General features: G+C 55.6%; 197 protein-coding genes, 3 tRNA genes, 1 other RNA gene and 2 pseudogenes (2 of these 203 only partly in view). 62 read left to right on the forward strand and 141 right to left on the reverse strand.

All coding sequences use genetic code 11. The annotated features are described in order from the left end of the window. Positions 1-299, reverse strand: the 5' portion of a protein-coding gene (gene rnhA / locus FCS96_RS16515; RefSeq protein WP_138441481.1) for a ribonuclease HI. The gene continues 145 nt to the left of window position 1, outside the view; 299 of the gene's 444 nt are visible here — the first part of the coding sequence; the start codon lies at positions 297-299; its stop codon lies off the left edge, out of view. A gap of 15 nt (positions 300-314) precedes the next feature. After that, positions 315-1,109 (reverse strand): class I SAM-dependent methyltransferase, encoded by a 795-nt coding sequence (locus FCS96_RS16520; RefSeq protein ID WP_171040838.1) that lies wholly within the window; start codon positions 1,107-1,109, stop codon positions 315-317. A gap of 94 nt (positions 1,110-1,203) precedes the next feature. Here FCS96_RS16520 and gloB point away from each other — a divergent pair, with 94 nt between their 5' ends. The 7 genes from gloB to FCS96_RS16555 all read left to right on the forward strand — a co-directional run bounded on the left by gloB (position 1,204) and on the right by FCS96_RS16555 (position 10,481). Beyond that, on the forward strand, positions 1,204-1,998 hold the full coding sequence (gene gloB, locus FCS96_RS16525; protein ID WP_138441482.1) for a hydroxyacylglutathione hydrolase: 795 nt from the start codon (positions 1,204-1,206) through the stop codon (positions 1,996-1,998). A 157-nt stretch (positions 1,999-2,155) separates the two neighbouring features. Next, positions 2,156-3,910: a LysM peptidoglycan-binding domain-containing protein gene (locus FCS96_RS16530; RefSeq protein WP_138441483.1), complete on the forward strand. Its 1,755-nt coding sequence runs from the start codon at positions 2,156-2,158 to the stop codon at positions 3,908-3,910. A gap of 183 nt (positions 3,911-4,093) precedes the next feature. Next, positions 4,094-5,866, forward strand: coding sequence for an extracellular solute-binding protein (locus tag FCS96_RS16535; protein ID WP_228264140.1), 1,773 nt, complete (start codon positions 4,094-4,096; stop codon positions 5,864-5,866). A 46-nt stretch (positions 5,867-5,912) separates the two neighbouring features. After that, positions 5,913-6,998 carry a microcin C ABC transporter permease YejB gene (locus tag FCS96_RS16540; protein ID WP_138441485.1) on the forward strand — a complete coding sequence of 362 codons (1,086 nt, stop codon included), beginning with the start codon at positions 5,913-5,915 and terminating at the stop codon, positions 6,996-6,998. Beyond that, positions 6,995-8,023: an ABC transporter permease gene (locus tag FCS96_RS16545; RefSeq protein WP_138441486.1), complete on the forward strand. Its 1,029-nt coding sequence runs from the start codon at positions 6,995-6,997 to the stop codon at positions 8,021-8,023. Before FCS96_RS16540 ends, FCS96_RS16545 begins: the two co-directional genes overlap by 4 nt. 1 nt (position 8,024) lies before the next feature. Beyond that, entirely contained in the window at positions 8,025-9,629 is a 1,605-nt protein-coding gene (locus tag FCS96_RS16550; protein WP_138441487.1) for an ABC transporter ATP-binding protein, read from the forward strand. A 66-nt stretch (positions 9,630-9,695) separates the two neighbouring features. Beyond that, positions 9,696-10,481: an enoyl-ACP reductase FabI gene (locus FCS96_RS16555; RefSeq protein WP_138441488.1), complete on the forward strand. Its 786-nt coding sequence runs from the start codon at positions 9,696-9,698 to the stop codon at positions 10,479-10,481. Positions 10,482-10,542: 61 nt separating this feature from the next. Here FCS96_RS16555 and FCS96_RS16560 read toward each other — a convergent pair whose 3' ends face one another. Together FCS96_RS16560 and FCS96_RS16565 are read right to left on the reverse strand one after the other, a co-directional pair. Beyond that, on the reverse strand, positions 10,543-10,956 hold the full coding sequence (locus FCS96_RS16560; RefSeq protein WP_138441489.1) for a PilZ domain-containing protein: 414 nt from the start codon (positions 10,954-10,956) through the stop codon (positions 10,543-10,545). A 28-nt stretch (positions 10,957-10,984) separates the two neighbouring features. Further along, positions 10,985-12,808 (reverse strand): DUF1631 family protein, encoded by a 1,824-nt coding sequence (locus tag FCS96_RS16565; protein ID WP_138441490.1) that lies wholly within the window; start codon positions 12,806-12,808, stop codon positions 10,985-10,987. Between the two features lie 172 nt (positions 12,809-12,980). On the opposite strand from FCS96_RS16565, the gene FCS96_RS16570 reads away from it, so the two are divergent. After that, positions 12,981-14,057 (forward strand): 3-deoxy-7-phosphoheptulonate synthase, encoded by a 1,077-nt coding sequence (locus FCS96_RS16570; protein WP_138441491.1) that lies wholly within the window; start codon positions 12,981-12,983, stop codon positions 14,055-14,057. 91 nt (positions 14,058-14,148) lie between these two features. Here the strand turns inward: FCS96_RS16570 and cobA are convergent, their stop codons facing one another. The 21 genes and pseudogenes from cobA to leuC all read right to left on the reverse strand — a co-directional run bounded on the left by cobA (position 14,149) and on the right by leuC (position 39,238). Continuing rightward, on the reverse strand, positions 14,149-15,003 hold the full coding sequence (gene cobA, locus FCS96_RS16575; RefSeq protein ID WP_138441492.1) for a uroporphyrinogen-III C-methyltransferase: 855 nt from the start codon (positions 15,001-15,003) through the stop codon (positions 14,149-14,151). Further along, positions 15,000-16,274, reverse strand: coding sequence for a serine--tRNA ligase (gene serS / locus FCS96_RS16580; RefSeq protein ID WP_138441493.1), 1,275 nt, complete (start codon positions 16,272-16,274; stop codon positions 15,000-15,002). Before serS ends, cobA begins: the two co-directional genes overlap by 4 nt. A gap of 89 nt (positions 16,275-16,363) precedes the next feature. After that, positions 16,364-17,701: a replication-associated recombination protein A gene (locus FCS96_RS16585; RefSeq protein ID WP_138441494.1), complete on the reverse strand. Its 1,338-nt coding sequence runs from the start codon at positions 17,699-17,701 to the stop codon at positions 16,364-16,366. Then, on the reverse strand, positions 17,701-18,360 hold the full coding sequence (gene lolA, locus FCS96_RS16590) for an outer membrane lipoprotein chaperone LolA (protein ID WP_138441495.1): 660 nt from the start codon (positions 18,358-18,360) through the stop codon (positions 17,701-17,703). Before lolA ends, FCS96_RS16585 begins: the two co-directional genes overlap by 1 nt. A 12-nt stretch (positions 18,361-18,372) precedes the next feature. Then, positions 18,373-20,049 (reverse strand): annotated as a pseudogene (locus FCS96_RS16595) (DNA translocase FtsK); the annotation flags it as partial. A gap of 390 nt (positions 20,050-20,439) precedes the next feature. After that, positions 20,440-20,973, reverse strand: a pseudogene (locus FCS96_RS20380) (DNA translocase FtsK 4TM domain-containing protein); the annotation flags it as partial. Positions 20,974-20,979: 6 nt separating this feature from the next. Next, positions 20,980-22,221 (reverse strand): O-succinylhomoserine sulfhydrylase, encoded by a 1,242-nt coding sequence (locus tag FCS96_RS16600; RefSeq protein ID WP_138441497.1) that lies wholly within the window; start codon positions 22,219-22,221, stop codon positions 20,980-20,982. A gap of 30 nt (positions 22,222-22,251) precedes the next feature. Next, positions 22,252-23,778, reverse strand: coding sequence for an amidophosphoribosyltransferase (gene purF / locus FCS96_RS16605; RefSeq protein ID WP_138441498.1), 1,527 nt, complete (start codon positions 23,776-23,778; stop codon positions 22,252-22,254). A 34-nt stretch (positions 23,779-23,812) separates the two neighbouring features. After that, positions 23,813-24,382, reverse strand: coding sequence for a CvpA family protein (locus FCS96_RS16610; protein WP_138441499.1), 570 nt, complete (start codon positions 24,380-24,382; stop codon positions 23,813-23,815). Between the two features lie 92 nt (positions 24,383-24,474). Further along, the gene (locus FCS96_RS16615) at positions 24,475-25,164 is read right to left on the reverse strand and encodes an SPOR domain-containing protein (protein ID WP_138441500.1); all 690 of its coding nucleotides are present in this window, start codon (positions 25,162-25,164) and stop codon (positions 24,475-24,477) included. A gap of 140 nt (positions 25,165-25,304) precedes the next feature. After that, positions 25,305-26,639 carry a bifunctional tetrahydrofolate synthase/dihydrofolate synthase gene (gene folC, locus FCS96_RS16620; RefSeq protein WP_138441501.1) on the reverse strand — a complete coding sequence of 445 codons (1,335 nt, stop codon included), beginning with the start codon at positions 26,637-26,639 and terminating at the stop codon, positions 25,305-25,307. Continuing rightward, a complete protein-coding gene (gene accD / locus FCS96_RS16625; RefSeq protein ID WP_138441502.1) occupies positions 26,620-27,549 on the reverse strand; it encodes an acetyl-CoA carboxylase, carboxyltransferase subunit beta in 930 nt (309 codons plus the stop codon). The genes folC and accD overlap by 20 nt, the downstream gene beginning before the upstream one ends. 44 nt (positions 27,550-27,593) lie before the next feature. Next, entirely contained in the window at positions 27,594-28,406 is an 813-nt protein-coding gene (gene trpA / locus FCS96_RS16630; protein ID WP_138441503.1) for a tryptophan synthase subunit alpha, read from the reverse strand. A gap of 19 nt (positions 28,407-28,425) precedes the next feature. Further along, complete coding sequence (trpB, locus tag FCS96_RS16635) at positions 28,426-29,634, reverse strand: tryptophan synthase subunit beta (protein ID WP_407658122.1); 1,209 nt, start codon at positions 29,632-29,634, stop codon at positions 28,426-28,428. A gap of 4 nt (positions 29,635-29,638) precedes the next feature. Next, the gene (locus FCS96_RS16640) at positions 29,639-30,256 is read right to left on the reverse strand and encodes a phosphoribosylanthranilate isomerase (RefSeq protein WP_138441505.1); all 618 of its coding nucleotides are present in this window, start codon (positions 30,254-30,256) and stop codon (positions 29,639-29,641) included. Next, positions 30,253-31,161 carry a tRNA pseudouridine(38-40) synthase TruA gene (gene truA / locus FCS96_RS16645; protein WP_138441506.1) on the reverse strand — a complete coding sequence of 303 codons (909 nt, stop codon included), beginning with the start codon at positions 31,159-31,161 and terminating at the stop codon, positions 30,253-30,255. Before truA ends, FCS96_RS16640 begins: the two co-directional genes overlap by 4 nt. Positions 31,162-31,267: 106 nt before the next feature. Continuing rightward, positions 31,268-34,486 (reverse strand): FimV/HubP family polar landmark protein, encoded by a 3,219-nt coding sequence (locus FCS96_RS16650; protein ID WP_138441507.1) that lies wholly within the window; start codon positions 34,484-34,486, stop codon positions 31,268-31,270. A 313-nt stretch (positions 34,487-34,799) separates the two neighbouring features. Further along, positions 34,800-35,915 carry an aspartate-semialdehyde dehydrogenase gene (gene asd, locus FCS96_RS16655; RefSeq protein ID WP_138441508.1) on the reverse strand — a complete coding sequence of 372 codons (1,116 nt, stop codon included), beginning with the start codon at positions 35,913-35,915 and terminating at the stop codon, positions 34,800-34,802. Positions 35,916-36,041: 126 nt separating this feature from the next. Continuing rightward, complete coding sequence (gene leuB, locus FCS96_RS16660) at positions 36,042-37,115, reverse strand: 3-isopropylmalate dehydrogenase (protein ID WP_138441509.1); 1,074 nt, start codon at positions 37,113-37,115, stop codon at positions 36,042-36,044. Between the two features lie 39 nt (positions 37,116-37,154). Next, the gene (gene leuD / locus FCS96_RS16665) at positions 37,155-37,802 is read right to left on the reverse strand and encodes a 3-isopropylmalate dehydratase small subunit (RefSeq protein WP_138441510.1); all 648 of its coding nucleotides are present in this window, start codon (positions 37,800-37,802) and stop codon (positions 37,155-37,157) included. A 17-nt stretch (positions 37,803-37,819) separates the two neighbouring features. Then, on the reverse strand, positions 37,820-39,238 hold the full coding sequence (gene leuC / locus FCS96_RS16670) for a 3-isopropylmalate dehydratase large subunit (RefSeq protein WP_138441511.1): 1,419 nt from the start codon (positions 39,236-39,238) through the stop codon (positions 37,820-37,822). A 180-nt stretch (positions 39,239-39,418) separates the two neighbouring features. Here leuC and FCS96_RS16675 point away from each other — a divergent pair, with 180 nt between their 5' ends. Continuing rightward, entirely contained in the window at positions 39,419-40,318 is a 900-nt protein-coding gene (locus FCS96_RS16675; protein ID WP_138441512.1) for a LysR family transcriptional regulator, read from the forward strand. Between the two features lie 8 nt (positions 40,319-40,326). Here the strand turns inward: FCS96_RS16675 and FCS96_RS16680 are convergent, their stop codons facing one another. The 10 genes from FCS96_RS16680 to FCS96_RS16725 all read right to left on the reverse strand — a co-directional run bounded on the left by FCS96_RS16680 (position 40,327) and on the right by FCS96_RS16725 (position 51,271). Continuing rightward, positions 40,327-41,472, reverse strand: coding sequence for an MFS transporter (locus FCS96_RS16680; protein WP_138441513.1), 1,146 nt, complete (start codon positions 41,470-41,472; stop codon positions 40,327-40,329). Between the two features lie 27 nt (positions 41,473-41,499). Beyond that, positions 41,500-42,594: a chorismate synthase gene (gene aroC / locus FCS96_RS16685; RefSeq protein ID WP_138441514.1), complete on the reverse strand. Its 1,095-nt coding sequence runs from the start codon at positions 42,592-42,594 to the stop codon at positions 41,500-41,502. A gap of 37 nt (positions 42,595-42,631) precedes the next feature. Further along, positions 42,632-43,534 (reverse strand): 50S ribosomal protein L3 N(5)-glutamine methyltransferase, encoded by a 903-nt coding sequence (prmB, locus tag FCS96_RS16690; protein WP_138441515.1) that lies wholly within the window; start codon positions 43,532-43,534, stop codon positions 42,632-42,634. A 98-nt stretch (positions 43,535-43,632) separates the two neighbouring features. Further along, on the reverse strand, positions 43,633-44,841 hold the full coding sequence (locus FCS96_RS16695) for a patatin-like phospholipase family protein (protein WP_138441516.1): 1,209 nt from the start codon (positions 44,839-44,841) through the stop codon (positions 43,633-43,635). Positions 44,842-44,845: 4 nt separating this feature from the next. Beyond that, the gene (locus FCS96_RS16700; protein ID WP_228264142.1) at positions 44,846-45,661 is read right to left on the reverse strand and encodes a DUF4892 domain-containing protein; all 816 of its coding nucleotides are present in this window, start codon (positions 45,659-45,661) and stop codon (positions 44,846-44,848) included. An 88-nt stretch (positions 45,662-45,749) separates the two neighbouring features. Further along, positions 45,750-46,670 carry an alpha/beta fold hydrolase gene (locus FCS96_RS16705; RefSeq protein ID WP_138441518.1) on the reverse strand — a complete coding sequence of 307 codons (921 nt, stop codon included), beginning with the start codon at positions 46,668-46,670 and terminating at the stop codon, positions 45,750-45,752. A gap of 12 nt (positions 46,671-46,682) precedes the next feature. After that, positions 46,683-47,033, reverse strand: a complete 351-nt coding sequence (locus FCS96_RS16710) for a PilZ domain-containing protein (RefSeq protein ID WP_008171779.1) — start codon at positions 47,031-47,033, stop codon at positions 46,683-46,685. Positions 47,034-47,139: 106 nt separating this feature from the next. Continuing rightward, positions 47,140-48,171, reverse strand: coding sequence for a DNA polymerase III subunit delta' (holB, locus tag FCS96_RS16715; protein ID WP_138441519.1), 1,032 nt, complete (start codon positions 48,169-48,171; stop codon positions 47,140-47,142). Continuing rightward, positions 48,168-50,243, reverse strand: a complete 2,076-nt coding sequence (locus tag FCS96_RS16720) for a transglutaminase family protein (RefSeq protein ID WP_138441520.1) — start codon at positions 50,241-50,243, stop codon at positions 48,168-48,170. Before FCS96_RS16720 ends, holB begins: the two co-directional genes overlap by 4 nt. Next, positions 50,240-51,271: a DUF58 domain-containing protein gene (locus tag FCS96_RS16725; protein ID WP_138441521.1), complete on the reverse strand. Its 1,032-nt coding sequence runs from the start codon at positions 51,269-51,271 to the stop codon at positions 50,240-50,242. Before FCS96_RS16725 ends, FCS96_RS16720 begins: the two co-directional genes overlap by 4 nt. Before the next feature lie 231 nt (positions 51,272-51,502). Between FCS96_RS16725 and FCS96_RS16730 the strand changes: the two genes are divergently transcribed. Then, complete coding sequence (locus tag FCS96_RS16730; protein WP_138441522.1) at positions 51,503-52,120, forward strand: hypothetical protein; 618 nt, start codon at positions 51,503-51,505, stop codon at positions 52,118-52,120. 117 nt (positions 52,121-52,237) lie between these two features. Here the strand turns inward: FCS96_RS16730 and FCS96_RS16735 are convergent, their stop codons facing one another. The 3 genes from FCS96_RS16735 to FCS96_RS16745 all read right to left on the reverse strand — a co-directional run bounded on the left by FCS96_RS16735 (position 52,238) and on the right by FCS96_RS16745 (position 54,836). Further along, a complete protein-coding gene (locus FCS96_RS16735) occupies positions 52,238-53,029 on the reverse strand; it encodes a DUF6160 family protein (protein ID WP_138441523.1) in 792 nt (263 codons plus the stop codon). A gap of 118 nt (positions 53,030-53,147) precedes the next feature. Beyond that, the gene (locus FCS96_RS16740) at positions 53,148-54,047 is read right to left on the reverse strand and encodes a DUF6160 family protein (RefSeq protein ID WP_138441524.1); all 900 of its coding nucleotides are present in this window, start codon (positions 54,045-54,047) and stop codon (positions 53,148-53,150) included. A 162-nt stretch (positions 54,048-54,209) separates the two neighbouring features. Further along, on the reverse strand, positions 54,210-54,836 hold the full coding sequence (locus tag FCS96_RS16745) for a hypothetical protein (protein ID WP_138441525.1): 627 nt from the start codon (positions 54,834-54,836) through the stop codon (positions 54,210-54,212). A 170-nt stretch (positions 54,837-55,006) separates the two neighbouring features. Here FCS96_RS16745 and pabB point away from each other — a divergent pair, with 170 nt between their 5' ends. Next, a complete protein-coding gene (pabB, locus tag FCS96_RS16750; protein WP_138441526.1) occupies positions 55,007-56,347 on the forward strand; it encodes an aminodeoxychorismate synthase component I in 1,341 nt (446 codons plus the stop codon). Positions 56,348-56,414: 67 nt separating this feature from the next. On the opposite strand, the gene thrH is transcribed toward pabB, so the two are convergent. Continuing rightward, complete coding sequence (thrH, locus tag FCS96_RS16755; RefSeq protein WP_138441527.1) at positions 56,415-57,029, reverse strand: bifunctional phosphoserine phosphatase/homoserine phosphotransferase ThrH; 615 nt, start codon at positions 57,027-57,029, stop codon at positions 56,415-56,417. A 181-nt stretch (positions 57,030-57,210) separates the two neighbouring features. On the opposite strand from thrH, the gene FCS96_RS16760 reads away from it, so the two are divergent. Then, a complete protein-coding gene (locus FCS96_RS16760; protein WP_138441528.1) occupies positions 57,211-57,933 on the forward strand; it encodes a phosphoadenylyl-sulfate reductase in 723 nt (240 codons plus the stop codon). A 53-nt stretch (positions 57,934-57,986) separates the two neighbouring features. On the opposite strand, the gene cysB is transcribed toward FCS96_RS16760, so the two are convergent. Further along, positions 57,987-58,964: an HTH-type transcriptional regulator CysB gene (cysB, locus tag FCS96_RS16765; RefSeq protein WP_138441529.1), complete on the reverse strand. Its 978-nt coding sequence runs from the start codon at positions 58,962-58,964 to the stop codon at positions 57,987-57,989. Positions 58,965-59,207: 243 nt separating this feature from the next. On the opposite strand from cysB, the gene FCS96_RS16770 reads away from it, so the two are divergent. Next, complete coding sequence (locus FCS96_RS16770) at positions 59,208-61,949, forward strand: LuxR C-terminal-related transcriptional regulator (RefSeq protein WP_138441530.1); 2,742 nt, start codon at positions 59,208-59,210, stop codon at positions 61,947-61,949. Positions 61,950-62,195: 246 nt separating this feature from the next. Here the strand turns inward: FCS96_RS16770 and dinG are convergent, their stop codons facing one another. The 5 genes from dinG to FCS96_RS16795 all read right to left on the reverse strand — a co-directional run bounded on the left by dinG (position 62,196) and on the right by FCS96_RS16795 (position 69,249). Further along, positions 62,196-64,397, reverse strand: coding sequence for an ATP-dependent DNA helicase DinG (dinG, locus tag FCS96_RS16775; protein WP_138441531.1), 2,202 nt, complete (start codon positions 64,395-64,397; stop codon positions 62,196-62,198). Further along, positions 64,397-65,113 carry a general secretion pathway protein GspB gene (locus FCS96_RS16780; protein ID WP_138441532.1) on the reverse strand — a complete coding sequence of 239 codons (717 nt, stop codon included), beginning with the start codon at positions 65,111-65,113 and terminating at the stop codon, positions 64,397-64,399. Before FCS96_RS16780 ends, dinG begins: the two co-directional genes overlap by 1 nt. 2 nt (positions 65,114-65,115) lie before the next feature. Continuing rightward, on the reverse strand, positions 65,116-66,840 hold the full coding sequence (locus FCS96_RS16785; RefSeq protein WP_138441533.1) for an ExeA family protein: 1,725 nt from the start codon (positions 66,838-66,840) through the stop codon (positions 65,116-65,118). A gap of 100 nt (positions 66,841-66,940) precedes the next feature. Continuing rightward, positions 66,941-68,428 (reverse strand): DUF3336 domain-containing protein, encoded by a 1,488-nt coding sequence (locus FCS96_RS16790; RefSeq protein ID WP_138441534.1) that lies wholly within the window; start codon positions 68,426-68,428, stop codon positions 66,941-66,943. Positions 68,429-68,463: 35 nt separating this feature from the next. After that, positions 68,464-69,249 (reverse strand): MlaA family lipoprotein, encoded by a 786-nt coding sequence (locus FCS96_RS16795; RefSeq protein ID WP_138441535.1) that lies wholly within the window; start codon positions 69,247-69,249, stop codon positions 68,464-68,466. A gap of 106 nt (positions 69,250-69,355) precedes the next feature. Between FCS96_RS16795 and FCS96_RS16800 the strand changes: the two genes are divergently transcribed. Beyond that, positions 69,356-69,763, forward strand: a complete 408-nt coding sequence (locus FCS96_RS16800) for an acyl-CoA thioesterase (protein WP_138441536.1) — start codon at positions 69,356-69,358, stop codon at positions 69,761-69,763. A gap of 7 nt (positions 69,764-69,770) precedes the next feature. Here FCS96_RS16800 and FCS96_RS16805 read toward each other — a convergent pair whose 3' ends face one another. The 3 genes from FCS96_RS16805 to FCS96_RS16815 all read right to left on the reverse strand — a co-directional run bounded on the left by FCS96_RS16805 (position 69,771) and on the right by FCS96_RS16815 (position 76,799). Then, positions 69,771-70,892: a beta-ketoacyl-ACP synthase III gene (locus tag FCS96_RS16805; RefSeq protein ID WP_138441537.1), complete on the reverse strand. Its 1,122-nt coding sequence runs from the start codon at positions 70,890-70,892 to the stop codon at positions 69,771-69,773. A 135-nt stretch (positions 70,893-71,027) separates the two neighbouring features. Beyond that, positions 71,028-74,963 (reverse strand): ATP-dependent RNA helicase HrpA, encoded by a 3,936-nt coding sequence (gene hrpA, locus FCS96_RS16810; RefSeq protein WP_171040840.1) that lies wholly within the window; start codon positions 74,961-74,963, stop codon positions 71,028-71,030. A gap of 159 nt (positions 74,964-75,122) precedes the next feature. Further along, positions 75,123-76,799 carry an AMP-binding protein gene (locus tag FCS96_RS16815; protein WP_138441538.1) on the reverse strand — a complete coding sequence of 559 codons (1,677 nt, stop codon included), beginning with the start codon at positions 76,797-76,799 and terminating at the stop codon, positions 75,123-75,125. Positions 76,800-76,984: 185 nt separating this feature from the next. On the opposite strand from FCS96_RS16815, the gene FCS96_RS16820 reads away from it, so the two are divergent. Continuing rightward, positions 76,985-77,470 carry a MaoC/PaaZ C-terminal domain-containing protein gene (locus FCS96_RS16820; protein WP_138441539.1) on the forward strand — a complete coding sequence of 162 codons (486 nt, stop codon included), beginning with the start codon at positions 76,985-76,987 and terminating at the stop codon, positions 77,468-77,470. A gap of 8 nt (positions 77,471-77,478) precedes the next feature. On the opposite strand, the gene FCS96_RS16825 is transcribed toward FCS96_RS16820, so the two are convergent. From FCS96_RS16825 to FCS96_RS16925, 21 genes are all read right to left on the reverse strand, one after another. Next, positions 77,479-78,435, reverse strand: coding sequence for an AgmX/PglI C-terminal domain-containing protein (locus FCS96_RS16825; protein ID WP_138441540.1), 957 nt, complete (start codon positions 78,433-78,435; stop codon positions 77,479-77,481). After that, a complete protein-coding gene (locus FCS96_RS16830; RefSeq protein WP_138441541.1) occupies positions 78,428-78,916 on the reverse strand; it encodes an ExbD/TolR family protein in 489 nt (162 codons plus the stop codon). Before FCS96_RS16830 ends, FCS96_RS16825 begins: the two co-directional genes overlap by 8 nt. Beyond that, positions 78,913-79,443: an ExbD/TolR family protein gene (locus tag FCS96_RS16835; RefSeq protein ID WP_138441542.1), complete on the reverse strand. Its 531-nt coding sequence runs from the start codon at positions 79,441-79,443 to the stop codon at positions 78,913-78,915. Before FCS96_RS16835 ends, FCS96_RS16830 begins: the two co-directional genes overlap by 4 nt. 46 nt (positions 79,444-79,489) lie before the next feature. Next, complete coding sequence (locus FCS96_RS16840; RefSeq protein WP_138441543.1) at positions 79,490-80,137, reverse strand: MotA/TolQ/ExbB proton channel family protein; 648 nt, start codon at positions 80,135-80,137, stop codon at positions 79,490-79,492. Positions 80,138-80,163: 26 nt separating this feature from the next. Continuing rightward, the gene (locus FCS96_RS16845; protein ID WP_138441544.1) at positions 80,164-80,535 is read right to left on the reverse strand and encodes a hypothetical protein; all 372 of its coding nucleotides are present in this window, start codon (positions 80,533-80,535) and stop codon (positions 80,164-80,166) included. Next, a complete protein-coding gene (locus FCS96_RS16850) occupies positions 80,536-81,009 on the reverse strand; it encodes a tetratricopeptide repeat protein (protein ID WP_228264143.1) in 474 nt (157 codons plus the stop codon). After that, positions 81,006-83,810: a tetratricopeptide repeat protein gene (locus FCS96_RS16855; protein WP_228264144.1), complete on the reverse strand. Its 2,805-nt coding sequence runs from the start codon at positions 83,808-83,810 to the stop codon at positions 81,006-81,008. The genes FCS96_RS16850 and FCS96_RS16855 overlap by 4 nt, the downstream gene beginning before the upstream one ends. Then, positions 83,807-85,390, reverse strand: a complete 1,584-nt coding sequence (locus tag FCS96_RS16860) for a tetratricopeptide repeat protein (RefSeq protein ID WP_138441545.1) — start codon at positions 85,388-85,390, stop codon at positions 83,807-83,809. The genes FCS96_RS16855 and FCS96_RS16860 overlap by 4 nt, the downstream gene beginning before the upstream one ends. Before the next feature lie 75 nt (positions 85,391-85,465). Beyond that, positions 85,466-86,014, reverse strand: a complete 549-nt coding sequence (locus tag FCS96_RS16865; RefSeq protein WP_228264145.1) for an AraC family transcriptional regulator — start codon at positions 86,012-86,014, stop codon at positions 85,466-85,468. Positions 86,015-86,352: 338 nt separating this feature from the next. Beyond that, complete coding sequence (locus tag FCS96_RS16870) at positions 86,353-87,531, reverse strand: vWA domain-containing protein (RefSeq protein WP_138441546.1); 1,179 nt, start codon at positions 87,529-87,531, stop codon at positions 86,353-86,355. Between the two features lie 22 nt (positions 87,532-87,553). Further along, on the reverse strand, positions 87,554-88,396 hold the full coding sequence (locus FCS96_RS16875; protein ID WP_138441547.1) for an AAA family ATPase: 843 nt from the start codon (positions 88,394-88,396) through the stop codon (positions 87,554-87,556). A gap of 18 nt (positions 88,397-88,414) precedes the next feature. Then, positions 88,415-90,526 carry a VWA domain-containing protein gene (locus tag FCS96_RS16880; RefSeq protein ID WP_138441548.1) on the reverse strand — a complete coding sequence of 704 codons (2,112 nt, stop codon included), beginning with the start codon at positions 90,524-90,526 and terminating at the stop codon, positions 88,415-88,417. A 44-nt stretch (positions 90,527-90,570) separates the two neighbouring features. After that, positions 90,571-90,915 (reverse strand): hypothetical protein, encoded by a 345-nt coding sequence (locus tag FCS96_RS16885; RefSeq protein ID WP_138441549.1) that lies wholly within the window; start codon positions 90,913-90,915, stop codon positions 90,571-90,573. After that, positions 90,915-91,361, reverse strand: a complete 447-nt coding sequence (locus FCS96_RS16890; RefSeq protein ID WP_138441550.1) for a YcgN family cysteine cluster protein — start codon at positions 91,359-91,361, stop codon at positions 90,915-90,917. The genes FCS96_RS16885 and FCS96_RS16890 overlap by 1 nt, the downstream gene beginning before the upstream one ends. Beyond that, entirely contained in the window at positions 91,358-91,651 is a 294-nt protein-coding gene (locus tag FCS96_RS16895) for a YcgL domain-containing protein (RefSeq protein ID WP_138441551.1), read from the reverse strand. The genes FCS96_RS16890 and FCS96_RS16895 overlap by 4 nt, the downstream gene beginning before the upstream one ends. After that, a complete protein-coding gene (locus FCS96_RS16900; protein ID WP_138441552.1) occupies positions 91,648-92,796 on the reverse strand; it encodes a ribonuclease D in 1,149 nt (382 codons plus the stop codon). The genes FCS96_RS16895 and FCS96_RS16900 overlap by 4 nt, the downstream gene beginning before the upstream one ends. Positions 92,797-92,815: 19 nt before the next feature. Continuing rightward, entirely contained in the window at positions 92,816-93,418 is a 603-nt protein-coding gene (gene recR, locus FCS96_RS16905) for a recombination mediator RecR (protein ID WP_138441553.1), read from the reverse strand. A 38-nt stretch (positions 93,419-93,456) separates the two neighbouring features. Continuing rightward, on the reverse strand, positions 93,457-93,780 hold the full coding sequence (locus tag FCS96_RS16910; RefSeq protein ID WP_138441554.1) for a YbaB/EbfC family nucleoid-associated protein: 324 nt from the start codon (positions 93,778-93,780) through the stop codon (positions 93,457-93,459). A 4-nt stretch (positions 93,781-93,784) separates the two neighbouring features. Continuing rightward, positions 93,785-95,845 (reverse strand): DNA polymerase III subunit gamma/tau, encoded by a 2,061-nt coding sequence (gene dnaX, locus FCS96_RS16915; protein ID WP_138441555.1) that lies wholly within the window; start codon positions 95,843-95,845, stop codon positions 93,785-93,787. A 164-nt stretch (positions 95,846-96,009) separates the two neighbouring features. Continuing rightward, positions 96,010-96,106, reverse strand: an RNA gene (gene ffs / locus FCS96_RS16920) — signal recognition particle sRNA small type. A 111-nt stretch (positions 96,107-96,217) separates the two neighbouring features. Then, entirely contained in the window at positions 96,218-96,964 is a 747-nt protein-coding gene (locus FCS96_RS16925) for a 2OG-Fe(II) oxygenase (protein WP_138441556.1), read from the reverse strand. A gap of 116 nt (positions 96,965-97,080) precedes the next feature. Between FCS96_RS16925 and FCS96_RS16930 the strand changes: the two genes are divergently transcribed. The 7 genes from FCS96_RS16930 to FCS96_RS16960 all read left to right on the forward strand — a co-directional run bounded on the left by FCS96_RS16930 (position 97,081) and on the right by FCS96_RS16960 (position 108,443). Further along, positions 97,081-98,001 carry a D-hexose-6-phosphate mutarotase gene (locus tag FCS96_RS16930; protein WP_138441557.1) on the forward strand — a complete coding sequence of 307 codons (921 nt, stop codon included), beginning with the start codon at positions 97,081-97,083 and terminating at the stop codon, positions 97,999-98,001. 37 nt (positions 98,002-98,038) lie between these two features. Then, a complete protein-coding gene (locus FCS96_RS16935; RefSeq protein WP_138441558.1) occupies positions 98,039-98,854 on the forward strand; it encodes a lysophospholipid acyltransferase family protein in 816 nt (271 codons plus the stop codon). Then, entirely contained in the window at positions 98,854-99,801 is a 948-nt protein-coding gene (locus FCS96_RS16940; protein ID WP_138441559.1) for an SDR family oxidoreductase, read from the forward strand. Before FCS96_RS16935 ends, FCS96_RS16940 begins: the two co-directional genes overlap by 1 nt. Before the next feature lie 50 nt (positions 99,802-99,851). Further along, a complete protein-coding gene (gene prsK, locus FCS96_RS16945) occupies positions 99,852-101,987 on the forward strand; it encodes an XrtA/PEP-CTERM system histidine kinase PrsK (RefSeq protein WP_138441560.1) in 2,136 nt (711 codons plus the stop codon). A 133-nt stretch (positions 101,988-102,120) separates the two neighbouring features. Next, positions 102,121-103,494, forward strand: coding sequence for a PEP-CTERM-box response regulator transcription factor (prsR, locus tag FCS96_RS16950; RefSeq protein ID WP_138441561.1), 1,374 nt, complete (start codon positions 102,121-102,123; stop codon positions 103,492-103,494). 43 nt (positions 103,495-103,537) lie between these two features. Next, complete coding sequence (locus FCS96_RS16955) at positions 103,538-106,234, forward strand: tetratricopeptide repeat protein (RefSeq protein ID WP_138441562.1); 2,697 nt, start codon at positions 103,538-103,540, stop codon at positions 106,232-106,234. Between the two features lie 154 nt (positions 106,235-106,388). After that, on the forward strand, positions 106,389-108,443 hold the full coding sequence (locus tag FCS96_RS16960; protein ID WP_138441563.1) for a PA14 domain-containing protein: 2,055 nt from the start codon (positions 106,389-106,391) through the stop codon (positions 108,441-108,443). A gap of 43 nt (positions 108,444-108,486) precedes the next feature. Here FCS96_RS16960 and xrt read toward each other — a convergent pair whose 3' ends face one another. Continuing rightward, complete coding sequence (gene xrt / locus FCS96_RS16965) at positions 108,487-110,040, reverse strand: exosortase (protein ID WP_138441564.1); 1,554 nt, start codon at positions 110,038-110,040, stop codon at positions 108,487-108,489. Between the two features lie 2 nt (positions 110,041-110,042). Then, positions 110,043-111,014, reverse strand: a complete 972-nt coding sequence (locus FCS96_RS16970; protein ID WP_138441565.1) for a GNAT family N-acetyltransferase — start codon at positions 111,012-111,014, stop codon at positions 110,043-110,045. A 200-nt stretch (positions 111,015-111,214) separates the two neighbouring features. Between FCS96_RS16970 and FCS96_RS16975 the strand changes: the two genes are divergently transcribed. The 4 genes from FCS96_RS16975 to FCS96_RS16990 all read left to right on the forward strand — a co-directional run bounded on the left by FCS96_RS16975 (position 111,215) and on the right by FCS96_RS16990 (position 119,450). Next, positions 111,215-115,705, forward strand: a complete 4,491-nt coding sequence (locus FCS96_RS16975; RefSeq protein ID WP_171040841.1) for a Kelch repeat-containing protein — start codon at positions 111,215-111,217, stop codon at positions 115,703-115,705. A gap of 158 nt (positions 115,706-115,863) precedes the next feature. After that, positions 115,864-116,841: a glycosyltransferase family 2 protein gene (locus tag FCS96_RS16980; protein ID WP_171040843.1), complete on the forward strand. Its 978-nt coding sequence runs from the start codon at positions 115,864-115,866 to the stop codon at positions 116,839-116,841. A gap of 34 nt (positions 116,842-116,875) precedes the next feature. After that, entirely contained in the window at positions 116,876-118,366 is a 1,491-nt protein-coding gene (locus FCS96_RS16985) for a lipopolysaccharide biosynthesis protein (RefSeq protein ID WP_266094463.1), read from the forward strand. 121 nt (positions 118,367-118,487) lie between these two features. Further along, positions 118,488-119,450 (forward strand): glycosyltransferase family 2 protein, encoded by a 963-nt coding sequence (locus tag FCS96_RS16990; protein WP_138441569.1) that lies wholly within the window; start codon positions 118,488-118,490, stop codon positions 119,448-119,450. Positions 119,451-119,468: 18 nt separating this feature from the next. On the opposite strand, the gene FCS96_RS16995 is transcribed toward FCS96_RS16990, so the two are convergent. Then, positions 119,469-120,803, reverse strand: coding sequence for an O-antigen ligase family protein (locus tag FCS96_RS16995; protein ID WP_138441570.1), 1,335 nt, complete (start codon positions 120,801-120,803; stop codon positions 119,469-119,471). Between the two features lie 287 nt (positions 120,804-121,090). Between FCS96_RS16995 and FCS96_RS17000 the strand changes: the two genes are divergently transcribed. Continuing rightward, complete coding sequence (locus FCS96_RS17000) at positions 121,091-122,116, forward strand: hypothetical protein (RefSeq protein WP_138441571.1); 1,026 nt, start codon at positions 121,091-121,093, stop codon at positions 122,114-122,116. A gap of 2 nt (positions 122,117-122,118) precedes the next feature. Here the strand turns inward: FCS96_RS17000 and FCS96_RS17005 are convergent, their stop codons facing one another. The 16 genes from FCS96_RS17005 to prpD all read right to left on the reverse strand — a co-directional run bounded on the left by FCS96_RS17005 (position 122,119) and on the right by prpD (position 140,605). Next, a complete protein-coding gene (locus FCS96_RS17005) occupies positions 122,119-123,069 on the reverse strand; it encodes a glycosyltransferase (RefSeq protein WP_138441572.1) in 951 nt (316 codons plus the stop codon). A gap of 30 nt (positions 123,070-123,099) precedes the next feature. Continuing rightward, complete coding sequence (locus FCS96_RS17010; protein ID WP_138441573.1) at positions 123,100-124,485, reverse strand: phenylacetate--CoA ligase family protein; 1,386 nt, start codon at positions 124,483-124,485, stop codon at positions 123,100-123,102. Continuing rightward, positions 124,473-125,471 (reverse strand): polysaccharide deacetylase family protein, encoded by a 999-nt coding sequence (locus FCS96_RS17015; RefSeq protein WP_138441574.1) that lies wholly within the window; start codon positions 125,469-125,471, stop codon positions 124,473-124,475. Before FCS96_RS17015 ends, FCS96_RS17010 begins: the two co-directional genes overlap by 13 nt. Positions 125,472-125,493: 22 nt before the next feature. Further along, positions 125,494-126,396, reverse strand: coding sequence for a glycosyltransferase family 2 protein (locus FCS96_RS17020; protein WP_138441575.1), 903 nt, complete (start codon positions 126,394-126,396; stop codon positions 125,494-125,496). Beyond that, positions 126,384-127,724 (reverse strand): phenylacetate--CoA ligase family protein, encoded by a 1,341-nt coding sequence (locus FCS96_RS17025; protein ID WP_138441576.1) that lies wholly within the window; start codon positions 127,722-127,724, stop codon positions 126,384-126,386. The genes FCS96_RS17020 and FCS96_RS17025 overlap by 13 nt, the downstream gene beginning before the upstream one ends. After that, entirely contained in the window at positions 127,721-128,827 is a 1,107-nt protein-coding gene (locus FCS96_RS17030) for a glycosyltransferase (RefSeq protein ID WP_138441577.1), read from the reverse strand. Before FCS96_RS17030 ends, FCS96_RS17025 begins: the two co-directional genes overlap by 4 nt. Next, entirely contained in the window at positions 128,824-129,897 is a 1,074-nt protein-coding gene (locus tag FCS96_RS17035) for a glycosyltransferase (RefSeq protein WP_138441578.1), read from the reverse strand. Before FCS96_RS17035 ends, FCS96_RS17030 begins: the two co-directional genes overlap by 4 nt. Before the next feature lie 60 nt (positions 129,898-129,957). Continuing rightward, positions 129,958-131,115 carry a glycosyltransferase family 2 protein gene (locus FCS96_RS17040; RefSeq protein ID WP_138441579.1) on the reverse strand — a complete coding sequence of 386 codons (1,158 nt, stop codon included), beginning with the start codon at positions 131,113-131,115 and terminating at the stop codon, positions 129,958-129,960. 20 nt (positions 131,116-131,135) lie between these two features. Continuing rightward, positions 131,136-132,062 (reverse strand): XrtA system polysaccharide deacetylase, encoded by a 927-nt coding sequence (locus tag FCS96_RS17045; protein ID WP_138441580.1) that lies wholly within the window; start codon positions 132,060-132,062, stop codon positions 131,136-131,138. Positions 132,063-132,112: 50 nt separating this feature from the next. Continuing rightward, positions 132,113-133,399, reverse strand: coding sequence for a surface lipoprotein assembly modifier (locus FCS96_RS17050; protein ID WP_138441581.1), 1,287 nt, complete (start codon positions 133,397-133,399; stop codon positions 132,113-132,115). Beyond that, the gene (locus FCS96_RS17055) at positions 133,392-134,297 is read right to left on the reverse strand and encodes a P-loop NTPase family protein (protein WP_228264146.1); all 906 of its coding nucleotides are present in this window, start codon (positions 134,295-134,297) and stop codon (positions 133,392-133,394) included. Before FCS96_RS17055 ends, FCS96_RS17050 begins: the two co-directional genes overlap by 8 nt. Then, positions 134,297-135,817, reverse strand: coding sequence for an XrtA system polysaccharide chain length determinant (locus FCS96_RS17060; protein ID WP_138441582.1), 1,521 nt, complete (start codon positions 135,815-135,817; stop codon positions 134,297-134,299). Before FCS96_RS17060 ends, FCS96_RS17055 begins: the two co-directional genes overlap by 1 nt. A 41-nt stretch (positions 135,818-135,858) precedes the next feature. Next, entirely contained in the window at positions 135,859-136,563 is a 705-nt protein-coding gene (locus FCS96_RS17065; RefSeq protein WP_228264147.1) for an XrtA/PEP-CTERM system exopolysaccharide export protein, read from the reverse strand. 2 nt (positions 136,564-136,565) lie between these two features. Further along, on the reverse strand, positions 136,566-137,978 hold the full coding sequence (locus FCS96_RS17070; protein WP_138441583.1) for a TIGR03013 family XrtA/PEP-CTERM system glycosyltransferase: 1,413 nt from the start codon (positions 137,976-137,978) through the stop codon (positions 136,566-136,568). 201 nt (positions 137,979-138,179) lie between these two features. Continuing rightward, positions 138,180-138,935 carry a PEP-CTERM sorting domain-containing protein gene (locus tag FCS96_RS20250; protein WP_228264148.1) on the reverse strand — a complete coding sequence of 252 codons (756 nt, stop codon included), beginning with the start codon at positions 138,933-138,935 and terminating at the stop codon, positions 138,180-138,182. Between the two features lie 185 nt (positions 138,936-139,120). Then, the gene (prpD, locus tag FCS96_RS17080) at positions 139,121-140,605 is read right to left on the reverse strand and encodes a 2-methylcitrate dehydratase (RefSeq protein ID WP_138441584.1); all 1,485 of its coding nucleotides are present in this window, start codon (positions 140,603-140,605) and stop codon (positions 139,121-139,123) included. Positions 140,606-140,900: 295 nt separating this feature from the next. Between prpD and FCS96_RS17085 the strand changes: the two genes are divergently transcribed. After that, on the forward strand, positions 140,901-141,641 hold the full coding sequence (locus tag FCS96_RS17085; RefSeq protein WP_138441585.1) for a THxN family PEP-CTERM protein: 741 nt from the start codon (positions 140,901-140,903) through the stop codon (positions 141,639-141,641). 73 nt (positions 141,642-141,714) lie between these two features. Here FCS96_RS17085 and prpF read toward each other — a convergent pair whose 3' ends face one another. The 10 genes from prpF to FCS96_RS17135 form a co-directional block, all read right to left on the reverse strand. Beyond that, positions 141,715-142,893 carry a 2-methylaconitate cis-trans isomerase PrpF gene (gene prpF, locus FCS96_RS17090; protein ID WP_138441586.1) on the reverse strand — a complete coding sequence of 393 codons (1,179 nt, stop codon included), beginning with the start codon at positions 142,891-142,893 and terminating at the stop codon, positions 141,715-141,717. Further along, the gene (acnD, locus tag FCS96_RS17095) at positions 142,890-145,487 is read right to left on the reverse strand and encodes a Fe/S-dependent 2-methylisocitrate dehydratase AcnD (RefSeq protein WP_138441587.1); all 2,598 of its coding nucleotides are present in this window, start codon (positions 145,485-145,487) and stop codon (positions 142,890-142,892) included. Before acnD ends, prpF begins: the two co-directional genes overlap by 4 nt. A gap of 83 nt (positions 145,488-145,570) precedes the next feature. Beyond that, positions 145,571-146,701, reverse strand: coding sequence for a bifunctional 2-methylcitrate synthase/citrate synthase (gene prpC, locus FCS96_RS17100; RefSeq protein WP_138441588.1), 1,131 nt, complete (start codon positions 146,699-146,701; stop codon positions 145,571-145,573). A 45-nt stretch (positions 146,702-146,746) separates the two neighbouring features. Next, positions 146,747-147,634 (reverse strand): methylisocitrate lyase, encoded by an 888-nt coding sequence (prpB, locus tag FCS96_RS17105; protein WP_138441589.1) that lies wholly within the window; start codon positions 147,632-147,634, stop codon positions 146,747-146,749. 28 nt (positions 147,635-147,662) lie between these two features. Further along, positions 147,663-148,343 carry a GntR family transcriptional regulator gene (locus tag FCS96_RS17110; protein WP_138441590.1) on the reverse strand — a complete coding sequence of 227 codons (681 nt, stop codon included), beginning with the start codon at positions 148,341-148,343 and terminating at the stop codon, positions 147,663-147,665. A 110-nt stretch (positions 148,344-148,453) separates the two neighbouring features. Then, entirely contained in the window at positions 148,454-150,040 is a 1,587-nt protein-coding gene (locus tag FCS96_RS17115) for a glucan biosynthesis protein (RefSeq protein ID WP_138441591.1), read from the reverse strand. 60 nt (positions 150,041-150,100) lie between these two features. Beyond that, positions 150,101-152,197 (reverse strand): glucans biosynthesis glucosyltransferase MdoH, encoded by a 2,097-nt coding sequence (mdoH, locus tag FCS96_RS17120; RefSeq protein WP_266094462.1) that lies wholly within the window; start codon positions 152,195-152,197, stop codon positions 150,101-150,103. Then, positions 152,184-152,486 (reverse strand): hypothetical protein, encoded by a 303-nt coding sequence (locus FCS96_RS17125; RefSeq protein WP_138441593.1) that lies wholly within the window; start codon positions 152,484-152,486, stop codon positions 152,184-152,186. Before FCS96_RS17125 ends, mdoH begins: the two co-directional genes overlap by 14 nt. Before the next feature lie 22 nt (positions 152,487-152,508). Then, entirely contained in the window at positions 152,509-154,056 is a 1,548-nt protein-coding gene (locus FCS96_RS17130) for a glucan biosynthesis protein G (RefSeq protein ID WP_138441594.1), read from the reverse strand. Between the two features lie 116 nt (positions 154,057-154,172). Next, positions 154,173-155,237 carry a ShlB/FhaC/HecB family protein gene (locus tag FCS96_RS17135; RefSeq protein ID WP_138441595.1) on the reverse strand — a complete coding sequence of 355 codons (1,065 nt, stop codon included), beginning with the start codon at positions 155,235-155,237 and terminating at the stop codon, positions 154,173-154,175. 414 nt (positions 155,238-155,651) lie between these two features. Between FCS96_RS17135 and galU the strand changes: the two genes are divergently transcribed. Further along, positions 155,652-156,488, forward strand: coding sequence for a UTP--glucose-1-phosphate uridylyltransferase GalU (gene galU, locus FCS96_RS17140; RefSeq protein ID WP_138441596.1), 837 nt, complete (start codon positions 155,652-155,654; stop codon positions 156,486-156,488). Positions 156,489-156,503: 15 nt separating this feature from the next. On the opposite strand, the gene FCS96_RS17145 is transcribed toward galU, so the two are convergent. Beyond that, the gene (locus FCS96_RS17145; protein ID WP_138441597.1) at positions 156,504-156,920 is read right to left on the reverse strand and encodes a helix-turn-helix domain-containing protein; all 417 of its coding nucleotides are present in this window, start codon (positions 156,918-156,920) and stop codon (positions 156,504-156,506) included. A gap of 278 nt (positions 156,921-157,198) precedes the next feature. Here FCS96_RS17145 and FCS96_RS17150 point away from each other — a divergent pair, with 278 nt between their 5' ends. From FCS96_RS17150 to FCS96_RS17175, 6 genes are all read left to right on the forward strand, one after another. Beyond that, positions 157,199-158,266: a hypothetical protein gene (locus tag FCS96_RS17150; RefSeq protein WP_138441598.1), complete on the forward strand. Its 1,068-nt coding sequence runs from the start codon at positions 157,199-157,201 to the stop codon at positions 158,264-158,266. A 124-nt stretch (positions 158,267-158,390) separates the two neighbouring features. Beyond that, entirely contained in the window at positions 158,391-159,479 is a 1,089-nt protein-coding gene (locus tag FCS96_RS17155) for a hypothetical protein (protein WP_138441599.1), read from the forward strand. 149 nt (positions 159,480-159,628) lie between these two features. After that, complete coding sequence (locus FCS96_RS17160; RefSeq protein ID WP_138441600.1) at positions 159,629-160,579, forward strand: DMT family transporter; 951 nt, start codon at positions 159,629-159,631, stop codon at positions 160,577-160,579. A gap of 55 nt (positions 160,580-160,634) precedes the next feature. After that, positions 160,635-160,711, forward strand: a tRNA-Val gene (locus tag FCS96_RS17165). Between the two features lie 103 nt (positions 160,712-160,814). Next, positions 160,815-161,627 (forward strand): RluA family pseudouridine synthase, encoded by an 813-nt coding sequence (locus FCS96_RS17170; protein ID WP_138441601.1) that lies wholly within the window; start codon positions 160,815-160,817, stop codon positions 161,625-161,627. Between the two features lie 348 nt (positions 161,628-161,975). Continuing rightward, positions 161,976-163,658 (forward strand): methyl-accepting chemotaxis protein, encoded by a 1,683-nt coding sequence (locus tag FCS96_RS17175; protein WP_138441602.1) that lies wholly within the window; start codon positions 161,976-161,978, stop codon positions 163,656-163,658. A 68-nt stretch (positions 163,659-163,726) separates the two neighbouring features. Here the strand turns inward: FCS96_RS17175 and FCS96_RS17180 are convergent, their stop codons facing one another. The 7 genes from FCS96_RS17180 to FCS96_RS17210 form a co-directional block, all read right to left on the reverse strand. Further along, positions 163,727-164,734: an NAD-dependent epimerase gene (locus tag FCS96_RS17180; RefSeq protein WP_138441603.1), complete on the reverse strand. Its 1,008-nt coding sequence runs from the start codon at positions 164,732-164,734 to the stop codon at positions 163,727-163,729. Positions 164,735-164,746: 12 nt separating this feature from the next. Continuing rightward, entirely contained in the window at positions 164,747-165,487 is a 741-nt protein-coding gene (locus tag FCS96_RS17185; protein WP_138441604.1) for a TIGR04219 family outer membrane beta-barrel protein, read from the reverse strand. 30 nt (positions 165,488-165,517) lie between these two features. Next, positions 165,518-166,231, reverse strand: coding sequence for a phosphoribosylaminoimidazolesuccinocarboxamide synthase (purC, locus tag FCS96_RS17190; protein ID WP_138441605.1), 714 nt, complete (start codon positions 166,229-166,231; stop codon positions 165,518-165,520). A gap of 42 nt (positions 166,232-166,273) precedes the next feature. Further along, the gene (gene bamC / locus FCS96_RS17195; protein WP_138441606.1) at positions 166,274-167,371 is read right to left on the reverse strand and encodes an outer membrane protein assembly factor BamC; all 1,098 of its coding nucleotides are present in this window, start codon (positions 167,369-167,371) and stop codon (positions 166,274-166,276) included. Between the two features lie 35 nt (positions 167,372-167,406). After that, on the reverse strand, positions 167,407-168,285 hold the full coding sequence (gene dapA / locus FCS96_RS17200) for a 4-hydroxy-tetrahydrodipicolinate synthase (protein WP_138441607.1): 879 nt from the start codon (positions 168,283-168,285) through the stop codon (positions 167,407-167,409). Positions 168,286-168,452: 167 nt separating this feature from the next. After that, positions 168,453-169,532 (reverse strand): AI-2E family transporter, encoded by a 1,080-nt coding sequence (locus FCS96_RS17205; protein WP_138441608.1) that lies wholly within the window; start codon positions 169,530-169,532, stop codon positions 168,453-168,455. Between the two features lie 16 nt (positions 169,533-169,548). Then, positions 169,549-169,776 carry a sulfurtransferase TusA family protein gene (locus tag FCS96_RS17210; protein WP_138441609.1) on the reverse strand — a complete coding sequence of 76 codons (228 nt, stop codon included), beginning with the start codon at positions 169,774-169,776 and terminating at the stop codon, positions 169,549-169,551. Between the two features lie 164 nt (positions 169,777-169,940). Between FCS96_RS17210 and FCS96_RS17215 the strand changes: the two genes are divergently transcribed. Continuing rightward, positions 169,941-171,416, forward strand: a complete 1,476-nt coding sequence (locus FCS96_RS17215; protein ID WP_138441610.1) for a M48 family metalloprotease — start codon at positions 169,941-169,943, stop codon at positions 171,414-171,416. Between the two features lie 12 nt (positions 171,417-171,428). On the opposite strand, the gene nadA is transcribed toward FCS96_RS17215, so the two are convergent. The 14 genes from nadA to aspS all read right to left on the reverse strand — a co-directional run bounded on the left by nadA (position 171,429) and on the right by aspS (position 182,765). Then, positions 171,429-172,490, reverse strand: a complete 1,062-nt coding sequence (gene nadA / locus FCS96_RS17220) for a quinolinate synthase NadA (protein ID WP_138441611.1) — start codon at positions 172,488-172,490, stop codon at positions 171,429-171,431. A gap of 194 nt (positions 172,491-172,684) precedes the next feature. Next, positions 172,685-172,760, reverse strand: a tRNA-Lys gene (locus FCS96_RS17225). Positions 172,761-172,829: 69 nt separating this feature from the next. Continuing rightward, positions 172,830-172,905 (reverse strand) — tRNA-Lys (locus tag FCS96_RS17230). A gap of 85 nt (positions 172,906-172,990) precedes the next feature. Further along, positions 172,991-173,764 (reverse strand): tol-pal system protein YbgF, encoded by a 774-nt coding sequence (gene ybgF / locus FCS96_RS17235; protein WP_138441612.1) that lies wholly within the window; start codon positions 173,762-173,764, stop codon positions 172,991-172,993. Between the two features lie 24 nt (positions 173,765-173,788). Then, on the reverse strand, positions 173,789-174,358 hold the full coding sequence (gene pal, locus FCS96_RS17240) for a peptidoglycan-associated lipoprotein Pal (RefSeq protein WP_138441613.1): 570 nt from the start codon (positions 174,356-174,358) through the stop codon (positions 173,789-173,791). Between the two features lie 65 nt (positions 174,359-174,423). Then, entirely contained in the window at positions 174,424-175,716 is a 1,293-nt protein-coding gene (gene tolB, locus FCS96_RS17245) for a Tol-Pal system beta propeller repeat protein TolB (RefSeq protein ID WP_138441614.1), read from the reverse strand. Positions 175,717-175,752: 36 nt separating this feature from the next. Further along, a complete protein-coding gene (gene tolA, locus FCS96_RS17250; protein ID WP_228264149.1) occupies positions 175,753-176,787 on the reverse strand; it encodes a cell envelope integrity protein TolA in 1,035 nt (344 codons plus the stop codon). A 22-nt stretch (positions 176,788-176,809) separates the two neighbouring features. Then, the gene (gene tolR / locus FCS96_RS17255; protein ID WP_138441615.1) at positions 176,810-177,256 is read right to left on the reverse strand and encodes a protein TolR; all 447 of its coding nucleotides are present in this window, start codon (positions 177,254-177,256) and stop codon (positions 176,810-176,812) included. Positions 177,257-177,291: 35 nt separating this feature from the next. Continuing rightward, complete coding sequence (gene tolQ / locus FCS96_RS17260; RefSeq protein WP_138441616.1) at positions 177,292-177,981, reverse strand: protein TolQ; 690 nt, start codon at positions 177,979-177,981, stop codon at positions 177,292-177,294. A 14-nt stretch (positions 177,982-177,995) separates the two neighbouring features. Beyond that, positions 177,996-178,433, reverse strand: a complete 438-nt coding sequence (gene ybgC / locus FCS96_RS17265; protein WP_138441617.1) for a tol-pal system-associated acyl-CoA thioesterase — start codon at positions 178,431-178,433, stop codon at positions 177,996-177,998. Continuing rightward, on the reverse strand, positions 178,426-179,457 hold the full coding sequence (gene ruvB / locus FCS96_RS17270; protein WP_138441618.1) for a Holliday junction branch migration DNA helicase RuvB: 1,032 nt from the start codon (positions 179,455-179,457) through the stop codon (positions 178,426-178,428). The genes ybgC and ruvB overlap by 8 nt, the downstream gene beginning before the upstream one ends. A 152-nt stretch (positions 179,458-179,609) precedes the next feature. After that, positions 179,610-180,239, reverse strand: coding sequence for a Holliday junction branch migration protein RuvA (gene ruvA, locus FCS96_RS17275; protein WP_138441619.1), 630 nt, complete (start codon positions 180,237-180,239; stop codon positions 179,610-179,612). 30 nt (positions 180,240-180,269) lie between these two features. Next, positions 180,270-180,797, reverse strand: a complete 528-nt coding sequence (gene ruvC / locus FCS96_RS17280) for a crossover junction endodeoxyribonuclease RuvC (protein WP_138441620.1) — start codon at positions 180,795-180,797, stop codon at positions 180,270-180,272. Positions 180,798-180,941: 144 nt separating this feature from the next. After that, a complete protein-coding gene (gene aspS, locus FCS96_RS17290) occupies positions 180,942-182,765 on the reverse strand; it encodes an aspartate--tRNA ligase (RefSeq protein WP_138441621.1) in 1,824 nt (607 codons plus the stop codon). A 239-nt stretch (positions 182,766-183,004) separates the two neighbouring features. Between aspS and fabR the strand changes: the two genes are divergently transcribed. Further along, positions 183,005-183,634, forward strand: coding sequence for an HTH-type transcriptional repressor FabR (gene fabR / locus FCS96_RS17295; protein WP_138441622.1), 630 nt, complete (start codon positions 183,005-183,007; stop codon positions 183,632-183,634). A 139-nt stretch (positions 183,635-183,773) separates the two neighbouring features. On the opposite strand, the gene FCS96_RS17300 is transcribed toward fabR, so the two are convergent. The 6 genes from FCS96_RS17300 to guaB form a co-directional block, all read right to left on the reverse strand. Then, positions 183,774-184,199, reverse strand: coding sequence for an HIT domain-containing protein (locus tag FCS96_RS17300; RefSeq protein WP_138441623.1), 426 nt, complete (start codon positions 184,197-184,199; stop codon positions 183,774-183,776). Between the two features lie 2 nt (positions 184,200-184,201). Beyond that, positions 184,202-185,545 (reverse strand): UDP-glucose dehydrogenase family protein, encoded by a 1,344-nt coding sequence (locus FCS96_RS17305; RefSeq protein WP_138441624.1) that lies wholly within the window; start codon positions 185,543-185,545, stop codon positions 184,202-184,204. 42 nt (positions 185,546-185,587) lie between these two features. Further along, entirely contained in the window at positions 185,588-186,580 is a 993-nt protein-coding gene (gene galE, locus FCS96_RS17310) for a UDP-glucose 4-epimerase GalE (protein ID WP_138441625.1), read from the reverse strand. 25 nt (positions 186,581-186,605) lie between these two features. Continuing rightward, entirely contained in the window at positions 186,606-187,076 is a 471-nt protein-coding gene (gene tadA / locus FCS96_RS17315; RefSeq protein WP_138441827.1) for a tRNA adenosine(34) deaminase TadA, read from the reverse strand. A gap of 33 nt (positions 187,077-187,109) precedes the next feature. Next, complete coding sequence (guaA, locus tag FCS96_RS17320; RefSeq protein WP_138441626.1) at positions 187,110-188,687, reverse strand: glutamine-hydrolyzing GMP synthase; 1,578 nt, start codon at positions 188,685-188,687, stop codon at positions 187,110-187,112. 64 nt (positions 188,688-188,751) lie between these two features. Next, positions 188,752-190,215: an IMP dehydrogenase gene (guaB, locus tag FCS96_RS17325; protein ID WP_138441627.1), complete on the reverse strand. Its 1,464-nt coding sequence runs from the start codon at positions 190,213-190,215 to the stop codon at positions 188,752-188,754. 192 nt (positions 190,216-190,407) lie between these two features. Between guaB and xseA the strand changes: the two genes are divergently transcribed. The 3 genes from xseA (at position 190,408) to FCS96_RS17340 (ending at position 194,294) form a co-directional block, all read left to right on the forward strand. Beyond that, positions 190,408-191,787 carry an exodeoxyribonuclease VII large subunit gene (gene xseA / locus FCS96_RS17330; RefSeq protein ID WP_138441628.1) on the forward strand — a complete coding sequence of 460 codons (1,380 nt, stop codon included), beginning with the start codon at positions 190,408-190,410 and terminating at the stop codon, positions 191,785-191,787. Positions 191,788-191,896: 109 nt separating this feature from the next. Next, a complete protein-coding gene (locus FCS96_RS17335) occupies positions 191,897-193,771 on the forward strand; it encodes a propionyl-CoA synthetase (RefSeq protein ID WP_138441629.1) in 1,875 nt (624 codons plus the stop codon). A gap of 313 nt (positions 193,772-194,084) precedes the next feature. Next, complete coding sequence (locus FCS96_RS17340; RefSeq protein ID WP_008169155.1) at positions 194,085-194,294, forward strand: cold-shock protein; 210 nt, start codon at positions 194,085-194,087, stop codon at positions 194,292-194,294. Between the two features lie 117 nt (positions 194,295-194,411). Here FCS96_RS17340 and leuA read toward each other — a convergent pair whose 3' ends face one another. Then, positions 194,412-196,106 (reverse strand): 2-isopropylmalate synthase, encoded by a 1,695-nt coding sequence (gene leuA / locus FCS96_RS17345; protein WP_138441630.1) that lies wholly within the window; start codon positions 196,104-196,106, stop codon positions 194,412-194,414. Positions 196,107-196,252: 146 nt separating this feature from the next. Between leuA and FCS96_RS17350 the strand changes: the two genes are divergently transcribed. Then, complete coding sequence (locus FCS96_RS17350) at positions 196,253-196,750, forward strand: Lrp/AsnC family transcriptional regulator (RefSeq protein WP_138441631.1); 498 nt, start codon at positions 196,253-196,255, stop codon at positions 196,748-196,750. A gap of 215 nt (positions 196,751-196,965) precedes the next feature. Continuing rightward, positions 196,966-198,699 (forward strand): proline--tRNA ligase, encoded by a 1,734-nt coding sequence (locus tag FCS96_RS17355; protein ID WP_138441632.1) that lies wholly within the window; start codon positions 196,966-196,968, stop codon positions 198,697-198,699. A gap of 122 nt (positions 198,700-198,821) precedes the next feature. Here FCS96_RS17355 and murB read toward each other — a convergent pair whose 3' ends face one another. The 9 genes from murB to FCS96_RS17400 form a co-directional block, all read right to left on the reverse strand. Beyond that, entirely contained in the window at positions 198,822-199,841 is a 1,020-nt protein-coding gene (gene murB / locus FCS96_RS17360; protein WP_138441828.1) for a UDP-N-acetylmuramate dehydrogenase, read from the reverse strand. Between the two features lie 2 nt (positions 199,842-199,843). After that, positions 199,844-200,323: a low molecular weight protein-tyrosine-phosphatase gene (locus FCS96_RS17365; RefSeq protein WP_138441633.1), complete on the reverse strand. Its 480-nt coding sequence runs from the start codon at positions 200,321-200,323 to the stop codon at positions 199,844-199,846. Beyond that, a complete protein-coding gene (gene kdsB / locus FCS96_RS17370) occupies positions 200,323-201,108 on the reverse strand; it encodes a 3-deoxy-manno-octulosonate cytidylyltransferase (RefSeq protein WP_138441634.1) in 786 nt (261 codons plus the stop codon). Before kdsB ends, FCS96_RS17365 begins: the two co-directional genes overlap by 1 nt. 26 nt (positions 201,109-201,134) lie before the next feature. Continuing rightward, the gene (locus FCS96_RS17375; RefSeq protein WP_041338173.1) at positions 201,135-201,323 is read right to left on the reverse strand and encodes a Trm112 family protein; all 189 of its coding nucleotides are present in this window, start codon (positions 201,321-201,323) and stop codon (positions 201,135-201,137) included. A gap of 16 nt (positions 201,324-201,339) precedes the next feature. Further along, positions 201,340-202,368 (reverse strand): tetraacyldisaccharide 4'-kinase, encoded by a 1,029-nt coding sequence (gene lpxK / locus FCS96_RS17380; RefSeq protein WP_138441635.1) that lies wholly within the window; start codon positions 202,366-202,368, stop codon positions 201,340-201,342. Further along, positions 202,365-204,146 carry a lipid A export permease/ATP-binding protein MsbA gene (gene msbA, locus FCS96_RS17385; RefSeq protein WP_138441636.1) on the reverse strand — a complete coding sequence of 594 codons (1,782 nt, stop codon included), beginning with the start codon at positions 204,144-204,146 and terminating at the stop codon, positions 202,365-202,367. The genes lpxK and msbA overlap by 4 nt, the downstream gene beginning before the upstream one ends. Continuing rightward, positions 204,143-204,568, reverse strand: coding sequence for an ExbD/TolR family protein (locus FCS96_RS17390; protein ID WP_138441637.1), 426 nt, complete (start codon positions 204,566-204,568; stop codon positions 204,143-204,145). Before FCS96_RS17390 ends, msbA begins: the two co-directional genes overlap by 4 nt. 5 nt (positions 204,569-204,573) lie before the next feature. After that, positions 204,574-205,200, reverse strand: coding sequence for a MotA/TolQ/ExbB proton channel family protein (locus tag FCS96_RS17395; protein ID WP_138441638.1), 627 nt, complete (start codon positions 205,198-205,200; stop codon positions 204,574-204,576). Positions 205,201-205,272: 72 nt separating this feature from the next. Continuing rightward, on the reverse strand, positions 205,273-207,756 hold the full coding sequence (locus FCS96_RS17400) for a DNA internalization-related competence protein ComEC/Rec2 (RefSeq protein ID WP_138441639.1): 2,484 nt from the start codon (positions 207,754-207,756) through the stop codon (positions 205,273-205,275). Positions 207,757-207,800: 44 nt separating this feature from the next. On the opposite strand from FCS96_RS17400, the gene FCS96_RS17405 reads away from it, so the two are divergent. After that, positions 207,801-208,346, forward strand: coding sequence for a DUF2062 domain-containing protein (locus FCS96_RS17405; protein WP_138441640.1), 546 nt, complete (start codon positions 207,801-207,803; stop codon positions 208,344-208,346). On the opposite strand, the gene FCS96_RS17410 is transcribed toward FCS96_RS17405, so the two are convergent. Both FCS96_RS17410 and FCS96_RS17415 read right to left on the reverse strand, forming a co-directional pair. After that, positions 208,334-209,023 carry an ABC transporter ATP-binding protein gene (locus FCS96_RS17410; protein ID WP_138441829.1) on the reverse strand — a complete coding sequence of 230 codons (690 nt, stop codon included), beginning with the start codon at positions 209,021-209,023 and terminating at the stop codon, positions 208,334-208,336. The genes FCS96_RS17405 and FCS96_RS17410 overlap by 13 nt on opposite strands. 13 nt (positions 209,024-209,036) lie before the next feature. Further along, positions 209,037-210,278, reverse strand: a complete 1,242-nt coding sequence (locus FCS96_RS17415) for a lipoprotein-releasing ABC transporter permease subunit (RefSeq protein WP_138441641.1) — start codon at positions 210,276-210,278, stop codon at positions 209,037-209,039. A 142-nt stretch (positions 210,279-210,420) separates the two neighbouring features. On the opposite strand from FCS96_RS17415, the gene FCS96_RS17420 reads away from it, so the two are divergent. The 9 genes from FCS96_RS17420 (at position 210,421) to infA (ending at position 217,430) form a co-directional block, all read left to right on the forward strand. Continuing rightward, positions 210,421-211,008, forward strand: a complete 588-nt coding sequence (locus FCS96_RS17420; RefSeq protein WP_138441642.1) for a PilZ domain-containing protein — start codon at positions 210,421-210,423, stop codon at positions 211,006-211,008. Positions 211,009-211,116: 108 nt separating this feature from the next. Continuing rightward, positions 211,117-211,416: an outer membrane protein assembly factor BamE gene (locus FCS96_RS17425; RefSeq protein WP_138441643.1), complete on the forward strand. Its 300-nt coding sequence runs from the start codon at positions 211,117-211,119 to the stop codon at positions 211,414-211,416. A 132-nt stretch (positions 211,417-211,548) separates the two neighbouring features. Beyond that, a complete protein-coding gene (locus FCS96_RS17430; protein ID WP_138441830.1) occupies positions 211,549-212,583 on the forward strand; it encodes an agmatine deiminase family protein in 1,035 nt (344 codons plus the stop codon). Then, positions 212,580-213,503: a carbon-nitrogen hydrolase gene (locus tag FCS96_RS17435; RefSeq protein ID WP_138441644.1), complete on the forward strand. Its 924-nt coding sequence runs from the start codon at positions 212,580-212,582 to the stop codon at positions 213,501-213,503. Before FCS96_RS17430 ends, FCS96_RS17435 begins: the two co-directional genes overlap by 4 nt. A gap of 7 nt (positions 213,504-213,510) precedes the next feature. Next, a complete protein-coding gene (locus FCS96_RS17440; RefSeq protein WP_138441645.1) occupies positions 213,511-214,422 on the forward strand; it encodes an AAA family ATPase in 912 nt (303 codons plus the stop codon). A 137-nt stretch (positions 214,423-214,559) separates the two neighbouring features. After that, complete coding sequence (gene trxB, locus FCS96_RS17445) at positions 214,560-215,513, forward strand: thioredoxin-disulfide reductase (protein WP_138441646.1); 954 nt, start codon at positions 214,560-214,562, stop codon at positions 215,511-215,513. Positions 215,514-215,701: 188 nt separating this feature from the next. Continuing rightward, complete coding sequence (gene aat / locus FCS96_RS17450; protein WP_138441647.1) at positions 215,702-216,415, forward strand: leucyl/phenylalanyl-tRNA--protein transferase; 714 nt, start codon at positions 215,702-215,704, stop codon at positions 216,413-216,415. Continuing rightward, the gene (locus FCS96_RS17455; RefSeq protein ID WP_138441648.1) at positions 216,416-217,129 is read left to right on the forward strand and encodes an arginyltransferase; all 714 of its coding nucleotides are present in this window, start codon (positions 216,416-216,418) and stop codon (positions 217,127-217,129) included. Between the two features lie 82 nt (positions 217,130-217,211). Next, entirely contained in the window at positions 217,212-217,430 is a 219-nt protein-coding gene (gene infA / locus FCS96_RS17460; protein WP_014421226.1) for a translation initiation factor IF-1, read from the forward strand. A gap of 125 nt (positions 217,431-217,555) precedes the next feature. Here the strand turns inward: infA and clpA are convergent, their stop codons facing one another. Together clpA and clpS are read right to left on the reverse strand one after the other, a co-directional pair. Then, complete coding sequence (gene clpA / locus FCS96_RS17465) at positions 217,556-219,826, reverse strand: ATP-dependent Clp protease ATP-binding subunit ClpA (protein WP_138441649.1); 2,271 nt, start codon at positions 219,824-219,826, stop codon at positions 217,556-217,558. Between the two features lie 18 nt (positions 219,827-219,844). Next, positions 219,845-220,204 carry an ATP-dependent Clp protease adapter ClpS gene (clpS, locus tag FCS96_RS17470; RefSeq protein WP_138441831.1) on the reverse strand — a complete coding sequence of 120 codons (360 nt, stop codon included), beginning with the start codon at positions 220,202-220,204 and terminating at the stop codon, positions 219,845-219,847. Positions 220,205-220,548: 344 nt separating this feature from the next. Between clpS and FCS96_RS20320 the strand changes: the two genes are divergently transcribed. From FCS96_RS20320 to FCS96_RS17510, 8 genes are all read left to right on the forward strand, one after another. Next, on the forward strand, positions 220,549-220,860 hold the full coding sequence (locus tag FCS96_RS20320) for a cold shock domain-containing protein (protein WP_138441650.1): 312 nt from the start codon (positions 220,549-220,551) through the stop codon (positions 220,858-220,860). Between the two features lie 272 nt (positions 220,861-221,132). After that, positions 221,133-221,777, forward strand: coding sequence for a pseudouridine synthase (locus tag FCS96_RS17480; RefSeq protein WP_138441651.1), 645 nt, complete (start codon positions 221,133-221,135; stop codon positions 221,775-221,777). Then, positions 221,774-222,223 carry an NUDIX hydrolase gene (locus FCS96_RS17485; RefSeq protein WP_138441652.1) on the forward strand — a complete coding sequence of 150 codons (450 nt, stop codon included), beginning with the start codon at positions 221,774-221,776 and terminating at the stop codon, positions 222,221-222,223. The genes FCS96_RS17480 and FCS96_RS17485 overlap by 4 nt, the downstream gene beginning before the upstream one ends. A gap of 50 nt (positions 222,224-222,273) precedes the next feature. Then, entirely contained in the window at positions 222,274-223,452 is a 1,179-nt protein-coding gene (gene mnmA / locus FCS96_RS17490; protein WP_138441653.1) for a tRNA 2-thiouridine(34) synthase MnmA, read from the forward strand. Beyond that, entirely contained in the window at positions 223,449-224,087 is a 639-nt protein-coding gene (hflD, locus tag FCS96_RS17495; protein ID WP_138441654.1) for a high frequency lysogenization protein HflD, read from the forward strand. The genes mnmA and hflD overlap by 4 nt, the downstream gene beginning before the upstream one ends. A 108-nt stretch (positions 224,088-224,195) precedes the next feature. Next, complete coding sequence (purB, locus tag FCS96_RS17500; protein WP_138441655.1) at positions 224,196-225,563, forward strand: adenylosuccinate lyase; 1,368 nt, start codon at positions 224,196-224,198, stop codon at positions 225,561-225,563. A gap of 16 nt (positions 225,564-225,579) precedes the next feature. Continuing rightward, on the forward strand, positions 225,580-226,731 hold the full coding sequence (locus FCS96_RS17505) for a cupin domain-containing protein (RefSeq protein ID WP_138441656.1): 1,152 nt from the start codon (positions 225,580-225,582) through the stop codon (positions 226,729-226,731). 9 nt (positions 226,732-226,740) lie between these two features. Continuing rightward, the gene (locus FCS96_RS17510; protein WP_138441657.1) at positions 226,741-227,706 is read left to right on the forward strand and encodes a GNAT family N-acetyltransferase; all 966 of its coding nucleotides are present in this window, start codon (positions 226,741-226,743) and stop codon (positions 227,704-227,706) included. Here the strand turns inward: FCS96_RS17510 and FCS96_RS17515 are convergent. Further along, positions 227,695-228,705 carry a LysR family transcriptional regulator gene (locus FCS96_RS17515; RefSeq protein ID WP_041338144.1) on the reverse strand — a complete coding sequence of 337 codons (1,011 nt, stop codon included), beginning with the start codon at positions 228,703-228,705 and terminating at the stop codon, positions 227,695-227,697. The two genes, FCS96_RS17510 and FCS96_RS17515, sit on opposite strands and share 12 nt — an antisense overlap. A gap of 250 nt (positions 228,706-228,955) precedes the next feature. On the opposite strand from FCS96_RS17515, the gene FCS96_RS17520 reads away from it, so the two are divergent. Both FCS96_RS17520 and FCS96_RS17525 read left to right on the forward strand, forming a co-directional pair. Next, positions 228,956-229,729, forward strand: a complete 774-nt coding sequence (locus FCS96_RS17520; protein ID WP_138441658.1) for a hypothetical protein — start codon at positions 228,956-228,958, stop codon at positions 229,727-229,729. Between the two features lie 55 nt (positions 229,730-229,784). After that, positions 229,785-230,686 carry the start of a hybrid sensor histidine kinase/response regulator gene (locus FCS96_RS17525; protein ID WP_138441659.1) on the forward strand. Its footprint extends 1,435 nt past the window's final position, so only the first 902 of its 2,337 coding nucleotides appear in the window; its start codon is at positions 229,785-229,787; the stop codon falls past the right edge of the window.

The following is a 230,686-nucleotide window of genomic DNA, read 5'->3' on the forward strand; positions in this document are numbered from 1 at the left end:
TTCTTGACCGGTTTCTTCGCCGAGGTTTTCCAACCGTTACGCTTCCAACCTGCCATCCACTCTGTGATGCCCTTACGCACGTACTGGGAATCGGTGTATAGCTCCACCGCGCACGACCGTTTGAGTGCAGCCAGCCCGCGAATCGCCGCCATCAGCTCCATCCGGTTATTGGTGGTGTTCGCTTCGCCACCGTGCATCGTTTTGCTGGTATCGCCATAGCGCAGAACAACGCCCCAGCCTCCAGGCCCGGGATTTCCCTTACAGGCCCCGTCGGTATACAGGATTACCTTGCCCGACATCTTTTCTCCCATTGGTTAAACACTTTTTTCCGGTATGCATTGTCCCCTGGAGCACCCCCTGGACGCACCGACTGTTCTGTTTCCAGACAGCGCAATCACCTTGGCCTGGCGCCAGGCTGGCCGTCGGGAAATCTGGGCATAAACGCGTTTTTTGGCAAGGATACAGTAATACGCCCCCACCGGCAGGATTCTGTTGCCACCAAACTGCTCATCAATCCAGCTGTTCGATTTGCGACCACTGCGTTGCAGCGGCAATCGCAGGAAACGTGTCACCGACGCCTCAACATTGAAACCCAGCAGGTGCAGCCAGTCTTCCATGCGTCCGCGCATCAGAAAACGGCCTCCCCAGGGTCCCTCGCAATGCCGGGACATCAGGCGACGAAGCCCCCAGAGACTCAGAGGATTAAACCCGATCAGGGCCAAAGTACCTTCGCCCCGCAACACCCGGGCTGCTTCCCGAATCACTTCGTGGGGATAACAACTGAAATCGGCGCTGTGGTGCAAAATGACAAGATCCATGGAATCGGCGGAGAAAGGCAGCTCATGGGCATCGCAAACCGCAACCTGATCGGGTATCTGGGGATACCAGCGGGGTGTGGTCATAATGCGCTGCACAAAGTCGGTACCTGTGGCGAGTGGCAGTCGATGGCTCACGCCTACCTGTAGTTGGCGTGCCCCGGTAAATCGACTCAACTCCCGGTCGAGCATGCGCCTCTGATCCGCCAACAGAGCACGACCGAGCGGTGTCCCGAACCAGCGTTCGAAACTCTCGTGACGTGCAGGAAAATCAATCGCCCCCGACTCATTCACGCTGTGTCACTCCCGAAAACAGAACCCCCTGTTGGGGCTGTAGGTGTATTGCTCTATCATATCAGTCACACTCGTTTTGCACATGTGGGGCTTTATGTTGACCATCTCTGCCATCCCGGCCTTCAGCGACAACTATATCTGGTGCCTGTCGAACTCCGACAACCGCAAAGCCCTGATTGTAGACCCGGGCCAGGCAGCGCCGGTTTTAAAACACCTGGCCAGCCAGGATCTGGTTCTCGACGCCATCCTTATTACCCACCACCATCCCGATCACGTCGGTGGCGTCAGCGAACTAATGAAAGCCTTTCCGGACTGCGAGGTTACCGGGCCCGCTGAATCGCCGTTTAAAGGATGTACCACCAAAGTTCAGCCGGGCAATGAGGTGCAGTGGGAAAACCTGACGTTCCAGGTGCTGGGCGTGCCCGGCCACACCCTTGACCACATAGCTTTCTTTTCCGATTCCGAAGTAGATGGCCGCCCTGTCCTGTTTTGCGGCGACACTCTGTTCGTGTGCGGCTGCGGTCGTCTGTTCGAGGGCAAGCCTGAACAGATGCGTCATTCGCTGCAGACCCTGCGGGCGCTGCCCGACCGGACCGCGGTTTATTGTGCCCACGAATACACCCTGGCCAACCTCAAGTTCGCCCGCAGCTGGCTACCCCAGGATGAGGGTCTAAAAGCCTTCGAGGAACGCTGTATTCAGCGCCGTGACCAAGGTAAACCAACGGTACCCTCGGTGATGGCGGAGGAGAGACAACTGAACCCCTTCCTGCGCTGGGATGACCCGGTGGTGGTTGATGCCGCTCGTAACTACTGCGCCCGAAACGGTTTACCGGCGGATTCGGAAAACGCCATCTTTGCCGCCATTCGCCATGGCAAAGACAATTTTTGATCGGTTAACAAATCCTCTCACAGACGTAACGAGGGGATTCTTGACCACTTGAAATGGGCTCCCATAGAATCGTCCCAATTTTGCGTCTGTAACCCTTTAAACCTACCGGATTTTCGAAATAGGTAATCCGGTTTTTACCGTGAGCCGGAAGTATTTTATGTCGGTCAAACGATTGTCTTTGCTTTTTTTAACCGGTGCGCTGGCCTCCGGGTGCAGCCTGTCTGACACACCGGACAACAGCTGGGCCAGCCCCACCGCCTGGTTCAGCGACAGCGATTCCGGGGGCAGCGAGACCAATCCCCTTGAAACCAAACAGGTAACCGTCGCCACCGGCGACGAAGACCTTAAAAAGTCGGTCGAATCCGGAAACGGTGAAGACGCCACAGCGGACGCCGCGCTCGACGACGCCATTGCACCTGAGCTCAGGCCTACAGCCCGCGAAGCGCGCGAAAAGCTGGACGATCCCGAGCAGAAGATTGTTCAGGAAGCGCCGCAACCCAGCGACTTGTGGAACCGCCTTCGAAGCGGCTTTGCCCTCAATCACGATGTTGATAACGAGCGAGTCCGGGATCAATTGAACTGGTACGCCAGCCACCCAGGCTACATTGACCGGGTAGTCGAGCGCGGTAGCCGCTACCTGCATTACATCATCAACGAAACCGAGAAACGCGGCCTGCCGGCAGAATTCGCCCTGCTTCCGGTGGTTGAAAGCGCGTTCGACCCTTTTGCCTACTCCCATGGACGAGCGGCTGGCCTGTGGCAATTCATCCCATCGACCGGCAAATACTTCGGCCTGACCCAGAGCTGGTGGCACGATGACCGGCGCGATGTGGTGGAAGCAACCGACGCTGCCCTGACCTACCTCGATAGGCTGGCCAACCGCTTTGATGGCGATTACACCCTGGCCCTCGCCGCCTACAACAGCGGTGGTGGCACCGTATCCAGTGCAATGCGCAAGAACCGGAAGAAAAACGAGCCCCAGGATTTCTGGTCTCTGGATCTGCCCCGGGAAACGCGACACTACGTGCCAAAGCTGATCGCACTGGCCAAGATTTTCAACAAGCCAGAAGACTACGGCATTGAGCTGCCGACACTGGAGGACAAGCCCTATTTCGAAATCGTCGATACCGGCTCGCAAATGGATCTGGCCCAGGCCGCCGAACTGGCCAAGGTCGACGTGGATGAGATTTACCTGCTCAATCCCACCTACAACCGCTGGGCCACCAACCCCGATGGCCCCCATCGATTGCTGGTTCCAAGAGAGAATGCCGATATCTTTCGGGCAGCCCTGGCAGAGATTCCTCGCAGTAAACGGGTATCCTGGCGCAACTACAAGGTGCAATCCGGCGACAGCCTGAACACCATTGCCCGCAAGTTCTCGACCACACCGGCGGTTATCCAGCAGGTAAACAAACTCAATTCCGACCTCATTCGAATTGGCCAGCGTCTGATGATACCGTCCGCCAGTAAGGGCTCGGACACCTATGCCCTCAGCGCTTCCCAGCGACTGGAGCGGAAACAGGATCGCAAGCGCGACGGCAACAAAGTTCGCTACACCGTCCGGCGTGGTGATACTTTCTGGGATATTGCCCGAGAGCATCGGGTATCGGTGCGTCAGGTGGCTGCCTGGAATGGAATGGCGCCCGGCGATCCGCTGATCCCCGGCAAAGAGCTGGTGATCTGGTCCAAGACCTCCCAGCCGACCATGGTTGCCACCAACAATGCCCGGGGCAAGGCCATGGTGCGCAAGGTAGGTTACCGGGTGCGCAAGGGCGATTCGCTGTCGACCATAGCCAACCGGTTCTCGGTGAATGTGCGCGACATCGCAAGCTGGAACGATCTGAACACGTCACGTTATCTGCAACCGGGACAAAGTCTGGTACTCTACGTCGATATTCGGAACAGTCCCTGAACGGCTTGATCGCAGGTTCAGGAACTTTCCCTAACTACAAGAATCATAACGGTTCGATTAGGAGCCATGGGTGCGCCGACCTGGCAGAGGGTGCGCCCGCCTAACCCTCCGGAACGTGCGAGACCTATGACCAGCAAACGGACAGCCTCATACCTTACATCGCTCCTCTCCTCTTTCGCTTTCATGGCATTCAATGCCCCCGCATTCGCCGCTGGCGACAGCACCGGTTCCGTCGAAGCCCGACATGGCATTGCCATGCACGGCAGCCCCAAGTACCCACAGGGATTTGCCCACTTTGACTACGTGAACCCGGAAGCTCCCAAGGGCGGCACGCTGAAAATGGCGGTGGTGGCCAACGGCTTCGATTCCTTCAATCCATTTGATATCCGGGGCGTTGCGGCTGCCGGAATCAGCACCTATCTGTACGACACCCTGATGGTGTCTTCAGACGATGAGCCTTTTTCTGCCTACGGCCTGATTGCCAAGTCGATTGAGACACCGGAAGACCGCAGCTATGTGGTGTTCAACCTCCGTGACCAGGCCCGGTTCCACGACGGTGAGCCGATTACCGCCGAAGACGTGAAGTTTTCCTTCGAAATCCTGACCACAGAAGGCCATCCGTTCTTCCGTAATTACTACGCGGATGTGGCCAAGGTAACGGTGCAAAGCCCCAAGCGCATACGCTTTGACTTCAAAGCTACTACCAACCGCGAACTGCCGCTGATTCTGGGTCAGATGCCGATCCTGCCAGCCCACTACTGGTCCGAGCACGAATTTGGCGAGAATGGCCTAACGCCTCCCCTGGGTAGCGGCCCTTACCGGATCGGGAAATTTGAAGCTGGTCGTTCGGTCGCCTATGAAAGGGTTGAAGACTACTGGGCCGAAGATCTGGCCGTGCGACGGGGTCGTTTCAATTTCGACCGTATCCGCTACGACTACTACACTGACGATACCGTGGCACTGGAAGCGTTCAAAGCCGGCAGCTTCGATTTTCGACTTGAGACCTCGGCCAAGAACTGGGCCACGGCTTACGCTGGGGAGAAGTTCGAAAACGGCAAAATCGTTGCGGAAGCCGTCGATCATCAGCGCCCGACCGGCATGCAAGGCTTTGTCTTCAACACCCGCCGTGAAGTGTTCAGCGACCCGCGGGTTCGTGAAGCCCTCGCCTACGGATTCGATTTTGAATGGGCCAACAAGAACCTTTTCTATGGCCAGTACACCCGAACCAACAGCTATTTTGAGAACAGCGAGCTCGCCTCTTCCGGTCTGCCCCAGGGCCGGGAACTGGAGCTGCTGGAGCCGTTTCGCGAAGAGCTGCCAGCCGACGTCTTTGCCGAGGTATACCAACCGCCTGAAACCGACGGCCAGAAAGGGGTAAGAACCAACTTGCGCGCAGCACTGGAGCTGCTACGCGCCGCTGATTACACCATTAAAGAAGGCACCATGATTCACCAGGAGACCGGCGAACCCCTGAGGTTCGAGATCCTGCTGTTCCAAAAGAGCTTCGAGCGCGTGGTGCTGCCCTTCAAGAACAATCTCGCGAAACTAGGCATTGATGTATCTGTCCGGCTGGTCGATAGCAACCAGTACGTTCAGCGAGTCCGCGAGTTCGATTTCGACATGATCACCCAGGTGCTGCCGCAGTCGGATTCTCCCGGCAATGAGCAGCGCGAGTACTGGCACTCGGACAACGTTGAAGCGGTAGGCTCCCGCAACTACATGGGGGTAAGCCATCCGGTTGTCGATCAACTGGTCAGCCAGGTCATCCAGGCGCCGGACCGCAACGAGCTGGTGCACCGGACCCGGGCCCTGGATCGCGTGCTCCTGCACGGCCACTACGTGATACCTCACTGGCATCTGGCCAAGGATCGGGTTGCCTACTGGGGCCATCTGCAACGCCCAGCCGAAACACCCAAGAACGGAGTTGATCTCGATAACTGGTGGGTGCAGCCCTGAGCACGGGATTTTGACCCTCGCTGTAACGGAAGGAACGCTCCGCTAAATGGGCATCTATATACTTCGAAGGCTGGCGCTGATTATCCCGACGCTGATCGGGATCATGCTGTTGAACTTCGTGATCGTTCAGGCCGCCCCCGGCGGCCCGGTTGAGCAGCTGATTGCCGAAATGGAAGGCCACGGTGGCAGCGCCCTGGCCCGGGCCTCCGGCGGCGATTCCGGCGCCGAGGTATCCAGCGCCTCCGGTGACAGTCGCGGCTCCCGCGGCATTCCCGAAGAGTTGCTGAAAGAGATCGAAGTCATGTACGGCTTCGATAAACCAGCCCATGAACGCTTCCTGAAGATGCTGGGCGACTACGCCACCTTCAATTTCGGCGATTCCTTTTTTCGGGAAAAGAGCGTTACCGAGCTGATTCTCGACAAGATGCCGGTCTCCATCTCCCTGGGGCTCTGGTCGACACTGATCATCTATATCATTTCCATTCCCCTGGGTATTCGCAAGGCTGTCACGGACGGGTCGCGCTTTGATGTCTGGAGCAGCTCTGCCATCGTCATCGGCTATGCCATTCCCGGCTTCCTGTTCGCGATCCTGCTGATTGTCCTGTTTGCCGGTGGCAGCTACTTCGACTTCTTCCCGTTACGTGGGCTGACCTCCTCCAACTTTGACGAACTCAACTGGCTGCAGAAGATCGGGGATTACTTCTGGCACCTGGCCCTGCCGGTAACTGCCAACGTCATCGGTGGTTTCGCCACACTCACCCTGCTTACCAAGAACTCGTTCCTCGACGAAATCAGCAAACAATACGTGGTGACTGCCCGTGCCAAGGGCCTGGACGACAAACAGGTGCTATACGGCCATGTGTTCCGCAATGCCATGCTGATCGTGATCGCAAGCCTGCCGGGCGTTCTGGTGTCCCTGTTCTTCACCGGGTCCCTGCTCATTGAGGTGATCTTCTCGCTGGACGGTTTGGGCCTACTGGGCTTTGAGGCTGCCCTGAATCGCGACTACCCGGTGATTTTCGGCACCCTGTACATCTTCACCTTGATGGGGCTGATCCTGAAACTGATCAGTGACATAACCTATGTCCTGGTTGACCCCCGCATCGATTTTGAAAGCCGGGAGGGCGCATGAGCAAGCGCTCTCTGACCCCGATCCAACAGCGCCGGCTGCGTAACTTCCGGGCTAACCGACGCGGGTTCTGGTCGCTGTGGGTGTTCCTGGCACTGTTTGGCCTGTCACTGGCCGCAGAATTGATTGCCAACGACGCGCCGCTGATAGTCTCCTACCAGGGCACGCTCTATTTTCCTGTGGTGGAGTCGGTTCCCGAGGAAACCTTTGGTGGCTTCCTGCCCACCGAGGCAGATTACCGCGACCCCTTTATAGCCGACGCCATCGAAGCCGATGGCTGGATTGTGTGGCCCCCGATCCGATTCAGCTACAACACGATCAATTACGATCTGGAAGTGCCCTCGCCGGCGCCACCCAGCCTGGAGAACTGGCTGGGAACCGATGACCAGGGTCGCGATGTGGCTGCCCGGGTGATCTACGGCTTCCGCATTTCGGTGCTGTTCGGTCTCACCCTCACCATCGCCAGCTGCATTGTGGGCGTGGCCGTCGGTGCCATTCAGGGTTATTACGGCGGCAAAACCGATCTGCTCGGCCAGCGTTTTATAGAAGTCTGGTCCGGCTTGCCGGTTCTGTACCTGCTGATCATCCTGTCGAGTATCGTGCAGCCGAACTTCTGGTGGCTCCTGGGTATCATGTTGCTGTTCAGCTGGATGGGGCTGGTAGACGTGGTGCGTGCGGAATTCCTGCGAGCGCGAAACTTCGAGTACGTGAAAGCGGCTCGAGCCCTGGGCTTGGACAACCGCAAGATCATGTTCCGACATATCCTGCCCAACGCCATGGTCGCCACCCTGACCTTCCTGCCTTTCATTCTGACCGGCGCCATCACCGGACTGACCTCCCTGGATTTCCTGGGGTTTGGCCTGCCATCGGGCTCGCCCTCCCTGGGAGAACTGATCGCGCAGGGCAAGGCCAACCTGCATGCGCCCTGGCTGGGCATGTCTGCGTTCGTCTCGCTTTCAATCATGCTGACCTTGCTGGTGTTCGTCGGTGAAGCCGTGCGCGACGCTTTTGATCCGAGAAAGAGCTGATATGAACGAACTGCTGCGCATTTCCAATCTGTCTATCTGCTTCGACCGGGGGCCACGGGTGGTCGATTCCCTGTCACTGGCCATTCGCACGGGACAGACCCTGGCCCTGGTAGGCGAAAGCGGCTCGGGCAAGTCCATCTCCGCCCTGTCTGTGCTTCGCCTGCTGGATGAGCGCCATGTCCGGTACCCAACGGGAGAGATTCACTTCCAGGGTGAAGACATGCTCAAGGTCAGCGAAAAACGCCTGCGCCAGATCCGCGGGCGGAAGATAAGCATGATCTTCCAGGAACCGATGACCTCCCTGAACCCGCTGCACACAGTGGAGAAGCAGATTGGTGAAACCCTGGCGCTGCACAAGGGCCTGCGCAACTCGGCCGCCAGGAAGCGCTGCATCGAACTTCTGGAACTGGTTGGAATTCGGGATCCGGAAAGCCGGCTTTCAAGCTATCCCCATCAGTTGTCCGGTGGCCAGAAACAGCGGGTGATGATTGCCATGGCCCTGGCCAACGAGCCGGACCTGCTGATTGCCGATGAACCCACCACGGCCCTGGACGTGACCGTTCAGAAACAGGTCCTGGAATTGCTCCGGGACCTACAGGGCAAGCTCGGCATGGCCATCCTGATGATCACCCACGACCTCACCATTGTCCGCCGGTACGCGGACGAAGTGGCGGTAATGGAACAGGGTAAGCTGGTGGAGCATGCCGACACCGAAACCCTGTTCGCCAATCCGCAGCATCCATACACCTGCAAGCTGCTGGATGCGGAGCCACCCGACGCGCCCCTGGCGATCTCGGTCACCTCCGAGCCCTTGCTGAAGGTGTCGGATCTGGATGTTCGTTTTACCACCCAGAAATCCCTGTTCGGCAAGGTGAAAGACTCTTTTCACGCGGTCAAATCGACCAACTTCAGCCTGAATCGCGGTGAAACTCTCGGGATCGTGGGTGAAAGCGGCAGTGGCAAGACCACCATCGGCCACGCACTGCTAAAGTTGACCACGAGCTCTGGCGGCATACAGCTCGCGGGCGAGGAGCTGGGCTCCCTGACCCAGAAGCAGTTTCGGCCCTGGCGCAAGCGCATTCAGATCGTTTTTCAGGACCCGTTTGGCAGCCTGAGCCCACGCATGTCGATTGCCGAAATCGTTCGGGAAGGCCTGGAAATTCACGATCCGGATACTTCCGACGCCCACGAGCAACGAGTGATCCGGGCACTCCAGGACGTTGGGCTGGACCCCGACGCCCGTCACCGCTACCCCCATGAGTTTTCCGGCGGCCAACGCCAGCGGATTGCCATAGCCCGGGCACTGGTCCTGCAGCCGGACCTGATCATCCTGGACGAACCTACCTCGGCGCTCGACCGCACGGTCCAGAAGCAGGTTATTGAGTTGCTGCGGGATCTTCAGAGCCGCTATGGTCTAAGCTATATTTTTATCAGTCACGATCTGGCGGTGGTTCGAGCACTCAGTCACAAGCTGCTGGTGTTGCATCATGGTGAGATCGTGGAGTACGGCAGCGCTGAGGATATATTCCGGGCGCCGACCCAGCCCTATACTCAGGAGCTTCTGAGTGCTGCTTTCTTTTACCAGCAGACTTCTACGACCAATTGAGTGTTACCCGGAACCATAGTGTTCAGGGATAATGCCTTCAAATCAGGAACACAGGGAGATTTACCCATGGGAATACTCAGTGGCAAGAAAGCACTGATCGTTGGCGTTGCCAGTAAGCTGTCCATTGCCTATGGCATTGCCGAAGCCTTTGCCCGGGAAGGCGCCGAGCTGGCATTTACCTACCAGAACGAAAAGCTGCAGCCTCGGGTGGAGAAGTTCGCCGAACAATGGGGCAGCAAGCTGACCTTCCCCTGTGACGTTGCCAGTGACGAGGAAATCGAGCAGGTCTTTACCGAACTCAACAAGCACTGGGATCACATCGACATCATCGTCCACGCCGTTGGCTTCGCGCCGGGACACGAACTGGACGGCAACTACGTTGATGTAACCACCCGTGAAGGTTTCCGTATCGCCCACGACATCAGCTCATACAGCTTCGTGGCACTGGCAAAAGGCGCGCGCGGAATGATGCACGAAGGCAGCTCACTGATTACCTTGAGCTACCTGGGCGCCGAGCGGGTACTCCAGAATTACAACGTGATGGGCCTGGCCAAAGCCTCTCTTGAGGCCAACGTTCGCTACATGGCCGCCAGCCTGGGCCGCGACGGCATTCGGGTGAACGGTATTTCTGCGGGCCCGATCAAGACACTCGCGGCTTCCGGCATCAAGAGCTTCCGCAAGATGCTTGCGGAGAACGCGAAGCGGGCACCATTGCGCCGCAACGTCACCATCGAGGAAGTGGGTAATTCCGCAGCCTTCCTCGGCTCGGATATGGCCAGCGGTATTACGGGCGAGATCATGTACGTGGATGCCGGCTTCAATATTACCGGCATGGCGGAAATGGAAGACTAACGTCGGATACACCATCGACGCTCACAAAAAAGCCGGCTCAGTGCCGGCTTTTTTGTTATTGCTATTCGGCCGCCATCGCAATCGCTACCACCTCGACCCACTCAACGTAGGCGGTTTCGTCCGATTGTACGATCTGCGCTCCAACCAGAAACTCAGATTCGTAGGGCCGACACCAAACCACTTCCAGCATCAGGGAAAATTCCTGGTCGAGCTCACCCAGGGATACCCAAGCCGGTAACAGCGCCCCGAGGGACACCGGCTCCTTTGAGAACAGCGATATTCCCCGGGCTGAGATATCCCGAATCCGGCACACCAGCTGTCGCCCGCCAGAGTCCTCACCAGCGCCCGGACTGGGCAACGTAGATTCGAGCTCCAGGGTGGCACGGGCGGTTGCGGTGAGGCGGTAGTCCGCACGATTGTCCGGCACCTCTCTGCCATGCCCGGTGTTACCAAATTCGTAGTCTGCATCAGTCATTATTGTTATACCTTCCTGTTCGAAACGCCTAGTTTCGGCCGACCCGGATTCTACCGACGACACGACTCAGTGTGTCATCAAATTCTGCAGAACTGCCCAGCACCCGGATTTTTCCGGACACGATGCCTTCAACCAGTTGATCCTCGATAAACTCCCGGCGATTAAGACCGAGCCGATCGACGAAAACGAGTTTCCGCGACGCATTGATCCGTACCGCCAGTTTCAGACGAATCGGGTCGTTGTCCGCGTCGTCCGGATTGACGACGATCCAGCCACCCAACTTGATACCATCCGCTTGGGCCTGGGCCAACAGCGTCTGCTTGCGATCCAGACGCTCTTGCTCGGCACGTTGGTCATCAAGGCGTTGTTGCTCCACCGACTCACGCTGGCGCTGCAGCTCCGACGCTCTGGCCGCCTCCTGAACCAACCGCACCTGCTCAGCGGCCTCCCTTTCACGCCTGAGCGCCTCGGCACGTTCTCTAGCGTCTCGGGCCGCCTGCTCACGTTGCTTGCGTTGTTTTGCGCACACGTTCGCCAGCACAGTCACCGTGTCGGTCAACACCTGACCAAAGGGAGTCAGGGTTGGTAGCGGTCGAAGGTCGCTTTGAGTTCGAGCGGTTTCAAATTCTGCCCAGGGTTGCAGGCCAAGTTTCACCCCGGCACCGTTGGTCCAGAGGATTTCAGCGGTATCTTCCAGCAGTGCGAAGAAGAACCGCCGCTGCTCCCTGCGACCTTCGCCTTCAACAAACCAGCCTCCCTCAAGGCCTTCGGCGCGGCCGGGCTGTACCCCTGAAAATCCCAGCCAGCTGCTGTCCCAGGCAAACGACTTTAGTTTCGGTAACGCCTCCGCCAGCTCCGGTGTCTCTCCCCGAAGCCTGGAAACCATGACGTTTTCGATGCCTGCGAGCGCCCTGGCTTCGAGGGCCTGACCAAAGGTGCCATTCCAGACATCCATTAATCGGTCGCCTATCTGTTCACCAACGGTGTACAGCCGGTCCCGGTCCTTGTCAGAGAGCGAGGGATCGCCGACCCAAACCAGCCACTCGAGCAGTTTGGAGCCGTGGCGACAGCCCTCGCCTTCGACCCCCGATGTCCAGATCGCCTGTTTCAACAGCCGGTACCAATAATCCAGAATAAACTCGGTTATAGCTGGCGGCAGCATCCTCCCCTGCAGCGCTCTACCGATCAAAGCCCGGGCAGTCTGGTCCGCTCGGCGCTGCCGTGCGGCTCCCTGTTCGGTCTCCAGCAGCCGCTTCCTCAGCTTGCCAGTCTGGGCATTTCGCTTCTGTGCATCCTGTTGCCACTGCCGACAGAATTCCTCGACGGGCGTGGCCTCGCCCGACTTGAAACTGCTGGATACTGCGATCACCAGCGCATCCAGTTGATCAAGCAGCACGCGACTCGAGCGTCCGCCGGAGTCACTCCACCCCCGCCACTCCTGCAGGCTGTCGAGCCAGTCCGTCAGGGCGTCACAAAAGGCATTTGCGCCTTCAAGATTCATCCTCCAGGCCAGGTAAAAACGCAGCCGGGCAATGCGGCATGCCAGTTCCGGGTGCAGACCACTGGTTTTCAGGAACACGTCCATGATGCGATCGGCGACATAGGCGGCGTTGATCTGCATGGACGACCAGTCCAGATGAACGGAACGGATGACATGGGTGACGCGCTCGTCGCGCTGTTCAGCCCAGCAGGATGACAGCAGTGGGCGCCAGTCGCTGACAGCTTCCGGTGCAAGCTTACCGGCCGGGTACGGCAGGTCCGGGACACGAATACCCGAAAGGACGTCTCCGATTTGTCCGGAAACCGCCTGGCGACTCGCACTACCCTGCGGTTTCTGCCGGTTCTGTGACATCCGTTCCCCATACGTAAGAAGCGTTGAAAAGGCCTACCAAATAAAGCAGTATAACCACCTCCCCGGGGTTATTCACACTGGATTCCCGGGGCATTGGCACCAATCTGCAACTTCGTTGGCAATTGTTCGTCCAATGAAGATGCAACGATCAGAATCGGGGATATAGAACAACATGTCGGGCAAAAAACTAGAGAACCTGAACGTGGCCAGCCAGGAACCACTTATCACTCCTGAAGCACTCAAGCAGGAGATGCCACTCTCCGACGCCGCCGCCGAAACCGTGGCCAAGGGCCGCCAAGCCATCTACGATATCATGGACGGCAAGGACCATCGCCTGTTCGTCGTCATCGGTCCGTGCTCCATCCACGACGTTGAAGCCGCGCGCGACTACGCCCAACGCCTGAAAAAACTGTCGGACGAAGTCAGTGACACCCTTCTGATCGTAATGCGCGTCTATTTCGAAAAGCCGCGGACAACCGTCGGCTGGAAAGGTCTGATCAACGACCCGCACCTGAACGATACCTTCGACATTGAACAGGGGCTTCATATCGGTCGCCGCCTGTTGTTAGACATCAACGAACTGGGCCTGCCAGCCGCAACCGAAGCGCTGGATCCAATTTCGCCCCAGTACCTCCAGGACACCATCGCCTGGTCGGCCATCGGCGCCAGGACCACAGAATCCCAGACTCACCGCGAGATGAGCAGTGGGCTTTCTATGGCTATCGGTTTCAAGAACGGCACCGACGGCAGCCTGGATGTCGTTGTAAACGCCATGAAATCGGTATCGCACCCGCACAACTTCCTTGGCATTGACCAACAAGGCAAGGCTGCAATCATCCGAACCAAGGGCAACAACTATGGCCATGCAGTACTGCGTGGCGGTGGTGGCAAACCCAACTACGATTCAGTCAGCGTCGCGCTATGCGAACAGGCCCTGGAAAAAGCCAAGCTGCGCAAGTCAATCATGGTCGACTGCAGCCACGCCAACTCCAATAAGGATCCTGGCCTGCAACCCCTGGTCATGCAGGATGTCACCCATCAAATCCTCGAGGGTAACAACTCCATCCAGAGCCTGATGGTTGAAAGCAACATCAACTGGGGCAATCAGTCGATTCCGGACAACCTGGACGACCTGAAATACGGCGTATCGGTAACCGACGCCTGCATTGACTGGCCCACCACGGAGAAGGCTATCCGGGAAATGCGTGACAAGCTGAAAGACGTCCTGCCTGGCCGCAAGATCGGCTAACCGGACATTCGCAACATAAAAAAAGGGGAGCCAATTGGCTCCCCTTTTTTGTTCATGGTTGACGGTACTGATCCATCCCGCAACCCGCGATTCACTTGCGCTCTGGCAAGCCACCGACCCAATCCAGCCGATCGCGCAGCGCAACAACATGGCCGATGATGACCAGCGTCGGCGGCTGAACATCATCCGAGCCAACCCGGGCAACAATGGTTTCCAGAGTGCCCGTGATGACTTTCTGGTCGGGGGTGGTGCCCTTGGACACCAGCGCTACCGGCATGTCCGGAGGCATGCCATGACCGATCAGCTGCCGGCATATAATCGGGAGGCCGACCAACCCCATGTAGAACACCAGGGTCTGGTTGTTCTGCACGAAATCCTTCCAGGGCAGATTGCAGCTATCGTCTTTAAGGTGTCCGGTGACAAACCGCACCGACTGGGCATGATCCCGATGTGTCAGCGGGATACCGGCATAAGCCGCGCATCCCGATGCGGCAGTAATGCCGGGAACCACCTGGAAACGCACGCCCGCAGCCGCCAGGGTCTCAATTTCCTCACCGCCACGGCCGAAGATAAACGGATCACCACCTTTGAGCCGCACCACTTTGTGGCCCGCTCGTGCCAGATCCACCAGGCGCTGATTGATCTGATCTTGAGGCAAGGTGTGATTTGACCGCTGCTTGCCAACATGAATCCGTTCAGCGGTCTCTGGAATCAGCGCCAGAATCTCAGGCGATACCAGCCGGTCGTAAAGAACCACTTCGGCGGCGGTAATCAGACGCCAGGCCTTCAACGTCAACAACTCAGGATCTCCGGGGCCGGCACCCACGAGGGCGACTTCACCGGCGGAGCTGTTGGGATTGTCCGTTACCGGGTTCACCCGGTAACGAATTGGTGCAGGCGTCGCACCTATGCCCTTCCCTGGTGCATTTTCTGGCTGATCACTCATTGGATTCGGTCTAGACCTCCCATGTACGGCTTGAGTACGTCCGGAATCAGGATGCTGCCATCGGCCTGTTGGTAATTCTCCATAACGGCAATCAGGGCACGGCCTACCGCCAGGCCAGAACCGTTCAGGGTATGCACAGGCTCAGGCTTTCCAGTTTCCGGGTTACGCCATCTAGCATGCATGCGCCGTGCCTGAAAATCACGGGTGTTGGAGCAGGATGAGATTTCCCGGTATTTCTGCTGCCCCGGCAACCAGACTTCCAGATCAAAGGTCTTCGCCGCGGAGAAGCCCATATCGCCGCCACACAGAGTCATAACCCGGTACGGCAGTTCAAGCAACTGAAGCACTTTCTCGGCGTGACCCGTCAGCGCATCAAGTGCCTGATCCGAATCCTCCGGACGAACCACATGCACCAATTCAACTTTATCGAACTGATGCTGCCGGATCATGCCCCGGGTGTCACGGCCGTAGGAACCGGCTTCACTGCGGAAACACGGCGTGTGGCAAACCATCTGCAACGGCAGTTCGGTAGCGTCGAGAATACTGTCGGCAACGAGGTTCGTCGCGGGTACCTCTGCGGTCGGGATCAGGTACAGCGGATTGTCCCCTTCCATCTTGAAAAGGTCGTCCTCAAACTTGGGCAGCTGTCCGGTGCCATAGAGCGTTTCGGCATTGACCAAGTACGGAACGTAAGTTTCAGTGTAGCCGTGCTCGCCGGTGTGCAGGTTGAGCATAAACTGCGCAAGTGCCCGGTGCAGACGAGCCACAGGGCCACGCATGACTGCAAAACGGGAATGAGCGAGTCGGCTGGCAGTCTCAAAATCCAGTCCTTTGAGGCCTTCACCGAGCGCCACATGGTCTTTGGGCTCGAAATCCAACACTGCAGGCGTGCCCCAGCTGCGAATTTCAACGTTGTCGTCTTCGCTGTCACCGGCAGGTACGCCCTCGTCCGGAAGATTGGGAATACCATCCAGAAACGCGGTCAGCTCTTCCTGCAGCAACCGTAGCTCGTCTTCCGCTTCGGACTTTTGCTCTTTCAGGCTGTCAACCTGGTCCAGCAACGGCTGGATATCCTCACCAGCGGCCTTGGCCTTGCCAATCAACTTGGACTGTTTGTTCTGCTCGCCCTGAAGTGTCTCGGTACGCACTTGAATTGCGCGACGGCGTTCCTCAAGCTGCTCGAAGGTGGCGGTATCAAAGGTGAAATTCTTGATGGCCAACCGACGGGCGATCTCGTCAGTCTGAGTACGGACACGTTTTGGATCGAGCATGGTTATCCTGACTATTCCGGTTTGCGATGTGTGAGAAATGACGGAACATTATACCTGCACTGAGGCTCGTGGCTACCTTGCAGCCAGGCTCAGGAGTAGCGCTTTCGGGTGCTCTCGGCATTGCGCTGGTTCAGGCGCTCGCGCTTTTCCGCCAGTTTGATTTCGAGCCCACGATTAACCGGCTGGTAGTACCTGCGCTGATGGATCGCTTCGGGCAAATAGGATTCGCCGGCGGCAAAGGCCTCCGGTTCGTCATGGGCGTAGCGATAGGATTCGCCGTGGCCCATGGACTTGAGAAGTTTCGTGGGTGCGTTACGAAGGTGCACCGGCACCTCGTAATCCGGGTCCTGACGGATATCGGCCATGCAGCGGTTAAAGGCGTTGTAGACCGCGTTGCTCTTGGGGCATAGGGCCAGATAGGTAACCGCCTGCGCAAGCGCCAGCTCGCCCTCAGGCGAGCCCAGACGCTCCTGGGCGCCCCAGGCATCCAAACTTAGCTGTAGAGCCCTCGGATCGGCGTTTCCGATGTCCTCACTGGCAATCCGTACCAGACGTCTTGCTGCGTATAACGGATCGCAGCCGCCGTCGAGCATCCGGCACAGCCAGTACAACGCTCCGTCCGGGTCCGAGCCCCGAACTGACTTGTGCAGCGCAGAAATCTGATCGTAGAAGACGTCCCCACCCTTATCGAAGCGGCGCAGGCTGGTTTGCATCACCTGCTCAAGCTGGGCCTCGGTGACGGTGTCACGCCCCTCGGCATCCGGTTCAGCCAGGTCCGCCGCCACCTCAAGGATATTCAGCGCCCGGCGGGCATCGCCGCCGGCAGCCGTGGCCATCATTTCCAGGACCTCGAGGGGTACCGCCAGGCGTCCGGCAAAGCCGGTCTCGGAAACCAGGGCGCGTTCAAGCAATCGAAGGATATCGTCATCCTCAAGATTCTTGAGCACATAGACCCGGGTTCGGGACAACAGTGCGCTGTTCAATTCAAACGACGGGTTCTCGGTGGTGGCGCCAACAAAGATGAAGGTGCCATCTTCGATATGCGGCAGAAAGGCATCCTGCTGGCTCTTGTTAAAGCGATGCACTTCGTCCACGAACAGCAGCGTATCCCGGCTTTCCGAGCTCTTACGGTGACGGGCCCGGTCGACAACAGCGCGGATCTCTTTGACCCCGCTGAGTACCGCCGAGATGGTTTCAAAACTGAGGTCACTGAGGTTTGCGAGCAGCTGGGCGAAAGTGGTTTTACCCACCCCCGGCGGCCCCCAGAGAATCATGGAGTGCAGCTGGCCCTGTTCTACCGCCCGACGTAACGGCTTGCCAGGGCCAACCAGGTGCAACTGGCCGACGTATTCATCCAGTGAGGCTGGGCGCATGCGCGCCGCGAGCGGTCGGAATCCGGTCTGTTCTTCGAACAGGCTGTCCTGCATCAGGCCCCGTCCCGGATGATGTCCACGCCTTCCGGGTAGTCCAGGGAAAAGGCGCTATCGTCTACGCTCTGGTTCAGTCTAATGTCGTCGAAGCTCAGGATGCTGAGCTGGGCCAGGGAATCCTGCATGCGCATTTCCTGCAGCTCGCCCTTGAAGAAGGTCAGGCGGAGTGACACGAACAGGGAATCCGGGTTCCGGGGTTCCAATGTGTATTCCCGGGTGTTGTCGCCAATCGCCTTCAGGGACACCTTATAGGTTTCATCCAGATTGCCGACCTCACCGCTGAGCAGCAGTGCCGGTGTGGTTTGCACCCGCTCATCCAGCTTATGCACAGTGACCTGCTCGAGGTCGGGGTCATAGACTTCAACCGTTTCGCCATTGCTGACAATGAACTGCGACAGGGGCGCACTGGTTTCCCAGTAGAACAGCCCGGGGCGTTTTGCTTTCAGGGCACCGCGGGTTTCCTGTACCCGGTTGCCATTCTCATTGACCACGATCTGAATGAAGCTGGCCTGGTACGACTCGTAACTTTTGAGTACCGAGGCCAGTTTGCCGGCAGCGTCGTGAGATTTGGCCGAGTCATCGGCGGCATTTGCCGACAAGGCAAAGAGAGCGACCAGCGCCAGGGCAATGAGTTTAAAAAATGGGTGCTGTTGCATAGCAAACCGCTCCTAATCTCTTGGGGGTGGTGGGGCCAGCACTTCCCGGGCGCCATTGTGCCCGGCCGAGCTGACCACGCCAGACGCTTCCATGGCATCAACCAGGTTCGCAGCCCGGTTATACCCTATCTTGAATTTGCGCTGGACGGACGAAATTGACACCCGCCGTCCCTCGGTGACAAAGGCGACCGCCTCATCGAACAGAGCATCGCCCTCGCTGTCTCCGCCGCCTTCAGTGAGCGTCGGGACTCCGGGCAGGTTTTCACCCTCCGCACCGTTGAGGACATCGTCGACATAGACAGGCTCACCGCGGGCCTTCCAGGCGCTGACCACCCGATGGACTTCATCGTCGTCCACAAAGGCGCCATGAACCCGTACCGGCAATCCGGAGCCCGGTGGCAGGTAAAGCATGTCACCATGGCCGAGCAACTGCTCCGCGCCGCCCTGATCGAGCACCGTGCGGGAGTCGATCTTGGACGACACCTGGAACGACATCCGTGTAGGAATGTTGGCCTTGATCAGGCCGGTGATCACGTCCACGGACGGCCGCTGCGTGGCGAGAACCAGGTGAATACCGGCGGCACGGGCTTTCTGGGCAATCCGGGCAATCAGTTCTTCCACCTTCTTGCCAACGATCATCATCATGTCGGCGAATTCGTCGATGACCACGACAATGAACGGCAGAGTCTCCAGCTCCGGGCGCTCCTGCTCGTCGTTCGCCAGGTATTCGTCCGGCTTCCAGAGCGGGTCGAGCAAGGGCTCACCGGCCTCCCTGGCGTCTTTCACCTTGCGGTTGTAGCCGGCAATGTTCCGCACGCCCAGGTTGGCCATCAGCCTGTACCGGCGCTCCATTTCGGCCACACACCAGCGCAGGGCGTTGGCGGCCTCTTTCATGTCGGTGACCACCGGCGCCAGCAGATGCGGAATACCGTCGTAGATACTCAGTTCGAGCATCTTGGGGTCAACCATGATGAAGCGAACCTCATCCGGTGTCGCCTTGAGCAACATGCTCAACAGCATGGCGTTTACGCCAACGGACTTACCGGAACCCGTGGTACCCGCCACCAGCAAATGCGGCATCTTGGCCAGGTTAGCGACCATGGGGTTGCCGCCGATGTCATTACCCAATGCCATGGTTATGGGCGATGCGGACTCTGCGAAAACCCGCGCGCCAAGTACTTCGCTCAGGCGAACGATTTCCCGTTCCTCGTTGGGGATTTCGATACCCACAACAGACTTACCGGGAATGACCTCAACGACACGAACGCTTAGAACGGCCAGCGAACGAGCCAAATCCTTGGCGAGGTTAGAGATCTTGCTGACCTTAACTCCCGCCGCCGGCTTGATTTCAAAGCGGGTGATAACCGGCCCCGGATTGACCTCGACCACTTCCACGGACACGCCGAAGTCGGCCAGTTTCTCCTCAAGCATCCGGGACATGTGTTCCAGCGACTCTTCGGAGTAGCCTCTCTCTTTGTGCTCCTCCGGAGGATCGAGCAAGCTCAGCGGTGGTATCGGGCTCTCTACGTCTTCCAATAGAGACGCCTGTTTGTCTTTTGTCTTCCCCTGTGCCGGTGGCTGTTCGTTCTTCTTGAACGGCGAGATCTTCAGTGATCGCCCAGCTGGCTGCTGCGCTGGCGCCGATGGTTTAGCCGCACGCGATGGCTGAGGCTCCGCTTGGGTGTCACTGTCATCACGGGAACTGAAGCTCTCAAGTCTGGCTGGCTCGGAATCAAACTCAGCCGACAATCCCTCAAGACCCGGCTCCTTCCGCTCTTGCAGAGTCTCCCCCGACGGTTTTGCTTGAGTTTTGCCCGGACCAAAACCCGGTATGCGATGCCACCACTTGGGCCCGTGCTTATACGGTTTCTCCGCTTTGGGAGCCGGAATCCGATCTTTGACGAGTGGTGGTTCTGCCGATTTCTCAGGAGCCTTGGCCGGCTCTGGCTTGGCCTTCTTTTTCTCAGGATTCGGGCTGAACAGGTCTTTCAGTGCAAGGCCGAATCTCAGCGTCAGCCCACCGATCTGGTCCATCAGCCAGAACCAGGAAAGGCCGGTGGTGACCGTAAGTGCAAACAGGAAAATAGCAATCAGCAGCAGTGTAGTGGCCGGCAAATTGAAGAATCGCACCATCGCCTCAGAGACAGCGGTGCCCATGACGCCACCGGACGACACGCCGAGACCAAACACCGAGTAGAGCGACAGCAAGCTGGTAGCTGAAAGCAGAATGAGCAGGAAGCCGCCAAACCGCATCATGAACAGCGGCCAGTGCAAATCCATCGAATCGTTGCGGCGGCGGATCAGCATGATCGCGTAGCCCGCGATCATCACCGGGAACAGGTAGGCCACCTGCCCAAAGAAATCCATGAACAGACTGGCCAACCAGGCCCCGGTGCGTCCAGCGTAGTTCTGTACGCTGGTGTCGTGGCCAATGCTGGCCCAACCGGGATCGGAGGGGCTGAACGTCACCAGTGCCATCGCGAAGTAGATGCACAGGGCAATCAACGCGATCACCGCACCCTCACGGGCGCCCTGTGCCGCCAAATGGCGGAAGCGCAGCTGTTTTTCAGTCAGCTCCTGTGGTGCTTTCTTCGCTTTAGCGGATTCGGCCATGAATACTCAAACGTTTCCATTGCTTGGGTTCTGAAGTGCCTGAAAGCCGCGGGCAAGATCGGTTTTCAGGTCTTCGACTGCTTCTATCCCCACGGAGATCCGGACCAGATTCTCGGTGATCCCCGCGGCATGCTTGTCTTCGGGAGACAGGCGACCGTGGGTCGTAGTAGCCGGATGGGTAATCGTGGTTTTGACGTCACCCAGGTTGGCGGTGATCGAAATCATGCGCGTGGCATCGATAAACTGCCAGGCTTCAGTCCGATCGCCCTTCAGCCGGAACGACAGTACACCCCCAAATCCGGATTGCTGCTGTTTCGCCAACTCGTGCTGGGGGTGACTCTCAAGGCCAGCGTAGAACACTTCCGCCACAGCGGGTTGCTCCTCCAGCCACAGCGCCAACTGTAGCGCATTGTCGCAGTGAGCACGCATACGAATTGGTAAGGTTTCAAGGCCTTTCAGGAAGACCCAGGCGTTGAATGGACTCATGGTTGGCCCTGCGGAACGGAGGAAGCCATATACTTCCTCCATCAACGCATTCGGCCCTACGACAACTCCGCCAACACAGCGGCCCTGGCCGTCCAGGTATTTAGTCGCCGAATGAATGATGATATCGGCACCGTGCTCCAGTGGTCGCTGCAGTACGGGGGTACAGAAGCAATTGTCGACCACGAACAAGGCATCATTGTCATGAGCCAACGTCGCCAGTGCATTCATGTCCGCCACTTCACAGAGCGGGTTCGACGGGGTCTCGATGAACAGCATCCGAGTCTCGGGCCGAACCGCCTGTGCCCATTCATCCATGTTGGTCAGGCTGACGAATGACGTCTCGACACCAAATTTTGCCATGTATTTCTGGAACAACACGTTGGTGGTGCCGAATACGCCTCGGGAGCAGACGACATGATCGCCGACCTTGAGCAGCGCCATACAGGTGCTCAGGATGGCCGCCATGCCGGAGGCAGTCGCCACTGCACGTTCGCCGCCTTCCATCGCGGCAATCCGGCCCTCGAAGGCCTGGACCGTCGGATTGGTAAAACGCGAATAGATATTACCAGGCTCTTCGCCACCGAAGCGCGCCGCAGCCTGTGCCGCACTGCCATAAACAAAACTGGATGTCGGGAATATCGGATCACTGTGTTCCAGTTCACCGGTACGGATCTGCCCTGCCCTCACCGCCAGGGTGTCCACGGACATACCTTCAAGATCCGATTCCGGAATCCAGACATTCTCTTCACGACGTAACGTCATGAGCTACTCCTGATTGCACGCACAGCGTGATTAATCTTCGTCATTGTGCAGGTCGATGATGCCGTTATCGCCAGAGTCGCCGCCCTGTTGCTTGGAGCGGCTGTCATCATTGCGCGCACCTTCAAGGCGGTCCAGGTAAGCCTTGTCGACATCGCCGGTCACGTACTGCCCGGTGAAGACCGAGCACTCCCAGCCCTCAACATCCTCGTTGACGTCGTTGACGCAGGTGATGAGGTCGTCAAGATCCTGGTACAGCAGCCAGTCAGCGCCGATCAGGTCCCGAATTTCATCAACCGTACGGTCATGGGCAATCAGCTCACTGGCCGACGGCATGTCAATTCCGTAGACGTTGGGGTAACGCACCGGGGGCGCGGCCGAGGCAAAATACACCTTGCGCGCGCCAGCATCCCGGGCCATCTGGACGATTTCCTTGCAGGTGGTACCGCGAACGATGGAATCGTCCACCAGCATGACATTCTTGCCCCGGAACTCCAGATCAATTGGGTTCAGCTTCTGGCGCACCGATTTTTTCCGCATCTTCTGACCGGGCATGATAAAGGTGCGACCGATGTAACGATTCTTGATAAAGCCTTCACGGAACTTCACGCCCAGACGGTGAGCCATCTGCATGGCCGAGGTGCGGCTGGTGTCCGGAATCGGCATGACCACATCGATGTCGTGATCAGGACGCTCACGGAGTACCTTGTCAGCCAGGGTTTCACCCATGCGCAGGCGAGCCTTGTAAACCGACACTTTGTCGATGATTGAGTCCGGGCGGGCAAAATACACGTGCTCAAAGATGCACGGGTACAGATGGGGATCCTCCGCACACTGCTGGGTATAGAGCGTGCCGTCGGTTTCGATATACACCGCTTCGCCCGGTGCAATGTCCCGCACCAGGCTGAAACCGGCCGCGCTGAGCGCGACGCTTTCGGAGGCGATCATGTATTCGTTTCGGCCATCCTCGGCCGGACGGACGCCGTAACAGGCCGGACGAATCCCGTTCGGATCACGGAACCCGACAATGCCGTAGCCGGTAATCATCGCGATGACACCGTAGGCTCCACGGCAACGCTTGTGCACCGCCCGAACCGCGGCAAAGATATCGTCCTTGGTCGGGTTCAGCTTGCCGAGTTTCTGTAACTCGTGAGCAAAAACGTTCAACAGTACTTCGGAGTCTGAATTGGTATTGATGTGCCGAAGATCGGTCCGGAAAAGGTCCTCACTCAGATCATCAGCGTTGGTCAGATTACCGTTATGGGCGAGCGTGATGCCGTAGGGGCTGTTGACATAAAACGGCTGTGCCTCAGCTGAACTGGAACTGCCGGCCGTGGGGTAGCGAACGTGGCCGATGCCGACATTGCCGACCAAACGACGCATGTGGCGGGTATGGAAGACATCCCGAACCAGCCCGTTGTCCTTGCGCAGGTAAAAGCGCTCATCCTGAAAGGTAACAATGCCCGCCGCGTCCTGGCCCCGGTGCTGAAGTACAGTCAGCGCATCATAGAGCGACTGATTGACGTTGGAAGTACTGACGATGCCGACAATGCCACACATGGATAAGGTATTCTCCGAGTGTTAAAACTGAATGTTAGCTAGAGGTGGATGCGGGTGCCACGCCTTGCTGATGTTGACTGCTGTCTGATTCCCGGTAGCTGTCCGAAGCCGGTCCCAGGAAACGGGCGAATTCGTCACCCAGTGTACGCCGTGACCAGTCCTCGACCACCGCAAGCTTGTTGATCATAATCGACTCACGCCACCAGGTATCCTGCGCCAGCGGTGTGTAGCGGGTGAAGGCAATGGCGACGATAACGACCACCAGCCCGCGCAAGAGCCCAAATCCCATTCCCAGAACGCGATCCGTCGGGGACAGACCGGTAGCCCGAACAAGATGGCCGATCATGTTATTGATGATGGCGCCCACAATGAGTGTGCCAAAAAAGAGGATCGCAAAGGCGGCAATCAAGCGCACCAACGGCGTTTCAACCGTGCTCTCCAGAAGGGTTTGCATTTGCGGGTGGAAAGTTCTGGCAAGTATAAACGCGCCAACCCAGGTCACGAGAGACAAGGCCTCTCTAACGAAACCCCGCTTCAGGCTGATGAGTGTAGACACTGTAATCAGGGCAATGATGACCCAGTCAATCCAGATCAGCGCTTCCATGTAAAACCCGGTGGAAAAAAGGAAGCGCAAATTCTATCAGGAATCGGCCCGCCACCAAACTGCCGGAGCCTCGGAAACTCGAGAAAAGAGGCTCATTTGTCTCCGGTGGTCACCAGGCTATTGAGACTGAAGGATTCATCCAGGTCGCGCTTTGCCGCTTCGGCGTCGGATTTACTGCTGAACGGACCGCTGAAAACGCGGGTAAGCGTGGTGTCACCCCGTTCGACTTTCTGAAGATGAGAACCATAGCCCTTGTCACGCACCTGATCCCGCAAGCGACGGGCATTGTCGGCGTTGCCGAAGCTGCCTAACTGCACAACATAGGCGCCGTCCAGTGACCGGGTGTATTCAGCGGATTCTGATTCCTTGCTTTGCCCGCTGGCAGTGGGCTCCGGCTCCACGGCCACCTGTGCGGCAGGCTCTTCACTCTGGGCTTGGGCATTGATCTTGGCAGCCTGAGACTCTTGAGCTTTTTCCGACTCCTGCGCACCTTGAAAAGACTCCGCTTCGCCTTCCACCAGTCGGTAGTCTGGCGCCTCACCGGCGCCTTGCGATGCCGGCGACAACAGTTCTTCGGTGTCGGGGCGGGGCTCGGAGTATGCCGGTGGTTCTTCGCGGTCGGTCTCTGGTGCAATCACTTCAGGAAACGGGGGCTCCTCCGGGATCTTGATGGTTGTCGAAGTTCGCTCGGAATGCGGCTCATCAAATACCATTGGAACAAAGATAACCGCCAGGGATACCAGCACCAGCGCCCCGATTATTCTTTGTTTCAGTCCATCCACGATTCCAGGCTCCCGTTGGTTAGCGACGTACCATTTCGACGATAGCAGCAGATACTAACCGCCATCCTGACAGAACTCAAAGCAGCAAGGCCAGCCATGGAGAAAGTTTAAGGCACACGGCACGCCGTAGCTCATGAATGTTATTTGGAGCCGTCGTGGTCATTACCCGGCAATAACAGGCGGCGCGCCTCCGCGACCGTAAAGAAGGATCCGAACACGATGACCAGGTCCTCGGGGCGCGCGATGGCCCGGGCTGAAGAAATTGCCTGTGAGACGGTTTCTGCACACTCGCAATGATCAAGTTCCACGCTATGGGCCCTCTGGTAAAGAGCCTGGGCCGACAAGCCTCGCGGCACAGCGAGCCCAGCTAGCCACCAGCGGTCCACGACCGGCTTCATGGCCTCCAACACGCCATTGACGTCTTTATCACCGAGAGCCGCGTAGACCGCGATAACTCGGCTGCCGGCATTCTTTTCAGCCTCCAGGCGACCAGCCAACCACCGGGCGGCATGGGGGTTGTGCCCGACATCAACAAAGATATCGGGCTGCGCCAACATTCGCTCAAAACGACCAGCTACTTTGAGTTGCTGCAGCGCACGTTCCACTAGAGCATTATCCAGTCCCGGCTCCAGGGTGTGCATCGCAACAACCGCCGCCGCAACACTGGGTACAGGTAAAGGTCCCGACGGCAGCGAAACTTCCCGTCCCTGATGAGTCAGCACCAACCGAGCCAGCGTGCCATCCTGACCAGATTCTATCGACTGCACCTGGTAGTCCCGCCCTGCAAGCGCCAGATCCACCTTCTGCGCGGCCGCCTGTTGAAGCACCGAGCGTGGCGGCTCATTGTCAGCGCATACGGCTGGTATGCGGGGGCGCAAAACGCCAGCTTTCTCAAAACCGATGACTTCGCGATTGTCACCCAGGAAGGCCACATGATCGATATCCACCGAGGTGATAATCGCCAGATCCGCATCCATCACATTGACCGCATCCAATCGACCGCCCAAACCCACCTCAAGCAGCCAATCGTCCACACCCGCCTCCGCAAGCGCCACAAACGACGCCAGGGTCCCAAACTCAAAGTAAGTCAAGGAAACACCGCGGCGAGCTGCCTCAACCCGCTCAAAGGCGGATACGAGCGAAGCATCGTCGATATTTCGGCCGTTCAGGCGAATCCGCTCGTTGTAGACTTCAAGGTGCGGAGAGGTATAGGCGCCTGTCGTGCGGCCAGCGGCTTGCAGCAACGCCTCCAGAGAGGCGACCGCACTGCCTTTGCCATTAGTGCCGGCAACGGTGATGATCCGACCGGAGGGCTTGCGTCGAAACAGTCGCCGAAAAACCACAAGCACGCGATCCAGGCCAAGATCAATTTCGGTGGGATGGAGTGCTTCGAGATAGGACAGCCACTGATCGACAGTGGCGCCAGCCCCCGGGGCAACCGGGGGCTGGACGTTATTATTGCTCGGCGGGGGCATCAGCTTCCGGTTTTTCCGTTACTTCGAACTCGATGGGTGCTTCAGTCCCAGGACGCTCATGACCGGTGAACTTGGCCAGCACATGGGCAATACGTTCGCGCATCTGGTGGCGATGCAGGATCATGTCGATTGCACCATGCTCAAGCAGAAACTCACTGCGCTGGAAGCCCTCAGGCAGCTTTTCACGCACGGTCTGCTCGATCACTCGCGGACCAGCAAAACCAATCAGCGCGTTGGGCTCTGCGATATTAAGATCACCCAGCATCGCCAGACTCGCGGAAACGCCACCAAAAACAGGATCGGTCATCACTGAGATGTAAGGAATACCCTCCTGCTTCATGCGTTCAAGCACCGCTGCCGTCTTGGACATCTGCATCAGAGACAGTATCGCTTCCTGCATCCGGGCGCCGCCGCTGGCAGAGAAGCACACCAGCGGAATCCGCTCAGCCAGCGCAACATTGGCGGCCTGAACGAATTTTTCGCCAACAACCTGACCCATTGAGCCACCCAGGAAGTTGAACTCGAAGGCACAGGCAACCAGGGGAACGCCCAGTGTGGTGCCCTTCATAACCACCAGGGCATCTTTCTCGCCAGTTGTCTTCTGCGCGTGTGACAGCCGGTCTTTATAGCGCTTGCTGTCCTTGAACTTCAGGCGATCCCAGGGCTCCAGATCGGCTGCAATTTCGTGCCGATCTTCGGGATCAAGAAAAACATCGAGCCGACGGCGGGCGTGGACCCGAAGGTGATGATTACACTTGGGGCAGACGTCGAGATTCTTCTCAAGCTCCGGTTTGTACAAAAATGCACCACACTTGGGGCATTTCTTCCATAGTCCCTCAGGCACACCGGTTCGTTGCTTGGATTCCGAGCGAATCTTGCTCGGCATGATCTTGTCCAGCCAGTTACTCATGATTTCATCCTGTCCTTTGATGCCAGTCGGCCGGTCCCTCTAGTTCAGGAACTCAGGCCATCCAAAGCCTCACGCATCGGGTGGAGCAGATCCGTCAGCGCTCGCTTAAGCTGGTCGGTATCTGCCTGGTTTCTGGCTATTGTATCTACCAGGACGCTACCAACAATTACACCATCGGATACCCGTCCCACCGCAGCGGCTGTCGCAGCGTCCCGAATACCGAAACCTACCGCTACCGGAAGTGCCGTAAGTTTATGGATGTGATCCACGCGACTGGCGACCTCTTCGACGTTGATTTTCGAAGCCCCGGTCACGCCATTGAATGAAACATAGTACACATAGCCCGAGGAATGCTCGCTGATTGCGCGAATCCGATCATCGGTGGTGGTCGGCGACAGCAGGAAAATGGCATCCAGGTTGCGCTCTGTGAACAGTGGAGCAACCTCGTCCGCTTCCTCCGGCGGCAGGTCCACCGTCAGGATGCCGTCGACACCAGCATCAACCGCAGCATCGGCGAAAACTTCATAACCCATGGCTTCTACGGGGTTCAGATACCCCATCAAAACAATCGGCGTTTCACTGTCCTTGATACGGAATTCCTTGACCATGGCAATGACCTGGCGCAGCGACGTTCCGTGTTTCAGGGCGCGCTCACAGGCCAGCTGGATAACCGGGCCATCAGCCATGGGATCCGAAAACGGCACACCCAACTCGATGATGTCGGCACCTGCGGCCACCAGAGTGTGCATCAGACCTACCGTCGCATCGGGATGCGGGTCACCTGCGGTGATGTAGGGAATAAGTGCCTTGCGGCCTTGTCCTTTAAGGGCCTCGAGGGTCCTTTCAATTCGGCTCATGCCTGCTCCTGTAACTTCTTCAGATCTCGATGCCTTCAAGCTTGGCAACCGTGTTGATATCTTTATCGCCCCGACCGGACACGTTGATCACGACGGTTTGATCCTTGTCCATGGTAGCCGCAAGCTTGATGGCGTAGGCCACCGCGTGGGCTGTTTCCAGTGCCGGCATGATCCCTTCGACACGGGTCAGCTTACGGAACCCTTCCATCGCCTCATCGTCGGTCACGGACACATAGTTGGCACGACCAATGTCTTTTAACCAGCTGTGCTCAGGGCCTACGCCCGGGTAGTCAAGACCAGCACTAACTGAATGAGTGCCCGCAATCTGGCCATTCTCATCTTCCATCAAATAAGTACGGTTGCCATGGAGGACGCCGGGGCGGCCGGCGCACAGCGGTGCGGCATGCTTACCGGTTTCAATGCCCAGACCACCGGCTTCGACGCCATACAACTGAACAGATTCGTCAGACAGGAACGGATAGAACATACCGATAGCGTTGGAGCCACCACCCACGCACGCCACCAGGGCGTCCGGAAGCTTGCCGGTTTTCTCCAGCGCCTGGCGGCGGGTTTCGCGGCCGATGACTGACTGGAAGTCACGAACCAGCATCGGATACGGGTGCGGACCGGCGACCGTGCCAATGATGTAGAAGGTTTCGTCTACGTAAGACACCCAATCGCGCATGGCATCGTTCATGGCGTCCTTGAGCGTGCGAGTGCCACTTTCAACAGCATGCACCTCGGCACCGAGCAGCTTCATGCGAAACACGTTCAGCGACTGGCGCTGCACATCCTCTGCACCCATGAACACGTGACATTCCAGGCCGAGACGGGCGCAAACGGTTGCAGTTGCAACGCCGTGCTGACCCGCACCGGTTTCGGCAATGATCCGCTTTTTGCCAAGAAAACTCGCCAGCAGCGCCTGGCCAATGGTGTTGTTCACCTTGTGGGCGCCTGTGTGACACAGATCTTCACGCTTCAACCAGATCTGGGCACCACCGGTTTCCCGGGTCAGTCGTTCGGCGAAATACAGCGGAGTGGGCCGACCGACATAATCCGCCAACTCCTTGTCGAAGCGGGCCTGGAACTCCGGATCGTTCTTCAGCTTCTTGTACTCTTCCTCGAGCGTCATCAGGGAATCCATCAACGTCTCGGAAACAAACCGTCCACCAAAGGCACCAAAGTGCCCCCTTGCATCCGGCAGCGCGCTCAGCATTTCTTCAGTCAATTTCTCAGACACGGTGAACCTCTTTGATAAAGTCGGAAATTTTTTGGATATCCTTGATGCCTTTACTGCGCTCCACGCCCCCGCTGACATCAACGGCCCAGGGTTGCACCTGCTCTACAGCGCGAAACACGTTATCAGAAGACAAACCACCGGCCAATATAAGTGGCAGCGGCCTCTCTGACGGGATCAGATCCCAGTTAAAAGACTTTCCGGTCCCGCCGTAATGATCGGGATCCCAGGCATCCACGAGCAGCCCTGCGGCCTCGTGGTACTGGTTAAAAGCCTGTATTACCTGTTCGCGATTCTGGACCCGTACAGCCTTGATCCAGCGACGCTGAAATTGGCTGCAGAACTCAGGGCTTTCATCCCCGTGAAACTGGAGCAGATCCAGAGGCAGATGTTCAAGGACCTCTCTCACCTCCTGCTCTGTCGGATTCACGAACAGGCCTACAACGGACACAAAGGCCGGCACCGATCTAATCAACTGCTGGGCATCGGCAATACTGACGGCTCGCGGACTCGACTCATAAAAGACAAAGCCGAGCGCATCAGCACCGGATGCAACCGCGGATTCCACGTCTTCGGTGCGCGTCAGGCCACAAATCTTGACTCGCGTACTCATGCCTGTTGTACCGGTTGCTTCGGATGAATGTGGGTTGGCGGTATCGGTCGATTCTCTGATCGATCAAACCAGGGTCGCAAAAACCCCGGCCCGCACTCAGCCTGTGGGATACCGAAATGACCCGGGTAGCCGACATCAACAAGGTATAGGCCATGCGGCGGCGCCGTGACCCCTGCCATTGTCCTGTCTCTTGCCCCTAGTATGTCATGAATCCATCGAGCCGGCTTCTGCCCTGCGCCAACCGCCATAAGGGCGCCCGCGATGTTCCTCACCATATGATGGAGAAACGCGTTTGCCTGCACGTCTATTACGACAAAATTGCCCTTGCGGGTTACCGCAATCCGCTCCATATAACGGATTGGTGTACGGGACTGGCAGCCCGCCGCCTGGAACGACGAAAAATCATGCTCCCCCAGCAACGCCTGTGCGGCTTCATGCATGCGTTCAGCATCAAGAGGACGGAAGGTCCAGCTGACCTGACCGCGCTGGATGCCGGGTCGAACAGGGTGATTATAGATAACGTAGCGATAACGCCGATAGACGGCAGAGAAGCGGGCGTGGAAATCTTCAGCGCCATTACCGGCCCAATGAACAGAAATATCACTGGGCAAGGCAGTATTGATGCCCATGACCCAGGAGCGAAGGTTCCTGATCGACGGGGTTTCAAAGTGCGCAACCTGGTAGCTGGCATGGACGCCGGCATCGGTTCGTCCGGCACAAACCAGATTAACGGGATGATTCGCCACTTTTGCAACAGCCCCTGCCAGGTTCGCTTCTACAGAGCGCACCCCGGATTTCTGCTGCTGCCAGCCATGAAAGTCGCGCCCATCGTATTCGAACGCAATGGCGACCCGACCGTTACCAATTTCATTACCCGTGGTGAGTTGTTGAGGTTCGAAGAACAAGCGCCTATCCGAAAAAGGTCATACTGAAAAAAAACAAAGCGCCGACTTGTGTCGGTCAAGAACCCGACGGCCGGCGCTTTTACCTGAATGACTCGATTATAACGAATCAGGACAGATTTTTAAGGAGATCCTGTGCTTCGCCTTTCTGCTCATCGTCTCCTTCCAACGCAACTTCCTCAAGGATGTCACGGGCACCATCATTGTCGCCCATCTCGATGTAAGCACGGGCCAGATCCAGCTTGGTCGCCGCCTCATCAGTACCGGCCAGGAAATCAAAGTCGTCTTCGTCACCCAGCTCGCTTTCATCAATCTCAATGGCACCGAACTTAGAAGCATTTTCGTCCACGGTTTCCGAAGCGACCGGCACTTCAACGTCGTCGTCACCGCTCGGCAACTCAGGCTCACCCAAGTCATCCAAAGAACTCAACTCTTCCAGTTCCTCGGTGCCGGCGATTTCCTCTTCCGGACTGGCAGCTTCGGTCTCCCCAAGAACATCACCCTCGGCGAGCGTATCTTCAAGGCTCAATTCATCATCCAGCGCAGCTGTCTCTTCCTCCTGATGATTGGCCGAGTCTGCGGAATCCGAGAACTCCTCCATCAACGCCAGATCCTCATCTGAGACGTCCAGCTCTAGATCGTCGAGTGAAGACTCTTCCACTTCTTCACCTCCAAGCTCGCTGTCTTCGTCGGCTACCTTGTCTAACTCAGCATCAAGTTCATCCAGGAAGGACTCGTCGAGGGAGTCAACATCCGGCTCAGCACTTGAAACTTCTTCGGTTGCACCAACCTCAAGAGCATCCGCCTCAGGCTCGTCATCAAAAGCGCTTTCGAGTTCCAGCTCCAGATCGTCATCTTCATCGGTCTCGCTCAGCTCCAGCGAGCTCTCATCTTCAAAATCAATTTCCAGCGCCGAATATTCGTCATCACTCTCTGGCGAGGATTCCAGCGAAGCCTTCCGACCTGCCTCGCCCTCCTCTTCCGAGTCGAGAGAAATTCCCGACAGATCGTATTCGATCATGTCTTCGTCGTTCTTTTCTTCAGCGACCTCGTCCGTACCTTCTTCAACACTTTCTTCAGGAACCACTTCAGCAGGCTCACCTGAATCCGCTACTCCGGCATCAGCGGATTTCTCCGCAGACTCCACTTCACTGAGATCGAAATCCGCAAAGTCGGTATCCAGTTCTCCGAATTCGTTCTCAATCTGCTCTTCCTGCTCCGAATCATACTGATCAGCCAACAGCTCATCAGAAACCTGCATCTCGTCGTTATCAGATTCTGCAGTTTCAGAATCCAGCGGCTGAACGCTACCAAACGAATCAGACCTGAGCTGTGACTCAAGATCGTCGATGCTCGGCATTGCTTCAGCCTCGTCCAACTGGGTGCGAAGCGCTGTCGCAGAGGCCATTGCCTGATCGTCATCCAGCGCGGCGATCTCGCCAAACTGCTTTTCAAAAGAATCGCGATCCTGACTGTCGGCATAGACACCCAGAAGCTTCAGGCGCAGATCGGTGCGGCTTGGCTCACGGGAAATCGCGGTTTCCAGAGTTTGGGCTGCCTGGTCGTGGCGACCGTAGGCAATATAGGTGTCGGCTTCGGCCAGTGGATCTTCGGTTCCAGCTGAGCCTGGCTCCTCGTCATCCAGGCTCAGCTGGAACGAATCACTGGCATCCTCTGGTTCACCGTTCAGTTGCTCGTAAAACGCCTTTTCACGATTGGCATTTCTGCGGGCCAAGAGCAACAGAAGCAGCAGCAGAACAATCAGGCCACCACCAACTGCAATTTGGTAGATCGCGTTGCCGGTGATGGAATCAAAGATATTTCCCAGTAAACCTCTATCAGCTGCCGGCTGCTGATTGGACGGCTGCGGCACTGGTGCTGCTTCGTCGGTTACTGCTTCCGGAGCTACAGGCTCGGCCTCGACAACCTCTACCTGCTCGGGCTCCGCCATCGGCCCAGCGTCAACCGCAGAACCGTCATCTGCAGCGGCAGCGGCAGCGGCCTCGGCTTCAGCGACTTCACCTTCCGGCGCTGTGGCTGTGCCCTCAGTGGCATCAGAAGTTTCGACTTCAGCAGCCGGCTCGGCTTCACCTGCATCGGTAGCAGCCTGATCCTGTCCTGTAGCCTCGGAATCAGCTGCCACAGGTGTGCCTTCAACGTCAGCGGCACCTTCCGGCGCATCTGTTGCTGCGACTTCTTCCGAATCTCCGGCCATCTGCTGCATTTCTGCGAGCTGGCTATTCTTCAATTCGAGTAATCGCTGCAGTGTCTCGACCTGCTCCTGCAGATCACCAACACGGGTGTTCAGTTCTGCGTTTTCACGACGGGCACTTTCAAGCTGCTCCATCGCGACCGCATTCCCGGCGTCCACACCGCCGGCAAGCTGACCATCGCCACCGGCTGAACCGCCTTCAGTTGCTTCGCGGCTATCTTCTTCCGGGACCAGAAGCTTAAGCTCGTCACCCCCAGCCGTTGCCGGTTCCGGTGATGCCTGAGTCTGGCTTGCGGCCGTGGCATCGACGGTGCGTTTTGGAGTCTGGAAGTCACTATTCTGCTGGCTGACTGCGCGGATCGCCTGGGCTCGGGTGCGTGACTGGATCTGGTCCAGCGTCGGCACCCGCAGAATTTCACCGCGCTTCAAGCGATTGATATTGCCGCCAATAAAAGCATCAGGATTCAGATCCTGGAGGGCAAGCATCACTTGCTGCATTGATACCGAGTCATTGGGTCTAACTCGCGAGGCGATGGTCCAGAGGGTGTCAGATGACCGGGTTGGGCCCAGGGTACTACCCTGGAAGCTACGGCTCAGGGATTGTTGGGCCTGAGTCTGGCGACGAATGGATTCGCTACTTCGCTCGACTGACGGCTGCGACTGGACCGAGGTAACCGCTGGAACTCTAACCTGCTCCTGGACACCGGATTCTTCGGCGTATACCGGAGGATCTACCAGTACCGCGTATTCCCTCATCAACCTTCCGCTTGGCCAAGTCATCTCAAGCAAAAAGTTCAGATAGGGTTCACGCAAGGGCTCCCTGGACGACACATTGACCGCCAGCGATCCATCGTTCTGTGTAACAACCTGGAACCTGAGCTTACTCAGAAACTGGTTGCGGCTGAGTCCAACCCTTTCATAGGCAGATTCGGGAGCGACGTTCACAAACACGTCTCCAGGATCTACTCCCCGACTTTGGGGCAGATTTATCTCCGCATCCAAAGGCTCGTTCAGATAAGACTGAAGTTCAATTTCTCCCAGCCCCAGGGCTTGTGCGACGCTGGAACCAAGCCCTCCCGCCAGAGCCAGGGCAACCGCAAGCTTGCGTACCTTCATGCTTTTTCCTTTCCAGTCTCCGTTATTCGTTACTGCTTTAATAAAACAGAATCGGACGAGGTTGGATGACTTCCGTCTGGATAGTTCTAGTTATTATGTCGTTTTATTAACGTTTGGTCCGGCAAGTATTGTTGATAATATCCCTTTTATCAATCAATCAGCCGCATCCCTTGTACCATTTTTTTATCAATCGCGCGGAACTCCCTAGCGCTCTTGAAAATAACAGGGGCGAAGGCTGAAATCAGCCTTCGCCCCTCTTCCGGTTTTCAGAAACCGGACACAGTTGGCATTAATTGCCACCGCGTAACATTTCTTAACGTTCCTGCAGGATTCGCAGCATGCGCCTCAACGGCTCGGCTGCACCCCACAACAACTGATCCCCCACCGTGAAGGCAGAGATATATTCTGGCCCCATGGCGAGCTTTCGGATCCGGCCAATCGGAACGCTGAGGGTTCCTGTGACCTTAGCTGGCGTGAGTTCTTCCATGGTGGCATCACGATCGTTGGGAATCACCTTAACCCAATCGTTCGCTCTCGCCAGAATGGACTCAATTTCCGCTACCGGCAGGTCCTTTTTGAGTTTGATCGTCAAGGCCTGACTGTGGGAACGCATCGCGCCGATACGAACGCAAATACCGTCGATCGGAATCGGATTGTTGCTGCGACCCAGAATCTTGTTGGTCTCAACACCGGCCTTCCATTCTTCCTTGCTCATTCCGTTGTCGAGTTGCTTGTCGATAAACGGAATCAGACTGCCGGCCAGCGGAACACCAAAGTGCTCAGTCGGGAAGTCGCCAGAACGCATGGTTTCGGTAACCTTGCGATCAATCTCGAGAATGGCGGACGATGGATCCGCCAGCTCGGATTTCACGCTGCCATGCAGATCGCCCATTTGGTTGAGCAGCTCCCGCATGTTCTGGGCACCGGAACCGGAAGCGGCCTGATAGGTCATGGGAGAAACCCACTCGATCAGATCCTGCTCAAGCAGGCCGCCCAGGGCCAACATCATCAGACTGACAGTACAGTTACCACCGACGTAATCTTTAACACCTTCGGCCAGGGCTGAATCGATCACATTGCGGTTAACCGGGTCCAGCACGATAACTGAATGGTCCACCATGCGCAGAGTCGATGCGGCATCAATCCAATAGCCCTGCCAACCGGCATCGCGCAGCTTCTGGTAAACCGCCGAGGTGTAATCCCCACCCTGACAGGTGACGACAACATCAAGGGTTTTGAGAGTATCGATATCGAACGCGTCCTGGAGTGGAGGCACCCCTTCCTTGCCAACGTCCGGCGCCGGTTTGCCGGTCTGCGACGTTGAGAAAAATACCGGATCGATATCGGCGAAATCGTTTTCGTCACGCATGCGCTGCATGAGGACCGAGCCCACCATGCCACGCCAACCTACAAGTCCAACTCGCTTCATGTGCGACCTTTGAACCTCTTTTATGCCCGCCCTCAGCCCTTTTCGCTGGCTGGGACAGGATGGGTGATCCCGCGGCAGCCGCATCGTGGTGCCGTCGGGTCTTAATTAATCGGAAGAGGCGCCTGCTTACAGGGCAGCCAGTACGGCTTCGCCCATTTCACTGGTCGAGACCCGTTTGCCGTCATCGGACATGATGTCAGCTGTACGCAAACCCTGATCCAACACCTTGCTGACCGCTGTCTCAATAGCTTCCGCGGCTGTTTCCTCACCCAAGCTGTAGCGCAACAACATGGCAGCACTCAGGATGGTCGCCAGCGGGTTGGCAATGCCTTGACCGGCAATATCCGGGGCTGAACCGTGGCAAGGTTCATACATACCCTGCTTGTCGGAATTCAGAGATGCCGATGGCAACATGCCAATAGACCCGGTCAGCATAGCTGCTTCGTCAGAAAGAATATCACCAAACATGTTGCCAGTCACAATCACGTCGAATTGCTTGGGTGCGCGAACCAGTTGCATGGCGGCGTTATCCACATACATGTGAGACAGCTCGACATCCGGGTACTCGCGACACAGATCGTTCATGATCTCGCGCCAAAGCACGGTCACTTCCAGGACGTTGGCCTTATCCACGGAACACAGTTTCTTGCCCCGCTGCTGAGCCGCCTCAAAGGCTACACGGCCAATCCGACGAATCTCGGATTCGGTGTAGGCGTAGGTGTTATAACCCTGGCGCTCACCGCTCTCAAGTTCACGAACCCCGCGAGGCTGACCAAAGTAGATGCCGCCGGTCAGCTCTCGCACGATCATGATATCCAGACCAGACACCACCTCGGGCTTCAGTGACGAGGCCGAGGCCAACTGAGGATATAGGATGGCCGGCCGCAGGTTGGCAAACAGCTCCAGATTCGAACGCAGGCCCAACAGGCCCTTTTCCGGTCGCTTTACCATCGGGAGGCTGTCCCACTTCGGGCCGCCAACTGCACCCAACAGGATGGCATCAGCTTTTCTGGCGCTCTCCAGGGTTTCCGCTGGCAGCGGCGAATCGGTCGCATCGATGGCAGCACCACCGACCAGACCCGATTCAAAGCTGAGCCCCAACCCAAATTTTTCGTTTACTTTTTTCAGTACCTGTTCGGCTTCGGCAACGATTTCGGGACCGATACCATCGCCCGGCAGCATTAATACGGTTCTGGACATAATCCTTTCCTGTGTCAGATCTACTTCAATCAATAAGAATCAGTTTCCGGCGCCAAACAACCAGGGCGCGGTCTGTCGACGCTGCTCTTCGTAGGCCTTGATCACTTCGGCTTGCTCGAGGGTGACGCCGATATCGTCGAGGCCATTCAGCAGGCAGTGGCGACGGAAGTCATCAACCTCAAAATCGAAGGCCTCACCGGCAGGCGTGGTGACCGTCTTTGCCTCGAGATCAACCGCCAGTTGATAGCCCTCTTGAGCCTCAGCCTCATTGAAAAGCTGATCAACAATTTTTTCTTCTAAAACAATTGGTAACAACCCATTCTTAAAGCAGTTGTTGTAGAAAATATCGGCAAAGCTGGGAGCAATGATCACCCGAAAACCATAGTCTTCCAGCGCCCATGGGGCGTGCTCACGGCTCGAACCACAACCAAAGTTAGTGCGGGCAAGCAGCACACTGGCGTTTTTGTACCGATCCTGGTTAAGAACGAAATCCGGATTGATCGGACGCTCGGAGCAATCCTGATCCGGCTTGCCCTCATCCAGGTAACGCAGTTCATCAAACAGGTTCGGCCCAAACCCGGTCCGCTTGATAGACTTCAAAAACTGCTTGGGAATGATCATGTCCGTGTCCACATTGGAACGGTCCATGGGGGCCACCAGGCCCTGGTGTTGCTTTAATGCGCGCATGGTCTCTCTCCTGTGGCTCAATTCATCAATTCACGGACATCAACGAAATGGCCGGTAACCGCTGCGGCGGCGGCCATGGCTGGGCTGACGAGGTGAGTGCGACCACCAAAGCCCTGACGTCCTTCGAAGTTCCGGTTGGACGTGGACGCGCAATGCTCACCCTGCCCCAATTTGTCGGCATTCATGGCCAGGCACATGGAACAACCCGGATCACGCCATTCCAATCCAGCTTCAATGAAGATCTTGTCGAGCCCTTCCTGTTCGGCCTGGGCTTTCACCAAACCAGAGCCCGGGACCACCATGGCCTGCTTCAGACCAGCAGCGACCTTGCGCCCCTTGACCACTGCCGCCGCTTCGCGCAGATCCTCAATACGGCTGTTGGTGCAGGAACCGATAAATACCCGATCCAGGGCAATGCCCGTGATCGGCGTGTTAGGTTGAAGCCCCATATACTTCAGAGCCCGAACAATGCCTTCACGCTTGATGGGATCCTGCTCTTTGGCCGGATCCGGCACGAAGCCGTCGACCCCGGCAACCATTTCCGGTGACGTACCCCAGCTGACCTGCGGCTTGATCTCAGAGCCCTCAAGCTCAACTACTTTATCGAAGAAAGCATCGTCGTCGCTGTGCAGGGTGCGCCAGTAGTCCACCGCTGCATCCCACGTTTCACCGGTCGGTGCAAACGGACGGCCACGCACGTAGTCGATGGTGGTGTCATCCACGGCAACCATGCCCACCCGGGCACCCGCTTCAATCGACATGTTGCAGATTGTCATTCGGGCTTCCATGCTCAAACCACGAATGGCTTCACCGCCAAATTCGATGGCATGACCGGTACCGCCGGCGGTACCGATCTTGCCAATGATAGCCAGTACAACGTCTTTACCCGTCACTCCTGGCCCGAGCTTGCCATTTACCTTCACCAGCATGTTCTTCATTTTCTGCTGCACCAGGCACTGGGTCGCCAGTACGTGCTCAACCTCTGAGGTGCCAATGCCATGAGCCAGACACCCGAAGGCGCCGTGGGTGGAGGTATGGGAGTCGCCACAGACGATGCTCATACCGGGCAGCGTTGCACCCTGCTCAGGCCCGATAACGTGCACAATGCCCTGGCGTTGGTCCTTGATCTTGAATTCGAGGATGCCGAACTCGTCGCAGTTCTTGTCGAGGGTTTCCACCTGGGTGCGGGAGACCGGATCGACAATACCGTCGATACCCTTGTCTCGATCCGTCGTCGGAACGTTGTGATCAGGAGTGGCGATGTTCGCATCGATCCGCCAGGGCTTACGCCCGGCCAGCCGCAAGCCCTCAAACGCCTGAGGCGAAGTGACTTCGTGCAGCAGCTGACGGTCGATATAAATCAACGCAGAGCCGTCGTCCCGTTGCTTGACCAGATGGTCGTCCCACAGTTTGTCGTATAAGGTCTTGCCCGCCATGATTACTCTCTCGTTCGTAGGGGGTTCTTGTTCAATGAATGGGTCTATCTTACTCCCCCGCATCCGATAACCTCAATTCATGTTTTTTATTCTTTGCATTCCATATTGGCATAACTTATTTTTGGGGCTGTAGCGCCCACTGCATGCGCACCTATTACACCCACTGCCCCGGTGAAGCCCATGGACTCCAATTCCCTTCGCGCCTTTCTGACGATTATCGATCAGGGCTCTTTCTCAGAAGCTGCCGAGGTTCTGCACCTCACCCAGCCGGCCATCAGCAAACGGCTGGCGACACTGGAGCACCAACTGGGCACCACCTTGATTGACCGCAGTCATCGGCAAATCCGGCTGACAGAAGCCGGTACTCGCCTGCTCCCTCACGCACGCCTGATTCTGGACGAAATCCATAACGCACGAGTGTCGCTATCCCCAGATAATGAAGCCCTTGCCGGTGAGTTACAGATCATAGCCAGCCACCACATTGGCTTGCATCATTTGCCCAACTGGCTTCGACGCTTTACCGCCGACTACCCCGACGTGAAACTGAACCTGCAATTCATGGAATCGGATGCAGCCTACGCACAGATGCGCAAACGAAAGGCGGAACTGGCGTTTGTCACACTCAGTGACAGCATGGAAAGCCATTTCATGGTGTACGAGCAATGGGCTGACCCGATGGCCTTTGCCACTGGACCGGACCACGAACTCACCAGCCAAAACCCGGTAACCCTCAGCGACCTGGCTCGCTACCCGGCACTCCTGCCGGACACCACAACCGCGACCTATCGTACCGTCAGTCGCTTGTTCCTTGAGGCAAACCTGCCCTTACAGCAACAGATTCCAACCAACTATCTGGAAACCATAAAGATGATGACCAGTGTCGGGCTGGGCTGGAGCGTTCTACCCATCCGCATGCTGGACAACTCTGTTCACAGGCTGGATCTCGGCTTTTCGGTTTCCCGGGTACTGGGCGCAATTGGACTCTCAGGCCGTCGGCTTAGTCTGGCGGCCCAGGCCTTGCTGGCAATCGTACGGGAAGAAGAACTGAACAAAGACCCAGGCCCGAACCGGATTAATTAGCCAGTTATTTACGCTGCAGGTGCTGGAGGTGGTCTCAACCCCCGCCAGGTAATGACGATGGCAACCAGCATGGCGACAGCACCACCCCAAAAAGCAGCGGAGGTGCTGAAACCATCAACCAGGAACCCGGACAGCCAGGCCCCCAACGCACCACCTGCACCAAAGGTCAGGCCGCTGTAGAGTGCCTGACCCTGGCCATGATGATGCTTGCCAAAGAAACCCTGAATGTATTGCACGGAAAGCGCATGCAGCGCCCCATAAGAGGCCGCATGCAGGCACTGCGCGAAGATCAGCACTGCCAACACATCGGTCACCTCTGCGATTAGTACCCAGCGAATCATCGTCAACGTGAGCGCACCGATCGCAATCTGCCGGACACTGAACCGACGGGACAGCCGGTGCATGACCAGAAACAGACCTATTTCGGCAATCACCCCCAACGACCACAGCAAACCAATGGATAGCTTGCCATACCCGTGCTGCTCCAGATGTATACTGAAGAACGTGTAATAGGCGCCGTGAGACACCTGCAACAGGAAGTTCATCAGGAAAAACGCAACCACCGCAGGGTGCATCACAATCGCTTTCAAACTGCCTTTTGGCGCAGGCGGCTTGCGTTCGCCCTGCTCCGAGGGCACCAAAAACGCAGAGACTGCGATACCGGCGAACACCGGCAGCAGCAGCCAGGGGAGACTCTGGATGGGCACATACTCGAGAATGGCCCCGACGACACCGACGGCAACAATGAAACCTACTGAACCCCAGAGCCGGACCTTGCCGTACTTTTCTTTGCGCTGACCCAGTGTGCGGAGCGTGATGACTTCGTAAAGCGGGAGGATGGCATTCCAGAAAAAGGTGAACGCCAGCATGACCAGTAACAGGCCGTAAAACCCAGGCTCAAGAAACACACCCGCGAAAAACAGCGAGCCGGTGATTGCCCCGAAGCGAACCAACCGAACCCGCTGTCCGCTGCGATCGCCGAGCCAACCCCACACGCTGGGAGCAACGATTTTGGTCAGCTGAATGGTCGCCATCAACGTGGCGATCTGGAGATAGGTAAATCCCTGCCTTTCGAGATACAGGGACCAATACGGCAAAAGCCCTCCGAGGAGGGCAAAGAACCAGAAATAGAGGTTGGACAGTCGCCAGTAGATAGCCTGCGCTCCCGAGCCAGCTGCGACTTACAACTGGCTCAGTACCGGCGTGTCTACCGACACATCACCGTTTTGCCCCCGATGACGCAGGTAATGATCCATCAACACGATGGCCATCATCGCCTCGGCAATCGGTGTGGCGCGAATGCCAACGCACGGATCGTGACGTCCGGTGGTGATGATCTCGGCCGGGTTGCCATGAACATCAATGCCGCGCCCGGGCAGGCGCAGGCTGGAGGTCGGCTTCAGCGCAATACTTGCCGTGATCGGCTGGCCAGAGGAAATGCCACCCAGCACGCCGCCGGCGTTATTGGACAGGAAGCCCTCCGGCGTCATTTCATCCCGGTGCTCGGTGCCTTTCTGCTCGACACTGTCGAAGCCGGCACCAATCTCCACCGCCTTGACCGCATTAATGCTCATCAGGGCATGGGCCAGATCGGCGTCGAGACGATCAAATATTGGCTCGCCCAATCCGGGCGGAACACCCTCGGCTACCACGTTAATGCGGGCACCGATAGAATCGCCCTCCTTCCGGAGCGCGTCCATGTAGGCCTCCATTTCTGGCACCTTATCGGCATCCGGGCAGAAAAACGGATTCTGGTGGACCTGGTCCCAATCGATCTTTTCGATCTTGATCGGGCCGAGCTGAGACAGATAACCGCGAATGGTAATACCCAGGCGTTGTTCCAGGTACTTCCGGGCGACCGCGCCCGCGGCAACCCGCATGGCGGTCTCCCGAGCAGAAGAACGTCCGCCACCACGATAGTCACGCACACCGTATTTGTGCATGTAGGTGTAATCGGCGTGCGCCGGCCGGAACTGCTCGGCGATCTTGGAGTAATCCTTGGAGCGCTGATCGGTGTTCTCGATCAAAAGGCCGATCGGAGTGCCAGTCGTCTTGCCTTCAAACACGCCCGACAAAATCCGCACTTCATCCGCCTCCCGACGCTGGGTGGTGTGTCGGGAGGTGCCGGGTTTGCGAAGATCCAGATCGCGCTGCATGTCCGCTTCTGTTAGCTCCAGACCTGGAGGGCAACCATCAATAATGCAGCCCAGTGCAGCGCCGTGGCTTTCACCAAAAGAGGTGACCGTGAACAACTTTCCGAAGGTATTTCCCGACATGATTCAGCACTTTATTCAGTTTATATATGAAAAGGGTTTAAGCCTTTTTCTGCCATTCGCGAAGGGCTTCCGCAGTAACCAGGAACACCCCACTGCCACCATTCTCGAACTCCAGCCAGGTCAGCGGAAGCTCCGGATAGGCATCATCCATTGCACCCCAGCTGTTGCCAACTTCGACAATCAGCAGCCCGTCATCGGTCAGGTGCTCGGCAGCCTTTTCGAGAATCCGATGGGCAATATCCAGCCCATCAGAGCCAGCCGCCAATCCCAGTTCAGGCTCGTGATGGTATTCATCCGGCATGTCAGCAAGATCTTCCGCATCGACGTACGGCGGATTGCTCAGAATGACATCGTACCGGCCGATGATGTTGCTGAATACGTCCGACTGAATGCATTGGACCCGATCACCAAGCTCATGCAGATCAATGTTCGATTCGGCCACCTCCAGCGCATCAACCGAGATGTCGGCCAGATCAACCAGAGCATCTTCAAACATACTGGCGGCGCCGATGCCAATGCACCCACTGCCGGTACAAAGATCCAGCACACGGCTCACCGACTTGTCACCCAGCCAGGGCTGGAGACCGTTTTCGAGCAGCTCACCGATGGGTGAGCGCGGCACCAGAACGCGCTCGTCGACGTGAAACGGCATACCCATGAACCAGGCTTCACCCAGCAAATACGCCAGTGGAACTCGCTCGGTGATCCGGCGCTTGATGCGCTCGTGAATCAGCTGTCGCTCTTCACGGACCAGCCGCGCATCAAGAAACAGGGTGTTGTTCTCCAGCGGCAGGTTCAGGGACCGCATCACCAATTGCACCGCCTCGTCCCATACGTTGTCGGTGCCATGACCAAAATACAACCCAGAGGCCGCAAATTGCGTTGACGCGTATCGCAGATAGTCGCGAACGGTGTGTAGGTCATCAATAGGGCTGGTCACGGGCACGGTCCTGTAAGGCAAAATTAACAGCGCGGCATTATACGCCCTTTAATACCCACCCTGCAGCCTCTGCGACATCCGGTCTTGGCAGACACTGATTAAATCGCGAGTGGCCCGGAGCTGCTCCTGTTTTTCTCAAATCGGTCCAATGCTGCCGACATGCGTTCGCGACCAAGCTGAATTAACTCCGGTGCCTTATGATAGTCGTAGCTTCTGCTGGCGTTCTTGGGAATATTAACCAACAGATCCGGCGGATAACCGGCAAGCTTGTACTGCACAAGAGCACTCTGCATGGTTTCCACGGTCAGGTTCATGACATCGAACTTGCCAATTCCCAGCTTGTCCCAGTCGATGGTTTCGTGCTCTTCCTGAGCTTTTTTCTCGTTGCCGCTCTTTTCTTCCTTTTTCTGGGCACCTTTTTTCTTCATCTCCCGGGAGATCTTGTCCTCGGGGGTTTCGTCACTTTCCGCTTTTCGCGCAGCCAGGGACTTCAACGTATCCCAGTCAAACCAACGGGATGCTTTTTCACGGATGGTATCCACCCACTCGTCCATATCCGCACCTTCAGAATCCTGACTGAAAGCCGCATCTGGAATTCGCCGTCGCCGCTCATCCTCTCCACTAAGATTCACCGCTACAATCAGATCAGCGTGAGACGAGATCGTCGGAATGATGGGAAGCGGATTCAGCAGCGCGCCGTCCACCAGAACCCGGCCATTCAGTACCAACGGTGTTACGACACTAGGGATTGCCACGGAGGCACGTATCGCCTGGTCGAGTGGGCCCTCCTGGAACCAGATCTCCTTGTGGGCAAGCAAATCAGTAGCCACGGCGGTAAAGGCAATGGGCAGATCCTCAATTCGGGTGTCGCCCAACATCTCCCGAACCACTGAGAAAATTTTCTCACCGCGTATCGCGCCGACCGAATTGAAAGTGACATCGAGCAGCTTCAGGACATCGAACTGGCCCAAGCCGGTTACCCAGTCCTTGTACGCCTGCATTTTGCCCGCGGCATACATGCCGCCGACGAGTGCGCCCATGGAGCACCCAGACACCGCAATGATGTCGTAGCCGCGTTCCACCAAGACTTCGATTGCACCAATATGGGCGTAGCCTCGGGCGCCACCGCTGCCCAGCGTCAGCGCGACCGTTTGCCGTTTGGCAGCCGCCTTTGGCTTACTAGATGATGTCTCCGATGCGGCCGCGGATACAGTAGAGCTTTTTACAACCGCCGAAGCGCCACCCTCAGTTCCAGAAGTCACGGTCCTTTCAGGGTCGCCCCCCGGCTTGCTTGTGGAATCACCCATTTAACTACCTCGTGATAACCGTCACTTCCACCCGATCGCCCTGGCGATTGGGGTCGGCGATGGGAACGCCCGGACCAACAATGATGAGTTTCTGGCGCGCCGCCGGCACCCCGGTTTTAGACAGGACGTCTGACAACGACTCCGTTGCCTCGGTAGCGCGGGACATCGCGTCTTCTAACGTTTCATCGGCACCAAGAGCAGCAAAACCCGTGAGAATAACGGTAGCCGCATCGTCACTGGCCCACTCTGAAATCTGGCGCCGCTCTGTGGCCGACCAGTCGAAACGATAGGTGACCCCGCCTTTCCAGGGTACGACAACCGGCCCACGAATCCTGTTATTGACGCTGCCCAGGCCCGGAACCGTAGCGCCTGGCTCCACGGCCAGATGCTCAATCCACGCATATTCCCTGAGATTACCCCGGGTTACCGTGTAAACCAGCGTGAGCCATCGGCTGCCGTCGCTTTCGGTGGTCCCTGCAACCAAATAATCCTGAGTAGCATCTCGGCCATAAAGAACGCGCTGACCAAAGATCTGATTGGCCCAGACATTACTCCGCCCGCATCCAATCCCTGAACACTCGAACAGCACCTGGGCGCCCCGAGCCTGCAACAAGCGCCGGTAATGATCCCTGGCCTTTGCGCGACTGGAGTCACGGGCGATTTCGTACAGCCGACCTTCGCCCTGGACCGGAAGCCGGGCCATGGTTTCGGAGCGAATTTCATCATTCACTTCCCGAACCGGGCTGAAAAGCACCAGATGTCCGGGTGACCGGATGGTCGTCGTGGTCTCAAGCGAAGACTGGGGAAAAGGGTCAGGCATTACCTCGGGGGTGGCCGCCGTCGCCAAAGGCGCAACGCCGAATGCTGACAGCAGCAAGCACAGGGAGAACAGTTTTTTAGAAAAGATATTATTCATCGCTCAGAAAGTGTTTGATGGCCTCGGAAACCGGGCGCGTATCGCCATCCAGATGGCAATGATGTCCGCCCGGAACATGCGCAATCTTCAGGTTGGCAATGGCTTGACCCCGCTCATCAAGCCCGCCGTGATTGGCCAGCAGACCAGAGTCAGCGCGCACGAACAGGGTCGGCGTCGTAATCGCCCGCAGCGAGGCCATAACCTGATCTTCACTCATCATCAAAGGCGTTGGATGGCGCAGACGCGAATCGGTCCGCCAGACATATCCACCCTGCTCCTGCCTCATGTTGCGTGGGGTTAACGTAAGCGCAGCCTCCGGACTCAGCGGGCTAAGCCCCCCTTCCCTGGCTTTCGCAGCGGTTTCGATATCCGGGTAAATGGTTTGACGCCCTGAGCCCGCAAGTCGCTTCTGAATTGCGCGCCGAAGCTGAGGAATCGTCTGATCGACCGGGCGGCTGATTGCGCCAAGACTGTCGATCATCACCAGCTTCCGAACCCGCTCCGGGAACGCCGCTGCGTAAAGCGCGCAGACAATGCCACCGAGGGAATGACCGACCAGATCAACCCGCTCTTTTCCGCTCGCCAGCAGGTGATTTTCCACCAGTTCCGCCACGTCCGCGACGTAATCCATCAACAGATAGCTTTGCCCGACCGGGCGATGTCCGGATTTGCCATGGCCGGCCATATCAATGGCATACACCTCGGCCAGAGCGGCCAATGCAGGGGCCAACTTGATAAACGTCAGGCTGTTATCCAGCCAGCCATGTAGCATGAGCACCGGAACGTCGTTCGTGGTTTTGCGATCGGCATGCCAGTGCAAGCCTGCGACGTGAACATTCCTGAGCTGCCATTCCGCTTCCCGGAATTCGGTCAAGCTCTCAGATATCTCGGCAGACACGGCGGTATCATTCATACTTGGGTCGCCTTACATCGTGTGCGTGGGGCGATCAGAACTTAGCGACCCCGCCAGATAGGATTCAATTTTGGTACGGGCCGTCTCATCGTCACCATTGAACTGCACCCCGATGCCGGCCGCACGATTGCCTTGGGCACCTTTGGGGGTAATCCAGATCACTTTGCCCGCCACCGGAATTTTTTCGGGCTCATCCATGAGGTTCAAGAGCAGAAAAACCTCGTCTCCCAGTTGGTATTGCTTCTGGGTTGGGATAAATAACCCGCCCTGGCGAATGTAGGGCATATACGCGGCGTACAGAACCGCCTTGTCTTTAATGGTCAGGGTGAGAATGCCACTGCGTGCACCAAATCCGGGCCCCATAACTGACACCTTTTCTTGTCATCTCAATAGGTTGTTGCAGGAACAAAAATCCCTGTCTTTTCGCAATCATAGCAGTTGTTTGTCAGGAAGGCGCTATCACAGGTCATCAACCGGCTCGACGTTTTACAGGCATCAACTTCTGCCAGGCAATCAACAATCGACTCGCCTCCAGTTCGGGGTTGGCATTATAGACACCAGCCTCCCGAGCCTCCTTGACCATATCCAACAGCTTATGGGCGCGCCATGTTGGATTCGACCGCGCAAGGAAGCCAAGCATTTCTTCTGCTTCCGTATCGATCGCTGAGCCACCCAGGCTCAGCCTTGCCAGGTCAGCTGCCCAGCCTTCGAATAACCAGAGGCTGTCTTCCAGCCCCAGCGCCTTGAATGCCTTGGCCGCTTCCGCTACCGGCACGCGCCCCTTCATGAACTGCTTGAACTGATCAAACGCCTTATCACGCAATCCGATAAACTCACCCGTGGCATATTCCAATGCCAGCCTCGGCGCGTTGCCGGAGAGCATTAACGCTTTTGCCAGTACCTGAGCGGAGGGCCGGGCCGCCTCATCCAGGGCCTGAACCTCACCCACTAGCCAGTTGTTGGCTGCCTCCATGTCCGGCGTAGGTATGGTAACGGTCTGGCACCGCGAACGAATCGTCGGCAAAAGTGGCCGCCCGCTTTCCTGCAGGAGCAATAGGGTGACATCCGGCTGAGGCTCTTCCAGGGTTTTAAGCAGCGCATTGGCCGCGTTGATGTTGAGCTGGTCAGCACGATCAATAATCGCGACTTTTCGCTGGGCCACCTGGGGCGACGCCACCGCAAAAGACGACAACGCTCTCACCTGATCAACCTTTACCATCCGGGACTTCTCCGGTGCGTACGCACGGAGATCCGGGTGGGTGCTTGCTGCGAACAGTTCACACTGTTTACAGCGCCCACAGGCACCAGGCTCACCCGCCTCGCCGGTAGTTGGTGCATCACACAACAGTAATTCCGCCACTGCCTGGGCCCAAGCGCGTTTACCCACACCACGTTCACCCGTAATGATCAGGGCATGGGGCAACCGGCCTGCAGACCATTGGCTTCGAACCGTGGCCCAGGCCCGTGATTGCCAGGGCATATTGCGTGCGTTATCGGTCAAGAACGTTTTCCCATGGTTGAATGTCGGCGCCGAAGCTGTTTTTTCATGGTCTGCAACAGGCGCCGCAGACGTTTGAGCTCGCGATCGCGACCCGCAGACGAGCCAACGCTATAGTAATGGCTGTTAATGCTGTGGGCAAAAAGCCGGGCGGATTCGGCAACAGCAGGTTCAGCCTTTGCCAACCTCAAAGCCAACGTTGATGGTGTCTCGCCGACCCGTACCGGCACTCCGGCCTTTGCGCTCAAGTGGTGCCAGCCGCCGATGATGCGCAGGAAGGCATCGCGGGATCCGCCGCGACGCATCTGCCAGGCGGAAACCAGCCCGGCTATCAGTAAGCCCACACCGACGATACCGGCAGTCAGGTAACCGAGCTCCCGCATGCCAAAGCTGCCGGGAAGACGGGACATCAGATTCATCTGGGTTTGCCCCTGATACCCCACAATCCAGCGCTGCCACTGGTAATTGATCCGGTCCAGCTGGAGGCTGGCCCACTGAATCACAGCAATATCGGCATAGCGCTGAGGCGATGCCCAGTTGTTCTCAAGGAACGAGCCTTCATCCGCAACCGCATCCCGCAATCCCGATTCAATTCGGCTTGGGGCTATGGCGGCGGTCGGATCAATCCGGACCCACCCTCTGTCACCAACCCATGCCTCAACCCAGGCGTGGGCATCGTACTGGCGGACGATCAGGTAATCGCCACCGGCGCCAGGCGCCCCGCCCTGATACCCCACAACAACCCGCGCGGGAATGCCGGCAGAGCGCAGCAAGAACGTGGTGGCTCCTGCGTAGTGGGCACAGAAGCCGCGACGGGAATCGAACAACAAGTTATCGATGCCGTTGTCGCCCATGGTGGGCGGCCTGAGCGTGTAAAAGTAAGGTTGTTCCCGGAATCGGGTTAACAGTGCTTGAACCAACTCGATGTCACCATATTGGCTGCGCAGCTCACGAGCGAACTGTCGGGCGCGGGGATTGCCCGTCGCCGGCAGCTGGAGGTAGCGCCGCCGCTGCTCGTAGGTCAGGAATTTACGACCCTGATCACCTGGCTCTTCGCGAGCCAGGCGATACCGCACCGAGGTATCTGCCGGCCGTCTAAACCGAAAGAGATCTTCAGCCTCCTCAACGACATTGCTCGAGACTGCCCGCGAATCTTCCAACGCGAAGGCCCAACGCTGGTCGGTTGGCTCAAGAAGCACGTCGTACTGGCCGGACTCAAGCTCCCCGACACCGCCATCCAGGGCGACCCGTCCCGGATGCTGGAGTGGATCGCGGTCGCGCTGCCGCCAGGTTTCACCATCAAGATAGTCCAGGATCAGCCCTCGCCAATACCTATCCCGGTAAGCCGGCATCTGTCCGCCAAAGGTGGCTCGGAACGCGCGCTCACTGCTCTGAGCCAGATTTGAGATATCACCTGGCCGCATGGTGTCACTGATGCCCGTCCTGGCCTGGCCGGACACCAGGGGCACACTCCAAAGTGGCTCCATGCGCGGGAAAAACACAAACAGCAGAACGACAATGGGCAGGGTTTTCAGCAACATCAGGCCCAGCCTTTTCCAGCCTGCCTTCACGCTGCCAGGAAGATCCGGCGCGTTGATGATCTGCAAACCGACTAAGAGCAAGGCAACCGCGAGGATATTGACGAGGCTCCAATGGATTTCCTGATGAAACAGAAAATTCACGGTGCCCAGATAGGCAAGGATGAAGAACAGCACGTAGAAATCGCGCACGGTTCGGGTCTCAAGCCACTTCAGCCCCACCGCCAGCACGAAAAACGATGCTGCCGTATCCACGGTAAAGCGCCCCTCGACCGTGGTAATATAGACCGCAACCAACACCAACATAATGCCGGTTCGCAGCCACCGCCCTGGCAGACGAACATGGCCGAACTGTGCCGCCCCGCGCCATCCGGCCAGCACCAGGCAGGCGGCTATCAGCCAAATGGGCAGGCGATCCAGTTGCGGCGTGAGCAAAATTGCAAAACTGCCGAACAGCCACAACAAGGCCCGGGAAGGCAATCCGGTTTCGACACCATCTGCGGCCACCAACTCAGAACTATTACCAGAGACCTTCATGCACGCCTCCGCTGGGGGCCATCGGCCTCATCGGATTCAGACTGCCGGCTACCGTGTCGTTCTGTCATCGCATCCCTTGGGCGCTCCTCTCCCCACACCGCCAGCGCACGGAGACAGCGGCTTACATGGGATGAGCCAGAATCTGGTTCGATGACCTGTCCAGGCAAACTTAAACCAAAACGGGCACCGGTCCGTTCACGCTCGTTTACGAGCCACGCAAGGTAGCTAAGCCGAAGTTCGTAATCAGCGCCGGGAAAGGCATTGAAGTCCAGCCAATGAGGGCTGCCCCGTTCGCCCTCCCAATCGGCAACGACCATTTGGCCGCTCCTGGCGTAACGTTTCCACATTACCCGCTGGCTGGGGTCACCCTCACGCCATGGTCTCAAGTCCGCATGATCGTTGCCAGGCGCTGGGTTGGTCTGCTCGGTTTCATCGCCAGCTTCGATGGTACTGGCTACCTCTGGTGCCGCCAGTGGCCTCGGTGAAACAATGCCGGACGATACCGGCCTGATCCAGGACCAGGCCTTGAGAAGACCAAAGGGAAAGCGGGTTTCGACACGAATTCTCTCAGGCCGGAGGTAACCCCGGTATGCAGAGGGTACGGGCAAAGTCATGTCCTTCGACTGACCCGCCTTGATATGAGTAGCCCCCAGACTGAATTCCTCGCACGACAACATGATGGCAACAGCGTCATCACGCCCGGCCGTTGCACGAAACCGGAACGGCACTTCATCACCGGCTACGCCTTCGCCGGGTTGAACCAATGCCAGCTGAAGCCCCGACAGGTTGCGATGAGTCTGATGCATGGCACCGACAAAGACCGCGCCGAGCAGGAAGGTAACCAGGTAGATCAGGCTGTTCTGATAATTGATGCCGGTGATGAGCATGATCAGCAGTAAAATGCCGAACACCACACCGGCCCCGGTCGGCAAAATGAAAATATTCTTCTGACTGAATGTCTGAACGTCGGAACGGGGAAGTCTCCGATTCACCCAACGCTGCCAGCGTTCTGATACGTGGTTTTTCATGGTGCCCTTGAGGCGACAAAATGCATTAAAAGTTCCGACAACATCCTCTGGATCGTCGCTCCTCCCTAACAATACCCGATTTGAATCGAATCTGATCACAAAGCAACAAAAACCAACTTGAAAAGCTGTCGGACAAACCGAATACTGACTATGGAGCGGACGGTTTCTGTTGTGATGTCAGAAGCCTGCATTCGCAGCCTTCAATCCTGCAAGCCTAAAAAGGACCTGACTATGAGACGCTTGAATCTGCTTGCCGCCGCAGTTGCCGGGATCACTGCGTCCCTGCCTGCACTGGCGGGTGTCCAGGCCCTCACCTCAGATGAAATGGTAGAGACGTACGTCAAGGATTCTGCCGTTATCATTGTGCCCAAGAAACAGCAGAAATCGGAAGCAGACCGCAAGCGCGTCATCCGCGCACTGACCATTTCCCCCGGCGAGCCGGTTCTGACCGAGGCGGAGGAAGAGGCGTACCGGGAAGCCCTGCAGCGATACGTCGAAGAAGGCAGGAAGGACGCGTTGGCAAGTGCGGAAGAAGAATTCCTGAGACGAGCCCTATTGCTGCCCCAGGAAGAATTGGCAAGGGCCCAGCCGCCGGCTGAGTTCACGCCAACGATCCCGCCTATTATTTTTGGGCAGCAGGCGGAAATTCCCGATGAACCGTTCACCCAGACCTTTCTGAACGATCAGCTGGGCATTGGCTTTGACGGACAGAACCTGAACTTCTCAATCGGCAATCCGCCGGGTATCGATCGGATCCAGATCCCACAGGCCATAAACGAGGGGCCAATCAGCTTGACCCCGAGACCGGGTGGTGGGTTTGATCTTTCGATTGCGGTGCCGGATCAATAATTGGCATCGCGACTGCTGGCCCTAAATAGTCATGCTAAAAAGAGCTAGTCGCTAGGTGAAGTTCAAGATGCTGAAAGGGATGAAGATTTAAGACTGAAGACAACTAGGTGCGAGAAGTTAGTGGTTTAGCGTAATGGCCGTATCGGTCACCCGAACATTGTCCAAAGTGACTGCTCCAAGGCCCACGCCCCCTATCGACAGATTACTCATTCCAATGTCGGCCGCAAAGTTATGCACCTCTATGGTCACAGTGTCCCTGCCGATGCCTGACTGTGCAGCTGAAAGAGGTCGGAAGGTGGAATCCAGCACCGCAAATCCTGCCAGCTCCGTTCCCTTAACGTATCCACCCTCAATCCCAACGGTATTAGCGCTAGTGTCCGCTGTCAGATTCTCAATGGTGAATTCCGAGTAGGTACTGACGCCTTGTGATGAACCGTCAGCGGCAGGCGGATTTACTCTACGTCGAATTTCTTTCAGGAAACCCCACGCCTCGAAATGGGTGAACAGGGCAGTTTGTCTGGCATCGGAACTCTCCAGGGTCACACCATCTGCGCGGAAACCCCAGTCGATTTTGTCAGAGATTCCAGGCTGCCAGACCACGTCCAACACACCATCGGAATCAATATCCAAGGTCATTTTGGTGTCATCAAAATTTACGCCATACCCTTTGCTTAGGCCTGCCTGTGTAACACCCGCACCGCCCATGGTGATGCCATCCACCTGATAGGCGCCTGCATTTTCGAACCGGAATTGGCCGAGGGTGGTATGACCGGCGTACTCGACGGTGAGGCCCGCCTGAGCTACAACACCCGAAAGCTCGTCGTCAGCAACTGGTTTTAGATCTGCCAGTACGCCGCCAGATCCTGAAACCGCAGTGGCCAGAACGCCAAACCTTAAAAGTGAAACCATATCACCTCCGGAAAGACTGTAAGCAGGGTCGACAGAAACGCAAATTCAGAATCACGAGTGGAAAGCTAAAACGACGCCCTCACAAAGGGCGTCGTTGGTCTTCTCACTATGGCAAAACTTAGTGACCGTAGATGACCATGTCGGCGCGAACGGCCAGGTCGGTCATGTATACGTTACCGATGTTATCGGCACCACCTGTGTTGATGTTCAACAGGTCGAGGTCACCAGAGAAGTCCTGAACGTTCACACGTAGAGCATCGATAGTAGCTGCGCCGGTGTCATAAGCTTCAGCCACGCTTACGTCCACCTGAGCGTGCGCAAAGCTGGTACCCAGGCCAGCGACCTGAGAAGCACCACGGCTGTTGTGCAGCTCGAAGTCCAGGCTGGTGCCGATAAACGGCATGGTCAGGTTACCATCGGCATTGAAGTAAGCATTGATGTTCAGATTGTTGCTTTCTTCGTGGATCAAAACGTCGATCGGGCCCAACAAACCGTCGATGCTCAGATTGGAAACCAGAACGGTACCGGCGTCACCAGCGGAGTTCAGGTTGCCCACTGAGCCAGTGGATTTGGCCAGCGCAATTTCACCAATGCTCAGGTTGAAATCTACCGGAACGCCACTCTGCGAACGCAGGGCGATAACCAGGTCACCGTCAGTGATTGCCTGGGGAGTTTCAATTGTCGGATCGACGGTAAAGCCGGCACCGCCGAGGTAAGTGGCACCGAAGGCAGGTACGCCCAAGTCAGTACCGTCACCCGCCACATCGATGGTCAGGCGGATATCGTCAAGGTCAGTACCAGCCTGACCGGACAGGCTTACGCCGGAGAACGACAGAAAACCCTTGTCTTCGTAAGCGATCTCGCCGATCGACACGTTAGCAGTCAGGTCGATGGTCACACCTGCCTGACCTGTGACAGCACCCATGCTGGCGTCGTTGAGAGCTTGCATTTCCGCGTTGGCGGCAAACGGGGCGGCAGCAACGGCGGCTACCAGAGCGATTTTCTTCAGGCCTTTCATACTAGATCTCCTAGAATTTTATTTTTTTCTTCAACAGTCATTTCCTCTGACTGCGAGATCAGTCTGTCAGACCGTTACAACCCAAACTGCGAGGTGAAGCACATTTCAGTAACGGATTGTCACACAAACTTACGATCCGATAATTTTTGTGACGGACTCCGCTTACTGGGATGAACCGGTTCCGTTTTGACCAAAAACGATCGGCGCGTACTTCTTGACAGCACCCTCGTGGAAGGTCACGCCGTTGGAGGACACCGTGTACTCAGACGCCACAACCTCGGCATGCCCACCCAGATATTCCAGTTCAATATTGACCTGTTCGGTCGAGGAATCCTTGCTGGGCTTGTAGTCGTATACCACGGCCGAGCCCAAGATCCGCCCTTGCTGAGCTTGCATAGTTAGCGCCTTGCGGACGGAGTTCAGTACCAGTTGACCATTGACCCCGATCAGCGGTTCACCCGGAGGCACGGCCCAAACGTAACGAACGCTGCCATCTGGCATCAGTGCCGCCCCGAATGGTGCGAAATCGTCATGGTTTTCGATGATGCCTTTGGTTTTGTTAGTGACATGCTGCAACAGATACTGAGTATTCGCCCGGATTTCTGTGGCAATCTGCTCAGGGGTGGGTTGTTGGATCTCCTCCGCGCTTAAAGCCGGTTGACTGAGCCCAACAGCCATGGCTGTCACCCCAAGGGCAAAAGCACGCCGGAAACTTAACCGAGGTGTCAGAAGAGCCTGAGCCGATGAGTGCAGGCGGGATAAAACGGAGGACTGGAAGCCAAGCATCATAGTTCTTATTCCTTTTGCTGAGCGTAATAAATGCCTGAACCCTGCTCAGTGAAGTAAAATGCGCTTCAGAACGCAGGGTACGAGCACTATTAGATCAGCGTGACTTACCCGGAAACAACGTTCTAACTGTGCACGGCTTATCACTTCAGAGATTATTTAAGGAATTCATTTTGAGCTCGCCATCGTTAGCGACCCTGTCCCGAGAAGCCTATGAGCGCCTGTTGAGGCATGCCTCCCGCGCGGAGGACTTTGCTTACATCGGTAGCGAAGGCGCAGGGAATGCGCGGGGCAAGATGAGAGGTTTCACCGCTCTGGCGCAGCAACATCTTCAGTTAAATGATCTTGCCCAAGCACCCGTGGACTCAATCGCTTCTAAGATGACAGAGCCAATGGAGAAGTACGCCATTGCAGAGACCCGGAGCGGCAATTACTTGCTGGGAGGCTGGTACGGAGTGCTGGCCTATGAATTCGGTTTACAACGGGAATCAAAACTCAGCGGGCTGGGTAAGGAAATGGCTTTTCCGGTACTCTTCGCCGGCTTCTACCTGTGGGCGGCAAGCTACGATGCCGAATCAGACACCTGTTACCTCTGGATTCATCCGGACTGCCCGCAGCATACCCGCGACACACTTACCGACTGGATGTCCCGAGACGACGGCGACGAGCACCCCCGATGGCAAATTGTTAACCGGTTCACGCCCAGCCAGACCAAAGCCAGTTTCATAGACAATGTTGCCACGATTCATCGTTACATTCATGCGGGAGACTGCTATCAGGCCAATCTCTCTCAGGAATTTAGCGCACGCTACACCGGAGAGCCCTGGGCTGCATTTCAATCTCTAGCCGAAGCCTACGCTACGCCCTACAGCGCGTTCATCAGAGTTGGGCGTCACTCCGTCCTTTCTCTATCGCCCGAGCGTTTTTTTGAGATCCAGGGCCGCACCATTTCCACTAGCCCGATTAAAGGTACCCGCCCAAGAGGAGGAACCGAGGAGCAAGACAACGCGTACGCCGAGGAATTGCAGGCCTCAGAAAAAGATCGAGCCGAAAATCTGATGATTGTCGATCTGCTGAGGAATGACTTGAGCGTGAACGCCAAGGTGGGCAGCGTGCAGGTGGAAAAACTCTTCGCTCTCGAATCCTATCGCAATGTGCACCATCTGGTCAGCCACATTCGGGCCGATCTGGCTGACGATGTCTCCCCCATCAAAGCACTGATGGATGCCTTTCCGGGAGGCTCGATTACCGGAGCACCCAAAATCCGGGCTATGGAAATCATCGACGAACTTGAACCCCATTGGCGGGGCCCTTACTGCGGTTCGGTGTTCTATTGGGGACTGGATGGCTCACTGGACAGCAACATTGCCATCCGAACCATGCTGTGCGATGGCGAGGGCACCATTCGCTGCTGGGGTGGCGGTGGAATCGTTGCCGATTCCGACCCTGAGAGCGAGTACCAGGAAACCCTGACGAAGGTTAAGCCGTTGATGGACTTCCTGGAGAATCTCTAGGGGGCCGGTAAAAGCCCCCTAACCTTTCCTAATGCTCAACTCCTGAAGCTCAACTCCTTATGCACAACTAAACGCTGTGCACCGCACTCGCCTTCAAGAATTCCTGCCTCAAATCATCAAAGTTATGCACCGCGGGATACTGCGGGAACTCCTCGATGACATTCTGAGGGGCGTGAAACAGAATGCCTGCTTCAGCCTGGCCCAGCATGGTGGTGTCGTTGTAAGAATCACCGGCTGCAATTACCCGGTAGTTCAGCAACTGGAATGCCCGCACTGACTGGCGCTTGGGGTCGCGCTGGCGCAGCAGATAATCGGTAATCTGGCCGTTCTCAGCTACTTCGAGCTTGTGGCAGAGCAGCGCGGGGAAACCGAGCTTGGCCATTAACGGCATGGCGAACTCATAGAAAGTGTCGGAAAGAATCACCACCTGGAAGCGTTGACGCAGCCAGTCGAGGAATTCACGCGCACCCGGCAGCGGGTCCAGCTCCCCGATGACTTCCTGAATCTGCGGAAGGCCATAACCGTGTTGATCCAAAATCTTCAGGCGCTGGGTCATCAGTACGTCGTAATCAGGAATATCCCGTGTGGTCGCCTTGAGCTCTTCGATGCCGGTTTTTTCGGCGAAAGCGATCCAGATTTCCGGAATCAGTACTCCTTCAAGGTCAAGGCATGCAAGTTCCACAGTGGTCTCCCGATAAACAGTTGAATGCGCGGAAGCGGATGCTCCGGCTTGGATAGCGCCGTATGATAAAAAAAACAGCCGCGGAATGCATCGGGCATATCCATATAGATGCTCATTCCTTCAAGGTATGAGGCATTTAATGGTAGTCTTTTCACTCATTTAGATCAGGTACTGAAAAGCAATGACTGACATTCAGAAGCTCCGGGACGAACTTGAAGGCCAGAGCCCACGCGCCATTCTCAAGGCCGCGCTGAAAAAGTACGACAACATCGCTATCTCGTTCAGCGGGGCCGAAGACGTCATTCTGATTGAAATGGCGCACCGTTTGACCGACAACCTGCAGGTATTCACCCTGGACACCGGTCGTCTGCATCCGGAAACCTACGAATTCATTGAGCGTGTGCGCAAACACTACGGCATCAATATCGAGGTTCTGTTCCCCGATGCGGACGAAGTTCAGGATTTGGTGAACCGGAAAGGCCTCTTCAGCTTTTTCGAAGACGGGCACTCTGAGTGCTGTGGCATCCGCAAGGTCAATCCACTAAGGCGCAAGCTCGCCACCGTGGATGCGTGGATAACTGGCCAACGCAAAGACCAGAGCCCTGGGACCCGTAACGACGTACCCGTGGTTCAGGAAGACACCGCCTTCTCGACAGAATCCAAGACGCTGATCAAGTTCAACCCGTTGGCGAATTGGACGTCAAAGGAAGTCTGGGACTACATCCGGATGTCGGAAGCGCCCTACAACAAGCTGCACGAAAAAGGATTTGTCAGTATTGGCTGCCAGCCCTGCACGCGCCCAATCCTCCCAGGCCAGCACGAGCGAGAAGGACGCTGGTGGTGGGAGGAGGCGACCAAAAAGGAATGCGGGCTGCACGCCGGTAACCTGATCGCCAAGGAGTAGGCGGCCTTAATACCCTTCCACTGTTCCCAGCCTATCGATGCATGCCCACCTGACTAATAGGTGGGCAGCTCAATATCCTTGAACAGCTCTTCGATTTCCGACCGGCTGCCCTGATGGGCAACGGCTTCGTCGACCCGCTCCCGGGTCAGATGCGGCGCAAATCTTTCGATAAAGTCATACATATAGCCCCGCAGGAAAGTGCCTTTCCGGAAGCCTATGCGGGTTACGCTGGGGCGGAACAGCTTTCTGGCGTCCAGGGCAACCAGATCCGGATCGGCCTTTGGATCGAATGCCATGCTGGCAATGATACCCACACCAAGTCCCAAGCGAACATAAGTCTTGATCACATCGGCATCAGCCGCGGTGAACACCACTTTTGGCGTTAGTCCCTGGGACTGGAACGCCTCATCAAGTTTCGACCGCCCAGTGAACCCAAAGACATAGGTGACCAACGGATATTCAGCCAGCTCGGCCAAAGTAAGCTCATCCATTTTCGCCAACGGATGATCCTTCGGCACGATGACACTGCGGTTCCAGCGGTAGCAAGGCATCATGATCAGATCGTTAAACAGCTCCATGGCCTCGGTCGCGATGGCGAAGTCCACTGCGCCATTGGCCGCCATTTCAGAGATCTGCATCGGTGTGCCCTGGTGCATGTGCAATGACACGTCCGGGTAGGATTCAATAAAACCGCTGATGATTGGCGGCAGCGCGTATCTTGCCTGGGTATGGGTGGTGGCGATGCTCAGGTCGCCCTGGCGCTGGTTACTGAATTCCTGGGCAATTTTCTTGATGCCTTCGACCCGCCGGAGAATTTCACCGGCTTCCCGGATGATAATCTCACCACCCGGAGTAATTCGGGTCAGGTGCTTGCCGCTACGGGCAAACACTTCCAGGCCGAGCTCATCCTCAAGCAAACGTATTTGCTTGGAAATGCCCGGCTGGGAAGTAAAAAGACTTTGAGCGGTTGCGGACACATTCAGGTCGTGGTGAGCGACCTCCCAGATATATCGCAACTGTTGTAATTTCATTGAACCTGTTGCTCCTGAATTCCCGGTATTCGGCTGGTTGCGGACTCAACCCGCTTCGCCCAAGCGTACGCATAAAAAGTATATTTTTCATTCTTTTTTAGAATAGGCGATCTCTGCCTTTTAGTTTAGACCAAAATTGCATTACAACCGCCCCAGGCAAGGCCCTTCTGTGATTTCGACGCTTGACTTGGCTGTGGCAAAGCACACAATCCGTTATCGACACTTGTTGTTACCGGGAACCCCATGCTGTTGACCACCAAATTCCTTCGGCCAACGACCGACCGACGCGCGGTCCATCGCGATCGGTTGAGTTCATTGCTGAAGCCTGCGAGCCCCAAAAGGCTGAATCTGGTGATCGCCCCTGCCGGTTTCGGGAAAACTACCCTAGCAAGCCAGTGGTGCGCCGAAACGCCCTCCCCCACAGCTTGGCTGTCGCTGGACGAACATGACGACGAGCCCCGCCGGTTTTGGCAATATATTATCGGCGCTTTCGAATACGCTGGACTGGCTGGGTTGGCGGACTGCCGGAAACAACTCAGCCAAGTTGATGGAAATACCGCCTCTGGTGCAATAACCGGTCTGCTGAATCTACTGTCGGCGGATGCCAGTCCCTGGTTGCTGGTGTTGGATGACTTCCATTTTATCCGGAATACCCAGATTCTCAGGGATTTCGCTTACTTCGCCGACTACTTGCCACCCGAAATTACCGTCACCCTGGCCTCCCGAACCGAACCGGCGCTGCCGCTGTCACGCTGGCGGGTTCGGCGCTGGGTACAAGACGTTCATCCCGGATTGCTGGCGTTCTCAGAGGAGGAATGCCGTCGTTTCTTCCAGGACACCATGGGGCTCAGCCTGTCCGAAGCCGATGTCCGGTCCATTTGTCGAAAAACCGAAGGCTGGGTTGCGGCGATGCAGCTCACAGCCCTATCCGGCACCGGACAAAAGAGCCCCGAACTACCCGCATGGACAGGTTCCGGGTTACCGGAACCGCAACTGGATATCGACGAGAGTCAGATCAGCGATTACGTACTCACCGAGGTACTGGAACAGCAACCCGAGGAGTTGATCCAGTTTCTCCTGGATACAGCCTGTTGTCCTCGGCTGAGTGCATCCTTGTGCGATGCCATCCGGGCAACCACCAACAGCCAAAAGCTCCTGGAGACGTTGCTCAGCCAGAATCTCTTCCTGATCCCCCTGGACACCGACAATCAATGGTTCCGCTATCACGACCTGTTCCGGGACGCACTGCTCCAACGGCTAAAGCAAACTGATCCCAATCGGGCGCAGGCGCTCTGGCGCAGTACCATCGAGTGGCTTCTTGACCATGGCCATGTCCAGGACGGCATCAGCCAAATCGTCCATCAGGGCGACCGGCATTGGCTTGCGGCGGTTCTGGCGGAGCATGGCAACAACCTCATTCATGGCGGCTATCACCTTCCGGTACTGGATTGGCTCGACTTCCTGCCGGAGTCCCTGACCGAAGACAGCCCCCAACTGCAAATGCTCCGGATCTGGGGCCGGTTCTTCGCCAACCGGCTTGATACCCTGGACCCGCTTCTTGGCAGCCTTGAGGACTTACTTGATCGACGGGTTGCCGACTCTCATCCGGACGCCGAAGGTGCCCTCGGCCTGCAGAGTGAAATATCCCTGGTCCGCTCCTACCTGGCCCGCACTCGTAGTGACGATAAAAGCGCCAGCGATTTAACCCGGCAGGTCCTGGAGGACATCGATCACACCCGCATTCCGCTGAAATCCGTCACCTACTATGGCGTCGGGCTGGACTACTTCGGCAAAGGGCTGCTGATGGAGGCCGAGGATGCCCTGCAATCGGCCGTCCGTTATGGTCAGATCGAGCACAAGCCGAGCACGGTTCTGTCCAGCGGCGGCCTATTGGCGTGGATTCAGTACAACCGCGGCGACATTGAGCTGGCTCTGGGCAGCTGCACCGACATCCGCCGATGGGTGGACAAACATTACTCCGATCCAAGTCAACCTCGACTGATCTCATGCTGGCAAAACAGCGCCCTGGCCGAGATCTACCGGGAACGCAACCAGCATTCACTTGCGGCGACCCATCTTGCGCCCTTGCTGGAGCATGTACACCGTGGCACCGAGCCGGGGCAACACGTCATCATCCAGTACGTGCGCGGACACCTCGCGTTCAGTGAAGGTCGCTTTACGGATGCCATAGAAGCGCTGGAGGACGCGGCCCAGGTGGGACGCAAACGGCGGGAGCACATCGTCTTTGAACCACCCGCCAGTTCGGCCCTTTTAGCCAGATGTTACCTGGCCTTGGGCGACCTTGAACAAGCTGAGGCGTGTCTGGATGTGGCAGAGACGGAGCCGACGACTAACCCTCTGAACCGGGAACAGAACCTGATTAGTCTTGCTCGCCTGAAGGTGGCCCAGAAGCAGCCAGAGCGGGCCCAGGAAATTCTGAGTGCCCTGTTACCGGCGGCAGAGCGTAATGCCCACAACCGCCACCTTGTTGAGATCTTGCTGGTTTACGGCGAGGCACTCGATCTTCAGGACCGGGCGCAGGAAGCTTGTGAAATGCTAAATCGAGCTGTGCGGAAGGCATCAGAGGCGGGGTTCATGGGCCTGTTTATTGAAGAGAGCCCGCGCCTGCGTAACATGCTTCGGCAACTGACCTTACTCAAGACACCCGGAAGTTGGTTCCGGGAGCTTAGGCAAGTGCTCGACAGGCAGACTGACACGGCCCCTATTGAGGTTTCGCCGGAACCAAGAATAGCCCAGACACCCGGCAGCGCGGCAACCGTTTTGCCGGAACCCCTTAGCCAACGGGAGATGGAAGTCCTGGCTTTGATCCACGAAGGGCACGCCAACAAGCAGATTGCCGCTCGTATGGACGTCGCACCTGCCACCGTGAAAGCCCACATCCGCAATCTCTACGGTAAGCTCGGTGTGGGCCGGCGTACCGAGGCGCTGGCAAAAGCACGGGAGCTGGGCTTGCTTACAGGCTGACTAACGGAGCTGCTTTTGTGACGAGAATCACATTTTGGCCGGACATAGAACACCGACTACGCCCTTTGGACGATCCGTTTACGCCCCCTAAGCCCCTATTATGATTTTAACGGTGAGGGAAACCTTACCTGGAATTCTGAAACTTCAGGCCTTCAGACTTCTAGTTCCGCGTTGTTTCGACGCCCTGGGTTCGAAAGAACCCCTTTAATAAGAGCCACGCCCTATGGGATGGCTCTTTTTTTATGATCAGTATTCGATCACGCGGCGAAATGGGGGCAGCGCGTCCAGCAACAGCTGGCCATAGCGTCGTGCAATGATGCGGCGGTCGAGGATGGTGACGCGGCCAGTATCCTGCTCTGTTCTCAGCAGTCGGCCGACCGCCTGCACCAGTTTGATCGAGGCGTCGGGAACGGTAATTTCCATGAATGGATTGCCACCTCGCTGGGTCACCCACTCCGCCAGGCTCGCCTCGATCGGATCATCTGGCACCGAGAACGGCAGCCGGGTAATAACCACGTGGTGCAGGTACTTGCCCGGCAAGTCAATTCCCTCGGCAAAACTGGCCACACCAAACAGCACACTCGGGCGCCCCTCATCTACCCGACTGCAGTGCTGGCGCAGAACCTCGCCCTTGGCCATGTCATCCTGGGTGATGATCAGGTCCGGGTACTCGGGCGCCAGCGCATCGCGCACCTGCTGCATCTGCCGGCGCGAGGTGAACAGTACCAACGTCGCCTTCTCGCCAGCCCACAGATTCGGCAACCGCTCCACCAGCGCATCCGTGAAGGTATCATCGGTCGGCATGATCGACATGGCGGGAACTTCCACCGTGGCCATTTCTCCATAGCGGAATGAACTGGGTACCACCAGATAGCGGCTGGATTCGGGCAGTCCGGCACGGGCGCGCAGACGATCGAAGCGCCCCAGCGCCGTAAGCGTGGCACTGGTCAGAACCGAGCCGTAAGCTCTGGACCAAAGCCGGGAATACAGCAGGCTGTCCGCCAGCACTGGCGAACTGTAGAGGGTAATGTCCTCGGCGTGATCCCAACGCTGCCTGACCGCCCAGCGAGCCGGAGCCGGACTCTTGTAGCCGGTGCGCTTCTTGGCAGCACCCTCGGCTTCATCCGATTCCGTTTCGTTTTCAGTCGGCTTAGCGTCGCCCTGCTCGCACCAGGCGACCCAGAGCCGGAGCTGGTCCTCCGCCCGACTGTGAAATGACCCGATCACCGGATACCAGGCCTCGGCGGTATCCCGGTCAATCTCATGGTCTTTGCGTTCATCAAACGCGCCCTGAAGCTCATCGGCCAGGGCGCCGAGGTGGCGCACCAGATTGGCGGTGGCAATGCGGGCTTCGGCGGAAAGTTGGGCCAATGCCTCCGGCAATGCGCCTTCCGGATACCGCCACTGGGCGGTGCGGCGCTCTTCGTTGAATTCCCACCCGGTGTTTTGTTCGGCCTCGTCGTAAACCCGGGTCAATACCTGATCGACTTCACGCGACGCTCCGCTGATCCGGTCCAGGGTCTTGGTACCCTGGGTACCCGGCGCGAGGAACGGCTGCATTTTGGTCAGGGCCTGGGACAACTGCTTTAGCCACTGGCGAGTGGAGTTCAACGGAACCGACGCGGCAAAGTGATTCAGGGCCTTGTCCGGCAGATGGTGGGCCTCATCGAAAATGAACAGTGCGTTTTCCGGTTCAGGCAGGATGGCACCGCCACCCAGGGCCAGGTCCGCTAACACCAGGTCGTGATTGGCCACGACAATGTCGGCGTCATCGAGGTCCTTACGGGCGTCGAAAAAAGCGCAGCTGTCGAAATAACTGCAATGGCGGTTGGTACATTGGCGGTGATCGGTGGTTACCTGTCGCCAGACATCGTCCGGGATTTGCTCGGGCCAATGGTCGCGATCGCCGTCCCATTTTCGGGATCCGTAACTCGCCAGCATCTCTTCAAAAAAAGCCCGGGTACCAGGCTCCTCACCTTTGGGGCCGTCGAGCAGGAACAAGGGCATGGTATCGCTGTCGCCATTGCCCTCATCGTGAAGCCTCGCTTCCAGTCTCGACATACAAAGATAGCGACCCCGGCCCTTGGCCAGAGTCCAGCTGAAATTCATGTTGCTGTGCTTGCGCAGATCCGGCAGATCCTTGAGCACAATCTGGTCCTGCAGGGCTACGGTGGCCGTGGAAATCACCAGCGTCTTGCCCAGGGCTTTCGCCACGGGTATCGCAGCAATCAGGTACGCCAGGGTTTTTCCGGTACCGGTACCGGCCTCGACTACGCAAGCCGAGGCTGGCGAGGTGCGCTGGCCGTCGTTCTCGGTGATATCGCCCATGTACCGGGCAATCTCCGCGATCATCAGCCGCTGGCCATAGCGCGCCCGCACGTCCTTGCCTGCAAGAACGTCCCGGTAACCCTGCTGAATCTGCTGTTTAATTTCGTCGGTTAACGCCATCAGCGCGGGCTCACCCAGTCGCGGACGATCCCGACCCGGAAACGCTGACCCTGCTTGCTGAGCACCACGCCATCCTGGGTAATGCTTTCCACCCGAAGCCCTGAGAAGCTGTCACCCCGGCGCAGGTAGTTGCTGTTGATCATGACGCGACTGGCGAAAGGATCCGAGGCGTAGATGTGGCTGTTGAAGGTCAAGTCAGGAACACTCTTTTGGAAAGAAAGGGGAAGTTCAACCAGGTGCGGTACCCTGCCAGCCGGCGCCGGGGCTCGCAATACCGAATTGTCGCGAGTGGCTTCAGCAGCAGGCACGATGATCGTCGGCCGCTCTCGCGGGTCGGCGTTTGACGCAATACTGCCACTCTCTGCCAACGGCTCGTCCGCTTGCGCCTTGACGGGACTGGAGGCAGGTTCGGGCTCAGGCTCGGACACCTCCGCCTGAGCAGATTGCGTTTTAACGTCCGGCGGCGGCGCCTCATCGCTGACAACACTGGCAGCCTGCTCGGGCGCTGGCACTGCAACTACGGATTCCGCCTGAGGCCAGAAAAGCACGGCCAAAACTCCGGCATTTACAACCAGCGCCAGCGCAAGCCAGCCAATAGGCGATGTCTTCTTTTTCTTCGGGCGATGGATCAGTTGAACCTGATGTCCCAGATCGGGAATCTTGCCCTGCCGACGTTCTGTCTCAGACTTCCTGAGTGCGTCCAGTATGTACGACATGCTTATCGACCTTCCGACGGAGCTGGTGGCGTCAGACGGGGGAAAGCCCCACCCAGATCGTTGTTGATCTGGATAATGGTCATAGCGCCCGCGATGCCATCAACGGTCAGTCCCTTCAAACCCTGATACCAGCGAATCTGCTTTTCCGTTGGCATCCGGTTGATTCGACCCGTTTCGACACTCGAATCGCCGTGCTTGTCTGCAAGCTCCATCATGCGAGCTCCAATCCACAACTGCTCTTCGCGACTGCCGCTGTCCGCCGGTACGTCCAGAAAATCCGGTCGGCGCCACAGAATGCGGTAGTCACCGAACCAATACTGCTCGATACTGGCAAAAGTAACCTCTCGGGAGCCCTTTGGAGTCACAATCGCCGCCATGTCTCCATCAAGACTCCTAACCACCGCATAGCCACGTTTGCCAGATTGATCCCGAAGCTCGAGGATAGCCGGCCGGTCCAAGAATTCGAGGCTGCGACGATTGCCTTGCCGCTCAAGGCAGGCCATGCCTTCCGTTACGGCAAACTGACAGGCCGTTGGGAAGCTTTCCGGCCGGTAGTCGTACTGCCAGAGCTTAAACAGCGACCGGAATGCGTCCACCAGGTTGATGGAGTGCGAAGAGAACTCAAAAGACTCAGGTGCCGGATCCGAAGTCGACGCCATCCCGCCGGCTTGGTCCGAGTTATGAGAGCTGTGCGAGTTGGGAGTGTTAAGAGAGCCGGAAGAATTGTCAGCGTCGCTGCGCTCCACAACGCCTGCCTGCACCGATGAGGAAGACAGTCCGGCCTGGATGTCAGTCACTGTCACCGGCCAGCGATCCACCAGCCACACCGTTCCCACCACGGCCACCAGGAACGACGCCGTAAGCAGCAAATAACGGGACGATTTGCTAACACTGGCGGCCTGACCGGCCAGCATGGTGGACGCATCGCCCCGCACTTCACGAGCCGCGTTGCGAATGTGCGCAGTGGTGATTTCGTGCTCGCCTTCGGCGTAGGCGCCCAGTAGAGCGCGATCACTGATCAGGTTGATCAGACGGGGGATGCCCTGACTTTCCTTGTACAGCCTGGAAACTGCGCCGGCACTGAAAATATCTCCGCGCATACCGGCAACACTCAGACGGTAGCTCAAATAGTTGGGTAACTCTGCCCGGCCAATAGCATTGAGATGGTAGCGCGCGGTTACCCGTTGGTTCAGTTGTCGCAACTCAGGCATTGCCAGTATCTGCTGCAACTCCGGCTGACCGAGCAGCACAATTTGCAGCAGCTTCTTTTCGGCGGTCTCCAGGTTGGTCAGAAGCCGCAACTGTTCCAGCACATCAGCGGACAGGTTTTGGGCCTCGTCAATCATCAGGACCTTATGGCGCCCGGCAGCATGGGCCCTGAGCAGATCCTGGTTGATCAGATCGACCAACGCTTTAATGGTTGCATTTGCGGGGTGGGTCACGCCCATCTCATCGCAAATGGATGAGAGCAATTCACGAGCAGAGAGCCGTGGATTGAGAATAAGCGCGATATCGGCATTTTCGGGCGCGTTTTCAATGAAACACCGGGACACCGTGGTTTTTCCGGTACCCACCTCTCCGGTGATCACAATAAAGCCGCCCTGCCCCTTAACGCCGTACATCAGGTGCGCCAAGGCTTCCTTGTGGCGTTCACTGAGGTACAGGTAACGGGGATCAGGCGCAATGGAAAACGGCGGTTCCCGAAAGCCGAAGAAGTCGTAATACATGGGTATCCAGTCTGGTGCTCAGGCGCCGGGCCTGGCGGCGTTGCGCAAGCCCCGGCTCTCTTTCGCGGTATCATACCGCTGGCTTCGCGGGCCTGTCATCTCACGATTCGCCCGAACCTGAATTGCTGACCAGGCGCAGGTCGGTGGTTCGACGATTTTGCTCCTTTAGCCGCCGAACACAGCGCTCAAGAGTCTTGGAGATGCGGGCGTGGGACCGGATCATTGAAATTTTCGGCCAAGTGGCACGCTCGCCAGCCAGGATCATCTCTCTGACGTACTCTGGTTCTGGGTTCGCCAGCATCCGACGATAGTCCTTGAAAGAATAGGATGGCGCAATGGTGACATCACCGGAATAACGTTGCGCCATAATGGTATGAAGTTGGCCAGACATCTGCCTCAGCAACTCCGGTTTCAGCCGTTTACGCAAATAATCGAAAACACCCTCGCCATGAAACTGAATCTCAGATTTCAGCAGGTGCATTGGCAGGTTCGAAATTGAGAGTTTTTCATCGAGCCCACGGTCGTTGAGAAACGGCACCACATGCGGATTGGTTTGGCTGACGATGGTGAAATTGACATCGTAAAGATGCATCAAGCGTTCGATGGGAAGATCACTCACCACAGAACCGTCCACGAACTTCAATCTTGGCATGTACGGCAACGCGTTGCCGTGAATGTCCTTCTTCATCAGCGTGACCGGGGGAAATATACCGGGCACCGCGGCGCTGGCAAGGACAGCGCTCCAAACCAATAGATAAGGCGAAGTATAGCCACACAATAACCGTGCTTTCTGGTGCGCCTGGATCGGCGAAACACTTACGTTAATGGAGCGCCCGGTGCGCTGGTAGGCCTCTTCAAAGGTGTACTCACCAATATTGGCGCGCACACAGGACTTAAGCTGGTCCTGGTCCATCAGGCCATCGCCGCGTACGGCACTCAACAACCCGCGCCACTTCCAGGCCTTAAGGTTGTGATTCTCAGGCACCAGCATTTCCGGGATCTCGGCATCGGTATGGACACCCAGAATACCCGCGATAATAGCGCCGATACTGGAGCCAGCAATCACCTGGGGCAAGAGCCCCTTCTCCCACAACGCCTTGATCACACCAAAATGGAACATGCCAAGGGTCGCGCCGCCGCTGAGCAGGAGCGAAGGACGACCATAACTGGTCAGGGTGTCGCGGAAGAACTGCAGCTTTTCCGAAATGGGGAAACCGGGCACCGGGTGATCGCACAGGAAGTCCAGTGATTCACAGACCTGAGTAATGTACTCCTCAACCAGGTGTTTGGTGCCTACCCGTGAGTGGGTGTACAGGGCCGGGTTGCCCATGTTGCCAAGATCGTGGTGCAGGCCTTCGCGAAGTGCCCGCTTCAGGCGTTCAAAGTCGTTCTGCTGCCGATACTGTTTCAGGTTGCTGAGGCGGTCGTAGATCAGTTCATAGTGGTAGAAATCGGACGCAAAGTCCTCTTTCCACTCGGCACTGCCCTCAAGAAAATCAAGCTCCAGAGCCGCCGCCTTCCAGACCTCGTAATTCGGTGCCTCGGCAAGCATTTTGCGGAACTTCTTTATTCTTGGGTCCCTGATCACTGGAAACCTCCTGTTATTGACAGAAGCGTGCTGGCTCAGAAATCTTCAAGCATCACGTCTTCATCGTTACCGCTGGAAAAGGGATCTTCCACCATTTCACCATCCTTGATCAGGTATTCACGGCGCTGAAGAAATGCATTCCTGACAAAGATATAGCTGTCCCCGGAAATGAAACTCTCGGCCGGAATCAGATCGGCACGCTTGTCGACAATCTGAACGCCCCGGGCATACAGATCGGTCGGACTCTCAACCGCGTCCCACGCCGATGGCAATACGACGATATCAGTCACCATACCACCGAAATGACGCGGGCTCGACGGCCCCAGCAACGGCAGCATCAGGTATGGCCCGGATCCGGCGCCCCAGTAGCCAAGGGTTTGACCGAAGTCTTCAGGGCGTTCGGGAAGCTCAAACGCCGTCGCGACATCGAAAAAACCAGCCAGTCCAAACACCGTGTTATAGGTGAAACGGCCGGCGGCCACTACGGCCGATTCGCCCTTGAGCTGCAAGAGACTGTTGGCGAGGTTGCGAATTTCCTGGAGGTTATTGAAGAAGTTAGTGATGCCACGGTCGATGATAGTGGGGGTAACCGTGCGATAGGTTTGCGCGACCGGCTTCAAAAACCACCGATCAAGCGTTTCGTTGAATCGGAACACTTTGCGGTTCCAGCCCTCATAGGGATCCGACACTCGTACCTCGGCTGCCCCTTCCGGTGCTGGCTCCTGCATAGCCTGGGCCGATGCCAGGCCCACTGGCAGACCCATCAACAGCGCGATCGAGAGCAGAAAACCGTACCAGCGCCGAAAAAAAAGTTGTCTCATTGTGTGCTCTTGGCTTGTAAAAGGGGTTGTGAAAGTCGTTTCAATCCGTCAAAAATACCGGCGCTTTTATTACTTTTATTCTGCTCGTTGTTTCGGAGGAACTCTGATGTCAGTACCGGGAAACCACGTTGCCACTCTAACCGTGCCGCTCCGCTGGGGCGATATGGATGCATTTGGCCACGCAAACAATACGGTTTATTTCCGCTTTTTCGAAGAAGCTCGCATTGTCTGGCTCAGTTCCCTGAATCTCGGTGGCCCGGAAGAACCTACGGGTCCGGTCATTATAAAGACCAGCGCGACATTTCTGAAGGAACTGAATCACCCGGCAACCGTCGTGGTGGAAACATACGCAGACAAGGCGGGAAATACCAGCCTTGATACTTACCATGTGCTTACCGATGCCGAGACGGGCGATGTATACGCGGAGGGATATGCCAAGGTTGTCTGGTTTGACCGTAAGACGCGAACCTCAACTCGGCTGCCAGATACCCTGAGGGCTCTGGCAACCGAATAACGAGGGCTTATCGGCGGCGTACCACTACGCTGCCGATTGAGTAGCCGGCACCGAACGAGCAGATAACGCCGATGTCTCCGGACTCCAGGTCTGCCTTGTTCTTGTGGAACGCAATGATCGACCCGGCCGAGCTGGTGTTGGCATACTCGTCCAAGATAACCGGTGCTTCGTCCTCAGAAGCATCGCGACCAAGCACTTTACGGGCGATCAGCTGGTTCATGTTCAGGTTAGCCTGGTGCAGCCACATGCGACGCAGACCGTCCGGCGACAGAGACAGGTCCTGAAGCTGACTCTGAATCGTCTCAGCCACCAACGGAGAAACCTCCTTGAACACTTTCCGGCCCTGCTGGATGAACAGCTTGTCCGGCTTACCAACACCCGATTCATCGGCACGGTTCAGGAAACCGAAGTTGTTGCGGATATTGTTCGAAAACTGGGTCTTCAGACGAGTTCCGAGGATCTCGAATCCCTGACCCTCACGGGTGTCCTCTTCCCGCTCAACCAGAATGGCCGTGCACGCGTCACCGAAAATGAAGTGACTGTCGCGATCACGGAAGTTGAGATGGCCAGAACAAATCTCAGGACTGACGACCAGGACTGAACGGGCAGCACCGTTTTCGACCGAATTAACCGCCGCTTGAAGACCAAACGTCGCCGAACTGCAGGCCACGTTCATGTCATAAGCGAATCCATTAACGCCCAACGCCTGCTGAACCTCAATGGAAACCGCCGGGTAGGCCCGCTGCAGGTTGGAGCAGGCGACAATCACCGCATCCACGTCTGCAGCGGTTTTGCCAGCTTGCTCAAGGGCCTCATTACAGGCAGAGAGCGCCATTTCGCACTGAACTGAAAGCTCGTCGTTGCTGCGCTCGGGAATGGACGGTGTCATCCGATGCGGGTCAAGGATTCCGTCTTTGTTGATCACATGCCGACGCTTGATGCCGGACGCCTTCTCAATGAAGGCCGAGGAGGACGGCTGCAAGGGCGTCACGTCGCCACTGGCAATGGCGTCCGCATGTTCTGAATTGAAAATCTCAACATACTGGTTGAAGGCTTCAACCAGTTCGTCGTTGTCTATGGTCGCCGGCGGTGTATAGAGACCGGTTCCGCTAATGACGGCTTTAATCACGCTAACCCCACGTCTTGATTATTAAAACTGAAGACTTGTCTAATACGCTGCCGGAAATACTAACACAGTCTCCAGCATTTGCCCGTCAGCAAAAGCTGTCGTACGCACCGGAAGGGCGCGCGGGTTTAATTAGCCTTAAATGCGAGTCTGCTCCCACTGCCTCTCCAATCGCTTGACGGAAACCGTCATCACAGTGCCCAGTTGTTGTGCGAAGAAGGACACCCGAAATTCTTCCAGCATCCAGCGATAGACAATCAGCTCCGGATCCCGGACGCCCTGTCGCAGCAGTTCGTCCCGCTTGCTGGCGTAGCGCGACCATAGCGGCTCGATGGTGTGCAGAAATTCCCGTTCCCGACCCATTTCCCGGGGCATCTTTTCCAGCCGAACCAGGGCTGCCTCAAAGTACCGACCAAATTCGGCGAGCCACTCCGGGGGTGTCGCCACCAGAAAGCCGGGATACACCAGGTTCTCCAGCTGGAACTTAAGATCTGCCATGCTCGAGGCCAGGGCCAGGCTGATCTTGCCCTTCAGTTGCTTCGCCACTTTCTGATAGCCCGACATGGCCTGGTACAACCGCTGATCCGCTTCTTCCAGCGCCGGGATGAAATCACCACGGTGACGATCAAACAGGGCGTCGAAGGCCTCGGCTGTCCGTGGCACGCCGTCTCCGAGAAAGTGCTGCATTGCCGTGGCCAGCAACAGATCGTCGAGCAGTACGCTGGCCCGGCCAATCGGGGCAAACATGAGCGCAGACTGTTTGAACCTCGGCAACTTACGCTCCAGATCATCCAGGGTCTTGCCGAAGCGATTCAGAACCAGACGGGCCACGGCCTTACGGGTAGTGTCTTCCGCGGTCAATCGATCCAGGCAACGAATCTGGCGAACCGTTCTCCCCTGATCGTCAAGCGCAGGATAAACCGTTACCTGCATACCGCCTTTTTCGGTCTGCACCTGTTCGGGCAAAGTGCCGAATTGCCAGTCGGCATGCTCAGCCGTCGGCTCAGCAGTCTTGGACTCACTGGTGGCTGAGGCCAGCGCTTCCTCTGCCTTGCCCTCCAACTGGTCCTGCAACTGAAAGGTCTCTCGCCCCTCAGCCATGACTTTGCCACCATCCCCCATAACCCGCAGGTTCATCCGTAAATGCCGGGGCAATTCGGACTCAGGCCAGGCCTCGGGATCGATCCGAACTCCCGTCATGCGCCTCAGCTGCTCTCCCAGTTGCAGGGCAAGAGGTTCGTTCGAAGGCTGCATATTGGCCAGCGCCGCGTCGACAAAATCCGGGACCGGCACAAAGTTTCGCCGCAAGGACTTCGGCAGGCCCTTCACCAAAGCGACACATTTTTCCCGCAGCAGGCCAGGCACCAGCCATTCGAGTCGCCGGGAAGGAATCTGCTTAAGCGCCATCAGAGGGACCTGCAGGGTCACCCCGTCTCGCTCACTGGTGGGCTCGAACTCGTAGCTCAGCGGATAGCGCACGCCTTCCCACTCCAGGTAGTCGGGGTACAACTCACCGGCCTGAGCGTCTACCGGGCGTTGCAGAATGTCATCTTCCGTCAGCTCAAGATGCTTGAGCCCTTCCGCGGACAGACCTTTCCACCAGGTCTCGAAATGCCGGCCACTGACAATATCTGCCGGCAAGCGCTCGTCGTAGAAGGCCACCAGTGCCTCATCATCCACCAGCAGATCCCGACGCCGGGTCTTCTTCTCCAGGTTTTCAACGGTGTTTAGCATTTCCCGATTGCGGGCAATGAACGGCGCCCTCGAGCGATAATCGCCCTCCACCAGGGCGCGGCGGATAAACAGGTTCCGGCACTCGGCAGGATCAACTTTGCTGTAGGCAATCCGGCGCTTGGGTACAACATCCAGGCCGTAGAGGGTCACTTTTTCGTAGCCCATCACCTGGGCTCTTTTCTGCTCCCAGTGCGGCTCGAAATAGTTGTGCTTGACCACGTGTCCGGCCAGGGGCTCAATCCACTCAGGCTGGATGGCCGCGACCATACGCGCGAATACCCGACTGGTCTCGACGATTTCGGTTGCAACGATCCATTTCGGGCCGGTTTTGGACACCTTGGAGCCCGGAAAAATCAGCACTTTCCGGTTGCGCGTCGCCAGGTATTCCTTCTTTTCAACCTTAACCGCCACCTGCCCGAGCAAACCTGCCAGGATGGCCTGATGCAGTGCCTCGTAACTGGCAGCATCTTTATTGGACGCCAGCTTCTGCTCCCGACAAATCACGGTCAGCTGGCGATGGATGTCCCGCCATTCGCGCATACGCATCCAGCTCAGGAAACTCTTCTGACAGACCTTTTTCATCTGGTTCTGGGACAGCTCCTGGCGCTGTTCCTCGTAGAAGTTCCAGATGTTTAGCAGGGTAACGAAATCCGATTCCTTGTCGGTAAACGGCGCGTGCGCCTGGTCCGCGGCCTGCTGTTTCTCCTGGGGTCGCTCGCGAGGATCCTGCACGCTCAGTCCTGCGATAATAATCAGGGTTTCAGTAAGGCTGCCCTTGTCAGCCGCGGTAACCAGCATGCGGGCCAGCCGAGGATCCAGAGGCAGCCTGGCCATGGTGCGGCCGAGTTTGGTGACAGTGCGTTTGTCATCGACCGCACTCAGTTCTTCGAGCAGCTTGTAGCCATCATTAACCTGGCGGCGGTCAGGCGCCTCGAGGAATGGAAAGTTACGGATTTCGCCCAGGCCCGACGTCGCCATCTGCAGAATAACCGAGGCCAGATTTGTGCGCAGGATCTCCGGATCGGTGTATTCCGGGCGATTGATAAAGTCGGTTTCATCGTACAGCCGGAAACAAATGCCGGGTGCAACCCGCCCGCATCGCCCTGCCCTCTGGTTCGCACTGGCCTGGGAGATGGGCTCGATGGGCAGACGCTGGATCTTGGAGCGCACGCTATAGCGGCTGATCCTTGCGACACCGGTGTCTACCACGTAGCGAATACCCGGCACGGTCAGTGACGTTTCCGCCACGTTGGTAGACAGCACAATCCGGCGTCCCCGGTGCGACTGGAAAACCCGATTCTGCTCCTGGTTACTCAGGCGCGAGTACAGCGGAAGAACTTCAGTATGTTTCAGGTCTACGTGACGGAGCACCTTGCTGAGGTTCCGTATTTCCCGCTCACCCGGCAGGAATACCAAGACATCCCCGGGCGGCTGTTTTTCGGAGCGTTCGTGTTGCTCGATCTCATCCAGGGCGGAAATCACCCCGTCGGTCCAGCCCTGATCCCGATCGTCCTCGTCACCGGTCAGTGGCCGGTAACGAACATCCACCGGAAAGGTCCGGCCGCTGACTTCAATAACCGGCGCCTTGTTAAAGAATTCACTAAATCGATCAACCTCGATGGTCGCCGAGGTGATGATCACTTTGAGGTCCGGGCGTTTGGGCAGGAGTTGGCGCAGATATCCCAGGATAAAGTCGATGTTGAGACTGCGCTCGTGCGCCTCGTCGATGATCAGCGTGTCGTAACGGTCGAGAAAACGATCATGCTGTATTTCCGCCAGCAATATGCCGTCCGTCATTACCTTGACCCGGGACTGCTCCGAGGTCGTGTCGGTGAACCGGACCTGGTAACCAATCTGCTGGCCCGTCTGCTCGCCGAGCTCTTCCGAAATCCTGGCAGCAACGCTGCGGGCGGCGATACGCCGGGGTTGGGTATGACCAATCACACCTCGGATACCCCGGCCAGAGTTCATGCAGATCTTCGGAATCTGCGTGGTTTTACCAGAGCCGGTCTCACCTGCAATAATCACTACCTGATTGTTCTCGATGGCGTGCTGAATATCGTCTACCCGCTCCGACACCGGCAGGCCTTCCGGGAAACTGGCCGTTTTGTGCAACGCCTGACGCTGCTGAACCTTTTCAAGGCCTCGCTCCAGCCACCGCGCCATCTTCTCAAGGTCTTTCTGGCCCGGTTCCCCCTTGGTTCGGGCCACAGCTTTTCGGATCCGGGCAGCTTCCTGCTGATTGCAGATCTCCAGCTGGCTCATCATGGCTTTCACGGCCGCCTTACCATCTGGCGGCGGGTTGACGGCGCTGGTTCGATCAGTGGTGGTGTTTGTCATCGCAATAGGGAGTCGTTCTCAATCGGTATCGGTTACTGGCTTGGCGACAGTCTATCGGGAAAGCCATACGCTTAAAAATGGAAAACCCCGCCGAAGCGGGGTTTGTATGCGCGCCTGCCCCGTTAATCCGGGGCCAGACACCAGTGGCGCCGAGGCCCGTTAACTGGCGTTGGCTTCGTCACGCAATTCGCGACGCAGGATCTTGCCGACGTTAGTCTTGGGCAAGTCCTCGCGGAACTCAAAGTGCTTGGGCACCTTGTATGCCGTCAGACGCTCGCGACAGAATTCCTTCAGCTCATTCTCGCTGACACCTTCGGCCGTTGCGACCAGGTAAACCTTCACCGCCTCACCACTCTTAGGGTCGGGGATACCGACTGCCGCGCATTCAACGACTTTCGGGTGGCTGCTTACTACGTCCTCGATTTCGTTCGGGAACACGTTGAAGCCGGACACGATAATCATGTCCTTCTTACGGTCAACGATACGGATGTAGCCGTCTTCCTGGACCAGTGCAACGTCACCGGTTTTCAGGAACCCGTCTTCGGTGAACGACTTTTGGGTGTCTTCGGGGCGCTGCCAGTAGCCACGCATTACCTGCGGACCCTTGACGCAAAGTTCGCCCGGCTCCCCCACCGGTGTCTCGTTGCCGTCGTCATCAATGGTCTTGATCATGGTTGAAGGGATCGGCAGGCCAATGGTACCCAGTTGGATGGCTACGTGGGGGTTGAAGGTCACCACCGGTGAGGTTTCGGTCATACCGTAGCCTTCAGAGATCTCACAACCGGTAACCTTCTCCCACATCTTCGCGGTATCGCTGGTCAGGGCCATGCCGCCAGACGAGGTCAGTTTGAGGCTGCTGAAGTCCAGGTTCCGGAACTCCTCGTTATTGCACAGGGCTACGAACAGTGTGTTCAGGCCAAGGAAAGCAGAAAACTTGTGGTTCTTCAGCTCTTTAACAAAGCCAGGAATGTCACGCGGATTCGGGATCAGCACGTTGTGCGCACCGGCTTCCAGCATGATGCCGCAGTTCAGGGTGAAGGAATAGATGTGATAGAGCGGTAGCGGCGCTATCACTACTTCCTGACCTTCGACCACAATATCGCCCATCATCGGACGGGTCTGCAGCAAATTTGCCACCAGGTTGCCGTGAGTCAGCATTGCCCCTTTGGCGACACCAGTGGTACCACCGGTGTACTGCAGCACGGCGATGTCATCTTTCTTGCACTCAACCGGCGTAAATTTCTCACGGGCACCAGCGCTCAGAACCGCCGGCAATTTGTGGGCGCCGGGGATATTGAAAGGAGGCACCATCTTCTTCACGTGCTTGATTACGGCGTTCAGAAGTGTCCGCTTGATCGGCGAATGCATGTCCGCGATCTCGGTGACGATCACGTGTTCAATGCCGGTATGCGGCAGGACCTTCTCGGCGTTCTCAGCCATGTTGGCCAATACCACCAAAGCCTTGGCACCGGAATCGTTAAACTGGTGCTCCATTTCGCGGGTGGTGTACAGCGGATTGGTGTTCACCACAATCAGGCCGGCGCGCATGGCACCGAATACCACAACAGGATATTGACTAACGTTCGGCATCTGGACGGCAATACGGTCGCCCGGCTTCAGGTCCGTCTTGTTTTGCAGCCAAGCCGCAAAATTGCGGCTCTGGGTGTCCAGGTCACGGTAGGTGAGAGTCGCGCCAACAGCACTAAAGGCAGGACGGTCCGCGTGTTTCTTAACGGACTGGTCAAAGACATCAACCATGCTGTTGTATTTGTTCAGGTCGACCTCGCGGGGCACACCGGCAGGGTATTTATCCTGATAGAACTGCTCGAAATCCATCACCATCTCCTGTTTGGCGTTTTTGATTGTAATGATCCACCAATGCAACGCTGATCAAAATCAACCCTACAAAAGTATCAGAGGCAAAAAGTGGGGAGAGAATAGCAGTTTTGTGAACGATGAGGTAGTTTTCAGGGAAGGCGCCTAACCACCTGTACTCAAATCGAATTCGTCCGGAGCACACGATGAGCGATATTCTGGATACCCTGGAAAATATCACCTACAACGAGCTAAACGAAGGCGACAGCGCCACCTATGTACGAACCCTTTCTGAGGACGAATTGGTGTTGTTTGCAGCGGTAACCGGAGATTTAAATCCGGTCCACCTCGATTCCGAGTATGCCGCCGAATCCATGTTCAAGGAACGGGTCGCTCACGGAATGTGGAGTGGATCGCTGATTTCCGCGGCGCTGGCAACCGTTATGCCTGGCCCTGGTACCGTGTATCTGGAACAGAGCCTGTCGTTCAAACGCCCGGTCAAACTGGATGACACCCTCACCGTCACGCTCAGCGTGCTGCGAAAAGAGGCTAAAAATCGCGTCGTGTTCAAGTGCGACGTGCGTAACCAGAACAACCAGCGGGTGGTCACTGGGGAGGCCCGGGTGATTGCGCCCACGGAAAAGGTGTCCCTGAACAAACCTCGCCTGCCCAAAATCACCATTGAGGGCTAGTTGGCCGCCTACCCCGGAAGGAAATCGATGGGAAACCGAACTTTTCTGGTTGCCACATCATCGGTGCCAAAGTTAAACAACCTAACTCTCATGGCGATACGCTGCTCCAAAGGCGGGTTACCCAACTCCGAACTAACGACCTGGCAGGCCGACACCGAGCCATCGGGTTCGATGATCAACTCCAACAGGAGCTTGCCCTCAAGCGTAGGATCCTGACGCAGCTCCCGGCGATACAGGGCATAGAGTGCGGTTTTCTGGGCATCAAATACTTTGCGGATGTTGCTCATAGCCCGCTCGCCTACCGACGGTTCTTGCGGGGCCTGACTGGCCACCTTGGATACCGCCTTGGCCACAGTTTTAACCTCCTTCACCTGGTGTCCCTGCACCGCGACCTGCGCCTGGGGTGTCGCGGCATCCGTCACGCCACCACTGCCCTGCAGGACTTGTCGTTCAATGTTGACGTTCTGCCTTGCGACTTCGGCACTGGTGTTTGCTCGTAGCCCTTTAGGCTCGCTTGCCGCTGCCGCCCGTAGCGAGGCGAGCCGGTCTTTCATGGCAAGCAGCCCGGACCGGGACGCCTTTTCCCGTGCCTGCTCCGCCGTCTGGCGAGCAGGAGCGACCGGCTCAGGCTTGGGTGTCGGTTTGGGCGCAGGCTTGGCAACCATGGGTTGTGGCCGAGTTTCCGAGGCCGGTTCTTGTTTGGCGACGGGCTCTGGTTCAGGGGATTTGGGTTCAAGGCGTACCATCGGTTTCGGCCGTTCCACCAATCGCGCCAATTGTGGCGGGACCTGCTCAGCCTCTGAACGCTCAATCTCGGGAACGTGAAGGAATGGAACCCAGAGCGCAATGAGAAGGAATACAGCCGCGACCAGAGCGGCAATAATTGCAAACTGGCGGTCCTCTTTGGCGGCAGAACTCCAGGGCAGTTCGCCACTGGTTGCATTCCACTGGCGAAGATCAGCCATTGCGCACCTCCGCCTCGACGGCCAAGCGGACCTGCCGGAATTGCTGGTCAACACAGGTTTGCATGATCTTACGCAGCAGCCGGTAGTTGGTATCCCGGCCTGCCATGATGGTCACCTCGAAACCGGCTTCCGGCACCGCAGAGTGCCGCTGACGGCGATACGCGAGCTCGTCGGCCAGGCCTTCGATGTGCGTATCACCTACTTCTATCCCATCAAGCCGGGCAACCTCCCGACCCTGGACCAGGATCAGACCACTGGCCACCTGAACGATCAGGGAGTCAGCGGCCTCTTGCTCCGCCGTGGATTTAGGCAAAGCGACATCGGCCGTGTTCTGCATCACTTTGACGTCGGACGAATTAACCATCAGGAAAAAGACAAGAATGGTGAAGATATCCATCAGGGAAACCAGGTTCAGGCCCCCCGCCCGGTGCATTCGGCCATAATGACGCCGAATCCTTCCTGCTCTACGTGACGATTTCATACGCCCTCCTTGGCAGCGACGCTGCCATCGCTGGCGAGCTGTCGATCTGCCGGCGCATCCATCAGCGAGACATCGGGGAAGAGTTCACCTTCGACCACACTCGCGGCGACAACAGCCGGGTACGAACGCACCGTATCCATGGCATATACCAGTGTCTGGTAATCGATATTGGCTCCCACTTCCAGAATGACGTCGGTCTTATTGGGAACGCGGCGTTTTATTTCCCTTAATATCTGCCTCAATCCGTCGAAATCCTGCTCGTTCTTATCCGCGGCTAATGCCGCAATGACACCGCGTTCACTGTCCGCAATTTCAATCCCGGCCGGAATTAGCGTAATCACCAGCCTGAACTCCTCATGCTCTGGTGATCCCGCAATGTCCTGGCCAGGAAAGTTAAGTTCGATCATGCGCACCTGGCTGAAAACCATGCCCAGCAGCAAGACGGGGACCAGCACAATCATCAGATTCATGAACGGGGTGATGTCCAGATCCGGTGGAGCGGCCATTTTTCGATGTCGGCGTCTCATACACACTTACTCAAGAGGTGATGGCCATGTCAGAACCATTCCTGGATCAAGCCAGGGCGGTTTGGCTGCGTTGATCCGAGATAATATTCAACAGTTTGACGCCGGCCATTTCGAAGCTGTCGACGATCTCATTGGTTCGGGTTTGCAGCACCGCATGAAACATCAGCAGTGGAATGGCTGACATAAGGCCAAATGCCGTGGTGTTCATGGCAATCGAGATACTCTCTGACAACAGACTTGCCTTCTGGGAAGGATCGGCAGCTGCTACGGCGGTGAACGCAGCGATCAGGCCGATAATCGTGCCCAGCAGACCTAGCAAGGTGGCAATGTTCGCGAGCGTGGCCAGGTATTGGGTGCGTTTCTCCAGACGGGGCAGCACCTCCATCAGCCCTTCTTCCATGGCGTATTCGATATCCTCGCGCCGGCTGTGGTTCAGCAGGCGCGCAATGCCCGCGCCCATGATGGCGGCAATCGCGCTGTCGGAATTACTGGCGGCTTTCATCGCGCGCTGATAATCACGCTTTTGCAGCAGGGGTAAGATGCCCCGCTCAAAGGCCACCCGGTTTCCGCGCCGAACCGAGGCAAGGTAAAAAAAGCGCTCGAGGGTGATGGCGAGGCCAATGGCGAGTACCGCCGCGATGGGGTACATAAACGGGCCACCATCCTGAAAAAATCGAACCATCGTGTCCAGCATGTCTGCTCTCCGTATTTACTGCGTGGTTATTGAGTTGTTATTGCCGAGCCCTCGCTGGGGCTCAGGAGCGATGGATTGAGGGTGTCGCGAAACCGCCGATGGCCCTCAAAAATGACCGGATCCACAGGTTGCGTCAGTGTCGGAAACTGATCCTGTAGCTTTTCCCGTGGCCGGCGCGGCAAGGTCGGCGCCTGCCAGGGCAGAATGTAGAGCACGCGCGGATTATCTTCGCCAATGCTGGCAGACAACCCTTCCACATTAAGGCTCATACCCCCTACTTCCGCACTCTGGCCTGGCGCGGAAGCGAATGAAGCTTGAGCAGTAAGGCCGAAATAGACCGCGACCAGGCTACGCACCAATCGCCGAGCCGTTGCTGTCCTGCTTCCGAATTCAATCATTCAGTCAAGCCTCCGTTCGAGGTCAGCAATCCAGCCCGCCACTGCCTGATCCTCGGCTTCGGAAAACTCTCGATAACGCTGGTAATGCGCCAGTGCTTTCTGAAGATCGAGAAGATACAGTTCGGCAATCACCGCCAGGTTGTAATGAAGCTCCGCAACCCTGGGTGAATGCTCCAGCCCACGCTCCAGCAGTGACGTGGCTTCCACGAAGCTGCGATCCTCGACCAACAGCAACGCCAGATTATTCACCACCACAGGATCGGCGGGATTTAACTCCACTGCCTGCCGCCATGCTCTCTTGGCCGCCACGGCATTGCCCTGTTCCAACGCTTGCCTACCCTGCTCTGCCAGCGTCGCGGCCAGTGCTGGATCGACTTGAGCCTGCGGCTTTACCGCGGGGCCAGAGCACCCCGCGAACATGGCCAAGCACACACCAAACAACAGAGCATGAACCTCATTTCGGCTACCCATCATCCCGGCCCTCCACTGGACGGTTTATGGTCTTTCCGAGTCATCCACCGCACCGAACGGCTATAACGCCCAGGGTTGAGCTCAGCCAGAACGCCCAGGCTCTTGCCAATCCAGGCATCGTAACCGTGGTTTGCCAAGCGGCGGTGATTGTCGGAGTGCAGGCCAATCGCTTTCTCCTCGAATGGGAACGCCTCTTCCTCGAGCAACATTTGATACTGCATGGCCTCAAGTTCATTCAGGTCTAGCGGAACCGAAGACGTCATCAGATCCTGAGCCAAAACCCGGTAAAGTTCGGCACGACGGAACAGGGTCTCCGAGCGCACAGCCTCCCCTCCCAACTGCTCTGCCTCAAGAAATCGGGCGCGGGCGCTCTCAAGGGCGCGCTGTTTTCGATCCAGCGAGTCAGCCAGTGGCTGGCTCAGGGGAATCGAGGCAAAGGTCGCGGCATCCCTGGCACCGAGCACCAAGGCAGCCCGGGCTGACCAGGCCAGCGACTCATCTGAGTGCCACGGACTGGCCAGTTCACTTGCCACCATGGCCGATCGAAGATCCCCCGCCCCGTCACCGGATTTCACCAACCGATGCCGCATGGTTTGAAGTTGAAGGTGTTGTCCGGCGTCTTCAGCGCTCGGATTGGTCTTCAGGTAGCTCAAGTAGAGCCGGTCGCGGTTACCCTGATCTCCGGCTCCATGGAAAAGCTCGGCGGCTTTTAGTTGCAAAGGCCAAGGCTCGGCCGCGGTCGACGCTGCGCTGAGCAACTCGTTGGCGGCCAGAACAGGCTGATCCGAGGCAACGTAGGCATGGACCAGCTTGTCGCTGATTCCGGTGGCCAGTTCATGGTCGGAAAATCTGGTGCGGAAAAGTCGGAGTTGTTCGATGGCCAGCGCCCACTGGCCAGCTTTCAGCAGCGAGTTGGCGGCATCAAAGCGCCCTTTGACGGCAATTTCCGATCCTGGCAGAACTGCCTCTATCCGGGTGAAATGCTCGACCGCACCCGTAACATCTCCCCGTTCCGCGGCCGCTTCACCCTGGCGGTAGATTACCGTTGCCAGCTGTCGTTTTGCGTTCGACTCCGAATCGTTCTTGTCCTTTTCCGGCATCACCTGCAAGCTCTGCGTCCATGCCCGCTCAGCCAAGGCGTACTCGCCCTGGCTCTGGCGCACTTTGGCAATCACCAACCAGGCGGCATAGCGTTCCAGTGCGGAGGCCTTCGAGTTAGTGACCGTTTGACCTGCATAGTTCAGCGCCGATTCCGGATTACCAGACGCAAACCATCTCGAGGCCAGATCCGCCGTCAGCCCCGGAAGGCGGGAATCGTCAGGAAAACTTCGAGTAAAACGATCTAACTCGGCAGAGACCGTTGCCAGGTCCGGACGGAACTCGGCGGTACGACGGTCGCCCTCAAGACCATCACGAAGCAGGACCAGGGCCGCCCAACCGGCATCGACCGCCTCTGGGTAATTGTCAGATTGATAGGCCGCCTCCTGATAATCCAACAGCGCCCCGAGATATTCCCCCGCCTGCAGCCGCGCATCACCGGCAAGCCGGAGTATCTGACCGGCGGACTCGGTACGTGATGCCAGAGATTCATAGTAGGTGGCGGCCGCGGAAAAGGCGCCCTGGCCCACAGCCTCGTCGTTTTGGGCTAACGCCAAGGTTCCCTGGGTGTAGTGGAAATCGGCCAGCCTCCGGCTGAACGACCGCCATCTCGCCTGGTCCGATTCAGACAATGCCTGGTAACTCGGTGGGGCACCAAACATTGCAACATAATCTGCCTTGGCGGCACGGACTTTGTCAGGTTTACCGGCCTGCTCCCACACCGCGGCAATCTGGGCCATGAACGCAGGGTTCTTGGGGTGGTCCGGGTGATAACGAACAAACCTTTGGTTGGCAGAAACACTTGCCTCGTAATCGCCTTTGACCGCATAGAGATCGGCAAGCCGATCGAACAGCAGATAGGCCCAGTGCCGCGGTGTGTCGGCTTCAAGCCAGGCAACCAACGTATCCGGCCCCTCATTCCGTGCAGCCATCAGGGCCAGGGCCCGGAATGTGTCATCAATGGTGTCGACGGCAGATGTCTGTGGATTCTGAAGGCTTTGAGCGTCCGGCAAGAACTCGTCCAGCACGGACAGAAAAGTACGGCCCGCCCGCGCCCAGGCGGGTGCGCCCTGTTTGAACTGACTCCAGCCCAGCATGTATTGAGCTTTTGCCTTGAGAGCGCCGGCGTTGCCAGAGTTTATCAGGGCCCGGTAGCCGGACTCTGCCTCGGCAAATTGACCGGCGGAAAAGTCAGATTCGGCAATCCGGAAGCGCGCCTCGGGAACGAGTGGGGATTGGGGGTAAAGGCCCACCAGTTGTTTGAGCCGATCTATGGACTGTTCCGCCTGCCCGGTGAACGCATGGGCCTTGGCCATCTGGTACAGCAATTCATCGAGTCGCCCTCCAAATGAGCCTTTCCCCAGTATGGCTTCGTAACTGCTGAGTAATTCGCCATAGACACGCTCCTCTTCTTCGGGTGAAAAACCCAGGTCTTGACCAGTGCGATCTCGAATATTGGTTAAGCGGTTGAGCGCGTCAATCCGCACCGCTGGTTCATCGGACGACTGGAACAATTGCTGATACCGGCGGGCGACTTCAGCTGGGGAAATGGCCGGCATCGGCCTGGATTCGAATTTGAGGTACACCGGCCGCATATCGGCAATGGTCTCGCCGTCGCGACCGAGCTCGACCCGGAACGACTCCTGGGCCGCCGCCGATAACGGCATCAGAAATGAAGACACCAGCGCGCAAACGAACCCTCTCACTGTGCCGCCTCCGCAAGGTTTTCCAGCGCAAGGTATTCGTATAGATGGGCGATCTGTTGCGCGGTTTTGTCGATAGCATTAGCCATTTCATTGTCCTGCTCACTAACGTAATCCAGCGCCAATTGATCCAGGTGTTTCTCAGCCCGCTGCGCCAGGGATAGAGTCTGAGCTGACAGCCGCTCAGTCTGGTTGCTCAGTGTCCGGGTTTGATCGAGCTGCTTTCGAATTGTGGACGGTCGAGCGCTAACTCGGCCCTTGAGTTCTTGCAGGCTGTCGGCGGAGGCTGCGAGGGTTGCCGAGACACTGCGAAGCACGTCCGCCTGGCCAGCATCCAGGGATTTAGCGGATAGTTTCTCCAGATCCCGAACCAGTGTCATTTGACGCTCGCGAAGCTCAGTGGCCTCGCCGTCGTCCCGGGCATCAAGCAATACCAGCTGATCGGTCAAAGACTGAGAAAATATGCCGAGATCCCTTTGCTGCTGCGCCAGGCTCTGGCCCAAGGCCCGCAGCTCTGCCACCCGGCGAACCGCCCTTTGGGCCTCAGGCTGCGCGAGAAAATCCAGCAAATAGGCCATTCTTGGTTGTGTCAGCGTTCGGCTGTCAGCCAGGAACCACTCTAGGTCGGATGCCTGTGCATCTTCGACCAAGGACTTGTAGGCGCCCTGCTCCCGTATTCCGGTTGCCAGCTTGCGCAGGGTGACGCGCTCGCTCTCAAAGGCAGCATTTGCGGCAAGATAGGCCTCTCCCGCCTGCCCCAAATAGCCGGACAGATCGAATCCGCGACCCATGGCAATCCAGGCGTCCGCCACGCCGGAAAACGCCAGCGGAAATTTTTTGGCCCGATGCCAGCTTTGCATGGAGGCGCGATGGTTGCCTTTTTCAGCAAGCGCCAGCCCGTGCAGGTACAGTGCCTGGGGGGTGTTGTCGGACTCTAGAGACACTTTCTCCAGAAATCCGATTGCCTTGTCGGGTTCGCCATTCTGCAAGGCCAGGTAACCAGCCCGGACCCGAAGGCGGTTCAACAAATGGTCCTTTCGATCCGCATCCGAATCCCTTTCTGCCATGGCCATCGCGACTCGCAGAGCCACTAGCGCTCGGGTGGGATTCAGATCGGAGCGGGCGTATTCACTGGACAGATTCAAATACCCGTTGGCGGCCCAGAATCCTGCCTCCATCTTTGCCAGTACCTGCCCGGCTTTCTCGGATCTGCCTGATCTCAACTCCAGTTCGGCCAGCCGGTAGCCGGCCTCCTGCCGTGTTTCTCCAAAGCCAATGCGAATTGCATGTTCAAACCATTGCCTGGTTTCCGGGATCGAACCTTGAGCAGCCCAATAACGCCCCAGCAACAGTGCGGCTTCAGCCCGATGGTATTGGCCCTCAGCCACATGTTTCAGTGCCTCGACACCCTCAGCCGTTCTTCCCGTACCCATGAGCACCTGGGCTCGGAGAAACTCCGCAGACTCCCCCTTCAGCTGCTCAGACAGCCGCTCTACCGGTGAAAGCTCACCGGTCGCCAGGGCAAAACGAACCAAACCCTCTTTCAGCGCGTCCGGTACCTGACTCGTTGCTGACGCTGCCAAAGACGGGACAGTACATAAAATCAAAATCCAGGAAGCTAACGGGAGGGACGCGAACGCTCGGAACATCATGGGTACTTACTTCCACTCAAGAAAGGACACACGAGGTTCAAAATCCGGCGCTTTAGCATCCAGAGTCATCTGAAGCCGCAAACTCCCCGGACGCTTCTGAAAGCGATAGCTCGATTCCCGGCGCACAAAACGATCATTTGCAGACCGTGCGGTGACTACCGCTTTCAGGGAATGGCTACCGTTTGACAGGTTGCCAGTAAACAGCTGCTGAACCCCGCCTTCCTCCAGGGCACTCTGCTCTCGCTCGGAGTACAAATGAGACACCACCGGTTTGCCATCGACGAACAGCTCAACCGAATCAAGCCCCAAGGCATCTGGACTGCCCAACGTCAGAAAAACTGACAGACGGCTATCAGCCGGGTGCAAAAGCTGCTGTTCCAGCGCGAAAACTTGTGCAGAATGCTCAGAAACCTGGGCCCTGAGCTGATCAATGGCCTGGTCAATGTCTGACCCAAGCGCTGCCGAGGGCAGCAAAAGCAGGGAAAAATAGAAACCGAGAAGCAACCCAAGTGGTGGGTGTATCCGGCCCGGTATTATTGATTTTGTGCCGAACATAATGCCGTTTCGCCTCCTGCCTTCCTGGTAACGGGCCTTATCCTGTTACAAGCTGACAGAAAGCGTAACACTCGGTAACTCGCAAGAACGGTATCCAGATCACCAAATGGAAAAGTCCAAAAATGAAACTTGCGGTGTCGGAATTTTTGACAGCCGCAGGATCGGCAATCCTGGTGCTATGGAGAGCGGAGGCAGCCGGTTAGTATAGCCACCTGTTTAATGGCCATTTTTTGTTGGTGGCCCTTAATTTGCGTACAGAAAAAAAGCGGGGGCGCCTTTCAGGCACCCCCGCTTGATATGCCGAGCTTGGCCGATGCTCTCAACCGCATCGGCTTTTTTTATTTACTCAGGTGTTTCATGGCCGATTCGAGACCATCGATGGTCAGCGGATACATGTGATCATTTACCAGTTGCTTGGCCATACCCAGAGAACCACCATTGCCCCAGTAACTTTCCGGTAGCGGATTCAGCCAGACCACTTTGCGGAAATGTTCCGAGATGCGTTCGAACCAGGTGGCACCTGCCTCCTCATTCCAGTGTTCTATAGAGCCACCGGGGTGGGAGATTTCATAGGGCGCCATGGTTGCATCACCCACGAAGATCACCTTGTAGTCCGGCGAGTACTTATGAAGGATATCCCAGGTACTCGTCGTCTCATTCATCCGCCGGATGTTGTTGGTCCAGACACTCTCGTAGACGAAGTTATGGAAGTAGAAGTACTCCATGTGCTTGAACTCAAGCCGGGCCGCCGAGAACAGCTCTTCGCAAACCCGCACGTGCGGGTCCATGGAGCCACCAACATCGAAGAAGATCAGGACCTTCACAGAGTTGTGACGCTCCGGGACCATCTTCAGGTCTAGGTACCCTGCATTACGGGCGGTCGAACGAATGGTATCGTCCATATCGAGCTGGTCCGCAGCACCTTGGCGGGCAAACTTGCGCAGGCGACGCAACGCCACCTTGATGTTGCGAATGCCCAGGGTGATGCTGTCATCGAGATCCTTGAACGCGCGCTTTTCCCACACCTTTACGGCGCGGCCGTGGCGACCGTTCTTCTGGCCGATTCGGAACCCTTCAGGGTTGTAGCCATCGGCACCGAATGGAGAGGTTCCGCCGGTTCCAATCCACTTGTTACCGCCGGCGTGGCGTTCGTTCTGCTCTTCCATGCGTTTCTTGAAGGTTTCGATCAGCTCTTCAAGACCACCCAGGGTGTCAATTTTCGCCTTGTCTTCCTCGGACAGGTGCTTCTCGAATTCGGCACGCAACCAGTCGTCCGGAATCAGCATTTCCATCAGGTCTTCAAGGTTCTCGATACCCTCAAAGTAAGCCTTGAACGCGCGGTCGAACTTGTCGAAGTGGCGCTCGTCCTTTACCAGACACAAACGTGCCAGGTAATAGAACTCCTCCATGTCAGCGAACGCCAGACGATTCTGCAGCGCCTCCAGGAGGTCCAGAAACTCACGCAGGCTGGCGGGCACCTTTGCTCGCCGAACTTCGAGAAAAAAATCAATCAACATAAAACGAGACTCTTGCTGAGTATCAGCTGCGACGACGGGCCATAAAGGCCAGCTTCTGCAGCAGGTGAACATCCTGCTCGTTCTTGACCAGAGCACCGTACAACGGCGGCAACGCTGAACTGGTGTCTTTCTCTTGAAGCATTTTGGCAGACAATTCATCCGCCATCAGCAGTTTCAACCAATCGATCAGTTCCGACGTCGACGGCTTTTTCTTCAATCCAGGAACCTTGCGCACGTCGAAAAACACTTCCAGAGCATCACGGACAATTTGCTGCTGCAGGCCTGGGAAGTGAACATCCACGATGTCCTGCATGGTTTCGTGATCCGGGAAGCTGATGTAGTGGAAGAAGCACCGGCGCAGGAACGCATCGGGCAATTCCTTTTCGTTGTTGCTGGTGATCACCACGATCGGGCGCTGCTTGGCCTTTACGAACTGCTGGGTTTCGTAGACGTAGAACTCCATCCGATCCAGTTCCAGCAGGAGATCGTTGGGGAATTCGATGTCGGCCTTGTCAATTTCATCAATCAACAGCACGACCTGCTCACCCGCATCGAACGCTTCCCAGAGTTTGCCTTTGACAATGTAGTTGCTGATGTCCTTGACCTTTTCGTCACCAAGCTGGGAATCGCGCAGGCGGGACACTGCATCGTACTCATAAAGCCCCTGCTGGGCCTTTGTGGTCGATTTAATGTGCCAGGGAATCAGCGTCATGCCGAGTGCGGCTGCCATTTCCTCCGCCAGCAAGGTCTTGCCGGTTCCGGGCTCGCCTTTGATCAGCAGCGGACGCTGGAGCGAAATGGCCGCATTCACCGCCATTTGCAGGTCATCGGTGGCTACGTACTTGTCAGTACCGGTAAACTTCATCGCGTTAGTTCCTGTTGGTTACTTTTTCTGGTCCTGGTCATCGGCGTCAGGCTTCGGCTGGTCATCCGATTGATCAGAATCAATATCACTTTGGCCCGGAAGATCGTCAAACTCAGATAGATCAAAGTCATCCAGCCCAAATTCTTCCTCGTCGTTTTCGACATCCTGCAGGATCGGTTCTTCAACCGATTCATCACGTTCTTCTTCATCGCCGACTTCCTGCGGCACCACACGCTCGGCAACCGGAATCTCCTCCTCCTGCACCTCATCGACATCGGTCTCTGGGACGGCGGGATCGCTCGCAGTGTCCTGTTCTTCCGTTACTTCAGGAATGTCATCAGAGGCCTCTTCGTCTTCGGGCTCGCTCGCGTCGACCACTTCCGGTTTCTCTTCCGACGCCTCAGACTCTTCAGTCTGATCAGATTCCTCGGATTCCTCAGGCTGATCAGATTCCAGTGCCTCGGACGGGGGTTCGCTCGCCTCGGCAGAGTCAGAGTCAGAGTCCCCAGAATCTTTGGTCTGCCTCTTCCTCAACGCCAGCCAAGTCAGGGCCATCAGGCCAGCGCCGCCAGCACCAGCGCCGAACACCCACATAGGCATAGGTAACGCGCTCTGATCATTGTCAGCAGCATCCCCAATTTCTATCGGCTCGGCTTCCGTCTCCGGAGCTTCTGGAATCTCTGGCGTTTCAACCTCACTGACATCAATCGGACTGGTAATGTTATTAGCGCTTGCAGGCTCTACCAATGAATCCGGCTCAGACATTTTCTCGTTGGGTAGTGGCTCAGCATCAGACTCAGCCTCTGCTTCGTCCGTCACCGCAACTTCGGTTTCCTCCAGATCACCCGTAGGCTGATCCGGCCCAGGCGAGACTGCCGTGAACACGGTGGTTGTGCTGAATTTTCGGCCAAAGGTCTGGCCATCTGCGATCACCTCAATCTGGTAAACCCCATCCTCCGGCAGCCGACCAATGGTGTCACTAAACATTCCGTCTACCGGCGGCTCTGCCGACAAATTTTTGGTACCGCTGCGGCCATCCTCGGAGATGACACTGACCTTGATATCGAGAACCTTCAGAAAGTCCGGGTCGGTAATCCTTTCGCCTTCCTCGTAGAATGCAATGTTCAGATCAATAGGCGCTTCTTCAGAAAATTGTGCGGGTACCGGGCTCACCGCCATTCGCAGATCACTAACAACGGTTACCCGACTGCCCTCACCCAACTCACCTTCGATACGCCACCGGCCCGGCATCGGTTCTGTAATCGTCATCAGGTCATAACCGGATTCCCGGGTCCAGCGCACATTTTCCGGCAGGCTTGGGAGCGTCACGGAGCTACCGTCCGGCTTTATAAGTGTCAGTTTCCGAGTATCCGGGGTTTCCTGCTTACCCCAGAAAACCAGCGCGGTGAATTCGCTAACGCCTTCATCGACGCTAAAACCATCCCCTTCGATCGGAATCTGTTCCTGCGGAACTGCTGCGTTCAACGCTTCCAGAAAAGCCCGGCTGAGCGCCTGGGCGGTATCCGCAATCTGGAACCGGCCACCGGATTGAAGGGCCAATTGTCGCAGGAATTCGGCATCTGCTTCCGCGGAGAGCGCGATGGGGTGGAAGGTTGCGCCTTGTTCGGCCAGTTCGGGAACAAGAGTCTGGAGAATGCGACGCTCTTCCTGCTGATTCGTGCCGTTATCACTCGACACATCGACTTTGCCATCGGTGAGCAGAATAAAGTGAGTGTTCTCGAGAACACCACCGGTGTAGTAGCCGTCGCCAGCCACCTCGATGGCCTTGCCGAGGTTGGTTCTGAGGGCAACAGAATTGATCTGAGCTGACTTTTCCCTGGCCACGGCCCGCCACTGCTCTGTCACCTCGCGGTGAGGAACCAGCATGTTGACGTACTGCCCAAAGGTCCAGAGCCCTGCCGTCGAACCTGCGGGCAGCATCTGAGCGAGCAATCTGACCGCCGGCTGGCGCAGGTTGTCCGGGTCGTTACCTTTCATCGAACCCGAGATGTCCACGATGATGCGAACATCCGGTTTGTCAGCCAGAACCAGCTCCGGAGCCTGCTGAGCTTGCACCACAGACGGGAGCACCAAGGCAATGACGAACATCAATGTCTGAAATCTGGGCATAGTCGCACTCAAGGCATTATACGTTTTTGTTGTTTGCCCCTCCGCTAGCGTCGAACCAGACGGTAGCGAACGAGATCCAGTATCCAAACAAGTAGCATTACCAGGCCGGCAATGCCGAGATTGAACAGAGCCCGGCCAGCGGCCTCCGTTTCGCCAAGCACCAATTCATAGCCGCCGTACAGCCAAGCCGGAATCCACCAATCAGCCAGCTCTGGTGATTCCACCGGTGTTAGCAGCAATGCCACCAGCGCGGCCAACAGCAGGGTTCTCAAGCCGTAGAGAGGCAGATATCGGAACAGCTGCTTCATCATGTAGAAGAACACAACGAAGGCAATTGCGTAGGCAGACCAAAAAATTCCGTAAGCCACTTGGGCGTCAGTATCGATCATTACAGTATCCAGTGAATGATGTGTTCTTCCCATTGATCCTCAGGCACGTCTGCTTCCGAGACGACTTTGTCACGGATCGAAACTCCCGCCTGGTGAACCGTTGCCGGATCGCCGCTTCTCAATGGGTGCCAATCGGCAAGCGGCCTGCCTTCAGCCAGGGTGCGATAGGCGCAGGTCTGCGGCAGCCAATGGTAGTCGTTTACCGTAGCTGGTGTCAGCACGGTGCAGCCCGGAACTTTTTTCAGGCGCTCGGAGTAGACCGTGCAGCGACAGCTCCGCTGATCCATGTAACGACAAACCAGGTCGGTGTGATAGACCTCGTCAGTGTCTTCATCCTGGAGCTTATTGAGGCAACATTTGCCGCAGCCGTCACACAGGGATTCCCATTCCGCCAGGGTCATTTCGTCCAGGCGCTTTCGCTGCCAGAAGGGAATCTGGGCAATCATGAATCCCGAGGCTCTATCTTCTTCTTGAAGTCCACGACATAACCGTCCTGCTCTTCCGGCATCTGCAAGAAGAAGTCTTTCTCCTCCAGTGCTGCAAGCACCTGTTTACCCGTGGTCCGGGCCAGTTTTCGGTCTGGTGTCAGAATCAGGTCCATGGAGTGAACGGGTTGACCGAACACAGCTCGCAGGCTTTCCGGTAGCTCATTCCAGTCCTTGCCGCGGCGTACGAACAGATAGGTATCCCGCTTTTTGCTGCTGCGAAATACCGACACAAACTCTCTTTCAATCATGATCTCAGCAATTCCTCAATATCCGCCCGGACCGGCGCCAGGATCTGTTCTCGCCATCCCTGAAAAAACACGTGCCCAGACAAACTCCGTTGCTGGACAACTTTTTCAAGGCGCTTTCGTGGCGCCAGTAATTCAATTGGAATATCCGCAAGTTCTGCCGCACTTCTAAACAGACGTTTCAACAGCTTGAAGAACGCCTGCTGGTCTCTCGTTAGTGGCGGTGCAATGCGCTCAAGGTTGGAATTATCGGCGCTACGACCTGCTTCAACAAGTTGCAACAAAACCTCGCCATAGCGACGAACTGCGCCGGATGGCACACCCTGAATGTTCGACAACGCTGCGCGAGATTCCGGCATCTGTTCTGCCACTGCAATCAACAGGGCATCGGCAAAGACCCGATTCCGGGGCCGGTCCTGGCGCTGGCATTCCTGTTCGCGCCATTGAGCCAATTCGCGCAGAACGCCTTGCTGCTGGGGAGTTAAAGTCCAACCGCCTCGCAACTTGAGATAATGATTCTCGGGATCGTCCTGAGTGGCCAGCTCATCGGCGAACCGGGTAGACTCTTCGCTCAGGGCGTACACTAGGCCCCTTTCCTCCAGCCCCGCGAGCAGCCACTGATACATGGGCTCGAGGAACCGGATGTCGTCAACGGCGTAGCGCTGCTGGGCTTCGCTGAGGGGCCGGGCCAGCCAGTCGGAGCGAGTCACGGACTTGTCGAGCGTTTCGCCAAACAGGCTTTCCACCAGCCGCGCGTAGCCCAGGGAAAAGCCGACGCCAGCCAGAGCTGCACCAATCTGCAGATCAATCACACCCTTGGGCAGGATTCCCAGCCAGTGCCGGAAAAGCTCGAGATCTTCACTCATGGCGTACAGCAGCTTGGGTGTCTGTGGATCCGCCAGCAGCTCCTTGAACCTTACTGACGCTTCGGCTACATCAGGATCGACCAGGCAGAAATCACCGTTGTAACCGAGCTGTACCAGACCAGGGATCGGGTAGAAGGTGTTAACTCGCTCGAACTCGGTATCCAGGGCCAGCAGGCCATCCCCGAGACCACCCAGCCATTGGTCCAGTGCCGACGGTTCGGTAATCCAGTTAATCCTGTCTGGGGCTGGCGGGACTTCAACAGCCGGGCTTGGAGGTGTCATAAGGTAACCTGGTGATGGTTTATTCAGAGAGCGGCTTGCGACCGCGGAAGGCGTGAGTCAGCGTGAAACCGTCGACGTAACCCAGTTCGCCACCCACCGGTATACCGTGGGCCAAACGGGTGATCAGGATGTCGCGGCCATCCAGGCGATCGGCAATATAATGGGCTGTTGCCTCACCTTCCACCGTTGGATTGGTGGCAAGGATGAGTTCGGTGACCCCTTCCTGGTTTACACGTTCCAGCAGACGCTCAATACCGATCTCTTCAGGGCCAACGCCGTCGATGGGCGACAGGTGCCCCATGAGCACAAAATAGCCGCCGCGATAATCACCAGCCTGTTCGATGGCCAGCAGATCCGAGGGACTTTCAACGACACACAGAGTACCGGTGCGGCGAGCGCCGTTGTCACAGATTCCGCAGACTTCAGTGTCTGCAAAGTTCTGGCAGCTGTTGCACCGTCGGACGCCGGTCATGGCGTTGCTTAGGGCGTCAGAGAGCCGGGTGCCTCCGGAGCGCCCGCGCTCCAACAGGTGGAATGCCATACGCTGGGCGGTTTTCTGGCCTACGCCGGGCAAGCACCGGAGCGATTCGACTAACTCGTCAACCAGTGGGCTGAATGCCATGAAACGTCCTCAAATTCAGTTCAGGGGGGCGATCGGTATCAGAACGGCATCTTAAAGCCCGGAGGCATGCCCATACCTGACATCATCCCGGACATCTTCTCCTTTTGATTCGCTTCAACCCGACGCACCGCATCGTTAACGGCCGCTGCCAACAGGTCTTCCAGAATTTCTTTTTCTTCTGACATCAGCGAAGGGTCAATCTGCACCTGACGAACGTCGTGACGGCCATTCATGGTGACTTTAACCAGGCCGGCACCAGACTCGCCGGTTACTTCCGCCTTGGCGATTTCTTCCTGGGCCTTCTGCATTTCTTCCTGCATCTTCTGGGCTTTTTTCATCATGTCGCCCATATTGTTCATCATGTCGCTATCTCCTGCTTGACTCAATTGGCCGGATACTGTCTTCGACTACCCGCGCCTCAAATCGTTCAACGATGGACTTTACCGCCGGATCCTTACGGATTGCCTCTTCAGCCGCTTGCTGACGTGCCTTACGCTGGCGCTCTTCGTAGGCCGCCGGCGTATGTGGCCCGGGATTGCCCGGCTCCACTTTTAATTCAGTGGCATTGCCAAACCGACTTCTCAACCCGGCCAGGATTTTTTCTTCATGCCGGGCGTTCAGCAGACGCGCGTGGCCATCGTCGATGGTCAGTACCACGGTGTTACCGTCCCAGGCCAAAGCCCCGTGACTGGCAAGGTTCCCAGGCATACCGACTATTTCCAGCGAGCGAAAATCCCGTTCCCAGACGAACTCACCATCAGTGCCCGCTTCCGGAACCTGAACCGGCTCCGAGGCAACAGGCTCTGCCACGGGCACCTCAAGCGGTTCTGACCGCTGCTCGGGCTCTGACTGTAGCTCTGGTTCCGATACCGTCTCTGGGCCTGAGGCCGGCGGTTGCTCATACCGTGGTACCTGATCCACAGAGTCCATATCTGATGCTTGAGCGTCAAGGCTGGCCAACCAGGCATCATCGGCCGATTCAGGCTCAGGCGCTGGCCCTGCAAGCTGCTCCGAGCCAACCTCTGGGCGCGGCTCAGGCTCGGTTTCCTGATGGGTTTCTGGCTGCGGACGCTCAGGCTGGGATGGCTCGGGCTGAGGCGATGCCTCAGGTGCAGCCACCTGCTCTGCCGTCTGCTCTACCGAATCCGGCTGGGCAGCGGTCGGCTCGGGCGCGGACTCATTCGTGGCGTGACCAGCGGCACTGGTGTCTGGCACTGACTTTTGAGCAGCGTTCTCCTGCCCGGGACCAGCACCGGATGGTCGTGCGGGGTCAGGTTCGTCGTGGGATTCCGGAGAACCGGTCGGGGTAGAAGAGCTGACCGCTGGTGGCTCCCGGCGATCAGCGCCGGGACGAAATGCCAGCATTCTGAGCAGGGTCATTTCAAAGCCCATTCGGGCATCCGGAGTAATAGTCAGGTCCTTTCGACCTATCAGCGCAGCCTGGTAGAAAAGCTGAGCATCTTCCGCGCTTAACTGACGGGCAAGAGCCTGAACCTCGGCCGCGTCTCCCAGTGCGTTGTCAGCACTACCAGGAACCACCTGCTCCATGGTCACGCGGTGGAACAGCGACAGGAGGTCGGCGAGGATATTGCCGTAGTCCGGCGCAAAGTCCGAAATACGGCTTATTTCAGAAAGCAGACCCGGGCCATCGCTCTCAACCAGAGCGCGGACCAGTCGCTCTATATCACGCTGATCGATGGTCCCCAGCATGTTACTGACATCACTGGCGGCAAGCTTCTGGTTGCCAAAGGCAATCGCCTGATCGGTGAGACTCAGGGCGTCGCGCATACTGCCATCCGCTGCACGCGCAAGCAGCCACAGCGCTGGGTCTTCAAACGGAATCTGTTCCTGGCCCAGTACGTGTTTCAGATGACCGGCAATGTGCTCGGGTGTCATTCGCTTAAGATTGAACTGCAAGCAGCGCGACAGCACCGTCACCGGCAGCTTTTGCGGATCGGTGGTGGCCAGCAGGAACTTGACGTGTTCGGGGGGCTCTTCCAGCGTTTTCAGGAACGCGTTGAACGACTGGTTGGTGAGCATGTGGACCTCGTCAATGAGGTACACCTTGTAGCGGCCGCGAGTAGGCGCGTACTGAACGTTGTCGGTCAGTTCACGCATGTCATCGACACCGGTCCGGGAGGCGGCGTCGATTTCGATCAGGTCGACAAATCGACCCTCCTGAATCTCGGTGCAGCTCGAACACTCACCACAGGGTCGGGGTGTGATTCCGGTTTCACAATTCAGGCACCGGGCCAGCAACCGGCCGATGGTGGTTTTACCGACACCACGGGTTCCGGTAAACAGATAGGCGTGGTGCAGGCGCTGGCTCTCCAGCGCGTGGATTAACGCCTGCAGCACGTGTTCCTGGCCCACCATGTCTTCGAAGGTGCGTGGGCGCCATTTTCGGGCAAGTACCTGGTAGCTCATGTTCCGCCAACTGCTGTTAAAAACGGGCTTAACCTTAGCATGGACCCCACTTGAGAAGAAGCACAGATCAACCACAGAAAACGCCGCAACAACGCGTTTCAGCGTGCGGAGAGCGAGACTAATCTGGGGTGTAGATAAAACGGGAGGGAGAAATCTGGGGGTGACCCCACCAGCGACACTCCGGCACACAATTCCACCGCTGCGGCTGCTCCCTTCCGGGCCTGACCGGGTTCACGGTTTCATGTTGCGAAGGCACCAATGGGGCCACCATAACGTCGCTTTGGGTTATTTCCCTGAAAGCGGCGCGCATAGTAGCAAATGGGTTTGCCGACTACAACGCCAATTCGACCCGTCTGGGACGAAACCTGTTTCTTACAGCGGCAGCGGGACTTCATCCTGCCGGAACCAGCAGGCAACACTGTGCCGGGTGCGATGGGCGGGCAACACCTCGTGGGGGATTTCTTCGCTCAGGAATACCACTATCCGACCCGCCTCGGGTACAACCTGGGCACAGACTTCGTTATCGTTTTCCCGATTGAACACCTGCAACTCACCGCCCTCCCCTGGCTGCCAGCTTTCATTCAGGTACAGCACCAGACTGATAACCCTGGATGCCCGCCCCTGAAAGCTGTCCAGGTGTTTTTTATAGAAGTCACCCGCCTGATAGGTAGCGTAGTGTGCTTCAAAGCGCTTCAGCCCAAGGAACAGACGCTGATTGAGTCCGGCCTGAATCGCTCCAAAGAAATCGAACAAAGCAGCTTGAGGTGCGGTAATGCCCTGCAACCACGCGATCCGGTCCCGGCGAACGGAGCGATCCCGGGTCAGATCCGTGCCGCGGCCAATGCCTGCCCTCTTCATCGCGTCGGTTCTGTCCAGCAATCCAACCTCCGATGCCAGGCTGGCCAACAGTGGCCGACCAAGCACACCGGCAACATCAAGGGTCATCCAGCCGTGCTCACTTAAACCGTCGGCCAACTCGTCAAGCCAAGCACTGGATACCGGTTCGGCATTGCCAGCAGGCAACCCGACAAGATCATGGCTACTGGCAGTCACCTCTACAACGGAACCGACGGGTTCGAAGTGTTGGTCTTTAAGGGCAATAACAACCGAGTCTTCCATTAATGCTTCCCTGAACATTTGGCCATATTTTATGCGTAATTCTCGCCGGGACGGGAGATTTAATTTACTCTCTGTATAGGCACATACCGTTAACTCAGGAGTCTCTGAAACACGCCATGTCTGAGAGCAGTAACCGACCGCCACTTTCTCTTTCTCCGGGCCAATGGTCCTTCACTCGCTGGCGCACCATTGGACAACTGGAGGCGCTGGACGTTAATCACCCGCTATTCAGGGCCACGGTGTTCCTACAAGGCGCCCATCTGACCCATTTTGCTCCGAAGGACGAACCTGACTGGCTGTGGTGCAGCGATACCGCCCGCATGGAGCCGGGCCGCGCCATTCGCGGCGGCGTGCCGGTGTGCTGGCCGTGGTTTGGTGATCCGGCAAAAAATGCCCCCGAAGTTCGGAAGCGCATTCACACCGACAAGGCCCATGGTTTCGCCCGCACATCTATCTGGAAGCTCGAAGACGTCCGGGAGAACGCTCACGAGGTGGAGATCAGTCTCTCTCTGGACGCCAATGAAGACTTTCATGACATCTGGAGTGGCCACGCCCTCGCCCTCATCACCTTCAGCTTTTCCATCCGGGGATGCCAGGTGGCGCTGACCACCACCAACATGAGCAGCCATCCGCTGGCGTTCAGCCAGGCCCTGCACAGTTACTTCCCAACGCCGGATGTCGGGCGCAGCCGGGTTTTGGGACTCGGCGACAGTCATTACATTGATACGCTTCGCGATTGGGAATACTGCTGGCAGGAAGGCCCCGTGTATTTCGAGGGCGAAACCGACCGCATCTATGAGAGCGGAGCGCCCATGACCATTGTGACCCCTGCGGGCAAGCGCAAACTCTCGTCCGTGGGCAGCGACTCAACAGTGGTCTGGAACCCCGGCCCAGCCAAGGCCGCTACACTCTCCGACTTTCGGGATGAGGCCTGGAAAAACATGCTCTGCGTCGAAACCGCCAATGCCAGCGGTGACTACCGCGTGCTTAATGAAGGCCAAAGCCACACGCTGGGTGTTCTGATTGGCCGCGCCTGATTCCAGTGTTTAAACCGTTACAAAACAGGGAGTCAGCATGAGTCTGGCGTCGTTTATTAAGTCCAGGCTGGTGCCTGTAGAGCTTGAACAGCAAGTAAACCGTATTCGCAAGCCCCAAGGATCGCTTGGGTACGACCCCTGGGGCTATAACAACGAGGCCGTCAAATACGGCCTTGCATTGACCAAACAGATTTACGAGAAATACTTTCGGGTTCAGGCCCATGGAGTTGAGAAAATCCCCTCCAAAGGCCCGGTGCTCATCATCGCGAACCACAGCGGCCAACTCCCCATCGACGGAATACTGATTGGCTATGCGCTGGCGTCCCGGAAGAAATCGCCGCGCATGCCCCGCGCGATGATTGAACGTTTCTTCCCTACAGTGCCCTGGCTCGGAAACCTGCTTAACGAAGTGGGCGCGGTACTGGGCGACCCAGTGAATTGCGCAAAGATGTTGGCCAACGATGAGGCAGTGATCGTTTTCCCCGAAGGTATCCGCGGCTCCGGCAAGCTGTACAGGGATCGGTACGAACTCAAACGGTTTGGCAGTGGCTTCATGCACCTGGCCATGAAATACAACGCCCCGATTGTTCCGGTTGGCGTGGTCGGTTGCGAGGAGACCATTCCTGCGATTGCGAACATCAAGCCGCTGGCCAAAGCACTAGGCATACCCTATGCACCACTGGCACTGCCAGTGGTGCTGCCGGCCAAGGTTCACCTTAACTTTGGCGACCCGATGTACTTCGACGACCTTGAGATCCCGGAAGAACAGGTGACTGAACGCGTTGAAAAGGTAAAGGCGGAGATCAGCCGGCTGATTGACAAAGGCTTGAGCGAACGGAAAAGGCTTTTCTGATGACCCAACATCGCAGACCTCACATTCTTGTCACGGGTGCCGCCGGTGCTTTGGCACAACAGGTCATCAATCAGCTTCGGGATCATTGTGATCTGGTGGCGGTCGATTTCCGAGAGCAGGTTTACCTGGGCGACGATATTCCCAGCTACTGCATCGATTTCAACAAGCGGGTCTTCGAGGACCTGTTCCGCCGCTACGAGTTCGACGGGGTCATCCACCTTGGACGTATCATGTCGAGCCAGCTCACCCGGATGCGCCGCTATAACGCCAACGTACTGGGAACCCAAAAGCTTCTCGATCTCAGCCTGAAATACGGCATCAAACGGGTTGTAGTGTTGTCGACTTACCACGTCTACGGCGCCGTAGCGTACAACCCTGCCCTGATCGACGAGGCGGCCCCACTCAAGAGCGCCGGCCTCAGTTCAGACCTGATCGACTCTGTTGAACTGGAAAACCTGGCCAACATCTACCTCTGGCGCTACCCGGAACTGAATATCTCCATTCTCAGGCCCTGCAACATTGTTGGTCCCGGCGTCAGGAATGCCATGAGCACGCTACTCGCGAGCGAACGGGCACCAGTGCTGGCCGGCTTTTCGCCGATGATGCAGTTCATCCACATCGACGATATGGCGGACGCCATCGTGCTCGCCTATAAAAAACCGGTTCGCGGTGTTTTCAATGTCGCTCCTCAAGACTGGGTTGCCTACCAGCACGCGCTGAAACTCTGTCACTGTAAAAGCTTGCCGATACCTTCGGTTCCACCAATTCTTCCTTCCATGATTCTTCGGACATTGAAGCTAAGAAGTTTTCCGTCGTACCTAATGGCATTTTTCAAGTATCCTGTTGTTATAGACGGCAGAGCATTCGCAAATGAGTTTGGATTTAAACCCAAGCGAGAGCTCAAGGACATCTTCCGGTTTTACATGGATAACAAAAAACCGGTGTAGCGCAGGTTCAACCGTCAGGGATCAGCGGACACTCACGCAGGATGCGAGGGATGCTAAGCGACTTCAGTGTGATCAGCCACATAGCGGCCGCCCTTACCTTTGGGTTGCTGGCGGTGCTTGTGGTTACCCGTTACACCCGGCGAGACATCGACCGAGCCCTGTTCCTGGCGGCCATCGTGACCACGCTCTGGTCGTCGGCGCTGGTCATACAAAGCTTCTGGGGCTTCCCCAGCTTCTTTATCCGCTATCTTCTCGAGCTCCTGAGGTACAGCGCCTGGATCCTCCTGCTGTTCGCAATGCTCAGAAACTCGTTTCGCCAAGGCAGCCTTACCGGACAACTAAAACAGATACTGGGTGTTTCAACAGTTGTCCTACTGGTTCTCCTGGTGGGCTTCGGGATGCTGGAGTACGTGTTTGGCCTCTCCATCCTGAGTGGCAAGACCCGCCTCGTGGGCCAGATTTCGCTATCGCTGCTCGGATTGTCCCTGGTCGAACAGATTTGGCGCAACTCTCCAGGATTTGGCCGATCGAGCATTAAATACCTTTGCATTGGCATTGCCACACTGTTCGCTTTCGACTTCTTCATGTATGTCGATGCCTTGCTGTTTGGCCAGGTATCGGATTCGTTCTGGAATGCTCGAGGCTTTGTGAATGCCCTTTTGGTTCCTTTGTTCGCGATCAACGTCATCAATACCCGCAAACAGCCCGTCGACTTTCAGCTTTCCCGGTCCGCGGTGTTTCACGCTGGCACGCTGGTCTTCGCTGGCGGCTACCTGCTCTGCCTGGCTATAGGCGGCTATTATGTTCGGGTACTTGGCGGGGACTGGGGAGGCGCACTACAGGTACTGTTTTTTACCATCGCACTGGCGTTCCTGGCCACCCTGATTCTCTCACGTCGAATCCGAGCCAAACTGATGGTGCGGATCAGCAAGAACTTCTTCGACTACAAGTATGATTACCGGGAAGAATGGCTAAAAATGACGCGGGAACTCGCCAATCTCAGCGATGACCCTCCGCTGCCAGAGCGGGTGACGAGAATTCTCGCCAGTCTGGTCGAAAGCAACTCAGGTGCGATCTGGCTCAGGGATGATCGGGGCAGCTACACGCTGAAAGCCTCGGTTAATACGCCAATCGGAAAGTACACCGACATTGAATCGGACTCTGACCTGGTCCGTCTGTTTAACCATCGGGACTGGGTGGTGAATCTGCAGGAATACCGCGCTGACCCTGTGGCCTATGATTTGCTCGAAATTCCCGAGGCGATCGCCAACATACCGGACGCCTGGTTGGTTATTCCGCTATACCTCGACAATGAGCTCTATGGCATTGCGGTGGTGGGGGTGCCTTACGCACAGGTGGAGCTCAACTGGGAAAACTTCGACCTGGTAAAAGTCGTAGCCCGGCAGACCTGCAACCTGCTGGCTCAAGCGGATGCCCAGCACCGACTCTCAAGGGCCATGCAGTTTGAAGCCGTTAGTAAAGCCTCGGCATTTATGATTCACGATCTCAAGACCGTCATCTCTCAATTATCCCTTCTCGTCAAAAATGCGCCCAAGCATCGCAATAATCCAGCCTTCATTGACGACATGATTGACACCACCGACCACGCGGTCCGGAAAATGTCGAATCTGGTTGACCATATGCGCCGCCCTGCCAGCGACAATGGCGATGAACAGCAATTACTGGATCTGACCAGCCTGGTTGTGAGCCTGCTTGAGCACTACAGTCAGTCTCGCCCCAACCCCCGCCTGGAAGGCAACCCGCCTCAGGCACTGGTACTGGCGGATGAAGAGCAACTACGCAGTGTGCTGGGCCATCTCATTCAAAATGCCCAGGACGCGACGCCCCCAGAAGGTGAAATCACTCTGTCCCTGAAGATCGCACGGGGTAATGTGGCTTTATTTATTCACGACTCGGGCTGTGGAATGACCGAGGAATTTATCAATTGTCAGCTGTTCAAACCGTTCGAGAGCACCAAAGGCCTGACCGGAATGGGCATTGGGGCCTATCAGGCGCGGGAGTATGTGCAGAGGCTGGGTGGCAACATCGACGTGACCAGTGAGCCAGGCGTCGGTTCCTGCTTCTCGATTCGGATACCGTTAGCCGAGGCGCAAGCCCTGCCCGCTCCGGAGTCGCAGGCATTTATCGATAATGCTCCGGCACAGCCCAGGCAAAACGCCAATTAATAGACGTTTCGCATTAACATTGGCGCTTTGCATTGCAAAGCGCCAATGTTCAGTTAAGAATTAATTAGAGGATGCCAGTGGAAGAAGGCGTCGCGATTCAGACACAGTAATAAACAAGGGAATTGTTTCTGGCGTGACTAGACGACTCTTAATCGTAGAGGATGACCCTGGCTTGCAGAGCCAAATGCGTTGGTGCTTCAGCGAGGAGCTTGATATCACGGTCACCTCTGACCGAGATTCTGCCCTGGCAGCACTGAGGCGCACCGAACCCGATGTGGTGACCCTTGATCTTGGACTTCCTCCAGATCCTGGCGGGGCCACAGAAGGCTTCGCACTGCTTGAGGAAATCCTTCGCCTTGCTCCGATGACCAAAGTCATTGTTGTAACCGGTCGAGAAGATAAGGAAAACGCGGTCAAAGCGATCGGCATGGGCGCCTGTGATTTTTACCAGAAACCCCTGGATGCCGACATTCTTACCTTTGTAGTTCACCGGGCGTTCCGGCTGGCAGAACTCGAACGCGAAAACCGGGACCTGACCAGCCAGCGCAATGGCACCAACATCAAGGGCATTGTGGCTGCCAGCCCGCAAATGCTTGCCATTTGTCGCACCCTTGAAAAAGTCGCTCCCACCGACGTCACCACACTGATTACCGGCGAGACCGGAACCGGCAAAGAACTGCTGGCACGCGCCATTCATGACCTTAGCCAGCGCGGACGAAAGCCTTTCGCCGCTATCAACTGTGCCGCAATTCCCGAAAACCTACTCGAAAGCGAACTGTTCGGGTTTGAAAAAGGGTCCTTCACGGGCGCGACGCACTCCAAAAAAGGCAAAATCGAGAGCGCCAACGGTGGCACCCTGTTCCTGGACGAGATTGGCGACATGCCCATGGCCCTTCAGGCCAAGCTTCTGAGATTTCTCCAGGAGCGAGTCGTTGACCGGGTTGGCTCCGTGCACCCCATTCCAGTGGACGTGAGAGTTGTTTGCGCCACACACAGAGATGTAAGCCATCTCATTGAAAGCGGGGAATTCAGAGAAGACCTCTATTATCGAATCAGTGAAATCACTCTTGATGTTCCTGCAGTGCGCGATCGAGAGGGAGATGCGCTCGTAGTTGCTCAGTCGCTACTGAAATCTCTGGGCAAGAATATGGACAGGCCCAATCTAGCCTTCACCGAAGATGCCATCAACGCAATCAACAGCTATGCGTGGCCGGGTAATGTGCGTGAAATGATCAATAAGATAAAACGCGCCACCATCATGGCGGCTGGCAAGCGAGTGACCGCAGAAGATCTCGAACTCCCCAGCAAAGCACCGGCTAACAACATGCAGTTAAATCTCAGACAGGTAAGAGAATTCGCGGAACGCCAGGCCATCATCCAGGCACTGAGATCCTGCAACTATAATATGGCGGGTGCTTCGCGGCTGCTGGGTATTACCCGTCCCACCCTCTATAACCTGACTGACAAATACAATATAGAAACCTCGACCGAGGCCCCTAACGCCTGACGAAATGGACGACGGCGCGAAAAATGGATAAAAGGAACTGGCCATGAAGTTTGCTCGATTTACAAGCACCGCAACGCTCTTCCTTACTTTGGCAATTGGCTTGGCAGGGTGCGGCCGTGAAAATGAGATGAGTCAGGAAGAAATTCAATATCTCAGCCATTTGGACCAGGCGCTTTTTTTCCAGGATCAGGGAGAACTAAAAGCCAGTACCCTTGAGGCACGGAGTGCCATCGAGTTGCAGCCGGGTAAAGTTCCCCCCTATTTCATCATCATCAGAAACCTGCTGGCTGCCGGCGATGCGATTAATGCAGAGCATCAATTGAACCGCCTTCTTCAGGAAATTCCCAAAGCATCAATGCCTGCCACACAGGCTGACGAAGCATCACTGATTAGCGCTGAAGCGCAACTGATGCAGGGCCAATTTGAAGATGCACTATCTACACTGGACTTGCTCACTTCACCTGATCTTGGGGTGCAACTGGACGCTGCCCTCTTGCGGGGACGCATTCACCTGGCACGCAACAATGTCCAACTGGCAGAACAGGCTTTTCTCAAAGCCGAATCACTGGATAACACGACATCATTGCCGCTAGTAGGCTTGTCCCGCGTGGCCTATGCACGAAGCGACCCGGTTCAGGTTCAAGCGTATGTGGATAAAGCAGAGCGGATAGATCCGAATGAATCAGAGCTGTGGCTTTGGAAAGCACAGCTGGCTCATTCAGAAGGGCAACTATCAGCTGCCGAAGATGCTTATATTCGAGCACTGGAAGACATCGGTCAGTACGACGTAATGACCTATCGAAAATATAAAACTATCTCCGCCCTGATTGATGTCTTGAGGGCCCAAGGCAAATCCTCCGAGGCCTATATCTACGAAGAAATATTGGCCAGGTCCGCCCCAGGAACGATAAAAAGCAACCTGACTGCTGCCAGCAAAGCATACCAGGGCGGGGATATGGAAAGCGCAAGCCGCTATCTGAAGGAAATCCTGGCCCTGGCACCCGGGCATCAGCAAAGTACACTTATGCTGGGCATGGTCAAATTCAGACAAGGCCGGATGAAAGAGGCCGAAGCTCTGCTCTCCCCCATTGTTTCGCAAAGCGGATCCGATACCGCGAAAAAACTGCTTGCAGCCACCCGACTGCAACTTCAAGACACGATCGGCGCTCGCGAAATTCTGGGCGAACTCGATGAAAGCCAGAATGACCCCGAAGTCCTTGCCTTAGTCGGCATCGTCTCCCTAGCAAGCGGAGAAAGCAGTTCGGGACGTACATTCATCGACAAGTCTCTTTCTCTCAGGCCCGACAACCACCGACTCCGGTTACGGTATGCCAGCTTCCTGCTCCAGAATGGCGATCCCAGTGCCGCCATCCAGCATGCTCAATATGTCTTGGCTAGCAATCAGTACGAAGATCAGGCGAGACTGCTGCTCCTACGGGCAAACATTGCAAAGAGCGACCTCTCTTCGGCCGTGCAGCTATCCAACGCCTGGCTGGAAGAGCAGCCCGATAACATTGCTGCCCTGATTGCACGCGGGCAGCTCGCAGCTCGGGACGGCAATAATACCGAGGCCATGAAATATTTTGATGAGGCCGCTAAAAAAAATCCAGAAAGCGCGGAACCTGCAATTGCGGCAGGTAACCTCGCTCTGCAGCTTTCTAATCAAAGCAACGCCCTCAAACATTTCAAAAAAGCCCTGCGGCTTTCCCCCAACAACTCACAGGCGCTCGTTGGTCTCAGCGGGTTGATGAAACATGCTGAACTGACCACATTCATGAAAGAGATACTGAGCGATAACCCAGACGCCCATGGCCCGAAAGCAGTCCTTCTGGAACTGGCGCTCAGTGCCGGCAATAGAGAAGAAGCAGAACAACTGACTGCCGCTCTACTGGAAAGAGTTGAAGCAGACACCCCATCACGTTTTGCGCCCCTGGTGGCGGATATATATCACTCCATCGCCACTCGGGAGCTTGACTCCGCCCATATAGAAAACGCCTCACGCATACTTGATCGCGGCAGAGCTCTTTTCCCCGATGATCAGGATATAGCCTTGCAGGCCGCAGCCCTTGCCTTTCAACAAGGGAACGTTAAAGAGGCGCGTGAAAACCTGATGGAAGTCAAGCGCGAGCACCCAGATTCACCTCTACCCCTAATCGTCGAGGCAGCCTATTTCTCCTCGCAAAAGCAGCACCAGGAAGCAGCAGAAATGCTGAAACTTGCACTGGAGAAAAAACGCTCTGCATCGACGGAAGTGGCTTATGCTCGCGCACTACAACAGGCCGGACATGTTGATAAAGGCATAGAGTCGCTTGAGAAATCGCTAGAGGTGTTTCCTGACGACCCTCAATTATTGGTCAACCTAGCCTTACTCTATCAAGCCAGTGAACGGGAAAAGGAAGCAATTCATGCATACGAACAAGTGTTGAAACATGCAGAGAATAATGTCCTGGCGCTAAATAACCTTGCGTGGCTTTACCACCAAAATAACGACAACCGTGCTCTTGGGCTTGCCCGAAGAGCTTTCGATCTCAACTCCGAGAATGCCTCAATCACAGACACCTACGGCTGGATTCTGTTCACGCATGGTGAGGTAGAGGATAGCGTGAAGCTCCTTGAGAAAGCCCACCAGCTTCAACCCGATTCGGCGGAGATAGTGCTGCATCTCGCTGAAGTCTACCGGGCAACCGACCAGCCACGAAAAGCCCGGGAGGTTCTTAACCTGCTCGAAAAGGAGGAATAGCCCTTTATTCGGCCCTGGTTGATCATCCAGCAACATGCTGATTCGATCTAACCCAACATCGCAAAGTCCAAAACAATCCTAGTAATCGGTGGCAGCACTCCCTCACTAAAACAATACTTAACCTGTTGCGATTAACGGGAACGGTGGGTGGGGTATGTCTGTTTGCAAAATACTGGGACTAGGAAGCGCACTCATTTTAATTGGCGGATGTCAAAGCTGGCAATTCCAGGGCGTGGAAGAACTCCCTCCACCGGAAGCAGTGCCCGAAACAAGTGAACCAGGTGAGGTTCAGGTCCGTTATTACGACAATTTGGACGGTGTCGAAATCGACACAATGACAGCCTCCGCCAAGTTTCCTGATAACCCCGATGAAGTAGCATCACTCACTAGCCTTGAAGATCCCGAAAACCGGGCAGAGTATTATGGTTCCTATGTAAGGGGCTTCATTAAGCCACCAGCATCTGGCGAATATCGCTTCTTTATTAGCGGGAACGATCAAGCGGAATTTTGGTTAAGTACGTCAGACTCTCCTGAGAACGTTGACCTACTGTCCCTGACTCCCGCCTGGACCAACGTTAACGAATTCGACAAATACAGCTCTCAGACCTCACGCTACGTAACCCTGGACTCATCAAAAAGATACTACTTTGAGGTCCTTCAAAAGGAAGGATTTGGTAGCGACCACTTCGCCGTTGCCTGGGAGGGGCCCGGAATCTCGCGGGAAGTTATTGGCAGTGCCCACATTTATAGCTACGCAAAACCGGCCATTGATACCGGTCAAACCGGCCAGGAAGCCTACAATCTTGGCTATCGTGTTGGTTACCTAGACGGTACCGAAGGCCTGACCTTTAACCCCGCCTTTCCTCCGGCAGACCAGGACCAAGATGGTCTTTACGACAATTGGGAAGTTGTTAATGGTCTGAATCCAGACGATTCCAACGACGCCAGCTCCGATCCCGACGGGGATCAACTTGCAGCAGCCGATGAATTTCTGATTGGCACCAGGGAAAACAACGTGGATACCGATAGAGACGGCATACCAGATGGAGTTGAATTTGCAAATGAACTTGATCCCCTTGACGACACGGATGCCCAAGGTGACCTTGATAACGACGGCTACAGTAACTTGGAAGAATACGTTGCTGGAACTGTCATCAATGATCCCAGTAGCACCCCTACTGCTGCCCCTAGCCCTGAACCCGAACCCGAACCCGAACCCGAACCCACGCCCACAGAACCATCATATATTGCCGGATTTGGTGCCCAGTATTTCGAAGGCACATCATTCAATCGCTTCGTCCTGACCGATGTGCATGGTGCGGTGGACTTTGACTGGGCGCGTGGCCAACCCCTGCCGGAGATGCCCGAAGACCAGTTCAGTATTCGATGGAACGGAATATTCACCGCTCCCCATGAATCTGGCTCCAACGAGTATCGCTTTACTGTGAGCACTAATGACGGCGTCAGACTGTATGCGAACGGCCAATTGGTAATTGATGACTGGACGTCTCACCCCACGAGGACCTTCACTTACGATCGCTCGCTATCCGCCGGAGAACAACTGAAACTGACTATCGAATATTTCGAGGGCTCCGGCAGTGCCGTGGCCCGCTATTCCGCCACGAACCTGAGCACTGGGGAAAGCTTGTCAACAGCATCCACTGTATCGACACCTGACCCTTCCACACGCCAAGGTCTGGATTCAGATGGTGATGGAATTTCCGATACCTGGGAGCTGCGTCACGGGCTCAGTGTATGGGTACCGGACGCAGGTGTTGTTAACAATTCTCAGGGAATAACCAATATCGAAGCCTACGAGGCGAGTTTAGACCCGTACACTCTTGAAACTGTAGCATCTGAGGGTGATTCAACAACGAGCGGTGGCACTGGAGACACCTCTACGACACCGAGTGAGCCAACCACCAGCGAGCCCACATCCCCCGATTCTGGCTCTGTCACTCTCACCTGGACCGCACCATTAACCCGATTGGATGGAAGCTCCATTGCTTTGAGCGAAATTGCTTCGTACACAATCGACTATGGACAGGATGTAAATAGTTTGCAGCAGAGTGTGAACATTGGTGGTGATCAAACATCCTACACCTTCGATGGTCTCGCTTCTGGAACTTGGTATTTTACAATCAAAGTCTTAGATACCAATGGATTGTCCAGCCCACCTTCAAGCCCGGTCTCAACTCAGGTTCAGTAGCGGAAATTTAGATAAGCGTGGATAACCAATGCGTTATCCACGCTTATCGGCCAGACTCATAACGGGCGTCTAACTGAGTCTCAGCCTGTTTTCTCAAATCAGGCAACAGATGTTGCAAGAGCTTTTCACCATCACATTGTTCACAGCTAACTCCCGCAACCAGTAACGAGGCATCCGTTCTTTTATTAAGAATACCGGGAATTTGTGCAAGTTTGGCTTTCAACTCATCGCTTTCCCAACGCCCCTCAACATAGTAACCATAGGCAACGTGTATTCGGTCGCCAGTCCAGCGATATTTCAGCTCTATACCTGGCAGCGTTAGACCGTTTCCAGCGTCAATCTCGAAGGTCTTTTCGGGGAATAGCATACTACTGTCATACAACCTATTGTTATAATTGACTAATTCACCACCAGGCCTTTGAAACTCATACACATAAAGTCCCGTTAAGAGCTTTATTTGCTCTTCACCGAATACCTTTTCTTTGGCCGTCAACTCGTAAACATCGACACGATAACGATCGGGCCTTTCAATAATGGGCTTCCAGCTTTGGAGTGAATTTTGAAACAGAGGCAACCAGCTTCCATCGTCAACTACCGATGCGAGTGGTGAATTTTTTTGACCAGATACAGTGTCTTGCTCAGGGAAAGATGCCGACCATCCGGCAACTGAAAACAACAGGATCGGTAAGAACACGACACCCAAAATCGATAGCCAGCCCGGCGCCTGACTCCGGTCATCAACAAAAGTGGTCTGAACCCGGCCCGTAAAGACCTCCCGGTTCTCGAGCTTCAGGGCAATAAAAAAAAGTGGCACGAGTGTGGCCGTGAATACCCACCACCCAAAATAATCATGCTGATTAATTAAAGGTGAGCTCATATTAGATTCGTAACCAATATAGATTATGACAAAAACACGCACCCAGTTCGCAACCAGAGCCAATAAGGTGCCGGCCACAATCAGATAACACCTGCTGCGGACAGTCTTGTAATTCAATTCGCCGTACAAGGTTGTTAACGTCAACCCAACCAATAGGTAGCGCAGCCCCGAGCAACCGTGTGCGATCTCGAACGCGCCGACCCCCGGGAAATAGACAACCACTCCTTCAACAAAAAACTCGATATCCAGCCGTGACAAAAAGAACTGGTTGACCTCTACGGTAATAAGCTGAAGCGGCCAAGACAGGTAGTCCCAAACAGGAATAGCGAATGCGAGCAAGCCGATGGGAAGTAGAAATGCGGTGGTTTGCCGCCACCCCCAAACAAGAAGCAGAGTTCCCACAACCAAAGGTAAAATAGCTAGCTGCTGCAATGCCTCAATCAACAACACAGCACCGGCCAGGTAAACCACCGCCGCTAACAATAACGGTAAAAGCCAAAATGAAAAGAGACCGATGCTAGGTGGCCCCCTGAGCCACTTGCGCACAACCAAAACAATGCTGGCTGCCAGAATTAAAAAACCATGAGAATACGACTGATCTAATATAAGCCAACGTGAGCCAAGCACTTCAAGTGTCGGCCACAGGCCGACAATGAGCAGCGCGACAGCGGCAAGGGGAACCAGCCAGGTTCTAGCAGGAGGTCTAGAATAAGTTTCCATGTTCACCAGTCTGGGTGCTTCAGCAAATAAAGTAGCTTCAATAATGTGCCACGCACAATCATCACCGAGACGAGCGGGGTGATATCAGTTGCCAGTCTTTTTTTATAATTGTCATTTTTGCCTCCACCAGCCAACAGGTCAAAAAGCCTCACCCCGGGATCAAGAAAGGCTTCCTCAATACAGTAGCCCAAATGAAGGCTCCCGATTGAAAGTTTTTTATGGAAGGACTCCAGATAACCTGACTGCAAATTGTATACGGTTCCTTTAAATTCAACATTATACAGAACGGAGATTGCACTCTGATCACAAGAGAGCAAAGAGAGCTGGGGCACTCCTCCTTCTTTTTCAATATCTGCCAGAAACTGCTTGTGGAAAGCTAGACTCAAGCGGCCAAAGCATGGAGTTCCCCAGCGGTCTCGGTGAAAATCATTCAACAGTTGGAAAAAGGTGTCGCATTCATTTGGCCAAAGGTTCCGACGGCTTATTTCTCCGCATGACTGGAGCACTTTACGACGGTTGAACAGTCTGAGGCGAGTGTTGTAACCGAGTTTTCCAAGGTAGGTGTGGAAGTCGCCTAATGCAGAAATGCCGTAAGCATCATCAGAGTGGACCACGCGGAATAACCAACGTTTACTCTTACAGAGTCGCTTGATCTCATTTAAGTCCGGTGAATGATCAACAATATCGCGGAAAACTGCTTCGTTCCATGGAAGGGATTGGACAAATTCAAATTCACTGTCAGTAAGCCACTCAGACCTCAACTGGTTGTATTCTGTTCTTGGCGTTGAGATTCGGCGGTAGTTCGTACCAACGAACTGTAGGCAACGGATTGGCAGCACACCTCGAAATCGATAGTTATCAAGGTACAGTCCTGAACCGCCACTTCCCCCCGGAATGACAGAACTGAATCCAGCGGTAGTTCCCCAAGTATTCCACCAGGCGCCCAACCAAGCATCGGTCTGAAATAGGCTCAATGCACTTACCTTCCTTGTAAGGGAGTGACCCACCATATCCCTGTCAATATATCTTACAAGTCTAGCTTAAGGGTCTACTTTTTTTCAGGTTATCACATTGTTATCACGGTTTAAGTCATCGCTTGGCATCAATGATGCTGATTTTTCAGCTAATTACACATTAATGGCCCCACCGGAGGCATTTCAGAATGAACTGCTTTATGCCACGCCTGACCAAAATGAACTCATTGCTGGCTATCTTATTCTCATGCCTTCTCTTTTCGTTCCATGTATCGGCACTTGCAGCGCCGACAGTCTTGGTCAGTGAATTTCCGGATCGCTCGGCCCCATCTGCTCTGAATGGAGCTGAGCTGAATGGCACGCGATATATTTTCATTGGGTCTGATACTGGCGTTAAGCGGGTGGACTTTTATCTCAACAATACCCCGCCTTCGACCGCATACAGCGTTGAGAGAGTAGAGCCCTTCGATTTCAATGGCACAGAGGCAAACCGAACAGCCAAGCCTTACGACACAGCCTCTATTCAGGATGGCCAGCACAGTATTTATGCCGATATATATTATGAGAATGGAACCAAAGAGCTTTTGTCGACTATTTTTACAGTCAACAACTCTGCCCCAGTGTTCGAGTTTGATCAGGCCGAGGCTTTCTTCACAATGCAAGAAGGGAGCACTAGCCCTGAATCAAAAGTTGTCGCGCTTAATACCACCAATGCGAGTGCAGCTGATTTCTTTTTATCCGACAATGCCAACTGGCTCAGCCTCTCACCAACTTCAGGCACTACACCTGCATCCATCACGCTAACCGCAGACCCGTCTGGCCTGGCGCCAGGCAACTATTCAGCGTTGGTGGAGGCGACTGGATCGGGCTTGGGAAGCAGTTCCCTATTGGTCCACCTGGAAATACTTCCTGTTCAGGTCTCCAATTATTCTTTAATGGTCAGTGCTTCTCCTGACCGATCTTTAGCCAGCGCGCTCCAGGGATCAACGGTGTCGGGTGATATTCACGTATTCGTACCGGCACAGCCCGAGATGAACCGGGTACAGTTTTATATTGATAATCCGCAAACATCAGGCACACCAAATCAAACCGAAAATGTTGCGCCCTATGACATGGCCGGCACGTCCGGAAACGATCTGGCCAATCCGTTTGATACCACTCAACTTCCCGATGGAAATCATACCGTGACGGCTGTGGTCCGATTGGACGATGGAAGCCTTCACGAAGTTACGGAATTTTTCGACGTCGCAAATCAAGTGACCACTCTTGATTTCAGCACCGACGCGCTGGCAGGTTCACGCCATGTTGATAATCCGGACCCAATTGTTTCGAGCATTAACTTGACTGACAGTGATCAGTCCGGCGCGCCCTTTACTCTTTCAACGAATGAGGCTTGGCTGACCGCCACAGCAGATTCGGGCGCTACTCCCTCTACTATTACCGTGACAGCCGATCCCGCCGGACTTCCAGCAGGTACTTTTGTCGCTACATTGACGGCATCTGCGAGCGGCTACGAATCTGCGGCGTTGACGTACACGCTTTCAATCACAGATGGTGCAGCGGGTCTTCTGGTTGCGCCTGAATCCTTGAGTTTTTCGGGAGAACCTTCAGCGCCGGTCGCCAGCCAAACCTTGACGGTAAGCCATTCGGATGGGCTTTCGCACGATTTCACAGTCAGCACCAACGAACTTTGGCTCTCAGCATCGCCAGCCAATAGTTCAACTCCTGACGACATTTCAGTTGCTGTGGACACAACGGGTTTGGCATCAGGTAACTACAGCGCCACCCTGACTCTATCGTCGCCTGGCAACGATCCCGTGAACGTACCTGTAACTCTTACCATTGCCAGCAGCGACAAATGCGCCCCCGTCGATTGCAGCGACGTACGGATCAACCTTCCCTACCAGCTCAGTTTCACTGAGAGCCAGGGCTACTACATGGATAAGAACGGCTGGGGGACAGGCTTTACTTGGGTGGACCAACCCACGGCAGGAACCGGCTACATCCAAAACAACCTGGAAATGTTTTTCCTGCAGGGCTATTTAGAACTTACTACCACCTCCGGGTTAAATATCGAGGGGGTGAATTCGCTGGATAACGCTCTGGCAGTCGGTTTTGCGGCACCAAACCAGATCACCCGGATTACAACCCAGGTACTCGACATACCCCAGGGAACTGGAAAGTATGAGCAAGCTGGCCTGTGGTTCGGAAACGACGAAGACAATTATCTGAAGCTTGTCGCCGCCTCAACACCGCAGGGAACCGTACTTCATTATTTGCTTGAAGTCGGCGGCGCCAAGGTTGTTGAGAAAAACGTTGCTGTTGCCGGACTCGTTGGTTCAGATGCGAAACTAGGGATCATCGTTAACCCCTATTCCCGCAGCGTGGAACTGAACTACAGCCTGAACGGAGGCTCCACCTATAAGCTGGATACCCTGTTTCCGCCGGATGAGTTCTTCAGCTTCGACGCCGCCGGAATTGACCCTGAAATCGGCACCCGAAGCTTTACCGGCATCTTTGCCACCCACCGTCATGCGTCGGCACCAATGACCTACCGCTTCAATGAGTTTACCCTGCAGGAAGGCGAAACACCGCTAACACCGAATTCGGGTGTTGATTTCATCAAGAAACAATATGGTGTCAGCTTCCCTACCTCTATGGTTTGGGGGCCGGACGACCGGCTCTATGTAACCCAACTGTTCGGCACCATCCGGGCTCTGACCTTTGACGAGAACCTCAACGTTGTCGATGACCAGACCATTGAAGCACTCACAAACAACATCGGACCCCGGCTTACCCTGGGTATCACTGTCGCGCCCTATTCGACTGCCCAGAATATTGAACTCTGGCTGGCTCACTCCAGCCCCTCAATTGATAACGGCGAACCCAATTCAGGCATGGTTACCCGTATTGGCGGCGCCAACTTCACTGACGTTGAGCATGTTATCACTGGTCTGCCCCGTGCCATCGCCAACCATTCCATCAACTCCCTCCACTTCGGACCAGAAGATAACAGGCTGTACATTGCCGTGGGCGGCAATACCGGAGCAGGAGCTCCAAACGAATCCAATTCTGAGTTTGGCCAGATGGAAGAGCAGCCATTGAGTGCCGCAATAGTTGTTGCTGACGTATTTGCCGCAGGGTTTGACGGCACCTGCTCCAACGAAGCTGACATCTTTGGGCCTCCACCTTGTGATGTAATCACCTACGCGACTGGTCTGCGAAACAGTTACGACTTTGTTTTCCATAGCAACGGAAACATGTATGCCACCGACAATGGCCTGGGCGTTACAGGAACCTACCCACCCAGCCCTGAGCCGGCCTGCCTGGGGCTGGCCAGCACTGCAAGCTACCTGGATGGTGGGCACAATCCCGGGGCACAGCCCGATCTACTGCTTTTGGTCAAACAAGGCAAGTACTATGGACATCCGAATCCACACCGCGATGAATGCGTCTTCAAGGACGGTTCCTACCAAGGTGTTGCCCCGCTACTCAACTATGAGGAGCCCATCTACAACCTTGGCGAGCACAAATCTGCAAACGCTATCATCGAGTACGACGGCGCGCAGGGTTGCATTGGCGAGTACCTTAACGGACAACTGTTGATTACAAATTATTCGGTAGGCGATGACATTTTCCGGGTCAAGTTGGACGAAACTGGCTCTCTTGGTGTTGATGGCGCCCCGCTGGTTACCGGATTCAATGATCCATTACCGATGACCCAGTCTCCTTCCGGTGACCTGTTTGTGGGCGAATTTGGTGGCGGTAATCTGACGTCATTGCGGCCGGTAAGCCTCGGCTGCTGGGAAGCAAAAGAGCCCGCACCATTTGCCGTTCTGGATGCTTCCGGAACAGCAGTGGATGGAAAATTCTACGCGGTTGGTGGCAAGAATAGCAGTGGTCACCTGAGCACATTACTGATCTACGATCCTGCAACCACCAGCTGGAGCCAGGGTGCGAGTATGCCCGGCGCCGCCGTTGAAAATGCAGCTGTGGCGTCCATAGGTGGCAAGCTTTACGTGTTCGGGGGCTCTACCGCACCATTCTCTGGTGCCGTTTCAAACGCTGCTGTTTATGATCCGGCCAGCAATAGCTGGGCTCAATTAGCCAATATGCCAACCCCCCGAGGCGGAGCAACGGCTCAGGTAATTAATGGAGTTATTTACCTGATCGGCGGTATGAACGACCAGGGAGCTTCGTTGAACGTGGTTGAAGTGTACAACCCAGCCACAAACACTTGGCAATCGGCGCCGCCGCTAACGTACGTTCGTGACAATCCTGGCTCAGCAGTACTTGACGGCAAAATATATGTGTTCGGAGGACGGCACCGGGAAGCCAATGGAACCACTATTCAGGGCGCTATGAAGACCGTTGAAATGTTTGATCCCGCAACCAGTACCTGGACAGAGATGACCCCAATGCCCACTGGTCGGCGCGCCATGAGCGTTGGCATTATTGGCGGCAAAGCCCAGGTTGCCGGTGGCGAACTGAACGGGAATACAACGTCTGGGGTCTTCGAACAAAATGAAGAATACGATCCGGCTACAAACACTTGGCGCCCGCTGACCAATGTGCCAACCCCGAAACATGGCGCAGCGGCTGCGACCATCAACGATACGCTCTACATCATGGGTGGAGGCATAGTTTCCGGCTCTTCCTACACAAGTTCGATGGAGGCCATGAAGTACTAGTTGCAAAGTTGATCCGGGAAAACCTGGGCAGCCCGCTATATGCAGCTGCCCAGCTTCATTTATTCCGCATCATTGGTATTTTCCTTGTCTAACTAACTACAAAATACATAGGCTATACTGGTTAGCGACTGTATATGTTTGCTATGGCAAGGACGCGTATGCTCAAAGCCTCTATTATCATTCCTGTATTCAATGCGGCGAGCTACATTGAAGAAACCCTTCGCTCAATTTTTGCTCAGTCTTTTACAGACTACGAAATTGTTATTGTGGATGATGGCTCCACGGACGGTACCTCTGAAATAATCAGCACCTTTGCTGACCCCCGCATCCTCTATCTCTATCAAACGAATAGTGGACGACCTGCAGTTCCCCGAAACAGGGCAATTCGTGAATCGTCGGGCGATATCATTTTTATCTTTGATTCGGACGACATCATGCTGCCCGACAAGCTTGGGAAGACTGTTGAGTTACTTACTCTCGCCCCCTCTGCAGGACTTGCCTTCACTGGTTTCGCCTGCATTGATGAATCTGGCAAGATCATTAATCCTAACTTTCTGGCACCATACCACACCCTCAGTAACTTGCCAAAAACCCAAATCTCAGACAGTGGCTTCCTGATTAAAAGCCATGCCGCTCTCAAGGGACTAGCTTCTGCAAACTATTTGGGCACTTCAGGAGTCGCCATACGCCGTGAAGTATTTGATACTGTCGGCTTCTTCGACGAGCAGGTTCGGAATTCCGATGATTTTCTAATGTGGCAGGCTATAGCCAGTCAGTACGATTTTGCTTACACACCGGAGCTCTATCATCACTACCGGGTTCGTTCGGGCAGTATTTCTCTACGCAGGATTGAGGAGCGTGCCCCTGGACTGATCGCCTGTGTAGAAAAAATGAAGCGTTACCATGCTCACGACGCCGATTCGATTCGTTTGCTTGACGAAAAAATTCGTCGATATCACTTCGAAGCAGGTTACTCCCATTTTTCACAATACCAGCTGAGAGACGCCCGTCGCTCGTTTCTGCAGGCATTGAAAAAGAGATTGGATCGTCAAACCTTGCGCTACCTGGCACTCACAATGTTACCAGCGTCGGTTTTGAGCAAACTCAAACACCTTAAAACCCTCGCTAGCAACTAACGTGTCTACAGCTATCGCTCTTCTGAAAGGCTCAGTGACCCGGGTATCACAGACTTTCGTTAGCATTGTAGTGGCATTTTTCATGATGCCGTTTCTGATCCACGAACTCGGGGATTACTGGTACGGGATCTGGACAGTAGTGGGGAGCCTCGCTGCGGCCTACCACCTCTTTGACATGGGGATGGCAAGCGCAGTTACCCGATACGTTAGCCGCTCATTTGGGCTCAAAGACGATCATCAGGCGAACGTCACCATTAATACCGCCCTCGCGATCTATTCCGTAATCGCATTGGTGATTGTGTTCGTGAGCATCGGGGCCAGCTTTGCAGCCCGGGCATTCGTTGATGAAGCTGCAAGCAAAGACGTGATGCAAGTGCTCGTGCTAATCATAGGCGTGTCCGTTGCGCTCGAATTCCCTTTCAATGCCCTTGCTGGCGTAGCGAGTGCCAAGCTCAGGTTTCACCAAGTAGCTCTCACTCGTATTTGCACGACACTGATCGGTGCTGCATTTACCTGGTGGTTTATCGCGGAGGGGTATGGAGTCGTTGCCTTGGCCGTCATAACATTCTGTACCGCAAGAATTTCCAACCTTCTGTACTTTTTAATCTGCCGGGGTGCATTTCCCGCTCTCAGGTTTTCGCGACACCTGGTTTCCCGCGAGAACGGCAAAGAGTTGTTCCAGTACAGCGCGTGGTCGTTTGTTATTGCCATCGCCTACCAAATGCGCAACAACGTTGACAACTTTGTTGTTGCAGGCTTTCTTTCCGCGGCAAGCGTAACCCCGTACGCTGTTGGTCTTCGACTGGTGGATTATCTGGCCCAGTTCTTGAGCCAGGCAACCAATATGTTCGTGCCGATCTTCACCGGCTACCACGCCCGAGAAGATAAAACCGAGCTGTATGCAAAACTCCAATTCATCACTCGCCTTAACCTCGTGCTTGCCCTGATCGCAAGCGGAGGCCTGATTATCTTTGGTGAAGCGTTCATTGCCCGATGGATGGGGCCCAATTATAGCGAGGCCTATTGGGTGATGGTGATACTGCTCGTGGGAAGGATGATTGGCTTTGCAAATCATCCTCTCAACTCTGCTATGTATGCAGCTAACAAGCACCACATCGTTGCGAAAATTGACGTTATTGAGGTGACGCTGAACCTGGGTTTAAGTCTCGTGTTAGTGCAATACCTCGGACTCATCGGTGTTGCGCTAGGTACTATGATCCCGCTTCTGATGTTGCGACTTTTTGTACTGCCCTACTTTGCCTGCCGAGCCATCGAGATGCCGGTTCGGGATTACTACCAGTGCATGCTCCGGCCGCTTATTTTCATCTGTATCCCCATAGCCGGCACGCACTACCTGATCACAACTCGGAACATCCAAATCGAAAGCTATGCAGACATTTTGCTAAACGCGTCCATCATGGCATTAGTCGCGGGCGCCAGTGGACTAAAATTCGGATTCTCAACTTCAGAAAAACACGAACTTCGTAAAATAGTTCCCGGCCGTTACCTCAAAGCTCTTTTATAGTATGTATTGGCTATTATTGAGGAATAACTTCCCGATGAAATGTGAATTTCACTGGCGCAGGCTAAGGCATTAATCTAGCCCAAACTTCCAAGCTGGCAAGAGAATCGGCAAGGCAAACACTATGGACAAACCATTGGTTACAGTGATCGTAGCCGCCTACAATGCTGCTAACTATCTCGAAGAAACGCTACACACCATTCTTGACCAAGATTACTCACCGCTCGAAATTATAGTGGTTGATGATGGATCAACGGATGAGACCGCAGCCATTGCGAAATCATTCGGAAATCGTGTTCGCTATCGGTATCAACAGAACAGCGGGAGCTGTGCATCCCCAAGAAATCACGGCCTCGCCGCCGCACGAGGTGAATATGTCACCTTCTTTGATGCTGACGACCTCATGCTGCCTGGCAAGATCAGTGGACAAGTCGAAGCGTTGGAGACGCACTCTGAAGCGGTATTCTGCGTTGGAAACTATCGAAACTTTACCGGTAAAACAAAATCCGCCGATCACTTCTCGACTTGTCCGGAACTGTCCCTACACCTTTCAACCTCCTGTGACTCAAGTTTTGTGTTGGAAGCTCATGAATGCAGAAACATTCTGATCAGCGAAAACTTTACTATCGCCTCATCGCCGCTTTTCAGAACCCGTACCGTTGTCTCTGAGGGAGGCTTTAACACTGATCTAAAAGCTTGTGAAGATTTCCACTTGATATACCGGACGGCCACACACGGCAAAGTGGTTATCGTTCCCGAAGTACTCTTTGAGCGGCGGTTACATGACACCAATATGAGCGCCGATTCAGAACGAATGCTCCGAAACCTGATTGCCAGCAGACTCTCACTGGCCCAGCATGAAACCGACCCAGTATTGGTTAAACACCTGGATAAACGGGCACAACGGTATCGACGAAGTTTGCAATCCTGCTTGATCAACAAAGGGCAATTCGGTGGGGCTTTTGCGCTTTATAAAGACACGCTTCCGCCTCGCTCATTATCAGACTTGAACCATGATATCCGCCAAGGCATAAAACTGATGCTCGGCCATTTTAATGATGGAAAAATTACACGTAGGTCAGACTGACTCAGCACACTAATAAACTTATCGAATCTTTCGGGCAAGAGGGAATCGTCGCTCTTGGCAAAGTTCTTCCGTTTTTTTCGATGGAGTATCACTTCTAGATGTTCCCGCACGTACCGCGTTCAGAAGCGAAACAGATAACCCACCGAACAAATACCATTCATAGCTCTTAAGCCCATAGCTCGCAAAACTAAATAACAGATTCATCAGCAACCAAACATGCATCGCTTGGCTCGCGCGATACAAAAATTCTTTATTAGAGTGGTGTATCTTAATTAGATTCGAAGCCTCACGAAAATTCTTGAATATCGCAAATAAATACAACGCAAACAAAGCAAGTCCAATTAAACCAATTTCCTGCCATATCTCCGTCCAGAGCATGTGTGAGATCTGATCCTTTCCCGCGACATTCCAATTAGCTTCTCGCGACGTTCCCAATCCATGCCCAATAATTGGCTTATTCATCGCCACTTCAAAGTCAACTAACCAGCCTGTGACCCGGCCCTGCGCAGTGGAGGCCTGCTTCGTATCCTCACTAACCAAAGAGAGATACCTATCTTTTTGAACACTATCTAATGAAGACCAAGCCAGCATTAATCCAAAAATTCCGATCAATAATAGTAAAAATTTATTCTTACTCTTAATGAAAATTCCAAAGCCAATTATCCCCAAGGCTAAAACCCCAGACCTTGAAAGCGTAAGTCCCATCGTGTACAGAAGGGCCGGAACCAAAACCACATATACAGTAAAGGTTTTTCGGTTTATTGGCGCAAATACATAATGTAAAAATGGGAAAACGGAAGCGATAACAAAAGCAAGCCCATTAGGATTGATCGTATCGCTAGGCGCTCCAGCTAGTCTACCAGCGAACTCTCCCTCTCCAAGATAGGTACTTGACCCAAGATACCCAGTTGTTAAGTTTAAATAAAGTGGCTCAAATACTCTAAAAATACTACAAGCCAAAAATATAAAAATAGTAACTTTAAGGCGCGCTTCCGAAAGTACTAGGGTAACAGTAAAAAAGTAGAATATTGAACCTTTTAAAAACCCATACAGGCCGTTACTAATTACCGATCCTGGCCACTCTACGAGTGGCAGAACAGCAATCGAATATAAAAAAATAGAAATCAGGTACTTTGAAGCATTATCAAGGGATCCACCGCGCATCGTATTTTTACTAAAAATTAAAACACAAGTTGCTCCAACCAACAAAAGATCAAACCGAATCAAGCCGAGGAATGTCACCCGTGATGGCACATGCAGAAAAAAACTCACCAAATAAATCATATAAAGGAAAAACGGAAGTTGTGTTTCCTTTAATACTCTTTTTTGGGTAACGTCGGGCCAATCGATCATGTCGTCCTCAAACAGAAAACACTTAATCAATATTTATATTAGGCATTTAATTTTTTAAAAATAACCGCACACCTTTACCCAAATATATATAACAAACTAATACGCAAGTAATAATACTTTAAACAAAACGACAGTAATCAAAATTTCGTTAATTTTTAGTTATAAAAAAACCAGCAATGTTACAAAATAGAATATTACGCCATTTTTTTTATGCTGTAAAATACCAAATGAAGCAAAATGAGAAGCCTCAATTCTCACCACACAAGAGACCCCAAGGTAATTTTACGATGGTCAACAATAAACACTTTTTTTTAATGTCACTATTTTTGACATCAACTTTACTCCTATCGACAGACGCTCTCTCGGTTCCCAAAGTTACTGAAATTCAAGGCGAAATCAAATCCGGAGGAAGCTTGGTAATTCGAGGAAGTAGCTTTGGGAGTCTGAGTTCAGACTATACAAGTCTATGGGATACTGTCGACAACCAAAGTGCTTTCGACAATCTCAAGCATGGCTCGGTTGTCCCTGAGAACGTAGGCCCGTGGACACGAAATGGCAACCCCTGGTCGAATCTAATGACCATTTCCACCGAGTCGGGAAATCGTCACAAGAGGTCGTCGGCCCACTACTTCGGAATAAAGAAAGCTTTTTTAGGTGTTCCTAGAGCTTTCGATAACGCGTCAAACCGCAACATCTACGCAAGCTGGTGGTTTTACGCGAGCTACGATATTGATAGGTACGAGGGACACAACAAGCTAATAAGATTGTGGGACGATCTTGACGGTACGAAAACTAGAATCTCTTGGACACAGATACTTCTCGGAGCATACGGTGACACCGTATGGGGGGACTGGGGAGGCAATGATGGTTCGTGGAATCTATTGGAGGTCTTTGCCAACGCCGATAAAGGAACTATCGATGTATGGACAAATGGAAAAATTGTGCATTCAGTGGCTAACTACCAAAAGGAATCATCGTCCGAGGGAATGACTGTTTGGTTGATCGGTTTTGACCCAAACTATGACGACTATACAAACTTGGAAATTCGATTAGATGACATTTTTGTTGCAAGCTCTCCGGCTCGCGTGGAATTATCAAATAGCTCCACTTGGAAAGGAGCCGGCAATCGACGTGAAATTCAGCCCGCTACATCTTGGAGTTCTAGCAAAATTGAAGTGAATCTTAATTTAGGTCAATTCGACGCGCAAGAGAACCTGTATATCTACGTAATTGACACCGATGGAAACGTAAACAGCAACGGGTATCCGATCTGTCCTTTGTGCCCTGTAAGCCCAGATCTTGAATTAAATTAGATTCACCTTTTTTGGATCATTAATCGAAGGTAGCTTCGTAACAACCCAAAGCTTCTTGCTAGCAAATACAAAAAATTTAAAATAGTGTACTGGGAAAACAAAAGAACATTGACCCCCCTTTTGTATTTAACGTGACGATATATTGTTAATAGTAACGCAAGAAGCACCGAGCCAATGAATAATAATAAAGCCATTTTCTTCGGCCAATCAAACACTAAAGCTACAGAGCTTAAGACGATTAACAAAAGATACAGATGCACAATCAAAAAAATCGGATCATTTTTACTTTTTGTGCTCTTTAAATAATCGCTTGATTGCCAAATCTGTCTTTTTAAAAACTCTTTTATTGATGATGGGTAACCCAAATGCATAACCCCGACAGCTGACGACAATAGTAACTTTTTTCCAGACTCTATTATCTTTCTAGAAATCTCAGTATCTTCCCCTGCTAATATCTGTTCGTTAAATCCGCCAACCCGAAAAAACATACTCCTCTCAATGAAAAAGCTGCCTGTGCTCAGAATATTCACCCTCCTTATTCCCAAATCATTTTTTTTAAAACCCCACGCTCGCTGAACCCAAGTGGCATTTTTAGGCACAGAGCACTGTCCGCCCACTGCTCCAACCTCCTCTGAAGCAGTTAATAGCCCCACGCCACTTTCTAACCAATCGGTATTCGCGACGCAGTCTGCGTCAATAAAAGCAAGGTAATCTCCAATGCTCGCATCCACGCCCGCATTTCTTACTCCACCAATAAGCAATCCATCCGCATTAACAACTCGCACACCAACATTTTTGACAATATTCCTAGTGTCATCAACCGAGCCATTATCCATAACGATAACTTCAAATCTATCTCTCGGATAGGTTTGAGACTGAATACTTTCTATACACTTCCCTATATTTATCTCTTCATTGTAGGCAGGAATTAAAACAGACACATACGGCTTCATTGGTTTTACCTATATAACCTGCGGCGAGTTTTACACTGGTTTAAAAAATGACTTCACTGGCCTAAATTTACCATTCGGTTCGTTTCTAATTTTTTCAACCTCGATGATGTTTACGCTCACAGAGTGACCAATTCTTTCCACGACCTCTGAACGTATCAAGTCTCGATGAAAACCTCCATATCCAAAATCTGGAACAACGTATATATTTACAGTACCATCTTTTTCCTGAACTACTTGAGAGCCCGCTATACACTTATCACTGCGAAAGATTGGGCTCATTCTACCAATTGATCGGCCATCTTTTGTATAAATGACGTCATCCACTCGCCCTTCCAGACTCTCTAAAACTTCAAATCCCGGATAACCAGGATCGGCAGAATCCGACTTTATGATTCTATCACCAACTCTGTATCTAATGAGTGGCATAGCCCGATTAACAAGACTTGTTGCCAATATCTCTCCTTCTCCTACTTTAGATATAACTCCTTTTTCATCAATCACTTCAGTTATCGCATGCTCTGGATGCATCAACATTTTACTTTGGTTATTCTCTGATCCGAAAAATGCCATTTCCGTACAACCATACTGATTGATCAATTTTCCTTTAAAAGCCCTTTTTACCTCTTCCCGTTGATACGGCATGAGTGTTTCAGCTGTCGGCATAACCAAAAGAGTTTCTATCGGTTCCAACCCTTTCTCATTAATAAACCTAGCCACCCCATAAATACTCGACGCATAGCCAAACACCTCCTTTGGACGAAACTTTTTGATCTTTCGATAATAATGAATCAAATTATCATTTGAAATGTGAAATGACGACATTATCAAATTTCTTTGTGTCGCATCATATACCCAAAATGGTGGGCTAGAAGTACTTGACTTTATTATAACTCGGCCAAGAAAAGTGACACGGCGAGCATTTTTCTCAACTCCATACCACTTTCTGAGCCTAGTGAAAAATGCGTAGTGAAAAGTCCTAGAATCAGCATCAACATATATTTTGACTGGCTCTCCAGTGCTACCACTTGTACTATGCACAATTAATTTACGTATATTATATTCATTCGATACAAAACACTCTGGATTTTTTCTAACCGTCTCTTTATCTAGAACAGGAAATAGATTTAATGAATCAACAGAAACGATGTCAGACACTTTAATACCATTTATAAGCGCCCAATCTCGATAAAATGGTACGTTAGAAATAGCACTTCTCGCAATTTTAATGAAAGCATTTTCTTGCAATTTTATTGTTTGCTTTTCATCCAACTGCTGAGTGTTAAAAAGAAAATTCTCATAAAATCTAGATCGCGGCCCATACCTTTCTCTATATATCTTTACCCCATACGCACTGACAAAAATATTTTTTAACAGACATGGCGATGACAAATATATATTTTTTATTATTTTATGCATTTTATTACCCGCCTAGAAAAATCTGACCAAATGTAAGACAGCCCATAAACGTTTTTTTCGAACAAAGACAGGCTTTGGGTTCCAGGATACCGATTTATTTCGAGCGGATCTTTCAAGGGCAACAAGTCCGGATATGCAACTATGGCATAATCATATCCACCCCTAACAATGCAATGCTTTATATATGAATTGAAGTCACTTTTTGTGCCATTTGGATAACAAAATGAATTCGCCTCAAAACCTAAATTATCAAATATTAATTGTTTTGATTTGTTAATCTCAAAATCTAGCTCTGTATCGTCTAATTTCGTCAAAATAGGATGACTATGAGAATGACTTCCAATATCCAGACCTTGTGAAACCATGACTCTTATCTGGTCCCAGCTCAAAGCCTCATAAAATTTGGGGGGGAAAGTTGGTTTATTTACGCCTAGCTCGTCGAATAGCCAATCTATCAATGTGTTCTTTTTTTCATTTTCAAGTGTCAAACAAAAGTTGGCTAACTGATGCCATACTTCATCTTTGTTTTCGGATATCTCAAGCTCTCCATAAAATGGCACATATAAAGATCTTTTATTAGAATGATTTAGTACGTATTTTATCTTGTCGGGCCATAGCCAAAGCTCTCGATTTACAAATCCCGTCGTAATAAATAAAGTAGCAGCCACATCTTCTTGCATTAAAATCGGCCATGCATATTCAGAAAAATCTTTATAGCCATCATCAATCGTAACAACCACCGCATTATTAGGAACCTTTCCTTCCTGGCTGGCTTTCATTAACTGGCTAAATGTGAGCGGGTTGAAGTGATTTTTAATTATGCAAATCTGTTTTCTGAAAGAATCTGCAGAGACAGAATCTACCCCTCCGTTCTCAGAAACTCTATGATACATTATAATTTTTGGATGCTTTCTAGAAATAAATTTCGCAAACTTTAAACCACCTAATAACCGTATAAGATGATAAGCTCTTTTGTTAAATTTCATAAAAAACCTTATGGCTTTTCAATTAAATTCGCCTAAGCAACAGCTTGGCCAATGATTTCCAAGCCGGGTAATAAAATAAATCGCACATCACACCTTTTAGTGACCATACCAATGGCTCAAAAAATATTCTTTCAGAGCTTGCTATGGAAATCGCCTTACTTGAATACATATCCGACCACGCTCTCGATTGTAGTCTATTTGAGACTATCCCTGGATTATTTTTGAAAAACTTTCGAAGTATTATGATGGCATTTTCATATCGACCACGATAATTATTAGACATTTGCCCGGGCCACACACGGTAGATATAAGTCGTTTCAGGTAGGAATTCAAACTGCCAATGGAGTGAAAGTCGAAGCCATAAGTCCCAATCGATTCCCATTGGAAGATTTTCATCAAAGTATCCACAGTCTTGAAAACATCTTTTTCTAACTACTGCTGTTCCGAATGGAATAAAATTCTTGATCAATAGTTCTTTTATTACTATTCCCCTGTAGCGCTGGTATTGAATCAACTTATTAACTTTTTCGCCATTCGGCCCTACATAAGAAACGTCACTATAGACTACGCCAATTTGATCTAACTCAAATAGTGGCATTTGACGTTGTAACTTATCACTTTGCCAAAGATCATCTGCATCACAGAACGCAAGAAAGTCTCCCGAAGAGCTTTTTACTCCCAAATTCTTTGCTTTCGGTTGGCCGCGGTTTTCTGTTCGTATATATCGCACTCTTTTATCCCCGTAAAATCTTTGCATCTGATGCTCTGTGTCGTCTTCTGAACCATCATCTACAACGATTACTTCCAGGTTTTTCCAAGTTTGAGCCAACACTGACTCTATAGCCGCTGGCAGGTATTGCGCCATGTTGTATGTGGCGATAACCACACTCACTAAAGGTTCGGACTGTTCATTTACACTTTGCATATTGAAAACCGGTATTTACCTGAAAGTTCTTGAGGGATGCTGGACATATCAACGATGTCCAGTGCCACGCGTTCATCGAAAACTTCACGCATAGCGTCTAACAGCAATGAATCTGTCTGCTCAGTGAAATCACTTCCTTTAACCCGGTTAACAATTACACGGTCGAGTCGGTCTTGCACTAGCTGCATCTGCTCAACGCCTGCCACCTTGGTTAACGTCCGCTCTACTAGGGATATCCCTGCAACCTGGCCGCCATCGGGGAGTTTCAAAAAGTCCGCTACTCGGCCTTCCAGGCGCTCCAGTATTGGGAATCCGCGGCCGCAGGCACAGCTCTTTTCCGAATACACACCCATATCTTCAACACGATAACGAATTAGCGGCATGCCACGATTGTTGAGATCCGTCACCACAATTTTTCCAGGCTGCCCCGGCTTTACTGGCTGATCATTCGCATCCAAAAATTCAACGAACACGTGTGTGAGGTTGATATGCATCCCCCTGTGACATTCGCATTCACAGGCGATCAGCCCAACCTCCTCACAACCGTAGCGGTTGGTTACTTTACATCCGAACGCCTCTTCAATAACGGTGCGTTCGTGCTCTAACAGCATCATGGAGGTAGCTACGATACCCTTGGGTCGACAATCGGTGATCTGATTTGCCCTCAGGAATCGAGCGAACAAATAGATAGAGTGCGCATGTCCGAATACTGCGCCTGGGCGATCCCTCCGCCAACGGTCCACAAAAGCCGTCATGGATTCATCGCTCAGGTTCATCGTGTCGAGGTAGATCACACGGTCCAGCAGACGAAGACGTAGCTTCTGAGTGAACGATTTCGGGACCGGTGGGTTGCCCCAAATCGACGCTTTCTTCAGGCCGAGATCCCAGCCCGACCAGCGGTCCGATAACAACTGGGCAGCGTTGCGCTTTTCCTGACACGCCTCGTCAAAATAAAGGCTGAGAGAAACGCCGGTCGAGCCTCCGGTTTTTGCAGACACCAACCGATTTTTGTCGTATTTATCGCTGATAAATCGGTTGGTGTGATTCCGGATATCCTGTTTTGTCGTGACGGGAATCCGCTGGAAATCGACGTCCGTTCGGATATCTTCCGGCTTCACGCCACAAGTGGCAAAGACTTCTCTGTAATAAGGGCTGTGCCTGTGTGCGTATTTCAGGAGCTCCTGCAGGCGTTGCCATTGCAATTGACGCACCTGTTCCTGAGGCCACCATTGCTGCTCTTCGAGGTTCTTCCATTCCTGGAGGCGCTGACTACGGTCCTTCAGATCCCACAATGGATAGAATAGATGTTTGGACAACGCTTGCATCATGAGTCCATCGCCTCGGGTGCTATGCGGTCGTATACGTCAACATGCTGGTTTAGCATATTGACAAGCGAGTAACGTGAATGGATATGCTCCTGGCCTGCTTTACCCATGCGAGCCCTTAAATCTGGCCTGCTCACTAAGTGGCCGATCCGCTCGGCGAGGGCCGAAATATCCCCAACTGGTACGAGATAGCCGCTAACGCCTTCCTCCACTATTTCCGGATTACCGCCTGTTCGGCTGCACACTACGGGCTTCGCACATCGCATGTATTCGATAATGGCATTCGAGAACCCCTCCGTCTCTGAACAAAGGACGGCTATATCAAAGGCCTGGATATGTTGCTCAGGATCGGACTGACTCCCGAGAAGAAATACTCTGGACTCAATGCCAAGCTCTCGGACTTTCTCGAGGTAGGGCTTCTGGTCGCCGCCCCCTACTACCCGGAGCTCGACATCCAGTTCATCAGATACCAAGCGGGCGACCGCTTCAATCAGATCGTGAATACGCTTGATTGGACGCAAATTGGCAACGATGCCTATAACAATCGGGCTGTTATCTGCTGTTCTCGTTGAGTTGGTAATCTCGGACAGGCGAGGTGCCTCTGGATAGCCGTTATAGATAACACGCAGCCTGTCCGCTTCGATTCGTTCCTGTTGAGACGTTATGTCAGCGACAGCCCGACTGTTGCAGATCGCAGCGCTTACCCATCGCCCCGTCAACCTCAGGGCCTGAAGATATTTTGGGGTATACCAGAACCCCATATCACGCCTGGAGATCACGGTTTTCAAACCCACGAGACGCATCATGGGCGGACAAATTACAGAGGCATCATTGAAGAACACATGCACAAGCGGAATACCCTGGAGTCGTAGCACTCTGGCGTATCGGTATACCCGCCACCAGCTCTTCGGGCTTGAGAGACTCCCCACACCCAAATGTTCAACCGGTAACGGGAAGTCGTCGGTTAGGCTGTAATCGGTACTCCGAAATACGGCGAACCGAATACTCCAGCCGCGTTCCATTAACCCTTTGACCAGTTTAAGAACCTGGCTCTCGGTGCCTGCGTAGGGATTTTCGTAACGATCCATGATGATGGCCAGCTTCACGTCAGCACCTGTCGGTAGATATTCAGATAGTGCTCCATCATCGCCCGGCCGGAAAAATCCTCCTCCACCCGTTGCTTTGACCAGCGGATTCGAGACTCTGTGGTGCTACGATCGTTAATCGCTGCTATCAAAGTATCCGCCAGGGCTAAAGGTGATTCGTAACGAAATACTAGGCCCCCTTCCCCTTGGCCCAACACGTTTCCTATCTCACCGACATCACTTGCCACGACAGGAACACCCAACGACATAGCCTCTAGCAGCGCTATGGGCAACCCTTCTGTGAGAGATGGTATGCACAAAACACTGGCCCGTTTCATCAAGGAGGCTACCTCGGCAACATAGCCAGGTAATCGGACATGGTTAGTGAGCCCATAATCGGCGATCTGTTGTTCCAGCCTTGGCCTCTCTCGGCCTTCCCCAACGATGATCAGGGCCGAATTGGGGTATTGTGAGTGGAATTCCCTGAACGCATCGACAAGCCGATCGAACCCCTTTTCCGGTGAGAGCCGACCAACTCCTAAAATCAACGGTCCGCGATCCGGAAGGAAGGTATCAAGCATTGGAAGCAAGGGCGTTGCTGCGGCTTGGCAGGTGGACACGGTATTAAGGCCATTCATAATCACCGATACCCGATTTGATCTGGCGAGTCGCTTGGGGATTTGGAATCGAATGGCCTCGGATACGAGAACAACTTGACGCATCTGAGCTAACACCAGTCGGTCCAGCCCCTCGTACATCCACGCTTTGGTGAATCGGCGTGCACGAACATACCCATGCAAAGTGGTAATGAGCGGTATCTTACGAAGCGATTCCGGCCACATTCCCATCAATACGTTGAATTTGTAGCCATGTGAGTGCATCAGTTGGTACTCTTCCTGACGTGCCCACCGAATGAGTTCCTGCGCCCCCCACAGATTAAAGCCGGGTGCCATTCGCCACGCCTTTACCGGCAGACCAAGCTGGCGTGCTTCAACCTCCAGGGGTTTTTCTGCCAGTTCGGGCTCACCAGCGCTCAAGATCATGGGAGAGAGTCCCATGGCGACCTGCTCACGCACCAAGGTGAGCAGCATCCTCTCGGCGCCGTATAACCCCCCGCTATCAATAAGATGAAGAATTTTCACTTTAGTCGACTACCCCCTCCTTGGGTTCCAAACAACTCTCTTCTCACCTTTCAGGAAAGCCCACAATGCCCGGGAAGAAGCGATATTTAGAAGAAGGAAGTAGTAAGGAACGGAATAGAAGAATGGAAGATTCCGACCTTTACCCTCATTGATCCGACCGGCCCATCCCAAGCCGTAAAAAACCACCAATCCCAAAAAGCATAATCCGTAGAATCCACCCCGTGGCGCAAGTAAGACGCTCGCCACCGTCAAAGACAGCAAAGGAATAAACGCCAAGTACCTGAGCAACTTATGGGAAATCATCTGCAGGGCAAAAACCCCATAGCGAAATGGATTCATCAGGTGCGCCATATCTTTCAGTGCCCATAACGCCCGTAAACTGACTCTGACTCGCATGCTGAATTCACTGTCGGCATCCTGATTGGCGTGCTCCTGCAACAGTGCTCTTGGGTCGTAGATGACCCGGTAGCCTTGCTCTACCACTTTAAGGGGTTGTACGAAATCAGGTAATTGGTCCGGGCGCAGGCGAACGTGCAGGTCCTTGCGCATGGCATCGATGCCACCATCTACACCAACAATCGAGCCCAGGCGGGTCTCAGATTCCCGAAGACTATTTTCGTACTTCATGTACGCGCTGCAGCCGTCGCCGACGAGTGATCCATCCTCGTTCACATACACCATTTTGCCGGTCACGTACCCCACTTCAGGATCGGCGAAATTGCTCACCAACCTGGCAACGGCCTGCTTATCCCACTGGGAGTTGGCGTCGGAAAACAGAATGATCTCGCCTCGGGCCTGGGGCATCAGCGTATTCAGGCCGGCAGTTTTGCCCTGTCGGGGCGTCTGGCGAATCAGTCTCATCGGACAACGGGAGGTTTGCGCAATCTGCAAGACAATGTCGTCAGTTCCGTCATCAGATTCATCGGATACCACCATGATCTCCAACAGATCGGACGGGTAGTCCTGTTCCAGCTTGTTGGTCAGCGTGCTCCCGATCTCGGCGGCTTCGTTATACGCTGCGATCACGATGGTGACTGAGGGTCGGTAAGTATCGTCACGGTGGAGTTGAACGGAACGGAATGCAGCAAACAGGCGGATAACTAGCGGGTACCCCACATAGATGTAAATTAGCAACAACAGTGACAGCCAGAAAACGGCATTTAACATGGTCTATCTTCCGTGACACGTCAGGACGTCTTCAACGCAGTGCCGGGCACCACATTGCATTTAATTGCATGGCTCGATAACTCATCGCTATTGTGTTCCAGCACCCCCTGGTTTCGGAGCACATTGCTCATGGTCGTAAACCGGAAATGCCCAAGCAGCCGACTCAAGCGCTTTTCACACACATCGAGGTTGTTGTAATGCCGGAACCGGGACAGCCATTTCACATCAAGCCGCGGCTGACCGGGATCCACTTCCCAGGGGTGAAGGTAGAACACAAAAGGCTGGCCCTGACGATTGATGGAACCCAACCCCCACCGGCTAAACCAGTACGGGAACAGGCGAAAATAACCACCACCGGCAATGGGTAGTGTATAGCCGGGAAACTTCAGGGTACTCAACGGAAACTCCGCCAGCTCATAGCCTTTGTCGGTCGTTAAACGGTGCGGCCAGCGCGGTGTTCCAGGCATGCCATAGCGGTCATGGTGTACTGGAAAAATGGAGGAATCCCAAGTGAAGCCTTCCTCAGCGAGAATATCCAATGCCCAGCGCGACTGGTTGGTGATGGAGTAACTGGCAGCCCGGTAGCCGGTTACTCCCACGCTAAGTATGTCCTCGAGAATGGCTTTGGAACGCCTGGTTTCTTCGTGAAACACGGCCGGTGTCTGGTTGTAAATCAACTGATGACTGTAACCATGGCTGGCGACTTCGTGGCCGGCATTTGCAATATGTCTGACCAATTGCGGTGAACGTTCGGCGACCCAGCCAAGAATAAAGAACGTTGCTTTAACTGAAGCGTTATCAAAAAGCCTCAAAAGCCGGTCCGTGTTGGCCTCGACCCGATATTCCATGGAGGGCCAGTCGTCGTACTTTACTGCCTCTGCAAGGGCTGCGACCTGAAAGTAGTCTTCCACGTCGATCGTCAGCGCGTTATCGATTCCTTCCCTCATGATCGAAGCCTCCTTTCACCCCTAGCACCTAGCACCCAACCATGCAGCAGTTAACGGAATCGGTACTCGATGCCCAGTTGTACCCATGTTTCCCTGAACTCCCGACTCGGGACATCACTGTCCTTCTGCTCGTGCCCCACCTGCCCATACACTTTGAGCTTGCGACTCATCAGGTAATCCAAACCCAGTTCAAGGTTAGTCCTCTCGTCGTCCGAGTCATCCTGCTCGTACTTCGAGTACCGATAGCCAATTCCTGTATAGGCCTTCAACACCTCGCTCAATGGCCTGGAATAGCGCAGATCCAGGCCAGCCGATTCTTCAAGTTCGTCAGTCTCCAACAGGTCTGTCCGGTTCACGAAAAGCCTTGCGTTCAGGCTGCTTCGGTCGGAAAACACCTTATCAATCCCGGTCGACAATGCCGTTGTTTCAACGCTTATGCTCTCATTTAGGTTGAACTCAAATTCGTCAAACCGAAGATCAAAGCTGGAAGTTCTGTCTGTCAGTTCCCTTGCGGCCTTGAGATACCAGTTGGTACTCGGATTGATGGCCCGTGTCAGTTCCAATTCACCAACAATTCCATCGTTGGTTTCGGAGTTGCTGCCAAAGTTGGTCTCAATTTCGCTGACCCCGAAGGCACCTGATACAACGGTGGTTGGCCAAGCCTTGTTAAACGTTGCCTTCACGGTTTCTACGTCGATATCGGCACCAGAATCGAGCTCGGTGCGACTGGCAATGGCCGAAATACCGCCGCTCAGTGTCTGGGTGATCAGGCGGGTCCAGGCAATGGAGCCAATGTATCGTTCGCTGTCGATCTCATCGGGTTCGCTGAATTCGGTATTCTCGTATTTAGTATCAAAGGCGATCGAGTTCGCACTACCCAGACGCAAGATATAGCGGGGGCCAGTGCTGAACAGGTTCTTTCTTGTTCTGTTTTCTGGAGTCTGAGTTTGAGTGGTGTCCTGGCTGACTTCACGGAGATTATTGTTGAGGTTCCAAAAAAGGCCTGATGCCAGCTCGCACTGGCTTTCGAGATCCAAATTGGCGTCGGTTTCACTACGGTAGGCATCGTCGAGCCAGGTGGAATAGCCCAATGTGCCTCCAAAGCTGGCATTGCATCGGCCAGGTCCGGAAACGTAAGTTGCCGTCACATAGGTCCGGCTCTCCTGATCGCTGCTCTCATTGGTTGCCGCTTTTCTGGCGTTGTCGCTATGCCGGATAGACTGGCCACCGATCACCTCTAGCTGGGCTGCGCCCACTACGGGCGCAAAAGCAAGCGCGAAAGCAAAAATGGTCAGGCTTGTGGTGCGGAGTATCCCTTCTCCCGTTGCCTTAGCCATTGATGACTGCTCCAACAAACTTATCTGGATCAAAAGCTGTTGCCGCCTGCTCCACCGCTGCGGGTGTTATTTTTCCATGGGGCACAACCAGCATTCCGAAATCACAAAGCTCAGTGAGAATACGTGCATCCGGGCTTCCTGAGATCGGTGCCGTATCGAGGACGACAAAGCGATCCGGATATCGTCTTCGTACTGCCTGCAGAAATTGCTTCATACGAAATGATGTAAAGAACTCGGCCGGGGTCTCCCGGCGGCTCCCCGCAGGGATCAACCTCAACCTGGGGATTCCCGTCGGATAGAGAATCCTCCCGATGTCATAGTCCGCGTCTTCCAGGTAGTCTGTCAGGCCCGACTCCGGCAGTACGTCAAGTCGGCTATGCAAGGAAGGGTCCCGCAGATTGCAGTCAATGACCAAAGCCGTTTTTGCCTGGTCAAATGAAAAAGCGGCTGCAAGGTTGAGTGCAACAAAGGAGGAGCCTGCTGCGTCAGAAGCACCGCTAACCACCAGAGTAAAATTGTTACCCCCAGAGAGCTCCAGCAACTTTGTTCGGAGGTCCCTGAATTTGTTAACCAGACTTCTATTGGGTGATTCCGGGTAGATAATTCGACGCTCATCAAGATCATCGGGCATAAGCCTGCGGGGCTCCTGCATGCGCACGATTTGCTTACTGATGAGGTACTTGTCGACTGCACCGGTGCCAAGCTCCAGGGAACTTGGCACCAGCAATTGAGAGTCATCCGATTCTATATGGCCGAGTTCTTTTTTGAGTTTTTCCTTCCGACGTCCGAAGAACTCATGCTCCTCAACGTCGGAATTGCGTTCATTACGCCCGCCTTGTCGCTTGCGCTTTAATTCAGGCGCACTTTCTCCAACATGGTCGTCCTTCCAGTCCGACATCAAATGACTCCAAATTGGGCAGCAACAACCGCAGTTAAATACGCTAAAATGGCAAGCACTGCGAAAATACTGATGAGTACCGTTACCTTCCTGTCTCGTCGTTTTTCGAAGGGCGTTCGAACAAAAGGAATTTCCACCAACACCGGTAGACCGATATCTTCTTCCAACTGCTTTTTCGCACGGATTCTTGGATCAATTTGCAGATATCCAGCGATCGTCCCCAACGGCGCTAACAAGCCGAGAAAGAGCCCGGCAGCCGCAAAGTTTGAAAACTGGGGTCCGGTTGGCTGATTGGGGAATTGAGCGGATTCATTGATTCGGTAGTTAAGCCCTTGCCCCTCAATGTCCAGATGCATCGAGACCCTGGCCTTTTCTCGACGTTTAAGTAGATCGTCGTAAATCTCGCGGTTTACCTCCATGTCACGAGTCAGCTCCAGATATTGCGCTTTGTTTTCCTGAATACGCTCCATTCTAGTATTTTGTTGCTGAATCAAACGCTCCAGGGACGATATGCGCGTGTTGGCAGTAGCGACATTGGCACGGGCTTCCGACAAAGCTGCGCTTAGCTCCTGAAAAACAGGATTCACGGCGCCCTCTCGTTCAAGCAGAGCGTTAGAATCCTCACGCTGTCCAGAATTCTGTTCACGCTGTTTTCGAAGTTCAGCAATCTGCTCCCTTAGGATGACGATATCTGGATATGTGTCATGATATTGAAGTCGCAGGCTGTCAAGGCGCTCTTCGAGAGCTCTGATCCTCTCACGGTAACCGTCTTCCGTTTTACCCCGCATGACGGTCTGACTGACACCCGACAGTTGAGTCTGCAGCGAACCAACGCGGGCTACCAGTTCTTCTTTTTCAAGTTTTGCCAACTCCAGCTGGTTTCGGAGCTGCGCCAGGCGAGCATTGGCCTCAGCCTCAGTGCCATCGGTGTTTTCTGAAAGAAACTGCCTGAGACTGTTTTCTACTTCAGTGAGTTGAACTTCATAATTTTTAACCTGCTTATCGATGAAATCATAAGCACTTTGGCTTTCTGTTCTTTTTCTTTGGTTTGACTCAGCGATGAAGAGCTGCCCCAGACGTTGAGCAACGTGAAACGACTCCACCTGCGAGGGGCCAGAGAATCCAACACTGAAATAGCTATCGCCCCGAGGTTGAACGAACATACCGCCACGAATACGGGCTATACGTTGCTCTACGCTTGCTGAGGCCATTGAAGCATTCGGGAACACTGAGGGGTCCCTAGCAATCTTCTCAATAACATTCCGTGTCATGAGGAGTTCCTTTGCAGCGGATGCCCGATCATTGATCTTTGTAGTCACGGCACGCCCTTCCATGAGTGGGCCAATGATGTTGCGATCATCCACGAAAATGACGACTTCAGATTTATACTTGTAGGGAAAGAAAAAACCCGCACCCAGAACCGCAAAGCTCACTAACACAAACATGAGAAAAGCAGCCCATTTTCGATCCCGGAGCTCTCGAAGAATTTCATTCGGCAAATGCGAAAGGGGTAAAGCCATAATCTCACCTGGCTGGCATCATTCTCGACCAATAATATTTGTTAAAAATTGCGTTCAGGTACTGACAGAATATCGCCCGGCCGCATCGGGTAGTTCGTCCGGATTCGCCCTTTGTTCAATATGTCGTCCAGCATGATTGGAATGGCTACAACTTCACCCTCGAATTTCCGGTACAGCATCGTGTTGTTCAGTGCAGCAAATTCGTTTGCTCCACCCGCACTCAGGAACATATCCAACACGGTCATACCACTCCTGTGCGGAATCGATACCGGTTGACGAACCGCGCCGGTAACTCGAACCCGGTCAGTAAACTCATGACTACCCATGGAAGTAACCACCACGCTTACCTGTGGCTCACGTATGTACTGAGAAAGTGAGTCTCGGATAGCAGTTGCCAACTGCTCAGGCGTTCTCCCGCTGGCCCTCACATCGCCAACAAGGGGCACAGAAATCTTTCCATCAGGGCGAACTGGAACCGAAATACTTATATCCTGATTGCGCCATACAGAGACGCGAACCACATCAGTTGCACCGAGGATGTACTGATCAACGCTGTCCCGGACGTCTATCGCCAACGCGCGTTGAATTTTTTCCGGAGACGAAGAGGTTGGTGTAGCGCATCCGGTGAGCACGGCTGCCACCATTGCGAAAATTATCAGTCCTATAGGGAAATGCGTCCGTGACATTTTAATACTCTCTTTTTTAATCCCTGCTGAGTTCCATGTTTCGGGATGGCTGGATCCCAAAACTACCTTGATCCTTTCTTGAACAAAACGACTTCCACTGTTTGAATTATAATCAACAAATCCAGAAGCAGGCTTTGATTTTTGATGTAATACAAGTCATAGCGAAGTTTTTCGCGAGTATCTTCTTCGCTGTCAGCGTAGGCGAAACACAGCTGCGCCCATCCAGTTATTCCCGGCTTCACCCTATGGCGTTCATTGTAGTAGGGGATTTTTTTTGCCAGGTCATCTACGAATACCGGGCGTTCAGGCCTCGGACCAACGAAGGCCATCGTGCCGTTGAGAACATTGAAAATCTGAGGGAGCTCATCAATTCGCACTTTACGGATAAACTCCCCGACGTGTGTAACGCGGCTATCGTTTTTTTGGGCCCACACCGCGCCGTGTTTTTCTGCATCTGCGCGCATGGAACGGAACTTGTGCACTTTGAATAGCTTCCCATTCAGGCCCACGCGTTCTTGGCTATAAAAAATCGGAGCACTGAGACCATCCTCAATTTTGATAGCGATTGCGGTGAGAAGCATCAGGGGCAACCCAACAATTAGCAATAAACCAGATGCCAACACATCCAGTGCGCGCTTACCAAAGCCAGACACTGTCGACACAGTGAAACCATCTGAAAAAACAAGCCAACCATGACTGATCATTTCAAGAGCCACTTTACGGGATTCGCTTTCGTAGAAATTGGCGCCCTCCACAATGCGGACACCTTCCATCTTACATTCCAGCAAATCATCCATTGGCAGGTGCTTTCGACGATCATCAGCCGCAACCACAATCTCATTAATCCGGTGTTTCAAGGCATACTGGCGAAGCGAATAAGGCGGCTGCACGAGGTGCTCTGCTTCTATTTCCACGGGCTCGTCTGGAATCGGCACGAAACCCTGTAACGTAAATCCCTTCCGGCTGAGAGGAGATTGCAAATCCTCAAGTAACTGCCGGGCACGGGAGCCCGCGCCTAGAACAAGTACTCTCCTTTTAAAGGTTTCCTTGCCAACCATCGCAAAGAACAGAGTTCTGGCAATGCCCAATAGGAAGAACCCGAACACCGATGCTGTGGTCAGCACATCACTCGTACCCAGGTACCACAACCATTTGGGTGCGATTAAATAGGACAGGCCGGATAATGGCAGGCTTATGATCAGCGACATGATGGTGCGTAACATCATGCCCGTCATGCCTTCTTCAATTCGAGACTGGTGGACTGCCAGTGCAATCATTACCAGAAGGTTGAAAAAGCCAAATACAATCGCCGCAGGCAGCACATATCCGATGTTCTGAGCGAAGAAAGATACGTCTCCAAAAAAATGAAAAAAAACCGTAAGACTGAACGCAAGTACCAGTACGAGGAAGTCAATCAGACCCAGGATGATGAAAGGTAAGTGAATGTAGTGCCTGAACAATCTGACGTGGGCCACGTCGACTCCTTGTGCCGTTGATACTAATCCGTCAAGCGTCTTGCATCGGAATTCCTACTCTTTTGGAAGTGTAATCCAAAAGCTGCAAACCTCAATCGGTCACTGGTTGGCCTAGCGCTCACATAGGTGTAAAGTTTTCTGACAGAAAAAAACCCCTAAAACAGGGGTTTTTATGGAGGTGACACTCAGGTCACATTCATATCATTGGGCGCGGCGGCGTAAGAAGCCGATACCCATCAAGCCCAATCCCATCAAAGCCAGTGTCCCAGGTTCGGGCACCTTGCCAATGGTCACGTTATCAATACCAAAACCATCATTATCGTGGTTTGAACGGAATGCCAGGCTCGCAATCGCTACGTCGCTAATGAAGCCTAAATAGTAGGCCGCTCCATTAGGCTGAGCACCTGTGAAAATGTCGTTCAGGTTGTACGTTACGGCTGATTGGTCCTCAAGAATAATATCGAAAATACCGCCGACATCATTGGGATCTGTAATGTAGAAGCCAACCGCTTTGTACATCCCCGCAATGGAGAACTTCATTTCCCTGGAGTCCATGCTATCAAGCCAGTTCTTATTACCTGTTTCGTCGGGCATGGGGAAACGTCCCCCGAAAGGACTGGTGGCCGCATTAAGCACCGCAAGGCCAGCGGTACAACTGAACCCGTCGTCGTTACAGGCAGCGCTGCCATTGTCACCTGCCACCAGCTGTTCAAAGCTGCCAACAGATGTATTGATAACAGGGGACTGACCGGTTGAGTCGGAGGCTGCAGTAAATCCCTCGAATGTTTCAGTTGCTGAAGCTGTTAAATAAGAGAAGAACTGGGCTTCGGCTGCCTCTGCTGCCGCCTTTCCAGGCCCACTGACAGATACATTAATCAAGGCCGCATTAGCTGTGGCGACTGATAGGGCTGATATTAGTGCAATCCCTGCGAACTGCGCTGCGATAGCATTTTTCATTTGAGCTCCCTTGCTTTGCCCTGTTATTTGTTGAGTGGACAGATAAAAGGAAGCAAGTACGAGGCCAATTATTTTTTTATATACTTTTCAATTGCCTATATATTAACTTGGCAACGCATGTAAAATTTCTCGACGCTTCTGATGAAAAGTAATCCTTAATTAAATGCCGAAGATCCAAAACCTGATTACATTTTTAGAAGCTCAAGCAGTTCGTTTACTTGCAAACATTCCAACTTCTTTTGGTCTTGAAATACATCAAAAATGCGATCACATCTTTGCGATGGAAACGTTGTTTCAAGGCTGTGTCTGAACTTTTCCTTCAATAGAGGAATCCCCTGCTCACGGCGCCGCCGGTGACCCAGCGGATACTCCACGGTCACTTGCTTGGTGTGGCTTCCATCCTTGAAAAACACCTGGATTGCGTTGGCAATCGAACGTTTGTCAGCCTCGAGGTACTCTCGAGTGAAGCGTTCGTCCTCAACCACCTCCATTTTGTTTCGGAGCTCGTCAATGACCGGATGCCCCTCGTGGAAGTCATTCTCATAGTGTTCCGCAGTCAACTGGCCAAAGATTAGTGGCACCGCAGTCATGTACTGCAGGCAGTGATCCCGATCGGCCTCATTGGCAAGTTTCCCGACCTTGGAAATGATGCGTATCGCGGACTCGTGGGTAGTAATAACAATTTTGTCTATATCTTGCAGTCGATCCCGGACCTCAGGATGCAGCAACACCGCTGCTTCAGCTGCCGTCTGGGCGTGGAACTCCGCCGGGAACGAAATCTTGAACAAGACATTTTCCATTACATAAGAACCAAACTCCTGCGGAATCGAAAATTTTCTCTGAGCGTCAGGCTTCAATTTTTGGTCCCTATTGGTTTTGCTGAACAACACATCGTAAAACCCCCATTGAGGGGCGGTGAGAGCTCCAGGTATGCCCATCTCACCCCGCATGGCGATATCAGCCAAACGCACTGCTCGGGAAGCCGCATCCCCAGCGGCCCAGGATTTTCTGGATCCAGCATTGGGCGCGTGCCGGTAGGTTCTCAGGGCTTGCCCATCAACCCAGGCGTGCGAAAGGGCCGAAAGAAGCTGCTCACGACTGGCACCAAAAAGCTTCGCAACCACGGCAGTGGATGCAACCTTTACCAGCACCACATGATCCAGCCCCACACGATTAAACGAATTCTCCAATGCCAATACACCCTGAATTTCATGGGCCATAATCATGGCTTCCAAAACGGTTCGCGTTGTGAGGGGCGCTTTGCCCTCAGAAATCCTCTTTTGGGAGAGATGATCAGCAACCGCGAGTATCGCACCGAGGTTGTCGGAAGGATGGCCCCACTCAGCTGCAAGCCAAGTGTCGTTGAAGTCCAGCCAACGAATTACGCAGCCGATATCCCAAGCCGCCTTCACCGGATCAAGACGGAATGAAGTTCCAGGTACCCTGGCTCCATGGGGGACAATCGTTCCTTCAACTATCGGACCAAGGTGTTTGGTGCACTCCGGAAAACGCAGCGCAAGTAGGCCGCAACCAATCGTGTCCATCAGGCAGTAGCGTGCGGTATTCCACGCTTCTTCGCTGTCAATCTGGTAGGTGAGCACATAGTCCGCGATTTTCTGCAGAACCTCGTCGTAATCCGGTCGCTCGTTGAGATCAAAGGTTTGTGACATGGTAGCGGCTCCCTGATTCGGTTTATCTAGCTTTAAAGCTTAGCCTATACAGTCAAACCACCTGCACACTCGGACCCACGCCTATTGATCGGTTAACTAGTGTCTAAATTCTTTACAGCAAATAGAGGCCAGTCGCCCCCAAACCCCACCATAACCTCATAAGATGCTGATTTAAAATAGTTTTATAAATCTGGCGGGTTCCTTGCTCGATATAGATATCCGAAGCTCAAGCGCTCTTATTCAACTGGAGAGCCAGTGGTATTGATGTTTAACCTGAGAACTGGGAAGCCAAATCATGAAAAAAATAATCGTTTCGATGACAGTTTTGATTTCGACACTTTTTTTCGCGATGCCCGCCTCTTCAGTAGCGATACACACCACGGACGTTAGCGGGATCTGGACCGCTGCTACCCCGGGATCCCCCAGCGTTTCCGGTATCGGCACCGATACCATTAAATGGGGAGTGCCAACCTATCGCAACGGGCAAAGTGGCTATCACTTTGAGGGGTACGCACCGCCGAGTTTCGAGATTGAAGAGAACACCATGTTTGCTTTGGGCAAGTTTCTGCATTTCAATTACCCAATTACTGGCGCAAGTCTGCAAACGGCTTCTTTGCGCGTTTCAACCACACTTCTGATCAATGGGGTGTCAAAGACAATCGATTCTGTGTTCGATTTTGAACACTGGGAAACTCGCAATCATCCAATAGGAGAGATATGTGCCAATGGCGCCGCTAACGGCGTTGGTCTGAATTATTTTGGGTGCGCCGACCGGGTAACATTCAGCCGAAATGAGGGAGCTTCCGAAGAGTTCGTTGTCGGAAACATGGCCTACTATCTCGATATATCGGGCTTTTTTTACAATCGCGAGTTAGCAACCGAGTTTTGGACCAAGGAGAAACGAGAGAATGAAGCTTTTCTTGGAGGCCTTATTAAGACGCGAACCTTCCAGGTTACAGAGCCCTCCACGCTGGCGCTGTTCGGACTGGCTCTGCTGGGATTTGGTGCTCGACGCAGATTACGCAAATGCTGCTGATGCGCAAGGCTAGGAGGTTAATTACAAAAAGGCTGGTCTGGAGACCAGCCTTTTTCGTTTCAGCGTTCAACGTCTAAAAGGAATCTCTTGGCACTCTCACCCAACCCTCCATCAGGATTCGGGCACTGCGGCTCATGATTGCCTTGGTCGCCGTCCACTGACCATTCACTTGGCTTGCCTCTGCCCCCACACGCAAGGTGCCCGATGGGTGACCAAAGGTGACATCGGTGCGATCACCCCCGCCGGCGACCAGATTCACCAGCGTACCCGGTACTGCCGACGCCGTCGCAATCGCAACCGCAGCGGTTCCCATCATGGCGTGGTGAAGCTTGCCCATGGACAACGCCCGCACCAGTACATCGATGTCATCGGCGTTAATCTGCTTACCGCTGGACGCCACATAGTTTACCGGCGCTGCCACAAACGCCACTTTCGGGGTGTGTTGCCGGCTGGCCGCCTCGTCCACATGACCAATCAGGCCCATCTTGACCGCACCATGGGAGCGAATGGTCTCGAACATCGCCAGGGCCTTGGGATCGCTGTTGATCGCATCCTGCAATTCGGTACCGGTGTAGCCAATATCTTCAGCGTTGACGAAGATGGTGGGGATACCGGCATTGATCATGGTGGCGCGCAGAGTTCCGACACCCGGAACCTCCAAATCATCGACCACGTTACCCGTGGGGAACATGGCCCCGTCGCCATCAGCCGGGTCCATGAATTCCACCTGGACCTCGGCGGCGGGGAATGTCACCCCGTCCAGCTCAAAATCACCGGTTTCCTGGACTTCACCGTTGGTAATCGGTATCTGGGCAACAATGGTTTTTCGAATGTTCGCCTGCCAGATTCGAACCGTGCAAAAGCCATTCTCAGGAATCCGGTCCTGGGACACGAAGCCGCCATTGATGGCAAAGGCACCGACGGCAGCGGTCAAATTGCCGCAATTGCCACTCCAGTCCACAAACGGCTTATCGATCGATACCTGCCCGAACAGGTAGTCGACATCGTGGTCCGGCTGGGTCGGCTCGGCCAGGATCACGGTTTTACTGGTGCTCGAGGTTGCACCGCCCATCCCGTCGGTCTGTTTCTGATACGGATCCGGACTGCCGATAACTCGTAGCAGCAGCTTGTCCCGGGCTTCACCCGGAACACGAGCTGCCTCAGGAAGATCCTGAAGCCGGAAGAACACGCCCTTGCTGGTACCGCCACGCATGTACGTGGCGGGAACTCTTACCTGCGCTGGATGGCTCATGCGGCACCCTCCGCCTCCAGGAAGTCCTGGGCAAACCGCTGCAAAACCCCGCCTGCGGTATAGATGGAGAGTTCCTCGGCGGTATCCAGGCGACAGATCACCGGAACATGCTCGGTGCTGCCGTTCTTGCGATGAATAACCAGCGTCATCTCTGCTCTCGGCGCGGCAGCACCTTCCACGTCGTAAGTCTCGGTGCCATCAAGCGCCAGGGTCTGACGGGTCGTGCCTTCTTCAAACTGGAGTGGCATAACGCCCATACCCACCAGGTTGGTGCGGTGGATTCGCTCAAACCCTTCCGCAACAATGGCTTCAACGCCCGCCAGGGCGACGCCTTTGGCCGCCCAGTCACGGGAGGAGCCCTGACCATAGTCCGCACCGGCAATGATGATCAACGGCTGTTTACGCTCCATGTAGGTTTCGATTGCTTCCCACATGCGTGTCACTTTGCCTTCGGGCTCAACTCGCGTCAGCGAGCCTTGCTTCACATTGCCATTTTCATCCCGAACCATTTCATTGAACAGCTTCGGGTTGGCAAAGGTAGCGCGCTGTGCCGTGAGGTGGTCCCCCCGGTGGGTTGCGTAGGAGTTGAAATCCTCCTCCGGAACGCCCATTTTGTGCAGGTATTCACCGGCCGCACTGTTCATCAGAATGGCGTTGGACGGTGACAGGTGGTCGGTGGTGATGTTATCCGGCAGAATCGCCAGCGGCCGCATTCCCTTGAGCGCCTTTTCACCGGCCAGTCCGCCTTCCCAATAAGGCGGGCGGCGGATGTACGTGCTCTGCGGACGCCACTCGTAGTTCGGATTGGTGTTGGCGTTAGCATCACGGGTAATGTCGAACATCGGAATGTAGGTGCTGCGGAACTGTTCCGGCTTAACACTAGATTTCACGATGGCATCGATCTCTTCATCGCTGGGCCAGATGTCTTTCAGAGTGACCGCGTTACCTTCCTGATCGTAACCCAGGGCATCCTTTTCAATATCGAAGCGGATGGTGCCGGCGATCGCATACGCGACAACCAGTGGCGGCGAAGCCAGGAACGCCTGCTTGGCGTAGGGGTGGATACGGCCGTCGAAGTTACGGTTGCCGGACAGCACAGCCGTTGAGTAGAGATCACGATCAACGATTTCCTGCTGAATCTTCGGATCCAGCGCACCACTCATGCCGTTGCAGGTAGTACAGGCAAAGGCGACAACGCCAAAGCCAAGATTCTCCAGCTCAGGCAACAGCTCGGCTTCTTCCAGGTACATCTTGACCGTTTTGGAGCCCGGTGCCAGCGAGGACTTCACCCAGGGCTTTCGGGTCAGACCCAGCTTGTTCGCGTTACGGGCGATCAGGCCGGCGGCCACCATGTTTCTCGGGTTCGAGGTGTTAGTGCAGCTGGTGATGGCGGCAATGATGACCGCACCATCCGGCATTTTGCCCTCTTCCTGTTCCCATTCACCGGCAATGCCCCGCTTGGCCAGCTCGGAGGTGGGCAGATGGGCGTGGGGGTTGGAAGGCCCGGCCAGGGTGCGCTCAACTTTGGAGAGGTCAAAGGTCAGAATCCGCTCGTATTCGGCGGCCTTCAGGCTCTCGGACCAGAGGCCCGTGTGCTTGGCATAATTCTCGACCAGCGCAACCTGATCATCTTCGCGGCCAGTCAGTTTCAGGTAATCAATGGTCTGGCCATCGATGTAGAACATGGCGGCGGTTGCACCATATTCCGGCGTCATGTTCGAGATGGTCGCGCGATCGCCAACCGTCAGGCTGTCGGCGCCCTCGCCAAAGAACTCAAGGTAGGCACCGACCACCCGCTCCTTACGCAGGAATTCAGTCAGGGCCAGAACCATGTCGGTGCTGGTAATGCCCGGGCGCAGCTTGCCCGTCAGCGCAACACCCACAATGTCCGGAAGCCGCATCATGGACGCACGGCCGAGCATAACGCTCTCAGCTTCCAGGCCCCCAACGCCTACGGAAATGACGCCCAATGCGTCGACCATTGGAGTGTGGCTATCGGTACCCACACAGGTATCCGGAAACGCAACACCGCCGCGTGATTGCACCACCGGAGACATCTTCTCCAGATTGATCTGGTGCATGATGCCGTTGCCCGGTGGAATCACGTCCACGTTTTCGAACGCGGTCTTGGTCCAGTTGATGAAGTGGAACCGGTCGTCATTGCGACGGTCTTCTACTGCCCGGTTCTTTTCAAACGCGTCTTTCTCGAAGCCTGCGTGCTCAACTGCCAGAGAGTGGTCGACGATCAATTGCGTTGGCACGACCGGATTAACCTTGGCCGGGTCGCCGCCCTTCTCCGCAATTGCGTCCCTGAGCCCAGCCAGGTCAACCAGGGCCGTCTGACCAAGAATGTCGTGACAAACCACACGGGCCGGATACCAAGGGAAGTCCAGATCCCGCTTGCGCTCGATCAGCTGTTTCAGGGAATCGGTCAGCATCTCTGGTTCGCAACGGCGCACCAGCTGCTCTGCAAGAATCCGCGAGGTGTAAGGAAGCTTTTCGTAGGCGCCCGGCTGGATGTCCTCAACAGCCTGGCGGGTATCGAAATAATCCAGGTCGGTGCCCGGAAGCGGTTTGCGGTAGTCAGTATTCATGGCCAGAAACTCATATCAGAAAATCGAAGGTGTGGGCGGGAACCGGCGCTCTCCTGAACTCGCTGGAGAGCGCCTCGCCAGTCTTATGGACGCTCGTCGATAGGCACCCACTTCGAGTCCGCCGGGCCGGTGTACTCGGCACTGGGGCGGATGATGCGGTTGTTTTCCCGCTGCTCTTTCACGTGTGCGGTCCAACCCGACACCCGAGACATCACAAAAATAGGCGTGAACAGCTCGGTGGGAATACCCATGAAGTGGTAAGCCGACGCGTGGAAGAAATCGGCGTTGCAGAACAGTCTCTTCTCGCGCCACATCACTTCTTCACAACGGACTGACACTGGGTAAAGCACGGTATCGCCCACTTCATCCGCCAGCTTCTTGGACCATTGCTTGATAATGGCATTTCGCGGATCGGATTCCTTGTAGATGGCGTGGCCGAAGCCCATGATCTTGTCTTTCCGGGCCAGCATACCCATCAGGCCTTCTTCTGCCTCATCCGCTGTCTGGAACTTCTGAATCAGCGCCATGGCCGCTTCGTTAGCACCGCCGTGAAGGGGCCCACGCAGGGTACCGATGGCACCGGTCACGCAGCTGTGGATGTCCGAGAGGGTGGACGCACAAACCCGCGCATTGAAGGTGGAGGCGTTAAATTCGTGCTCTGCGTACAGAATCAGAGACACGTTCATCACCTTCTCATGCAGCTCACTGGGCTTCTTGCCGTGCAGCAGCTCCAGGAAGTGGCCGCCGATAGAATCCACATCACTGTCGGTTTCGATCCGCACACCCTCATGGGCAAAGCGGTACCAATAGGTGATGATGGATGGAAAGACCGCCAGCATGCGGTCGATCTTGTCATCCTGCTCAGAGAAGTCCGCCTCGGTTTCCAGGTTGCCCAGCATGGAGCAACCGGTGCGCATGACGTCCATGGGATGGGCGTCTTTCGGGATTTGCTCGAGTACCGTCTTCAGCGCATCCGGCAAGCCACGCAGGCTATGCAGCTTCTGCTTGTAGGCATCAAGCTCCTGACGGTTCGGCAGCTTACCTCGCAAAAGCAGGTAAGCGATCTCTTCAAACTGCGCCTTTTCGGCCAGATCGGCGATTTCATAACCTCGATACGTCAGGCCCGCTCCGGATTGGCCGACAGTACACAAAGCCGTTTGACCGGCGACCTGTCCGCGCAGACCAGCGCCTTCGAGTTTCTTCGCTTCAGCCATTGTTCCTCTCCCTCATCTCAGGATGATCATCAGTCACGTATCAATTTAGTTTTTTTGTTGCTGGAAGAGCTGATCCAGCTTCTGTTCAAACTCGTGGTAGTTCAGGAAATCGTAGAGTTCCATCCGTGTCTGCATGAGGTCAACAACGTCTTTCTGATCACCCTTCTCCAGAATGTTCTGGTAAACCGTCAGGGCCGCCTTGTTCATGGCACGGAAAGCACTCAGCGGATACAGCACCATGTCAGCGCCTGCATCGCCCAGTTCTTTGCGGTTGTATAGAGGTGTGGCGCCAAACTCGGTGATATTGGCCAGAATCGGCACGTCCAACGCCTCTGAAAACGCTTTGTAGTGCTCGAGTTCGGTAACCGCTTCGGCAAAGATTCCGTCTGCCCCGGCCTCAATACAGGCCTTGGCACGCTCAATAGCAGCATTCAGGCCTTCTTTCTGGAAGGCATCGGTACGGGCCATGATAAAGAAGTCATCATTTTCGCGGGCGTCTACGGCCGCTTTTATGCGATCAGCCATCTCTTCCTGGGAGACAATTTCCTTGTTGGGCCGGTGTCCACAGCGCTTCTGGGCAACCTGGTCCTCGATATGGACAGCAGCAGCACCGGCACGTTCCATTTCCCGAATGGTGCGGCCGATATTGAATGCACCACCCCAGCCGGTGTCGATATCCACCAACAGCGGCAGGTCACTGGCTGCAGTAATCCGGCGAACATCCTCAACAACGTCGTTCATGCTGGTCATACCAAGATCAGGCAACCCATAAGAGGCGTTTGCCACGCCGCCACCCGACAGGTAGATGGCTTGATGCCCAACTTTCTGGGCCATCATTGCAGAGTAGGCATTGACGGTTCCAACAATCTGGAGCGGCTTGTTTTCGTTCAGGGCTTTCCGGAAACGTGCACCGGGAGATAGCTTGCTGGACATAGAGCGTTCCCTCTTGGTTCAAATTGGTTCAGATAGTTAACACGCCATCTTGAATCTGTTTTTCAATATTTCGGCGAGCAGCGTTGATGTGTCTCTTCATCAGAAATTCGGCGAGTTCACCGTCGCGCTGGGCGATGGCTTCGACGATACGGCGGTGTTCCCCGAGCGCACGATGGGGGCGCCCGGCTGAGGTGCTTAACCGGTAACGGTACATCCGCACCATGTAATACAGATCGCCCAGTAGCATCTGGGCCAGTTTGGTATTGCGGCTACCGGTGGCGATCCGGTGATGGAAATCGTAATCCCCTTCGGCTTGATAGTAGGCCTGTCCCTGGGCTTCGTCGATCATTTGTTCGTGGGCATCCAGGGTGGCCTGCAGATCAGCAATTTCGCTGTCGGTCATCCGTTCGGCAGCCTGACGCGCAGCCAACCCTTCCATGGTTTCCCGGATTAGATAGAGCTCCATGAGTTCGGCAGCGCTGACCGCCACCACTTTGACACCGGCGTGTGGCCTTCGAACCAGTAAGCCACGGGACTCCAGGCGACCGATCGCCTCCCGCAGCGGCCCACGAGTAAGATTGAAGCGGGTGCAAAGCTCTAGTTCGCCTATTTTTTCGCCAGGCGCGAGTTCACCTTTTACAATTGCCGTTTGCAGACAATCGAACGCTTCGTCAGCTCTAGTGTATACAGGAAGGTGGTTTTCTCTCATGCTTTGTCAACAAAATCGAAGTAATTTTTAGAAAACTACTCCTGAAATCGATTATTGTCAACAAAGCAGCAGTTGAAACAAGGGGGATTGTTAACAGCCCGGCTCAATAGTCAATACAGCTTGCGCTCGTCCATCGGAGGTGGGGAGTACTGATATACCCAGGTTTCTGTCAGCACTTCTTGGCCAACCTTGAGCACCACTGAGATATTGATCGGCTCAAGGGAGTCATCAGGTACAAGATCGAACATCACCCGATACCCTTGAATAGATGCCAGGGGGCGGGCAGACGCGATCTCAACCGAACCACGGCTTACCGTTATTTCAGGCTTAACTCCGGAATCGTCCGCGAGCATGCTAAGCATCCCGCCAGCGAAATCGATGGCAAACCGGCGGGAGAAATACTCGCGTTTCTGACCGACGACACCACCGAGCCCGGTCCGGGTTGCACTTACGGTCGCCAGCTCGGCCTCAACGAATGGCAACTCGGCCCCCCAATTCAGACGATAACCGAACAGGTACTCCTGGCCTGGCTTCAGAGCTTCCTCTGGATTCCAAAAAGCCACGATATTATCGAATGTTTCGTCAACGGTCGGGATCTCAACCAAGTCAATGCGCCCTGCCCCCCAATCGTTCCGTGGCTCCACCCAAAGACTTGGACGGCGCTCGTAAAACACACCATCATCCTGATAGTGATCAAAATCCCTGTCTCGCTGAAGCAACCCGAATCCTTTGGGACTTTTGTCAACAAAACTGTTGTACCTCAACTCCCTTGGATTGACCAATGGCCGCCAGATCCACTCACCATGACCGGTATGCATCGAAAGGCCATCCGAATCATGGATTTCCGGCCGCCAGTCGTAGCCCATACGCCGATCGTTTTCTCCAACCTGATACATACTGGTCAAAGGCGCGATACCTACCCGATCCAGCTGTTTCCGCGGGTACAAAGCAATATCGACGTCCATGACAAAATTGGCACCTGGGTCCAACACAAAGGCATAAGCTCCTGTCACACTCGGTGACTCCAACAAGGCCCACATTCTTAGTGAGCGGGCGCCCGGCTTTGGCTTTTCCAGCCAGTAGGCGGAAAAGCGTGGGAACTCCTCTTCGTCTGGGCTGGCCGTATCAATCGCCAGCCCTCTCGCGGACATGCCATATTGTTTTTCCTTGCCCACTGCCCTGAAGTAGCTTGCTCCGAGAAACGCGGCAAGATCGTATTGGAAGTTACTCTGGTGATGCAGCCGGAAACCGGCAAAACCCAGGTCGGAGGGCAGATCTCCCAACGGCTGCTCGCCGTCATACTCGAAATAGTCCGGATCGTAGGCCAGCTCAGCGGCTTGACCGTCAACGACTTCATGGATTTGCACGGGGGTTTGGAAATACAGCCCCAGATGGAAGAGCTGGATTTGGAACGGCAGAGGGGAATCGCTCCACAGGGCATGCTCGGGCCTGAACCGGATAGCCTGGTAGTCGTCCCAGGACAGATCCTTCAGGGATTCCGGCAATTCTCCTTTTTGAGATCGATAAGTCTGCCCTGCAAGATGCCTGGCATGCCCCTTAAGCCATTCGTAACTGAATGGTGTACTTTCACCTCTGCCGGCATTCCCCCCTTTTCCAGCGGCGTACAGCAGCCCTCCCGGAAGTGCTTGAGCTCCGACGCCCGCCACAAAAAGCTGCAACAATAGTCGTCGATTCATTACTCTAATCTCCCCATGTTTAATCCTGAAACGTTCGCAACGGATTCCCAACACCTTTATCTATGCTTTCCGGTTCGCTGCCGTGCTGCTCAGGGACTGAATACTCTGCCCCCAGTAACTGTCTTTTGGCGCTCTCCAGGCCATACGATGAAGCTCCTTCAACGTCGTCTTATCGCGGGCTATCTGCGCCACCTCCGAGTCGGTGAGCGCACCAGGGCCCTGTTCTATGCAACGGTCACTGATCCGACGGAGCCTGGCCTCCCGAACCGCATTGGAGGTATCCCTTCCCAAAGCCTGGTGGATCTGGTTTATTCCCGGAATCAGGACCGCCTGCTGGAAAGGCGTCAGAACAGCCTCAGGCTTCTCCTCCGATCGATAACAACGGGCACGAGTGAGCAACGGCATTGGACGCTGCTCCTCTGGAATCAGCAGTATCCCCTTGTTAAGCAGCCCAATTCCAAGGGCCTGACGACTGAGCAATACCGACGTCGGTGCGGAAAATATTAACGGCACAGCCACAGGTAATGACCAAAAGAAAAACAAAGGATCAAGGGTCCAGGCAAACCCAGCCCAGCTCGCTCCCACTGCCATCGCAGGCAACTGGGTTTTCAGGCCATCCGACCAGGTCATTTCGTCGGTGCGGTTCTGACCGGCCCACTTCAGCGACAGGTTGAGCAATGCCGCAACGACAAACCGGCTATGGGCCAGCATCCGTATCGGTGCCAGCAGAATCGAGACAACAATCTCGACGAATACGCTGAGCAGCAGGCGGGGCAGCCCACCAAAAGACTTCGCCGTTCGATGAATCATCGAATCGAAGATCGCCAGGAATTTGGGCAGGAACAGCAGCATGAGGGTGCTCAGGGCCAACCCCAGTGCCCATTCGGGGCGCCATTCCGGCCAAAGCGGAAACAGCCCCTGATAACCTTCAGGAAAATAGTCGATCGGCGCCAGCGTCATTTGAGCCGCTTCAATGCTGGTCAGTATCAGGAACGCCAGCCACAGCGGTGACGCGAGATAAGCCATAATGCCATTCAGGAATGCCATGCGGTGGGCAAACCGAATCCCCGGCTCTCGCAACATGATCCACAGATGCTGGAGGTTACCTTTGGCCCATCGATTGTCTCTGGACAATTCGTCTCCCAGGGTTGGAGGCGATTCTTCATAACTTTCGCCAAGGTTCGGCTCCAACCAGACCTCATAACCGGCGCGCCCCATATAGGCGGCTTCAACAAAATCATGGCTCATGATCGGGCCGCCAAACAGGCCACGTCCCGGGAGCTTTCGCAATCCACAGTGCTTCATGAAAGGCTCAATACGCAGAATGGCATTGTGGCCCCAGAAAGCCGCATCGCCCATCTGGATGGCGGCCAGGCCAGTTGCAAATAATGGTGAGTAGAATCGGTTTGCAAATTGCTGGATACGCGCGAACAGGGACTGCCCGTTAATAACGTTGGGGTTGGTTTGCAGGATGCCAACACGGGGTTCACGTTCCATCATCCTGACCATGCGAACCAAGGTACGCCCACTAAGCAGGCTGTCGGCGTCCAATACGATCATATATTTGTGACGACGCCCCCAACGGCGCAGAAAGTCCGCCACATTACCGCTCTTGAAATTCAGATTGACTGGCCTGCGCCGGTAAAAAATTCGTCCCTCGGCGCCCAATTCCCGGATCATATTGTTCCAGGCCACTTGCTCCTCTAGCCAGATATCCGGATTCCGACTATCCGAGAGAATGTAGAACTCGAAGTTGTCCAGCTCACCCTGATCCTCGATATCCCGGTAGACAGCCTTGAGACCATCCAGAGTCCAGCGGACCGGCTCATGGTAGATAGGCAGTATAACGGCGGTTTTTTGAAGCGGGGTGGCGTCCAGTTCGGCATCGGAATGACGCTTAAGACAGGAATATCGATCGCCTCCGGCGAGTCGAATGACAAAGCCCCATACCGCTGTCCAGAAGCCGACAGCAATCCAGGCATACAGAACGGCAAAGAGAAACAGAAGCCCTTGCTCAAGAGTGGTATTGCCATGATAGGGCAAGATCCACAGCAGATAATAGCTGGCCACAGCGGTTTGTCCGAACACCAGCAGCGCCATCAGGGTTCGCCTTACCATCGCCACACGGCGCCAACGTGTGGTTTCAACGGGAGCCACGTCGTTCCCCCGCTGCCGGCGCCCGCGCATAACCAATACTACCCCGCATCAGGGCTGGAGAGACTTCGGCCACGGCGATCTGAGGTTCCGGAAAATAGACCTGCATACGGTCCATGGCTGCATCCAGAACAGCGTTCATTGTGCCGCCTTCCTCCTGTGACGCAGACGCAATGGCGTCATCGATCAATTGCAACAACTGCCGAAAACGGTTACTGGTCATTGCCACACCGGACTCCATCAGATAACCGTAGAGCCGATTGAAAATGTCCTGAAACGCCATGTCATCCATTTGGCATCCTCCCTCTACCCATTCATTCCGGCTGCTGGCGAAGCGCGCTGCCCACTCCGAGCTCATAAGTCCACGTCTCCGTAAGCGGCTCACCATCCAGACTCAGGAATCCCCTGAGTGAGAGGCCCTTACTCCGATCCGGACGGGCCAGAACTGACAACCGCCAAACATCTTTTGCCTCCACGTACTGCACGAAATGCTCAAGCACTTCTACGCCTTCACCTCCGGAGACATTGCTGATGACCGCTGCATCGGCGCCAAGAGGATCGAGAGGTCCGTCTTCAAAATCGATGACAAATCGAAAGGCGTTTTCGGTCGCATCTGCACCTTCACTACCCCCGATAAATGTTGCTGTTGCGTGCCCCGCGGGTTGCTGGCTGATTCCTGGCTGTCCGAAATGTAGTCTGTAGCTGAGCTTATCGGCATCCCCCGCAAGGGCAGGTTCGTCAGGTGTCCAGAACGCGACAATGTTGTCATTCGCTTCGGACTTGCTGGGAATTTCAACCAACGCAACCTGACCACTACCCCAGTCACCCTTAGGTTCCACCCAGCCACTTGGTCGGTTTTCGTAACGGGCTTCGTTGTCTTCATAAGAATTGAACTGCTGGTCTCTCTGCATCAGCCCGAAGCCCGCGAGGCGTTCGACAGTGTGATAGCTCAACCGGAGTTTTTCCGGATTGACCAGCGGGCGCCATAACCATTCGCCGGTAGCCTGGTCGTGAATCACAAGACCATCGGAATCGTGAACTTCCGGACGCCACTGGCCCCGTGGTTTCAAGGAATTTTCGCCGTAGTAGAACATGGACGTCAGCGGTGCCAGGCCCGGTTGTTCGACGTCATTGCGATAAAACAGCCGCGCATCAACGTCAATGACAGTGTTTTTACCGGGCGACACGGTGAATCGATATGCGCCGGTCAGGGATGGGCCGTCCAACAAGCCGAAGATCACCATCTTTTCTGCATCATTGGCGGGACGAACCAGCCAGAACTTGGTGAACGACGGAAATTCCTCTCCTGAAGGCAACCCGGTATTCACGGTCACGGCCCTTCCAGACAGCCCGAACACCTGCCCTTTCCCAACGCCACGGAAATAGCTGGCCCCGCCAAACACCAGAAACTGATTGGAGGATTCAGGGTTTTCCAATGGGTACGTCAGCTTGAATCCCGCGTACCCAAGATCGGCAGGGACCCTTTTTCCAAGTTCTTCATCCGGGTAGCTAAAGTCACTCTTACGGAACGGGACTGCCCTCACACCCTTGCCATCCACTACATTCAATTCCACAGCATGTGAATAAACGCTTCCAGGCTGCACCATCATGATCTGAAACGGAGAACCTGAGTTGCGCCAGATGCTGGATTCTGGCCGAAACTGAATTGACTGGTATCTGGAATAGCTCAGGTCGCGGAGAAACTGGGGTGCCGGTTCGGGAGCCGTGTATTCGGAGGTAGACAAAGTCCGGGCCTGATCAACAACTTCATTAAATGTGAATGCGCGTACTACGCTTGGCATCAGCATTAAACAGACCAACGGAAAAACCGGCCGCCACTTTCTCGAACTCGAATCGATCATCAATTGAACTCCTTGCGCGAATATTCAGGTGCCCATCCTTATGGCCAAGCACCTGATATGAAAAACGATAAGCGCAAAGAGTCACAAGTGACATCTTCGTAAAGGCTCGGTAATTGCTACAGTCCTACAGAAAAAGACAGGGATAAATCTGGACGGGTGGGCACCTCAATCATACCGTCTGATGCCTCAAGAATCTTACCAACGCTCATGGCAGCACTGAAATCACGGGACGCCAGTCTGAGAGAGAGCTCACCCACACTGGCATTTCCGGACCGCTCATCGGAAAAATCCAGATTCGGAGTCCAGCCGCGCAATACCGACATGGTTACCGAGGAGCGAACGGCTGTGAAAAGCGGCAGTTGGAATTTCGGAGTTCCGGCGTGCAATTTGAGCCAACCGCCTTCTGGAGCTTGTCGACTCTTGCCGTTGTACCCGACCGCCAGCGACGAGCCCGCAATAGATTGCCACTCCGACTCTGGTAAATCCTTCCCGGCTAGCTGGTACCGCCCGCCCAGCCCGAATGTCCAATCGTAGGCTTCCTGGCTGAGAGATGCCGACAAGGCTACCTTCTGGAACCGATCCCGGCTTTCTCCTCCACCACCGGTACGATCTACTTCCTGGAAATCCACGCCACCGAAAGCCGCAATGCTGGCAGAGGATGTCAAACCCGATGAGAACCGACGCTCTTTGCGGGCTTCGATTCCGAACTTCGACAACTGATGAAGTGAGTCTTCCTCCCAGCCCTGGCCTTCCGAGACCGTCTTCTCCTCAACTGAATGGGATATCACTCCGCTAACATTCAGGCCGCCCCAGGAGAACCAGGGGCTAGCTCCGGTCAGCTTAAACGCTCGCTGAGAACGATCTGAATCGAATCGGTTCCCAGAACTTACAGAAACCCCTGAGTAATCGCTTGTCTCATAATGAAACCCGAGGGCGATATCCGACAAGGCAATGCCATAGTTAAGCGCCAGTTCGTTCGAGTCCTCACCGTTACGCCAGCCTGTTGAATCCTGATAGTTGATGCCAAAGCGGTGCTGTGCCCAGACAAAGTCACTGCCCACTAGGCCCAGGCTGCCTCTTACCTGATCTCCGTTGGCCTCTGTCTGCCCTGAAAAACGAACCCTGGACGCCACATAGCGCGTCAGAGATTCCAGAACGTTGCCTGCACTGAAATTCAGCATCGGAATGACCTGAGAGGCTGAAGCAGACACCCAACCCGGGAGGACACACAACAGCAGGGCGCTAAAACAAACAGGACGCACTGGCCACCTTTCAGAAAAGAGGTAAATTGGCGGTAATTAGAATGCCGTACTCTATCTGTTCGACCGCCGGAAAGGCCATCCTTTCTTGCCATTCCTTACAAATTTAATGTCATAGTAAACCGTAGCTTATATCGATGTTTGAAAGTCATGTCTAAATGTATCTATTATGTAAGCAGATGGCCTGCAAATTACTTTTCGTTGCGATTCGCCCAGCAGCGCTCCATTTCCCGCCGGAACTTGTTTAAACTCGGTACACCTAATGGATTGCCTTGATCGGAGCGACCAGAACATAGCTTCCGGGGCCGATAACCTGCTCGACTAAGGACTTAAGTAATGATCAAAAAATGCCTGTTCCCTGTTGCCGGCTACGGCACACGATTCCTTCCCGCCACTAAGGCCATGCCCAAAGAAATACTGCCAGTGGTCAATAAACCCCTGGTTCAGTACGGCGTTGAAGAGGCCGCCGAGGCCGGTATCCACGAATTCGGATTCGTAACAGGCCGAGGCAAACGCGCCATCGAAGATCATTTCGACATCAGCTATGAGCTGGAACACCAGATTGCAGGGTCTGGCAAGGAAGATCTGCTGGCGTCAATCCGTGACCTGATTGACAACAATACCTTTGCCTTTACCCGGCAAAACGAGATGAAGGGCCTGGGCCATGCCATTCTGACTGGCCGAAACCTGGTTGGTGACAACCCCTTCGCCGTGGTGCTGGCGGATGATTTTTGTATGGGTCCGGACGGCGATGACGGTGTGCTGGCGCAGATGGTTAAGCTGTATAACCAGTTCCGGTGTTCTATTGTTGCGATTGAAGAAGTTCCAGAAGATGAGACCCACAAATACGGCGTGATAGCAGGCGAGTCGATGAAAGATGGTCTCTATCGCATCACCGACATGGTTGAAAAGCCGGCACCAGAAGATGCGCCCAGCAACCTTGCCATCATCGGCCGGTACATTCTGACACCGGACATTTTTGACATCATTGAGCGGACGCCGGCGGGCAAGAATGGCGAAGTGCAGATTACCGACGCACTGATGGAACAGGCCAAAAACGGCTGCGTACTGGCCTACCAGTTCAAGGGTCGTCGGTTCGATTGCGGCAGCATTGATGGCTTTGTCGAAGCCACCAACTACGTCTATGAGAACATCTACAAGAAGGGCGGCTGACTCATCAGGCGAGCTCTATCCGCCTAGAATCTGAAGGATCATGCGTCGGTTTTCTGCTGTGGCAATGCGGAACCGGCGCAGCAGCTCGGCCTCGTCGTCTGTGAGCTGAATACGGTTAATTTCAAACTCCAGCTCCTTCAACGCCGCGGTCAGATCATCGCTGTTACTGAAAGCCAGGCCTGGCAATTCCAATTGACCGTCACTTCCTGGCTCATCCAGATCAAGCAAATTTTCCAGGGGCGTCTCTGTCTTCAGGCAGAAATCCAGCAACTCGGTAACACCGGGAAAGCTACGGCGCCTCGGGTCTGCTGCCTCCCAACTCGTAACACTTGCCTCATCAACTCCACACATCTGGGCCACATCCCACCGTGAGAGGCGGCCATCGTCCCTAATCTGACGCAACCGACGATTGAACGTTTGCAGGTACCGCATAGTTTGATGGCCTCTACCCTAATCACCGGAACACCCCGTGTCCCGAACAGCTCTGAAATTTAGCGCACATACGATACCACGCACAATGTGCAGCTAACTCATTCACTCCAGGCGCCAGCGCCAATGACCTATCAGTCCTCACCCAGGCTCCTGATTTTGTGATCAACCTCTCAGCCTGGACACATACCGTTACATTCCAGGCTTCAGGCTTTGCCGTCCCGGAACCAAAGCCTGTATGTTTATCAACCAACCAATGACAACAATAAAGGTAAAGACAAATGCCAGGCAAGGTGCTGGTTTTGTTGACCACTGTGGCTACCTGCGTGGTTGCCACCGGCTATTTTCTGTCAGCCGACAATACCGCGACCTTTCGGTGGTTGAGCGGCGGGTTCTCTGAGACAAGCAGTGACATTCGCCCGCAAATCACAGCAAGCCAGCCAACGGTAGCCAGCCGCCTCGCCCCACAACCACCCGGCGATAGCGCTCTCGGCTTCATGCTGGTTTCTGTCGCGGATCAATACAGCCAAAATACCCGATACCCGCCGTGGTCTACACCGCTGACCCAGGCCCAGGCAAACGGCTATCGCGGCAATCACTTCGAACCAGTAACCCTCCCTCTAGGTAATAGTGGTCAGTTCACCGTCACGCTGGAAAAGTACCGCTTTACCAAAGGTGAGCCGATTCTCATTGGCGCCTCAGTCAGCGGCCCCCAGGTCGTCAGGGACAACCTCAAGGCAACCCTTGAGAAGACGCCCACGAGGGATTCCGTCGCCACCACCACGCTGGCCATGTCCGACGACGCAGGTTTCTACCAAGGCAGCCTGGACGGGGACGAAGAGCCCGCGGAATACCGACTGATTGTCGAAGCAAACATTGACGGAAAACCGGTGAGGAATGTGTCCACACTGACCATTGAACCTCACCTGGGTGATTTCGAGGGCCTGTCGGACACCTATCTAACCAACAACAACCTGGTTATCCCTGTTCGCTTTTCGGCGGTTCAATCCGGCCACTATGCCTTATCGGCACAGCTCTACGCTGGCCGGCGCCCGATTGCCCTGTTGCAGGCAGAGCAGCGCCTCACTACGGGTAGCGATACCATTGATCTCAAAGCCCACGGCACGGTCTTGGCGGGTCTTAAGTTGCAGGGGACTCTTACTTTGAGCCATCTACAGATCAGGAAATTACCCGAGAAACCCGGAAACCGAACCCATTACGGGTTCGGACCGGAGCAAGGTTTTTCATTTTCACCACCGGATCTCGACCGTCTGCGAGACACTCCGGCCAGTGATCCCGAATCAGAACAACGGGCGGCACTGCTCCAGCAGCTTGCCGACAAGTTCTGACAACAGGGCCGGGCTGGCCCTATACCGACAGATGTCGGGATGGACCGTCATTGAAGCCTGCAGTGCCTGGGGCTGACGGATAAATCGTCTTGTAAAAAAACAACTCAACGAAGACGGAGCAAACATGATAACAACAAAGATCCCAAATGCCTGTAAGGCCGGGCTCGCGGTGGCCATCGCCGGGAGCCTGTTTGCCGGAGCCGCCCAGGCCCAGTTAGCCGGGCATAACGTAATCCTGGTTCACGGTTTCCAGCAGGAAGACCTCGCGAACCCACCTCCAAATCTACAGGCGGTAAAAAACGCCGGTGAGGATTACTGGCGCACCTTTTGGCTGTCCAGATCAGACGCACGCATCGACTGGGGCAGCAACGGCCGTGTTGAGGGTGAAATTGCCCAACAGGCCTACCAGCAAATGCGCCAGATCAGTCAACAGGGCCTGTGCAATAACTTCTGCATTATCGTCTCTCATTCCACAGGCGACCTGGTGACCCGCTACCTTCTGGAAAATCAGTCGCGCTGGCTACAATCCGAGGGGCTCGCACCGTTAAAAATCCTGGCAGCTATCGATTACTCCGGTGCCGGCGGCGGCACTGAGCTAGCCGACCTTGCACTGAACATCGCCTACAACGACAGTTGGTACAACTGGCCCCTGAAAGCAGCGGTCCAGGCGTTCACCGGGATAGAACCCCAACCGGATAAGCTTGGCGTGGTTAACGACCTGCAGACCAACACCGCCCGGAATCTTGCAATGACTCCGAACGCGATTCCCCGTTTACGGTTTGTTGCCGGCGGGTCCTCATACGGCGGCATTACCAAGCCATTTATCGAAGGAAAAGATGACGGCGTGGTGCCAACACACTCCGCCTGCGGTGCAACCACCGCAGCAGGTATCGATTCCTGCTCGAACAGCCTGAGCATGGCCGGCAAAGTGACCAGCCAGAACGGTCCGGATGGGCTGTGGTACAACCACTTCCCTGTGTTGATGAATGAAGGCGTGTCCCACAGTGGCGTACTTGGCTCAGAAACCGGCAACACCTCAGTACCTGTGGTCAACGATACGACCCTGAACGGACTGAGAGTCGATTTCGCCAGCCGCACTTACAACAAGCGAGCCTGGTGGCAATGGTGGGGCTCCGGCGACCGGTACATTGAAGTGCCAGGATCAAAAGACACCGACATGTCGACTTTGGTCTATTCAACACTGAACAACTAAACCCTCAACCACATGTTATTACAGTGAAAATAAGGCCCAAGGACGGGCCCTTCCAGATACGGGGAAAGCCTCCCACCTTTCTTTTTTAGTTCGCAAACTATACATTGACCCGCTCTCCGTCCCACTGGTCGACGCTCAAGCGGTTACTCATGTCCGATGCTCAAAAATCCGATGCCTTATTGTTCGCCGTTACTCTGATAGCGGCTGTCAGTTGGATTTTTTCCAAAGAGGCGATATTGCTAATGCCTCCCTTGCTTTTCATGGCCGAACGCTTTCTGCTCGCTGGTCTCGTTCTGGCCACGGTAGCGTGGCGCCCTCTAACCCGTCTCAGCGCGGACCAGATTCGTCGAAGTCTCGGCGTTGGCCTGGTGTTTGGGGTCGCCATGACCTTCTGGATCATGGGCCTGTTCCATGGTGAGAGTATGGGTGAAGGGGCATTCCTGACCAGCTTGGGCGTGGTTATCGTGCCAATCCTTGCCAGGCTATTGTTTAAAGAAGAGCAGCCCAGAAGCACCTGGATTGCCATTCCCATTGCGGTTGCCGGGCTAGCGCTATTGTCGCTTAAAAACGGTTTCCGGCCAGAACCAGCCCAACTGTTTTTTGTCGGCGCGGCTTTTATTCTCGCGTTGTACTTCACCATGAACACCCGGGCTGCAAATCAGCGCACGGTGGTCAATCAGAGCGGTGAAACCATCGAGAAACACCGGGTCCCGGCCCTACCGTTAACCAGTTTGGTGCTCACTACAGTAGGATTCGTCACGCTCGCTGCATCATTAGTGCTTGAGCCTTGGCAGCAGGCATTATTCGAGCCATCTGGCGCATTGGTAGGCTGGATCCTGGCCAGCGCCATTATCGGCACTGCAGGTCGTTTCCTGATACAAACCTACGCCCAGAGCCTGTCAGCGCACAGCCATGGCGTCGTAATCCTGATCCTCGAACCGGTATGGGTAAGCCTGTTCGCGGCCGGCTGGTTTGGAGAAACCATGAGCGGCCTGCAGCTTGGCGGCTGTGCACTTATTTTTGCTGCATTATTAGTCAACCGCTGGGGTGCATTCAGCAAAGCGCTCAAGACCTGGCTACGTATGCAGAAAACCTCGTGAAAGTAGTTGACCAAAAACCGTAGAATCAGTATATTGCGTCCCCGTTGCAGGACACAGGACCATAGCTCAGTTGGTTAGAGCGCTGCCTTGACATGGCAGAGGTCGGCAGTTCGAATCTGCCTGGTCCTACCAATTCTGCAGAGAAAGTCAGTTACTTGCGATACCGTAAGAACTGGCTTTTTTTATGTCCGGATTTCTTTAATCTCTCCCCCGGACCTCTTGCCCGGTATTCCCCATGCGAACCACAATCGACTTCACACTGGAACACTCGCAGACTGCGGTCGACGCACTCAGCGAAGCCTCGGGCCTGCCCAAGCAGCGCATCAAAGACGCCATGAACAAGGGCGCCTGCTGGTGGACACAGAAAGGCAAAAGAGTTCGATTGCGCAAAGCCAAAAGAGAAGTCCGCGCCGGCACCCGCCTGCAACTCTTCTACGATGAGGCCGTGCTTGCCAGGAAGCCGGAACCCGCCACCCTGCTGGAAGACCGACGCCGCTACTCCATCTGGTTCAAGCCTCACGGCCTGTTGGCCCAGGGCTCACAGTGGGGCGATCATTGCAGCTTGTTGCGTGAGGCAGAAATGGCGCTTGGCCGGGATTGTTTTCTAATTCATCGCCTGGACGCCGATGCAGCGGGACTTATGCTCATTGCTCACGACTCCAAGGCCGCTGGCGCCCTCTCTCAGTGTTTTTCAGGGCGAGCCATCACCAAGCATTACCAGGCACGGGTGAGTGGCGAGATTACTGCTCAAGATCGACTCATTGATACTCCGATTGACGATAAAGAGGCTATCACCCGGATCTCAATGCTCAGCATTGATCCAACCAACCAGACTACGCTGCTACAGGTAAGCATCGAAACCGGACGAAAACACCAGATCCGGAAGCACCTGGCAGGCATCGGCCACGCCATCATCGGTGACCGGCTTTATGGTCGTCCCGCACAAGAGCCTCTGCAACTATTGGCGTACTTTCTGGAATTCGACTGTCCATTTGAGCGCCGGCGAGTAAAGATCCGCTTGCCAGAGCCTGAATACAGCCTTAAGTAGGTTCTTGGTATGGGTTCAGAGCAGATTGATTGGAAAGTTGGGTGCAGGTCAAGTTGACCCATTCAAATGGAGCAGCCAGCCTATCTACACCCCGCCCTGCCCTTTTGCCAGATAACCTGGAACACGTCGTGAGAAGGTCGCCTTTAGGTTGGCTGATCAGGCCAAATTGCAACCGTTAGAGGAGTTCGGCTCGCACAATTCACAATTATTGCAAAACTCATATAATTTTGAGCTATAGTTCACAAGGCAGTTGATCTTGCTACTGAATTCCAGAGAAGGACCTCACTTACTAACTAATAACAACCTCACAACTCCTTAGCTGGCATTTTGATAAAGGTGGCACCTTTCATGACGAAATTTCTGAACAGGCTTACACTAAAAACGAAACTGTTAGGAAACTCCCTTCTTATCCTTCTCCTCTTTCTCCTCAGCTCGCTTTACTCGATATACGCAATGACGGGCATTGGAGACGAATTAAACACTATAGCCTACGAGGACATTCCTCTTACCTCTGTCGTAACCCAAATCACAACACATCAATTGGAACAGACCATTCTCTTGGAACAGGCGATGAGGTTTGGCCCTGATATTGAAAAACAAGAAACTGAAGAAGAGCGCTTTGAATTGGCCAAAGAACGCTATGATCATTTAGATAAACTTATTCTCGGGGAATTTAAGGAAGCCGAGGAATTAGTTTCTGACATTATCGCGCACACCGATTCCCAAAAAGTTGCCCAAAAGTTCGATTCTGTTCGAAACCTACTCACAGACATTGAATCACAACACGGCCAATTTTCTGATCACGCCCACAAGATGTTTACCGCTTTCAAGCAGGGCAACCCGGCTAAGGCTTTTGGTTTAGCCTCGCAAACAGAAGAAGAAGCTACCAAACTTAATAATGAGCTTCGCGGCCTTTTGTTAGAGATAACTAAATTTACTGAAAACAGCGTAATTATCGCAAAAGCCCATGAGGATACTGCGCTGAAAACAGTCGTGATCCTCACGTCTGTCAGCATAGCGATCGGACTACTCGCAAGCCTTTATATTGCAACGGGCATTATCAAAGGCCTAAATAAAGCGAAACTCACTGCCTCGGGCGACCTAACGCAAGAAATTATTTCAGACAGCGACGACGAAGTAGGCGACCTACTCAATGCCATGAATGGATTGCGTAAAAAGTTACTCAACATGATCGCTCAGATCTCCACGACTACATCTGAACTCGCCTCCGCGTCCGAAGAGATGTCCGTAATTACCAGCCAGACCAGCGAAAAAATTGCCGAGCAAAAGTTAGAAACCGAACAGCTTGCAACAGCCATGAACGAAATGTCAGCAACCTCGCAGGATGTGGCGACCAACATTTCGGAGACCGCCAGCGCAGTACGTGATGCCAGCAAGCATGCGAACAACGGATATAAGACTGTTCAGACTACCGTCGAACAAATACAAAACCTCGCAGACAGGGTGTCTGATTCGTCCAAAGCTATCAGTGACGTAGACAATTACAGCGAAACCATTGGTTCCGTCATTGATGTCATTACGGGTATTGCAGAGCAAACCAATCTCCTTGCCCTGAACGCAGCCATCGAAGCGGCACGAGCGGGAGAACAAGGACGAGGTTTTGCTGTTGTCGCAGACGAAGTCAGAGCACTAGCTGAGCGGACCCGCCAGTCAACTGAAGAAATTAATGAAATGATTTCCAAGCTTCGGCATGTATCGCGGGAAGCTGTATCTTCAATGAACGAAAATCAGTCTCAAGTAAACATTACAGTACTTTCCGCGAATGAGGCAGGAACGGCCTTGCAAGCAATTGATCAATCAATGGAACATATCAATGGAATGGCCACCCAGATTGCCAGCGCATCTGAACAACAGGTAAGCGTTACTGAGGAAATGAACGTAAATCTGAGTCGTATCAATGCCATTTCAAATCAGACAGCGGAAGGCGCAGAAGAAACTGCGTCTGCCAGCCAGAATCTAACTCGAATGGCCACTGATCTCCAATCGATCGTTGAAGAGTTTAGGGTTTAGCAAAGGCAGACAAAAGAGGATAAATAAAAACCGGCGATTCGCCGGTTTTTATTTTCATCTCTGTCTAATCAGACGTTGTAAAACTCACGATACCAGTCAACGAAATTGGCAATGCCCTCTTCCACCGTTGTGCTGGGCTTGTAACCCACATCGGCAATCAGGTCATCCACGTTCGCATAGGTCGCCGGGACATCCCCGGGCTGCAATGGCAGCAGGTTCTTCTCTGCTTTCTTGCCGACACGCTCTTCAATAATTTCAATGAAACGCGACAGCTCAACCGGGTTATTGCTACCGATGTTGTAGATCCGATAAGGACCTTTGCCGGTGCCCGGGTCCGGATCCTCACCAGTCCATTCCGGATTCGGCTCAGCAACATGATCAAGGGTGCGAATTACGCCTTCGACAATGTCATCGATGTAGGTGAAATCGCGTTGGTGCTTGCCGTGATTGAACACATCGATTGGCTCACCCGCCAGAATCTTCTTGGTAAAGATGAACAACGCCATGTCAGGCCTGCCCCAGGGACCGTACACCGTAAAGAAGCGCAGGCCGGTGGTGGGCAGGTTATAGAGATGGCTGTAGGTGTGAGCCATCAGCTCGTTGGCCTTTTTGGAGGCCGCATACAGGCTCAGGGGATGGTCAACGTTGTCATGCACAGAGAAAGGCATGGTTTCGTTGGCGCCGTACACAGAGCTGCTGGAGGCGTAGACAAGGTGTTTGACGTTGTTGTGACGGCAACCTTCCAGGATATTCATGAATCCCACAAGGTTAGCGTCAACATAAGCGTGAGGATTTTCGATGGAGTAGCGAACGCCTGCCTGGGCGGCCAGGTGGACCACGCGCTCAGGTTTGTGCTCCGCAAAGAGCGCCTCCATGGCGCTCCGATCCGCAACATCCTGACGAACCTCGGTAAAACCGGCCTTGCCTGTCAGTCTCGCCAGGCGAGCCTCTTTCAGGTTGACGTCGTAATAGTCGTTGACGTTGTCAACGCCGATCACTTCATCGCCACGGTCCAACAGACGATGCGCCAGGTGCGAGCCGATAAAACCCGCTGTTCCGGTAACGAGAATCTTCACGCTAAACTCCCTTTAAAAAACGACGCCGGCACTGACAAACGGCCCATCGATCTCGACGTCCAATCTGTCGTCATCGTCTTCGTAATCAATAGACATCTGGCGGTAGCCAGCTCGCAATTGAATGACCGCCATCTCAAACTGGCCGTAAGCGTTGAAATCATGGAGGGAATCGCCGCTGTAGCTGACGAAATTGCCTTCAGCACCGATAGACACACCGGTCAACGGCAAATCAAACCGGGCGGCCAAGTAGCCCATTGGCAACACAGCATCAACTTCGGTCTTACTCACCTGAGTTGTTCCCACCTGACGAACAACAAGCTCTCCAGAGAGATCACGAGCAGTCAGACCAAGATCCAGATTGACCCAGTTATCGAGCACTTCGTAGTACAGCGTAAAATCAAGTTGTTCCAGATCCAGTTCGGACTGAACGTCGACACCTGATGCCACATCAATGCCACCAAAATCGGCACCTAGCTCGCCCCGGCCGCTTTGCTGAACCAGAGTGTAGTTGAGCCTAACATTAGGCAGTACAGGGACAGGATGTTCGAAATATAAAGAAGCGTTCGCGTTGGAATCGTTTTCAAGGTCCAGGTCGTTCTCAACATCTACCTCGCCACCGCTCTTGTCTGCGGCCTCACCTGTCAGCTCAGAATCCCAGTAACTTACACTTGCACCAAGGCCTACCACGTCCGCGTGGGCGAATGGTGCAGCCAGAAGCAAGGAGCCACCGGCAGCGACAATCAAGTTACGCATAAAACACCTTTTCTTTGTTGTGTGTCTGGATCAATCGAATTGGATGCCTAAACGGCGCCCCACTTCCTCATAGGTCTCAATCACATCACCCAATCCCTGGCGAAACCGGTCTTTATCCATTTTTTTCCGGGTTTCCTTGTCCCAGATGCGGCAGCCATCGGGGCTGAACTCATCCCCCAACACAATCTCGCCACCACTGCGACCAAACTCCAGTTTGTAGTCCACCAGCAGCATGCCGGCGTCATCAAACAGCGCCTTCAGTACGTCATTCACCTGGTAGGTCAGTTGCTTCATCCGCTCCAGCTCAGCGGCCGAGGCCCAACCAAAGCTGACAGCCAGGGATTCGTTGACCATCGGATCGTGCAGGGCGTCGTTCTTCAGGAACAGCTCATAGGTTGAAGGCGTCAATTCCAGCCCCTCTTCCACACCGATTCGACGGCACAGGCTACCCGCGGAAATGTTCCGCACAACGCACTCCACCGGGATCATGTCGAGCTTTTTCACGATAGATTCTGTCGACGACAGCAGGCCCTCAAAATGAGTAGGCACACCAGCAGCCTCGAGCTTTTCCATTACGAAGGCATTGAACTTGTTGTTCACCATACCTTTGCGGCTGAGCTGCTCTTTCTTTTCGCCGTCAAACGCCGAGGTATCATCCCGAAACTCAAGGATGAATCGGTCTGGATTGTCCGTTTTGTAGACAGACTTTGCCTTGCCGGCGTATAGCTCTTCACGCTTTTCCATTGGGGTCTCCGAAGTGGTGCCTAAGCAGCGGCAACCACTCAATCAGTATAGATAGTCGAACAGTTCTGTCAGCAGATCCGGTGCTGTCTGCTCACCGTCGTAGCTCTGCAGGCGTTCAGCGGTAATGACGATGTCCTTGTCACCCTCCACCAGAGTGACGGTGTGGGTATGCCGGGGCTCCTCGGCGTCGCTGAACCAGTTGAACCAACCAGACTCGCGCTCGTCCTCGGTGCGATAGTCCACGTAGAACCAGCCTTCGCTGCGGTTCAGGTCCACTACCGGAACCTTGGCCTCGGTCAGCGCCCGACTCACCTCCGCCCAGGAGCGGCCGTAATCGAGACTCATGCGGATCGCTGAAGCCTGCTCGTCGCTTGACAGGAGCTTGACCAGAGGATCACTGACCATGCCAGACGCGGCCCGCGAGAAAGACTTGTTCTCCTCCCTCGCCTTCAGGAAATCTCCCATGTCAGCGAGCAATCGTTTTTGCAACTCCAGTGCTTCCGGAGTCGGGTTTGCTACCCCCGACCAGGGCACCAGTTCCTGCGGCTGACCATCGACCGTTAATTTTCGAACCTGGATCTCGGTGGTCTTGCGACGAACGCCCGGCGCCATGCGGACCTGAAGCACCACTTTGGACTCATCCGCACCGGGATTGCTCGGCAGCTCAGCCAGTTGGCGGGCACGTTTGCTGAAGTTGAGCAGCTCACTCTGCAACAGACCCAATTGTGGGCTATCGTAGTCAACCCCCAGGGCCCGCTCGGTCATGTAAGCGTTGGCCGCAGGCCAAATCCGGCCGGGCACATCGTTCACCAACAGCCAGACCCGGCCATCGAGTTCTTCGATGGCGTAGTTCTCATCGAGAATCTCCGACGTCATGTCGGGTGGGTTGGGAATGCTGGATGGGTAGAATTTGCTTGCATCCGCCACGGCGACATCCCGGATGGGCATCACCTGACTGAAATTGGCCTTTTCCGAACCGGACGGAAGCTCCAGCGGCTTGCCTTCTTTAGCGGATACATAACGTTCGGATCGGTCGTCCAGCATGCCGCAACCGGACAGCGCTGATACCAGCAGCAGTCCGGAGGCAACAGCCAGAGAGTTTGACAACAGGGTACTACGGGTTCCAAGAAGAACCGGCATCGGGTTACTCCGGATCGGACACAGTTTCAGTAAACTCAGAGCACACCTGAGGCTTTCAGCGCATCTTCCACTTCCGCGTGGAACTTCTCACTTAACGGCGTTAGTGGCAAGCGGATGCCTTCGCTGATCATTCCAATGCGGTGCAATGCCCATTTTACCGGGATGGGGTTGGCCTCCAGGAACAGCTTGCGGTTCAGGGGCATCAACAGCTCATTGAGGCGTTCAGTTTCCTCGCGGTTGCCGGCAATGGCGGCTTCGCACAGCTGGGACATGCCCTTGGGGGCAACGTTCGCGGTAACCGAGACGTTACCCTTGCCGCCCGCCAGCATCAGCTCGGCGGCGGTGGCGTCATCGCCTGAGTAGACCGCAAGGCGACCTTCCAGAGCTTCAATCAGCTCGGCGCCACGGGGGATGTTGCCGGTTGCGTCCTTGATGGCGACGATGTTCGGAATGTCTGCAAGCCGCAGAACCGTTTCGTTGAGCATGTCGCAGGCGGTGCGCCCTGGCACGTTATAAAGCATCTGCTTCATGCCTGGCACGGCTTCGGCAATGGTCTTGAAGTGCTGGTACAGGCCTTCCTGGGTCGGCTTGTTGTAATAAGGCACAACCAGCAGGCAGGCGTCGGCACCCAGCTTGTGCGCTTCCGTGGTAAGCTCGATTGCCTCACGAGTACTGTTACCACCGGTACCCGCAATGACCGGAATGCGGCCGTCCACACGTTTTATGATATGGCCTATCACCTGACAATGTTCTTCAGGATCCAGGGTTGCGGATTCACCCGTAGTACCCACGGCAACGATGCCATGGGTGCCGTTTTCAATATGAAAGTCCACCAGCCTATCCAGTTCCTGCCAGTGAATTTCACCGCGAGGATCCATGGGCGTGACCAGTGCGACAAGGCTACCCGTAATCATAAAAGCTCCGTCCGAATAAAACCGATATGGTAATGTTGGGCACGAACTGACACAAGGGAATTAAAGACTCGGGATTCCCTGTGTTCGAATGTTCCCCCGAGGGCCCGAACCGAATTCCGGCTCAGGGCTGTTCAACTGCTGGGTTCAGGACTGCTCAACCCTTGCGTTCAGGACTGTTCAACTGTCGGTGGTGGTGCGTAATCTTTCACCGGCCATGCCGCAAAAACCGCCTTGAGCATCGTCGCCAGGGGAATGGCAAAGAACACCCCCCACAAGCCCCAGATTCCGCCGAAGAACAGAACCGCTACGATGATCGCCACCGGGTGAAGGTTATTCACCTCGGAGAACAGTACCGGCACCAGAACGTTCCCGTCCAGCGCCTGAATGACACCGTAAACCACCATAACCCAGATAAAGTGGCTGCCCCAGCCGAAGGCAAACAGGCCAATCATCGCCACCGGAATGGTCACCACTGCGGCGCCAATGTATGGGATCACGACACTCAGCCCAACCAGCAGAGACAGTAGCGCGGCATAAGGCATACCGAGAAGCTTGAAGGCTACATAGGTGGCACCGCCCACGATCAGGATTTCAACCGCCTTACCGCGCACATAATTAGCGCACTGCAGATTCACTTCATGCCAGATCCTCAGCATCATCGGACGCTGCGGCGGCAGGAGCCGACCAATGGCCCCCAGCAACACTTCCCGGTCCTTCAGGAAGAAGAACACCAGGATCGGTACCAGAACCATGTAAATCAACAGAGCCACCAGATCCGGGATACTCGAGAGCGAGAACGAGACCAACCACTGGGTCATGTGCCCTACTTCGGTCGATACCTGCTGATACAGCGTATTGACCGCATCGGCAGAAATCAGCTGCGGATACTCTTCAGGCAGCAATTCAAGATAAGTTTGCAACTCGCCGATAATCCTTGGGGTTTCACCCGCAAGGTTGCTGAGCTGGGTCCAGATCAGTGGCAACAAGCCGAAGGTGACGCCCACAAGGACACCCAAAAAGACCAGGAACACACTGACGATGGAGACCACTTCAGGAACACCTAGCTTGGTCAACTTGGTCACCAGACCCTGCAGGATAAAGGCAATAATCAGCGAGGCGATGGCGGGCGCCAACATGGCCCCAAACCAGATCACAAAGACGGTGCCAGTGACCAGAATCAGAAACAGGATGACTGCCTCTTCATCGGAAAAGTACTTGTGGGCCAGACCGCGTAAAATCCTGAGCATCAGTATCTCCGAAAGGTTATGCGCCGCACTTTATCACAAACCGGTACTGGCCATCGGTCTCGGCCGAACTCACCAGTTGATGACTGGAGAGTTCGATGAAAGCGGGGATATCGCGAGCAGAACCGGAATCGGTGGCAATGACCTCAAGCTCTTCGCCAGGGGTCATGCTATTGAGCTCAAGCTTGGTTTTCAGCAGCGGCATGGGGCAGAGAAGCCCGGAAGCATCCAGAGTACGATCAACCATAGAAGACAAACACCAACGCAGTACTGTAAAGCGAATTAACGGGCTGGCATTATGCCGTCAGTGGTAATGTATTGCACCACAATAGTATTTAATCGAAAAGTCAGAACTTTTTATCGTAGGCTTCTGTCTTAGTGACACACAAAATGGACGGCTTTACTCGCTACATGACTTCTTCCCGAACCAGGCTCCGCCCAAAGTCCTCCGCCAAGGCGGTGGCACTAGTCCTTGGCCTTTTTCTAGCTGCCTCGCCACTTCAGGCCCAGGAAAGCGAACTGCCGAGCATCGGTGGTGCAGGTGGCGGACTGATCTCCGGCCAGCAGGAATCGGAGATTGGAGAGCAGGTCATGGTATCGATCCGCCGCTCAGCGCCGCGAATCACCGATCCCCTGGTGTTTGACTACCTGACAGCAATTACCTATCAGCTGGTGCCCTCTGCCCCACTCCAGGAGCGAGACTTGACCCTGGCGCTGATCGATAGCCCGGCAATCAACGCCTTTGCGGTGCCTGGCGGCATTGTCGGGGTTAACGGCGGCCTGTTCCTCAACGCCACCACCGAGCAACAATTTGCCTCGGTACTCGCACACGAGCTGGCCCACCTCAGCCAGAGGCATTTTGCCCGGCGCCTGGAGCAGCAGGAAACGAGCGCGCCGCTGACCATCGCCGGCATGATTGCCGGCATCGTGCTGTCTGCGGTCACCCAGTCTGACCTGGGGATCGCCGCGATCGCTGGCACTCAGGCGCTCGCCGTTCAGAACATGCTGGCCTACAGCCGCGCCCATGAACAGGAAGCGGACCGGGTCGGCCTCGACATCCTGGCATCTGCAGGCATGGACCCGGATGGCATGCCTGAGATGTTCGAAATCATGATGCGCCAGAACCGGCTTCAGGGAAACCGGCCGCCCGAATACCTGTCTACCCACCCACTGACCCAAAGCCGGGTCGCAGACACCCGAAACCGCGCTGAACAATATCCAGAGCGAGTGGTCCGTGATAGCAAGGAATTTCACTTGGTCCGCAGCCGCTTGCAGGTTCGCTACGCGGCTTCAGCCGATGTCGCCGTTGAAACCTTTGAAGCCTATCTGGACCGCGACGAAACCAAACGAAATGAGGCTGTCCGATATGGCCTGGCCGTCGCCTATCAGAAAAACAATCAGCCCGAAAAAGCGATTGAATTACTCAAAGATCTGCTGAATCAAAACCCCGGTCGGATCACCTTCCAGGTCACCCTGGCGGACACCCTGATTGGCCAGAAACGTGTGCAGGAAGCGCGCGCACTGCTTGAGGACGCGCTGGCCCGAAACCCTGAGAATTATCCGATCATGTACTCACTGGCCGAAACCGAATTGGCCGACGGAAATGGCGCAGCTGCAGCAGAGATTCTGACTCAGCTCACGCGAATGCTTCCTGGGCAGGAAAACCTCTGGCTGAGATTGGCCGAGGCCGAAGGAATGGCGAGAAACATCGTTGGCGTGCACCGGGCCCGGGCAGAGTACGACGCGCTCATGGGCAATCTGGAAGCTGCCCAACGCCAGCTTCGGCAAGCCCAGGAGAAACTTCCGGCAGGCTCCCCACAACGCCAGGTTGTAACCGAGCGGCTCGCAGAGATCACCCGTCGCCTGAATGCCCAGCGCCGAGGCTAACTGGCCTCGCCCTCAAGCGTTACCCGCGGCTTTCAGGTTCATGTTGGCGGTAAAATCGAGCATCCGCCGCAACGGCTTAAGAGCGTCATCTCGCAGGGCATCATCCACCAGAACTTCCTGATCGCCCTGCTTCAGAACCTGCAGCAGGTTTTCAAGGCCGTTCATGGCCATCCACGGGCAATGGGCACAGCTACGGCAGGTTGCACCGTTGCCGGCCGTGGGCGCCTCCAGGAGCGTCTTGTTAGGCGCGAGCTGCTGCATCTTGTAGAAGATGCCGTTGTCCGTCGCAACAATAAACTTCTCGTTGGGCAGCGTCTGCACCGCGTGAATCAACTGTGAGGTGGACCCCACCACGTCGGCCATATCCACAACGGCACTCGGAGACTCAGGGTGCACCAATACCGCAGCCTCGGGATACAGCGCCTTAAGGTCTTCCAGGCCACGATACTTGAACTCCTCGTGCACGATGCAGGAACCATCCCAGAGCAGCATGTCTGCGCCGGTAGTCTTCTGGACATAATGCCCCAGGTGTTTGTCTGGGGCCCAGAGGATTTTCTCGCCACGGGCATCCAGGTCTTCCACAATGGCCTGGGCGCAGCTGGAGGTAACAACCCAATCCGCTCGCGCTTTCACGGCTGCGGAGGTGTTTGCATACACCACCACGGTCCTGTCCGGGTGCTGGTCGCAGAAGTCCGCAAACTCATCGGCCGGGCAGCCTACGTCCAGTGAACACGTTGCCTCGAGCGTCGGCATCAACACCCGCTTCTCGGGATTGAGGATCTTTGCCGTCTCACCCATGAAACGCACACCGGCCACCACAACCGTGGACGCCGGGTGCTGGTTACCAAAACGAGCCATTTCCAGGGAGTCGGCAACGCAGCCGCCGGTTTCTTCCGCCAGGCGCTGGAGATCCGGATCGGTGTAGTAATGAGCCACCAGCACCGCATCTTCGGCCTTCAGGGCCGCCTTGATGCGAGCCTCAAGATCAGCCTTCTCGTCTGCACTCAGCGGTTTTGGCTCTGCCGCGTGGGCAAGGTGTTCCTGGACAAGGATACGATCTTCAGCTCGAGTCATTACTGCATCTCTGTGTTGCTATGTCTATGGAAGTGTACCACTTTACACCCTTCAAATTCGGGTTCTGACACGGCGTGGTAACAGAACTCTGATCAGGATCTTAGTGCCCTCACTGAGTAGGTAGGATCTTATACGCAAAAAAAAAGAGCCCGAAGGCTCTTTTTTTCGCAAAAACCCGTACGGGTTTGAGCATTTGGTGGGTCGTGAAGGATTCGAACCTTCGACCAATTGGTTAAAAGCCAACTGCTCTACCAACTGAGCTAACGACCCGTAACTGCCAGCCAGACGTTTTTCTCTGACCCATTCCCGAGCAACTCAGCCTGCTCGGAAATCTCTGTTTGGTGGGTCGTGAAGGATTCGAACCTTCGACCAATTGGTTAAAAGCCAACTGCTCTACCAACTGAGCTAACGACCCAAACGAGGCGCATATAGTAATGATTTTTTGGCGCTGATCAACCCCTTTTTCTCAGGTTTCTCAACATTTTTCCCTCGAGCCCGGCTTAAGAGCTACCGGAGTCCAGAAACTTTCTGGCCAGCTTGGCCGCACTGCTGTTCGGATAGTCCCTGACCACGGTATTCATGCGACGCTTGGCCTCCTCGGACTCACCCAGGCGATCCAAAGTGACACCCAGCTTGTAGACCGCATCCGCGGCTTTCCGGTGATCCGGATAGCGCGTGGCAACAATGGTGAACGCCTGTTTCGCTTGCTCCAGCTGCGGCTTTACCAGGTAAACCTCTCCCAGCCAATAATAGGCGTTAACCGTCAGGTCACCTTCCGGGTGCTCGTCGATGAATTCGTACAACTGGCTGATCGCCTGATCGTACTTCTTCTGGTTACGAATCAGGTCGACAATGCCTTGGTACGCTTTGCGCTCCTCGGCATCTGGCTGGCGATATTCTTTGGTAGCCTTACCGGAACTACTACCGGCACCCGCACTACCTGCAGCCGAATTGGAAGCCTCCGGCTGCGCAGAAACCTTCTCGGACAGGTCCAAAATACGCTGATCGAGATCAATGTAACGATCTCGGCCCTGCTTTTTCAGGCGGTCGATCTGATGCCTCTGTTCTTCTACCTCACCCTGCAAGCGACGAACTTCGCCCTGCAACTGCTGGATCATATAGAACAGCTCAGCTGTTGCCTGACTGCTATTAGCTTTCCGCTGCGCTTCCGAACTGGTGTTCTGGAAAGCGGGCGTAGACGATTGCGCCAGAGCCGCGCCCGCCTGCCCGAGGGCAAGCGAGACGGCCACTGTCGCCATGAGTCTTGTTCTCATGGGCATTCCCGACTTCTGGTGTGTTTACTCGAACACGAGCTCCACACGACGGTTCTGGGCCCAATCACTTTCTGAGGAACCCATGACCGCCGGCTTCTCTTCACCATAGCTTATGGTTTCCATCTGGCCGCGTGAAGCACCGTTTACAATCAGGAAACGCTGAACGGCGTTAGCACGACGCTCGCCAAGCGCCAGGTTGTACTCCTTGGTACCTCGCTCATCGGCATGGCCTTCAAGACGGACCTGTTGACCCGGATTGTTGGCCAGGAACTGGGCATGAGCCACCAGCACGTCGCGGGCTTCAGGCTTGATCTCGGCGGTGTCGAAGTCAAAATAGAATACAGTGATATCGCGCAGCGCTTCCTGTTCGGCCTGCTGCTGCGCCGCCATGCGCTCCTCTTCGGTCATCGCTGAGGAAGAAACGCCATCCTGGTCATCACCACCGTAGACAGTGGAACCGCCTTCCTGATCAATCGCGGCCACGTCGGAACCGTAAGCGCCGTCGTCCTGCGTTTCACCCGTGGAGCTACAGCCAGCGAAGAGACCGGCGGACAGAAGGACTGCAAAAGCCTTGGATTGAGCTGACAACTTCATAACACTTTCCTTTCAGTTGGTGGACTTGCTTTCTGAATCAATTGACAGGCATAACCATCTGCCTGTTACCGCACCAGCGGCCCCCAGGCAGGTTCGCGGACATCACCTTCCGAAGCAGGAAGGCTGTACGCGGCACCACCATCGGCTGAGATAACCGTAAGCACACTGTCTGCGCCTTGCTTGGTTGCATAAATCAGCATGCGGCCGTTCGGGGACACGCTTGGGGATTCGTCGGATTCGGTTCGGGTGAGAATCGTCTCCTCACCGGATTTCAGATTGGTCCGGGCGATGTGGAACGCCCGATCCCTTTGATGCACGTAATAGACAAACTTACCGCTGTTGTCGGGCCTTGGCCGCGCGTTGTAACGGCTGCCGAAGGTGATACGACGGGGCGAGGCACGCTCGCTCTCCTTATAATAAATCTGCGGGCCACCGGAGCGATCCGAAGTGAAAAACAAGCCGTCTCCGGTGTGATCCCAGCTGGCTTCCGTGTCGATCGCCCAGTGATTGGTGATCTTGGTCAGTTTCTTGGTCGCCAGATCCATTCGATAGATCTCGGCGTTGCCATCTTTCGACAAGGTCATCAGCAAAGAGCGACCGTCCTCGGACCAGGCTGGCGCCGAATTCAGACCGGGGAAGTCTGCCGCCTTAGTGCGTTTACCACTCGCCAGCTCGTGAATGAAAATAACGGGCTTGCCGGTTTCAAAGGACACATACGCCAGCTTCTTGCCATCAGGCGACCACGCTGGCGAGAGAATCGGTTCCTGACTCTCCAGCCGGATCCGGGCCCGCTTGCCGTCGACATCGCTTACCTGCAACCGGTAGCGCGGCTTACCCTTGAAGGTATCCAGGGTGACGTACGCGAGCTTGGTGGAGAACGCACCCGGCACGCCGGTGATCGCCTCATACACTTTGTCACTGACGTGATGGGCAAGCGAACGCAAGTTGCTGGCTGGTGCCGCAGCGGTTTCACCCAGCAAACGCTCTTCGGTGTTCACGTCGAACAATTCATAGCGAGCCGAAACCCGATCGCCCTTGCGGGTCAGCTCACCCACTAAAACATATCGCTGGCCAAGCAAGCGCCAGTCCCGGAAAAACACGTCTTCGCGCTTAGATGGCAGGCTGAGCATTTTTTCCGCTGGCAACGGGCTAAATTCGCCACTCATGGCGAGGTCGCTCTGAACGACCGTGCTGAGCTTATCGCCCGCGGGGATGTTGCCGGCCTCGGCGAATGGCACCACCGCGATCGGGATGGCGGCATCGGCGCCTTCAGTAATCCGAATCAACAATTCGGCACGCACAGTACCCGCTGTAACAAGTACCAACGTCAGCACGGTAACTAGCTTTCTTAACAACATGGTCCAAGCCCGCTGTGTCAAAGTGTGTTCCATTCCCTATTTCAACCGGCGAGGGTTGAACTCGATGGTGAACTGGCGGAAATACCGCTCGAATGTGTCCCGCTTATCCGGAATCGGGTACCGGCTAAGCGAGCGCACGGCGCTCAGTGCCGAATTATCGAAAGCGGTGTTGCCACTGCTGCTCACCAGTTTAACTCCGGCCAGTTCGCCCGTAGGCAACAGGGTAATCTGCAAGCGCGCTGTCATTTCCTCCGTGGCCGACGAAGGCGGATACCAGGCCTGACTGAGCCGTTCGCGAATCAGCGCCTGATACTTCTCACTCTCGGTCAGCATCTGCGCCTCGCGGGCCTTAGCGGCAGCTGCCTGGGCCTGCCGCCGTGCCTCGGCTTGCTTGGCCTCACTGGCTTCCTCAGCCAACGCTTCCAACTGCTTTTCCTTTAACCGACGCTCCGCCTCCTGACGTTTGCGCTCGGCTTCCTTTCGGGCCTCTTCTTCCCGCTTCTTGCGCTCGGCCTCTTCGCGCTTGCGCTGCTCTTCTTTGCGCTTCTGTTCCGCTTCGGCCTCAGCCTTGCGCTGCTCTTCCTTGCGCTTTTTCTCTGCCTCAGCCTTTTGACGCTCGCGTTCTTTCGCTTCGGCTTCGGCTTTCTGGCGCGCAGCTTCCTTTGCCTTGGCGGCTTCTTCGCGCTTGCGCTTCTCAGCCAACTGACGCTTACGCTCTTGCTCTTGTTCCTGAGCCTTGCGTTCAGCCTCTTCCCTGGCCTTTTGTTCAGCCAGCTTCCGAGCCTCTTCTTTACGTTCTTGCTCAGCCTTGCGCTTCTGTTCTTCCAGCCGCCGCTCTTCGTCACGATCCGGCTGATCATCCAGGGTCTCTATCGGGCTGGGTTCCGGCTGCTGCTGGGTCACCAGCCGAGCGGAGATACTGCGCGGCGGCGGCTCATGTTCCGGACTACTCCAGGTCCAGCCTGCCAGTGCCACACCCGCGATGACCAGGTGCAATATCAGCGACAAGGCAACGGGTGATTTCCAGGGTGGAACGCCCGTGCTGGTTACTTCACGCTCGTGACCTATCACAAATTACCTGCCTGCACTGGTGTCACTTGTCGTCCAGGGGTGATTCAGTGATCAAACCGATACTCCGGGCACCGGCACCCTGCAACTCTGCCATCAGCCGAACCACGGTTCCGTACTCCACGTGCTCGTCGCCGCGCACAAGAATGTCACTGTTGGCCCGCTGTGAGAGTATTTTGGCAATCTGCTCCCGAACCTCAGTTAAAGACATGGGGTCACTGCCACGATCTCCAACCTCAACGTAGTAGGCGCCATTGGCGTCTACAGAGACCACGATCGATTCGACATTTTTGTCAGCCTGAATCGGATCCGACGTCGTTTCCGGCAGGTCCACCTTGACCCCCTGAGTCAACATGGGCGCAGTCACCATGAAGATAACCAGCAGCACCAACATGACGTCGATGTAAGGCACCACGTTGATCTCTGACATCGGCTTACGCCGATGCTGCGGCATCATGCCCATGCCCTTCATCGCGTTATCCTCCGACCTTCACCAAACAAGCACATTTACGCGGCACTCTTTTCACTGTGGTGCACCCTGCGATGCAGAATGCTCGAAAACTCTTCGGCGAAGGTTTCGTAGTTCTTCAGCAGGGCGTCGGACATGGCCGAAAACCGGTTGTAGGCGATAACTGCCGGAATGGCTGCAAACAGCCCCATGGCGGTTGCAATCAGAGCCTCGGAAATACCCGGAGCCACCGTGGCCAGGGTTGCCTGCTGTACCTGGGCCAGACCACGGAACGAGTTCATGATGCCCCATACCGTACCAAACAGGCCCACATACGGACTGGTCGACCCTACCGTTGCCAGGAATGGCAAATGGGTTTCCAGGCGTTCCTGCTCCCGGGAGAAGGCCACCCTCATGGCGCGCTGGGTGCCTTCCATGACGGCGTCTGCGTCCCGGCTTTGCTGGCGCAGGCGGGAGAATTCCTTGAAGCCTGAGCGGAACACCGCTTCCATGCCAGAGAACGGTGTCGGCTCGGCATTCACTTCGCGATAAAGCTGTCCCAGATCCATACCGGACCAGAAACGCTCCTCGAAGGCCAACTGGGATCGCCTGGCCTTTCGGAACACCTGGAAACGCTGAAAAATCAGCGCCCAGGATACGACGGAAGCCAGCGCCAGCAGCAGCATGACAAGCTGCACCAGCACACCGGCATTGGACACGAGATACCAGACTGAAACTTCTGATTCCACCTTTTGCTCCTGGCTTATTCCGTTGTCTGAACGTTGCTTTCAAGCAACGCCTGCATATTCTCGGGTAATCGGCGTGGGCGGCCATTATCCAGCGCCACACAGGCCACTCTCACATCGGCTTCACACAGCAACGCACGGTCGTCTGCGCGCAGAACCCGCTGCTTGAAGTTCATCCACACCCTGCCATAGCTCTGAGGCTCCGCCGTGATCAGTAGCTGATCGTCCAGCCGTGCCGGCACCGCATAATGTATCGCCATACGCTGTACAACATAGCTGATATTCTCCGCGAGACCGGCGCGCAGGCCGACTCCGCAGCTGCGAACCCACTCGGTGCGGGCCCGTTCCATGTAGTGCAGGTACTTGGCATGGAACACGATGCCGCCGGCATCCGTATCCTCGATGTAGACACGAATCGGCAACTCAAAAACTTCACCGCCCGGCAGTTCAGTCAAAGAGATCCTCCTCTTTGGCGGATTTCGGCGCTACCACACCAAAGTGCTGGTAGGCATTGGATGTAACCATCCGCCCCCGCGGCGTGCGTACCATGTAACCCTGCTGGATCAGGAAAGGCTCCAGGACATCTTCAATGGTGCCCCGTTCCTCACTGATTGCAGCAGCGAGGCTTTCGACGCCAACCGGGCCACCATCGAACTTTTCAATCATCGCCAGCAACAGCCGACGGTCCATGTGATCGAACCCCCGACTATCCACCTTCAGCATGTTCAACGCCTGGTCGGCGATATCGGCACTGATATGACCATCCGATCGAACCTCGGCGAAATCCCGCACCCGGCGCAACAGCCGATTGGCAATGCGCGGCGTGCCCCGGGACCGCCGGGCAATTTCGAATGCACCAGTCTCATCAATGGCCACCGACGACAGCCTGGCCGAACGCATGATGATGTTGGTCAGGTCATCGGTGTTGTAAAACTCGAGCCGCTGGACAATGCCAAAACGATCCCGCAATGGCGACGTCAGCAGACCGGCCCGAGTCGTGGCACCTACCAGGGTGAAAGGTGGCAGATCCAGCTTGATTGAGCGGGCCGCAGGCCCCTCTCCGATCATGATATCGAGCTGGTAGTCTTCCATCGCCGGGTACAGCACTTCTTCAACGGCTGCGCTCAGGCGATGGATTTCATCTATGAAAAGCACATCGCCTTCTTCCAGGTTGGTCAACATGGCGGCGAGATCGCCAGCTTTTTCCAACACCGGACCGGAGGTCGTCTTGATCGACACCCCCATTTCGTTGGCGATGATGTTCGCAAGGGTTGTCTTACCAAGACCGGGCGGACCAAAAATCAATACGTGATCAAGCGCTTCGTCGCGGCCCCGGGCTGCAGAGATGAAGATATCCATCTGCTCGCGCACCGCCGGCTGGCCAACATACTCGGCCAGCAAGCTAGGACGGATCGCCCGATCCTGAACCTCTTCGTAATCACCGGCCCGGGCTGAAATCAGTCGGTCGGATTCGATCATGGCATCATCCGTTCATTGTGATTCGACATCGTGCCTTTAGCGCTTGCCTCTGAGTTAACCAGTGGCACCAATTGTACAAACAGCTTGCAGGGTGTCACGTTACGCTCTCTACAGGTTTGGCACTACATGGGCGACATATTACGGCACCGTCATCAGGCCGGGATCATATTGCGCAGAGCGAGCCTGATCAGTGCCTCACTGGTCATTCCATCCTCAGCGACCTTGGAAATCGCCTTGGCGGCCTCCTGGGGCTTGTAACCCAAAGCAATCAGCGCGGCCTCGGCCTCGTCTTTAGGCTCCGGCCCTCTCGCCTGCATAGCCGCACGAGACGCTTCGGCGCCTGTCGCCTCTGACGACGCAGGCACGAACTGCCCCTCAAGTTGCCCTATCCTATCCGCCATTTCAATAAGCAGGCGTTCGGCGGTCTTCTTACCAACACCAGGGAGTTTGACCAACGCATTAACATCCCGGCTCTCGACGCAACGAATAAACTGTTCCGCATCCAGGCCCGACAGAATGGCAACCGCGAGCTTTGGCCCCACCCCATTCACTTTGATCAGCAGACGAAACACATCCCGATCCAGGCGCGAAGCGAACCCATACAGGTGCTGGGCATCCTCCCGGACGGCAAAATGGGTATGCAGGGTGACTTCCTGTCCAGTTTCGGGGAGGTGAAAAAACGAGGTGTAGGGAATGTCGACTTCATAGCCCAGGCCGGCGCTTTCCACCAACACCTGGCCGGGCGCTTTTTCTATCAGAATTCCTCGGATACGACCAATCAAGGGCACTCTCCTGTCGCTCCTGGGAGCGGTCTATTGTTGCCGCATTCGGCCACTTCGGGCTTTGCCGCCGGCACCGGCGACGCGCAGTATGCTCTGGCTCATGTGGGCGTGACACAGGGCAATGGCAAGGGCGTCCGCCGCGTCTTCCTGGGGTTTACGTGAAAGCGCCAGCAGAGCCTGGACCATGTGCTGCACCTGGGATTTATCGGCACCGCCTTTGCCCACGACGGCCTGCTTGACCTGCCGAGCGGAGTATTCATGAACAGCCAGGCCACTGTTGGCCGCACTGACGATCGCGGCCCCACGGGCCTGCCCAAGCTTCAGCGCAGAGTCCGGGTTCCTCGCCATGAACACTTGCTCGATCGCGAATTCCTCGGGGCGATACTCACCGATGAGCGTGGCCAGGCTTTGGAAGATGGTTTGCAGGCGTTCGGCCATGGGCTTTTCGCCCACCCGGATACAGCCGCTGTCGATATACTCGATGCTGCGACCTTCCACCCGGATCAGCCCGAAACCGGTAATTCTGGATCCCGGATCTACGCCCAGAATGATCGCCAATTCGATACTCCCGTTGCGTTACAGCGAATCCATGATGTCGCCGGAGATATCGGCGTTGTAGTAGACGTTCTGGACGTCGTCCAGATTCTGAAACAAATCAACGGGGCACGCACGGCCATCGACCGGCGCACCCAGACTTCGGTTTTACTCGCTCTTTGCCTGCTCAGCGCCTGCAAGAGTGCCTGAGGTGGCGCCTTCGGCGGCCTTCGCAGACTTTCTGCGACGAATGTGCAGTTCTTTCAACTGCTTATCGTCTACTTCACCGGGCGCCTGGGTCATCAGGCAGGTCGCGCTCTGGGTTTTCGGGAATGCGATTACGTCGCGAATGGATGATGAACCTGTCATCAACATGATCAGTCGATCAAGACCAAACGCCAGACCACCGTGCGGCGGGCAACCGTATTTCAGTGCATCCAACAGGAAGCCGAACTTAGCACGGGCCTCTTCTTCACCAATACCCAGGATGCGGAACACTGCTTCCTGCATCTGTTCATTGTGAATACGGATGGAACCGCCACCAAGCTCGGTACCGTTAAGGACCATGTCATACGCCCGGGAAAGTGCCGTGGCAGGATTGGCGGCCAGCTCTTCCACGCTGCAGGACGGCGCGGTGAACGGGTGGTGAATGGCGGTCAGGCTGCCGTCCGGAGTTTCCTCGAACATCGGGAAATCGACAACCCACAGCGGTGCCCACTCGCTGGTCAGCAGCTCAAGATCGTGACCAACCTTGATCCGCAGTGCGCCCAGTGCCTCGTTAACCACCGTGGTCTTGTCAGCACCGAAGAACACGATATCGCCGTCTTCTGCGCCAACACGCTCCATCATAGCCAGAGCGACGTCGTCGCCCAGGAACTTGATGATCGGCGATTGCAAACCTTCAACGCCCTTGGACAGGTCGTTGACCTTGATGTAGGCCAGACCCTTGGCACCGTATATTCCGACGAACTTGGTGTACTCGTCGATCTGTTTACGGCTCAGGTCGCCGCCCTTGGGCACGCGAAGGGCGGCAACGCGGCCCTTCGGATCCTTGGCCGGACCGGCAAACACCTTGAAGTCGACACTCTCAACCAGATCTGCAACATCAATCAGTTCCAGCGGAATCCGCAGGTCCGGTTTGTCACTGCCGTAGCGCTGCATGGCCTCGGCGTGGGGCATGCGCGGGAAACTTGGCAGTTCAACGTCCAGCACATCCTTGAACAGTGAACGAATCATGTCTTCGTTCAGACCCATCAGGGTTTCTTCGTCAACGAACGAAGCCTCAATGTCCACCTGGGTGAACTCCGGCTGACGGTCTGCCCGCAGGTCTTCATCACGGAAGCACTTCGCAATCTGGTAGTAGCGATCAACGCCGGACACCATTAGCAATTGCTTGAACAACTGGGGCGACTGCGGCAATGCAAAGAAAGAACCCTCGTGGGTACGGCTCGGCACCAGGTAGTCACGGGCGCCTTCCGGAGTGGCGCGGGTCAGGATCGGCGTTTCCACGTCCATGAAGCCGTTGCCGTCGAGGTAGTTCCGGATGTAGCTGGTTACCCGCGAGCGGAACCGCAGGCGATTGATCATTTCCGGGCGACGCAGGTCGACAAAGCGATAGCGCAGGCGCACATCCTCACCCACATCAACGTGCTCATCCAGCGGGAACGGCGGCGTGGCGGCAGCATTAAGGATACTCAGCTCTTTGCCCAGCAGTTCAACCTGACCCGTCGGCATGCTGTTATTCTCAGTGCCCGCGGGACGGCGACGAACCCGGCCGGTCACCTTGATAACAAACTCGCTGCGCACCTTTTCCGCCAGCGCGAAACCCTCGGGCGTGTCGGGATCGACCACAACCTGGGACATTCCGTCCCGATCCCGCAGATCGAGGAAGATGACACCCCCATGGTCACGGCGGCGATGTACCCATCCGCAGAGAGTGACTTCCTGATCGATGTGGGATTCGTTGATCCCACCGCAATAATGACTGCGCATACCGGTTCCCGTTATTTCTGATGTGTACGTAATGTCTGGGCAAGTAAGCGGGCGTAGCTTACCTTGCTGCTTTAATTTGGCCCGCAAAAATATCGTCGCGACCATACTGGAAAAGCCGCCCATTATAAACACAATGTCGCTGAAAATCAGGCGTCATTCATGGCGTTCTCGGCGGGCGGATGACTCACCGCCGACAGACCGCTAGAATGCACCGTTCACGCAGTAGATGGAGCCCCACCTTGTCGTCCAGAGCCGAGCAGAAACTTCGTACCCGTCGTGCCCTGATGGACGCAGCCCTGGCACAACTGAGTGCCGATCGGGGTTTCGGCAGCCTCAGCCTGCGCGAGGTCGCTCGCGAAGCGGGCATCGCACCCACTTCGTTCTACCGGCACTTCTCAGAACTTGACGAGCTTGGCCTGGCCCTGGTGGATGAGGGCGGCGTGGCGCTACGACAGTTGATGCGCCAGGCCCGAAAGCGCATTGCCCGTGACGGCAGCGCTATTTCCACCTCGGTCGAGACGTTCATGGAATACCTCGGCAACAACGCGAACCTGTTCCGGCTGATGCTTCGCGAACGTACCGGGGTATCCAAGCCATTCCGCACCGCCATCAAGGCCGAAATCGATCACTTTGTAACCGAACTGGCCGACGACCTGCGTCGCTTTGCCGACGAACAGGGCAGACCACTGGCTGACGCCCGCCTGGTTGCCGAAGCCATGGTTACACTGGTATTCAATCAGGGCGCGGAGGCACTGGATGCCAACGCCAAGGAACGGGACGAGCTGAAATTGAAGCTGAAGACTGAGCTGCGGATGATTTTATTGGGTTCGCAAACCATTGCCCGGAGATCGAAGTCAAAAAAAGATTAAATTCGTTGGAACCTTTTTGAAAGGGGCTCCGTGGTTGGTAATGGAAGACGATACACCTTCCATTGTTGAGTCGTTACCTTTCCAGGTAGCCTTGAGCCCGCCCTCTTTGGCGGGCTTTTTTTATGCCTACCTTTTACCGCTACCTAAGCCGCGCCAGAACCGGCTCAAGCTTCTCCTGGACCACCGCCAAGGCCTCTTGGCTATAGGGCACCGGAGGCTGGACACCCCAAACCGGACCGGGCCAGGCTGGATCGTCCGCAAACCGAACAATGTGATGCAGATGAAGCTGAGGAACCATATTACCCAGCGCCGCAACGTTCATTTTGTCGCCGGCGAACAGCTCCATCATGCCGCGGCTGAGCACCGAGGACTCGTGCATTAACCTTGCCTGCTGCTGATCCGAGAGCTCATAGATCTCCCGAATGCCGGCCACCGCCGGCACCAGCAGCAACCAGGGCCAGGTACTGTCGTTCATCAGCCGAATCTCGCACAACTGACTGCGCCCGAGACTAACGGTATCTGACGCCAAGCGCTCATGGAGCTGAAAGCCCGTATCACCCGCCATAATCACACCGCATTGAACTGATTCTGGCCCCGCCCGATGGCGTAGTAGATCAAGCCATAACGATGGAGCATCTCAGGTTCATAAAGGTTGCGACCATCGAACACCGCCGGTTCTCTCAGGGTCGCCGCAATTGCCTCAAAGTCCGGCGAACGGAACTCCTTCCACTCGGTGCAGATAACCAGGACATCGGCTCCCTTAAGCGCCTGCTCCTTGGTGCCACACAGGGTCAAACCGTCGTGGTCGCCGTAGATGCGCTGCGTTTCTTCCATGGCCTCGGGATCGAACGCCTGCACCACGGCCCCGGCTTTCCACAGGTTTTCCATCAGGGTTCGTGATGAGGCCTCACGCATGTCGTCGGTGTTGGGCTTGAATGCCAGCCCCCACACCGCAACCACTTTGCCCTTCAGATCACCCTGGAAGTAATGGGATACCTTGTCGAACAGAACGTGTTTCTGGGCGTAATTGACCGCCTCTACCGCATTCAGCAGACGAGACTCGTAATCGCAGTCACGGGCCGTGCGCGCCAGCGCCTGAACGTCCTTTGGAAAGCAGGAACCGCCATAGCCGCATCCGGGGTAGATGAAGTGGTAGCCAATGCGCGGATCGGAACCAATACCCTGACGAACAGCTTCAATATCGGCACCCAACCGCTCTGCCAGGTTGGCCACTTCATTCATGAAGCTGATCTTCGTGGCAAGCATGGCGTTGGCCGCGTACTTGGTCAGCTCCGCTGAACGGACGTCCATGAAGATCATGCGGTCATGGGAGCGGTTAAACGGATAATAAACCTCACGCAGCATTTCGACAGCCTTGTCGCTGTCAGTGCCGACCACAATCCGGTCCGGCTTCATGAAGTCGTTGATGGCCGCCCCTTCCTTAAGGAATTCAGGGTTCGAGACGACATCGAAATCAAGTTCAAGGTCGCGATGGTCCAGCTCCGAGCGAACAGCGGCGCGCACCTTGTCGGCCGTCCCCACCGGCACCGTGGACTTGTCCACCACCACCTTGTAATCGTCCATGTACTGGCCGATGGACCGGGCCACAGCAGTCACATACTGAAGATCGGCAGAGCCGTCCTCGTCGGGTGGCGTGCCAACGGCAATGAACTGGAGCACACCGTGTTTGACCGCCGTTTTCGCATCGGTGGTAAACGACAGGCGCCCGGCGGCAACCGTATGCTTGACGATGGACTCAAGACCCGGCTCAAAAATAGGAATCTGGCCGTTTTCCAGTTTTTCGATCTTGGCCTTATCAACATCCATGCAAAGCACATTGTGGCCAACGTCCGCCAGGCAAGCGCCTGTGACCAACCCCACGTAACCGGTTCCGAAAATCGTAATATTCATTCAATCAATCCTGCCATGGTGAAAGGGGGACAGACTCTGCCTTCACACTGTAGAGCTCTTTTTTTTCTGCCAGATGGCTTCCCATGCCAGCGCTGTACCGACAATGGTATCGAGATTGTCAAAATCAGGGGTCCAGCCCAGCGTCGCCTTGATCCGAGCGTTATCGGCCATCAAGGCAGCTGGGTCACCGGCACGGCGCCCAACCAGCTCAACCGGGAAATCCACACCGGACTGCGTCTTGACCACGTCGATCACCTCATTGACGGTGAATCCGCGGCCGTATCCGCAGTTGAGAACGCTGGATTCCCCACCCTTCGCCATATAGTCCAGCGCCATCACGTGGGCCTTGGCGAGGTCCTCCACATGGATGTAGTCACGAACGCAGGTGCCGTCACGGGTCTCGTAATCGGCTCCAAACACGCTCATGCCATCGCGCTGCCCTGTAACGCATTCACAGGCCACCTTGATCAGGTGGGTAGCCTCGGGAGTCGCCTGCCCTAATTTACCGTCAGGATTGGCACCTGCCACGTTGAAATAGCGAAGAATCACATAGTTGAGGCTGGAAGCGGCGGCCAGATCCATAATCATCCGCTCGCTCATCATCTTCGAGGCGCCGTAGGGATTGATAGGCGCCAGCGGAAGGTCTTCGGTCAGCACGGTCTGCTCGGGCATGCCATACACGGCCGCCGTTGACGAGAACACCATGTAGGGAACGTCGTGCCGTTCCACCGCCTTGAGAAGATTCAGGGTGTTGCGGGTATTGTTGCTGTAATACTTGAGGGGATTGGCGACCGATTCGGGGACCACAATATGCGCGGCGAAATGCAGCACTGCATCAAACTTGTGGCTGGCAAACACATCACCAATGGCGGTTTCATCCGCCAGGTCTCCAACCACCAGCTCACCCGCCGTAACTGCCCAGCGGTATCCGGTCGACAGGTTATCAAACACCACGATGTCGTGGCCCGCCTGCGCCAATTGACGCACCACATGACTGCCAATATATCCGGCTCCGCCGGTAACCAGTACTTTCATGCTGCTAAATATCCTTCCCTGAAGATTAGTTGCGCTCTTGTCGACGCTCTTTGCGCCGGGCGCTGAAAAATTCGCTGATGATCGAGCTGCATTGCTGCTGCAGGACACCCGCTACCGCCTCGACGCTCCAATTCAGGTGCGGCTCTTCCAGCGTTCGCCGCGCCGACTCTACCGCCCCGGCCTTCGGCTCGGTCGCTCCATAGACCAAACGGCTGACCCGGCTATGCACGATGGCGCCAACACACATCGTACAAGGCTCAAGTGTTACGTAAAGAGTAGCTCCGGACAAACGATAGTTGCCAATTCGGGCCGCGGCATCGCGCAGGGCTCGAATCTCCGCATGAGCGGTAGGATCACAGCCGGTGATCGGGGCGTTGAATCCGGCCCCGACCTCCCGGCCGTCAAGTACAACGATGGCACCTACAGGCACCTCACCAACTGATGCAGCTTGGGCAGCGAGCTCAAGCGCCCGTGCCATCCAGGCCTCATCCATCATCTCGGTTCCGGCCGGCACAGGATTTCTACCCGCCTATTCCCACTCAATGGTGGCAGGTGGCTTGGACGAGACGTCGTAGGTCACCCGGGAAACCCCGGAGATCTCGTTGATAATGCGGTTGGAGACGGTCTCCAGCAAATCATACGGCAGATGAGCCCAACGCGCAGTCATGAAATCGATGGTTTCCACTGCACGCAAGGCCACCACGTACTCGTAGCGACGGGCATCACCGACAACCCCGACGGATTTGACCGGCAGGAACACGGCGAAGGCCTGACTGGTCTTGTGGTAAAGGTCTGCCCGGTGCAACTCCTCCAGGAAGATGGCGTCGGCCCGGCGCAGAATGTCCGCGTATTCCTTCTTCACTTCACCCAGAATCCGAACACCAAGGCCAGGTCCCGGGAACGGGTGCCGGTAGACCATATCGTATGGCAGGCCAAGCTCCAGACCGATGCGACGAACCTCGTCCTTAAACAGCTCGCGCAGGGGCTCAACCAGCTTCAGCTTCATGGTTTCAGGCAGACCACCAACGTTGTGGTGCGACTTGATCACGTGGGCTTTGCCAGTTTTGGAGGCCGCGGACTCGATTACATCCGGATAGATGGTGCCCTGGGCCAGCCAGTTCACGTCCTTGATGGTGGTCGCTTCTTCATCGAACACATCGATGAAGGTGTTGCCAATGATCTTGCGCTTTTGCTCGGGATCATCGACCCCCTTGAGCTTGGACAGGAACAGATCTTCGGCATCTACCCGAATGACTTTCACGCCCATGTTGCTGGCGAACATATCCATGACCTGGTCGCCCTCGTGCAGGCGCAACAGCCCGTTATCCACGAACACGCAGGTGAGCTGCTCGCCGATGGCCTTGTGCAGCAGCGCAGCAGTTACCGATGAGTCAACACCACCGGACAGGCCGAGCAGGACTTTATCGCTTCCGACCTGTTCACGAATCTGACGCACTGCGTCGTCAACGATCTTCGCCGGTGTCCAAAGCGCTTCACAACCAGAAATGTTGTGAACAAAATGCTCCAGAATGCGCTTACCCTGCAGGGTGTGGGTGACTTCCGGGTGGAACTGCACGCCATAGAGGTTTCGCTCCAGGTCCTGCATCGCGGCAATTGGCGCACTTTCGGTGGAGGCCAGCAGCTCGAAGCCTTCCGGCATCGCCACGACCTTGTCACCGTGACTCATCCAGACGTCCAGCAGGGAGTCGCCGGTGCCGGTCAGGTGGTCGGTGATGTCCTGCAGCAGCGGGCCAGCGGCCCGAACTTTAACCTGGGCGTAGCCAAATTCCCGCTTCTCAGAGCTGGCCACCCGGCCGCCAAGCTGTTCCGCCATGGTCTGCATGCCGTAGCAGATACCCAGTACCGGAATGCCCCGCTCAAAAAGACCCTCAGGCGCACGAGGCCCACCCAGTTGGGTCACCGATTCCGGACCGCCAGCCAGGATGATGCCCTTGGGATTGAAGTCATCCAGCTCTTCATCGGTGATGTCGAACGCTTTGATTTCGCAGTAAACGCCAATTTCCCGCACTCGACGCGCAATCAACTGGGTGTACTGGGAACCGAAATCGAGAATCAGGATGCGGTGGTCGTGAATATTCTGGGCCATGAAGTCCTCGGGTCAGGAAAAGCAACGCGGCTCAAGGGTGAACCGCGTTTGGATAAGGCAATAATTAACCGATACGGTAGTTGGGCGCTTCTTTGGTGATGGTCACATCGTGCACGTGACTCTCCCGCATGCCGGCGTTGGTAATGCGCACAAATTCCGGCTTGGTGCGCATCTCTTCCATAGTGGCACTGCCGGTGTAACCCATGGAAGCGCGCAAGCCTCCGACAAGCTGATGCACGATGTTGCGCATCGGGCCCTTGCAGGCCACGCGGCCTTCAATGCCTTCCGGAACCAGCTTCTCGATACCCTTGCTGGCGTCCTGGAAGTACCGGTCACTGGAGCCCTGCCCCATCGCACCGATGGAACCCATGCCGCGATAGGCTTTGTAGCTCCGGCCCTGGAACAACTCGACCTCGCCCGGTGCTTCATCGGTACCGGCCAGCAGGCTGCCGATCATTACGCTGTGGGCGCCGGCCGCAATGGCTTTGGCAATATCACCAGAGAATCGGATGCCACCGTCAGCGATCAGCGGAACACCTCTGTCTTTCAGCGCTGCCGCCACATTGGAAACCGCCGAAATCTGGGGCACGCCAATGCCTGCCACAATTCTGGTTGTACAGATTGAGCCAGGGCCAATACCCACTTTAACCGCATCCGCACCGGCATCAGCCAACGCAAGGGCGGCTTCAGAGGTGGCGATGTTACCGCCAATGACCTGTACTCCCGGGAAATTCTGTTTAGCCCAGCGAACCCGCTCGATAACGCCTCTGGAGTGACCATGGGCGGTATCAATGACAATCACGTCCACACCGGCTTCGGCAAGGGCCGAAATTCGGGCTTCCGTATCACCGCCGGTGCTCACCGCTGCCCCGGCACGCAGACGACCTTGGTCGTCCTTGCACGCCAGCGGATAGTCCTTCGCCTTCTGGATATCCTTGACGGTAATCAGGCCGCGCAGTTCAAAGTTGTCATTAACAACCAACACCTTCTCGATGCGATGACGGTGGAGCAGCTCTTTAACGTCATCGAGGCTGGCACCCTCTTTCACCGTTACCAACTTATCCTTGGGCGTCATGATGTCCCGAACAGGGGTATCCATGCGGCTTTCGAAACGAATGTCGCGACCGGTCACAATTCCGACCAGATCGTTGCCATCAACCACTGGCAAACCGGAAATGCTGTTGGCCGTGGTGATATCGACCAGCTCCCGAACCGTGGTGTCCGGAGCAACGGTGATTGGATCCTTGACCACTCCGCTTTCGAATTTCTTGACCTTGCGGACTGCAGCTGCCTGCTGTTCAACCGTCATATTCTTATGCATGATGCCAATACCGCCTTCCTGAGCCATGGCAATGGCCAGTTCGGCATCAGTTACTGTGTCCATAGCAGACGACAGCAGCGGAATATTGAGGGTAATCCCCTTGGTCAACTGTGTTTGCAGACTGACTTCGTGGGGTAGGACTTCGGAATATCCGGGGACCAGCAAAACATCATCAAACGTGAGGGCTTCTTCGGCAATTCGCAGCATTGGGATCCGCCTTTTGAACATGCTAAGTTGGGAGATTACGTGCTGTACCCGCGGCGGCACAACAAAGCAAAATCCTTAATCGATCTATTATAAAGGGGCGTCCCGAGACAGTAAACCGCACCTTTTTTAAGGTACGATTGCATCCTTTTGAATTCTCGAATTTTTTATCCTTCTGATTTTCGGCTATTGCGTATGGATGACTACCGATCACCCCGGACAACACCCGCTTTCCAGGACACCAGGCCGCAAGCCCTGAGTGTCAGCGAACTGAATCACCAGGCCCGACACCTTCTGGAATCCAGCTTTATGCAGGTGTGGGTAGAGGGTGAAATCTCAGGCCTGTCCCGGCCATCATCGGGCCACTGGTACTTTTCCCTGAAAGATCGCAAATGCCAGGTGCGCTGCGCAATGTTCCGGGGTTTTAACCAGCGCATTCGAGCCATACCGAAGGAAGGCGACCAGATCCGGATTCGCGGCAAGGTCACCTTGTATGAGAACCGTGGTGATTTTCAGATCATTGTCGAGCATATGGAGCCAGCAGGGCTGGGGGAACTCCAGCAGGCCTACGAAGAACTGAAACGCAAGTTGCAGGGCGAGGGCCTGTTCGACACCGCCAGAAAGAAACCGCTTCCAACCACGCCCCGGCACATCGGCGTCGTCACCTCACCGACCGGCGCGGCCATCCACGACATCCTGACGGTACTGGCCCGACGTTGCCCCGCTATTCCTGTGACGCTCTACCCGACTGCAGTTCAGGGCAAGGCCGCAACCGGCGACATCGTTCAGGCAATTGAACGAGCGCAGAGCCACGGCGTGGCCGATGTGCTGATCATTGGCCGGGGCGGCGGCTCCCTCGAGGACCTCTGGTGCTTTAACGAAGAAGTGGTGGCGCGCGCTATTGCCAACTGCCCAATCCCAACGGTCAGCGCCGTAGGCCACGAAGTCGACGTCACCATCGCCGATTTCGTTGCCGACCTGCGGGCCCCAACCCCATCTGCCGCAGCCGAAAAAATCTCTCCGGACCAGCGGGACTGGCTACGTCAGCTCAACGAACGCGAGCTCCGGCTGGCGAACGCCGCACGGCGGACATTAACGCGGTTCGGCACCGAACTTGAACACCTGGGTGCACGGCTAAGGGATCCGCGGCGCGAGCTGCTCGAAAAAGCCCAACGGATGGATGATCTGGAGCTGCGCCTGGTGCAGACCATGAGTCAGCGGCTCGAGCGGCTGTCCGTTCGGAATGAAAACCTGGGCCAGCGGCTGATGACGCATTCACCGGGTCGCCGACTTGCAGATAGCCAGAACACCTTGAGGCGCGTAGCGGAGCAATTGAATTCGGCCATCCAGGTGCAACTGAAGCAGCGCCAGGATCAATTTGAGCATATCGCCCAGACACTCAACGTTGTCAGCCCCCTGGCCACCCTCGGACGCGGTTACGCCATTGTGCGCGATGCCGACGGCAACATTGTTCGCGACGCCTCAGGCCTCACTCCCGGTGACCGCATCAGCGCCCGGACGGCTCGGGGCGAGATTGCCGCCGACGTCACCAGCGTGGAGTTGCCAACAGAATAACCACCGCAGATAGCGACTAAGCCAATGGTCTACTAGTCCATGATTTCAAACGGCCTAGAGTTGTTAAGTCAGTCAATAAAACAACAATAGGCCCAGTGAGGTGGAATGCATGGACTACCACTCAGAATTTCGCCGGTCGATTCACCGGCGGGAAGACTTCTGGCGCGAGCAGGCGGAACAGATTGAATGGATCCAGCCCCCCGCAACCGTCTGGACACCAACCGATAACGGCCATGGCCAGTGGTTTCCTGACGGTATCCTGAACAGCTCCGATGTAGCCCTGGACGCCAATATCCGGGCCGGACGTGGCGATCAGACCGCGCTGATTTACGACTCTCCGGTCACCAACACCCAAAGAACCCTTTCCTATAACGAGCTGACCGACTCAGTGGCCAGATTCGCCGGCGTGCTTAAGAATCAGGGCGTCGAAAAAGGCGATCGGGTCGTCATTTACATGCCGATGATTCCTGAGACGGTGATTGCCATGCTGGGGTGTGCCCGCATCGGCGCAGTCCATTGCGTTGTTTTTGGTGGCTTTGCCGCCCATGAGCTGGCTGTACGGATTGACGACGCGGCACCCAAGGCGGTGATCACCGCGTCCTGCGGCATCGAAATCAATCGGGTGATCGAGTACAAGCCCCTGGTCGACAAGGCCATTGAACAGGCGGCTCACAAGCCAGAACACTGCATCGTGTACCAACGCCCTGAGGCAAAAGCTCAGTTACAGCCCGGACGGGACTCGGACTGGACCCAACTCATGGCCAAGGCCCAGCCGGAGCCGCCGGTACCGGTGAAGTCCACCGATCCGCTGTACATCCTTTACACCTCGGGCACTACCGGTAAGCCGAAGGGCGTGGTCAGGGATAATGGCGGCCACGCTGTCGCCCTGAAATACAGTATGAAGCTGGTTTACGATGCCAACCCTGGGGACGTTTACTGGGCTGCCTCGGATGTCGGCTGGGTGGTGGGACACAGCTACATCGTCTATGCCCCCCTGTTCGCAGGCTGCACCACCATTCTGTACGAAGGCAAACCGGTGAAAACCCCGGATGCCGGTGCGTTCTGGCGGGTGGTTCAGGATCATCAGGTGAATCTGCTGTTCACCGCACCGACCGCGTTCCGGGCGGTGCGAAAGGAAGACCCCGAGGCCGACCAGCTGGGCCATTACGATATCAGCTCATTGAAACGCATCTTCCTGGCTGGCGAACGGCTGGACCCGCCCACCTACGACTGGCTCCGTGAACACACCAACTTGCCCATTCTTGATCACTGGTGGCAAACCGAAACCGGCTGGGCAATCTGCTGTAATCCGGTGGGCATCGAAATGATGCTCACCAAGCCGGGCTCGGCCACCGTACCCTCACCAGGCTTCGACGTGCAGATTGTCGATCTGAACGGCACGCAAATGCCCGCGGGTGAACAAGGCCAGATAGCCGTCAAGCTGCCGCTACCCCCGGGCTGCCTGCAAACGGTCTGGGGTGACGACGAACGGTTCCACAAAAGCTACCTGGCACCCATACCCGGCTTCTACAGCTCCGGCGACGGCGGGTTTGTCGACGAAGACGGGTATGTCTTTGTCATGGGCCGCACCGATGACGTCATCAACGTGGCCGGTCACCGGCTGTCCACGGGCGAAATGGAAGAAGTAGTTGCCTCGCACCCTGCCGTTGCCGAATGCTGCGTCGTTGGCGCTCACGATGATATGAAAGGTCAGATACCGGTGGGGCTGGTGCTGATCAAAGACGGTGCAACCATTGAGCACGATGAGCTTGAGGACGAGCTGATTGAGATGGTTCGGGACAAGATCGGTGCCATTGCCTGCTTCCGCAGAGCCATGGTGGTTGAGCGGCTGCCCAAGACCCGTTCCGGAAAGATATTGCGACGGGTAATCCGACAGATTGCCGACGGCGAAGCGTACACAGTGCCAAGCACCATCGACGACCCCGCGATTCTGGACGAGATCAGCACGCAGTTCCGCGGCTGATCCGGCACCCGACAAAACCTCCGGGCCTTGACCAAAGGCCCGGAGTATCCCTATGTCCGCTTCTGGCCAACCACCTGTTTTTAAACCAGTAAAGACCATAAAAACAGGGCAAAAAAAGCGTTGACGCCCCCCAAACTCGGTCTATACTGAAATTGCTGTGAAAATACAGCGGTATTTGGTGAATGCGTTACAACGTCCTGCTCAAGTGCTCTTCGTTGCTCCTTCCTCAGTACTCTCTGGATTTCTCAGCGTCGATTCCAAACGGAATATGAAGGTCCCGTGAGGGCAAATTACAGAAAGACAGGAAAGATCAATGTCCGATACTAAAACCGGCCACGTAAAGTGGTTCAACGAGTCCAAAGGCTTTGGCTTTATCGCTCAGGATGGCGGCAGTGACGTGTTTGTTCACTACAGTGCAATCAACGCAAGCGGCTTCCGCACCCTGACCGAAGGCCAGCAGGTGCAGTTTACCGTTACTCAGGGCCCGAAAGGTCCCCAGGCGGAAAACGTAACCCCGGTCTAAGGTTACTGCTTCCGCCCTCTGCCCCTCACGGGCAAAGGGAAATCATTAAGCCGGCATCCTGTGCCGGCTTAATGCGTTCTGGCTCGGTTGTTTTCCTCAGACCTTAGACCCCAGCCTTCAGACCTCAACCGCCTCCCCATCCGACTGTTTTGCCGTTCTGGACGCTCCGACCACCTGGGCAACCGCAGAGAACAGCGCCTGCAGCGTCGCCGATGTCGTATCTTCAGCCAGGGCGGCGGCGCTGCAATGAGTTTCGTTGACCATCAGGCGGATACAGGCCAGCGCATTGGCATTAGTGCCCTCGCCCAGGGCAAATTCGTCATAAGCCTCAACCGCAATGGCAATCCCGAAACGTTGCTCCAGAGCGTCTGAGACGGCTTCAACTGCACCCAGCCCATGCCCTTGAAGCGTAACCGGTTCCACTTCGGCACCCACGGTCACGTCAGCACGGACGCCATTGGCATCCCGGTGCAAGTCATAGCCGCGCAGTTCCCAATCTTGGTGCACCTTCAGATAGCGCTCTTCGAACAACCGGTGGATGGTCAGCGAATCGATTTCACCACCATTGGTTTCCGCCTCTCGCTGCACCGTCTTACTGAATTCAATCTGCAGCCAGCGCGGCAGGCTGATGTTGTAGTCCCGCTCAAGCACATAGGCCACACCGCCCTTACCAGACTGACTGTTGATGCGCACCACTTCCTCATAACGGCGACCGACGTCGAAGGGATCGATAGGAAGGTAGGCGACATTCCAGGCCTCGCCTTCGGTGCGCCGGGCCAGGCACTTGCGAATCGCATCCTGATGACTGCCCGAGAACGCCGTAAACACCAGTTCTCCGGCGTACGGATGACGAGGATGGGTGGAAATTTCAGTGCAGGCTTCAACCACCTCGGTAATTTCAGACATGCCGGACAGATCCAGGGTCGGGTCGACGCCCTGGGAATAGAGGTTCATGGCCATGGTGACCAGATCCATATTGCCGGTCCGCTCACCGTTCCCCATCAAGGTACCTTCGACCCGATCAGCACCGGCCATCACCGCCAGTTCGGCAGCTGCCACGGCACAGCCCCGGTCGTTATGGGTGTGGACACTGATGCTCAAATGCTCGCGACGCTGGATATTGTCGCAAATCCATTCAATCTGGTCGGCAAAGACGTTCGGCGTGGCCATTTCCACAGTCGCCGGCAGGTTGATAATAACCGGCTGCCCCTGGTCCGGACGCCATACCTCGGTCACGGCATCCACCACCTCGGCGGCAAAATCCAGCTCCGTGCCGGTGAAACTCTCTGGCGAATACTGGAAGGTCCATTCGGTTTCCGGCGCCTTCGCTGCCAAATCCCGAACCTGGATCGCGCCCTTTACCGCGATCTCGCGAATGCCGGCCCGGTCGAGCCCAAACACCTGCTCCCGCTGCACCGTCGAAGTGGAGTTGTAGACATGGACAATCGCCTGCTTGACGCCTTTGAGTGCTTCGTAGGTGCGCTCAATCAATTCAGGGCGAGCCTGGGTCAGCACCTGAATCTTGACGTCGTCGGGAATCCGGCCTTCATCAATCAGTTTCCGGCAAAAATCGAAATCGGGTTGGCTTGCTGAGGGAAAACCGATTTCGATCTCCTTGAAGCCCAGTTTCACCAACAGATCAAACAGCCTCTGCTTTTGCGCAACGGTCATCGGCTTGACCAGCGCCTGATTACCGTCCCGAAGATCGACGGCACACCATGTGGGTGCTTTCTCGATAACTTGGTCAGGCCAACGCCGATCGGTCTTCCTGACGGGCTTGAACGCAGCGTATTTACGATAATCAAAAGCCATTTTAATCAATCCTTGCGGTTGCCGGTGAAACATCATGCAGTGTCGGCTAGTGTAACGCCGATCTCCGGGCACGTGATTGCTAATTACGCTCGATATAGCTATTTTTGGCTATATTCCACTATTAAAGTTTAATAATGAGCAATACTATGCCGGAAAAAATCACCACGCTTGTCAAAATAGACAAAACCGACCGAAACATCCTGGAGCAGGTTCAGAAGAACGGAGCCCTGACCAACCAGGAGCTGGCCGATAAAGTGGGGCTGTCCCCCTCTCCCTGTCTGCGCCGGGTCCGGGCACTGGAAGAGGCCGGAGTCATCGTCCGCACCGTCACCATTTTGGACCACAAGAAATTGGGACTGTCGCTCACTGCCATCATCCTGATCGGCATGGACCGCCACACCCCGGAGCGATTTTCCGCTTTCGAAGAACAGGTGTCGGCTTATCCGGAAGTGCAGGAGTGCTACCTGATCACCGGGCAGGATGCGGATTACATGCTGAAAGTCGTTGTGCCAGACATGGATCACTACCACCATTTCCTGCTGAACCGGATCACCCGCATTCAAGGGGTCAGCGGCGTGCACTCCAGCTTCGTCCTCAGGCGCGTATTGGACTCCACCGCCCTGCCCTTGGGCTACCTGGCCTGAGGCTTTGAGCCTAAGTGGAACCTCCGGACAAATTCCGGGGCAACACCATCGGTTTCGGCGGTGACTGTCTGTACCCCGAGACATCTGTACCTTGAGACGGAGGCTCCGTACAATATCCGGCACTTAATACTCTTTGACACCTTCTCAGGCGACCGCTGGCCGACCGCGGCCTCAAACGCCTGATAATCCCTGATTGGAACCAAACGGAAGACACGATGCGAGCAAGCCGTTACCTGATTGCAACCCAGAAAGAGACACCGGCAGACGCCGAGATCATCAGCCATCAGCTCATGCTCCGTGCCGGCATGATCCGGAAGCTTGCTGCCGGCCTATACACCTGGCTGCCGATGGGCCTGCGAACCCTGCGCAAGGTTGAGCGGATTGTTCGTGAGGAAATGGACAAGAGCGGCGGTCAGGAAGTGCTGATGCCGGCCGTGCAGCCGTCAGAGCTTTGGCAGGAATCCGGCCGCTGGACCCAGTACGGCGGCGAGCTGCTGCGGATGCAGGACCGGCACGGGCGCGACTTCTGCTTCGGCCCGACCCACGAAGAGGTCATTACCGACCTGATTCGCAACGAGCTGAAAAGCTACAAGGAACTGCCGGCGAACTTCTACCAGATCCAGACCAAGTTCCGTGACGAACGTCGGCCACGATTCGGCGTGATGCGGGCCCGGGAATTTATCATGAAGGATGCCTACTCCTTCCATTTGAATGCCGAGTCGCTGGATGAAACCTACCAGGAAATGCATCGGGCTTATTGCGCGATTTTCGATCGCCTGGGCCTTGACTATCGCCCGGTTCAGGCCGATTCCGGCGCCATCGGTGGCAGCGCATCGCACGAATTCCACGTATTGGCCTCCTCTGGCGAAGACGCCATCGTGTTCAGTTCTGACAGCAGCTACGCCGCCAACATCGAAAAGGCGGAAGCGGTAGCGCCGGCTGGAGAGCGCGCCGCACCCAGCGAAGAACTGAAGGAAGTCTCGACACCGGGACAACGCACCATTGATGCCATCGCTGAATTCCTGAATGTGGACGCCACTCGCACGGTTAAAACCCTGCTGGTTAAATCCGAGCCGGATGAGGACGGCAACAGCGGTCTTGTCGCCCTGATCCTTCGCGGCGACCACACCCTGAACGAGATCAAGGCGGAGAACCTGGCTGGCATCGCGGAACCTCTGACCATGGCAACCGATGAAGAGATCGAGGCGGCAATCGGCTGCAAGCCCGGCTCCATCGGCCCCGTGAACCTTTCGGTGCCGGTGATCGCGGACCGCAGCGCCGCCCACCTGGCCGATTTTATCTGTGGCGCTAACAAGGATGATTTCCACCTGACCGGTGTGAACTGGGAGCGGGATGTACCACTGGCCCGAATTGAAGACCTTCGCAACGTGGTTGAAGGCGATCCGAGCCCGGATGGCAAGGGCCACCTGGAGATTCGCCGAGGCATCGAAGTGGGCCACATCTTCAAGCTCGGCAACAAATACAGCAGCGCCATGAACGCCACGGTGCTGGATGAAAATGGCAAGAGCGCGGTACTTGATATGGGCTGCTATGGCATCGGCGTTTCACGCATTGTCGCCGCCTCCATCGAACAGAATCACGATGACAAAGGCATCATCTGGCCTGACGCCATCGCCCCGTTCCAGGTTGCTATCGTCACCCTGAACGCCCACAAGTCAGCCACAGTCGCGGAAGCCGGCGACAAGCTTTATGAACAGCTGCGCCAGGCTGGCTATGACGTCTTGCTGGACGACCGGAATGAGCGCCCAGGCGTGAAGTTTGCCGATATGGAACTGATCGGTATTCCGCACCGGTTCGTGGTTTCCGATCGCGGTCTGGCCGCCGGGACACTGGAATACAAGGGCCGTCGGGACGCCGAAAAGCAGGATCTTCCGATCGAGGAAGCGCTGCCTTTCCTGATCAATGCGTCTCCGCGTAAAGGGCTCTGAATCCGACAGCCTCAGAACGCAACAGGGCAGACCCTTACGGTCTGCCCTGTTATTCTCCTAATCGCACGTCCCTACGTTTCTCAACCTTCGAAGAACGCACGACAGATTCGCCAGTAGGCGGATCAGCTGACGACCCCTGGCTCCATTTCCAGCTCGACCCCAAACTTATCCTGCACCGATGCCCGTATCTTGGCGGCCAGCTCCAAGATATCCCGTCCGGTACCGCCGGAGTGGTTGATCAGCACAAGCGCCTGGCGATTGTGAACGCCAACACTCTGATTCCGGAATCCCTTCCAGCCGCACTGGTCAATGAGCCAGGCCGCCGCAAGCTTGACGGTGGAGCTCTGGGCATAGCCGACAATATCAGGATAGCGTACTAGCAAGCTCTGATAGTCGGCGGATGGCACCACGGGGTTCTTGAAGAAGCTGCCGGCGTTGGGAATCATTTCCGGGTCGGGAAGTTTGCGACGACGGATCGCCATCACCGCGGTGGCAACATCCATGACCGTCAATTCCGAGGCTGAGGTCTCAGCCAGGTACTCCTCCAGATCCCGGTAGCCCAGCTGCAAGGGTTTGCTGCGAGACAGCCTGAGCCGGATCTCGGTAATGACGTAACGCCCCGGACTGCGCTTGAACAGACTGTCCCGGTAGGCAAATTCACAGGCCTCACGCCGCAGGGTGACAAGGTTACCACTCTGGCGATCCAGCGCCGTCACAGACACCAGGGTGTCACACAACTCCACCCCGTACGCTCCGATGTTCTGTACTGGCGCCGCCCCCGCTGTGCCCGGAATCAGGGCCAGGTTTTCAATGCCCCGGTAACCGGCGCCGGCAGCGTACAGAACGGCCTCGTGCCAGTTTTCTCCGGCGCCAAGCACCAACGTGGCTTCCTGATCCGAAGCCTGCTCCCAGCGCCGACCGCGCATGGCCACGCGCACCACCAGACCGTCGAAATCGCCGTCAAACACCAGGTTACTACCGCCACCCAGAATCAGGGTGCGAAGCTCCTGGCGCTCGGCCCAGGCCAGGGCGTCGGAAAGTTCCTCGGCATCCCGAACCTCAAGGTAGTAACGAGCAACGGCTGCCACGCGCAAGGTGTTGCGCTCGGACAGCTCGACATACTCCATGGGTTGCGTGCTCAGGCTCAAGCCAGACGCTCCCTGATATCGGCCAGCAGGCCTTCACCTGCCTCGTGGATCAGGTCCAGCACGAACTCGAAGCCGTCCGGGCCACCATAATAAGGGTCAGGGACTTCCCGGTGACGGGACCGTCCGTAGCCTAGGAACAGCTCCGGCCGGGTGCCGCCACTCTGGCGCCAGATATCGGTGACATCAGCCAGATTCTGCTGATCCATCACCAACACATAATCAAAACCATCAAGGTCCTCCGCCACGAACTGACGGGCTCTCAGATTGTTGATATCGATGCCGCGCTTGCGGGCAGCCTGAGTCGCCCTGGAATCGGGCGCCTTGCCAATATGCCAATGGCCAGTGCCACAGGAATCGATCTTGATCGAGTCCTCAAGACCCGATTTCTGCACCAATGCGCGAAACACGCCTTCGGCGCTGGGAGAACGGCAGATGTTACCCAGGCAGACAAACAGCACACTCACTTGCTTCGACATTACACGCTCCTCGTCGCCAGCCATTCCCGGATGCGCTCCAGGTCGGCATCGGTATCAACGCCGGCGGGTGGCTGTTCAGCGGCGACGTCCACGTGGATGCGGGCACCGTTGTACAAAGCCCGCAACTGCTCCAGGGACTCCGCCCTTTCGGTGGGCGCCGGCGCCCAGTTCACGAACTGTTCCAGGACATGAGCCCGGTAGCCGTAAATGCCAATGTGACGGAAATAGTCAACACCGGGAGGCAGGGGCACATCGTCACCATTGAGTGGGCCGCCGTCCATCCAGGCATCCCGGGGCCACGGAATCGGCGCCCGGCTGAAATAATGGGCCATGCCCTGGTGATCAAACACAACTTTCACGGCGTTGGGGTTGATCAGTTGATCAACGTCGTGAATGCGCTCGCACAGGGTGGCGATCGCAGCGTCGGGATAGAATTCCAGATTGTCCGCCACCTGATTGATCAACACCGGTGGAATCAGCGGCTCATCACCCTGCACATTGACCACCCGGTGATCGCCGTCCAGCTCCAGCTTTCGCGCCACTTCTGCCAGCCGGTCAGTGCCACTGGCATGATCCGGAGACGTCATCACAACATCGGCGCCAAAGCGCTCGCAGGCTTCGCGAATACGGCCATCATCGGTGGCCACCACCACCCGATCAGCACGGCTCGCCAGCGCCCGTTCGTAGACGTGTTGAATCATCGGCTTGCCCACGATGTCCGCCAACGGCTTGCCGGGCAAACGGCTGGAGGCATAACGGGCCGGGATAACCACAGAGAAAGACATGAGCAGACGTATCCTGAAGCGGTGACTTAGCGTTTATCGAGGCGTTCGTCGGTAGTGAGCGTGCGGGCTTCACTGGACAGCATGACCGGTATCCCCTCGCGAACGGGGAACGCCATGGCGTCCTGGTAGCAAACCAGCTCGGTTCTAGCCTCATTGAGTTTAAGATCGCCCTTGCAGACCGGGCACGCCAGCATTGCCAGCAGTTTTTTATCCATGATGTCCCACCCAGGGTTAAGAGATTAGCTGTTCGGCACTCTGCCCGATTCGGGCGATCACCGAACGTGAAAATTCATCCGACAAACTGGCCTGTACGGAAAAAACCCAGGCGTTGTCTGGAGCAAACGACCGGCACTTCACCGCATCCTTGGCCGTCATCACCACCCACTGGCCGGCCTCTGCAGTCAGGTCGCTGGCCTTGAAGCTGTGATGGTCCGAAAAAGGTGCCTCGGTGACCTTGGCGCCCAAGTTCCTTAGTGTATCGAAAAACCGGCCGGGATTGCCGATTCCCGCTACCGCACGTACGGTCTGCCCCTGCAGGTCTGTGACTGGCCGGGCCTGACCGGTTTTCAGGTTAACCAGGGTCGACGGCTCAAGTGCCATGGTATGAATTTCCGAATGCTCGATATCGTCGAAGGCGTCGAGATGCTGGCCCGCTTCGAACTCGCCACCATTCACCACGACAAAATCCACTGATGAGAGGCGCGAAACCGGCTCACGTAATGGCCCAACTGGGATCACTGCGCCATTGCCAACACCACGGGCACCGTCAAAAACCGCCAGCTCCACATCCCTCGGCAAGGCGTAGTGCTGAAGGCCATCGTCGCACACGAGGATATCACCCAGTTCCTGATCCAGCGCCCAAAGCGCACCTCGGCGGCGAACCGGATCGACCACCACCGGCACACCGGTTGCTTGCGCAAGCATCACGGGCTCATCGCCCATTTCGGAGGGGTTGCTGTCGGCACTGACCAGTGCCGGATAGTGCGGGGACTTGCCGCCATAACCGCGGCTGATGATCACCGGGCGCCATCCCGCTGACCGCAGTTCGGCTACCAGCCAGGCGGTCAGGGGGGACTTTCCGGTACCGCCAGCGGTGATATTACCCACCACCACGACCGGTACAGGCAGCGTCTCATTTCTCGCCTCCCAGGCCTTACGGCGTCGGGAGGCGGCGACCGCCTGGAACAGCCAACTCAGCGGAGCCAGGGGCCACAACGGGCGGGACTTGCCATACCAGAGCCGGTCAATCAGCGAGCTCATACCGATTCGCTGAATTGCATCTGATGCAGCTGGGCGTAGGCGCCACCGGTTGCCAGCAGCTCGTCGTGTCGCCCGGATTCAGCAATCCGCCCGTTCTCCATCACCAGGATTCGATCGGCGCTCTCGATGGTGGACAAACGGTGCGCGATAACCAGTGTGGTCCGGCCTTTCATAACCGTTTCCAACGCTTCCTGAATATGACGCTCAGACTCGGTATCCAGCGCCGAGGTGGCCTCATCCAGAATAAGAATTGGCGCGTTCTTGAGCAGCGCCCGGGCAATGGCCAACCGCTGGCGCTGACCGCCCGAAAGCATCACGCCGTTGTCACCAATCCGGGTGTCCAGCCCCTCGGGCATCCGGTCGATAAACTCGAGCGCATGGGCCTTGGCCGCTGCCTCCCGGATCTCCTCACGACTGCAATCCCGCAAGGCACCGTAGGCGATGTTGGCGGCGATGGTGTCGTTGAACAGCACAACGTTCTGGGTTACCAACGCAATTTGTGAGCGCAAAGCCTTCAGGGAATAGTCCCGCAGTGAGTGGTCGTCGATCAGGATATCGCCACCGGTGTACTCGTAAAATCGTGGCAGCAGGCTGACCAGGGTCGACTTGCCGCTGCCGGAGCGGCCAACCAGGGCAACACTCTGGCCGGCTGGAATGTCGAGCGAGATACCTTCGAGTACATTGTCGAGCTGATCCCGGTAACGGAACGACACGTCCTCGAAGCGGATGTTGCCCTCCACCCGTGACGGCGCATAGGTGCCTGGATCCTGCTCCGGCTGCTCGTCCATGGTTTCGAACACATCGTAGGCGGCAGCAAGCCCTTTCTGGATCTTGGCGTGCACCGAGGTCACCTGGCGGATCGGCTTCGCCATGGTGGTCGCGGCAGTAATGAAAGCGACCAGCTGGCCTGTGGTCATGCCACCCCGAATCTCCGGCGCCAGCATGGTCCACACCAGCGCGGCAATGGCGATGGCCACCAACACCTGAATCACCGGCACACTGATGGCCTGGGTCGAGGCCATCTTCAGACTCTGGGTGAGGTTGCGGTCGTTGACCTCACGGAACCGCTGCTGCTCGTAGTCTTCGCCACCAAAGGTTCGGACCACCCGGTAACCGGCAATGGATTCGGATGCCACATGGGTGATGTCGCCCATGGAGCCCTGGATGCGCTTGCTGATCCGGCGGAAGCGCTTGCTGGCATAACTCACCACAGCACCAATGACCGGGCCCACTGCAAGAAAGATCAGCGTGAGCACCCAGTTGGTGTAGAGCATGAAGCACAGCAGGCCAATGATGGTCAGCCCTTCCCGGAGCGTGATGGTGACCGCGTTGGTGGTCGCCTCCGCCACCTGTTCCACGTTGAAGGTCAGCTTGGACACCAGTCGACCGGCCGCGTTGTCATCAAAGTAACGGGACGGCAGGGACAGCAGGCGGTCGAAGACGTCGTTTCGCAGCACGTTGATGACGTGGCGGCCAACGTAACCGATGAAGTACTGGCTCATGAACGTACCCACACCACGGAAGGCAAACACCCCCACGATCAACAGCGTGAGCATAATCCGATTGCCTTCGGTCGGGTTTTCGATGGCAGCAATCACATATTCCATGGCGGCGGCCATGCCGGTGGATGCCGCCGCATAAATGACGTTACCAACCACGGCGAGAGAAAACGCCAGCCAGAAAGGTCTTACGTAGACGAGCAGGCGTTTGTAGGTTTCCCAGCTGCCAGAAGGTTGGGCAGCGGAACCTTGGGCCGGGAGCGGGTCTGGACTGCTCATGGTGTCTCCGACTCCCGCTCAGTGGTGATACTCAGTTTGGCAAAGCCGAGACGACCGGCGACGTCCATGGCGCGCACTACAAACTCGTGGGGAGTGCGGGCATCGGCGGTAATAATGAACGGCAGTGTTTTGTCGCCTGCTGCCAGCTCTTTCACACCCCGTTCAAGGGTCTCGCGGCGGTTGTTGACCAGGGCCTGGTCATTGAGCAGGTATTGGCCCTCAGCGTTGATCACCACATCAATCTGGCGAACCTCTGAAGGCGACACCGGCTCTCCGCTGGCCTCAGGCAGCTCCACCTGAAGATGGCTTTCGCGGGTGAAGGTGGTTGAGACCATAAAAAAAATCAGCAGCAGGAACACCACATCGATCAGTGGTGTCAGGTCGACCGCGACTTCCTGACTTCTCTGGCGCTTGAACTTCACGGCGTTCAGGCTCCTTCCACGTCGATTTCGCGGTCTCCGTGCACAACCTCAACCAGCTTGATGGCTTCTTGTTCCATGCTGACCACCAGCTCGTCGACACGACGAATGAAATAGCGATGGGCAATCAGGGCCGGAATCGCAACACTCAGACCGGCTGCCGTGGTAATCAGGGCCTCCGAGATACCTCCCGCAAGATTGCCGGCATTGCCGACACCGGCCAGCTGAATCTCGGCAAACACCTTGATCATGCCGATCACGGTGCCCAAAAGACCAAGCAGCGGTGTAATGGTGGCAACGGTACCCAGCGGGTTCAGGAACCGTTCGAGGTCGTGAATCACCTGACTGGCTTCATGTTCAATGCTCTCTTTCATGATCTCGCGACCATGTTTGGCATTGAGCAGACCACCCGCCAAAACGCGGCCCATGGGAGAAGATCCTTGGAGCGCCTTCAGCTTGCGGCCATTGAGTTCTTTTTTCTTGATCCAGCGCCAAAGCTCATTGAGGGTCTGGGATGGTGCCACCCTGGATGCACGCAAGGTCCAGAAACGCTCCAGAATGATGGCAAGGGCCAGAATGGAACACGCAACAATTGGCACCATCAAAATGCCACCGGCTTTTAACAGCTCGAACACGCTCGGTCTCCCTGATAGTTTACAAGCCGCGCTACTTTAGCATAGCTGCCGTGGCAGGCCACACCCGTTATGTCACGGTATCGCACATTCATCCCGGGCCTGTCCTGGTGCCCCAATCCAGAACGGTGCGTCCAGTCGCTTCTCTTTAATGGTCAGGTGGTTATCTTCAACGGCTGCCACCAGCATTCCGGAGCAGGCAGTACTGAACGCGCTTACTCCGAGATCACGATAGCGGGCGGTTACGCTACTGTGAGGGTGCCTGTATCGGTGCCGGTAACCAGCGGAGTAGATCACGACTTCCGGAGTCAGCGCTGTCACCCACTGGGGCGAGGAGGATGTCTTGCTGCCATGGTGGGGCGCAACCACCAGCCGCGACACGTCCGCCGCCAAGGCGCCATGCCCGCGCAGATGTGACAGATAATGTGCCTCGGTTGCGGCGCTGATATCGCCGGGCAACAGCCATTCGGTGCGGGATGGCGGATGCTCGATCCGCACCACGCAGGAAGCATCATTGCCGGTGCGCGATCCACCAGCCTGCCAATAATGAATGCGCAGGCCTCCCAACTCTTCCTCCGCCACCGCGCAGGACTGGACGACAAGGTCGGATTCTTGGCCCAGTTTTTCCCGAACGGCCAACACCTCACCGGTCACCAGCTTTCCTATCTCAATGGACCCGGCCAGCGTTGCCAGACCACCAGAATGATCGCTGTCGGCATGGCTGATCACCAGGGTATCAATACGATGCACACCCAGTGCTTTCAGGTTAGGCAGTAAGGTCGATTCGACGGCCGAGAACACACCCGGCACGCTCGGGCCGGTATCGTACAGAAATACCCGGCCCTGATGCCGCACCAGTACCGCCAGGCCCTGCCCGACATCCCAAACTGTTACCTCTGGTTCAAACAGGTGGGTATTGGGCCGCTGCGATGTCGGTGATTGCCCCATTGCCAGCCAAACCATGAACAACAAACCCGCACAGGCGCCACCTCCAGGCATAGGCACTTTCACCAGCAACAGAACCAGTCCCGCCAGCCCAATAACCTCCCACTGACCGACCTCAATGGCCGGCGACGGAAATTCCGCCAGCCGCGCCAGCACAGCCCAGAGTGTTCCCATTAATACGTCACAGAACTGAACCACCGCCTCCGAACCGGCAGGCAAGATCGCCACAGCCAGGGCACCGGCAATCAGACCGGGCATGACCACCAGCGAAACCCAAGGGATAGCCAACAAATTGGCCAGTCCACCGATCAAGGGCTGATCCTGCCCGTACACCTGAAGCAGTGGCCAGAGCCCGGCAAACAATGCACCCTGAGCCAGCAGTAGTGTCCTCAGCCATCCCGGAGGCCTAAGCCCCGCCGCGAAGACCCAGATCAGAACAGCAACCGCGCCAAACGACAGCCAGAAACCCTGATCCAACGGCGCAAAAGGGTCCAGCAAAAGCACCGCTGCCAACGCCCAGACCCATGCCTGCCAAGCCGGAAGCTGGCGTGCGAACAACAACGACCAACCGCCCACCAATACCATCAGCAGTGCCCTTTGAGTTGGAACTGTGAATCCCGCCATCAGGGCATAGACCAGACAACAGGTCATCACCGCGGAAAAGAGACAGCGACGCTGTGCAACTTCTCCAATCCAGGTCAGCGGCAATACAAGCAGGAACCTGCGCACCAGGAATCCGGCGCCGAGGGCAATCAGCCCCAGATGCAAACCGGAGATGGCCACCAGGTGGATAGTGCCGGTGGCCTGCAATACCTGCCAGTGGGAAGGTGTCAGATGGCCCCGATCACCGACCAGCAAGGAACTGATCAAGGACCGGTGCTCGGCGCTGGCAAACCGTCGCTCAACCCAACCAGCAATCCAGCCGTGCGCCTCGTGGTATCGGCACTTTAGACCGCAGTCCACAGTATGATCGGCAACCGCGTTCCGGACCGTACCGGTCGCTCGGTAGCCCTTGCGAAACAGCCAGTCTTCGTAGCGGAATCCAGCATCGTTCAACGTGCCGTGGGGACGCTTCAGGACCAGTTCAAGTCTCAGGCGGTGTGATGGCAATCGGCGTTCGGATTTTCCGTACCAGGCAAGGCGCAGAAGCTGTGGTAGTTTGACGGTTTGATTCGAGGAATGCGTGCGCTCGTGCCAGCGGGTGACACAAAAGCTGAAGCGGAGACTGTTAAAGCTCCCGGGCGAAGGAATATCACAAACGTAGCCGGAAACCGACAGCCGTTGCCCTTCCATGTCCGCAGGCAATCCCTCAGTCAGGCGCCGGTCTGCGTGCCAACTGGCCCACGCTAACCCCATAATCAGGGCCATGCTTAAGAGAGCCATGCGCCGAAGTGGAGACTGCCGGGTTCGGAGTGCAATGCAAAAAGCTCCAATAAAGCTCGCCACGATCCATAGAGGAGGTGGCAACATCGACAACCAATACAGTAAGATAACGCCGCAAGAGAAGGCGAATGCGCCCGCGACCGCTAAACCGCGCCCAGACGCGGCCCCGAGTCGGGTAATTGAGTTTCCGGACAATCCTTGTCCTCCGGTTTGATGATTCACCGGCAGCATCCATGCTCCCGGAATTCACACGCTAACGACAGGCAGAGCTTCCAATGCCGAAGAAGTTCATGAAACGCTATCTGCCAACACCAGAGAAGGTGCAAGCGATGAAATCGCTACGCTTTCTTGGCGATATCCTTCATGAACCCAACCTCTGGCACATCAACCGACACAGCGTTGCCCGCGCCTTCCTGGTAGGCATCTGGTTCTGCTTCATCCCCATGCCCTTTCAGATGATTGGTGCTGCCCTATTCGCGATCTGGTTCAACTCGAACCTGCCACTGTCAGTGGTACTGGTCTGGATCAGTAACCCGGTGACCATGCCCCCAATCTTCTATTTCAACTATAAGGTAGGCGCTTGGGTCCTGAATCGGCCGGTCCTCAACTTCCAATTTGAATTGACCTGGTCCTGGATCAGCGAGCGCCTGCTGGATATCGGGATTCCCCTGTACCTGGGCTCGCTGATGGTGGCCACGATTTCTGCCTGCATTGCCTACCTGACAATTCAGTTCCTATGGCGCAGAAAGATACGCGCCGACTGGCGGTTACGCCGTGGCGACCGCCTCAAGCGCCAACGGGCCGCTGATCAAGCCTCCTGAACCAGCCGCCCCTGTTCCAGACGCAAAACCCGGCCCAGGCTACGTGCCATCTTCATGTCGTGAGTAACCATCACGAACGAAATGCCCAGCTCATCGCGAAGCGATTCAATCAACTTACGCACACCTTCCCCGGTATGTTCGTCGAGGTTGCCCGTCGGCTCATCCATCAGCACGCACTGCGGCTCATTTACCAGGGCGCGGGCAATGGCTACGCGTTGACGCTCACCGCCCGATAACTCACCAGGTTTGTGCGCAAGCCGCTCCGCCAGCCCGACTTGGGTAAGGAAACGCTCTGCCTTTTGCTTGGCACCACTAACTGCCATGCCGCCAAGCGCGCACGGCATCATTACGTTTTCCAGTGCCGAAAACTCGGGCAGCAAATGGTGGAACTGATAGACAAAGCCCAGGTGCTGGTTGCGGAACCGGGCCCGCCCGGCTTCCGACAGCCGGTGAATATCTTTCCCACAGATAGAAATCTGGCCGGAGGACGGTCGATCCAAACCACCAAGCAGGTTCAGCAAGGTGGTTTTACCGGCGCCACTGCTACCAACAATGGCCACCGTCTCGCCAGCCGCCACCTGCAGCGAAATGTCCGAGAAGATCGTTAGTTTTTCCGGCCCCTCGCTGTAAGTGCGGGTGACCTGACGACAATCGATAACCGGCGCTGTTTGGTGCATGTTCGCGTTTTCCTTACTCATAACGAAGGGCCTCCGCCGGATCGACCCGGGAAGCCCGCCACGCGGGATAGATCGTCGCCAGCAGGCTCATGGCAAGACCAGCACCGCTGATGATAAACACGTCCTGCCATTGCAGTTGGGACGGCAGATAACTGATGAAGTAGACATCGGCACTCAGGAACTGGTGCCCCAGCGCGCTCTCCAGCCAGGAGATAAAGGCACTGATGTTGAGCGCGCCGACGACCCCGAGTGTGGTACCGATGAGCGTGCCGAACACGCCGATCACGGCGCCCTGAACGATGAAAATGCGCATAATTCGCCCGGGTGTGGCGCCCATGGTTCTCAGGATCGCGATATCCGCGGTTTTATCGGTAACCACCATGACCAGGGTCGAGACAATATTGAACGCAGCAACCGCAACGATGAACATCAGCAGCAAACCAATCATGGTCTTTTCCATGCGAATGGCCTGGAACAGGTTGCCATGGGTGCGGGTCCAGTCGGAGATGTAGTACCGCCCCTGCAGCGAGCGGGCGGCCTGCTCCGCCACCTTGGGTGCGGCAAACAGGTCATCCACCAGCAGACGGACACCAAGCGCCTTGCCACCGGTGCGCATCAGTTTGGAGGCATCGTCCATGTGGATGAGGGTGTAATTCCCGTCGAGTTCAGCACCAACGCTAAACACACCTTTCACGGTGAACCGCTTCAGCCGCGGCAAAACACCAGCTGGCGTCACCGAGGCCTCGGGCAGTACCACCGTAACCTTGTCTCCCAACTTCAAACGCAAGCTGGCAGCCATCAGCCGGCCGACAATAATGCCAAACTCACCGGATTTAAGATCGTGCAAACTGCCATCGACCATGTGGTGCTCAATAATCGAAACGGTTTTCTCCTGTTCTGGCAGGACGCCATTCAACAGCACGCCGCGTACGTTGCCACCGCCGGTCACCATGCCTTGGCCCTGAATGAACGGCGCGGCCGCCAGAACCCTCGGATGCTGCTGAACCTGCTCATCAATCGATTCCCAGTCCTGCAGCGGGCCAGAGCCTTCGATGACCGCGTGGGGAACCATGCCGAGGATGCGTTGTTTGAGCTCGCGGTCGAAACCATTCATCACCGACAGGACGATGATCAGCACCGCCACCCCCAGCATCAGCCCGATCATGGAGGTCAGTGATATAAAGGAAATAAAGTGATTTCGACGTTTGGCCGCTGTGTAACGCAAGCCGATATAAAACGATAAAGGTCTAAACATGGAGAGGCGCCTGTCGCTACCTGCGGGTCTGTCGTGGTCTGGTTTTCCCATCCGCCTTCTAGTTCGTACATCTATCTAGTAGTGCATCGGGAAACTGCTAAACTGTTCTCAAATAATGATAATTGAACGCTTCGGAGTCAGGATGACATCACCCAACAACCCCAGCGAACCGGCGGAGCATAGCCTTGAGCGTCGAGATTACTTCCGAATCGAGGACAGGATCGGCCTCGAAATCCGAAAACTCTCGCCGATGGCCAACCCTGACGAAAAAGCGTTTGGCGACGATCACCTGGAAAGCCTGAAAGCCGAGTACCGGCGACTGGATCAGGACGTCAGGTCCCAGCTTGCCAGCCTCGCCGAGCGGGACCGCCTGCTCACAGGTCTGATTAAGTCCCTGAATGGCAAGCTGGATACGCTCGCGCGCATTATGGCCTTTGAGCAAAATCCGTTGCAACCGGAAGACTGGCAGGAAGTTACGCTCAGCGAGGGCGGACTTGCCTTTTCCACCGCCCCGGATACCTTCAAGACCGGAGATCTGCTTAAGGTCCGGATGACTCTGCCCCCGGAACTTTTTCAGCCCCGAGCCATTGCCGAGATTATCCATACTCACCCTGACAACGCAGGCGGCGTGCGCATCCACAGTCAATTCGTACACATCCAGGACAGCGACCGACAGCAAATCGCGCGGCATGTGATGCGCTGGCAAATTCGCCAACGCAAAAAAGAATAAACTGCAGCAGGTTTATGACTTTTCCCCGATCAAGAAAGACATTACGCTTTATCCACATCGTTCCGATAACATTTTTCAGGCAAATCAGGCCGTAATGGAGAACAGTCAATGAAGAAAAGCAACATGATGCTGAGCGTACTGGCTCTGTCGGCCTTTATTCTGGCGCCGTCGAGCAGCGTGGTTGCCGAGCAGATCACCATCCCCGTAGGTTCGCAGACGGACAGGGCAAGCATCAGCACTCCCAAAACCGGCATGAGCCAGACCTCTGTTCGCGCCGCCTGGGGTGCTCCCATGGAAATCCGGGGACCGGTCGGTGAGCCACCTATCAGCCAATGGCACTATCAGGACTTCATCGTCTACTTCGAAGATAATCGCGTACTGCATTCAGTACTCAAGCCCAAGCGCTGAATTCTGTTAGAGTCGGACAACCTCTGCGGGCAAGCAATTGCCGGCATTGGCCCTGATGTTTTTACGCCTGTTTTGGTTAGAATGGCGGCTTTTACGATTTAAGGTGGCAGTAACGTGACATTCAGACGTGTGATGCCCGCGGAATGGGCTCCGCAAAGTGCAGTAATGCTGACCTGGCCGCATCCAGGAACGGATTGGGCCGATGTCCTCGAACAGGTTGAACCCGTCTTCATAGCTATTGCCGAAGCAGTGCTGCGCTTCGAGCATCTGCTGATCAGCTGTGAACATGTGGTTCGAGTCCAGGAACTGGAGCGGACACTGAATCGCTATGCCCGTGAACAGGGCCTGCCCGGTCGGGTCGTGTGCGTTCCTGCGCCGGCAAACGATACTTGGGCCAGAGACCATGGCCCGCTCGCCGTTCAGAAGAATGACGGCCTGACCTTGCTGGACTTTCGTTTTAACGCCTGGGGCGGGAAGTTCCCCTGGGAGAAAGACGACGCCCTCAATCGACACCTTGCCAATGCCGGCGCCTTTGGGGCCACGCCCCTTGAGGCCGTCGATTTCGTTTTGGAGGGCGGCTCCATTGAATCCGATGGCGAAGGCACGGTGCTTACCACCAGTGAATGCCTGCTGACGCCAACCCGGAATCCGGCCCACGATCGCGCCGCTATCGAACATCTGTTGTCTGAGGTGCTGGGTGCCGATCGAGTGCTCTGGCTCAATCATGGCTTCCTCGCAGGCGACGATACCGATAGCCACATCGATACCCTGGCACGATTCTGCAGCCCAGACCGTATCTGTTACGTGGCCTGCGACAACCCGGATGACGAACACTATGGTGCCTTGTCAGCCATGGCCGAAGAGCTTCGGGAATTTCGCAAGCGCGACGGTTCGCCGTATCAGCTAACCGCTCTGCCTCTGCCCGATCCGATTTATGACGACGAAGGCACGCGGCTTCCGGCGACCTACGCAAACTTTCTGATCATCAATGGCGCCGTTCTGCTGCCCATCTATGGCACGCCTCAGGATGAACAGGCCGCAAGCATCATGGCGGACCTGTTCCCGGATCGGGAAATCGTGCCCATTAATTGCCGGGCACTGGTTCTGCAGCATGGCAGCCTACATTGCGTCACCATGCAAATTCCCGAAGGAGTTGTCGCCCCATGAACAGCCGTCGCGACAGTCAACTATTGAAACTGGCCGCTGTCCAGCAGGCATGCAGCTCCGATAAGGCGGCAAGTCTGGCCACCACGGAAAAACTGGTGCGCGAAGCCGTCGCCAATGGCGCCAGTCTTGTCGTGCTGCAAGAGCTTCACGCCACGCTCTATTTCTGCCAAACCGAAGACACCGATGTATTCGAGCTGGCGGAATCCATTCCTGGCCCTACCAGCGAGCGCCTGTCCAGCCTGGCGAAGGAACTCGGTGTGGTGCTGGTCGGCTCCATCTTCGAGCGACGGATGAACGGTGTCTACCACAACACCGCCGTGGTGTTTGAATCCGACGGCTCACTGGCAGGCCTGTACCGAAAGATGCACATACCGGACGACCCGGGTTTTTACGAGAAGTTCTACTTCACCCCGGGCGATGCCGAATTCAACGATGGTCGCAGCGGCTTCACCCCAATTGAGACCTCTGTTGGCAAACTCGGCGTGCTGGTCTGCTGGGACCAATGGTATCCCGAGGCGGCTCGCCTGATGGCGCTGGCCGGCGCCGAAATCCTCATCTATCCCACGGCTATTGGCTGGGATGTAACCGACGATCCGGACGAGCAGGCGCGCCAGCTTGAAGCCTGGGTAACAGTGCAGCGAGGCCACGCGGTTGCTAACAACCTGCCCGTAGTTGCCCCTAACCGGGTCGGAACCGAGCCGGATCCCTCTGGCCAATCGGATGGCATCCGCTTTTGGGGTAACAGCTTTATTTGCGGCCCCCAGGGCGAATTCCTCGCCCGCGCCGACGAATCCAGTGAATGCATTCTGAGTGTCACCATCGACCGAACCAGAAGTGAATCGGTCCGCCGCATCTGGCCGTATCTGAGAGACCGTCGCATCGATGCCTACAGCGACATCCTCAAGCGCGTAAGGGACTGACCCTGGAATGAAAAAACTGATTGATACTGTTGTTCATGAGTTGAACCAGATACTGCTTGGCAAGGATCAGCAAGTGCGTCTGGCCATATGCGGCCTGCTGGCCCGGGGCCACCTGCTGATAGAGGACATTCCCGGCATGGGCAAGACTACCCTGTCCCATGCGCTCGCCAAGATCATGGGCCTGAGCTATCAGCGCATCCAGTTCACCAACGACCTGTTACCGGCCGACGTACTGGGCTACTCCATGTACGACAAGGAAGCCGGCAGCCTGGTGTTCCACCCGGGCCCGATCTTTGCCCAAGTCGTGCTTGCGGACGAAATCAACCGGGCTTCACCGCGCACCCAGAGTGCACTGCTTGAAGCCATGGAGGAGCGCCAGGTTTCCATTGAGGGCGAGACCCGCCCACTGCCCCAACCATTTTTCGTCATTGCCACCCAGAACCCCATTGAACAGGGCGGCACCTTCCCACTTCCTGAGTCGCAGCTTGACCGGTTTCTGATGCGCCTGCGCCTGGGTTATCCGGACCCGAGAGCAGAGCGTGAACTGCTGGAAGGCGAAGACCGCAAAGTAATGACCGAGCGGCTCACGGCCATGCTGCCCCAGGCCGAGCTGGCAACACTGCAGGATGCGGTCAGCCGGGTAAAAGCCAGCCCCGCCCTGCTCGACTACGTCCAGCGCCTGCTGGAACAGAGTCGGCGCATGCCAGGCCTGCTGTACGGCCTGTCCCCCCGCGCCGGTCTTGGCCTGGTGCGCGCCGCCAAAGCCTGGGCCCTGATGGAAGGCCGTCACCATGTGCTGCCCGACGACATCCAGACGGTGTTCCCCTCGATCGCCGAGCACCGCCTGGAACAGGGCGAATCCGGCAAGAGCGCTGAGCGGGTTCGGCAACTTCTGGCCAGCGTCTCGGTCCTTGAGTAAATAGCGAAGTTTTATAAGCGGAATTGGCCAAATCGAATGGCAGATCGCACCATTCGTGTTAGCCTTTCGCCCTTTCTTGACAAAACTGGGCCCGAAAATGGCGCTCAGCGTCGTACCGAATTTAGTGAGAGACAGACATGACCGATACCAAGCATTCCCGACTGATCATCCTCGGCTCTGGCCCTGCCGGATACACAGCGGCTGTTTACGCAGCCCGAGCCAACCTTAATCCGACCCTGATTACCGGTATCGAAGTCGGCGGTCAGCTCACCACCACCACAGACGTGGACAACTGGCCCGGCGATAACGACGGTGTCCAGGGTCCGGAGTTGATGCAGCGCATGCTCAAGCACGCAGAGCGCTTCGAGACCAGCATTGTCTATGACACCATTAATGAAGCGGACCTGCACAGCCGTCCCTTCCGCCTGAAAGGCGACAATGGTGAGTACACCTGCGATTCCCTGATCATCTCTACCGGCGCATCGGCCATGTACCTGGGCCTTGAGTCAGAAGAGAAGTTCAAGGGCCAGGGCGTATCAGCCTGCGCAACCTGCGACGGTTTCTTCTACAAGAAACAGAAAGTTGCGGTAATCGGCGGCGGCAACACGGCGGTCGAGGAAGCACTGTACCTATCCAACATCGCGGACGAAGTAACCCTGGTCCACCGTCGCGACAGCCTGCGCGCCGAAAAGATCCTGCAGGACAAGCTGTTCGAAAAAGCCGAGAACGGCAATGTGAACATCGTTTGGGATCACACCCTGGATGAAGTGCTGGGTGACGCCACCGGTGTAACCGGTATGCGCATCAAGAGCACCAAGGACGAATCCACCCAGGAAATCGATCTGGCAGGGGTGTTCATCGCCATCGGTCACAAGCCCAACACCGACCTGTTCCAGGGTCAGCTGGATATGGAAAACGGCTACATCCGCATCCGCTCCGGTCTTGAGGGCATGGCGACCCAGAGCAGCATTCCTGGCGTGTTTGCCGCCGGCGACGTGGCCGACCACGTCTACCGTCAGGCGGTCACCTCAGCAGGTTTTGGCTGCATGGCGGCGCTGGATGCCGAGAAATTCCTGGATCAGCAAGACTGAACTAAACTGACGCAAACGACTCAATAGTTTGCGGAGATTGGCGGGGTGAGTGGTCTTAGACTGTGCGGAGCCAGGGATGGCGGAGCCAAGCGTCCAGGGAAGGATTCACAGCGGGTCTAAGACCACTCGCCCCGCCGATCGATACTCCGATCACGAGCAATGCTGGCAATCTCTGACATTGGAGCAGGATGACCTCACTACCTTGGCTTGACCCGGACCAGCTCTGGTTCCCTCCTGTAGATGAAGCACTGGACGACCCCGACGGGCTCTTGGCTCTCGGCGGCGATCTGTCGACCGAACGACTCCTCCTTGCCTACCGAAATGGCATTTTTCCCTGGTACAGCGATGATCAGCCCATCCTCTGGTGGTCCCCTGACCCACGTTGCGTATTACTGCCCGGAGACATTCACGTCTCCCGAAGCTTACGCAGGACCCTGAATCAGGGGCGTTTTCAGGTGACCGCCGACCAGGCCTTTGGCCGTGTTATTCGCCTGTGTGCGACTACACGAGCCGAGGGCACCTGGATTACCGAAGACATGATCGCCAGCTTCTCCGAGCTGCACCGGCAGGGTGTGGCCCACTCCATTGAAGTCTGGAATCAGTCCGGCGAGCTCGCCGGTGGCATGTACGGGATCGCGATCGGACAGTGCTTTTTCGGGGAGTCTATGTTCTCGCTGGAAACCAATGCCTCCAAGGTGCTGATGGTGCATCTGGCCCACCAGCTGCAAGAGTGGGATTACAAGGTCATGGACTGCCAGGTGGAGAGTCGACACCTGCTAACGATGGGTGCACGCTCTATTTCACGCAGCGAGTTTTTATCTATACTCAGGGCATGCGTTGATCGAAAACCGAATCAACGTGACTGGAAAATCCGCTGGCAATGGTCTGGGCCGGAGGCGTGAATGAGCAATCTTAGAACACTGGTGTTCTTCGCAACCCCACCTCACGACTGTAGCTACCTTCCGGATCGCGAAGCGACCACCATGTTCGTGGATCCACGCGCCCACATCGACAAGAAACTGTACAGCCAGCTCACCGCCCTCGGTTTTCGTCGCAGCGGCTCGCACTACTACCGTCCCCACTGCGAAAACTGCAACGCCTGCATTCCCGTTCGCCTGAAAGTGGATGATTTTGAGCCCGACCGGAACCAGAAGCGCGTGCTGCGCAAAAACCAGGACCTGGAATACAGCCTGGTGCAGGCCCGTTTCAACGAACACTATTACCGGCTCTATGCCAGCTACATTGAAGAGCGCCATAAGGACGGTGACATGTACCCGCCCTCCCCGGAACAGTTTTCCTCGTTCCTGGTGGAAGGCGCCACCGACTCCTGGTTCCTGGAGATTCGCCTGAACCGCGAGCTAATCGGCCTGGCAGCGATTGACCTACTCGACGACGGCCTATCCGCCATCTATACCATTTTCAAACCGTCACTTGAGCACCGAAGCCTCGGCACCTACGCCATCCTGTGGCAAATTGAGGAGGCCAAGCGACGGGGCCTGCCACACTTATACTTGGGCTACTGGATTCGAGAATGCCGGAAAATGAACTACAAAACCCGCTTCCAGCCCATCGAAGCCTTGCGGGAAGGGCAATGGCTGCCCATGGAGTTGAACTGATTTTTGCCAAAGGCTGATAAATCAGGCAGAATTGCGCAATTTAAAATCACGAGAAGTACATTCCACGAGAGGTTTCTACTGAATGGCGAAATCAGATGTCATTGAAATGGAAGGCGTTATTATCGATACCCTTCCGAATACCATGTTCCGTGTTGAACTCAGCAACGGTCACGTGGTGACTGCTCATATCTCCGGAAAGATGCGCAAAAACTACATCCGCATCCTGACCGGCGACAAGGTCAAGGTTGAGCTGACTCCCTACGACCTGAGCAAGGGCCGCATTGTGTATCGCGCCCGTTAAGGCCGACTGACATCTGAAAAGCCCCGTCTCGGGGCTTTTTTGTTGGCAAGAACAGTTAGTCGCCGATACAAAAAAACCGCTGCCATGGGCAGCGGTTTTTTTATTGCTGACAGAGGGCCGGTGTCTTACACCGCCTCTGCGGGCTCGTCCTCATAATCAAAGACCAGCTCGTCATCGCGCAGATGGATAAACACATCCCCACCCTTCTCGGAAAGGCGTCCAAACAGGATCTGCTCGGCCAGCGGTCGCTTGATCTTATCCTGAATCAAGCGGGACATCGGCCGTGCCCCCATGGTGACATCATAACCCTTGTCTGCCAGCCACACCTTGGCATCCTCATCCACGTGCAGGACAACATGCTTCTCATCCAACTGCGCCTGCAGCTCGGTGAGGAACTTGTCGACCACGTGAGTGATGGTTTCCTTCTGCAGATCGGCAAACTGGATGATGCCGTCCAGACGGTTGCGGAACTCCGGCGTGAAGGTCTTGCTGATAATCTCCATACCGTCGGTACTGTGATCCTGCTCGTTGAAGCCAATTGACCGGCGAGCCATGCTTTCTGCCCCCGCGTTCGTTGTCATCACCAGGATCACATGACGGAAGTCCGCCTTCCGGCCGTTGTTGTCGGTCAGGGTGCCGTGATCCATCACCTGCAGTAGCAGGTTGAACACTTCCGGATGGGCCTTTTCGATCTCATCCAGCAACAGCACGCAGTGCGGATGCTTGTTGACCGATTCGGTTAACAGACCTCCCTGGTCATAACCCACGTAGCCCGGAGGCGCACCGATCAGGCGAGACACGGTGTGCCGCTCCATGTACTCAGACATGTCAAAGCGAACCAGCTCAATGCCCAAGACCTTCGCCAACTGCTTGGTGACCTCGGTTTTACCGACACCGGTCGGACCGGCGAACAGGAACGCCCCTTCCGGCTTCTCCGGCGCCTTCAACCCGGCACGCGCCAGCTTGATGGCCGTGGACAGGGACTCGATGGCCGGGTCCTGACCAAAGACAACCATTTTCAGGTCGCGCTCCAGGTTGCGGAGCAGATCCTTATCGCTGGTGGACACGTTCTTTGGCGGAATCCGCGCGATGTTGGCCACCACATCTTCGATGTCGGTCACATCAATGGCCTTCTTGCGCTTGTTTTCCGGCTGCAGACGTTGCCTGGCGCCCGCCTCATCAATGACGTCGATGGCCTTATCAGGCAGGTGACGATCAGTGATGTAGCGATCGGCCAGTTCAGCCGCAACCCGCAGGGCCTTGTCGGTGTACTTCAGATCGTGGTGCTTTTCAAAGTTGGGCTTCAGCCCTTTCAGGATCTGATAGGTGTCTTCAACGCTCGGCTCATTCACATCGATCTTCTGGAAACGACGCGCCAGGGCGCTGTCCTTCTCGAAAATTCCGCGGAATTCCTGGAAGGTTGTGGAACCGATGCAGCGAATTTCGCCCGAGCCCAGCATGGGCTTCAGCAGGTTGGAGGCGTCCATCACGCCACCGGACGCCGAACCAGCCCCGATGATGGTGTGAATCTCATCGATAAACAGGATGGCGTGCTGCTCTTTTTTCAGTTCCGCCAACAAGCCTTTCAGACGCTTCTCAAAATCGCCCCGGTATTTGGTTCCGGCCAGCAGCGCGCCGAGATCCAGTGAATAGACCACTGCATCGGAGATGATATCCGGCACCTGGCCGTCGACGATACGCTTGGCCAAACCTTCGGCAATCGCGGTCTTTCCAACCCCGGCCTCACCCACCAGCAGAGGGTTGTTTTTCCGGCGCCGAACCAGAATCTGCACCACGCGCTCAACCTCGTGCTCGCGCCCGATCAGCGGGTCAATCCGCCCCTGACGTGCTTGCTCGTTGAGGTTGGTGGCGTAGCTTTCCAATGGCTTCGAATGCCCGCCTTCTTCACCGCTTTCATCCGGAGCTGCCTGATCGTGGCCCTCCTGATCTTCCGCACCCTGTACCCTGGAGATGCCGTGGGACACGAAGTTAACAACATCAATACGGGCAACGTTCTGCTTCTTCAGGACATAAACCGCCTGGCTCTCCTGCTCACTGAAGATAGCAACCAGCACATTGGCACCAGTCACTTCCTTCTTACCGGAAGACTGGACATGAAATACCGCCCGTTGTAGCACGCGTTGGAATCCGAGGGTAGGCTGTGTTTCGCGCTCACTGTCACTGCTCGGAATGAGCGGTGTTGTTGAGTCAACGAATTCCACAAGTTCTTCCTGAAGTCGCTGGAGATCTGCCCCACACGCTTTCAGAACGCCCACCGCCGATTCATTATCTAACAAGGCCAACAGCAAGTGCTCGACAGTCATGAACTCATGACGCTTGTCGCGGGCACTTTTGAAAGCCGTATTCAGCGTAATTTCTAGATCTTTACTCAGCATGGGCCACCCCAACGTCTGTCAGTCCGCACGTTCAATCTCGCAAAGGAGCGGATGTTCGCATTCCGAGGAATACTGGTTCACCTGCGCTGCCTTTGTTTCTGCGATGTCTCGGGTATATACCCCACATACGGCCTTTCCTTGCGTATGGACGAGCAGCATCACCTGCGTCGCCTTTTCTTCGTTCATGCCGAAGAACTTCATTAACACATCCACAACAAAATCCATGGGCGTGTAGTCGTCATTCAGAAGCACTACGCGAAATCGCGCGGGGCGCTTCAGGGCAGGTTTTTCGGGCGCAACACTGAGATCGTCTTGCCGTCCCGGTTGTTCGTCCTCCCCTTGATTAAATACTAGTAGAGAATCTTCGATAGTCCGCATCATTCTTTACCGGTTTATCGGTGCCCTTTGCATAATGTGGTTGTCTGATCCCGTGTTTTCAAGCTAAGTCGAAGACCGGGCGCGAGTAATTTATCTATACGCGCATGATACCGGTTCCAGACCGCGTTCAACCACACATTCCGGCAACAGAAACTATTGACTCGACGCGCCGATTGGCCGAAAGTTAACCTGCATTGTTAAATAATGTAAATTCAAGCAAGTGTTATGTAACCAATATCGCTCGGCGTGTGTTATGTAACCGGAATCCGCATCAAGTGACTCAGAGCGGAATGTTCACAACACCAATAATAAAATGTGACAGCACATGAACAGGGGAGTTCATCATGCCAAGAGGCAAGGTCAAATGGTTCAACAATGCCAAAGGGTACGGCTTCATCATTGAGGATGGCTGCAGTGACGATCTGTTTGCCCACTTTTCATCGGTCCAGATGGACGGCTACAAGACGCTGAAAGCCGGTCAGGCCGTCACCTTTGACAAAAAACCCAGCGATAAAGGCGTCCACGCCATCAATATTGTTCCCGATGCGCAGCCCCAGAAAGCGAGTCATGAGCTTGCTGATGCTTCAGCGGGAGCCAAAACTGATGACCGGGACTCAGGTCGGAGCGATTTTCCGCCGCGTGCAGCAAACGCCTGACCACAGGTTGCCGAGTGGCTGCGGCACGCCTGCCCTGCGGCAGGCGGCAAGGCCTGTGCGCGGTATCGAAACCGCAAGCGGGCCCGCGCCTTCTCTCCTTACTAGTAGCCTGAATCCAGTTCAGGTTGCGACGCCTGTTCCCGTCTAAAACCTGAGCCGGTTCGAAAAACACCCTCGCCGCACAACGACATTGCCTCCCACCATTGGTAAAGTGGCCCCGCTACTGATTTTCATATTGAGCCCCACCCATCACTGCGGACGCGCTGGAAGTAATGGCCAACCTGATCCTCTTTAACAAACCCTTTCGTGTGCTCAGCCAGTTCACCGACGATCGCCAGGACGCCGGGAAGCCGGTCAGGGCGACCCTCGCAGACTGGATCCAGATACCCGACGTCTATCCGGCCGGCCGGCTCGACTACGACTCAGAAGGCCTACTGTTGCTGACCGGTGAAGGCGCCCTGCAGCATCGCATTGCCTCACCTACCGCCAAGATGCCGAAAACCTACTGGGTACAAGTGGAAGGCGACATAACCGATGACGCCCTCTCCCAACTGGAGCGCGGCGTCCGCCTCAAGGATGGCAACACGGCACCGGCGAAGGCCCGCCGGATTGACCAGCCGGAGATCTGGCCCAGAACACCGCCGGTCAGGTACCGGGAATCCGTGCCCACCAGCTGGCTGGAGCTGACCATTACCGAGGGCCGAAACCGACAGGTACGACGCATGACCGCTGCGGTCGGCTTCCCAACCCTCCGGCTGATCCGCTACCGTATAGGTGACTGGACCCTGGACGGCTTACTGCCGGGTCAGCACCGCGGCATCACCGTCCACGTCCCCACGGCGGCGCCACGGCGCAGCCGGCCGGGGCAACGGAAACCGGGTAAACCTCAGAGCAGCAGGAGCAGAAAACAGCCATGATCTGGACCCCACACGCCACTGTCGCCGTTATTGTTGAAGATCAGGAAGGCCGGTTTCTGGTGGTCGAAGAAACCAGCGGCGGTCGAGTCGTCTTCAACCAGCCAGCAGGCCATGTGGAGGAAGACGAGGCCATTCTGGACGCGGTCAAGCGTGAAACCCTGGAAGAAACCGGCTGGGAGGTGGAGCCCGAGCATTTCCTCGGCGTCTACACCTACAAGGCTCCTGCCAACGGCGTCACCTACTACCGCTTCTGCTACTCGGCCAAAGCCCTGAAGCAGGTCAGCGAGGAGCTCGATACCGGCATCATTGCCGCCCACTGGCTGCTGCTGGAAGATATCCGTGAGCTGAAAGACCAGCTCCGCAGTCCGCTGGTGCTCGACTGCATAGAAGATTACCGAAATGGCCGGCGCTACCCGCTCGATGTCGTTGTGGATGCGCAGACGTAATGCCCCACAAATGGTAGACTTTACAGCTTTTCACCCAGACTGACGTATTCATGACACACGCATCCGAAACACCTTCCCCAGCAAATACCCGAGTGATCGTTGGCATGTCCGGCGGCGTCGATTCTTCTGTCGCCGCCTGGTTGCTGAAAGACCAGGGCTACCAGGTAGAAGGCCTGTTCATGAAGAACTGGGATGAAGACGATGGCACCGAGTACTGCACCGCCATGACCGACCTGGCCGACGCCCAGGCCGTGGCCGACAGCATCGGCATCAAGCTTCACACCGCCAGTTTTGCCGCCGAGTACTGGGATCGCGTGTTCGAGCACTTCCTGTCGGAGTACACCGCCGGCCGCACCCCCAATCCGGACATTCTGTGCAATAAAGAGGTGAAATTCCGGGCATTTCTCGACTACGCCGTCACCCTGGGTGCTGACTACATTGCCACCGGCCATTACACCCGCCAGCGCACACTATCGGACGATTCCGGCCGGGCACAGCTGCTCAAGGGCCTGGATCCCAACAAAGACCAGAGCTACTTCCTGCACGCGGTCTCCGGTGAGCGTATTGCCCGGACTCTGTTTCCGGTGGGTGAACTGGAAAAGCCCGAAGTTCGTCGGATCGCCGAAGCCCAGGGTTTTGTTACCCACGACAAGAAAGATTCCACCGGCATCTGCTTCATCGGCGAACGCAAGTTCACCGACTTCCTGAAGCAGTACCTGCCCGCGCAACCGGGTGACATCGAGACACCGGACGGCAAGGTCATCGGTCGTCACCAGGGCTTGATGTACCACACCATCGGCCAACGCCAGGGCCTCGGCATTGGTGGCCTCAGCGAATTTGGCGACGAACCCTGGTACGTTGCTGAGAAAGACCTCACCCGTAACGTGCTTATTGCGGTTCAGGGTAAGCACCACCCGCTGCTGTTCTCCCGTGGACTGGTGTCCGGCCCGATCGACTGGGTAGCCGGCGAACCACCGGCCGCCCAGTTCCGCTGCAAGGCCAAAACCCGTTACCGTCAGCCGGATCAGGATTGCGAGGTTCAGGTGCTGGATGGTGGCGTTAAAGTGGTCTTTGATGATGCTCAGCGAGCGGTCACCCCTGGCCAGTCCGTAGTTTTCTACGACGGCGAGGTCTGCCTTGGCGGTGGCGTGATCGAAGAAACCTGGCGCGACGGTGAAGCCCTGCCGGTCCGTCTTTCCGAACAATCCCAACAGGAATTGGGCGCATGAGTCGATCCCTGAACGATCAGACCCTCGCCCTGGCAGGTGTGTGTCAGGCCGCTAACCTGGTCCAGCAGATTGCCCACAACGGCCAGTGCTCGGAAACCAGCCTGGAAACCTGCATCCGCTCGCTGTTCGCCACCAATCCGGCCTCAACCCTGGATGTTTATGGCGGCGATCTCACAGACATTCGCGAAGGACTGGTCACGCTCTCCTCGGTGTTGAGCCAGCAGAACAAGCAGCAGGACATTGAGGTGCTACGGTACGTGCTCAACCTGATCCAGCTGGAAGCCAAGCTCCATCGCAGCCCGGAGATGCTGGAAGTCATTGGAACCCGCATTGACCAGGCTCGCCACACAGCCAGTCACTTTGGCTATACCCACAGCAACCTGATCAGCAACCTGGCCTCGGTGTACGCCGACACCATCAGCACCTTTCGGTTACGCATTCAGGTGAGTGGCAATCCCAGTGTCTTGCAGCGCGAGGAAAATGCCGCCAAAGTCCGCGCCCTGTTGCTGGCGGGTATCCGTTCCGCGGTTCTGTGGCGCCAAACAGGCGGGCGACGCTGGCAGCTGATTTTCAACCGCAAGAAAGTCATCGAACACGCCCGGCAGCTGGCCGACAAAGCCAACAGTCCACTGTAGTTCCGAAACAACAGATCCCAGACAACTGCTTCCGGCGCAGCGCTGGTGTATCATATGCGCCCCTATTTTTCTTTTGGCCCGATCCGCTAACGATTTGAGAGGTTTTCGATGGAACTCACCGCCCTGACCGCCATTTCCCCGGTCGATGGACGCTACGGCAGCAAAGTCAGCGTCTTCCGAGACATTTTCAGTGAGTATGGCCTGATCAGGAACCGGGTAACCGTCGAGATCCGCTGGCTCCAGAAGCTGGCCGCACACCCGGGCGTTACCGAGGTTCCGGCATTTTCCGCTGAAGCTAATGCGTTCCTGGACAAGCTGGTCAGCGAGTTCAACCTGGAAGATGCCCAGCGCATCAAGGACATCGAGCGCACCACCAATCACGACGTCAAAGCGGTCGAGTATTTCATCAAGGAACAGATAGCCGAATTCCCCGAGCTGCACGCGGTGACTGAGTTTGTTCACTTCGCCTGCACCTCCGAGGACATCAACAATCTGTCCCACGCGCTGATGCTGCGCGAGGGCCTCGATCATGGCTTGCTGCCGGCCATGGATCGGGTTGTCGACAAGTTGGGCGAACTGGCTCAGGAACACGCTGAACAGCCGATGCTCTCCCGCACCCACGGCCAAACAGCCTCGCCGACCACCGTTGGCAAGGAATTCGCGAACGTGGTGCACCGCCTGCGTCGTCAGGCAAAGCAGATTCGCGCCACCGAACTGCTGGGCAAGATCAACGGTGCTGTTGGCAATTACAACGCCCACCTGTCTGCTTACCCCGAGATTGACTGGGCCGCCAACGCCCGTGAGTTCATTGAGAGCCTGGGCCTGGACTGGAACCCGTACACCACCCAAATCGAACCCCACGATTACATCGCCGAGCTGTACGATGCCGTCGCGCGTTTCAACACCATCGTGATCGATCTGGACCGTGATATCTGGGGCTATATCTCCCTGGGCTACTTCAAGCAGAAGACCGTGGAAGGCGAAGTAGGCTCCTCCACCATGCCGCACAAGGTTAACCCCATTGATTTCGAGAACTCCGAAGGCAATTTGGGCATCGCCAACGCTCTGCTCAATCACCTCGCCGCCAAGCTGCCGATTTCCCGCTGGCAGCGAGACCTGACCGATTCCACCGTACTGCGGAACCTGGGTGTCGGCTTTGCCCACAGCCTGATCGCGTACGAAGCGACACTGAAAGGATTGACCAAGCTGGAAATCAATCCAGCCCGTCTGGATGAGGATCTGGATCACGCCTGGGAAGTTCTGGCCGAACCGATTCAGACCGTCATGCGCCGGTACAACATCGAAAAGCCGTACGAGAAACTCAAGGCCCTGACCCGCGGCAAGGCCATGACGCCGGAAGTCATCCAGAACTTTGTTCAGTCCCTGGATATTCCCGACACCGCCAAACACGAGCTGATGGCGCTGACGCCAGGCAGCTACATTGGTAACGCCATCGATCAGGCACGCGACATCTGAAACAGGGAGCACAGGCATGGATATGCTCGGTGGGCTGACCGCCTCTGAATTTCTGCGAGATTACTGGCAGAAAAAGCCGCTGGTCATCGGCCAGGCGTTTCCGGGGCTGACCTCTCCGGTCAGTCCCGACGAACTGGCCGGACTGGCCTGCGAAGAAGGGGTGGAATCTCGCATTGTCCTGGAAAATGACAATGGCAAACCCTGGCAGCTACACAATGGCCCGTTCACACCGGAACGCTTCAGCGAGCTCCCGGAACAGGATTGGACCCTGCTGGTGCAGGGGCTCGATCACTGGGTTCCTGAGGTGGCGGATCTGCTGGAACACTTCCGATTCGTGCCCAACTGGCGCCTTGATGACATCATGGCCAGCTACGCTCCCAGGGGCGGCAGCGTAGGCCCGCACTACGATCAGTACGACGTCTTCCTGCTCCAGGCCCAGGGTGAACGCCGCTGGACCTTCGGTGGACACTGCGACCAGTCTTCACCACGGGTAGAAGGAACGCCATTGCGTATTCTCAGCAGCTGGGATGGTGAGGAAACCGTTACCCTGGCACCGGGCGACATGCTTTACCTGCCCCCGGGCGTTGGCCACCATGGAGTTGCCGTCGACGACTGCATCACCCTGTCCATTGGCTTCCGGGCGCCCACCGTTGATGATGTGCTAACCGGCTTCACCGACTTCCTGTGCAGCCAGGCCGATGCCAGCGAGCACTTGCGCGATCCGGATCTTCAGGTCCAGGACAACCCCGGTACCATCCAGCCCGCAGTGATCGACACCCTGGATGACTTGCTGCGCAACAAGCTCGGAGATCGTCGAAAGCTCTCGCTCTGGTTCGGCCAGTACGCCACCGCTCCCAAGAGCATGGACATTGTCGTGCCGGCCGAGGAGCCGGCGTCACCCGAAGATCTGGCCGCGGCCATTCAGTCCGGAGAACAGCTGCGCTGGAATGAAGGCTCCCGCTTTGCGTACTACGATTTTGAAGACGACACTGCGCTGTTCGTGGATGGCGAGCAATATCTGCTGAAGGGTGATGCCCGTCCCATGGCACCCCTGCTCTGCGCCGGCGCTTACATCGATGCCGATCACCTGGCGCAGTTCACCGATGACGAAGCCCTGCTCGGACTGCTGTGCACGTTGTATAATCAGGGATCGGTCTACTTCGAATAGTTGGTCGCCATGAGAGTGAAATTCAGGAAGTACAGCTGGCAACTGGCTCCGGGTCATATCCATGACATCCGCCAACGGGTCTTTATTGACGAACAAAAAGTGCCACCGGAGCTGGAGTGGGACGATACCGACGAGATTGCCGACCACTACCTCGCGGTGCTACCGGATAACACGCCCGTAGGCACGGCGCGGCTATTCTCCACCCTGGGTGAAACCGCGCACATCGGCCGCATGGCGATTCTGCCGGGGTTCCGGGGCCGGGGTGTTGGTGAGGCTTTGCTGCGCCACCTGATTACCGAAACCGCCGGTGACTACCAGGAAATCCGGCTCTCGGCGCAGGAATACGCCATCCCTTTCTACCAGCGCTCCGGTTTTCATGTCTGCTCTGACCGCTACGACGACGCCGGCATCAGCCATGTCGATATGCGCTGTCTGGCGCCCGCCTTGCTCGCCAAGGCACTGGAACAAAAATCGGCGCCGATGATTCTCGGCGAAGACTCCGACACCTGGTTGTTCTCCGATGAGAATCGAATGCTCAACCTGATCGATTCCGTGGCCGGTCAGGCCGGACAGCGGCTATGGCTCTATGATCGTGTGCTCGAGCACGACCTGTACGACCGCCACCGTTTCCGGGAACTGATCTCCGCTCTCGCCCGCCGGCACCGGCTCAGTGAAGTGCGTTTGCTGATTCACGATGACGGTCCGCTGATAAAGCGGAGGCATAAGCTGGTTGAATTAATGCGACGACTACCGAGCCGGGTTGAACTGAGGCTAGTAAGCCAGGACTACCCGGTGGAAGATCAGCCGTTCATGCTCGCAGACCGTGACGGGCTGGTCTATCGGCACGATTTCTACAAACCGGAAGGCTACGCCAAGTTCTCCGACCCCGGCCGGGTCAAACTCCTGGCGGAGAACTTCCAACGCATGTGGGACGCCGGCCGAAGCTCTCTGGAACTGAGAGAACTACCGCTCTGAGTGATGGGCCTGGGGACTTTCGGCAGACTCGAACTGGGCACCGAAGGGCGCGAACTCCTGATCTACTTCACTGGCCACTTCCGCAATCAGCTTACGTAACCACTGGTGATCCGAGTTGTGCTGGAGCAGCGGGCTCCACGCCATTTTCAGCTCAAATGGCGGGATCTCGAAAGGTGGCACCTTTACCACCAGATTCGAGTTGTCCTTCTGCAGCCAGGCCGCCCGCGACGGCAGCGTGGCGATCAGGTCGTGCTGCTCAGCCAGCAGCATCGCCACCTGATAATGCCGGGTAAACACCGAGATCTGGCGTTTACGGCCCATGCGCGAAAGCGCCTCATCAACCCACCCCAAGCGCTGCACATCCTTGGGATTAACCCCGACACCCACCCCAAACCCGGTCTTGCTGACCCATATGTGGCTCGCATCCAGATAAGTATCAAGCGTAAATGGCGCCTTCAGAATGGGATTTCGGGCATTCATCAGGCAGGCGAAATACTCGGTCCACAGGGTTTTCTGATGAAAAGACTGGGGTATTTTGTCGAACCGGTTGATCGCCATATCAAGCCGGCCCTGCTCCACGTCCAGAAAGCTGACGTCACTGGGGGTCAGAACATCCAGGGTAACGTGGGGGGCCTCCTGGCGAATTCGCCTTAACACCCGGGGCATCAGGCAGGATTCAGCGTAATCACTGGCCATGATGCGAAAGACCCGCTGGCTTTCCAGTGCTGAAAACGGAGTTTTTTCCTGCACCGCCTGCTCAATATCCGACAGGATGCCACGCACCAGGGGTTGTAGCTCGCGACCTCGCTCGGTGGCGGTCATGCCCTCACTGGTCCTGATCAGCAAGGGATCACCGAACAGATCCCGCAGGCGTCGCAGGCCGTTGCTCATCGCCGGCTGGGTAATACCCAGGTGGTTAGCGGCCTTGGTAACGTTTCGCTCCCGCAACAGAACATCCAGGTACACAAGCAGGTTCAGATCAACGCGGGAAATATCCATGGTCAACTCCGGGTACGTCGTACATCAAAAAAACATCGAACAAAAGGCCTTATCCTTCATTCACCGGAGCAATATACAGGAGATCGAAATTCACGTAATCAATGGCGGATTGGAGCATTCACATTTCGCAACGGATTGGCTACGGTATTTCTGCTAGTCTTTGTGACACTTGCTGAATAATATCGGTAACTTGAAGCCGGTAAATGCGCCAGCTCACTCTAGACCTTAAGCCGGAGCCACCACTAACCTAATGGATACGACCACCATAGTAATAGTCCTGGCAGCCGTCGTGGCGGTATCGATCGTGTTGATCGTGTTAAGCCAGATGCGCGAAAAGGCCCGCATTGAGCGTGCCCGGAGAATCACCAGTCAACAGGATGCCTACAACCGGGCCAATCGACTGCTATCGGAAATCCCCGGCCAATACCTTACCGCCGATCTGAAACTGCTGTTGATCAAACGCATGGAAGAAGCATGTACGCAGCTGGCAGCACTCAAATCGGACCTTCCGGTCAAGAAATGGCAAGAAGCGGCGCAGCAGTTAAAAAGCCAGATTCTGACCAAGCAGGACACCCGGTCACCGGTGAAAATTGATACGCCGGAAAAGGCTACCTACGTTAAGGAACTGCTACAGAATCTGTTCAAAATGATCGAAGACATGCACAAGAACGGCAAGCTGGACACCGCAACTGCCAAGAAGAACCTCAAATTTGTGCTGTTTCTGGTCCACAAAACCCACGCTGACCTGCACATGTTCCAGGCCCGGGATTTTGTCCGTCAGAATGAGATCCGCAAGGCCATTCACGCCTACCATCTGGCCAGTACCGAAATGGGTAAATCCCGGGACAACCCGCTGGCCATGAAAGCCGTCAAAAGTTTCCGGATCAGAATCAAAGAACTGGAAGCCCTGAGTGTTGAAGGAAAAGACACTGCACATACCGAATCCCAGGCCAAGCTGGATCGGGAATGGGATACCTTCCTGCACGACGAGGAATGGAAGAAAAAAGCCGACTACGACGATTGACGGCCGTAGCATCCGGGCAGCGGCTTCTGCCCTGACTCAGGGACTGTAAGTACTCGTGATCAATGGTTTCAGAAAAAGGCTATCCTTCCGACTGACCCGGGATACGGTGTTGATCGCTATGGCATTGGGGCTGGTGCTTAACCTAGTCCAGATCACGATCGACTACTTCAACGCCCGGGCTGCAATGGAAGAAGACGTTCACGCACTGATCGACATCAGTGTGAGTCCGGCCTCCCAGATTGCCTACAACATTGATGTACGACTCGCAGAAGAACTCCTCGATGGTCTGCTGCGCCACCCGGCGACCATCGACGCCAGAATCATCGACAACGACGACCAAACCATGGCCGCTGCCAGCCAGAGCAGCCCGGACTCCCCCTACCGCTGGGCCAGCGACCTGCTGTTTGCATCCAATCGGGTTTTTAGCGAGGAATTGAGAGTGCCGCAGCTGGAGGATCTTCCTCTCGGCCGCCTCATTGTCACCATCGACACCTATCACTACGGGCTTCAATTTCTCGAACGGGCCACTTACACACTGATCAGTGGCCTACTCAAGAGCCTGACCCTTACCGCGGCCTTGCTGGGTATTTTCTACTTGGTGCTGACACGGCCGATGCTGAACGTCATCAATGCCCTGAGCGAGGTGCAGGCTAACTCACCGGAAAAAGTCCGCCTGCCCGTCCCGGCCAACCACGAGCAGGACGAGATTGGCACTATGGTGGGCATTATCAACCAACACCTTGAAACCATGGATTCAAGCCTGGCCCAGCTCCGTTCCGCCGAAAGCGCAATGAAGGATTACTCCTCGCAGCTTGAGCGCGAGGTTGATGATCGCATCCGTGAGATCTCGGAAAAGAACGATGCCCTGCAGCGCAGCAACCGCGCACTGATCAAGGCGAAGGAAGATGCTGTACGCAGGGCCAGGGCCAGAGCCAACTTCCTGGCCAGCATGAGCCA

Source organism: Marinobacter alexandrii, from assembly GCF_005871205.1.
Classification (GTDB): domain Bacteria; phylum Pseudomonadota; class Gammaproteobacteria; order Pseudomonadales; family Oleiphilaceae; genus Marinobacter; species Marinobacter alexandrii.

Excerpts from the sequence above, each read along its gene's own strand:
- gloB (WP_138441482.1), top strand. The coding sequence starts at position 1,204 with ATGTTGACCATCTCTGCCATCCCGGCCTTCAGCGACAACTATATCTGG.
- FCS96_RS16530 (WP_138441483.1), top strand. The coding sequence starts at position 2,156 with ATGTCGGTCAAACGATTGTCTTTGCTTTTTTTAACCGGTGCGCTGGCC.
- FCS96_RS16535 (WP_228264140.1), top strand. The coding sequence starts at position 4,094 with ATGGCATTCAATGCCCCCGCATTCGCCGCTGGCGACAGCACCGGTTCC.
- FCS96_RS16540 (WP_138441485.1), top strand. The coding sequence starts at position 5,913 with ATGGGCATCTATATACTTCGAAGGCTGGCGCTGATTATCCCGACGCTG.
- FCS96_RS16545 (WP_138441486.1), top strand. The coding sequence starts at position 6,995 with ATGAGCAAGCGCTCTCTGACCCCGATCCAACAGCGCCGGCTGCGTAAC.
- FCS96_RS16550 (WP_138441487.1), top strand. The coding sequence starts at position 8,025 with ATGAACGAACTGCTGCGCATTTCCAATCTGTCTATCTGCTTCGACCGG.
- FCS96_RS16555 (WP_138441488.1), top strand. The coding sequence starts at position 9,696 with ATGGGAATACTCAGTGGCAAGAAAGCACTGATCGTTGGCGTTGCCAGT.
- FCS96_RS16560 (WP_138441489.1), bottom strand. The coding sequence starts at position 10,956 with ATGACTGATGCAGACTACGAATTTGGTAACACCGGGCATGGCAGAGAG.
- FCS96_RS16565 (WP_138441490.1), bottom strand. The coding sequence starts at position 12,808 with ATGTCACAGAACCGGCAGAAACCGCAGGGTAGTGCGAGTCGCCAGGCG.
- FCS96_RS16570 (WP_138441491.1), top strand. The coding sequence starts at position 12,981 with ATGTCGGGCAAAAAACTAGAGAACCTGAACGTGGCCAGCCAGGAACCA.
- cobA (WP_138441492.1), bottom strand. The coding sequence starts at position 15,003 with ATGAGTGATCAGCCAGAAAATGCACCAGGGAAGGGCATAGGTGCGACG.
- serS (WP_138441493.1), bottom strand. The coding sequence starts at position 16,274 with ATGCTCGATCCAAAACGTGTCCGTACTCAGACTGACGAGATCGCCCGT.
- FCS96_RS16585 (WP_138441494.1), bottom strand. The coding sequence starts at position 17,701 with ATGCAGGACAGCCTGTTCGAAGAACAGACCGGATTCCGACCGCTCGCG.
- lolA (WP_138441495.1), bottom strand. The coding sequence starts at position 18,360 with ATGCAACAGCACCCATTTTTTAAACTCATTGCCCTGGCGCTGGTCGCT.
- FCS96_RS16600 (WP_138441497.1), bottom strand. The coding sequence starts at position 22,221 with ATGACGTTACGTCGTGAAGAGAATGTCTGGATTCCGGAATCGGATCTT.
- purF (WP_138441498.1), bottom strand. The coding sequence starts at position 23,778 with ATGTGTGGCATTGTCGGCATCGTCAGTACTTCCAACGTCAATCAGTCG.
- FCS96_RS16610 (WP_138441499.1), bottom strand. The coding sequence starts at position 24,382 with ATGGAAGCGCTGATCTGGATTGACTGGGTCATCATTGCCCTGATTACA.
- folC (WP_138441501.1), bottom strand. The coding sequence starts at position 26,639 with ATGCCCCCGCCGAGCAATAATAACGTCCAGCCCCCGGTTGCCCCGGGG.
- accD (WP_138441502.1), bottom strand. The coding sequence starts at position 27,549 with ATGAGTAACTGGCTGGACAAGATCATGCCGAGCAAGATTCGCTCGGAA.
- trpA (WP_138441503.1), bottom strand. The coding sequence starts at position 28,406 with ATGAGCCGAATTGAAAGGACCCTCGAGGCCCTTAAAGGACAAGGCCGC.
- FCS96_RS16640 (WP_138441505.1), bottom strand. The coding sequence starts at position 30,256 with ATGAGTACGCGAGTCAAGATTTGTGGCCTGACGCGCACCGAAGACGTG.
- FCS96_RS16650 (WP_138441507.1), bottom strand. The coding sequence starts at position 34,486 with ATGAAGGTACGCAAGCTTGCGGTTGCCCTGGCTCTGGCGGGAGGGCTT.
- asd (WP_138441508.1), bottom strand. The coding sequence starts at position 35,915 with ATGAAGCGAGTTGGACTTGTAGGTTGGCGTGGCATGGTGGGCTCGGTC.
- leuB (WP_138441509.1), bottom strand. The coding sequence starts at position 37,115 with ATGTCCAGAACCGTATTAATGCTGCCGGGCGATGGTATCGGTCCCGAA.
- leuD (WP_138441510.1), bottom strand. The coding sequence starts at position 37,802 with ATGCGCGCATTAAAGCAACACCAGGGCCTGGTGGCCCCCATGGACCGT.
- leuC (WP_138441511.1), bottom strand. The coding sequence starts at position 39,238 with ATGGCGGGCAAGACCTTATACGACAAACTGTGGGACGACCATCTGGTC.
- FCS96_RS16675 (WP_138441512.1), top strand. The coding sequence starts at position 39,419 with ATGGACTCCAATTCCCTTCGCGCCTTTCTGACGATTATCGATCAGGGC.
- aroC (WP_138441514.1), bottom strand. The coding sequence starts at position 42,594 with ATGTCGGGAAATACCTTCGGAAAGTTGTTCACGGTCACCTCTTTTGGT.
- FCS96_RS16695 (WP_138441516.1), bottom strand. The coding sequence starts at position 44,841 with ATGGGTGATTCCACAAGCAAGCCGGGGGGCGACCCTGAAAGGACCGTG.
- FCS96_RS16700 (WP_228264142.1), bottom strand. The coding sequence starts at position 45,661 with ATGCCTGACCCTTTTCCCCAGTCTTCGCTTGAGACCACGACGACCATC.
- FCS96_RS16705 (WP_138441518.1), bottom strand. The coding sequence starts at position 46,670 with ATGAATGATACCGCCGTGTCTGCCGAGATATCTGAGAGCTTGACCGAA.
- FCS96_RS16710 (WP_008171779.1), bottom strand. The coding sequence starts at position 47,033 with ATGGGGCCCGGATTTGGTGCACGCAGTGGCATTCTCACCCTGACCATT.
- FCS96_RS16720 (WP_138441520.1), bottom strand. The coding sequence starts at position 50,243 with ATGAAGGTCTCTGGTAATAGTTCTGAGTTGGTGGCCGCAGATGGTGTC.
- FCS96_RS16725 (WP_138441521.1), bottom strand. The coding sequence starts at position 51,271 with ATGAAAAACCACGTATCAGAACGCTGGCAGCGTTGGGTGAATCGGAGA.
- FCS96_RS16730 (WP_138441522.1), top strand. The coding sequence starts at position 51,503 with ATGAGACGCTTGAATCTGCTTGCCGCCGCAGTTGCCGGGATCACTGCG.
- FCS96_RS16735 (WP_138441523.1), bottom strand. The coding sequence starts at position 53,029 with ATGGTTTCACTTTTAAGGTTTGGCGTTCTGGCCACTGCGGTTTCAGGA.
- FCS96_RS16740 (WP_138441524.1), bottom strand. The coding sequence starts at position 54,047 with ATGAAAGGCCTGAAGAAAATCGCTCTGGTAGCCGCCGTTGCTGCCGCC.
- FCS96_RS16745 (WP_138441525.1), bottom strand. The coding sequence starts at position 54,836 with ATGATGCTTGGCTTCCAGTCCTCCGTTTTATCCCGCCTGCACTCATCG.
- FCS96_RS16760 (WP_138441528.1), top strand. The coding sequence starts at position 57,211 with ATGACTGACATTCAGAAGCTCCGGGACGAACTTGAAGGCCAGAGCCCA.
- cysB (WP_138441529.1), bottom strand. The coding sequence starts at position 58,964 with ATGAAATTACAACAGTTGCGATATATCTGGGAGGTCGCTCACCACGAC.
- FCS96_RS16770 (WP_138441530.1), top strand. The coding sequence starts at position 59,208 with ATGCTGTTGACCACCAAATTCCTTCGGCCAACGACCGACCGACGCGCG.
- dinG (WP_138441531.1), bottom strand. The coding sequence starts at position 64,397 with ATGGCGTTAACCGACGAAATTAAACAGCAGATTCAGCAGGGTTACCGG.
- FCS96_RS16780 (WP_138441532.1), bottom strand. The coding sequence starts at position 65,113 with ATGTCGTACATACTGGACGCACTCAGGAAGTCTGAGACAGAACGTCGG.
- FCS96_RS16785 (WP_138441533.1), bottom strand. The coding sequence starts at position 66,840 with ATGTATTACGACTTCTTCGGCTTTCGGGAACCGCCGTTTTCCATTGCG.
- FCS96_RS16795 (WP_138441535.1), bottom strand. The coding sequence starts at position 69,249 with ATGAGACAACTTTTTTTTCGGCGCTGGTACGGTTTTCTGCTCTCGATC.
- FCS96_RS16800 (WP_138441536.1), top strand. The coding sequence starts at position 69,356 with ATGTCAGTACCGGGAAACCACGTTGCCACTCTAACCGTGCCGCTCCGC.
- hrpA (WP_171040840.1), bottom strand. The coding sequence starts at position 74,963 with ATGACAAACACCACCACTGATCGAACCAGCGCCGTCAACCCGCCGCCA.
- FCS96_RS16815 (WP_138441538.1), bottom strand. The coding sequence starts at position 76,799 with ATGGATTTCGAGCAGTTCTATCAGGATAAATACCCTGCCGGTGTGCCC.
- FCS96_RS16820 (WP_138441539.1), top strand. The coding sequence starts at position 76,985 with ATGAGCGATATTCTGGATACCCTGGAAAATATCACCTACAACGAGCTA.
- FCS96_RS16825 (WP_138441540.1), bottom strand. The coding sequence starts at position 78,435 with ATGGCTGATCTTCGCCAGTGGAATGCAACCAGTGGCGAACTGCCCTGG.
- FCS96_RS16830 (WP_138441541.1), bottom strand. The coding sequence starts at position 78,916 with ATGAAATCGTCACGTAGAGCAGGAAGGATTCGGCGTCATTATGGCCGA.
- FCS96_RS16835 (WP_138441542.1), bottom strand. The coding sequence starts at position 79,443 with ATGAGACGCCGACATCGAAAAATGGCCGCTCCACCGGATCTGGACATC.
- FCS96_RS16840 (WP_138441543.1), bottom strand. The coding sequence starts at position 80,137 with ATGCTGGACACGATGGTTCGATTTTTTCAGGATGGTGGCCCGTTTATG.
- FCS96_RS16845 (WP_138441544.1), bottom strand. The coding sequence starts at position 80,535 with ATGATTGAATTCGGAAGCAGGACAGCAACGGCTCGGCGATTGGTGCGT.
- FCS96_RS16850 (WP_228264143.1), bottom strand. The coding sequence starts at position 81,009 with ATGATGGGTAGCCGAAATGAGGTTCATGCTCTGTTGTTTGGTGTGTGC.
- FCS96_RS16865 (WP_228264145.1), bottom strand. The coding sequence starts at position 86,014 with ATGTTCGGCACAAAATCAATAATACCGGGCCGGATACACCCACCACTT.
- FCS96_RS16870 (WP_138441546.1), bottom strand. The coding sequence starts at position 87,531 with ATGTTGATTGATTTTTTTCTCGAAGTTCGGCGAGCAAAGGTGCCCGCC.
- FCS96_RS16875 (WP_138441547.1), bottom strand. The coding sequence starts at position 88,396 with ATGAAGTTTACCGGTACTGACAAGTACGTAGCCACCGATGACCTGCAA.
- FCS96_RS16880 (WP_138441548.1), bottom strand. The coding sequence starts at position 90,526 with ATGCCCAGATTTCAGACATTGATGTTCGTCATTGCCTTGGTGCTCCCG.
- FCS96_RS16885 (WP_138441549.1), bottom strand. The coding sequence starts at position 90,915 with ATGATCGATACTGACGCCCAAGTGGCTTACGGAATTTTTTGGTCTGCC.
- FCS96_RS16890 (WP_138441550.1), bottom strand. The coding sequence starts at position 91,361 with ATGATTGCCCAGATTCCCTTCTGGCAGCGAAAGCGCCTGGACGAAATG.
- FCS96_RS16895 (WP_138441551.1), bottom strand. The coding sequence starts at position 91,651 with ATGATTGAAAGAGAGTTTGTGTCGGTATTTCGCAGCAGCAAAAAGCGG.
- FCS96_RS16900 (WP_138441552.1), bottom strand. The coding sequence starts at position 92,796 with ATGACACCTCCAAGCCCGGCTGTTGAAGTCCCGCCAGCCCCAGACAGG.
- recR (WP_138441553.1), bottom strand. The coding sequence starts at position 93,418 with ATGGCATTCAGCCCACTGGTTGACGAGTTAGTCGAATCGCTCCGGTGC.
- FCS96_RS16910 (WP_138441554.1), bottom strand. The coding sequence starts at position 93,780 with ATGATGAACAATATGGGCGACATGATGAAAAAAGCCCAGAAGATGCAG.
- dnaX (WP_138441555.1), bottom strand. The coding sequence starts at position 95,845 with ATGAGCTACCAGGTACTTGCCCGAAAATGGCGCCCACGCACCTTCGAA.
- FCS96_RS16925 (WP_138441556.1), bottom strand. The coding sequence starts at position 96,964 with ATGGAAGACTCGGTTGTTATTGCCCTTAAAGACCAACACTTCGAACCC.
- FCS96_RS16930 (WP_138441557.1), top strand. The coding sequence starts at position 97,081 with ATGTCTGAGAGCAGTAACCGACCGCCACTTTCTCTTTCTCCGGGCCAA.
- FCS96_RS16935 (WP_138441558.1), top strand. The coding sequence starts at position 98,039 with ATGAGTCTGGCGTCGTTTATTAAGTCCAGGCTGGTGCCTGTAGAGCTT.
- FCS96_RS16940 (WP_138441559.1), top strand. The coding sequence starts at position 98,854 with ATGACCCAACATCGCAGACCTCACATTCTTGTCACGGGTGCCGCCGGT.
- prsK (WP_138441560.1), top strand. The coding sequence starts at position 99,852 with ATGCTAAGCGACTTCAGTGTGATCAGCCACATAGCGGCCGCCCTTACC.
- FCS96_RS16955 (WP_138441562.1), top strand. The coding sequence starts at position 103,538 with ATGAAGTTTGCTCGATTTACAAGCACCGCAACGCTCTTCCTTACTTTG.
- FCS96_RS16960 (WP_138441563.1), top strand. The coding sequence starts at position 106,389 with ATGTCTGTTTGCAAAATACTGGGACTAGGAAGCGCACTCATTTTAATT.
- xrt (WP_138441564.1), bottom strand. The coding sequence starts at position 110,040 with ATGGAAACTTATTCTAGACCTCCTGCTAGAACCTGGCTGGTTCCCCTT.
- FCS96_RS16975 (WP_171040841.1), top strand. The coding sequence starts at position 111,215 with ATGCCACGCCTGACCAAAATGAACTCATTGCTGGCTATCTTATTCTCA.
- FCS96_RS16980 (WP_171040843.1), top strand. The coding sequence starts at position 115,864 with ATGCTCAAAGCCTCTATTATCATTCCTGTATTCAATGCGGCGAGCTAC.
- FCS96_RS16990 (WP_138441569.1), top strand. The coding sequence starts at position 118,488 with ATGGACAAACCATTGGTTACAGTGATCGTAGCCGCCTACAATGCTGCT.
- FCS96_RS16995 (WP_138441570.1), bottom strand. The coding sequence starts at position 120,803 with ATGATCGATTGGCCCGACGTTACCCAAAAAAGAGTATTAAAGGAAACA.
- FCS96_RS17000 (WP_138441571.1), top strand. The coding sequence starts at position 121,091 with ATGGTCAACAATAAACACTTTTTTTTAATGTCACTATTTTTGACATCA.
- FCS96_RS17005 (WP_138441572.1), bottom strand. The coding sequence starts at position 123,069 with ATGAAGCCGTATGTGTCTGTTTTAATTCCTGCCTACAATGAAGAGATA.
- FCS96_RS17010 (WP_138441573.1), bottom strand. The coding sequence starts at position 124,485 with ATGCATAAAATAATAAAAAATATATATTTGTCATCGCCATGTCTGTTA.
- FCS96_RS17015 (WP_138441574.1), bottom strand. The coding sequence starts at position 125,471 with ATGAAATTTAACAAAAGAGCTTATCATCTTATACGGTTATTAGGTGGT.
- FCS96_RS17020 (WP_138441575.1), bottom strand. The coding sequence starts at position 126,396 with ATGCAAAGTGTAAATGAACAGTCCGAACCTTTAGTGAGTGTGGTTATC.
- FCS96_RS17025 (WP_138441576.1), bottom strand. The coding sequence starts at position 127,724 with ATGATGCAAGCGTTGTCCAAACATCTATTCTATCCATTGTGGGATCTG.
- FCS96_RS17035 (WP_138441578.1), bottom strand. The coding sequence starts at position 129,897 with ATGCTGCTCACCTTGGTGCGTGAGCAGGTCGCCATGGGACTCTCTCCC.
- FCS96_RS17040 (WP_138441579.1), bottom strand. The coding sequence starts at position 131,115 with ATGTTAAATGCCGTTTTCTGGCTGTCACTGTTGTTGCTAATTTACATC.
- FCS96_RS17045 (WP_138441580.1), bottom strand. The coding sequence starts at position 132,062 with ATGAGGGAAGGAATCGATAACGCGCTGACGATCGACGTGGAAGACTAC.
- FCS96_RS17050 (WP_138441581.1), bottom strand. The coding sequence starts at position 133,399 with ATGGCTAAGGCAACGGGAGAAGGGATACTCCGCACCACAAGCCTGACC.
- FCS96_RS17055 (WP_228264146.1), bottom strand. The coding sequence starts at position 134,297 with ATGTCGGACTGGAAGGACGACCATGTTGGAGAAAGTGCGCCTGAATTA.
- FCS96_RS17060 (WP_138441582.1), bottom strand. The coding sequence starts at position 135,817 with ATGGCTTTACCCCTTTCGCATTTGCCGAATGAAATTCTTCGAGAGCTC.
- FCS96_RS20250 (WP_228264148.1), bottom strand. The coding sequence starts at position 138,935 with ATGAAAAATGCTATCGCAGCGCAGTTCGCAGGGATTGCACTAATATCA.
- prpD (WP_138441584.1), bottom strand. The coding sequence starts at position 140,605 with ATGTCACAAACCTTTGATCTCAACGAGCGACCGGATTACGACGAGGTT.
- FCS96_RS17085 (WP_138441585.1), top strand. The coding sequence starts at position 140,901 with ATGAAAAAAATAATCGTTTCGATGACAGTTTTGATTTCGACACTTTTT.
- prpF (WP_138441586.1), bottom strand. The coding sequence starts at position 142,893 with ATGAGCCATCCAGCGCAGGTAAGAGTTCCCGCCACGTACATGCGTGGC.
- acnD (WP_138441587.1), bottom strand. The coding sequence starts at position 145,487 with ATGAATACTGACTACCGCAAACCGCTTCCGGGCACCGACCTGGATTAT.
- prpC (WP_138441588.1), bottom strand. The coding sequence starts at position 146,701 with ATGGCTGAAGCGAAGAAACTCGAAGGCGCTGGTCTGCGCGGACAGGTC.
- prpB (WP_138441589.1), bottom strand. The coding sequence starts at position 147,634 with ATGTCCAGCAAGCTATCTCCCGGTGCACGTTTCCGGAAAGCCCTGAAC.
- FCS96_RS17110 (WP_138441590.1), bottom strand. The coding sequence starts at position 148,343 with ATGAGAGAAAACCACCTTCCTGTATACACTAGAGCTGACGAAGCGTTC.
- FCS96_RS17115 (WP_138441591.1), bottom strand. The coding sequence starts at position 150,040 with ATGAATCGACGACTATTGTTGCAGCTTTTTGTGGCGGGCGTCGGAGCT.
- FCS96_RS17125 (WP_138441593.1), bottom strand. The coding sequence starts at position 152,486 with ATGGATGACATGGCGTTTCAGGACATTTTCAATCGGCTCTACGGTTAT.
- FCS96_RS17130 (WP_138441594.1), bottom strand. The coding sequence starts at position 154,056 with ATGATCGATTCGAGTTCGAGAAAGTGGCGGCCGGTTTTTCCGTTGGTC.
- FCS96_RS17135 (WP_138441595.1), bottom strand. The coding sequence starts at position 155,237 with ATGCTGAATTTCAGTGCAGGCAACGTTCTGGAATCTCTGACGCGCTAT.
- galU (WP_138441596.1), top strand. The coding sequence starts at position 155,652 with ATGATCAAAAAATGCCTGTTCCCTGTTGCCGGCTACGGCACACGATTC.
- FCS96_RS17145 (WP_138441597.1), bottom strand. The coding sequence starts at position 156,920 with ATGCGGTACCTGCAAACGTTCAATCGTCGGTTGCGTCAGATTAGGGAC.
- FCS96_RS17150 (WP_138441598.1), top strand. The coding sequence starts at position 157,199 with ATGCCAGGCAAGGTGCTGGTTTTGTTGACCACTGTGGCTACCTGCGTG.
- FCS96_RS17155 (WP_138441599.1), top strand. The coding sequence starts at position 158,391 with ATGATAACAACAAAGATCCCAAATGCCTGTAAGGCCGGGCTCGCGGTG.
- FCS96_RS17160 (WP_138441600.1), top strand. The coding sequence starts at position 159,629 with ATGTCCGATGCTCAAAAATCCGATGCCTTATTGTTCGCCGTTACTCTG.
- FCS96_RS17170 (WP_138441601.1), top strand. The coding sequence starts at position 160,815 with ATGCGAACCACAATCGACTTCACACTGGAACACTCGCAGACTGCGGTC.
- FCS96_RS17175 (WP_138441602.1), top strand. The coding sequence starts at position 161,976 with ATGACGAAATTTCTGAACAGGCTTACACTAAAAACGAAACTGTTAGGA.
- FCS96_RS17185 (WP_138441604.1), bottom strand. The coding sequence starts at position 165,487 with ATGCGTAACTTGATTGTCGCTGCCGGTGGCTCCTTGCTTCTGGCTGCA.
- purC (WP_138441605.1), bottom strand. The coding sequence starts at position 166,231 with ATGGAAAAGCGTGAAGAGCTATACGCCGGCAAGGCAAAGTCTGTCTAC.
- bamC (WP_138441606.1), bottom strand. The coding sequence starts at position 167,371 with ATGCCGGTTCTTCTTGGAACCCGTAGTACCCTGTTGTCAAACTCTCTG.
- dapA (WP_138441607.1), bottom strand. The coding sequence starts at position 168,285 with ATGATTACGGGTAGCCTTGTCGCACTGGTCACGCCCATGGATCCTCGC.
- FCS96_RS17205 (WP_138441608.1), bottom strand. The coding sequence starts at position 169,532 with ATGCTCAGGATTTTACGCGGTCTGGCCCACAAGTACTTTTCCGATGAA.
- FCS96_RS17210 (WP_138441609.1), bottom strand. The coding sequence starts at position 169,776 with ATGGTTGATCGTACTCTGGATGCTTCCGGGCTTCTCTGCCCCATGCCG.
- FCS96_RS17215 (WP_138441610.1), top strand. The coding sequence starts at position 169,941 with ATGACTTCTTCCCGAACCAGGCTCCGCCCAAAGTCCTCCGCCAAGGCG.
- nadA (WP_138441611.1), bottom strand. The coding sequence starts at position 172,490 with ATGACTCGAGCTGAAGATCGTATCCTTGTCCAGGAACACCTTGCCCAC.
- ybgF (WP_138441612.1), bottom strand. The coding sequence starts at position 173,764 with ATGAGAACAAGACTCATGGCGACAGTGGCCGTCTCGCTTGCCCTCGGG.
- pal (WP_138441613.1), bottom strand. The coding sequence starts at position 174,358 with ATGAAGTTGTCAGCTCAATCCAAGGCTTTTGCAGTCCTTCTGTCCGCC.
- tolB (WP_138441614.1), bottom strand. The coding sequence starts at position 175,716 with ATGTTGTTAAGAAAGCTAGTTACCGTGCTGACGTTGGTACTTGTTACA.
- tolR (WP_138441615.1), bottom strand. The coding sequence starts at position 177,256 with ATGAAGGGCATGGGCATGATGCCGCAGCATCGGCGTAAGCCGATGTCA.
- ruvB (WP_138441618.1), bottom strand. The coding sequence starts at position 179,457 with ATGATCGAATCCGACCGACTGATTTCAGCCCGGGCCGGTGATTACGAA.
- aspS (WP_138441621.1), bottom strand. The coding sequence starts at position 182,765 with ATGCGCAGTCATTATTGCGGTGGGATCAACGAATCCCACATCGATCAG.
- FCS96_RS17300 (WP_138441623.1), bottom strand. The coding sequence starts at position 184,199 with ATGGCGGGTGATACGGGCTTTCAGCTCCATGAGCGCTTGGCGTCAGAT.
- FCS96_RS17305 (WP_138441624.1), bottom strand. The coding sequence starts at position 185,545 with ATGAATATTACGATTTTCGGAACCGGTTACGTGGGGTTGGTCACAGGC.
- galE (WP_138441625.1), bottom strand. The coding sequence starts at position 186,580 with ATGAAAGTACTGGTTACCGGCGGAGCCGGATATATTGGCAGTCATGTG.
- tadA (WP_138441827.1), bottom strand. The coding sequence starts at position 187,076 with ATGATGGATGAGGCCTGGATGGCACGGGCGCTTGAGCTCGCTGCCCAA.
- guaA (WP_138441626.1), bottom strand. The coding sequence starts at position 188,687 with ATGGCCCAGAATATTCACGACCACCGCATCCTGATTCTCGATTTCGGT.
- guaB (WP_138441627.1), bottom strand. The coding sequence starts at position 190,215 with ATGCTGCGAATTGCCGAAGAAGCCCTCACGTTTGATGATGTTTTGCTG.
- xseA (WP_138441628.1), top strand. The coding sequence starts at position 190,408 with ATGGATGACTACCGATCACCCCGGACAACACCCGCTTTCCAGGACACC.
- FCS96_RS17335 (WP_138441629.1), top strand. The coding sequence starts at position 191,897 with ATGGACTACCACTCAGAATTTCGCCGGTCGATTCACCGGCGGGAAGAC.
- FCS96_RS17340 (WP_008169155.1), top strand. The coding sequence starts at position 194,085 with ATGTCCGATACTAAAACCGGCCACGTAAAGTGGTTCAACGAGTCCAAA.
- leuA (WP_138441630.1), bottom strand. The coding sequence starts at position 196,106 with ATGGCTTTTGATTATCGTAAATACGCTGCGTTCAAGCCCGTCAGGAAG.
- FCS96_RS17350 (WP_138441631.1), top strand. The coding sequence starts at position 196,253 with ATGCCGGAAAAAATCACCACGCTTGTCAAAATAGACAAAACCGACCGA.
- FCS96_RS17355 (WP_138441632.1), top strand. The coding sequence starts at position 196,966 with ATGCGAGCAAGCCGTTACCTGATTGCAACCCAGAAAGAGACACCGGCA.
- FCS96_RS17365 (WP_138441633.1), bottom strand. The coding sequence starts at position 200,323 with ATGTCGAAGCAAGTGAGTGTGCTGTTTGTCTGCCTGGGTAACATCTGC.
- kdsB (WP_138441634.1), bottom strand. The coding sequence starts at position 201,108 with ATGTCTTTCTCTGTGGTTATCCCGGCCCGTTATGCCTCCAGCCGTTTG.
- FCS96_RS17375 (WP_041338173.1), bottom strand. The coding sequence starts at position 201,323 with ATGGATAAAAAACTGCTGGCAATGCTGGCGTGCCCGGTCTGCAAGGGC.
- lpxK (WP_138441635.1), bottom strand. The coding sequence starts at position 202,368 with ATGAGCTCGCTGATTGACCGGCTCTGGTATGGCAAGTCCCGCCCGTTG.
- msbA (WP_138441636.1), bottom strand. The coding sequence starts at position 204,146 with ATGAGCAGTCCAGACCCGCTCCCGGCCCAAGGTTCCGCTGCCCAACCT.
- FCS96_RS17400 (WP_138441639.1), bottom strand. The coding sequence starts at position 207,756 with ATGCTGCCGGTGAATCATCAAACCGGAGGACAAGGATTGTCCGGAAAC.
- FCS96_RS17405 (WP_138441640.1), top strand. The coding sequence starts at position 207,801 with ATGCCGAAGAAGTTCATGAAACGCTATCTGCCAACACCAGAGAAGGTG.
- FCS96_RS17410 (WP_138441829.1), bottom strand. The coding sequence starts at position 209,023 with ATGCACCAAACAGCGCCGGTTATCGATTGTCGTCAGGTCACCCGCACT.
- FCS96_RS17415 (WP_138441641.1), bottom strand. The coding sequence starts at position 210,278 with ATGTTTAGACCTTTATCGTTTTATATCGGCTTGCGTTACACAGCGGCC.
- FCS96_RS17420 (WP_138441642.1), top strand. The coding sequence starts at position 210,421 with ATGACATCACCCAACAACCCCAGCGAACCGGCGGAGCATAGCCTTGAG.
- FCS96_RS17425 (WP_138441643.1), top strand. The coding sequence starts at position 211,117 with ATGAAGAAAAGCAACATGATGCTGAGCGTACTGGCTCTGTCGGCCTTT.
- FCS96_RS17430 (WP_138441830.1), top strand. The coding sequence starts at position 211,549 with ATGCCCGCGGAATGGGCTCCGCAAAGTGCAGTAATGCTGACCTGGCCG.
- FCS96_RS17435 (WP_138441644.1), top strand. The coding sequence starts at position 212,580 with ATGAACAGCCGTCGCGACAGTCAACTATTGAAACTGGCCGCTGTCCAG.
- FCS96_RS17440 (WP_138441645.1), top strand. The coding sequence starts at position 213,511 with ATGAAAAAACTGATTGATACTGTTGTTCATGAGTTGAACCAGATACTG.
- trxB (WP_138441646.1), top strand. The coding sequence starts at position 214,560 with ATGACCGATACCAAGCATTCCCGACTGATCATCCTCGGCTCTGGCCCT.
- aat (WP_138441647.1), top strand. The coding sequence starts at position 215,702 with ATGACCTCACTACCTTGGCTTGACCCGGACCAGCTCTGGTTCCCTCCT.
- FCS96_RS17455 (WP_138441648.1), top strand. The coding sequence starts at position 216,416 with ATGAGCAATCTTAGAACACTGGTGTTCTTCGCAACCCCACCTCACGAC.
- infA (WP_014421226.1), top strand. The coding sequence starts at position 217,212 with ATGGCGAAATCAGATGTCATTGAAATGGAAGGCGTTATTATCGATACC.
- clpA (WP_138441649.1), bottom strand. The coding sequence starts at position 219,826 with ATGCTGAGTAAAGATCTAGAAATTACGCTGAATACGGCTTTCAAAAGT.
- clpS (WP_138441831.1), bottom strand. The coding sequence starts at position 220,204 with ATGCGGACTATCGAAGATTCTCTACTAGTATTTAATCAAGGGGAGGAC.
- FCS96_RS20320 (WP_138441650.1), top strand. The coding sequence starts at position 220,549 with ATGCCAAGAGGCAAGGTCAAATGGTTCAACAATGCCAAAGGGTACGGC.
- FCS96_RS17480 (WP_138441651.1), top strand. The coding sequence starts at position 221,133 with ATGGCCAACCTGATCCTCTTTAACAAACCCTTTCGTGTGCTCAGCCAG.
- FCS96_RS17485 (WP_138441652.1), top strand. The coding sequence starts at position 221,774 with ATGATCTGGACCCCACACGCCACTGTCGCCGTTATTGTTGAAGATCAG.
- mnmA (WP_138441653.1), top strand. The coding sequence starts at position 222,274 with ATGACACACGCATCCGAAACACCTTCCCCAGCAAATACCCGAGTGATC.
- hflD (WP_138441654.1), top strand. The coding sequence starts at position 223,449 with ATGAGTCGATCCCTGAACGATCAGACCCTCGCCCTGGCAGGTGTGTGT.
- purB (WP_138441655.1), top strand. The coding sequence starts at position 224,196 with ATGGAACTCACCGCCCTGACCGCCATTTCCCCGGTCGATGGACGCTAC.
- FCS96_RS17505 (WP_138441656.1), top strand. The coding sequence starts at position 225,580 with ATGGATATGCTCGGTGGGCTGACCGCCTCTGAATTTCTGCGAGATTAC.
- FCS96_RS17510 (WP_138441657.1), top strand. The coding sequence starts at position 226,741 with ATGAGAGTGAAATTCAGGAAGTACAGCTGGCAACTGGCTCCGGGTCAT.
- FCS96_RS17515 (WP_041338144.1), bottom strand. The coding sequence starts at position 228,705 with ATGGATATTTCCCGCGTTGATCTGAACCTGCTTGTGTACCTGGATGTT.
- FCS96_RS17520 (WP_138441658.1), top strand. The coding sequence starts at position 228,956 with ATGGATACGACCACCATAGTAATAGTCCTGGCAGCCGTCGTGGCGGTA.